Origin of the sequence: Microbacterium sp. TWP3-1-2b2 (genome assembly GCF_049896145.1) — a bacterium.
In the GTDB taxonomy this organism is placed as follows: Bacteria; Actinomycetota; Actinomycetes; order Actinomycetales; family Microbacteriaceae; genus Microbacterium.
In genome coordinates, this window is the sequence record NZ_JAFCTS010000001.1 from 1,058,984 (window position 1) to 1,285,671 (window position 226,688).

Annotated in this window: 221 protein-coding genes, 3 tRNA genes and 1 other RNA gene (1 of these 225 cut by a window edge); 77 read left to right on the forward strand and 148 right to left on the reverse strand. The window is 66.2% G+C overall.

Annotated features, from left to right (window positions below):
• Positions 1 to 130 precede the first annotated feature (130 nt).
• The 4 genes from pstC to ACP7AR_RS05360 all read left to right on the forward strand — a co-directional run bounded on the left by pstC (position 131) and on the right by ACP7AR_RS05360 (position 3,433).
• Entirely contained in the window at positions 131 to 988 is an 858-nt protein-coding gene (pstC, locus tag ACP7AR_RS05345; RefSeq protein ID WP_426187649.1) for a phosphate ABC transporter permease subunit PstC, read from the forward strand.
• Positions 988 to 1,902: a phosphate ABC transporter permease PstA gene (pstA, locus tag ACP7AR_RS05350; protein ID WP_426183500.1), complete on the forward strand. Its 915-nt coding sequence runs from the start codon at positions 988 to 990 to the stop codon at positions 1,900 to 1,902. The genes pstC and pstA overlap by 1 nt, the downstream gene beginning before the upstream one ends.
• 89 nt (positions 1,903 to 1,991) lie before the next feature.
• Positions 1,992 to 2,762, forward strand: a complete 771-nt coding sequence (gene pstB / locus ACP7AR_RS05355; protein WP_426187651.1) for a phosphate ABC transporter ATP-binding protein PstB — start codon at positions 1,992 to 1,994, stop codon at positions 2,760 to 2,762.
• Positions 2,759 to 3,433, forward strand: coding sequence for a winged helix-turn-helix domain-containing protein (locus tag ACP7AR_RS05360; protein ID WP_426183502.1), 675 nt, complete (start codon positions 2,759 to 2,761; stop codon positions 3,431 to 3,433). Before pstB ends, ACP7AR_RS05360 begins: the two co-directional genes overlap by 4 nt.
• Here the strand turns inward: ACP7AR_RS05360 and ACP7AR_RS05365 are convergent.
• The 18 genes from ACP7AR_RS05365 to ACP7AR_RS05450 form a co-directional block, all read right to left on the reverse strand.
• Positions 3,415 to 4,371 carry an arsenate reductase ArsC gene (locus ACP7AR_RS05365; RefSeq protein ID WP_426183504.1) on the reverse strand — a complete coding sequence of 319 codons (957 nt, stop codon included), beginning with the start codon at positions 4,369 to 4,371 and terminating at the stop codon, positions 3,415 to 3,417. The two genes, ACP7AR_RS05360 and ACP7AR_RS05365, sit on opposite strands and share 19 nt — an antisense overlap.
• Positions 4,368 to 4,688: an ArsR/SmtB family transcription factor gene (locus tag ACP7AR_RS05370; RefSeq protein ID WP_426183506.1), complete on the reverse strand. Its 321-nt coding sequence runs from the start codon at positions 4,686 to 4,688 to the stop codon at positions 4,368 to 4,370. Before ACP7AR_RS05370 ends, ACP7AR_RS05365 begins: the two co-directional genes overlap by 4 nt.
• Before the next feature lie 148 nt (positions 4,689 to 4,836).
• Entirely contained in the window at positions 4,837 to 5,319 is a 483-nt protein-coding gene (locus tag ACP7AR_RS05375) for a DsbA family protein (protein ID WP_426183508.1), read from the reverse strand.
• A 50-nt stretch (positions 5,320 to 5,369) separates the two neighbouring features.
• Complete coding sequence (locus ACP7AR_RS05380) at positions 5,370 to 7,262, reverse strand: heavy metal translocating P-type ATPase (RefSeq protein ID WP_426183510.1); 1,893 nt, start codon at positions 7,260 to 7,262, stop codon at positions 5,370 to 5,372.
• 206 nt (positions 7,263 to 7,468) lie between these two features.
• A complete protein-coding gene (locus ACP7AR_RS05385; RefSeq protein WP_426183512.1) occupies positions 7,469 to 7,819 on the reverse strand; it encodes a hypothetical protein in 351 nt (116 codons plus the stop codon).
• Positions 7,807 to 8,142, reverse strand: coding sequence for a Cd(II)/Pb(II)-sensing metalloregulatory transcriptional regulator CmtR (cmtR, locus tag ACP7AR_RS05390; RefSeq protein WP_426183514.1), 336 nt, complete (start codon positions 8,140 to 8,142; stop codon positions 7,807 to 7,809). The genes ACP7AR_RS05385 and cmtR overlap by 13 nt, the downstream gene beginning before the upstream one ends.
• Before the next feature lie 7 nt (positions 8,143 to 8,149).
• Positions 8,150 to 9,133, reverse strand: a complete 984-nt coding sequence (locus tag ACP7AR_RS05395) for a bile acid:sodium symporter (protein ID WP_426183516.1) — start codon at positions 9,131 to 9,133, stop codon at positions 8,150 to 8,152.
• Positions 9,134 to 10,039: 906 nt separating this feature from the next.
• Entirely contained in the window at positions 10,040 to 11,140 is a 1,101-nt protein-coding gene (locus tag ACP7AR_RS05400) for a tyrosine-type recombinase/integrase (RefSeq protein ID WP_426183518.1), read from the reverse strand.
• Positions 11,141 to 11,237: 97 nt separating this feature from the next.
• On the reverse strand, positions 11,238 to 11,429 hold the full coding sequence (locus ACP7AR_RS05405; protein WP_426183520.1) for a helix-turn-helix transcriptional regulator: 192 nt from the start codon (positions 11,427 to 11,429) through the stop codon (positions 11,238 to 11,240).
• Between the two features lie 187 nt (positions 11,430 to 11,616).
• Positions 11,617 to 11,688 (reverse strand) — tRNA-Gln (locus tag ACP7AR_RS05410).
• Positions 11,689 to 11,807: 119 nt separating this feature from the next.
• A complete protein-coding gene (gltX, locus tag ACP7AR_RS05415) occupies positions 11,808 to 13,313 on the reverse strand; it encodes a glutamate--tRNA ligase (RefSeq protein WP_426183522.1) in 1,506 nt (501 codons plus the stop codon).
• A gap of 43 nt (positions 13,314 to 13,356) precedes the next feature.
• The gene (locus ACP7AR_RS05420) at positions 13,357 to 14,127 is read right to left on the reverse strand and encodes a class I SAM-dependent methyltransferase (RefSeq protein ID WP_426183524.1); all 771 of its coding nucleotides are present in this window, start codon (positions 14,125 to 14,127) and stop codon (positions 13,357 to 13,359) included.
• On the reverse strand, positions 14,124 to 15,380 hold the full coding sequence (locus tag ACP7AR_RS05425; protein WP_426183526.1) for an MFS transporter: 1,257 nt from the start codon (positions 15,378 to 15,380) through the stop codon (positions 14,124 to 14,126). The genes ACP7AR_RS05420 and ACP7AR_RS05425 overlap by 4 nt, the downstream gene beginning before the upstream one ends.
• A complete protein-coding gene (locus ACP7AR_RS05430; protein ID WP_426183528.1) occupies positions 15,377 to 16,153 on the reverse strand; it encodes a fumarylacetoacetate hydrolase family protein in 777 nt (258 codons plus the stop codon). The genes ACP7AR_RS05425 and ACP7AR_RS05430 overlap by 4 nt, the downstream gene beginning before the upstream one ends.
• A 154-nt stretch (positions 16,154 to 16,307) precedes the next feature.
• Positions 16,308 to 17,288, reverse strand: a complete 981-nt coding sequence (locus ACP7AR_RS05435; protein ID WP_426183532.1) for a type IV toxin-antitoxin system AbiEi family antitoxin domain-containing protein — start codon at positions 17,286 to 17,288, stop codon at positions 16,308 to 16,310.
• Positions 17,289 to 17,490: 202 nt separating this feature from the next.
• Positions 17,491 to 18,585 (reverse strand): branched-chain amino acid aminotransferase, encoded by a 1,095-nt coding sequence (locus tag ACP7AR_RS05440; RefSeq protein WP_426183534.1) that lies wholly within the window; start codon positions 18,583 to 18,585, stop codon positions 17,491 to 17,493.
• 44 nt (positions 18,586 to 18,629) lie between these two features.
• A complete protein-coding gene (locus ACP7AR_RS05445; protein ID WP_426183536.1) occupies positions 18,630 to 19,679 on the reverse strand; it encodes a 3-isopropylmalate dehydrogenase in 1,050 nt (349 codons plus the stop codon).
• 67 nt (positions 19,680 to 19,746) lie between these two features.
• Positions 19,747 to 21,279 (reverse strand): MFS transporter, encoded by a 1,533-nt coding sequence (locus ACP7AR_RS05450; RefSeq protein ID WP_426183538.1) that lies wholly within the window; start codon positions 21,277 to 21,279, stop codon positions 19,747 to 19,749.
• A gap of 47 nt (positions 21,280 to 21,326) precedes the next feature.
• Between ACP7AR_RS05450 and ACP7AR_RS05455 the strand changes: the two genes are divergently transcribed.
• Positions 21,327 to 21,869, forward strand: coding sequence for a TetR/AcrR family transcriptional regulator (locus tag ACP7AR_RS05455; RefSeq protein ID WP_426183540.1), 543 nt, complete (start codon positions 21,327 to 21,329; stop codon positions 21,867 to 21,869).
• Between the two features lie 39 nt (positions 21,870 to 21,908).
• On the opposite strand, the gene serA is transcribed toward ACP7AR_RS05455, so the two are convergent.
• The 3 genes from serA to ACP7AR_RS05470 form a co-directional block, all read right to left on the reverse strand.
• Positions 21,909 to 23,513, reverse strand: a complete 1,605-nt coding sequence (gene serA, locus ACP7AR_RS05460) for a phosphoglycerate dehydrogenase (RefSeq protein ID WP_426183542.1) — start codon at positions 23,511 to 23,513, stop codon at positions 21,909 to 21,911.
• Positions 23,514 to 23,662: 149 nt separating this feature from the next.
• Positions 23,663 to 23,998, reverse strand: a complete 336-nt coding sequence (locus tag ACP7AR_RS05465; protein ID WP_426183544.1) for a hypothetical protein — start codon at positions 23,996 to 23,998, stop codon at positions 23,663 to 23,665.
• Complete coding sequence (locus ACP7AR_RS05470) at positions 23,995 to 24,477, reverse strand: hypothetical protein (RefSeq protein ID WP_426183546.1); 483 nt, start codon at positions 24,475 to 24,477, stop codon at positions 23,995 to 23,997. Before ACP7AR_RS05470 ends, ACP7AR_RS05465 begins: the two co-directional genes overlap by 4 nt.
• Before the next feature lie 70 nt (positions 24,478 to 24,547).
• Between ACP7AR_RS05470 and ACP7AR_RS05475 the strand changes: the two genes are divergently transcribed.
• The gene (locus ACP7AR_RS05475; protein ID WP_426183548.1) at positions 24,548 to 25,492 is read left to right on the forward strand and encodes a hypothetical protein; all 945 of its coding nucleotides are present in this window, start codon (positions 24,548 to 24,550) and stop codon (positions 25,490 to 25,492) included.
• A 3-nt stretch (positions 25,493 to 25,495) separates the two neighbouring features.
• Here the strand turns inward: ACP7AR_RS05475 and ACP7AR_RS05480 are convergent, their stop codons facing one another.
• Positions 25,496 to 26,152, reverse strand: a complete 657-nt coding sequence (locus ACP7AR_RS05480; RefSeq protein WP_426183550.1) for a GntR family transcriptional regulator — start codon at positions 26,150 to 26,152, stop codon at positions 25,496 to 25,498.
• A gap of 62 nt (positions 26,153 to 26,214) precedes the next feature.
• Between ACP7AR_RS05480 and ACP7AR_RS05485 the strand changes: the two genes are divergently transcribed.
• A complete protein-coding gene (locus tag ACP7AR_RS05485; protein ID WP_426183552.1) occupies positions 26,215 to 29,064 on the forward strand; it encodes an FAD-binding and (Fe-S)-binding domain-containing protein in 2,850 nt (949 codons plus the stop codon).
• Positions 29,065 to 29,206: 142 nt separating this feature from the next.
• Here ACP7AR_RS05485 and ilvC read toward each other — a convergent pair whose 3' ends face one another.
• The 7 genes from ilvC to ACP7AR_RS05520 all read right to left on the reverse strand — a co-directional run bounded on the left by ilvC (position 29,207) and on the right by ACP7AR_RS05520 (position 37,923).
• Positions 29,207 to 30,235 carry a ketol-acid reductoisomerase gene (gene ilvC / locus ACP7AR_RS05490; protein WP_426183554.1) on the reverse strand — a complete coding sequence of 343 codons (1,029 nt, stop codon included), beginning with the start codon at positions 30,233 to 30,235 and terminating at the stop codon, positions 29,207 to 29,209.
• A 74-nt stretch (positions 30,236 to 30,309) separates the two neighbouring features.
• Complete coding sequence (gene ilvN, locus ACP7AR_RS05495) at positions 30,310 to 30,819, reverse strand: acetolactate synthase small subunit (RefSeq protein WP_426183556.1); 510 nt, start codon at positions 30,817 to 30,819, stop codon at positions 30,310 to 30,312.
• 3 nt (positions 30,820 to 30,822) lie between these two features.
• A complete protein-coding gene (locus ACP7AR_RS05500) occupies positions 30,823 to 32,625 on the reverse strand; it encodes an acetolactate synthase large subunit (protein WP_426183558.1) in 1,803 nt (600 codons plus the stop codon).
• Between the two features lie 48 nt (positions 32,626 to 32,673).
• Positions 32,674 to 34,392 carry a dihydroxy-acid dehydratase gene (gene ilvD, locus ACP7AR_RS05505; RefSeq protein WP_426183560.1) on the reverse strand — a complete coding sequence of 573 codons (1,719 nt, stop codon included), beginning with the start codon at positions 34,390 to 34,392 and terminating at the stop codon, positions 32,674 to 32,676.
• Between the two features lie 9 nt (positions 34,393 to 34,401).
• Complete coding sequence (otsB, locus tag ACP7AR_RS05510) at positions 34,402 to 35,199, reverse strand: trehalose-phosphatase (protein WP_426183562.1); 798 nt, start codon at positions 35,197 to 35,199, stop codon at positions 34,402 to 34,404.
• Between the two features lie 39 nt (positions 35,200 to 35,238).
• Positions 35,239 to 36,651, reverse strand: a complete 1,413-nt coding sequence (locus ACP7AR_RS05515; protein ID WP_426183564.1) for an alpha,alpha-trehalose-phosphate synthase (UDP-forming) — start codon at positions 36,649 to 36,651, stop codon at positions 35,239 to 35,241.
• Positions 36,652 to 36,687: 36 nt separating this feature from the next.
• Entirely contained in the window at positions 36,688 to 37,923 is a 1,236-nt protein-coding gene (locus tag ACP7AR_RS05520) for an MFS transporter (RefSeq protein WP_426183566.1), read from the reverse strand.
• Positions 37,924 to 38,097: 174 nt separating this feature from the next.
• Here ACP7AR_RS05520 and ACP7AR_RS05525 point away from each other — a divergent pair, with 174 nt between their 5' ends.
• Positions 38,098 to 38,394: a hypothetical protein gene (locus ACP7AR_RS05525; protein WP_426183568.1), complete on the forward strand. Its 297-nt coding sequence runs from the start codon at positions 38,098 to 38,100 to the stop codon at positions 38,392 to 38,394.
• Between the two features lie 9 nt (positions 38,395 to 38,403).
• On the opposite strand, the gene ACP7AR_RS05530 is transcribed toward ACP7AR_RS05525, so the two are convergent.
• Genes ACP7AR_RS05530 through ACP7AR_RS05540 form a run of 3 tightly spaced genes read right to left on the reverse strand, consistent with a single transcriptional unit; the run spans position 38,404 to position 41,022 of the window.
• The gene (locus ACP7AR_RS05530) at positions 38,404 to 39,582 is read right to left on the reverse strand and encodes an acetyl-CoA C-acetyltransferase (RefSeq protein WP_426183570.1); all 1,179 of its coding nucleotides are present in this window, start codon (positions 39,580 to 39,582) and stop codon (positions 38,404 to 38,406) included.
• Entirely contained in the window at positions 39,579 to 40,232 is a 654-nt protein-coding gene (locus tag ACP7AR_RS05535) for a 3-oxoacid CoA-transferase subunit B (RefSeq protein ID WP_426183572.1), read from the reverse strand. The genes ACP7AR_RS05530 and ACP7AR_RS05535 overlap by 4 nt, the downstream gene beginning before the upstream one ends.
• 1 nt (position 40,233) lies before the next feature.
• On the reverse strand, positions 40,234 to 41,022 hold the full coding sequence (locus ACP7AR_RS05540; protein ID WP_426183574.1) for a CoA transferase subunit A: 789 nt from the start codon (positions 41,020 to 41,022) through the stop codon (positions 40,234 to 40,236).
• Between the two features lie 101 nt (positions 41,023 to 41,123).
• On the opposite strand from ACP7AR_RS05540, the gene ACP7AR_RS05545 reads away from it, so the two are divergent.
• The 5 genes from ACP7AR_RS05545 to ACP7AR_RS05565 are packed head-to-tail and all read left to right on the forward strand — an operon-like array spanning position 41,124 to position 45,025.
• Positions 41,124 to 41,912 (forward strand): IclR family transcriptional regulator, encoded by a 789-nt coding sequence (locus ACP7AR_RS05545; RefSeq protein WP_426187653.1) that lies wholly within the window; start codon positions 41,124 to 41,126, stop codon positions 41,910 to 41,912.
• 44 nt (positions 41,913 to 41,956) lie between these two features.
• Complete coding sequence (locus tag ACP7AR_RS05550) at positions 41,957 to 42,400, forward strand: MarR family winged helix-turn-helix transcriptional regulator (RefSeq protein ID WP_426183576.1); 444 nt, start codon at positions 41,957 to 41,959, stop codon at positions 42,398 to 42,400.
• On the forward strand, positions 42,397 to 43,629 hold the full coding sequence (locus ACP7AR_RS05555) for an MFS transporter (protein ID WP_426183578.1): 1,233 nt from the start codon (positions 42,397 to 42,399) through the stop codon (positions 43,627 to 43,629). Before ACP7AR_RS05550 ends, ACP7AR_RS05555 begins: the two co-directional genes overlap by 4 nt.
• Positions 43,630 to 43,666: 37 nt before the next feature.
• A complete protein-coding gene (locus tag ACP7AR_RS05560) occupies positions 43,667 to 44,149 on the forward strand; it encodes a YbaK/EbsC family protein (RefSeq protein ID WP_426183580.1) in 483 nt (160 codons plus the stop codon).
• A gap of 36 nt (positions 44,150 to 44,185) precedes the next feature.
• Positions 44,186 to 45,025: an SDR family NAD(P)-dependent oxidoreductase gene (locus ACP7AR_RS05565; protein WP_426183582.1), complete on the forward strand. Its 840-nt coding sequence runs from the start codon at positions 44,186 to 44,188 to the stop codon at positions 45,023 to 45,025.
• 123 nt (positions 45,026 to 45,148) lie between these two features.
• Here ACP7AR_RS05565 and ACP7AR_RS05570 read toward each other — a convergent pair.
• Positions 45,149 to 45,221 (reverse strand) — tRNA-Lys (locus ACP7AR_RS05570).
• Between the two features lie 103 nt (positions 45,222 to 45,324).
• On the opposite strand from ACP7AR_RS05570, the gene ACP7AR_RS05575 reads away from it, so the two are divergent.
• Positions 45,325 to 46,134, forward strand: coding sequence for an inositol monophosphatase family protein (locus ACP7AR_RS05575; RefSeq protein ID WP_426183584.1), 810 nt, complete (start codon positions 45,325 to 45,327; stop codon positions 46,132 to 46,134).
• A 13-nt stretch (positions 46,135 to 46,147) separates the two neighbouring features.
• A complete protein-coding gene (locus ACP7AR_RS05580; RefSeq protein WP_426183586.1) occupies positions 46,148 to 46,732 on the forward strand; it encodes a hypothetical protein in 585 nt (194 codons plus the stop codon).
• 98 nt (positions 46,733 to 46,830) lie between these two features.
• On the opposite strand, the gene ssrA is transcribed toward ACP7AR_RS05580, so the two are convergent.
• Positions 46,831 to 47,200, reverse strand: a transfer-messenger RNA (tmRNA) gene (gene ssrA, locus ACP7AR_RS05585).
• A 162-nt stretch (positions 47,201 to 47,362) separates the two neighbouring features.
• Here ssrA and ACP7AR_RS05590 point away from each other — a divergent pair.
• Entirely contained in the window at positions 47,363 to 48,028 is a 666-nt protein-coding gene (locus ACP7AR_RS05590) for an SIMPL domain-containing protein (RefSeq protein ID WP_426183588.1), read from the forward strand.
• A 36-nt stretch (positions 48,029 to 48,064) separates the two neighbouring features.
• On the opposite strand, the gene hflX is transcribed toward ACP7AR_RS05590, so the two are convergent.
• The gene (hflX, locus tag ACP7AR_RS05595; protein ID WP_426183590.1) at positions 48,065 to 49,585 is read right to left on the reverse strand and encodes a GTPase HflX; all 1,521 of its coding nucleotides are present in this window, start codon (positions 49,583 to 49,585) and stop codon (positions 48,065 to 48,067) included.
• A gap of 59 nt (positions 49,586 to 49,644) precedes the next feature.
• Between hflX and ACP7AR_RS05600 the strand changes: the two genes are divergently transcribed.
• Complete coding sequence (locus ACP7AR_RS05600; RefSeq protein WP_426183592.1) at positions 49,645 to 50,286, forward strand: class I SAM-dependent methyltransferase; 642 nt, start codon at positions 49,645 to 49,647, stop codon at positions 50,284 to 50,286.
• Between the two features lie 27 nt (positions 50,287 to 50,313).
• On the opposite strand, the gene ACP7AR_RS05605 is transcribed toward ACP7AR_RS05600, so the two are convergent.
• The 18 genes from ACP7AR_RS05605 to ACP7AR_RS05690 all read right to left on the reverse strand — a co-directional run bounded on the left by ACP7AR_RS05605 (position 50,314) and on the right by ACP7AR_RS05690 (position 67,803).
• Positions 50,314 to 51,696, reverse strand: a complete 1,383-nt coding sequence (locus ACP7AR_RS05605; RefSeq protein ID WP_426183594.1) for an LLM class flavin-dependent oxidoreductase — start codon at positions 51,694 to 51,696, stop codon at positions 50,314 to 50,316.
• Between the two features lie 77 nt (positions 51,697 to 51,773).
• On the reverse strand, positions 51,774 to 52,646 hold the full coding sequence (dapF, locus tag ACP7AR_RS05610; RefSeq protein WP_426183596.1) for a diaminopimelate epimerase: 873 nt from the start codon (positions 52,644 to 52,646) through the stop codon (positions 51,774 to 51,776).
• Between the two features lie 74 nt (positions 52,647 to 52,720).
• Positions 52,721 to 53,182 (reverse strand): GNAT family acetyltransferase, encoded by a 462-nt coding sequence (locus ACP7AR_RS05615; RefSeq protein ID WP_426183598.1) that lies wholly within the window; start codon positions 53,180 to 53,182, stop codon positions 52,721 to 52,723.
• Positions 53,183 to 53,208: 26 nt separating this feature from the next.
• The gene (locus ACP7AR_RS05620) at positions 53,209 to 53,736 is read right to left on the reverse strand and encodes a dihydrofolate reductase family protein (RefSeq protein ID WP_426183600.1); all 528 of its coding nucleotides are present in this window, start codon (positions 53,734 to 53,736) and stop codon (positions 53,209 to 53,211) included.
• A gap of 32 nt (positions 53,737 to 53,768) precedes the next feature.
• The gene (gene miaA, locus ACP7AR_RS05625; protein WP_426183602.1) at positions 53,769 to 54,704 is read right to left on the reverse strand and encodes a tRNA (adenosine(37)-N6)-dimethylallyltransferase MiaA; all 936 of its coding nucleotides are present in this window, start codon (positions 54,702 to 54,704) and stop codon (positions 53,769 to 53,771) included.
• Positions 54,697 to 56,247 carry a tRNA (N6-isopentenyl adenosine(37)-C2)-methylthiotransferase MiaB gene (gene miaB / locus ACP7AR_RS05630; RefSeq protein ID WP_426183604.1) on the reverse strand — a complete coding sequence of 517 codons (1,551 nt, stop codon included), beginning with the start codon at positions 56,245 to 56,247 and terminating at the stop codon, positions 54,697 to 54,699. The genes miaA and miaB overlap by 8 nt, the downstream gene beginning before the upstream one ends.
• A 32-nt stretch (positions 56,248 to 56,279) precedes the next feature.
• Positions 56,280 to 57,053: a regulatory protein RecX gene (locus tag ACP7AR_RS05635; protein ID WP_426183606.1), complete on the reverse strand. Its 774-nt coding sequence runs from the start codon at positions 57,051 to 57,053 to the stop codon at positions 56,280 to 56,282.
• Complete coding sequence (gene recA, locus ACP7AR_RS05640) at positions 57,053 to 58,108, reverse strand: recombinase RecA (RefSeq protein ID WP_426183608.1); 1,056 nt, start codon at positions 58,106 to 58,108, stop codon at positions 57,053 to 57,055. The genes ACP7AR_RS05635 and recA overlap by 1 nt, the downstream gene beginning before the upstream one ends.
• A gap of 271 nt (positions 58,109 to 58,379) precedes the next feature.
• On the reverse strand, positions 58,380 to 58,604 hold the full coding sequence (locus ACP7AR_RS05645; protein WP_426183610.1) for a DUF3046 domain-containing protein: 225 nt from the start codon (positions 58,602 to 58,604) through the stop codon (positions 58,380 to 58,382).
• A gap of 27 nt (positions 58,605 to 58,631) precedes the next feature.
• Complete coding sequence (locus ACP7AR_RS05650; RefSeq protein WP_259061669.1) at positions 58,632 to 58,940, reverse strand: helix-turn-helix domain-containing protein; 309 nt, start codon at positions 58,938 to 58,940, stop codon at positions 58,632 to 58,634.
• A 156-nt stretch (positions 58,941 to 59,096) separates the two neighbouring features.
• Positions 59,097 to 59,579 (reverse strand): CinA family protein, encoded by a 483-nt coding sequence (locus ACP7AR_RS05655; RefSeq protein ID WP_426183613.1) that lies wholly within the window; start codon positions 59,577 to 59,579, stop codon positions 59,097 to 59,099.
• Entirely contained in the window at positions 59,576 to 60,154 is a 579-nt protein-coding gene (pgsA, locus tag ACP7AR_RS05660; protein ID WP_426183615.1) for a CDP-diacylglycerol--glycerol-3-phosphate 3-phosphatidyltransferase, read from the reverse strand. Before pgsA ends, ACP7AR_RS05655 begins: the two co-directional genes overlap by 4 nt.
• Positions 60,154 to 62,892 (reverse strand): DNA translocase FtsK, encoded by a 2,739-nt coding sequence (locus tag ACP7AR_RS05665; RefSeq protein WP_426183616.1) that lies wholly within the window; start codon positions 62,890 to 62,892, stop codon positions 60,154 to 60,156. Before ACP7AR_RS05665 ends, pgsA begins: the two co-directional genes overlap by 1 nt.
• Positions 62,893 to 62,956: 64 nt before the next feature.
• Positions 62,957 to 64,633, reverse strand: a complete 1,677-nt coding sequence (locus ACP7AR_RS05670) for a ribonuclease J (protein WP_426183618.1) — start codon at positions 64,631 to 64,633, stop codon at positions 62,957 to 62,959.
• A gap of 68 nt (positions 64,634 to 64,701) precedes the next feature.
• Positions 64,702 to 65,679, reverse strand: a complete 978-nt coding sequence (gene dapA / locus ACP7AR_RS05675) for a 4-hydroxy-tetrahydrodipicolinate synthase (RefSeq protein ID WP_426183620.1) — start codon at positions 65,677 to 65,679, stop codon at positions 64,702 to 64,704.
• A 53-nt stretch (positions 65,680 to 65,732) separates the two neighbouring features.
• The gene (locus ACP7AR_RS05680; protein ID WP_426183623.1) at positions 65,733 to 66,494 is read right to left on the reverse strand and encodes an SDR family NAD(P)-dependent oxidoreductase; all 762 of its coding nucleotides are present in this window, start codon (positions 66,492 to 66,494) and stop codon (positions 65,733 to 65,735) included.
• A complete protein-coding gene (locus tag ACP7AR_RS05685) occupies positions 66,494 to 66,970 on the reverse strand; it encodes a dihydrofolate reductase (RefSeq protein WP_426187655.1) in 477 nt (158 codons plus the stop codon). Before ACP7AR_RS05685 ends, ACP7AR_RS05680 begins: the two co-directional genes overlap by 1 nt.
• A gap of 17 nt (positions 66,971 to 66,987) precedes the next feature.
• Positions 66,988 to 67,803: a thymidylate synthase gene (locus tag ACP7AR_RS05690; RefSeq protein WP_426183625.1), complete on the reverse strand. Its 816-nt coding sequence runs from the start codon at positions 67,801 to 67,803 to the stop codon at positions 66,988 to 66,990.
• A gap of 113 nt (positions 67,804 to 67,916) precedes the next feature.
• Between ACP7AR_RS05690 and ACP7AR_RS05695 the strand changes: the two genes are divergently transcribed.
• From ACP7AR_RS05695 to ACP7AR_RS05705, 3 genes are all read left to right on the forward strand, one after another.
• A complete protein-coding gene (locus tag ACP7AR_RS05695) occupies positions 67,917 to 68,357 on the forward strand; it encodes a TlpA family protein disulfide reductase (protein WP_426183627.1) in 441 nt (146 codons plus the stop codon).
• Positions 68,354 to 68,842 carry a DUF4395 domain-containing protein gene (locus ACP7AR_RS05700; RefSeq protein ID WP_426183629.1) on the forward strand — a complete coding sequence of 163 codons (489 nt, stop codon included), beginning with the start codon at positions 68,354 to 68,356 and terminating at the stop codon, positions 68,840 to 68,842. The genes ACP7AR_RS05695 and ACP7AR_RS05700 overlap by 4 nt, the downstream gene beginning before the upstream one ends.
• Positions 68,843 to 68,912: 70 nt before the next feature.
• Positions 68,913 to 69,338 carry an OsmC family peroxiredoxin gene (locus ACP7AR_RS05705; protein WP_426183631.1) on the forward strand — a complete coding sequence of 142 codons (426 nt, stop codon included), beginning with the start codon at positions 68,913 to 68,915 and terminating at the stop codon, positions 69,336 to 69,338.
• Between the two features lie 21 nt (positions 69,339 to 69,359).
• Here ACP7AR_RS05705 and ACP7AR_RS05710 read toward each other — a convergent pair whose 3' ends face one another.
• Positions 69,360 to 69,803, reverse strand: coding sequence for a hypothetical protein (locus ACP7AR_RS05710; RefSeq protein ID WP_426183632.1), 444 nt, complete (start codon positions 69,801 to 69,803; stop codon positions 69,360 to 69,362).
• A complete protein-coding gene (dapB, locus tag ACP7AR_RS05715; RefSeq protein ID WP_426183634.1) occupies positions 69,800 to 70,546 on the reverse strand; it encodes a 4-hydroxy-tetrahydrodipicolinate reductase in 747 nt (248 codons plus the stop codon). Before dapB ends, ACP7AR_RS05710 begins: the two co-directional genes overlap by 4 nt.
• Positions 70,547 to 70,617: 71 nt before the next feature.
• Here dapB and ACP7AR_RS05720 point away from each other — a divergent pair, with 71 nt between their 5' ends.
• Positions 70,618 to 71,082 (forward strand): GNAT family N-acetyltransferase, encoded by a 465-nt coding sequence (locus ACP7AR_RS05720; protein ID WP_426183636.1) that lies wholly within the window; start codon positions 70,618 to 70,620, stop codon positions 71,080 to 71,082.
• A gap of 13 nt (positions 71,083 to 71,095) precedes the next feature.
• Here ACP7AR_RS05720 and ACP7AR_RS05725 read toward each other — a convergent pair whose 3' ends face one another.
• The 4 genes from ACP7AR_RS05725 to ACP7AR_RS05740 all read right to left on the reverse strand — a co-directional run bounded on the left by ACP7AR_RS05725 (position 71,096) and on the right by ACP7AR_RS05740 (position 77,395).
• Positions 71,096 to 71,698 carry a histidine phosphatase family protein gene (locus ACP7AR_RS05725; protein ID WP_426183638.1) on the reverse strand — a complete coding sequence of 201 codons (603 nt, stop codon included), beginning with the start codon at positions 71,696 to 71,698 and terminating at the stop codon, positions 71,096 to 71,098.
• Positions 71,699 to 71,788: 90 nt separating this feature from the next.
• Positions 71,789 to 72,817, reverse strand: coding sequence for an aldo/keto reductase (locus ACP7AR_RS05730; RefSeq protein ID WP_426183640.1), 1,029 nt, complete (start codon positions 72,815 to 72,817; stop codon positions 71,789 to 71,791).
• A gap of 213 nt (positions 72,818 to 73,030) precedes the next feature.
• Entirely contained in the window at positions 73,031 to 75,322 is a 2,292-nt protein-coding gene (locus ACP7AR_RS05735) for a polyribonucleotide nucleotidyltransferase (RefSeq protein ID WP_426183642.1), read from the reverse strand.
• Positions 75,323 to 75,469: 147 nt separating this feature from the next.
• A complete protein-coding gene (locus tag ACP7AR_RS05740; protein WP_426183644.1) occupies positions 75,470 to 77,395 on the reverse strand; it encodes a GDSL-type esterase/lipase family protein in 1,926 nt (641 codons plus the stop codon).
• A gap of 154 nt (positions 77,396 to 77,549) precedes the next feature.
• Between ACP7AR_RS05740 and ACP7AR_RS05745 the strand changes: the two genes are divergently transcribed.
• Both ACP7AR_RS05745 and ACP7AR_RS05750 read left to right on the forward strand, forming a co-directional pair.
• On the forward strand, positions 77,550 to 78,170 hold the full coding sequence (locus ACP7AR_RS05745; protein ID WP_426183646.1) for a DedA family protein: 621 nt from the start codon (positions 77,550 to 77,552) through the stop codon (positions 78,168 to 78,170).
• A 9-nt stretch (positions 78,171 to 78,179) separates the two neighbouring features.
• Complete coding sequence (locus ACP7AR_RS05750) at positions 78,180 to 78,359, forward strand: DUF5302 domain-containing protein (RefSeq protein WP_426183648.1); 180 nt, start codon at positions 78,180 to 78,182, stop codon at positions 78,357 to 78,359.
• 51 nt (positions 78,360 to 78,410) lie between these two features.
• Here ACP7AR_RS05750 and ACP7AR_RS05755 read toward each other — a convergent pair whose 3' ends face one another.
• Together ACP7AR_RS05755 and ACP7AR_RS05760 are read right to left on the reverse strand one after the other, a co-directional pair.
• Positions 78,411 to 79,055: an FMN reductase gene (locus ACP7AR_RS05755; RefSeq protein ID WP_426183650.1), complete on the reverse strand. Its 645-nt coding sequence runs from the start codon at positions 79,053 to 79,055 to the stop codon at positions 78,411 to 78,413.
• Positions 79,056 to 79,057: 2 nt separating this feature from the next.
• Positions 79,058 to 80,284: an LLM class flavin-dependent oxidoreductase gene (locus tag ACP7AR_RS05760; RefSeq protein WP_426183651.1), complete on the reverse strand. Its 1,227-nt coding sequence runs from the start codon at positions 80,282 to 80,284 to the stop codon at positions 79,058 to 79,060.
• A 129-nt stretch (positions 80,285 to 80,413) separates the two neighbouring features.
• Between ACP7AR_RS05760 and ACP7AR_RS05765 the strand changes: the two genes are divergently transcribed.
• Positions 80,414 to 81,550 (forward strand): acyltransferase family protein, encoded by a 1,137-nt coding sequence (locus ACP7AR_RS05765; protein ID WP_426183653.1) that lies wholly within the window; start codon positions 80,414 to 80,416, stop codon positions 81,548 to 81,550.
• Between the two features lie 36 nt (positions 81,551 to 81,586).
• On the opposite strand, the gene ACP7AR_RS05770 is transcribed toward ACP7AR_RS05765, so the two are convergent.
• A complete protein-coding gene (locus ACP7AR_RS05770) occupies positions 81,587 to 82,030 on the reverse strand; it encodes a hypothetical protein (protein ID WP_426183654.1) in 444 nt (147 codons plus the stop codon).
• A gap of 73 nt (positions 82,031 to 82,103) precedes the next feature.
• Here ACP7AR_RS05770 and ACP7AR_RS05775 point away from each other — a divergent pair, with 73 nt between their 5' ends.
• Positions 82,104 to 83,108: an isopenicillin N synthase family dioxygenase gene (locus ACP7AR_RS05775; protein WP_426183655.1), complete on the forward strand. Its 1,005-nt coding sequence runs from the start codon at positions 82,104 to 82,106 to the stop codon at positions 83,106 to 83,108.
• Positions 83,109 to 83,144: 36 nt separating this feature from the next.
• Entirely contained in the window at positions 83,145 to 83,687 is a 543-nt protein-coding gene (locus tag ACP7AR_RS05780; RefSeq protein ID WP_426183656.1) for a DUF488 family protein, read from the forward strand.
• Here the strand turns inward: ACP7AR_RS05780 and ACP7AR_RS05785 are convergent.
• Positions 83,678 to 83,998: a transcriptional regulator gene (locus ACP7AR_RS05785; protein WP_426183658.1), complete on the reverse strand. Its 321-nt coding sequence runs from the start codon at positions 83,996 to 83,998 to the stop codon at positions 83,678 to 83,680. The two genes, ACP7AR_RS05780 and ACP7AR_RS05785, sit on opposite strands and share 10 nt — an antisense overlap.
• Positions 83,991 to 84,860 (reverse strand): hypothetical protein, encoded by an 870-nt coding sequence (locus tag ACP7AR_RS05790; protein ID WP_426183660.1) that lies wholly within the window; start codon positions 84,858 to 84,860, stop codon positions 83,991 to 83,993. The genes ACP7AR_RS05785 and ACP7AR_RS05790 overlap by 8 nt, the downstream gene beginning before the upstream one ends.
• A 238-nt stretch (positions 84,861 to 85,098) precedes the next feature.
• Between ACP7AR_RS05790 and ACP7AR_RS05795 the strand changes: the two genes are divergently transcribed.
• Both ACP7AR_RS05795 and ACP7AR_RS05800 read left to right on the forward strand, forming a co-directional pair.
• Positions 85,099 to 85,419: a hypothetical protein gene (locus tag ACP7AR_RS05795; protein ID WP_426183662.1), complete on the forward strand. Its 321-nt coding sequence runs from the start codon at positions 85,099 to 85,101 to the stop codon at positions 85,417 to 85,419.
• Entirely contained in the window at positions 85,416 to 86,465 is a 1,050-nt protein-coding gene (locus ACP7AR_RS05800) for an oxygenase MpaB family protein (RefSeq protein WP_426183664.1), read from the forward strand. The genes ACP7AR_RS05795 and ACP7AR_RS05800 overlap by 4 nt, the downstream gene beginning before the upstream one ends.
• Here the strand turns inward: ACP7AR_RS05800 and rpsO are convergent.
• Positions 86,462 to 86,731, reverse strand: a complete 270-nt coding sequence (rpsO, locus tag ACP7AR_RS05805) for a 30S ribosomal protein S15 (protein WP_426183665.1) — start codon at positions 86,729 to 86,731, stop codon at positions 86,462 to 86,464. The genes ACP7AR_RS05800 and rpsO overlap by 4 nt on opposite strands.
• A gap of 226 nt (positions 86,732 to 86,957) precedes the next feature.
• Here rpsO and ACP7AR_RS05810 point away from each other — a divergent pair, with 226 nt between their 5' ends.
• Positions 86,958 to 88,253, forward strand: coding sequence for an MFS transporter (locus ACP7AR_RS05810; protein ID WP_426183667.1), 1,296 nt, complete (start codon positions 86,958 to 86,960; stop codon positions 88,251 to 88,253).
• Between the two features lie 27 nt (positions 88,254 to 88,280).
• On the opposite strand, the gene ACP7AR_RS05815 is transcribed toward ACP7AR_RS05810, so the two are convergent.
• The 3 genes from ACP7AR_RS05815 to ACP7AR_RS05825 form a co-directional block, all read right to left on the reverse strand.
• Positions 88,281 to 88,835, reverse strand: a complete 555-nt coding sequence (locus ACP7AR_RS05815; RefSeq protein WP_426183669.1) for a YceI family protein — start codon at positions 88,833 to 88,835, stop codon at positions 88,281 to 88,283.
• A gap of 147 nt (positions 88,836 to 88,982) precedes the next feature.
• Positions 88,983 to 89,351 carry an FKBP-type peptidyl-prolyl cis-trans isomerase gene (locus tag ACP7AR_RS05820; protein ID WP_033104619.1) on the reverse strand — a complete coding sequence of 123 codons (369 nt, stop codon included), beginning with the start codon at positions 89,349 to 89,351 and terminating at the stop codon, positions 88,983 to 88,985.
• Between the two features lie 255 nt (positions 89,352 to 89,606).
• Complete coding sequence (locus ACP7AR_RS05825) at positions 89,607 to 90,887, reverse strand: PrsW family intramembrane metalloprotease (protein WP_426183670.1); 1,281 nt, start codon at positions 90,885 to 90,887, stop codon at positions 89,607 to 89,609.
• Between the two features lie 60 nt (positions 90,888 to 90,947).
• On the opposite strand from ACP7AR_RS05825, the gene ACP7AR_RS05830 reads away from it, so the two are divergent.
• Positions 90,948 to 91,817 carry a fumarylacetoacetate hydrolase family protein gene (locus tag ACP7AR_RS05830; protein WP_426183672.1) on the forward strand — a complete coding sequence of 290 codons (870 nt, stop codon included), beginning with the start codon at positions 90,948 to 90,950 and terminating at the stop codon, positions 91,815 to 91,817.
• 72 nt (positions 91,818 to 91,889) lie between these two features.
• On the opposite strand, the gene ACP7AR_RS05835 is transcribed toward ACP7AR_RS05830, so the two are convergent.
• From ACP7AR_RS05835 to ACP7AR_RS05845, 3 genes are all read right to left on the reverse strand, one after another.
• Positions 91,890 to 93,350 (reverse strand): aspartate ammonia-lyase, encoded by a 1,461-nt coding sequence (locus ACP7AR_RS05835; RefSeq protein ID WP_426183674.1) that lies wholly within the window; start codon positions 93,348 to 93,350, stop codon positions 91,890 to 91,892.
• 100 nt (positions 93,351 to 93,450) lie between these two features.
• Entirely contained in the window at positions 93,451 to 93,786 is a 336-nt protein-coding gene (locus ACP7AR_RS05840) for a peptidase (protein ID WP_426183676.1), read from the reverse strand.
• Positions 93,783 to 95,072 (reverse strand): anion permease, encoded by a 1,290-nt coding sequence (locus tag ACP7AR_RS05845; RefSeq protein ID WP_426183678.1) that lies wholly within the window; start codon positions 95,070 to 95,072, stop codon positions 93,783 to 93,785. Before ACP7AR_RS05845 ends, ACP7AR_RS05840 begins: the two co-directional genes overlap by 4 nt.
• Positions 95,073 to 95,228: 156 nt before the next feature.
• On the opposite strand from ACP7AR_RS05845, the gene ACP7AR_RS05850 reads away from it, so the two are divergent.
• Positions 95,229 to 97,340 carry a S9 family peptidase gene (locus ACP7AR_RS05850; protein ID WP_426183680.1) on the forward strand — a complete coding sequence of 704 codons (2,112 nt, stop codon included), beginning with the start codon at positions 95,229 to 95,231 and terminating at the stop codon, positions 97,338 to 97,340.
• 39 nt (positions 97,341 to 97,379) lie between these two features.
• A complete protein-coding gene (locus ACP7AR_RS05855; protein WP_426183682.1) occupies positions 97,380 to 98,495 on the forward strand; it encodes an acyltransferase family protein in 1,116 nt (371 codons plus the stop codon).
• Positions 98,496 to 98,512: 17 nt separating this feature from the next.
• Here the strand turns inward: ACP7AR_RS05855 and ACP7AR_RS05860 are convergent, their stop codons facing one another.
• The 8 genes from ACP7AR_RS05860 to truB form a co-directional block, all read right to left on the reverse strand.
• Complete coding sequence (locus tag ACP7AR_RS05860) at positions 98,513 to 100,006, reverse strand: glycosyltransferase (RefSeq protein WP_426183684.1); 1,494 nt, start codon at positions 100,004 to 100,006, stop codon at positions 98,513 to 98,515.
• A 72-nt stretch (positions 100,007 to 100,078) separates the two neighbouring features.
• Entirely contained in the window at positions 100,079 to 101,107 is a 1,029-nt protein-coding gene (locus ACP7AR_RS05865) for a 6-phosphofructokinase (RefSeq protein WP_426183686.1), read from the reverse strand.
• A 213-nt stretch (positions 101,108 to 101,320) separates the two neighbouring features.
• Complete coding sequence (locus tag ACP7AR_RS05870; protein ID WP_426183688.1) at positions 101,321 to 103,456, reverse strand: DEAD/DEAH box helicase; 2,136 nt, start codon at positions 103,454 to 103,456, stop codon at positions 101,321 to 101,323.
• Positions 103,457 to 103,614: 158 nt separating this feature from the next.
• Positions 103,615 to 103,986, reverse strand: coding sequence for a hypothetical protein (locus ACP7AR_RS05875; RefSeq protein WP_426183690.1), 372 nt, complete (start codon positions 103,984 to 103,986; stop codon positions 103,615 to 103,617).
• 45 nt (positions 103,987 to 104,031) lie between these two features.
• On the reverse strand, positions 104,032 to 104,988 hold the full coding sequence (locus tag ACP7AR_RS05880; protein WP_426183692.1) for a bifunctional riboflavin kinase/FAD synthetase: 957 nt from the start codon (positions 104,986 to 104,988) through the stop codon (positions 104,032 to 104,034).
• Positions 104,985 to 105,422: a hypothetical protein gene (locus tag ACP7AR_RS05885; RefSeq protein WP_426183693.1), complete on the reverse strand. Its 438-nt coding sequence runs from the start codon at positions 105,420 to 105,422 to the stop codon at positions 104,985 to 104,987. The genes ACP7AR_RS05880 and ACP7AR_RS05885 overlap by 4 nt, the downstream gene beginning before the upstream one ends.
• Positions 105,423 to 105,469: 47 nt before the next feature.
• The gene (locus ACP7AR_RS05890; protein ID WP_426183694.1) at positions 105,470 to 105,838 is read right to left on the reverse strand and encodes a hypothetical protein; all 369 of its coding nucleotides are present in this window, start codon (positions 105,836 to 105,838) and stop codon (positions 105,470 to 105,472) included.
• A complete protein-coding gene (gene truB, locus ACP7AR_RS05895) occupies positions 105,835 to 106,728 on the reverse strand; it encodes a tRNA pseudouridine(55) synthase TruB (RefSeq protein WP_426183696.1) in 894 nt (297 codons plus the stop codon). Before truB ends, ACP7AR_RS05890 begins: the two co-directional genes overlap by 4 nt.
• Positions 106,729 to 106,812: 84 nt before the next feature.
• On the opposite strand from truB, the gene ACP7AR_RS05900 reads away from it, so the two are divergent.
• Entirely contained in the window at positions 106,813 to 107,712 is a 900-nt protein-coding gene (locus ACP7AR_RS05900; protein WP_426183698.1) for an A/G-specific adenine glycosylase, read from the forward strand.
• A gap of 11 nt (positions 107,713 to 107,723) precedes the next feature.
• Here ACP7AR_RS05900 and rbfA read toward each other — a convergent pair whose 3' ends face one another.
• From rbfA to ACP7AR_RS05925, 5 genes are all read right to left on the reverse strand, one after another.
• Positions 107,724 to 108,155, reverse strand: coding sequence for a 30S ribosome-binding factor RbfA (gene rbfA, locus ACP7AR_RS05905; protein WP_426183700.1), 432 nt, complete (start codon positions 108,153 to 108,155; stop codon positions 107,724 to 107,726).
• Between the two features lie 62 nt (positions 108,156 to 108,217).
• Positions 108,218 to 110,974 carry a translation initiation factor IF-2 gene (gene infB, locus ACP7AR_RS05910; RefSeq protein ID WP_426183702.1) on the reverse strand — a complete coding sequence of 919 codons (2,757 nt, stop codon included), beginning with the start codon at positions 110,972 to 110,974 and terminating at the stop codon, positions 108,218 to 108,220.
• 59 nt (positions 110,975 to 111,033) lie between these two features.
• Positions 111,034 to 111,306 (reverse strand): YlxR family protein, encoded by a 273-nt coding sequence (locus ACP7AR_RS05915; protein ID WP_426183704.1) that lies wholly within the window; start codon positions 111,304 to 111,306, stop codon positions 111,034 to 111,036.
• A 41-nt stretch (positions 111,307 to 111,347) separates the two neighbouring features.
• On the reverse strand, positions 111,348 to 112,331 hold the full coding sequence (nusA, locus tag ACP7AR_RS05920) for a transcription termination factor NusA (protein WP_426183706.1): 984 nt from the start codon (positions 112,329 to 112,331) through the stop codon (positions 111,348 to 111,350).
• 193 nt (positions 112,332 to 112,524) lie between these two features.
• Complete coding sequence (locus tag ACP7AR_RS05925; protein WP_426183708.1) at positions 112,525 to 114,579, reverse strand: PhoX family protein; 2,055 nt, start codon at positions 114,577 to 114,579, stop codon at positions 112,525 to 112,527.
• Between the two features lie 262 nt (positions 114,580 to 114,841).
• On the opposite strand from ACP7AR_RS05925, the gene ACP7AR_RS05930 reads away from it, so the two are divergent.
• Positions 114,842 to 117,397, forward strand: coding sequence for a LamG-like jellyroll fold domain-containing protein (locus tag ACP7AR_RS05930; protein WP_426183710.1), 2,556 nt, complete (start codon positions 114,842 to 114,844; stop codon positions 117,395 to 117,397).
• A 65-nt stretch (positions 117,398 to 117,462) separates the two neighbouring features.
• On the opposite strand, the gene ACP7AR_RS05935 is transcribed toward ACP7AR_RS05930, so the two are convergent.
• The 3 genes from ACP7AR_RS05935 to ACP7AR_RS05945 are packed head-to-tail and all read right to left on the reverse strand — an operon-like array spanning position 117,463 to position 121,061.
• Positions 117,463 to 118,494 carry a TIGR00730 family Rossman fold protein gene (locus ACP7AR_RS05935; RefSeq protein WP_426183712.1) on the reverse strand — a complete coding sequence of 344 codons (1,032 nt, stop codon included), beginning with the start codon at positions 118,492 to 118,494 and terminating at the stop codon, positions 117,463 to 117,465.
• A 1-nt stretch (position 118,495) separates the two neighbouring features.
• On the reverse strand, positions 118,496 to 120,250 hold the full coding sequence (locus ACP7AR_RS05940; RefSeq protein WP_426183714.1) for a proline--tRNA ligase: 1,755 nt from the start codon (positions 120,248 to 120,250) through the stop codon (positions 118,496 to 118,498).
• Between the two features lie 40 nt (positions 120,251 to 120,290).
• On the reverse strand, positions 120,291 to 121,061 hold the full coding sequence (locus ACP7AR_RS05945) for an isocitrate lyase/PEP mutase family protein (protein WP_426183716.1): 771 nt from the start codon (positions 121,059 to 121,061) through the stop codon (positions 120,291 to 120,293).
• Between the two features lie 52 nt (positions 121,062 to 121,113).
• On the opposite strand from ACP7AR_RS05945, the gene ACP7AR_RS05950 reads away from it, so the two are divergent.
• The 3 genes from ACP7AR_RS05950 (at position 121,114) to ACP7AR_RS05960 (ending at position 123,660) form a co-directional block, all read left to right on the forward strand.
• Complete coding sequence (locus tag ACP7AR_RS05950) at positions 121,114 to 122,553, forward strand: RNB domain-containing ribonuclease (protein WP_426183718.1); 1,440 nt, start codon at positions 121,114 to 121,116, stop codon at positions 122,551 to 122,553.
• Positions 122,554 to 122,625: 72 nt separating this feature from the next.
• Entirely contained in the window at positions 122,626 to 123,162 is a 537-nt protein-coding gene (locus ACP7AR_RS05955; protein WP_426183720.1) for a helix-turn-helix domain-containing protein, read from the forward strand.
• Positions 123,163 to 123,201: 39 nt separating this feature from the next.
• Positions 123,202 to 123,660, forward strand: coding sequence for a GNAT family N-acetyltransferase (locus ACP7AR_RS05960; protein WP_426183722.1), 459 nt, complete (start codon positions 123,202 to 123,204; stop codon positions 123,658 to 123,660).
• An 11-nt stretch (positions 123,661 to 123,671) separates the two neighbouring features.
• On the opposite strand, the gene ACP7AR_RS05965 is transcribed toward ACP7AR_RS05960, so the two are convergent.
• The gene (locus ACP7AR_RS05965; RefSeq protein ID WP_426183724.1) at positions 123,672 to 124,538 is read right to left on the reverse strand and encodes a hypothetical protein; all 867 of its coding nucleotides are present in this window, start codon (positions 124,536 to 124,538) and stop codon (positions 123,672 to 123,674) included.
• Positions 124,539 to 124,566: 28 nt separating this feature from the next.
• Entirely contained in the window at positions 124,567 to 125,718 is a 1,152-nt protein-coding gene (gene ispG / locus ACP7AR_RS05970) for a flavodoxin-dependent (E)-4-hydroxy-3-methylbut-2-enyl-diphosphate synthase (RefSeq protein WP_426183726.1), read from the reverse strand.
• A 236-nt stretch (positions 125,719 to 125,954) separates the two neighbouring features.
• Here ispG and ACP7AR_RS05975 point away from each other — a divergent pair, with 236 nt between their 5' ends.
• Positions 125,955 to 127,880, forward strand: a complete 1,926-nt coding sequence (locus ACP7AR_RS05975; protein ID WP_426183728.1) for an anthranilate synthase family protein — start codon at positions 125,955 to 125,957, stop codon at positions 127,878 to 127,880.
• 76 nt (positions 127,881 to 127,956) lie between these two features.
• On the opposite strand, the gene ACP7AR_RS05980 is transcribed toward ACP7AR_RS05975, so the two are convergent.
• Together ACP7AR_RS05980 and ACP7AR_RS05985 are read right to left on the reverse strand one after the other, a co-directional pair.
• Positions 127,957 to 129,456 carry a DUF222 domain-containing protein gene (locus ACP7AR_RS05980; RefSeq protein WP_426183730.1) on the reverse strand — a complete coding sequence of 500 codons (1,500 nt, stop codon included), beginning with the start codon at positions 129,454 to 129,456 and terminating at the stop codon, positions 127,957 to 127,959.
• Between the two features lie 189 nt (positions 129,457 to 129,645).
• Positions 129,646 to 130,953, reverse strand: a complete 1,308-nt coding sequence (locus ACP7AR_RS05985; protein WP_426183732.1) for a M50 family metallopeptidase — start codon at positions 130,951 to 130,953, stop codon at positions 129,646 to 129,648.
• 51 nt (positions 130,954 to 131,004) lie between these two features.
• Between ACP7AR_RS05985 and ACP7AR_RS05990 the strand changes: the two genes are divergently transcribed.
• From ACP7AR_RS05990 to ACP7AR_RS06000, 3 genes are all read left to right on the forward strand, one after another.
• Entirely contained in the window at positions 131,005 to 131,574 is a 570-nt protein-coding gene (locus tag ACP7AR_RS05990) for a hypothetical protein (protein ID WP_426183734.1), read from the forward strand.
• Between the two features lie 123 nt (positions 131,575 to 131,697).
• Positions 131,698 to 132,363: a DUF1775 domain-containing protein gene (locus ACP7AR_RS05995; RefSeq protein WP_426183736.1), complete on the forward strand. Its 666-nt coding sequence runs from the start codon at positions 131,698 to 131,700 to the stop codon at positions 132,361 to 132,363.
• Positions 132,364 to 132,431: 68 nt separating this feature from the next.
• Positions 132,432 to 134,048 carry a Mur ligase family protein gene (locus ACP7AR_RS06000; protein ID WP_426183738.1) on the forward strand — a complete coding sequence of 539 codons (1,617 nt, stop codon included), beginning with the start codon at positions 132,432 to 132,434 and terminating at the stop codon, positions 134,046 to 134,048.
• 39 nt (positions 134,049 to 134,087) lie between these two features.
• On the opposite strand, the gene dxr is transcribed toward ACP7AR_RS06000, so the two are convergent.
• The gene (dxr, locus tag ACP7AR_RS06005; protein ID WP_426183740.1) at positions 134,088 to 135,170 is read right to left on the reverse strand and encodes a 1-deoxy-D-xylulose-5-phosphate reductoisomerase; all 1,083 of its coding nucleotides are present in this window, start codon (positions 135,168 to 135,170) and stop codon (positions 134,088 to 134,090) included.
• Between the two features lie 49 nt (positions 135,171 to 135,219).
• Positions 135,220 to 136,143, reverse strand: a complete 924-nt coding sequence (locus ACP7AR_RS06010) for an FKBP-type peptidyl-prolyl cis-trans isomerase (RefSeq protein ID WP_426183742.1) — start codon at positions 136,141 to 136,143, stop codon at positions 135,220 to 135,222.
• A 168-nt stretch (positions 136,144 to 136,311) separates the two neighbouring features.
• On the opposite strand from ACP7AR_RS06010, the gene ACP7AR_RS06015 reads away from it, so the two are divergent.
• A complete protein-coding gene (locus ACP7AR_RS06015) occupies positions 136,312 to 137,115 on the forward strand; it encodes a lysophospholipid acyltransferase family protein (RefSeq protein WP_426183744.1) in 804 nt (267 codons plus the stop codon).
• On the opposite strand, the gene ACP7AR_RS06020 is transcribed toward ACP7AR_RS06015, so the two are convergent.
• Entirely contained in the window at positions 137,084 to 137,572 is a 489-nt protein-coding gene (locus tag ACP7AR_RS06020) for an OsmC family protein (protein ID WP_426187657.1), read from the reverse strand. The two genes, ACP7AR_RS06015 and ACP7AR_RS06020, sit on opposite strands and share 32 nt — an antisense overlap.
• A 70-nt stretch (positions 137,573 to 137,642) precedes the next feature.
• On the opposite strand from ACP7AR_RS06020, the gene ACP7AR_RS06025 reads away from it, so the two are divergent.
• A complete protein-coding gene (locus tag ACP7AR_RS06025; protein ID WP_426183746.1) occupies positions 137,643 to 138,638 on the forward strand; it encodes an asparaginase in 996 nt (331 codons plus the stop codon).
• 53 nt (positions 138,639 to 138,691) lie between these two features.
• Positions 138,692 to 139,804 carry an alanine dehydrogenase gene (ald, locus tag ACP7AR_RS06030; RefSeq protein WP_426183748.1) on the forward strand — a complete coding sequence of 371 codons (1,113 nt, stop codon included), beginning with the start codon at positions 138,692 to 138,694 and terminating at the stop codon, positions 139,802 to 139,804.
• Between the two features lie 15 nt (positions 139,805 to 139,819).
• Here the strand turns inward: ald and ACP7AR_RS06035 are convergent, their stop codons facing one another.
• From ACP7AR_RS06035 to prmC, 17 genes are all read right to left on the reverse strand, one after another.
• Entirely contained in the window at positions 139,820 to 142,624 is a 2,805-nt protein-coding gene (locus tag ACP7AR_RS06035; RefSeq protein WP_426183750.1) for an FtsK/SpoIIIE domain-containing protein, read from the reverse strand.
• Between the two features lie 56 nt (positions 142,625 to 142,680).
• Positions 142,681 to 143,541 carry a PP2C family protein-serine/threonine phosphatase gene (locus ACP7AR_RS06040; RefSeq protein WP_426183752.1) on the reverse strand — a complete coding sequence of 287 codons (861 nt, stop codon included), beginning with the start codon at positions 143,539 to 143,541 and terminating at the stop codon, positions 142,681 to 142,683.
• 70 nt (positions 143,542 to 143,611) lie between these two features.
• Complete coding sequence (locus tag ACP7AR_RS06045) at positions 143,612 to 144,595, reverse strand: aldo/keto reductase (protein WP_426183754.1); 984 nt, start codon at positions 144,593 to 144,595, stop codon at positions 143,612 to 143,614.
• A gap of 77 nt (positions 144,596 to 144,672) precedes the next feature.
• Complete coding sequence (locus tag ACP7AR_RS06050) at positions 144,673 to 145,491, reverse strand: large exoprotein (protein ID WP_426183756.1); 819 nt, start codon at positions 145,489 to 145,491, stop codon at positions 144,673 to 144,675.
• A gap of 91 nt (positions 145,492 to 145,582) precedes the next feature.
• Positions 145,583 to 146,329 carry a YaaA family protein gene (locus ACP7AR_RS06055; RefSeq protein ID WP_426187659.1) on the reverse strand — a complete coding sequence of 249 codons (747 nt, stop codon included), beginning with the start codon at positions 146,327 to 146,329 and terminating at the stop codon, positions 145,583 to 145,585.
• A 93-nt stretch (positions 146,330 to 146,422) separates the two neighbouring features.
• On the reverse strand, positions 146,423 to 146,683 hold the full coding sequence (locus ACP7AR_RS06060) for a F0F1 ATP synthase subunit epsilon (protein WP_426183758.1): 261 nt from the start codon (positions 146,681 to 146,683) through the stop codon (positions 146,423 to 146,425).
• Positions 146,684 to 146,685: 2 nt separating this feature from the next.
• Entirely contained in the window at positions 146,686 to 148,137 is a 1,452-nt protein-coding gene (gene atpD, locus ACP7AR_RS06065) for a F0F1 ATP synthase subunit beta (protein WP_426183760.1), read from the reverse strand.
• 23 nt (positions 148,138 to 148,160) lie between these two features.
• On the reverse strand, positions 148,161 to 149,063 hold the full coding sequence (locus ACP7AR_RS06070) for a F0F1 ATP synthase subunit gamma (RefSeq protein ID WP_426183762.1): 903 nt from the start codon (positions 149,061 to 149,063) through the stop codon (positions 148,161 to 148,163).
• Between the two features lie 20 nt (positions 149,064 to 149,083).
• Positions 149,084 to 150,724 carry a F0F1 ATP synthase subunit alpha gene (atpA, locus tag ACP7AR_RS06075; RefSeq protein ID WP_426183764.1) on the reverse strand — a complete coding sequence of 547 codons (1,641 nt, stop codon included), beginning with the start codon at positions 150,722 to 150,724 and terminating at the stop codon, positions 149,084 to 149,086.
• A 52-nt stretch (positions 150,725 to 150,776) separates the two neighbouring features.
• The gene (locus ACP7AR_RS06080; protein WP_426183766.1) at positions 150,777 to 151,565 is read right to left on the reverse strand and encodes a F0F1 ATP synthase subunit delta; all 789 of its coding nucleotides are present in this window, start codon (positions 151,563 to 151,565) and stop codon (positions 150,777 to 150,779) included.
• Complete coding sequence (locus ACP7AR_RS06085; RefSeq protein ID WP_426183768.1) at positions 151,565 to 152,116, reverse strand: F0F1 ATP synthase subunit B; 552 nt, start codon at positions 152,114 to 152,116, stop codon at positions 151,565 to 151,567. The genes ACP7AR_RS06080 and ACP7AR_RS06085 overlap by 1 nt, the downstream gene beginning before the upstream one ends.
• Before the next feature lie 28 nt (positions 152,117 to 152,144).
• Complete coding sequence (gene atpE / locus ACP7AR_RS06090; RefSeq protein WP_033104658.1) at positions 152,145 to 152,393, reverse strand: F0F1 ATP synthase subunit C; 249 nt, start codon at positions 152,391 to 152,393, stop codon at positions 152,145 to 152,147.
• 39 nt (positions 152,394 to 152,432) lie between these two features.
• Entirely contained in the window at positions 152,433 to 153,233 is an 801-nt protein-coding gene (gene atpB / locus ACP7AR_RS06095) for a F0F1 ATP synthase subunit A (protein WP_426183770.1), read from the reverse strand.
• Between the two features lie 137 nt (positions 153,234 to 153,370).
• Positions 153,371 to 153,853, reverse strand: coding sequence for a hypothetical protein (locus tag ACP7AR_RS06100; RefSeq protein WP_426183772.1), 483 nt, complete (start codon positions 153,851 to 153,853; stop codon positions 153,371 to 153,373).
• Positions 153,850 to 155,046, reverse strand: coding sequence for an MraY family glycosyltransferase (locus ACP7AR_RS06105; RefSeq protein ID WP_426183774.1), 1,197 nt, complete (start codon positions 155,044 to 155,046; stop codon positions 153,850 to 153,852). The genes ACP7AR_RS06100 and ACP7AR_RS06105 overlap by 4 nt, the downstream gene beginning before the upstream one ends.
• Complete coding sequence (locus ACP7AR_RS06110; protein ID WP_426183776.1) at positions 155,043 to 155,732, reverse strand: L-threonylcarbamoyladenylate synthase; 690 nt, start codon at positions 155,730 to 155,732, stop codon at positions 155,043 to 155,045. Before ACP7AR_RS06110 ends, ACP7AR_RS06105 begins: the two co-directional genes overlap by 4 nt.
• A gap of 46 nt (positions 155,733 to 155,778) precedes the next feature.
• On the reverse strand, positions 155,779 to 156,639 hold the full coding sequence (prmC, locus tag ACP7AR_RS06115) for a peptide chain release factor N(5)-glutamine methyltransferase (RefSeq protein ID WP_426183778.1): 861 nt from the start codon (positions 156,637 to 156,639) through the stop codon (positions 155,779 to 155,781).
• A gap of 108 nt (positions 156,640 to 156,747) precedes the next feature.
• On the opposite strand from prmC, the gene cysK reads away from it, so the two are divergent.
• Positions 156,748 to 157,686: a cysteine synthase A gene (gene cysK, locus ACP7AR_RS06120; RefSeq protein ID WP_426183780.1), complete on the forward strand. Its 939-nt coding sequence runs from the start codon at positions 156,748 to 156,750 to the stop codon at positions 157,684 to 157,686.
• A 7-nt stretch (positions 157,687 to 157,693) separates the two neighbouring features.
• Positions 157,694 to 158,266: a serine O-acetyltransferase EpsC gene (gene epsC / locus ACP7AR_RS06125; RefSeq protein WP_426183782.1), complete on the forward strand. Its 573-nt coding sequence runs from the start codon at positions 157,694 to 157,696 to the stop codon at positions 158,264 to 158,266.
• A 13-nt stretch (positions 158,267 to 158,279) separates the two neighbouring features.
• On the opposite strand, the gene ACP7AR_RS06130 is transcribed toward epsC, so the two are convergent.
• The 6 genes from ACP7AR_RS06130 to lysA all read right to left on the reverse strand — a co-directional run bounded on the left by ACP7AR_RS06130 (position 158,280) and on the right by lysA (position 165,794).
• Positions 158,280 to 158,681, reverse strand: coding sequence for a hypothetical protein (locus tag ACP7AR_RS06130; RefSeq protein ID WP_426183784.1), 402 nt, complete (start codon positions 158,679 to 158,681; stop codon positions 158,280 to 158,282).
• A 29-nt stretch (positions 158,682 to 158,710) separates the two neighbouring features.
• On the reverse strand, positions 158,711 to 159,790 hold the full coding sequence (gene prfA / locus ACP7AR_RS06135) for a peptide chain release factor 1 (protein ID WP_426183786.1): 1,080 nt from the start codon (positions 159,788 to 159,790) through the stop codon (positions 158,711 to 158,713).
• Positions 159,791 to 159,814: 24 nt separating this feature from the next.
• Positions 159,815 to 161,902 carry a transcription termination factor Rho gene (gene rho / locus ACP7AR_RS06140; protein WP_426183788.1) on the reverse strand — a complete coding sequence of 696 codons (2,088 nt, stop codon included), beginning with the start codon at positions 161,900 to 161,902 and terminating at the stop codon, positions 159,815 to 159,817.
• 168 nt (positions 161,903 to 162,070) lie between these two features.
• Entirely contained in the window at positions 162,071 to 163,003 is a 933-nt protein-coding gene (gene thrB / locus ACP7AR_RS06145) for a homoserine kinase (protein ID WP_426183790.1), read from the reverse strand.
• Positions 163,003 to 164,385: a homoserine dehydrogenase gene (locus ACP7AR_RS06150; RefSeq protein WP_426183792.1), complete on the reverse strand. Its 1,383-nt coding sequence runs from the start codon at positions 164,383 to 164,385 to the stop codon at positions 163,003 to 163,005. Before ACP7AR_RS06150 ends, thrB begins: the two co-directional genes overlap by 1 nt.
• A complete protein-coding gene (gene lysA, locus ACP7AR_RS06155; RefSeq protein WP_426183794.1) occupies positions 164,382 to 165,794 on the reverse strand; it encodes a diaminopimelate decarboxylase in 1,413 nt (470 codons plus the stop codon). Before lysA ends, ACP7AR_RS06150 begins: the two co-directional genes overlap by 4 nt.
• Positions 165,795 to 165,929: 135 nt before the next feature.
• On the opposite strand from lysA, the gene ACP7AR_RS06160 reads away from it, so the two are divergent.
• Positions 165,930 to 167,018, forward strand: coding sequence for a YihY/virulence factor BrkB family protein (locus ACP7AR_RS06160; protein ID WP_426183796.1), 1,089 nt, complete (start codon positions 165,930 to 165,932; stop codon positions 167,016 to 167,018).
• On the opposite strand, the gene ACP7AR_RS06165 is transcribed toward ACP7AR_RS06160, so the two are convergent.
• Positions 166,978 to 167,733, reverse strand: coding sequence for an LmeA family phospholipid-binding protein (locus ACP7AR_RS06165; protein ID WP_426183798.1), 756 nt, complete (start codon positions 167,731 to 167,733; stop codon positions 166,978 to 166,980). The two genes, ACP7AR_RS06160 and ACP7AR_RS06165, sit on opposite strands and share 41 nt — an antisense overlap.
• On the reverse strand, positions 167,733 to 169,397 hold the full coding sequence (gene argS, locus ACP7AR_RS06170) for an arginine--tRNA ligase (RefSeq protein WP_426183800.1): 1,665 nt from the start codon (positions 169,395 to 169,397) through the stop codon (positions 167,733 to 167,735). Before argS ends, ACP7AR_RS06165 begins: the two co-directional genes overlap by 1 nt.
• Before the next feature lie 71 nt (positions 169,398 to 169,468).
• On the opposite strand from argS, the gene ACP7AR_RS06175 reads away from it, so the two are divergent.
• Complete coding sequence (locus tag ACP7AR_RS06175) at positions 169,469 to 170,269, forward strand: SGNH/GDSL hydrolase family protein (protein ID WP_426183802.1); 801 nt, start codon at positions 169,469 to 169,471, stop codon at positions 170,267 to 170,269.
• Between the two features lie 76 nt (positions 170,270 to 170,345).
• On the opposite strand, the gene ACP7AR_RS06180 is transcribed toward ACP7AR_RS06175, so the two are convergent.
• Positions 170,346 to 170,418 (reverse strand) — tRNA-Arg (locus ACP7AR_RS06180).
• 107 nt (positions 170,419 to 170,525) lie between these two features.
• On the opposite strand from ACP7AR_RS06180, the gene ACP7AR_RS06185 reads away from it, so the two are divergent.
• From ACP7AR_RS06185 to ACP7AR_RS06220, 8 genes are all read left to right on the forward strand, one after another.
• A complete protein-coding gene (locus ACP7AR_RS06185) occupies positions 170,526 to 170,969 on the forward strand; it encodes a MarR family winged helix-turn-helix transcriptional regulator (protein ID WP_426183804.1) in 444 nt (147 codons plus the stop codon).
• A 23-nt stretch (positions 170,970 to 170,992) separates the two neighbouring features.
• Positions 170,993 to 171,415, forward strand: coding sequence for an organic hydroperoxide resistance protein (locus ACP7AR_RS06190; protein ID WP_426183806.1), 423 nt, complete (start codon positions 170,993 to 170,995; stop codon positions 171,413 to 171,415).
• Between the two features lie 26 nt (positions 171,416 to 171,441).
• The gene (locus ACP7AR_RS06195; RefSeq protein ID WP_426183808.1) at positions 171,442 to 172,419 is read left to right on the forward strand and encodes a zinc-binding dehydrogenase; all 978 of its coding nucleotides are present in this window, start codon (positions 171,442 to 171,444) and stop codon (positions 172,417 to 172,419) included.
• 73 nt (positions 172,420 to 172,492) lie between these two features.
• Positions 172,493 to 173,611, forward strand: coding sequence for a MerR family transcriptional regulator (locus ACP7AR_RS06200; protein ID WP_426183810.1), 1,119 nt, complete (start codon positions 172,493 to 172,495; stop codon positions 173,609 to 173,611).
• A complete protein-coding gene (locus ACP7AR_RS06205) occupies positions 173,608 to 174,807 on the forward strand; it encodes an MFS transporter (protein WP_426183812.1) in 1,200 nt (399 codons plus the stop codon). Before ACP7AR_RS06200 ends, ACP7AR_RS06205 begins: the two co-directional genes overlap by 4 nt.
• Positions 174,808 to 174,919: 112 nt before the next feature.
• A complete protein-coding gene (locus ACP7AR_RS06210; RefSeq protein WP_426183814.1) occupies positions 174,920 to 175,063 on the forward strand; it encodes a hypothetical protein in 144 nt (47 codons plus the stop codon).
• A 270-nt stretch (positions 175,064 to 175,333) separates the two neighbouring features.
• Positions 175,334 to 176,758 (forward strand): threonine synthase, encoded by a 1,425-nt coding sequence (thrC, locus tag ACP7AR_RS06215; protein WP_426183816.1) that lies wholly within the window; start codon positions 175,334 to 175,336, stop codon positions 176,756 to 176,758.
• A 17-nt stretch (positions 176,759 to 176,775) separates the two neighbouring features.
• Positions 176,776 to 177,396 carry a GyrI-like domain-containing protein gene (locus ACP7AR_RS06220; protein ID WP_426183818.1) on the forward strand — a complete coding sequence of 207 codons (621 nt, stop codon included), beginning with the start codon at positions 176,776 to 176,778 and terminating at the stop codon, positions 177,394 to 177,396.
• 6 nt (positions 177,397 to 177,402) lie between these two features.
• On the opposite strand, the gene ACP7AR_RS06225 is transcribed toward ACP7AR_RS06220, so the two are convergent.
• The 4 genes from ACP7AR_RS06225 to ACP7AR_RS06240 are packed head-to-tail and all read right to left on the reverse strand — an operon-like array spanning position 177,403 to position 180,264.
• Positions 177,403 to 177,795, reverse strand: coding sequence for a DUF1304 domain-containing protein (locus tag ACP7AR_RS06225; RefSeq protein ID WP_426183820.1), 393 nt, complete (start codon positions 177,793 to 177,795; stop codon positions 177,403 to 177,405).
• 26 nt (positions 177,796 to 177,821) lie between these two features.
• Positions 177,822 to 178,649 carry a CPBP family glutamic-type intramembrane protease gene (locus tag ACP7AR_RS06230; RefSeq protein WP_426183822.1) on the reverse strand — a complete coding sequence of 276 codons (828 nt, stop codon included), beginning with the start codon at positions 178,647 to 178,649 and terminating at the stop codon, positions 177,822 to 177,824.
• On the reverse strand, positions 178,646 to 179,371 hold the full coding sequence (gene trmB / locus ACP7AR_RS06235; RefSeq protein WP_426183824.1) for a tRNA (guanosine(46)-N7)-methyltransferase TrmB: 726 nt from the start codon (positions 179,369 to 179,371) through the stop codon (positions 178,646 to 178,648). Before trmB ends, ACP7AR_RS06230 begins: the two co-directional genes overlap by 4 nt.
• A gap of 44 nt (positions 179,372 to 179,415) precedes the next feature.
• Positions 179,416 to 180,264, reverse strand: coding sequence for a DUF3097 domain-containing protein (locus ACP7AR_RS06240; RefSeq protein ID WP_426183826.1), 849 nt, complete (start codon positions 180,262 to 180,264; stop codon positions 179,416 to 179,418).
• 148 nt (positions 180,265 to 180,412) lie between these two features.
• On the opposite strand from ACP7AR_RS06240, the gene ACP7AR_RS06245 reads away from it, so the two are divergent.
• The 4 genes from ACP7AR_RS06245 (at position 180,413) to ACP7AR_RS06260 (ending at position 184,569) form a co-directional block, all read left to right on the forward strand.
• Positions 180,413 to 182,425 (forward strand): TPM domain-containing protein, encoded by a 2,013-nt coding sequence (locus ACP7AR_RS06245; protein ID WP_426183828.1) that lies wholly within the window; start codon positions 180,413 to 180,415, stop codon positions 182,423 to 182,425.
• A 67-nt stretch (positions 182,426 to 182,492) separates the two neighbouring features.
• On the forward strand, positions 182,493 to 183,227 hold the full coding sequence (locus ACP7AR_RS06250; RefSeq protein WP_426183830.1) for a PspA/IM30 family protein: 735 nt from the start codon (positions 182,493 to 182,495) through the stop codon (positions 183,225 to 183,227).
• Positions 183,228 to 183,287: 60 nt separating this feature from the next.
• Positions 183,288 to 184,085 (forward strand): arginase family protein, encoded by a 798-nt coding sequence (locus ACP7AR_RS06255; protein ID WP_426183832.1) that lies wholly within the window; start codon positions 183,288 to 183,290, stop codon positions 184,083 to 184,085.
• Positions 184,086 to 184,095: 10 nt separating this feature from the next.
• A complete protein-coding gene (locus ACP7AR_RS06260; RefSeq protein WP_426183834.1) occupies positions 184,096 to 184,569 on the forward strand; it encodes a Fe-S oxidoreductase in 474 nt (157 codons plus the stop codon).
• Here ACP7AR_RS06260 and ACP7AR_RS06265 read toward each other — a convergent pair.
• The 3 genes from ACP7AR_RS06265 to ACP7AR_RS06275 are packed head-to-tail and all read right to left on the reverse strand — an operon-like array spanning position 184,566 to position 186,266.
• Complete coding sequence (locus tag ACP7AR_RS06265) at positions 184,566 to 185,036, reverse strand: SIP domain-containing protein (RefSeq protein WP_426183836.1); 471 nt, start codon at positions 185,034 to 185,036, stop codon at positions 184,566 to 184,568. The two genes, ACP7AR_RS06260 and ACP7AR_RS06265, sit on opposite strands and share 4 nt — an antisense overlap.
• Positions 185,037 to 185,070: 34 nt before the next feature.
• Complete coding sequence (locus ACP7AR_RS06270; protein WP_426183838.1) at positions 185,071 to 185,793, reverse strand: tyrosine-protein phosphatase; 723 nt, start codon at positions 185,791 to 185,793, stop codon at positions 185,071 to 185,073.
• Positions 185,790 to 186,266, reverse strand: coding sequence for a carboxymuconolactone decarboxylase family protein (locus ACP7AR_RS06275; protein ID WP_426183840.1), 477 nt, complete (start codon positions 186,264 to 186,266; stop codon positions 185,790 to 185,792). The genes ACP7AR_RS06270 and ACP7AR_RS06275 overlap by 4 nt, the downstream gene beginning before the upstream one ends.
• Before the next feature lie 159 nt (positions 186,267 to 186,425).
• On the opposite strand from ACP7AR_RS06275, the gene ACP7AR_RS06280 reads away from it, so the two are divergent.
• The 6 genes from ACP7AR_RS06280 to ACP7AR_RS06305 all read left to right on the forward strand — a co-directional run bounded on the left by ACP7AR_RS06280 (position 186,426) and on the right by ACP7AR_RS06305 (position 192,404).
• Positions 186,426 to 187,355 carry an alpha/beta fold hydrolase gene (locus ACP7AR_RS06280; protein ID WP_426183842.1) on the forward strand — a complete coding sequence of 310 codons (930 nt, stop codon included), beginning with the start codon at positions 186,426 to 186,428 and terminating at the stop codon, positions 187,353 to 187,355.
• 107 nt (positions 187,356 to 187,462) lie between these two features.
• A complete protein-coding gene (locus ACP7AR_RS06285) occupies positions 187,463 to 188,977 on the forward strand; it encodes an ABC transporter substrate-binding protein (protein ID WP_426183844.1) in 1,515 nt (504 codons plus the stop codon).
• 7 nt (positions 188,978 to 188,984) lie between these two features.
• On the forward strand, positions 188,985 to 189,935 hold the full coding sequence (locus ACP7AR_RS06290) for an ABC transporter permease (RefSeq protein ID WP_426183846.1): 951 nt from the start codon (positions 188,985 to 188,987) through the stop codon (positions 189,933 to 189,935).
• Positions 189,935 to 190,801: an ABC transporter permease gene (locus ACP7AR_RS06295; protein WP_426183848.1), complete on the forward strand. Its 867-nt coding sequence runs from the start codon at positions 189,935 to 189,937 to the stop codon at positions 190,799 to 190,801. Before ACP7AR_RS06290 ends, ACP7AR_RS06295 begins: the two co-directional genes overlap by 1 nt.
• Positions 190,798 to 191,589: an ABC transporter ATP-binding protein gene (locus ACP7AR_RS06300; RefSeq protein WP_426183850.1), complete on the forward strand. Its 792-nt coding sequence runs from the start codon at positions 190,798 to 190,800 to the stop codon at positions 191,587 to 191,589. Before ACP7AR_RS06295 ends, ACP7AR_RS06300 begins: the two co-directional genes overlap by 4 nt.
• Before the next feature lie 53 nt (positions 191,590 to 191,642).
• The gene (locus ACP7AR_RS06305) at positions 191,643 to 192,404 is read left to right on the forward strand and encodes an ABC transporter ATP-binding protein (RefSeq protein WP_426187661.1); all 762 of its coding nucleotides are present in this window, start codon (positions 191,643 to 191,645) and stop codon (positions 192,402 to 192,404) included.
• On the opposite strand, the gene ACP7AR_RS06310 is transcribed toward ACP7AR_RS06305, so the two are convergent.
• The 3 genes from ACP7AR_RS06310 to ACP7AR_RS06320 are packed head-to-tail and all read right to left on the reverse strand — an operon-like array spanning position 192,358 to position 194,478.
• On the reverse strand, positions 192,358 to 192,975 hold the full coding sequence (locus ACP7AR_RS06310) for a GNAT family N-acetyltransferase (RefSeq protein WP_426183852.1): 618 nt from the start codon (positions 192,973 to 192,975) through the stop codon (positions 192,358 to 192,360). The genes ACP7AR_RS06305 and ACP7AR_RS06310 overlap by 47 nt on opposite strands.
• Positions 192,976 to 192,984: 9 nt before the next feature.
• Positions 192,985 to 193,686, reverse strand: a complete 702-nt coding sequence (locus ACP7AR_RS06315) for a uracil-DNA glycosylase (protein WP_426183854.1) — start codon at positions 193,684 to 193,686, stop codon at positions 192,985 to 192,987.
• Positions 193,687 to 193,692: 6 nt separating this feature from the next.
• Positions 193,693 to 194,478 carry an SDR family oxidoreductase gene (locus ACP7AR_RS06320; protein WP_426183856.1) on the reverse strand — a complete coding sequence of 262 codons (786 nt, stop codon included), beginning with the start codon at positions 194,476 to 194,478 and terminating at the stop codon, positions 193,693 to 193,695.
• Positions 194,479 to 194,625: 147 nt separating this feature from the next.
• Between ACP7AR_RS06320 and ACP7AR_RS06325 the strand changes: the two genes are divergently transcribed.
• Positions 194,626 to 195,948 carry a bifunctional o-acetylhomoserine/o-acetylserine sulfhydrylase gene (locus ACP7AR_RS06325; RefSeq protein WP_426183858.1) on the forward strand — a complete coding sequence of 441 codons (1,323 nt, stop codon included), beginning with the start codon at positions 194,626 to 194,628 and terminating at the stop codon, positions 195,946 to 195,948.
• 80 nt (positions 195,949 to 196,028) lie between these two features.
• Here the strand turns inward: ACP7AR_RS06325 and ACP7AR_RS06330 are convergent, their stop codons facing one another.
• Positions 196,029 to 196,958 carry an endonuclease domain-containing protein gene (locus ACP7AR_RS06330; RefSeq protein WP_426183860.1) on the reverse strand — a complete coding sequence of 310 codons (930 nt, stop codon included), beginning with the start codon at positions 196,956 to 196,958 and terminating at the stop codon, positions 196,029 to 196,031.
• A 261-nt stretch (positions 196,959 to 197,219) separates the two neighbouring features.
• Here ACP7AR_RS06330 and metX point away from each other — a divergent pair, with 261 nt between their 5' ends.
• Positions 197,220 to 198,428 (forward strand): homoserine O-acetyltransferase MetX, encoded by a 1,209-nt coding sequence (gene metX / locus ACP7AR_RS06335; protein ID WP_426183862.1) that lies wholly within the window; start codon positions 197,220 to 197,222, stop codon positions 198,426 to 198,428.
• Position 198,429: 1 nt separating this feature from the next.
• Here metX and ACP7AR_RS06340 read toward each other — a convergent pair whose 3' ends face one another.
• From ACP7AR_RS06340 to ACP7AR_RS06360, 5 genes are read right to left on the reverse strand one after another with little or no spacing between them, the layout of a single operon-like run.
• A complete protein-coding gene (locus ACP7AR_RS06340) occupies positions 198,430 to 199,068 on the reverse strand; it encodes an NUDIX hydrolase (protein WP_426183864.1) in 639 nt (212 codons plus the stop codon).
• 38 nt (positions 199,069 to 199,106) lie between these two features.
• A complete protein-coding gene (locus ACP7AR_RS06345; protein WP_426183866.1) occupies positions 199,107 to 200,318 on the reverse strand; it encodes an MFS transporter in 1,212 nt (403 codons plus the stop codon).
• 9 nt (positions 200,319 to 200,327) lie between these two features.
• A complete protein-coding gene (locus tag ACP7AR_RS06350) occupies positions 200,328 to 200,645 on the reverse strand; it encodes a thiamine-binding protein (protein ID WP_426183868.1) in 318 nt (105 codons plus the stop codon).
• Positions 200,646 to 200,686: 41 nt separating this feature from the next.
• Positions 200,687 to 201,910: a hypothetical protein gene (locus ACP7AR_RS06355; protein WP_426183870.1), complete on the reverse strand. Its 1,224-nt coding sequence runs from the start codon at positions 201,908 to 201,910 to the stop codon at positions 200,687 to 200,689.
• Complete coding sequence (locus tag ACP7AR_RS06360; RefSeq protein WP_426183872.1) at positions 201,907 to 202,743, reverse strand: ADP-dependent NAD(P)H-hydrate dehydratase; 837 nt, start codon at positions 202,741 to 202,743, stop codon at positions 201,907 to 201,909. The genes ACP7AR_RS06355 and ACP7AR_RS06360 overlap by 4 nt, the downstream gene beginning before the upstream one ends.
• A gap of 50 nt (positions 202,744 to 202,793) precedes the next feature.
• Here ACP7AR_RS06360 and ACP7AR_RS06365 point away from each other — a divergent pair, with 50 nt between their 5' ends.
• The gene (locus ACP7AR_RS06365) at positions 202,794 to 203,861 is read left to right on the forward strand and encodes an NADH:flavin oxidoreductase/NADH oxidase (RefSeq protein ID WP_426183874.1); all 1,068 of its coding nucleotides are present in this window, start codon (positions 202,794 to 202,796) and stop codon (positions 203,859 to 203,861) included.
• Positions 203,862 to 203,890: 29 nt separating this feature from the next.
• Here ACP7AR_RS06365 and ACP7AR_RS06370 read toward each other — a convergent pair whose 3' ends face one another.
• The 3 genes from ACP7AR_RS06370 to ACP7AR_RS06380 form a co-directional block, all read right to left on the reverse strand.
• Positions 203,891 to 204,952: a hemolysin family protein gene (locus ACP7AR_RS06370; protein WP_426183876.1), complete on the reverse strand. Its 1,062-nt coding sequence runs from the start codon at positions 204,950 to 204,952 to the stop codon at positions 203,891 to 203,893.
• On the reverse strand, positions 204,949 to 206,268 hold the full coding sequence (locus ACP7AR_RS06375; protein WP_426183878.1) for a hemolysin family protein: 1,320 nt from the start codon (positions 206,266 to 206,268) through the stop codon (positions 204,949 to 204,951). The genes ACP7AR_RS06370 and ACP7AR_RS06375 overlap by 4 nt, the downstream gene beginning before the upstream one ends.
• Positions 206,269 to 206,410: 142 nt before the next feature.
• The gene (locus ACP7AR_RS06380) at positions 206,411 to 207,871 is read right to left on the reverse strand and encodes a GuaB1 family IMP dehydrogenase-related protein (RefSeq protein WP_426183880.1); all 1,461 of its coding nucleotides are present in this window, start codon (positions 207,869 to 207,871) and stop codon (positions 206,411 to 206,413) included.
• 156 nt (positions 207,872 to 208,027) lie between these two features.
• Here ACP7AR_RS06380 and ACP7AR_RS06385 point away from each other — a divergent pair, with 156 nt between their 5' ends.
• Positions 208,028 to 211,717 carry a multifunctional oxoglutarate decarboxylase/oxoglutarate dehydrogenase thiamine pyrophosphate-binding subunit/dihydrolipoyllysine-residue succinyltransferase subunit gene (locus ACP7AR_RS06385; protein WP_426183882.1) on the forward strand — a complete coding sequence of 1,230 codons (3,690 nt, stop codon included), beginning with the start codon at positions 208,028 to 208,030 and terminating at the stop codon, positions 211,715 to 211,717.
• Between the two features lie 18 nt (positions 211,718 to 211,735).
• Here ACP7AR_RS06385 and ACP7AR_RS06390 read toward each other — a convergent pair whose 3' ends face one another.
• The 3 genes from ACP7AR_RS06390 to ACP7AR_RS06400 are packed head-to-tail and all read right to left on the reverse strand — an operon-like array spanning position 211,736 to position 213,979.
• Positions 211,736 to 213,028, reverse strand: a complete 1,293-nt coding sequence (locus ACP7AR_RS06390; RefSeq protein ID WP_426183884.1) for a GNAT family N-acetyltransferase — start codon at positions 213,026 to 213,028, stop codon at positions 211,736 to 211,738.
• A gap of 46 nt (positions 213,029 to 213,074) precedes the next feature.
• Positions 213,075 to 213,320 carry a zf-HC2 domain-containing protein gene (locus tag ACP7AR_RS06395; protein ID WP_426183886.1) on the reverse strand — a complete coding sequence of 82 codons (246 nt, stop codon included), beginning with the start codon at positions 213,318 to 213,320 and terminating at the stop codon, positions 213,075 to 213,077.
• Positions 213,317 to 213,979: a sigma-70 family RNA polymerase sigma factor gene (locus ACP7AR_RS06400; RefSeq protein ID WP_426183888.1), complete on the reverse strand. Its 663-nt coding sequence runs from the start codon at positions 213,977 to 213,979 to the stop codon at positions 213,317 to 213,319. The genes ACP7AR_RS06395 and ACP7AR_RS06400 overlap by 4 nt, the downstream gene beginning before the upstream one ends.
• 48 nt (positions 213,980 to 214,027) lie before the next feature.
• On the opposite strand from ACP7AR_RS06400, the gene aroA reads away from it, so the two are divergent.
• From aroA to bcp, 3 genes are read left to right on the forward strand one after another with little or no spacing between them, the layout of a single operon-like run.
• A complete protein-coding gene (gene aroA, locus ACP7AR_RS06405; RefSeq protein WP_426183890.1) occupies positions 214,028 to 215,353 on the forward strand; it encodes a 3-phosphoshikimate 1-carboxyvinyltransferase in 1,326 nt (441 codons plus the stop codon).
• Positions 215,350 to 216,429 (forward strand): ribosome small subunit-dependent GTPase A, encoded by a 1,080-nt coding sequence (gene rsgA, locus ACP7AR_RS06410; RefSeq protein ID WP_426183892.1) that lies wholly within the window; start codon positions 215,350 to 215,352, stop codon positions 216,427 to 216,429. The genes aroA and rsgA overlap by 4 nt, the downstream gene beginning before the upstream one ends.
• A 9-nt stretch (positions 216,430 to 216,438) precedes the next feature.
• Complete coding sequence (bcp, locus tag ACP7AR_RS06415; RefSeq protein WP_426183894.1) at positions 216,439 to 216,915, forward strand: thioredoxin-dependent thiol peroxidase; 477 nt, start codon at positions 216,439 to 216,441, stop codon at positions 216,913 to 216,915.
• A 3-nt stretch (positions 216,916 to 216,918) separates the two neighbouring features.
• Here the strand turns inward: bcp and ACP7AR_RS06420 are convergent, their stop codons facing one another.
• Positions 216,919 to 217,317: a hypothetical protein gene (locus tag ACP7AR_RS06420; RefSeq protein ID WP_426183896.1), complete on the reverse strand. Its 399-nt coding sequence runs from the start codon at positions 217,315 to 217,317 to the stop codon at positions 216,919 to 216,921.
• 209 nt (positions 217,318 to 217,526) lie between these two features.
• On the opposite strand from ACP7AR_RS06420, the gene ACP7AR_RS06425 reads away from it, so the two are divergent.
• Positions 217,527 to 217,775 carry a WhiB family transcriptional regulator gene (locus ACP7AR_RS06425; protein WP_033104713.1) on the forward strand — a complete coding sequence of 83 codons (249 nt, stop codon included), beginning with the start codon at positions 217,527 to 217,529 and terminating at the stop codon, positions 217,773 to 217,775.
• A 49-nt stretch (positions 217,776 to 217,824) separates the two neighbouring features.
• On the opposite strand, the gene ACP7AR_RS06430 is transcribed toward ACP7AR_RS06425, so the two are convergent.
• Together ACP7AR_RS06430 and ACP7AR_RS06435 are read right to left on the reverse strand one after the other, a co-directional pair.
• Positions 217,825 to 219,309, reverse strand: a complete 1,485-nt coding sequence (locus ACP7AR_RS06430; protein ID WP_426183898.1) for a sensor histidine kinase — start codon at positions 219,307 to 219,309, stop codon at positions 217,825 to 217,827.
• Positions 219,310 to 219,340: 31 nt separating this feature from the next.
• The gene (locus ACP7AR_RS06435) at positions 219,341 to 219,727 is read right to left on the reverse strand and encodes an Rv3235 family protein (RefSeq protein WP_426183900.1); all 387 of its coding nucleotides are present in this window, start codon (positions 219,725 to 219,727) and stop codon (positions 219,341 to 219,343) included.
• A gap of 124 nt (positions 219,728 to 219,851) precedes the next feature.
• On the opposite strand from ACP7AR_RS06435, the gene ACP7AR_RS06440 reads away from it, so the two are divergent.
• Complete coding sequence (locus ACP7AR_RS06440) at positions 219,852 to 220,445, forward strand: hypothetical protein (protein WP_426183902.1); 594 nt, start codon at positions 219,852 to 219,854, stop codon at positions 220,443 to 220,445.
• 34 nt (positions 220,446 to 220,479) lie between these two features.
• Here the strand turns inward: ACP7AR_RS06440 and ACP7AR_RS06445 are convergent, their stop codons facing one another.
• A complete protein-coding gene (locus ACP7AR_RS06445; RefSeq protein WP_426183904.1) occupies positions 220,480 to 220,755 on the reverse strand; it encodes a helix-turn-helix domain-containing protein in 276 nt (91 codons plus the stop codon).
• A gap of 99 nt (positions 220,756 to 220,854) precedes the next feature.
• On the opposite strand from ACP7AR_RS06445, the gene ACP7AR_RS06450 reads away from it, so the two are divergent.
• Positions 220,855 to 221,475, forward strand: a complete 621-nt coding sequence (locus ACP7AR_RS06450; protein ID WP_426183906.1) for an SAF domain-containing protein — start codon at positions 220,855 to 220,857, stop codon at positions 221,473 to 221,475.
• On the forward strand, positions 221,472 to 222,758 hold the full coding sequence (locus ACP7AR_RS06455) for an AAA family ATPase (protein ID WP_426183908.1): 1,287 nt from the start codon (positions 221,472 to 221,474) through the stop codon (positions 222,756 to 222,758). Before ACP7AR_RS06450 ends, ACP7AR_RS06455 begins: the two co-directional genes overlap by 4 nt.
• On the opposite strand, the gene ACP7AR_RS06460 is transcribed toward ACP7AR_RS06455, so the two are convergent.
• Both ACP7AR_RS06460 and secA read right to left on the reverse strand, forming a co-directional pair.
• On the reverse strand, positions 222,649 to 223,875 hold the full coding sequence (locus ACP7AR_RS06460) for a pyridoxal phosphate-dependent aminotransferase (protein WP_426183910.1): 1,227 nt from the start codon (positions 223,873 to 223,875) through the stop codon (positions 222,649 to 222,651). The genes ACP7AR_RS06455 and ACP7AR_RS06460 overlap by 110 nt on opposite strands.
• A gap of 65 nt (positions 223,876 to 223,940) precedes the next feature.
• On the reverse strand, positions 223,941 to 226,688 hold the 3' portion of the coding sequence (gene secA / locus ACP7AR_RS06465; RefSeq protein WP_426183912.1) for a preprotein translocase subunit SecA. Its footprint extends 63 nt past the window's final position; 2,748 of the gene's 2,811 nt are visible here — the last part of the coding sequence; its start codon lies off the right edge, out of view; the stop codon is at positions 223,941 to 223,943.

Below are 226,688 nucleotides of genomic sequence, written 5' to 3' on the forward strand. Positions count from 1 at the left end.
GCTGCCAACCCCCCCGCCTGGGCGTTAACCCACACCCCCCGCCCGGGGGGGGGGGGGGGGCCCGGCGCCGGGCGGGCCCCCCGCCCCCTCCTCCTCTTTCGCCGGGCGCCGCCGGCCTGGCGAGTTCCTCATCAAACTCGGCCTTCGATTCGCCGCGGCAATCACGGTTGTCACCACCATCGGCATCGTCATCGCGCTACTGGTGCCATCGCTGAGCTTCTTCGCCGAGGTCCCGGTCCTGGACTTCCTCTTCGGTACGCGCTGGGCGCCCCGGTTTGCCGACGCCTCGTTCGGTGTCCTGCCGCTGGTCACCGCGACCCTGTGGACAACGGTGATCGCGCTCCTCGTCGCCGTGCCGTTCGGCCTGGGCGCCTCGATCCTCCTCGCCGAATATGCGAAGCCGCAAGTACGCAAGTTCCTTAAGCCGCTGCTGGAGATCCTCGCGGGCATCCCCACCGTGGTGTACGGCTTCTTCGCTCTCCAGTTCGTGCAGGGAACGGTCCTGCGCGACTGGCTGCAGCTGCCCACTGGTGCTTTCAGCGTTCTCGCTGCTGGCCTCGTGATGGGCGTCATGATCATTCCCACTATCGCCTCCATCGCCGAAGACGCCATGTCTGCCGTGCCCAGTGCGCTCCGCCAGGGAAGCGCCGCCCTCGGTGCCAATCGCATGCAGACCACCTTGCGGGTCGTGTTCCCCGCCGCACTTTCGGGCATCGTCGCGGCCGTCGTGCTGGGGATCTCCCGCGCGGTCGGGGAAACGATGATCGTCGCGATCGCCGCGGGCAGTCAGGCGCAGCTGGTAAGCAACCCCCTGGAGCAGGGTCAGACGATGACCGGCTTCATCGCGAACGCCGCCCTTGGTGACTCTCGCGTGGGAAGCCTGGAGTACAACACCCTGTTCGCTGTCGGGTTGCTGTTGTTCCTCATCACGCTGCTCATCAACTTCATCAGCATCCGCTTCGTTCGCCGATTCCGGGAGGCCTACTGATGTCGACCACTACGCGCCCCAACGCCAAGACGCTGCGCATCACAAAGCCCCTGGCAACTGGACGCAACGGCGAGATGCGTCCCACCGCGCTGCTGTTTCTCCTGCTGCTCTGGTTCTCACTGTTCGTCGCGTTCGCCGTCCTCATCACCTTGCTGGTGACCATCTTCCTCACTGGACAGAACAAGCTCTCCTGGGGTCTTCTGGTGAACTTCCCCTCCGCCGATCCAGAGGAAGCAGGCGCACGACCTGCCATCCTCGGCTCCGTGTGGGCGATCGGCACTACCGCCGTGCTGACTCTGCCGTTGGGTATCGCTGCGGCTGTGCACCTCGAGGAGTTCGCGGATCGGAAGCGTTGGTTCAACAAGTTCGTCGAACTCAATGTGCAGAATCTCGCGGCGGTGCCGTCTATCGTCTACGGCCTGCTCGCTCTCGCGTTCCTGTCAATGCTGGGCGTCACCAACAAAAACATCGTCATCGGAGGAGCACTCGCACTAACCCTGCTCATCCTCCCGGTCATCATCATCGCCACCAGGGAAGCCCTCCGTGCCGTGCCCCGCGAGATCCGCGACGGCTCCCTGGCACTGGGAGCGACTCCGTGGCAGACCACCTGGCGCCAAGTGCTCCCAGCCTCAGTCCCCGGCATCGCGACCGGCTCGATCCTCGCCCTGTCCCGAGCCCTCGGCGAAGCCGCACCACTCCTCGTACTCGGCGCACTCGTCTACATCACGTTCGATCCGAACGGGCTCCTCAGTGGATACACCACCTTGCCGATCCAGATCTTCAACTGGACCGGCCGCCCGCAGGAGGGATTCCACGAACTCGCCGGCGCGACCAGCATCCTCCTGCTCGCCGTTCTCATCCTGATGAACGCCCTCGCCATCTTCATCCGCAACAAGTTCCAGAAACGGTGGTAACCATGAGCACCCCCACAGACAGTTCGGCAGCACACACTCACTTCCACGCCGCCGACTCACGCCGCCTTGCCGAATCCCCCAGCGGACTCATCCGCTGCGAGGACGTCAACGTCTACTACGGCGACTTCCGTGCGGTCACCGGCGTGAACCTCGAATTCGGTCGCAACGAGATCACTGCCCTCATCGGCCCCTCCGGATGCGGCAAATCCACCCTCCTGCGCTCTCTGAATCGCATGAACGACCTCATCGACGGCGCCCACGTCGAAGGCAACGTCCTCTTCCAGGAGGAGAACATCTACGCGAAGGGGGTCGATCCGATCGAAGTGCGCCGACGCATCGGCATGGTCTTCCAGAAACCGAACCCGTTCCCGAAGTCGATCTACGACAACATCGCCTACGGCCCGAGGGTCACGGGGATGAAGGTCGACAACATGGACGACCTCGTCGAGGAGGCGCTGACACGCTCGGCCCTCTGGGGAGAAGTGAAGGACAAACTCAAGCAGTCGGCATTCGGTCTCTCGGGCGGTCAGCAGCAGCGTCTGTGCATCGCCAGGACCATCGCTGTACAGCCCGACGTGATCCTCATGGACGAGCCGTGTTCCGCTCTCGATCCGATCGCCACCTCACGGATCGAAGACCTAATGCACGAACTGCGCCAGGACTACACGATCATCATCGTCACCCACAACATGCAGCAAGCCGCACGCGTGGCCGACCGCACCGCATTCTTCACCGCCCTCGCCGATGACACCACCGGCGACCGCACCGGCGTGCTGGTCGAATACGACCTCACCAAGAACATCTTCGAGCAGCCTCAGGACCAGCGCACCGAGGACTACATCAGCGGACGTTTCGGATGATCCGCTCCGCTGGCGACGCACGGTTCGTCCTGCACGGGCACAGCGCCGACATCCTTCGCGGCAGCTTGGCCGAATTTCGGCACGCGGGTGTGCCGGTCGCTGTGTTCGGTGAGATCGTTGACGCTCTCGCCCACGCTGATGACGCCTCGCTTATTCTCGCTGGTGGGGAGTCGGTCGACGCTCTCGGCGCCATCCTCCAGATCGCGGAACCGGTCTGCGGTGGCTCCATCTTTCTTGGGGTATCAGACGCGACAGATACGTCGACGATCGCAGCAGCGATGAGAGCGGGAGTGCGCGGAACCGTCCGGCTGCCGGTAACCCCAACGCAGCTGCGCGAGGTCGCGCGCCTACACCCACGAACAACACCACTTGACCGGACACTCAGTGTCGGTGAGCTGACTCTCGACATCCCACACCGCAGCCTGCGCTGGCGGGACCACTCACTACTCCTGCCAATGCGGGAGTTCGAGCTGCTCCACCAGATATTGCGTGCGTATCCGGAGAGTGTGAGCATTGACACCCTCGCGCTCGCCTTCGGCTCCGATCTGGAAGACCCTCACGCGTCCGTACGGGTCGCCATGTCCAAGCTCCGTGCTCGATTGGCGACCTTCGCACCAGCGCAAGCGCTCATCGAAACGGTACGAGTAGCGGGCTACCGACTCGCGTCCTGAGCGCCTATACCGAGCTCGACCAGCAACGCGAGGACGCGAACGCGGATGTCGTCACGCACGTCGCGGAGCCCGTCATCGTCCAGTTCTAGCGGGTCGGCCAGATCCCACTCCATATAGCGACGGCCCGGGAAAACGGGACATGCATCCCCGCATCCCATGGTGATGACGTAGTCAGCCGCACGCACCACTTCATCGGTCAGCGGCTTGGGGAACTCGCCCCACAGTTCGACCCCGACTTCCTCCATCGCCGCGGTGACACGTGGGTGCGCAGCCAATGCCGGGGATGAACCCGCCGTGCGCACGTGCACCCGTCCGCCAGAGAAATGCCTCAAGAACGCTCCGGCCATCTGCGACCGACCCGCGTTCTGCACACAGACGAAAAGAACCTCGGGTGTGTCGCGAAGTATCAATCCTTGCGCGGTCGCGAGCGCATCCAACCGGTCAGCCGCATACCGAGCCGTCATCGTTAACAGGTGCTCGCGAACTCGCGTCCGCTGGCTCAGCAACAGGTAGCTTTGCGCGACGTAGCTCGCGACCGTCTCACGGCTGAAAGTCGAGCTGAACTTGTACGCGAGGTCCGCGACGACGGTGGTCACGGCACGTGGGAGCGCCGTAACGGGGGGATCGGCCGCCACAGGATTGAGTGATTCGCTGGAAAGAAGCCTTCCAAACCGTACCCAAGCGTTGACTGTCGGCACCCAGGCCTCATCCTCCTGCCGAATCAACTCAGTCAGCTGCAGGGAATGAAGGGCCCGCTCCACGACCGATGAATCCACACCCAACTCACCAGCGACCTCAGCGCCCGACATCCCGGATGCGAGCGCGCTGAGCACACGAAGGGTGTCGGGATTCCCCAGCACGGAAACTTGAGCGGCCCTATCCCGCGCAGCCTGCTCATCGAGCGGCTTGCCGACACGGTGGAGCAGCTCGTCACTCACCGCAAAAAATCCTCGACCGCGCTACGGCGCGAAGACTCGACCGAGAGCCAACCAAGCTTCCCGTCCTGTACCCGTTTAAGGAAGCCGTCGTCAAGAAGAATGCGCACATGATGAGTTACGGTCGGCTGCCTCAAGCCCAGGACATCAGCAAGCTGGCTTACTGTGGCACGCTCATCAACGGAACCCAGGATGATGCTCAGGATCTGAAGCCGGGTCGGGTCGGCCACCGCCCGCAACGTGCGTGCCATGTCCTCGGCGACGCCACGATCCAGGGCCCCGCCGATCTGGGGCTTGGGTTTCGGAAGCGACGACATCATGTCGAGTCTACGTCCAGCCGCCCCGCGACGACGGTCTAGGTATGCAGATCGCCAAAGCAGGTGTAGCCGGATTCTTCCGGTCGGCGTTTCGTGACACTAGTGTCACTGCAACTCTCGCCTGTGTCACCTAAAGCTGGTTTGTGTCATCTCAACGCGATTCCGACACGAGCTCCTCAGCGAAGGTGCGGAACAGATCCGCACGGGACACCTGCTGCTCACCCCATTGCGCCTGGGACTCGAACAACCGCGCGTACATGCCCTCGAACTGGTCCTGTTGGGCTGCGGCCTCGGCAGCGACAGCGGCATTCATCGAGTTGAAGTGCCCCGGGAGGGGGAAGTAGCGGACGACGTAGTTGATCTCGCCGGCGTACTCTTCACGGAGCTGCTCGATGACCGGGTAGAACATTCCGCACACTTCGCACTCGAAATCGAGGAACTCCACGAGCGTGGGAGCATCGGTCCCGGCACTATCGAGGACGTGGGAGTTCGCGCGTGCACCGGGGAGGGCACCATCCGTGGATGTCGAGTCTGGTTCGGCGGGGCGTGTGAGCATGACGACGATGAGCGCCGCAATCACGAGGACAATGATGACGGCGCCGGTGATGATGGTGGCTTTGGCAGGGGTCTTCACGAAGGGAGGCTCCAGTCAGGCTGACGCGATTTGCGTCGAGTCGGGTTCGGTCAGGTGCGAGCGGGCTCGGGGGTCAGAGCAGGTGTGGCAGCGAGGTCCCGGAGCGCGGCAGGACGGCGGGCGGCGCGGATGCCGTTGAGGATGACGATGACTTCGGCGACCTCGTGCACGAGGACGACACCGGCGAGGCCGAGTACGCCGAATAGCGCGAGCGGGAACAGCACGACGATGATCGCCAACGCGAGCCCGATATTCGTGGTCATGATGCGCCGGCCGCGGCGGGCATGGGCCAGGGCACCGGGGATGAGGCGGAGGTCGTGGCCGGTGAAGGCGACGTCGGCGGATTCGATCGCCGCAGCGGAGCCCTTCACACCCATCGCGATCCCGACCGTCGCTGTTGCCAGCGCCGGAGCATCGTTAATGCCATCGCCGACCATCGCCGTCGGCCGCTCGGAGACGAGCGCGTCGATCACTGCGGCCTTGTCTGCGGGGAGCTGTTCGGCACGGACGTCGGTGATGCCCGCAGCGTGGGCGATCGCGCGGGCGGTGCGTTCGTTGTCGCCGGTGAGCATGATCGTCTCGATGCCCTGCGCATGCAGCATCCGCACAGTCTCGGCCGACTCCGGGCGCAGTTCGTCCCGTACGCCGATCAGCCCCGCGATCTGCCCGTCGCATTCGACGACGACGACCGTCATCCCCAGGGCGGCCATCGATTCGGCGGAGACGCGGTGTGCGGCGGGGTCGAGCCAGCGGACGTTGCCGACGCGAATGATCCGATCGCCAACCTGGCCCGTGAGTCCGTGTCCGGCCGCCTCGACCACATCAGCGGCCACGCTCCGACCGGCCGAGGCCGTGGTGATCGCCGCGGCCAGCGGGTGGGTGCTGCTGGCCTCGACAGCGGCAGCCCAGGCGAGAACGTCGTCACCGGTGAAGCCGGGCGCGGGTCGGACGTCGACGACGGCGGGCTCGTTGCGGGTGAGGGTGCCGGTCTTGTCCAGAGCGATCGCGCGGATCGTACCGAGCTGTTCGAACGCTTCGCCGGATTTGATCACGATGCCGAACTTCGACGCGGCACCGATCGCACTGATCACGGTGACAGGGACGGCGATCGCCAACGCGCATGGGGAAGCTGCAACGAGGACGACGAGCGCTCTTTCGATCCACGTCCATGGGTCACCGACGATGACACCGAACAGTGCCACGAGCGCTGCGACGATGAGGACGGCGGGGACCAGCGGGCGGGCGATGCGGTCAGCCAGACGCGCCCGGTCGCCCTTGCGGGCGTGGGCCTGCTCCACCAGCGCGACGATCTGCGTGAGAGAGTTGTCGCGGCCATTCGCCGTCGCCTCGATCCGCAGCGTCGCCGCCCCGTTCACTGAGCCGGCCGCAACCGGGTCGCCAGGGACGACCTCAACGGGAATGGACTCTCCGGTGATCGCCGACGTGTCCACGCTGGAGCGGCCGTCGACGACCACGCCGTCGGTGGCGACCCGTTCGCCGGCGCCGACGACGACGATGTCGAGCTCGCGCACGTCCGCCGCCGGGATCGTGATATCCCCGCCCAGGCGGGAGACGCGAACCGTGTCGGGGATGAGGGACAGGAGGGCGCGCAGGCCCTCCTTGGCGCGATCCATCGCCCGGTCCTCGAGCGCCTCGGCGAGCGAGAACAAAAACGCCAGCGTCGCCGCCTGGCCGACGTGGCCGAGGAGCACTGCCCCGGTCGCGGCGATCGTCATCAGCAGCCCGACACCCAGCCGGCCACGGATCAGGCGGCGGATCGCACCGGGCATGAACGTGTAGGCACCCGCCAGCAGCGCAGCCCACTGCAGAACAAGCGCCGGGAAGTGCAGACCGGTCCACTCGAACGCAAAACCGACCAGGAGGAACACTCCGGACAACGCTGAGGGAAGCAAGGCGACGTCGCGCCACCATGGCGGGCGCACCTCCTGCTCCTCATCGGCCTCGATGCCGGTCGTCGCGTCCGGGCCGCAACACGCGTCACCCTCGTTGTGTGTAGCGCTCCGCGCCGGAACTGCGGACGCCGGCTCCGGGGCGCAGCAGGCGTCTCCTGTGGCCGAGGGGCGGGATAGTTCGATGCGCCTGATCGTGAAGGCCTTGCGCGGTTCGTCCGGGCCGCAGCACTCCTCGCTCACAGTCCCGATACCGAGCGTGCTGGGGGCGTCTGCTCGAGGAAGGTCAAGGCGCTCAGCGCGTCATCGGTTCCGGTAACAATCAGACGCAGGTCGGCATGGGCCTTGTCGATGGACCAGGTCGCAAAGGCGCAGCAGGACTGCTCCGTACCCACCAGCTCTGTCAGCCGCGCGATCGCGTCGTCGATCTTCGGATAGTGCACGGCGATCTCGCCTGGTGCCGTCTCGATGTCGAGCAGGTAATCGTCGTTGAACTCCCGCCACGCCGCCAGCTGCACGCCGCCAACGCCTGGGGTCAGCCTGCAAGCCACCGGCAGCAGGTTGCGGTCGGCGATGCTCATGCGCAGCACGCGCACTTCTCGTCCATGCAGGGTGCTCCTTCATCGACGGCTACGACGGCCTCGAGCAGCTGTCGCAGGCCCTGCGTCAAGTGAGGATCGGCGATCTCATACCGGGTCCGCCGCCCCTCCGAGGTCGCGACGATCAGACCGCACCCCCGCAGACATGACAGATGGTTCGAGACATTCGTGCGCGTCAGGTCCAGATCCCGAGCAAGCTCCGCCGGATAACCAGGAGTAGCCAGGACGGACAGCAGGATCCGGGAGCGGGTCGGATCGGCCATCGCCCGGCCGAGCCGGTTCATCACGTCAAGGCGCGAAGTAGGAGTCAGCACACACTGACTATACAGCGTCCGCTGAACTACTTCGAGGGCGAATCAGTCGTGGCACGACAGTGACCATGACCATCATTGCGACGAGCTCCACCAGAGTCTGAGTGACCACGACCAGGGGGGTGAGCGCGAACGACGCCGGCAGTGCGAGTGCGAGCGGGAGCACGACCAGAGAGTTGCGGGTTACGCCGCTGAAAGTAACGGCACGACGACCGGGCACGTCCAGCCTCGCCACGCGCCCAAGGAAAGCGCCGAGCGGAGCGACGACGAGGACGAAGATGATGAAGACAGGGACCGCGACCAACAGCTGACCGAGGGCCCCGCTGACACCGAAGATCTGGGAACCGACTACAACGGCGAGGGTGAGCATCATCAACGGCACCATCGCGGCCAGCACCACCCGCTCGACCGCACGGCCAGAGCGAAACCGCGTCCCAAGCTGCTGCGTGGCCGCGGCGAGAACAAGCGGCAGCACAATCAGCAGCAGGAACGCCTCCACAAACGGATGCGGATCGAACACACTCACGACCTCAGCCCCCGCCATCAGCCACAAATACAACGGCAGCAACAGGACCTGCAGGAGCATCAACAACGGAGTCGCAGCCAGAAGCCGCGCGCGGGCACCACCAGCCACACCAGTGAAAACAATCACGTAATCCACACACGGCGTCAACAGCACGAACAGCACCCCGACAAGAACCGCCTGATCAAAGGCAACGACACGGCTCAGCCCGAACACGACGACCGGCACCACGACGAAGTTCAAGACGAGCACAACGCCAAGGAATCGCCGGTCAGTAAAGGCCCGACCGATCGCCGTGAACGGCACCCCCAGGAACGTCGCGTACAACAGCAACCCGAGCATCGGATTGATCGCCACCTCAAGAGGCTGCGTCAATGCGGGCGCGAGCAAGCCGACGACCGCGCCCACAGCGATCGCCACCAGGTAGAGCCCCACCTGGTGCCGGTCCCCCCACGCCATCACCCCACGCATAGCCCCAGCCTGCCGGGCGCTTCGGTGTCACTCCTAATCGGGGCGAGCAATCGAGGTACGAGGCACTCGTTATCGAGAACCTTCAATCACGATCAAGACAAGATCGGAATCGGAAAGTACACAGGACTGACAAGCTTTGGTAACCAGGAGGGCCGCGCTGATCACCACCGTGCGAAGGAGCAGGCAGGGCCCACCACAGATGCGCCAGCATGACTGGTTGCGAGAAATGGCTCCCCCGAGAGCATCTCGGGAAAGTCAGTTACGTCTATCGGCCTCGCTCTCCGACGACCCGATGCCGAAGGCGAACCGGGCGGCCCCCAAGCGGCTGGGCCCGAAGTCGGACCAACCACCGCCGGCATTCTCGAAATTAGCGTCCCACGCAGGAAGCAGGCGATGATCGGCGGCTGGATACAGATTCGATCTTGGGCTGCCACACGTCTTTCAGAAGAGGATTAACGTCGCGCCTCGGAGCGCTAATCAGCAGCAACGAATCACACCTACCGCAGTTTCGACTAAGTGAGCGTCTCCTGCGCTCTGACGCCGACATGTCCTCGCGAGCAGCCACCGCGCGCGAGAAGCTTCAATGGTGGAGCACAAGAAGTCTTCGGGCAACTTGTCTCGGGAGGATCTCAAGCTTGGCTGCAGGCACGCTGGACCCGTCAAGCTTGGACAGAGGACTGCCTCGACGTCAGGTGCGGCCGACAGGAGTGGCAACCGTCGCCTACCCAATTGATACAGACAAATCAGTACGGCCTCACGGTGCGGGAAAATATCCCGTACCGTCTGAGATGGGTTGGTATCCGCGGCAGGAATCGCGACAGTCTGTCCTGGACGATCACTCCCCCTGGCGTTCTCAGGATAGGTGCGCTCCTCCGACCTCGCAACAAGTCGTGAACCGACTCGCACTCAACATCCGAGAATCTCGTCGAGAATGTCGACCGTGAGGGGGTCAACCTGCTCGGCCGTTACCACATAGCTCGCGCGAGTGATCTGTTCGTTGGCGTGCCCAAGGAGCCGCGACGCAAGCGTGATCCCGGCGGCCCGTTCGATGAGGGTGGCGACCGTGCGGCGGTAAATGTGGGTGGAGTATTCTTCCGGTTCCACGCCGACCGCGATGAGGGCATCGCCGTTGTCGTCAAGGAAGGAGCGCAGCAGCCGTTCGTAATTGCTGACGCTCATCGGGGTGCCCTTTGCCGTCGGGAATAGCAGGGCCTCGGCGCCGCTCTCGGCCAGCGCGAGCCTGCGCCGTACTGCGGCGGCCGCCATGCCCGGCAGGGCGATCCTGCGACGTTGTCGCGTGCGCTTGGGAGCATTTTTACGCCGCACGCCCAGCTCACGCGTCTGCGTGATTGTCCCGTCAATGAGCAGCGTCGGCGGACTCGTCGTCATATCAACGTCGCAGCGACGCAACCCGATGCATTCGCCGATGCGAGCGGAGGTGCCGAGCATAATGTCCATGCCGTCGATGAGCGCACGATAGTTCGGGCGCGGGCCGGCACCGCCGCTCTCCCGCCAATGTTCCATGAGCTCGCGGACGGCGGCGATCTGCACCGGTGCGAGCACAGAGGTCTTCTTCTCTGGCATCGGCAACCGCTGCACATCGCGAACGGGGTTGAACGGGATGGCATCGTCGCGCACGGCGTATCCACACACGAGCCCCAGCACCGCGCGCACGCGACGTGCCGCTGAGAGTGATTTCTCCGTGAAGGCCGCCTGGATGATGCGATCGCATCGTCCGACCGTGAGCGCACCGAGAGTAATGCCGCCACACCGCGGCACGAGCAGCAGCCGTGTCGTCTGCTCGTACGACTCGTAGGTCGAGAAGCTGAGCGCACCGGCTCGCGCGCGCACGCGCACCTGCGCAAGCCATGCCGCGCACGCATCAGCAACAGTGTCGGACGCGTGCAACCCCAGGAACCCGGAACTGCTCAGCGCGGCCGCACGACGCGTCACCTCGGCTTGCGCCTCCGCTCCGGTTGCGGCAACGGCACGCATCTGGTGGAGCACTCCGGCATCGTCGCGTGCACGCGCCCGCGCACGCCAGGTGCCGTTCGCGAGCCGTGTGAGCTGGATAGCTCCGATTTCGCCGGCGGCGATCCGTGCCCTAGCCATGGCGCCGCTCCCGCACCCAGGCGAGCAGTTCCGCCCGTTCGTAGCGGACGTGGCGGCCGAGCTTCACATACGGCGGACCCTGCTGGGTCTGCCGCCAGTCTTCGAGGGTCCGGCCGGGCAGGCGGAGCAGGTCAGCGACTTCCCTCTGCGTGAGGAAGATCGGAATAACGGCCGGCTGCTCCATGCGGAACAGGTGAGCGCGTACTCGCCCGCACTCATCCGCGCCAGGCAGTGCTATCGACCGGCGATGCCCACTCGATAGACGCTTCAGGAGCAATCTGGTCACCAAAGTGGTCACCCGGCCCGAAACGGGGAATCTGCGAGGGAAACGGAGTTGCCTATTTAGCGGCGAAATCTCAACGAATCTACTGCTGGGGTACCTGGACTCGAACCAAGAACAACGGTACCAGAAACCGCCGTGTTGCCAATTACACCATACCCCAAGGGCGAAACCAGAGCCTCGCACCGAGAGACTACTCTACCCGATATTCGCGGTCCCACCAAAACGCGTGGGCCTGCGCGGCGAGTCTCTGCGGCACCTGCGAGCAGCGTCTCCGTCTGGCTACGCGCCGAGCACCTGCACCAGCGCGGCCAGTCGGCGCAACGTCGCTTCTTTGCCGATCAACTCCATCGACTCGAACAACGGCGGCGAGATGCGGCGACCGGTGATCGCGACCCGCGGGGGGCCGTACGCGACTCGAGGCTTGAGCTCGAGCTTCTCGACCAGGGCGGTGGCGAGGGCCTCCTGGATCTTCTCCGGCGTGAAGTCCGTCACAGGCTCGAGCGCCGTGATGCACGCCTCGAGCACCTCTGCGGCGTTCGCGGGAAGCCCCTTGAGCGCGTCGGCGTCATACGAGATCTCGTCGGTGAAGAGGAACCCGAGCATGCCCGGGACCTCACCGAGAAGCTGCACGCGCTCCTGCACCAGCGGGGCGGCCCTGAACGCCAGAACCAACTGCTCGTGAGTGGGCTCATCGAACAGTCCCGCTGCGGCGAGGTACGGGATCGTCCGCTCAGCGAAATCCTTCACATCCAGCATCCGGATGTGGTCGCCGTTGATCGATTCGGCCTTCTTCTGGTCGAAGCGCGCGGGATTCGGGTTGACGTTCTCGATGTCGAACGCGGCGATGAACTCGTCGAGCGAGAAGATGTCACGGTCCGGTCCGATCGACCACCCGAGCAGAGCGAGATAGTTGAGCAGTCCCTCATGGATGAAACCGCGCTCGCGATGCAGGAACAGGTCGGCCTGCGGGTCGCGCTTGGAGAGCTTCTTGTTGCCGGTCTCCCCCAGCACCAGCGGCATGTGCGCGAAGCGAGGGACGAATGTCGTGACGTCTGCCTCGATCAGGGCGGCGTACAGCGCGAGCTGGCGCGCCGTCGACGGCATCAGGTCTTCGCCGCGCAGCACGTGCGTGATGCCCATCAGCGCGTCGTCTACCGGATTCACGAACGTGTACAGCGGCACGCCGTTCGGGCGGACGACCACGAAATCAGGGAAGGATCCCGCCGGGAACGTCACCTCACCGCGGATCAGATCGACATACGTGAGATCCTCATCCGGCACGCGCAGACGCAACGCAGGCTGGCGCCCCTCCGCGCGGAAGGCGGCCTTCTGCTCGTCGGTCAGGTCGCGGTCGAAGTTGTCGTAGCCGAGCTGCTTCGCCCGTCCGTTCGCCTCGTTACGTGCGTCGATCTCGTCCGCATTCGAGTAGCTCTCGTACAGCGCGCCCGACGCGAGGAGCTTGTCGATCACCGTGCGGTAGATGTCGTGTCGCTGCGACTGACGGTACGGCTCGTGCGGCCCGCCGACCTGCACGCCCTCGTCCCAGTCGATCTTCAGCCACGTGAGCGCATCGACGAGCTGCTGGAAACTCCCCTCGCTGTCGCGCGCCGCATCGGTGTCTTCGATGCGGAAGATGAGCTTGCCGCCGTTGTGACGCGCATACGCCCAGTTGTAGAGAGCGGTTCGCACCATCCCCACGTGCGGAAGGCCTGTCGGCGAAGGGCAGAAGCGGACGCGGACGTCGGCGCCTGAAGCGGTCGTGGTGAGGGGATGCGGGGTAGCCATATCCCCTCAATCCTACGCGTGCGGGCGATGTGCGCCCGCCTAATCAGCGAGCGGCGCCGACGGCGACGGCAGCCGTGTGCTCGAGCGGCACTCTCCCCGCCACCGCGCGCTCTTCGCACAGCTGCTCGAAGGCCAGGGCGAACCGTGAGCGCACGCCCTCGTCGAGCGACAGATAGTAGGCGCCGGCCGATGCCACTCCGCCTTCTGCCGATCGCCACAGCTCGTCGATCGTGGGCATCCATGTCCAACTGAGTTCGGAGACCTCGACCGCAGGCCACCCGCTCTCTGCGAGCATCCGTGCGAATCCGGCAGTGGTGCGCTCGAAGTCCTTCTCCGGTGCCAGCGCTCCGCTCGACGGCACCACGAGGCCGGCGCGCTGACAGACGCCCTGCCAGAACCAGGAGGGCGAGACGACCCAGACGGTGCTGACCATCACTGCACCCGGCGCGGCGACGCGGACGATCTCCCGAGCCGCGGCCCGAGGATCCGGTACGTGGTTGAGGGCGAAGTTCGCCGTGACCGCATCAAACTCGGCATCAGCGAACGGCAGAGCAGGCAGTGCGCCGTCGACCACGACGAGGTGCGGATGTTCTCGTGACGCCACGGCACGCATAGACGGCTCAGGTTCACAACCTACGACGGACCACCCGGCCTCGCTCATCCGGGCGGCGAGAGCACCGGTACCTGAGCCGACATCGAGCGCTCGACGACCGCGCGCGGGGCCGAGCAGCCGGACGACATCGTCATGGGTACCGGCGCAGAGCGAGGCGTACGACGCGGCATACGCCTCCCCGACTCCGGCCCATGCCCTCACACGCGGGTCCGTCCGAGTGGTGCCAGCGCCACGATGACGAGGACGAGGACGGATGCCGCGATCCCCAGCCCGGAGTACTGGAAGTTCGACAGCACCACTCCGGCGAGTACGGCCCCCGCTGCCGCGGACAGGCTCATGAGCGAGTCGCTGCGCCCCTGGCGCCGGGTGCGAAGCTCGGGCGCGCTCGCCTCGGTGAGCAGCGCGGCGCCGGCCACGGTCGCGGCACTCCAGCCGAGTCCGAGCAGGATCAGCGCGACCATAACGCCCCATGCCTGATCGTTCACGAAGATCGCGAAGACGAGCGCCCCGGCGAGCAGCACCTGTCCGAGCAGCACGACGCGCAATCGGCCCCACCGGTCGGCGAGGATGCCGAAGATCGGCGACAGCCCGTACATTCCGGCGACGTGCAGGGCGATGGTGAAGCCCACAAGCAGCGAGACGTCGGCGCTCGAGGCATGACCGGCATGCATCCCGTGCGCCATGTGCGACAGGTGGATGGGCGTCATCGCCATCACCGAGGCCATGACGACGTGCGATCCGGCGATCGCGAAGATCGCATAGCGTGCGACGATCGGGCGATCCGGTACGACCAGCGGCGTCGAGAGCGAGGCCGCGGCATCCTGCGCCAGTCGCTGGGCGGTGAGAAGCGGATCCGGACGCAGTGCGACGAGGTAGACGATCAACGCGGCCGTCTGAGCGATCAGCGAGAAGAGGTACGAGCCGGTCTGGGGTGGCATGCCGATCGCCTGGCCGACGATCTCGCCCGGCCCGAGCAGCAGCGGCCCAGACACGCCACCGATCGTGGTGGCCCACACCACCACCGACAGGTCTCGCCCGCGATGCTTCGGAGCGGCGAGGTCGGTCGCCGCGAACCGGGACTGCAGGTTGCCCGCGTTGCCTGCGCCGATCATCAGGATGCCGACCAGCAGCAGCGGGAAGATGCGCAGCACTGCGGCGAGGATGACGACGGCGATGCCGGCCAGAGCGAACAGGTTGCCGAGCGTCAGAGCGCGCCGTCGTCCGACGCGGCTCGCGAGTCGCGCGAGCGGGATCGCACACAGCGCGGCGCCGAGCGTGACCGATGCCGTCGCCAGCCCCGACAGTGCGTCGTCGCCGGACAGGTCGGCCGCGAGCAGGGCGCCGAGGGACACGGTGGCACCGAATGCGATGCCGCCCAGGACCTGGCCGAGCGACAGTACGAGTACTGTGCGCCGCTGGACTGCCGCCTGGTCGAGGGCCGGCAGAGTCGTCATGCCACCGGCATCGCGTCGCGCACCGAGTTACGGAGGATGCCGAGCCCTGAGACCTCGACCTCGACGGTGTCACCGGCGACGAACGGGCCGACACCGGCAGGTGTGCCGGTGAGGATGACGTCACCGGGCAACAGCGTGAACACGGCCGACGCGTATTCGATGATCGCCGGGACCGAGTGGATCATGTCGCTGAGGGGTGCGTGCTGACGGACCTCGCCGTTCACGCGAGTCTCGATCGTGGCATCCGTCTGATCGAAGTCGGTCTCGATGACCGGCCCGAGTGGGCAGAATGTGTCGAAGCCCTTCCCTCGAGTCCACTGACCGTCCCTCTTCTGAAGATCACGGGCCGTGACGTCGTTGCCTACCGTGTATCCGAACACGTAGTCGAGTGCGTTCTCGGCCTTGACGTTCTTCGCGATACGGCCGATGACGACTGCGAGCTCGCCCTCGTGCTCGGTGCGCTCGGACAGCGTCGGACGCACGATCGTGTCGCCTGGGCCGATCACCGCGGTGTTGGGCTTGAGGAACAGCAGCGGCTCTTCTGGCGCCACTCCCCCCATCTCGGCGGCATGATCGTGATAGTTCTTGCCCACGCAGACCACTTTCGAGCGCGGGATCACCGGGGCGAGCAGAGCGGCATCCGAAAGCGGCACGCGCTCTCCGGTCGTCTCGTAGCCCGCGAACATCGGGTCACCGGCAAGAACCACGAGTTCCTGCTCGTCGACGATGCCGAAGCGGATGGCGTCATTGTGGCTGAACCGAGCGATCTTCACCACTCCAGCCTAGCGACCCCTCCGCTCCCGCTCACCGCTCACCACTCTCCTCTCACCACTCGATGCGCCGAGACCCCTGTTTCGTGTCGAGACCCCTGGCTGTTCGCGTCGGGGCCCTGGGGTCTCGGCAACAAGACGGGGTCTCGGCGAAGAATTATCCGGGTGGGTGGATGCCGAATGCGGTCAGCCGTGCGCCGAGCGCGGCGGCACTCCTGATGTGAAGGCCGCCCCAGCGGCGAACTCCCCACCCGGTGATGCCGCGCACATCGTCCTCGCGACGCTTCTCCGCCAGTACTGCATCAGCAGGCGTCGGCGTCGTGCGCAGCTCCGGTTCGAGATACTTGCCCTCGCCGTCGAACTCCCCGAACATCCGCGACCGGGGGAATCCGAAATCCATGAAGTAGTTGTCGCCTTCCGACCCGACCACGTGCACCTGCAGGTCGATGTCACGGAACCCCAGCCGCGACAATTGCAGCCGGCTCACGCTCTCGCCGGGCAGCTGCGCGCGACCGTCCGCGAAGCCCACCGCCCAGCGCACCTTGCGAACGCCGCGCAGGCCAGGCGACGCCAATCGAAGCACGTCGTCCCGCCACTGGTCCGCAGCCACGGCATCCTGAGCCTGACCGGACACAGCCGTCATTCTGAGCGCCGCGTCCGCTGCGGAGATCGCCGCCTCCGGGGACATGGTCCGGACCATGTCGAAGACCGTTCTCGCCAGCGACGTGCAGCGCAGACCGTGCCTCTCCACGATGTCGTTGTCGGCGACGTCGATGTCATGGCGCGCAATGCCCGCGACCGTGCGGGTATGACGGGACCCCTGGATGAGGGCGTGAACGACCCCGTCGGGCACGCGGTACAACGGCAGGCCCCAGAGCACGCCTGCAGACATCTGCATGAACGCCGGAGACTCTCCCGGACTCGATCGGGCGTGGGAGATGACCCGCAGCAGATGCCGCCCCTCCGCCCACAGTTCACGCCACGAGTCGCCGTCGACGTAGAACCCTCGGTGCACGCGGATGAGGGTTTCCGAGGCGACGAGGGCACGCAGCTGCCTGTCGGTGATTCCCGTGGCGACGAGGGCGTCGCGCGACCTGAGCATCGCGTCGGCCTGTTCGAAGGTGATCCGTCTCGGCATTCAGCGATCATGCCCGCTGCCGACGTCCTGTGCCTTCGATCCTCAGCTCGCCTGCGCCCCGCCTGCCTGTGCAGGACGAGTCGCAGCCCGCCGCCCGACGCCGAGACCCCCGACTACTGCCGAGACCCCGCCGTATTCGCGTGAATGCGGCGGGGTCTCGGCACGAAACTGGGGTCTCGGTGGAATCGGAAGGGAACGAGGGTCAGGCGTCGAGGCGCAGAAGCCAGCCGTGCTTGTCCTCGCGGCGGCCGTACTGGATGTCGGTGAGCTCCTCGCGCAACGACAGGGCGAGCTCTCCGATGGGCTGGACGTCCTCGAAGTCCGCCGTCACCAGCGCCCCGATGGGCGTGACGACCGCAGCCGTGCCGCAGGCGAACACCTCGACGATCTCGCCCGATGTGACGCCGTCACGCCATTCCTGCAGGGACACCGCACGACGCTCGACGGTGTGTCCGCGGTCTTCCGCGAGCTGCAGCAGCGAGTTGCGCGTGATTCCTTCGAGGATGCTGTCGGATTCGGGCGTGACGACTCGTCCGTCCTTGAAGACGAACACGACGTTCATTCCGCCGAGCTCCTCGACGTTGCCGTCCTGGTCGAGGAAGACGACCTGGTCGCAGCCCTTGTCGTAGGCCTCGGCCTGCGGAAGGAGGCTGGAGGCGTAGTTGCCTCCGGTCTTCGCCGCCCCTGTGCCGCCCCGGCCCGCGCGAGCGTGCGTCTCGGACAGCCAGATGCGCACCGGCTTCACTCCGCCTGCGAAGTACGAACCGGCGGGGCTCGCGATCACGTAGTACGCGACCTTCTGGGCCGGACGCACGCCGAGGAACGCCTCTTTCGCGAACATGAACGGGCGAAGGTAGAGGCTCTGGTCCTCCCCGGACGGAACCCATGCCCCGTCGACCGCGATGAGCTCGCGGAGCGACTGGATGAAGTACTCGGCGGGAAGCTCTGGCAGCGCCATCCGCCGCGCGCTGCGCTGCAGGCGCGCCGCATTCTGGTCGGGACGGAACGTATGGATCGAGCCGTCAGCGTGGCGGTAGGCCTTGATGCCCTCGAAGATCTCCTGACCGTAGTGCAGCACTGCGGCCGCCGGATCGAGCGAGATCGGGCCGTACGGCTGCACGCGAGGGCGATGCCATCCGCCTCGCGCTGACCAGCAGATGTCGACCATGTGGTCGGTGAACACCGTGCCGAAGCCGGGGTTCGAGAGGGCCTCGTCGCGCTGCGTCGCAGAGCGCGCAGCGAGGTTCTTGGTCACGGAGAACTCGAGCGGAGCGAGTTCGGTCTCGGTCGTTGTCATGTCACATCCTGCGTTCGATGCGGGCGGCGCTCGCGTGGTCCAGACTACGCCTGGAGCCCGGCGATGATGGCGTCGCCCGTCTGGCTGGTGGTTCGAGAACCGTCCCGCTCGGCGATGTCCGCTTCGACCGCGCGGGTGACGCGGATCGATTCCTCCCGAAGCCCGAGGTGATCGAGCAGGAGGGCGATGGACAGGATCGCCGCCGTGGGGTCGGCCTTCTGCTGGCCTGCGATGTCGGGCGCTGAACCATGAACAGGCTCGAACATCGAGGGGAACGTGCCGTCGGGGTTGATGTTGCCCGAAGCGGCGAGGCCGATGCCACCGGTGACGGCGCCTGCCAGATCCGTGAGGATGTCACCGAAGAGGTTGTCGGTGACGATCACGTCGAAACGGGAGGGGTTCGTGACCAGGAAGATCGTTGCCGCGTCGACGTGCAGATAGTCTACGGCCACGGCAGGGTGCTCCTGCGCCACCTCGTTGACGATGCGCTGCCATATCCCGCCGGAATGCACGAGCACATTCGTCTTGTGCACCAGAGTCAGCTTCTGCCGACGACGCTCGGCGAGATCGAACGCGTAGCGTACGACGCGCTCGACGCCGAAGGCGGTGTTCACGCTCGTCTCATTCGCGATCTCGTGCGGCGTGCCGACGCGGATCGCACCGCCGTTGCCGACGTATGGTCCTTCGGTGCCCTCACGGACGACAACGAAGTCGACGTCTCCTGGCGCGGAGAGCGGTCCGGGCGCCCCGGCGAAGAGCTTCGACGGCCGGAGATTCACGTAGTGATCGAGCGAGAAGCGGAGCTTCAGCAGCAGACCGCGCTCGATGTTCGCATCCTTCAGCCGAGGGTCGCCCGGTGTCCCGCCGACGGCACCGAGCACGATCGCATCGTTCGCGCTGATCGCGGCGAGGTCAGCATCCGTCAGGGTGTCGCCTGTTTCGAGGAAGCGCGCGGCGCCGAGCGAGAAGTGCGTCTTCTCGAAGGTGACGTCGCTGTCGGAGGTGACCGCATCGAGCACCTTCTCCGCCTCTGCGACGACCTCGGGACCGATGCCGTCACCGGGGATGACGGCCAGCTTCACGACACGCGACATGACACTCCTTGCACCGGGATCGCCCGTGGCGCGACTTCGCTCGGGCACGTACCCACCAGCGTACTGGTCAGTGCGAGCGGGTCGTGCGCAGCGTGACGGCCGCGATGGTGCCGGCAGCGACCACGAGGATAGCGCCGATCAGCGAGGTCACCAGCACTCCGGAATCGAATGCGGATGCCGCGGCCTCCCACAGCGCGGATCCCAGAGGATCGGAGAGATCCTGAGCCGCCGTGTACGCGCCGGCGAGCGTCTCACGTGCAGCCGCGGAGACATCGGCGGGAAGGCCCTCCGGGATCACAAGGGCTGAGCGGTAGAACGCGGTGATGATGCCGCCGAGCACGGCTGTGCCCAGCACGGCGCCGAGCTCGTACGCGGTCTCGGAGACGGCACTCGCCGCCCCCGCTTTCGCGGCGGGGGCACTTGAGAGGATCAGTTCGTTCGAGATGGTCTCGGCTGCACCGATGCCGATGCCCAGCACCACGAAGGCGAGGATCAGCGGGACGGCGCCGTGCCCGGCGGTGGTGAAGGCGACGAGCAGGTAGCCGACGACCGAGAACGCCAGAGCCGCAGGCACGAGGATGTGAGGGCGGACCCGGCGCGAGATCGGGACGACACTCAGTCCCGCGACGATCACCGCGATCATGCCAGGCACCAGGGCCAGCCCCGCCATCATGGGTGAGAGCCCGAGGATCAGCTGCAGATGCTGCGGTACGAAGTACAGGAACCCGACGAGCGCGACCACACTGAGCAGGTTCACCAGGATGGCTCCGGAGAACGACCCGCGACGGAACAGCGCCATGTCGAGCATCGGGGTCTTCGCGCGCAACTGCCGGCGCACGAACAGCCAACCCATCGTGATCCCCAGCAGCGCCCAGAGCACCGCGTACACGGTGACGCCGTCGACAGCCACTGCCTTGATCGCGTAGACCACCGGGATCATCGTCGCCATCGAGAGTGCGATGCTGATCGGGTCGATCTTTCCCGGCGCCGGATCACGGCTCTCGGGAACGAGCAGCGGCGCGGCGATCAGCAGCGGGATCAGCACCGGCACGGCGATGAGGAACACCGACCCCCACGCGAAGTGCTCGAGCAGGAAGCCTCCGACGATCGGTCCCAGCGCCGACCCGGCGGAGAATGCGGAGGCCCATACCGCGATGGCCATGCGTCGCTGGTCACGATTCTGGAAGATGGAGCGCAGCAGCGACAGGGTCGATGGCATCAGCATGGCGCCGAAGAACCCGAGCAGCGCCCGTGCGGCGATCAGAAGGGCTGCGGTGGGCGCGAACGCGGCGAGCACGGACACTGCGGCGAACCCGGTGGAGCCGATCAGCAGCATCCGGCGACGGCCGAACCGATCGCCCAGGGTTCCCATCGTGACGAGGAGACCCGCCAGCACGAGCGGATAGGCGTCGATGATCCACAGCTGCTCCGCGCCGGAAGGCGCGAGCGCGATCGCGATCTCCGGCAGCGCGAAGCTCAGCACCGTGTTGTCGACCGAGACCAGCAGCACCGGAAGCATCAGCACGACGAGCGCCAACCACGCACGCGCCCCTGCCCGTGGGGCGTTGATCCCACTCGTCTCGACCCCGATCTGGGTCATCGCATCCTCTTTCGTTAGTAAACCGTCCGGATGGTATAGTAACAGACGTGTCCAGACCTCCTCTCGCCCGCGAACGCGTCCTCGAGGCCTTCGAAGAGATCCTCATCTCCTCGGGTGAGCGCACGGCGACGCTGGATGCCACGGCGAGAGGCGCCGGGGTCTCCAAGGGCGGCCTGCTCTACCATTTCGCGTCGAAGGACGACCTCGCGGCAGGCATGATCGAGCGGCTGAAGCGTCTCGTCGATGAAGACCTGGCAGACATGAGCCGTGCATCGGACGGGCCGGTGGCGTACTACGTGCGCACCTCCGTGATGGAGAACGAACCGCTCGACCGCGCACTGATCGCGGTGTCGCGACTCGCGCAGGGCGGCTCGAGCGCCGCCGGGGATGCGCTGCGCGAGACACGCAGCAGCTGGGCTGACGCCATCCGCCCGCACGTGCGCGACCAGGCATCCCTGGACCTCGTACTACTGGTCGGCGATGGGCTGTACTTCAACAACTCACTGGACGTGAACGGGCCCGACCGGCTTGTCCCGCGAGATCAGGAACTGCGCGCGCTCGTCGAACTCGTGGCGCGGGCCACCTCGTAGCAACGGACCGCTGATGCACCGGAGGCCGGCGCGAGCCGGTCAGACCTCGGAGATCTCGATCGAACGGATCACGTTGGCCTCGATGGCTTCGCCGACCTCGGCCAGCAGTTCCTCAGGGACGCGCGAGTCGACAGTGAGCACTGTGAGCGCCTGTCCACCGGCCTCACGACGTGCCACCTGCATGCCGGCGATGTTGATCCCGGCCTCGCCGAACTTCTGACCGTAGACCGCGACGATGCCAGGGCGATCGGTGTACTGCATCACGACGTGATGGGTCTCGATCGGGACCTCGATGTCGTGGCCGTTGATCCCGACGATCTTCTGCACCATGCGCGTCCCTGCGAGCGTGCCCGCGACCGTGAGCACCGTGCCGTCGGAGAGCGCACCGCGCAGCGTGGTCAGGTTGCGGTACTCGGGGCTCTCCTTCTCCACGATCAATCGCGCCTCGATGCCGCGCTGCTCTGCGAACAGCGGAGCGTTCACATACGAGACGTTCTCGCTCACGACGTTGGAGAGCACGCCCTTGAGCGCTGCAAGACGGTAGACGCTGACGTCGTAGTCGGCCAGTTCGCCGCGCACCTCGATGTCGAGGCTCGTCAGAGCCGACGTGGTCAGGCCGCTGAAGATCTGACCGAGCTTCTCGACCAGCGCGATGCCAGGACGCACGAACGGATCGATCACACCGCCGGCGACGTTGACGGCATCCGGAACCAGGTCACCCTCGAGTGCGAGCTTCACCGAACGAGCGACCGACACGCCGGCCTTCTCCTGCGCCTCCTCCGTTGAGGCCCCCAGGTGGGGGGTGACGACGACGTTGGGCAGATCCAGCAGCTCTCGCGCCGAGCCGCCCTCGGCCGGCGGCTCTGAGGTGAAGACGTCGAGCCCAGCGCCGGCGATCTCACCGGCGATGAGCGCTTCGCGCAGCGCGATCTCGTCGATCAGGCCACCACGCGCGACGTTGACGACGTACGCCGACTTCTTCATGGCCTTGAACTGCTCGGCGCCGATCATCCCCGTCGTCTCAGGCGTCTTCGGCATGTGGATGGTGAGGAAATCCACCTCTGACACCAGCTCATCGAGGGTACGCAGTTCTACTCCGAGCTGCTGAGCGCGGGCGCTGGTGACGTAAGGATCGAAGGCGACGATCTTCATGCCGAAGCCCTGCATACGGGCGGCGACCAGTGCGCCGATCCGGCCGAGTCCGACGATGCCCAGTGTCTTCTCGAACAGCTCGGTTCCCGTGTATGCGCTGCGCTTCCACTGGCCGCCGGCCAACGACGCGTGCGCGGCCGGCACATGGCGGGCAAGGCTGAGGATGTGACCGCAGGTGAGCTCGGCGGCGGAGATGATGTTCGAGGTCGGCGCGTTCACGACCATGACGCCCGCCTTGGTGGAGGCCTGGATGTCGACGTTGTCGAGTCCGACTCCGGCGCGTGCGATCACCTTCAGCTTCGGTGCGTGACTCAGCGCCTCTGCGTCGATCTTCGTCGCCGAACGGACGAGCACGGCATCCGCCTCCGCGAGTGAGGAGAACAGTGCGTCTCGATCCGTTCCGTCGACCTGACGGACGTCGAAGTCGGGCCCGAGGGCCTCGATCGTGGCGGGCGAGAGGACTTCGGCAATGAGCACGACGGGCTTCGGCACAGCGGATCCTTCGGGGTGAGCGTGAGTACGCGCGGATGGGATCGATGCGCCGCACACCGTCGGGGCGCGATCGTCTCCACCCTACCGGAGCGCGCACGCCGCTCCGTGACGTGTGACGTCGGGTGTGCGGCCTCACGACTCGTCGCGGCTCAACTCGTCAGGAAGGAACTCGTGAGCATGCTCAGTGCGGCCACGTTCATCCAGAACACTGCCACGAGTGCCAGACCGGCGATCATCGCGACCGTCAACTCACCCGCACTGCGGTGTCGCCCCAAGGCGTAGACGATGACGAACACCAGGACAGGGAACAGCACTGAGAAGATCAGCACGAACCACCCGTATGCGTTGATCCCGGCAGGTGCCACCGTGAACAGGTACGACAGAGCGTTCCAGACCGCGTACGCGTAGAAGAGTCCGGCGATACCGACGATGACGCTCTTCCAGAGGCCGAGTGGCTGCTGTGCGGAGAGGGTGTTCTCGCTCATGCGCCGACCGCCCCCGTCATCACGAACGGCCACGGCACGAGCAGCAGGACACCGCCGAGAAGCCCTGTCACGCGCATCCAGGATGCCGATCGCCTGGTCAGCATCCACACCGCACCGAACCACAGGGCCGGAGCGAGCGCCGCCGCCCACAGCGCGACCTGGTACATCACCTCGGGGATGAGGAACATCGCGCTGCTCTGCAGCGTCAACCCGCCGATGACCCACCCGACGGTGTACAGCAGGTAGACACCACCGACGATGCCGAGGAGCAGAAGCATCGGCGTGCTCAGCGGCGGGCGCTCCGCAGGATCGCTCACAGTGCCGTCGTCCTGGATGCGGCCGACCGTCTCGCTGCGTTTGCCCAGGGCGTTCCAGCCCCGCGGCAGTGCCGGCTCCTGCTCCGCATCCGACGCGGGTCTCTGCGTCGGACGATCGTCATCGCCTTCCCAGGTGAGGGCGTCGTCAGCATCCGATGTCATGACCCCAGCGTAGCGAGGGCGCGCGCCGCCGGATATGCTCAGGGCGTTCACAGACAGAGGGGAACTCACCGTGGCTGAGCGCAACGAGAAGGCCGTCGCATCGCCGGCGACAGACGCAGACGACCCAGCCGCAACCGGGTGGAAGCCGACGCCGGAGTCGAAGAAGAAGGCCACGATGCTGCGGTGGATCGCGGCCGTGCTCTGGTTCGTCGCCATCGCGGCCGAGGCCGTCGCGATCTTCTGGCTTCTTCGTCAGCGTGAGTTCGTCGGAGAGGACGGCGGGCTCGTCCGCAATCCGGACACCGGTCTTCTGGAGGAGCAGAACGTCACGGCGCAGTTCCCGCAATGGGCGTTCATCGCGCTCATCGTCGCGCTCGTCGTCATCGCGGCGCTGTCGATCACCGGCTCATTCCTCTGGAAGAAGGCCAACCGCCTCGACCCCGCGAAGAAGTCGGACACGACGCGCTTCTTCGTGCAGAACCAACTCGGCGCGATCATCGCCGTCGTCGCGTTCCTGCCGTTGATCTTCCTCATCTTCCTGAACAAGGACATGGACAAGGGCCAGAAGACGACGGCCGGAATCATCGGCGTCGTCCTCGCCATCGCGGCCGTCGCGCTCGGCATCGATTACAACCCGCCGTCGGTCGAGCAGTACACCGCCGATCAGTCGACCGTCATCCAGCTTCTCGGCCAGGACGAGGTGGTGTGGGTGGACGGAGGGGCCGTCTACCACGTCTGCGACGAGGTGCCGGATATCCAGACCGGCAGTGAGAAGCGAACCGGCACCACCGCCGAGGCGGTCGAGGCAGGCAAGATCCGTCTCACCCTGAAGTTCGCCTCAGAGCTGAACACCTGCGGTCTGGCGGTGCCGGAGAACGCCGATGAGATCGAGGAGGCCCTGCGGGCGATTCAGGGCGGCGCCACCGACACGCTGCTGCCCGCCCCGGTCTGGGCGGACCCGGCCGACGCGCCGATCGAGATCGAGGATGCCGAAGCCGGCTCCGACACGGAGTAAGCCCTACTCCCACAGGGCATCGACCAGGCGATCCTCCGCGGACCCGAGGTGTGCGGCCAGCAGCACTGCCGCGCGATCGCCGTCCCCTGCGGACACCGCCGCCAGTATCTCCGCGTGCTGGGTGGCGATGTCTTCTGCGTCGAGAAGTCGCCTGCCCTGCACCTGGGCCATGCACAGCCGCACTTCGTCGAGCACGCTGCGGTACATGCGCGACGTGCGTTCGCTGGCGATGCCATCTATGAGCGCGGTGTGGAAGCGCAGATCCGGATCGACCGTCTGCGGGCTCGGCCCCGCAGGCATCCTCAGCAGCTCGGCATTGGCATCGGATGCCGCCATCGGCACTGTCCTCGTCGCGGCCAGATCGCGCAGTGCGGCGCTCTCGAGCCTCGTGCGGGTGCGGTAGACGTCGCGAACCATCGCCGCGTCGATCGCCACGACACGAGCACTCCGGTGCGCGGTGCGCACGAGCAGGCCCGAGGCGACGAGCTGCTCGATCGCTGCTTTCGCGCTCGGCCTGGCCACGCCGAACGACTTCGACACCTTTGCCTCCGTCAGCGGGGCGTCCGCCGCGATCTCGCCGGAGAGGATGCCTGCGCGAAGCTGATGCGTGACGGCGTCGACGATGCCGACGACACCGAGTGAGCGGACAGCGGGAGTCATGGCATCCAGCCTAAACGAGACTAGACTTCTCAGTATTCTTGTCTGACAACTTTGGGAGATTCGTGTCGACGACACTCGCGCCTCCGCTTGATACCGCGCTGCTGGGTGCGGACACGACGCTCAGCTCTCGCTCGATCGATCGCTTCGCTCGCGCACACGATGCGTCTCATTACCTTCTGATCCCGGATGCCGTGCTGACGCCCGTGAGCGCCGTCGGCGTCGCCAGAGCCTTCGCCGCAGTGCGCGCCGCCGGACGTACGTTGACCTTCCGGTCCGGGGGCACGAGCCTCTCCGGGCAGGCCGTGTCGGGCGACATCCTGGTGGACACTCGCAGCAGCTTCCGGAACATCCGGGTCGAAGACGAGGGCCGGATCGTCAGCGTCGAGCCCGGTGCGACGGTACGCCAGGTGAACACCCGGCTCGCCAGGCACAGGCGCAAGCTCGGTCCTGACCCTGCGAGCGAGATCGCCTGCACGATCGGCGGAGTGATCGCGAACAACTCCAGTGGCATGGCATGTGGCGTCACGGAGAACTCGTATCGGACGGTCGAATCGCTGCTGCTGGTGCTGCCGAGCGGTACGATCCTCGACACCGGCGCACCCGATGCACTCGACCAGCTGCAGACCGCTGAACCGGAGATCGCCGACGGTCTCATCGCTCTGCGCGAGCGCCTGCTCGACTCCCCGGATGATGTCGATCTCGTGCGACAGCAGTTCTCGATGAAGAACACGATGGGCTACGGGCTCAATGCCCTGCTCGACTTCGACGACCCCGTGCGCATCCTCGAGCACCTCGTGATCGGCTCCGAGGGCACCTTGGCGTTCGTCGCCGAGGCACGGTTCCGTACGATCGTGATCCGCCCGCAGGTCGCCACCGGGCTGCTGGTGTTCCAGACTCTGGCCGACGCCATGACGGCTCTGCCCGCGCTCGCTGAACACGGTTTCGCGGGGCAGGGACTCGCGACGATCGAGCTGATGGATGCCGCATCCCTCCGCGTCGCTCAGGGGCTCAGCGATGTGCCTGCGGCGATCGCGGCGATCGATGTGCACGACCATGCCGCGTTGCTCGTCGAAGTGCACGCATCGGGTGTCGACGAACTGATGACAGCGAGCGATGCCGCTCTCGGGGAGTTCGCGGCGCTCCCGCTCGCCGTCGCGCCGGTCCTGACCACGGACGCCGCCGAGCGCGCAGCACTCTGGACCGTCCGCAAGGGCCTCTACACCGCTGTGGCCGGTGCGCGTCCCTCTGGCACGACGGCGCTGCTGGAGGACATCGTCGTTCCGGTCGATCGACTGCTCACGACCTGCGAGCAGCTGATCGAGCTGTTCGCGACGCACGGCTACGAAGGTTCGGTGATCTTCGGCCACGCCAAGGACGGCAATGTCCACTTCCTGCTGAACGAACGTTTCGACGACGAATCGAGCGTCGCCAGATACCGGCGCTTCACGGCTGATCTCGTCGATCTCGTGCTGGCACAGGGTGGGTCGCTGAAAGCCGAGCACGGCACTGGCCGCATCATGGCGCCGTTCGTGAGGCGTCAGTACGGCGACTTCCTCACGGACATCATGTGGGACATCAAGCGCCTGATCGATCCGGACGGCATCCTGAATCCCGGCGTCGTGCTCTCGGACGATGCCGATTCGTATCTGCACGACCTCAAGCGCGTGCCGACCGTCGAGAGCGAGGTGGACCGCTGCGTGGAATGCGGCTACTGCGAGCCGACCTGCCCGAGCAAGGACATCACTCTCACGCCACGTCAGCGCATAGTGCTGCGTCGCGACATGGCCTGGGCCGAGGAGCAGGGCGATGAAGCACTGCTCGAAGACCTGCGCTCGGACTACGACTACGAGGGCGTGCAGACCTGCGCTGTCGACGGCATGTGCGCCGTCGCGTGCCCCGTGGACATCAACACCGGAGACCTGGTGCGACGCCTGCGCGCCGAGGAGGCGTCGAAGATCGAGGACGGCATCTGGGATGTCGCGGCGAAGAACTGGGGTGCGGTCACCGGTGTCGGCGGCGTGGCCCTGACCGTCGCCGATGCTCTGCCCGCACCACTGGTGAAAGGGGTCACCCATCTCGGCCGCGCCGTGCTCGGGGCCGAGACGATGCCGCTGTATGACGCGGGTCTCCCTCGCGGTGGTTCCAAGGCGCCGAAGCCGAACGCCCCGGTCGACGCGCGGGCCGTCTTCTTCGGAGCCTGCATAGGCACGATGTTCGGCCCGGAGGGAGATGGGCACGGCTCACGTGAGGCGTTGAGTGCACTGCTCGATCGGGCCGGCATCCCCGTTGTGATCCCTCACGACGCCGGAGGGCTGTGCTGCGGGACGCCCTGGAAGTCCAAGGGGCATCTGTCCGGCTACGACCGGATGACCCGCCGAGTTCTCGCCTCGCTCTGGGAAGCAAGCAGAGGCGGCGAGTTGCCGGTCGTCTGCGATGCCGCATCCTGCACCGAAGGTCTGCACGTCATGCTGTCGAAATCGCTGGCCGAGTACCCGGAGTATGCCGGTCTCCGGATCGAGGATGCGACGACCTACGTCGCACGGGAGGTGCTCCCCCGACTCGCAGTCGCTCAGAAGCTGGAATCGATCGCCGTGCATCCGACGTGCTCTACGACGGCGCTCGGCGCGACTGGCGCTCTCACCGCACTCGCCTCAGCGGTGGCCGACGAGGTCTACATCCCCGAGGGCTGGGGCTGCTGCGCCTTCGCCGGCGACCGTGGGATGCTGCATCCGGAGCTCACCGAGAGCGCCACGGCCGTCGAATCCGCTGAAGTGTCGGCAGCGGATGCCCAACGCGACGGCTTCGACGCATTCGTCTCTGCGAACCGCACGTGCGAGATCGGCATGACCCGCGCCACCGGCAAGCCCTACCGTCACGTCATCGAGGTACTGGAAGAGCTCACGCGCCCCTGACTGCCAGCCCTGGCGCGACCGGCCGTCTCAATCTGTCTCGCGTACGGGATTGCCGTAGGAATCCGTGAGCTACCCGAAATGGACGAGTCAACGAAGAACGGGCACCCCGTAGAGGGATGCCCGTTCTTCGTGAGGTGGTGAATCAGCGTGCAGCCGATCCATCCACGTAGTCCTCATCCTGCTGCTTCCATGCGAAGAGCGAACGAAGCTCCTTGCCGGTGACCTCGATGGGGTGCGTCTCCTCCTTGGCGCGCAGCGCCAGGAACTCTTCGGCGCCGTTGTCCTGGTCATCGATGAAGCGCTTCGCGAATGCACCGGACTGGATGTCGGCGAGCACACCCTGCATGCTCTCCTTGACGCGTGCGTCGATCACGCGCGGACCAGAGACGTAGTCGCCGAACTCAGCGGTGTCGGAGATCGACCAGCGCTGCTTGGCGATGCCGCCCTCCCACATGAGGTCGACGATGAGCTTGAGCTCGTGCAGAACCTCGAAGTAGGCGATCTGCGGCTGGTAGCCCGCCTCGGTGAGGGTCTCGAAGCCAGCCTGCACGAGGTGGCTGACACCGCCGCAAAGCACGGCCTGCTCACCGAACAGGTCGGTCTCGGTCTCTTCCGTGAAGGTCGTCTTGATGACGCCGGCGCGGGTGCCGCCGATGGCCTTGGCGTAAGAGAGCGCGAGGGCCCATGCCTGACCCGAGGCGTCCTTCTCGACGGCGATGATGTCCGGGATGCCACGGCCGGCGACGAACTCGCGGCGCACGGTGTGCCCAGGAGCCTTGGGCGCGACGAGGATGACGTCGACGCCCTCAGGCGCGTCGATGTAACCGAAGCGGATGTTGAAGCCGTGCGCGAACGCGAGAGTCTTGCCCTCGGTGAGGTTCGGGGCGATCGACTCGGAGTAGATCGTCCGCTGGTGCTGATCCGGCGCGAGGATCATGATGAGGTCGGCCCAGGTCGTTGCGTCCGCGACGGTCTTGACGGGGAAGCCTGCCTCTTCCGCCTTCGCGGCGGACTTCGAGCCGTCCTTCAGCGCGATCGCGACCTCGACACCCGAGTCGCGCAGGTTCTGCGCGTGGGCGTGGCCCTGCGAGCCGTACCCGACGATCGCCACCTTCTTGCTCTGGATGAGGGACAGGTCGGCGTCGGCGTCGTAGAAGATCTCAGTACTCACGTTGTGTTTCTCCTTGCTAGTGGTTTTGCATGCCGGGCCCTTCGACAGGCTCCGGGACCGGCGGGTCTGGGTCGTCAGCCGCGCAGAACGCGTTCTGTGATGCTCTTGCCGCCTCGCCCGATGGCGAGCAGGCCGGACTGGGAGAGTTCCTTGATGCCGAACGGCTCGAGGGCGCGCAGGATCGCATCGACCTTGCCCTTGTCGCCGGTCACCTCGATCACCACAGCATCCGAGGCATAGTCGACGACCGAGGCGCGGAACAGGTTCACGATCTCGATCACGTTCGAGCGCGTGGCGTTGTCGGTGCGCACCTTGACCAGCACATGATGGCGCTGCACGGAAGTGGCGAAGTCGAGCTCCACGATCTTGATGACGTTGATCAGCTTGTTCAGCTGTTTCGTCACCTGCTCGAGCGGCAGTTGGTCGACGTCGACGACGACAGTGATGCGCGATACCCCCGGCACCTCGGTGACGCCGACGGCGAGTGACTCGATGTTGAACCCGCGACGGGCGAAGAGACCCGCGACACGGGTCAGCAGTCCTGGGGTGTCCTCGACGAGGAGACTCAGTACGTGGGTCGACATGGCTCAGACCTCCTCATCGAACGTCGGCGCATGATCGCGCGCGTATTGGACGTAGCTGTTGCTGACGCCCTGCGGCACCATCGGCCACACCATTGCGTCGGCCGACACGACGAAGTCGATCACGACCGGTCGGTCGTTGGTCTCCAGCGCCAGTTTGATCGCGGCATCGACTTCCTCTTCCTTCTCCACGCGGATCGCGAGGCAGCCGTACGCCTCGGCGAGCTTGACGAAGTCGGGGATGCGGATCGTGCCGTGACCGGTGTTCAGGTCGGTGTTGGAATGACGACCGTCATAGAACAGGGTCTGCCACTGACGCACCATGCCCAACGAGGAGTTGTTGATGATCGCGACTTTGATGGGGATGTTGTTGATCGCGCAGGTGGCGAGTTCCTGATTGGTCATCTGGAAGCATCCGTCGCCGTCGATCGACCATACGACACGGTCCGGCTCCGCGACCTTGGCGCCCATGGCGGCAGGAACGGAATAGCCCATGGTGCCCGCGCCGCCGGAGTTCAGCCAGGCGTTCGGGCGCTCGTACTTGATGAACTGCGCGGCCCACATCTGGTGCTGTCCGACACCGGCGACGTAGATGCCCTCCGGTCCGGTGAGCTCTCCGATCCGCTGGATGACATGCTGCGGGGCGAGCAGACCGTCCTCCGTGGGCGAGAACCCGAGCGGGAACTCCTCGCGCAGGCCGTCCAGGTACGCCCACCACTCCGAGATATCCGGCTTCGCGCTTCCGACGACTCCTCGGAATGCGGCATCCAGATCGATCAGCACATCCCGTACGTCGCCGACGATCGGCACGTCCGCGTTGCGGATCTTCGAGATCTCGGCGGGGTCGATGTCGACGTGCACGACCTTGGCGTTCGGTGCGAAGTCGGCGGCCTTTCCGGTGACACGGTCATCGAATCGCGCACCGAGCGCCACGATGAGGTCGGATTCCTGCAGGGCGAGCACGGCAGGAACGGTGCCGTGCATACCCGGCATGCCGAGATGCTGCTGGTGCGAGTCGGGGAAGACGCCACGCGCCATCAGCGTCGTCACGACCGGTGCGTTGGTCGATTCCGCGAGGGCCAGCAGCTCTGCTGCGGCACGACCGCGGACGACGCCGCCGCCCACGTACAGCACCGGCTTCTTCGCATCTGCGAGCAGAGCCGCAGCCGCCTGGATCTGCTTGCCGTGGGCTTTGGTGACCGGACGGTAGCCGGGCAGATCGACCTTGGGCGGCCAGACGAAAGGCGCCGACTTCTGCTGCGCGTCCTTCGTGATGTCCACGAGCACGGGACCGGGGCGGCCCGTCGAGGCGACCTCGAACGCCGCCGCGAGGGCACCGGGGATGTCCTCCGGGTGCTTCACGAGGAAGGAGTGCTTCGTCACCGGCATGGTGATGCCGACGATGTCGGCCTCCTGGAACGCGTCGGTCCCCATCAGGTGACTGAACACCTGCCCCGTGATCGCCACGAGCGGTACCGAATCCATGTAGGCATCCGCGATCGCGGTCACGAGGTTGGTCGCCCCGGGGCCCGAGGTCGCGATCGCGACACCGACACGTCCGCTTGCGGCCGCGTAACCCTCGGCCGCGTGGCCTGCTCCCTGCTCATGACGAACAAGGATGTGCCGGACGGTGTCGTCGTCGAGCAGCGGGTCGTAGACGGGCATGATCGTCCCGCCGGGGATGCCGAACACATCGGTCACGCCGAGGAGCCCGAGAGCGCGGACGACGGCTTCCGCCCCCGTGATCTCGGGAGCAGCGGCCTTCTGGGACGGCGGCCGTGGAACGGCCGAAACAGAGTCAGCAGTCATGTCTTTCCTTGGTGATCTGAGAAGTCGTCAGCATCAGGCCGACGAGGATCAACCGGTCGTCGCGCCTTCCGCAGCGGAACGCACGAGTCGCGAGTACTTGGCAAGAACGCCACGGGTATAGCGCGGGGGAAGCGGCTCCCAGCCAGAACGGCGGGAGGCGAGCTCTGCCTCATCGACGAGTAAATCAAGAGAGCGAGCTGCGATATCGACCCGTATCAGATCACCATCGCGCACGAAGGCGATAGGACCTGCGTCCACCGCTTCGGGTGCTATGTGGCCGATGCACAGGCCGGTTGTGCCGCCTGAGAATCGTCCGTCAGTCAAGAGTAGTACATCTTTTCCGAGGCCAGCGCCCTTGATGGCCGCAGTGATCGCGAGCATCTCCCGCATGCCGGGTCCGCCCTTCGGTCCCTCGTAGCGGATGACGATGACCTCTCCGGCCTTGATCTCGCCGTTCGCGACGGCATCCATCGCAGCGCGCTCGCGTTCGAAGACGCGCGCGGGGCCCTCGAACACTGTGGCATCGAATCCAGCGGTCTTCACGACCGCGCCCTCCGGGGCGAGGGATCCATGCAGGATCGTCAGGCCGCCGGTGGCGTGGATCGGGTTGTCGAAGGTGTGGATGACCTCGCCGTCGATCGGCTGCGGGTCGAGGTCTGCGAGGTTCTCGGCCAGGGTCTTGCCCGTGACGGTGAGGGCATCGCCATGCAGCAGCCCCTCGTCGAGCATGGCCTTCATGATGACGGGGATTCCGCCGTGACGGTCGACGTCGTTCATGACGTACTTGCCGAAGGGCTTCATGTCGGCGACGTGCGGGACCTTGTCGCCGATCCGGTTGAAGTCGTGCAGGCTCAGTTCGACGTCCGCCTCGCGAGCGATCGCGAGCAGATGCAGCACGACGTTGGTCGAGCCGCCCAGTGCCATCGCCAATGCGATCGCGTTCTCGAACGCCTCCTTGGTCAGGATGTCGCGGGTGGTGATCCCCTGACGCAGCAGGTTCACGACCGCCTCCCCTGAGCGGTGAGCGAAGTAGTCGCGACGGCGGTCGGCTGCGGGCGGCGCGGCAGAGCCCGGCAGGCTGAGGCCGAGTGCTTCGGCCACTGACGCCATGGTGTTGGCGGTGTACATGCCACCGCAGGCGCCCTCCCCTGGCGCGATCGCGCACTCGATCCGCTTGAGATCCTCTTCGCTCATGAGCCCGGCACGGCATGCGCCGACGGCCTCGAACGAGTCGATGATGGTGACGTCCTTCTCGGTGCCGTCCGAAAGCTTCACCCATCCGGGTGCGATCGATCCGGCATAGAGGAAGACGCTGGAGAGGTCGAGTCTGGCGCTGGCCATCAGCATGCCAGGAATGGACTTGTCGCAGCCCGCGAGAAGCACGCTGCCGTCGAGGCGCTCCGCCATCATCACGGTCTCGACGGAGTCGGCGATGACCTCACGCGAGACGAGCGAGAAGTGCATGCCCTCGTGGCCCATGGAGATGCCGTCCGAGACCGAGATCGTGCCGAACTGCAGCGGGTAGCCGCCGCCGCCGTGCACGCCCTCCTTGGCGGCCTGCGCGAGCCGATCGAGGCTCAGGTTGCACGGCGTGATCTCGTTCCAACTCGACGCGATGCCGATCTGGGGTTTGTCCCAGTCCGCGTCGCCCATGCCGACGGCACGGAGCATTCCTCGCGAGGTCGTGGCCTCGATGCCGTCGGTGACGACTCGGCTTCGGGGCTTGATGTCGATGGGCGCGTTCGAAGAAGGATCTTGCGGGGACATGACGGCAGTCTATTCCCGTCCGGCAGCGCGCTCGTTCGCAAGCGCCTCCAGAAGCGCGGCGATCTGTTGTGGGTTCTCCACACGAAGAGTCGCCGCACTCTCGCCAGGGCCGACTCGTACGCCGAGATCTCCTGGCTGCAGCACTCGCAGGGCGTCTTCGTCGGTGACGTCGTCGCCGGCGAAGAAGATACCGGTGGCGTCGAAGTGCTCGCGCAGAGCACTCATCGCCGTGTCCTTGCCTTCGGCTCGCGACGAGAATTCCAACACGCGGTGACCTGACCTCCGGCGCCAGTGCGGGAACCGCTCTGCCACCAGCGCATCGATCTCCGCGAAAGCCGCAGCCTCGACCTCCGGCGACGCCTGACGGGTGTGGATGCCCATGCCGAAGGTCTTCGGCTCGAGTCTCACGTTCTCGTAGCGATCCACGATCGGCTGGGCGGCTGCCCAGAGCGCTTCCCTCGCACCCTCCTCCGTCGATGCCCCGGGTGCATCGGCGACGCCGATTCCGGGGAACCAGTACTGGGCGCCGTGCGACCCGGCGAGCGTGACGTGCGAGTCAGCCGTGTGCTCGGTGATCTCCTGCAGGTCGTGCATGCTTCGGCCCGACACGTATGCGATGAATGTGTCGGGAAGCGCCGCGAGGCGGTCGAGCTGCGTCTTGACTTCAGGCAGGGCGCGCGCGGCCATCGGCTCTGCCACCAACGGCGAAGCGACGCCGTCGAAATCCAACGCGATGACCAGCCGCGGGGTGGCCGCGATGGCCGTCAGCGCGTCGTCAGCGGTTCCAGGGGTCCAGGTGCGGGTCACAGCGTCTCTCCTCGTCGGATCGGGGTCCCGGCCAGCCTCTCACGGACGTGAGGAACGAGCAGCGGACAGCGCCTCCAGGAACGACGCCGACCAGGCGATGACATCGTGCTCGAGCACGCGGCGGCGCAGCGAGCGCATCCGCTTGCCCTGCTCCCCCGGGGCCATCTCGACGGCCGCCATGATCGCGTCCTTCAGATCCTCGATGTCGTGCGGGTTGACGCGCACAGCCTGACGCAGTTCGTCCGCGGCACCGGTGAATTCGCTCAGCACGAGCACGCCACGATTGTCGGTACGGGACGCGACGTACTCCTTCGCGACGAGATTCATGCCGTCGCGGAGCGCAGTCACCAGCATCACATCGGCCGCGAGATAGAGCGCCACCATCTCTTCGCGGGGGTAGCCCTGGTGCAGATAGCGGATCGCCGTGTGCTCCATCGTGTCGGTGTCACCGTTGATCCGGCTGACGGCGAGTTCGATCTCGTCGCGAAGATTGATGTAGGCATCCACTCGCTCTCGGCTCGGGCTCGCCACCTGTATGAGGGTGACCTCCTCGACGTTCAACCTCCCCTCCGCGAGAAGCTCGCCATATGCCTTGATCCGGTGCCGGATGCCCTTGGTGTAATCGAGGCGGTCGACACCGAGCAGAATGCGCTTCGGATTCCCGAGGCTCTCGCGGATCTCGAGCGCGCGGGCCTGCACCTCGGGCCTGGCGGCGAGCTCGAGATAGGGGGTCGTATCGATCGAGATCGGGAATGCCTTCGCGATCACCGTGCGGTTGCCGTTCTCATCGGGGACCGCGACCGTCGTGGATTTCACCTCGTACCTCAGGCGTCGGCGTACCGCAGCGAGGAAGTACGTCGCGTCCTGAGCGCGCTGGAAACCTACGACATCGGCGCCGAGCAACCCTCTGAGCACCTGGTCGCGCCATGGGAGCTGGGCATACAGGCCGTGCATCGGGAACGGGATGTGATGGAAGTAGCCGATCGTGACGTCGGGTCGGAGCGCGCGCACCATCTCGGGGACGAGTTGGAGCTGGTAGTCGTGCACCCACACCGTGCCGTCCTTCGCGACGGCCGCTGCCGCTGCCTCAGCGAAGCGCCGGTTGACCGAGACGTACGCGTCCCACCACTCCCGATGGAACTGAGGCGGCGCGATGACGTCGTGGTACAGCGGCCAGATCGTGTCGTTGGCGAAGCCCTCGTAGTACTCGGCGACCTCCTGTGCGCTCAACGCGATGGGGATCAGGCGGATGTCGTTCGCCGTGAAGGGTTCGAGTTCGAGGTCGGCTTGACCCGCCCACCCGACCCATGCGCCGTCGACCTGTTTCATGACGGGCTCCAGCGCCGCGACCAGACCTCCGGGTGACGTTCGCCAACTCTCTTCACCGTCGGCGCTCACCACGCGATCAACGGGCAGTCGGTTCGCGACGACGACGAAATCTGCAGTGGTCATGGACACTCCTCACGTCGGCGGTCAGTTTCCTCAAGGCTATCGACTGCGAGGCCGCCCATGGCTCAGGAACCAGTTCAGGATGCCCGTGGCGAAGGTGATCGCCGCAGCGACCATCGGCAGCATCAGCGCCGCTGACGTTCCGATCGACTCGGCGATCTCACCCGTGACGGCTGCACCGAGCGACTGCCCGAGGATCACGCCGGAGCCCAGCATCGTCATGACCGTCGCGGATCGCCCGCGCGGGCTGCGCGCCGCGCCGAAACTGTACTGGGTCACGAGCGTGGGCCCGATGCCGATTCCCATGATCGCCAACGCCGCCGTCATGCCGATCGTCGTGTCGACGAAGCCGAGCAGCAGCGAGCCGAGCAGGAGCGTCCCTGCGAACACCAACCAGCGCGCACGCAGAGAGAACCGCGGCGGCAGCCAGGCGACGCCGAGCGCGAGAATCGCCGAACCGACCCCCATGACGCCGTAGAGCAGCCCCGCCTGTTCGGGTGCGCCGCGATCAGCCATGAACGACGTCAGCGAGGTGAGCATCGTGCCGAAGAAGATGCCGACGCCCAGGATGCCGACAACGACCACGAGCAGATCGGGCCTGAGCAGTTCGGACACCCTCGACGGCGCGCGTCCATCCGTGTCGCGTTCACGCGAGATGTACCGGCCGCTGGGGTGCAGCGCGAATGCACCGACGAACAGCACCGTCAGCGCTGCGGCTCCGACCAGCGGTGCCCACGGAGCGATGCCCGAGGCGAGCACTCCGACGATGAAAGGGCCGAACACGAACACCGTCTCGTCCGCAGCTGACTCGTAGGCCATGGTTCCGGAGATAGTGCGCGCACGCACGGTCTCCGGCATCCGCTCGGAGATGATCGTGACCAGTCGCGAACGCGACATCGGTGCGACCTGCGGCGCGGTGGCGCCGATGCCGAATGCGGCCAGCAGCACGAAGGGATCAGAGGCGTCGCCGTAGACGACGACCGTGAAGACGACGAGCATCGTGGCATTGGCGATCGCGAGCAACAGCAGCACGAATCTCTGTCCGAATCGATCTGCGGCTGCTCCGAGCAACGGTCCGAAGCACGCAGTACCGATGCCGACGGCTGCGGAGGTGAGTCCCCCCAGTGACAGGGATCCTCGAGCCGAGACGGCGACGGTGAGGACGCCGACGACCATCATCGCGAAAGGAAGACGTGCGACGAACGCGACGATGAAATACGCGAGACCGGCTTCGCGCAGCAGGTTCGACGGGCTGACGGTGTGTGTCTGGGTCATGACTCTCGCGCGCCCTAGGACGCGGGGATCTGGTGCCGCCGCTGTCCGTCGGGGTGCCGGCGGCCGGTAGATACACAGCTTCGGGCGTGCGGGCACGCCGCTGACATCGTACCGATCTCAGCTGAGCGATTCCAGCCTCCGGACCGGACGGGATCGACCGGGTAGCGTGAGGGTATGCGTTACCTCTTCAGCACAGGACTCATCGCAGCGATCTCTGCAGGAGTGTCACTACTGCGCGGCACCCGTGAAGAACCTCTCACCTGGCGCGCTGCGCTCTCCTGGCTGAGCTGGGGAATCACTCTTGCGCTCGCGGTCGGCGCCGTGATCGATATGCGACGCGAGAGGCGCGGCGAGCTCGTCGACGCCGATTCACCCCAGTCGGTCAAGAAGGCGAAGAAGGCTCAGCGGTTGCAGTTCCGGTCCCAGAAGGCACTCGCCGACGCGCAGGGTCATGCGAAGGCCCGCCGCTGACCGACCCGATCAGCGCGTGAGGATCAGCGCCTCGCCCTGGCCGCCGCCCCCGCACAGACCGACGGCCGCAGTGCCGCCACCGCGGCGTGCGAGTTCGTGAGCCATGTGCACGACCAGCCGGTTGCCTGACGCCCCGATCGGATGACCGATCGCGATCCCCCCTCCGTGGATGTTCACGATCTCCTCCGAGAGGCCGAGTTCCGAGGTCGAACGCGCCACGACAGCACCGAACGCCTCGTTGATCTCCACCAGGTCGAGATCGTCCGCGGTGAGGCCCTGCTTCTGCAGCGCTCGCTCGATCGCGCGAGCCGGCTGCGCATGCAGAGAGTTGTCCGGCCCAGCGGTCTGCCCGTTGGCGCCGATCGTCACAAGGACCGGCCACCCTTGCGCCTCGGCGTTCTCACGCGTCGTCACGACGACCGCTGATGCGCCGTCGGAGATCTGCGACGAGTTGCCCGCTGTGATCGACCCGCCCTCCGCGAAGGCCGGCCGAAGCTTGCCGAGCGTCTCGACCGTGGTATCCGGCCGGATGCCCTCGTCTTTCGAGACGATGATCGGATCGCCCCTGCGCTGGGGAACTTCGACCGGCACGATCTCCGCGTCGAACGCTCCCGTGTCCGTGGCTGCCGAGGCGCGCTGATGCGAAGCGGCTGCCACGGCATCCTGTGCCTCACGCGTGAGTTCGTAGCGTTCGTTGTGACGTTCGGTCGACGCGCCCATGCTCTCCTTGTCATAAGCGTCTGTGAGTCCGTCGAAGGCCATGTGGTCGAGCACCTCGACGCTGCCGTAGGTCCAGCCGTCGCGTGAGCCCATGAGCATGTGCGGCGCGCGCGTCATCGATTCCATGCCGGCGGCCACCACGGTCGTGGCATCGCCGGTCCGGATCATGCGCGCGGCATCGATGATGGCGGTCAGCCCCGAAAGGCAGACCTTGTTGATCGAGTGCGCAGGCACGTCCCATCCGATACCGGCGCCGATGGCGGCTTGGCGCGCAGCGTTCTGCCCGGAGCCGGCCGCGAGAACCTGTCCGACGATCACTGCGTCGACCGAGGATGGGTCGATCGCGGACTGCGCCAGCGCCCCCTTGATGGCGAACGCACCGAGTTGCGGAGCGGTGAACGGCGCCAGCTGCCCCTTGAGCCGCCCCTGCGGCGTGCGGGCAGCCGCGACGATGACGATGTCGGTCATGACTTCTCCTTGAGTTCGTCCGAGATGATCAGCGCGGGTTCGGTGGCGTCGACGACGTCCTGGATGCTCACGCCGGGCGCCGTTTCGACCAGGACGAGACCGGCTTCGGTGACGTCGATCACGGCGAGGTCCGTGATGATGCGGTGCGCCACTGCCCTGCCGGTGAGCGGCAAGGAGCACTCGTTGACGATCTTCGCCGAGCCGTCCTTCGCCACGTGCTCCATCAGGATGATGAGTCGCCCTGCGCCGTGGACGAGATCCATCGCACCGCCTGGTCCTTTGACCATCTTCCCTGGAATCATCCAATTCGCGAGATCACCGGTGGCGGAGACCTGCATGGCGCCGAGGATCGCGGCGTCGATCTTTCCCGCACGGATCATTCCGAAGCTCAGGGCCGAGTCGAAGAACGCCGTCCCCGGAAGCGTCGTGACCGTCTCCTTTCCGGCATTGATCAGGTCGGGATCGACATTCTCCTCAGTCGGATACGGGCCGACTCCGAGGATGCCGTTCTCGGACTGCAGCACGACCGTGACACCGTCCGGCACGTAGTTGGGAACGAGAGTGGGCAGACCGATGCCGAGGTTGACGTACGAGCCGTCGGTGAGCTCGGCTGCAGCGCGCGCTGCCATCTGCTCGCGGGTGAGTGCCATGTCAGGAACCTTCCTGTGCGGTGTCGGTCTTCGTGACAGTGCGCCGCTCGATGCGTTTCTCGATGTCGGTGCCGACCTCGACGATGCGGTGCACGAACACGCCTGGCAGGTGCACACGATCGGGATCGATCTCACCCGGCTCGACGAGCTGCTCGACCTGGGCGATGCAGACCCGACCAGCCATGGCAGCGAGGGGGTTGAAGTTGCGGGCCGCCTTGTTGAAGACCAAATTGCCGTGGCGGTCCCCCGCGATCGCGTGCACGAGGGCGAAGTCGGTGGTGATCGCCTCTTCGAGCACGAACTCCGTCGGCACGCCGTTCACACCGAACGTGCGCACATCCTTCACGGGAGAGGCCACCTCGACGGACCCGTCCGTGTTGTACCGCCGCGGCAGACCGCCTTCGGCGACCTGGGTCCCCACGCCCGTCTGCGTGTAGAACGCCGCGATGCCTGATCCGCCCGCCCGCAGTTTCTCGGCGAGCGTGCCCTGCGGCGTGAGCTCGAGTTCGAGCTCACCGGAGAGGAACTGACGCTCGAACTCCTTGTTCTCACCCACGTAGGACGACGTCATCTTCCGGATGCGCTGTGCGTTCAGGAGGACCCCGAGTCCCCAGTCGTCCACGCCGCAGTTGTTGCTGACGATGCTGAGGTCGGTCGTGCCCTGCGCGAGCAGTGCCTCGATGAGAGCGATCGGGTTTCCGGAGAGGCCGAATCCCCCGACGGCGAGCGACGCGCCGTCCTGGATGTCTTCGACGGCTTCGGCGGCCGATGCCCATTGCTTGTCGATCACGCAGCACTCCTTCGTGTGAGGTCTTCCTCCAGCATCCGCCTGTCCTGAGCGGAACCGAAGCCCGGTCTTGCGATGTGGTCGATTGTGCCGGTAGCGTCCACATTGTGAACACGACGCGAGCGGTCCCCGGTGCGCAGGCCGTAGCGCGCGCCGCGAACCTGTTGCGTCTCGTGACGGCGAGCGGCGAGGACGGCGCGAGCCTGCACGAGCTCGCACAGTCCGCTGATCTGTCCCGCTCCACGACCCATCGGCTTCTCAGTGCGCTGCGGGCGGAAGGGCTCGTCGACCGCGACGAGGAGACCGCGCGATGGATGCCGGGACCAGAGCTGTTCCTCATGGGATCCGTGGCGGCGGCGCGGTACGACATCACCGCCCTGGCACGCGACATCGTGCGGTCCCTCGCCGTGAAGACGGAGGAGAGCGCGTTCCTCTCTGTGCGCCGCGCCGATGAGACGGTGTGCCTGCTGCGCGAGGAGGGCTCGTTCCCGATCCGCTCGTTCGTACTCAGTGAGGGCGTGCGGTTCCCTCTCGGCGTCGCGAGCGCCGGGCTGGCGATCCTGTCGTTCCTTCCCGACCACGATGTGGATGCGTATCTTGATCGACATCCGGAGCTCAGCGAGCGATGGGGTCGCACGCACGGGATGAAGCCCCTGCGCGCCAGGCTCGCGGAGACCAAGGAACGCGGATATGCGATCAACCCTGGGCTCATCGTCGAAGGCAGCTGGGGCATGGGCGCCGCGGTGTTCGATCGTGCAGGACGCCCCGAGTGGGCGCTGAGTCTGACGGGCGTGGAGTTCCGCTTCGGCCCTGATCGGATCGCTCACCTGGGGCGGACCTTGCTGGCGCATGCACATCAGCTGTCTTCGCGCATCGCGAGTGCCCGCCGCTGATGCAGCCTCAGCCGTTATATACCAACAGGTATATACTTTCTGGTATGCAAAGAGACGAGATCATCCCCTCCATCGTCATCTCCGCGCACGCGCTCGCTCGCATCGCGGCGCAGCACGCGCACAATGACGCCCCCTCCGCCCAGTGGCGGGTGCTCAGCATCCTGGAACGTGACAACGGGCGGCGCGTCGGAACACTCGCGGCTGCCGCGCGCACGACGCAGCCAGGCATGACCCGTCTCCTCGGCGACCTCGAGCGCGCCGAGCTCGTCACCCGTACGGCCGACCGTGCGGATTCCCGAGCGACAGTCGTGCACATCACGGATGCCGGGGTCGCTGCCCTGCGCAGTTGGCGAGAGGAGTTCCGAGCCACGCTCGCCCCGCTCTTCGAGGATCTGGACGTCGTCGATTGGGCGACCCTCACCAGGGCTGCCGAGATCCTCGCCGCCCACAGCGACGAGTCCGCGCCGACGGCGGGAGCAACCGAGTGAACAGCGCAGCCCCCGCCACATCCATCTGGAAGCAGCCCGCGCAGGTCTGGGCGGTGGCGTTCGCCAGTGTCGTCGCCTTCATGGGCATCGGTCTCGTCGACCCGATCCTCCCCGCGATCGCCGATTCGCTCGAAGCGAGCCCGACGCAGACGGAACTCCTGTTCACGAGCTATCTGCTCGTCACCGGGATCGCGATGCTGTTCACGAGCTGGATCTCGAGCCGAATCGGCGCGAAGGCGACGCTGATGATCGGGCTCGCCCTCATCGTCGCCTTCGCACTGGCGTGCGCATTGAGCGGCAGCGTGGATGCGATCATCGGGTTCCGCGCCGGGTGGGGCCTGGGCAACGCGCTTTTCATCTCGACGGCACTCGCGACCATCGTCGGGTCCGCCTCCGGGGGCAGCGGTGCGGCGATCGTGCTGTACGAGGCCGCCCTCGGCCTCGGAATCGCGATCGGCCCCCTGCTCGGAGGACTTCTGGGCGAGGTGAGCTGGCGCGGCCCGTTCTTCGGGGTCGTCACGCTCATGGCCATCGCCTTCATCGCGATCCTCGCGCTGCTGCGAGGTTCGAAGGACGAGCGCGTGCCGGTGCCGCTCTCCGCGCCGTTCAAAGCCCTGCGGCGCCCGGCTCTGGCCGTCCTGGCGATCACGGCGCTGTTCTACAACATCGGATTCTTCGTGCTGCTCGCCTTCTCGCCGTTCCCGCTCGGATTCGGCGCAATGGGCATCGGCTTCACGTTCTTCGGTTGGGGTGTGGCGCTGGCGATCACCAGCGTCTGGGTCGCCCCCTGGATGATGCGCAGGATGCGCCGGACGACGGTCATCATGACCGTGCTGCCGTTGCTCGCGGCGGACCTGATCGTCGCAGGCCTCGTCGCCGAGATCGCCCCGGCGCTCGTCGTCTGCATCATCGTCGGCGGACTTCTGCTCGGTGTGATGAACACCGTGCTCACCGAAGCCGTGATGGAGGCGACCGATCTGCCGCGCGCAGTCTCCTCATCAGCGTATTCGGCCGTGCGCTTCATCGGCGGTGCGATCGCCCCGCCTGTCGCCGCGCTGCTGTGGCATGCCTTCAACTCGACCGTGCCGTACCTCTTCGCCGCGGCATCCGTGCTGGTGGCGACACTGACCATCTTCCTCGGACGCAGGACTCTCGCGCACATCGACGACGAATCGGCGGATGCCGAGACCGAGGATGCCGAGGCGATCACCGTGGGTGACGCCGGCTGACCGGTGTCCGCCGCGGCCGATTCGGTAGCGTTGGCCTATGACTGAGACGTCCCTTCCCGCGCGCAGCACCATCGTCGCGCAGCATCTTGAGGCCGCGGGGGTGAATGCGGCGATTCGTGTGCTTCCGGACTCCGCGCGCACCGCCGCAGCTGCCGCCGACGCGATCGGCTGCGATGTCGCGGCGATCGCCAACAGCCTGGTGCTCGTCGCAGACGGCGCTCCCGTTCTTGTGATGACAAGTGGCGGGCACCGCGTCGACTTCGAAGTGCTGCGCGAGAGGATCGGTGCCGAAGCGGTCGCCATGGCGCCGGCATCGCTCGTGCGGGAGGCCACTGGCCAGGCGATCGGCGGCGTGGCCCCGGTCGGCCATCCCGCGCCGCTGCGGACCTTCATCGACGAGGCTCTGGCAGGACACGGTGAGATCTGGGCTGCGGCGGGACACCCACATACGGTGATGCCGCTCACGTTCGAGGCGCTGCGCGCCCTCACCGGCGGAGAGGTCATCCCGGTCACGAACTGACTGCGCACGAATCGAACACGAGCTGAGGGAGACGAGTTGCGCGACACGAAGACCGTGGTCATCACCGGCGCCAGCGACGGGATCGGCGCGGCGGCTGCGCGACGATTGCATGCCGCAGGGCATGAGGTCGTCCTCGTCGGACGGTCGCCGGAGAAGACGCGTGCCATCGCGTCGGAGCTGAAGTCCGATCACTTCGTGGCGGACTTCTCCCGACTGGATGAGGTGAGGCAACTCGCCGCATCACTTTCGGCGAAGCATCCCAGGATCGATGTTCTCGCGAACAACGCCGGCGGCGTCTTCGGCGCGAGAGCGGACACCGTCGATGGGTTCGAGCAGACGTTCCAGGTGAACCATCTCGCGCCGTTCCTGCTCACGAACCTCCTGCGCGACACGCTGATCGCCAGTCGTGCCACGGTGATTCAGACAGCGAGTGTCGCCGCCCGACTGTTCGGGAAGATCGATATGGACGACCTGGACAGTCGGCGACAGTACGCGCCCATTACGGCGTATGGCATGGCGAAGCTCGGGAACATCCTGTTCACCCGCGAACTGCACACCCGTCTCAATCCGAAGGGAGTGAGCGCGGCGGCGTTCCACCCCGGACTCATCGCATCGGGGTTCGCCGCCGACACCAGCAACCGGGCGATGCGATTCCTGTACAACAACGCATTCGCGCGCCGGTTCCTCGGCACTGCCGAAACCGGTGCCGACCAGCTCGTATGGCTGGCGGAAACCACCCCTGGCCAGGCGTGGGTGTCCGGGCTGTACTACGAGAAGCACTCCATAGCCGCAAGGGTCAACCCCCAGGGCACCAGGGACGACCTGGCTCATGAACTCTGGGAGAGAAGTGCCGCGATGACCGGGCTGGTGAGCTGAACGAGTGGACGACCCGACCGCAGAGAAGTAGCGAGCGCCTGCTGACGGCGCAACTTCCGGGCGTTCGTGGCATCAAAAGCAGAAAAGCCTCGAAGACTGGCGAGAGTCTACGAGGCTGATCCGTGCACCCCCAGGGACTTGAACCCTGAACCCATTGATTAAGAGTCAATTGCTCTGCCGATTGAGCTAGAGGTGCGTGGCCCGGTTTCCCCGGCCGAGGAATTACATTACCAGTTGTGAAGCCCCATGCGAAATCGAGACGGCAGTGACCCGCGCGCGGTCACGACTATCCTGAGAAGGTGACCGATTCCCCCGCAGCCACCGATTTCGCGAGCGATCTCGCGCTCGCCCTTCGGCTGGCTGACGCCGCCGACGCACAGTCCCTCCCCCGCTTCGATGCGAGTGATCTGAGGATCTCGACCAAGGCCGATCGCACGCACGTGACGGACGCAGACCTCGCGACGGAACGGGCCATCCGCGCACTTCTCGCGCAAGAGCGACCCGATGACGGCATCCTCGGCGAAGAGTTCGGCACCGAAGGCGGTGCCCACCGTCAATGGATCATCGACCCCATCGACGGCACCGCGAATTTCATGCGCGGCGTTCCCCTCTGGGGCACGATGATCTCGCTCGCCATCGACGGCGTTCCGCACGTCGGCGTGGTCAGCATGCCGGCGCTGGGCCGTCGCTGGTGGGCATCCACCGGCGCGGGTGCGTGGACGGCTTCGGATGCCGGCCCTCGACGCGTTGAGACATCGGCTGTGTCGTCGTTGGACGACGCGGCGGTGAGCTTCCAGAGCGTCACGCAGTGGGCGGATGCCGGGCATCTTCCTGCGCTGCTCCGCGTTGCAGAACGTGTCTGGCGGGACCGCGCATACGGCGACGTGTACTCGTACATGCTGCTCGCAGAGGGTCGCCTCGAGATGGTCGCCGAGTTCGATGTCAAGGAGTACGACATCGCCGCCGCCGTTCCGATAGTGCGCGAGGCAGGCGGCACGTTCACGTCATTCGACGGCATCGAGACGATCGCCGCCCGCTCGACGCTCGCAAGCAACGGTCTGCTGCACGACGCATTCCTCGAACTCACCCGAGCGACCTCCAATCCCTGACCCGAAAGCAGAGATGATCCGCCGCACCTCCCTCGCCGTGCTCGCCGCCGCGACGATCGTACTGACGCTGTCCGCCTGCGCAACCGCCGCTGAGGCGGAACCGACGCCACCGCCGAAGCCCGCAGACACCGCTGCGCCGTCGCCTGAGCCGACCTCGACCCCGACCCCGACCACGACGCCCGAACCGGAAGAGACCGCCGGCGCCGCGCCCACGTGCGAGACGATTATCGAGCCGAGCACGATCACGGCCCTGAGCGAGCAAGGCTGGACGTTCCAGGAGAAGGAGTTCCGTCTCGGCGCCGATGTGGTCGAGGGCGGCATCCAGTGCGTCTGGGGAGACTTCACGGTCGCATCGGATCACGTGCAGGTCTTCGGCTGGGCGCGGATCGATCAGCCCTCCTCGACTGCCGCGCAGCAGAAGCTCTTCGCTGAGGGCTGGCAGCGGGCGGACTCCGATGGGCACGTGTACATCACGGAGAACCCCGAGTTCGCGATCGCCGTCGATGACGAGGGCTTCGGCATGACCTATGAGTTCGGCGACGGCTGGGTGAAGGTCGCCGACACCAAGCGGGGACTCGTGCTCGTCGAGTTCGACTGAACCGTCTCGACGCCACCTCGGAGCCGATGAGCCCACGCGAAACAGAGAAGCCCTGCGATCCGACCAAGGACCGCAGGGCCTCTCCAGTGACAGTGGCTTTGTGGAGCTGGGGGGAATCGAACCCCCGTCCAACGCTGAGTATCCACGGCTTCTCCGGGCGCAGTCTGTGCAGACGTTCTACTCGGCTCCGACCTTTGTCACAGACACCTAAGTCGACGAGCCCAGCCTGGGAAGAGTCCCGTGTGAAGTCCAGACGCCATCACACAGCAAGATTCCTAGATGACGCCAGGATCCGTATCGGAATCACATACGGCCTGACGGACTATCGGGCTCGCTTATGCAGCGAGGGCGAAGTCGTTGCGCTTTGTTTCGGCAACTATTGTTTTGCAGGGAGCGTTCACGAGATAACCCTGCATCCTCGGCCCGCTTCACGTGAATTCACAAGCACTGTCGAAACCGATCAGCCCCGTGTGTCTTCTTTCGAAGGAACCACTGTCACTCTGTGGATTTATCACCTCGGGTACCGAAACACCCGAGCATCAAAGGATACAACGGATCCGCACCGCACGCTATTCCGGCGCCGGTCCGGTACCGGTCCTGTCAAGACGGGGCTGGCGTAGAGTCACTCCCATGAGCGATGTCACCATCACAGTCCGCGGCGAGAACGAAGCGCGCATCGCCCCTGAACGTGCGACGATCCGCGTCACCGTCCGCGCTGAGGGGCCCGAGCGCACGTCGGTCGTCGACCAGCTCATGCGCCTTTCAGAGCCGGTCAGAGCCGGCATCGCTCAGCGCAAGGATGCCGGCACGGTGGCCGACTGGTCGAGCACGCGCCTCGCTGTGAGCGCCGATCGTCCTTGGAACAATGAGGGCAAGCGTCTGGCGCTGGTCTTCCACGCGAACGTCGACTTCACCGCGACCTTCACCGACCCATCCGAGCTGTCGATCTGGGTGTCGGACATCTCCGCGTGGGATGGTGTCGAGGTGGGCTGGGTGGATTGGCACCTCACGGCGCAGACGCGCGCGCGGGTGGAACGCGATGTCGCCTCCTCGGCCGTCCGCGTCGCTGTCGCGCGCGCCGAGGCCTACGCCGCCGCGCTGGGGCTCGACTCGGTCACGCCTCTCGAGATCGCCGACGTCGGCCTCATCTCCCCTGGGCAGTCGCCGGGCGCTCCGCAGATGCTGAAGGCGCGGGGCGTCGCATTCGCGGCGGCAGACTCCGCGCCGGCGATGCAGTATGAGCCGGACGAGATCATCGTGTCAGCGACGGTTGAGGCGCGCTTCAACGCACGTTGAATCGATCGGCCACCCACCGCACGACGGGAGGTGGGATCAGACGGCGAACGGGGCCAGTTCCGCGGCCAGACGCTCCGAAACGTGCGCACGGACATCGGTGCCCGTCTCGCCATGCTCCGCCGAGAGAAGCATCCCTGTCTCATGGATGGCAGCGACGAGGTCCCCGCGGTCATAGGGCACCAGTGCGTGCACCTCGACCGCCGGTTTCGGCAACGCCTCGTCGATCGCGACCCGGAGCTCCTCGATGCCCTCACCGGACCGTGACGACACGAAGTGCGCCCGCGGCTCGAGGCCCTGCAGCACGAGCCTGTCGTCGTCCGTGATGAGGTCGGCCTTGTTGAACACGACGATCTCGGGGAGGTCACGCGCTCCTACGTCGCCCATCACGTCGCGGACCGTCTGCAGCTGGCCTGCCGGATCAGGGTGCGATCCGTCGACGACGTGCAGCACGATGTCGGATTGACCGACCTCTTCGAGTGTGGATCGGAACGCCTCGACGAGCTGATGCGGCAGGTTGCGAACGAAGCCGACGGTGTCGGTGAACGTGTAGACACGGCCATCGGCGGTCTCGGTGCGTCGCACTGTGGCATCCAGAGTCGCGAACAGCGCGTTCTCGACCAGCACACCTGCGCTGGTCAGGGCGTTGAGCAGGCTCGATTTTCCGGCGTTCGTGTACCCGGTGATCGCGACGGACGGAATCGTGTTGCGCTTGCGCTCGGCACGCTTCGCCTCGCGGGCCGGCCCGAAGTCACGGATCTGCCGGCGCAGCAGCGCCATCTTGGTGCGGATGCGACGGCGATCCAACTCGATCTTCGTCTCACCGGGACCGCGCGAGCCCATGCCCGCCCCGCCTGCACCGACCTGTCCACCGGCCTGCCGGCTCATCGAGTCTCCCCAGCCGCGCAGACGAGGCAGCAGGTACTCGAGCTGCGCCAGCTCGACCTGAGCCTTGCCCTCACGGCTCTTCGCATGCTGGCTGAAGATGTCGAGGATCACCGTGGTGCGGTCGATGACCTTCACCTTGACGACGTCCTCCAGCGCACGCCTCTGACTTGGCGCGAGCTCGGTGTCGGCGATCACGGTGTCAGCGCCGGTCGCGGCGACGAGGTCTTTGAGCTCCTGCGCCTTCCCGCGGCCGATGTACGTTGCCGGGTCGGGGTTCGGGCGACGTTGCATCACACCGTCGAGCACGACAGCGCCCGCGGTCTCGGCAAGGGCTGCGAGTTCACGGAGCGAGTTCTCCGCATCGGTCTGCGCACCCTGCGGGTACACGCCGACGAGAACGACGTTCTCGAGCCGCAGCTGTCGGTATTCGACCTCTGTGACGTCTTCGAGCTCTGTCGACAGTCCGACGACGCGACGCAGCGCGTGGCGATCCTCGAGATCCCACTGATCACCGTCGCGATCGGAATACGCGGCGGTGGCGGAATCCTGCAGCGCCTGCGCTGCACCGAAGACTCGTGCCCTGGTGCGCGTCTCTGCGCTCGCAAGCACGCGATCCAGCGTTTCGTCGGTGCGTGTCTCGTCGGTGCGTGTCTCGTCTGTGGCTTTCGTCATCCTCTGCCTTCTGTGTTCGACGCCTTAACCTTAACCCGGCTCTCCGGTACGCTCGCCCTATGGGGTCTGATCATTACTTCACTGCGGCCCCGGCAAGTGCGGAGAACCTGCGAACCATTCGTGTCACGCTCGCAGGTCGCGAACTCGAAGTGACCACCGCTGGTGGCGTCTTCAGCCCCGACCGCGTGGATGCCGGTACCGCAGTTCTTTTCGCCAGCATGCCTCCGCTCCCGCCGAGCGGACACTTTCTCGACCTCGGAAGCGGCTGGGGACCCATCAGCATCACGATGGCGCTCGCCTCCCCGCATGCCACCGTGTGGGCGGTCGATGTGAATGAGCGTGCGCTTGACCTCGTCCGTCGAAATGCCGAAGCTCTCGGCATCACCAATATCAACGCTGTGCTGCCCGATGATGTTCCCGACGACGTCGTCTTCCGCACCATCCGCTCCAACCCGCCGATCAGAGTGGGCAAGAACGTGCTGCACGACATGCTTGAGCGCTGGATCCCCCGACTGGATGAGCGCAGCGACGCCTGGCTCGTCGTGCAGCGCAATCTCGGCGCCGATTCACTCCAGCGCTGGCTCGGAGCCGCCTTCCATCCCGGCTACAGCGTCTTTCGTACCGCGACCGGCAAGGGCTATCGGATCCTCAAGGTGCGAAGGCACGGTACTCCCCCGACTGAGCCGATCACCCTCGCCTGAACACGAACGGGACACCTGCCGGAAGTATCAGGCCTTCACAGTGGTGCGCAGGCTGTAGCGTGCGCCGTGGTGCTCGTCCGGGAGCCTGTCGCCTCGGCCGTGCAGCTTGTGACGCAGAGTCCCGGGCGTGTACTCGCTCTGATAGACGCCACGGCGCTGCAGCTCGGGCACGATGAACTCGACGATGTCCTCGAATGTCCCGGGCGTGATGGCGTACGCGAGGTTGAACCCGTCGACATCGGTCTCTTCCGCCCATTCCTGGAGAAGGTCAGCGACCTCGGGAGGCGAGCCGACAACGCGCGGTCCCAGGCCGCCGATGTTGCCTAGGCGGGCGATGTCGCGCACCTTCCACTCTTTGCCGTCGTCATCCGCTTGCTGGAAATTCGCCACCGTCGACTGGATCGCGTTGCTCTTGACATTGCCGATCGGCTCGTCCAGGTCGTACTGCGACAGGTCGATTCCCATCCATCCCGACATGAACACGAGCGCACCCTCGTCGCTGGCGTATCGGAGATAGTCCTCGTGCTTCGCATGCGCCTTCTCGCTGGTCTCATCGGTGATGATCGTCAGCAGCGTGTAGATCTTCGCGGAGTGACGGTCTCGCCCCGCCTTCTCGAGGGCATCGCGGATGCGCGCGACGACTCCTTTGAGCACCGTCTTGGTGGGGGCGGCGACGAAGATCGCTTCGGCGTTGCCCGCGGCGAAGTCGATGCCGCGCGGCGACGCGCCCGCCTGATAGATGACAGGGGTGCGCTGTGGCGAAGGCTCGGAGATGTGGATGCCTGGCACAGTGAAATGCTCGCCCCGGTGATCGATCTCATGCACCTTGGACGGATCTGTGAAGACGCCGCTCTCGCGGTCTCGGATGACGGCATCGTCTTCCCACGAGCCCTCCCACAGTTTGTAGGTGACTTCGAGGTACTCGTCGGCGACGTCGTAACGCTGATCGTGCTCGAGTTGATCATCGTGCCCCATGTTGCGGGCCGCGGAGGGCAGATAGCCGGTGACGACGTTCCAGCCCACGCGCCCGTCCGTGAGGTGGTCGAGTGTCGACATTCGTCGCGCGAACGGATACGGATGCTCATAGGCCGTCCCGGCTGTCACTCCGAAGCCGAGGTGCTGTGTCACCGCGGCCATCGCGCTGACGAGCAGAACGGGGTCGTTGACCGGCACCTGCGCCCCGTGACGGATGGCGGCTTCGTTGGAGCCGCCATAGACGTCGTAGGTCCCGAGGACATCGGCGATGAACAGGCCGTCGAAGTGTCCACGCTCGAGAAGCCTCGCCAGGTCGGTCCAGTAGCCGATCTCCTTGTATCGCGAAGACTGATCGAGCGGATGGCGCCACATTCCGGACGACTGGTGGGCCACGCAGTTCATGTCGAACGCATTGAAGCGGATCTGCTTGCTCATACGCACCATCGTCAGCCATGGCGTGCGTCGAGCGCTCCTCCGCTGTCATCCGACGACTCATTGGTCGCCGTCACGAATCAGACGAGGTCGATCGTTCCGCTGTAGACGAGGTGCGCCGGCCCCGAGAGCGCAACGTGCTCCCCGTCCTCTGCCGGGAACATCCGCACGCCCAGAGTGCCGCCAGGCACCTCGACGCTCCAGTTGTCCGGTGCACGATCTCCCGCCCAGTAGCGCACGGCGAGAGCAGCGGCAGCGACTCCCGTACCGCAGCTCAGAGTCTCGCCGACACCTCGCTCGAACACGCGCATCCTGACGTGTCCGATACCGTCGCGCACCAGCGGTTCGCCCGGCACGACGAACTCCACATTCGCGCCGTCAGGCAGCTCCGGATCCAACTCGGGGATGTACTCGAGTTCGAGCCCGGCGAGCTCTTCATCCGATGCAAGTGCGACCACGACGTGGGGGTTTCCCACATCGATGCCGAGTCCGGGGCGAGCGACATCGAGCCCGCGAGCCTTCGCCAGGGGGTCGTCTCCGGAAAGGCGCCAGCGTCCGAGATCGACCTGGTAGCCCGTGGCGCTGCGGGTCACGTCCCGCACTCCCGCGCGAGTGCCGATCGGAAGCGTCGTGCCCGGTTCGATGACCGCGAGGCCGGCACCGACCAGATAGTGAGCGAAGACGCGGATGCCGTTGCCGCACATCTCGGCGATCGATCCGTCGGCGTTGCGATAGTCCATGAACCATTCGGCAGCAGGTTCCTCGGCGAGCGATGCCGCTCCCTCAGGGATGGCCGCGGAGCGCACCACGCGAAGGGTTCCATCTGCCCCGATGCCGAAATGCCGGTCGCACAGTACTGCGACCTGCTCGGCGCTGAGATCCAGCTCGCCGTCAGCATCGGCGATGATGACGAAATCGTTGCCGGTGCCATGCCCCTTGGTGAATGCGACCATGCGACCAGTCTAGAGAGAATCCGAGACCGGACAGTTCTCGTTCAGGGCGATCCTCGCGGCATAAGACGCGGACGCTAGGCCTCGTCGGCGACGAGTCGCTTGCCCGTGTTCGACACCTCGAAGCGCTCGTAGCCGAGCTGATCGTAGAACTCGAGCACCGATTCGTTGCCGCGCCGCACCATGAGCTGAACCTTCGGGCAGCCCATCTCGAGAAGCAGGCGCTCTGCTTCAGCGACCAGGCCCCGGCCGATCCCCGAACCGCGGAGCTCCGGCGTCGACGCCAGGTAGTAGAGCCATCCTCTGTGGCCGTCGTAGCCGGCCATCACCGTGCCGACGATACGAGGCAGACCGTCGTGCGCGCCCGGAATCTCGGCGACGATGAACAGCTCCGGCTGCACCTTCAACTTGCGCTCGATGTCCTGATGGGGATCGTTCCACGGGCGCGTCAGTCCGGCGGCGTGCCACAATTCGACGACAGCGTCCGTGTCGCGCCGTTCGAATGCGCGAATCGACCAGGGCGGGTTGCTCTCACTCACTTGACCGAGGCTACCGAAGCGGCCGTTCAGGCACGTACCACGCGATACCGGCCGCACATGAAATCGCGATTGCGTGCCACCTCGAGCAGTTCGAGGTCGAGGGTTCGCGGCAGCAACGGCGCCCCGGAACCGAGCGTGACGGGCGCGAACTGCACCCAGACCTCGTCGAGAAGCCCGGCATCTGCGAACTGGCCCGCAAGATCACCGCCGCCGACCACCCACAGGTCTTTGCCGCCCGCGGCCGCGGCCATCGCCGCATGCACCTCAGCGATAGGCGCGTGAGTCAACGTCACATCTGCGGCGGCGGGAATCAGCAGATCCCGGTGAGTGAACACCCATGTCGGCTGGGCGTATCCCCAGCGCCCTTCCTCGTGTTCGAGAACCCATTCATAGGTCGAGGCGCCCATCGCCAGGGCTCCGATCGTCTTCTCGAACTGCTGATACGCCATCGGCCCCTCAGCATCGACATCCTGTTTCAACAACCAGTCGAGTGAGTGCTCCTGCGTCGCGATGAACCCGTCGAGACTGGATGCGGTGAAGAAATGCGTGCTCATGATTCCATGATGGCGGCGGCCACCGACATCCGTCAGGTCAGTTCAGCGGGAACGATTCCTGGCGTGACCCAGGTGAGGCCCGGGTAGCGTTTGAACCACGACACCTGGCGACGGGCATAGCGGCGAGTGAGCGACTGCGTCGCGGCGATCGCCTCCGCTTCCGTCATCTCGCCATTCAACTGCGCGAGCGCTTGTGCGTAGCCGATCGCGCGACGTGCCGTGACGCCCTGCTCCAACCCGTGCTGACGCAGTTGCTGCACTTCATCCAGCATCCCGTTCGCCCACATCGACACGACGCGTCTGTCGAGTCGCTCCACGAGGTCCGATCTGTCGACGTGCACGCCGAGGATGCGCGTGAGTGGATGCCAGAGTTCAGGAGCGTCCGGCAAAGCGGCACCGTGCGTCTTCTCGCCCTGTTCGAGCACCTCCAGTGCGCGGACGACACGGCGCCCGTTCTTCGGATCGATTCGCGCAGCGGTTGCGGCGTCCGCCTCCGAGAGACGTGCGAACAATGCAGCGGCACCGTGCGTCTCCAGCTCGCGTTCAAGGCGCTCCCGCACCTCCGCGTCCCGCGGCGGAAAGCGGAAATCGAAGATGACGCTCGAGATGTAGAGGCCGGATCCGCCCACGAGGATCGCGTCGCCACCGCGCGAGTGGATGTCGTCGACAGCGGCGCGCGCAAGCGGCTGATACCAGGCCACCGCGGCCTCCTCCGTGACGTCTCGCACGTCGAACAGATGATGTGGGATACCTCGCCGGTCCCCTGTGGGCAGTTTGGCAGTGCCGATATCCATGCCGCGGTACAGCTGCATGGCGTCGGCGTTGACGATCTCCGCCGGATTGCCTGCGCGCCTGAGGTTGTCGGCGACCTCGAGCGCGAGATCGCTCTTGCCTGTTCCCGTCGCGCCGACGATGACCCAGAGGCGGGGCCCTTCAGCCGACTCAGGAACCGGCTGCGATTCAGACACCGACGCGTAGCGTGGGAAGCCCGAGCGACACGGCGCGCGGCGCGCCGTCGCCCGCGCCCGGCGTCGGAACGCCGCACGAATCCGCCTGAGCGCGATCCCAGGCGTGGCCGCCGCGCGTGCGGCGGATGCGCAACGGCGAGCCGGTCGGGTCATCGGCGAGGAGGTGGAACGGGGCGCCGTGCGTGATCTTCACTGTCACGACGTCGCCGGGACGAGGGATGTCCGATCCCTCTGTGACTTCGAAGTGCACGAGGCGGTTGTCTTCTGCACGGCCGGTGAGACGGTGCGTCTCGGCATCTTTCTTGCCCTCGCCCACAGAGACGAGCACCTCGACCTCACGGCCGACCTGCTTCTGGTTCTCCTCGAGCGAGATGCGTTCTTGAAGAGCGAGCAGCCGGTTGTACCGCTCCTGCACCACGTCCTTGGGGACCTGATCTGCCATGGTTGCGGCAGGGGTGCCCTCACGGATCGAGTACTGGAAGGTGAAGGCGTTCGCGAAGCGCGCCTGCTCGACGACGCGCATAGTGTCTTCGAAGTCTTCGTCGGTCTCGCCGGGGAAGCCGACGATGATGTCGGTCGAGATCGCCGCATACGGCATGCGCTCACGAACTCGATCGAGGATGCCGAGGAACTTCGAGCTCCGATAGGAGCGACGCATCGCCTTGAGCACGCGATCGCTGCCCGATTGGAGCGGCATGTGCAGCTGAGGCATGACGGACGGCGTGTCCGCCATGGCGTCGATGACGTCGTCGGTGAATGCGGCCGGGTGAGGGCTGGTGAAGCGGATGCGTTCGAGCCCCTTGATCTCACCCGCGGCGCGCAGCAACTTGCTGAAGGCTTGACGATCGCCGAACTCGACGCCATAGGAGTTCACGTTCTGGCCGAGCAGAGTGACCTCGATCGCCCCGTCTTCCACGAGCAACCGGATCTCGTTCAGGATGTCACCCGGGCGGCGATCCTTCTCTTTACCGCGCAGGCTCGGCACGATGCAGAACGTGCAGGTGTTGTTGCAACCGACCGAGATCGACACCCAGCCGCTGTGAGCGGAATCGCGCTTGGTCGGCAGCGTCGAGGGAAACACCTCGAGGGATTCGAGGATCTCGAGCTCGGCGTCACCGTTGTGGCGTGCGCGTTCGAGAAGCCCTGGCAGCGAACCCATGTTGTGAGTGCCGAAGACCACGTCGACCCAGGGTGCCTTGTCGAGCACTGCGTCCTTGTCCATCTGGGCGAGGCACCCGCCTACCGCGATCTGCATGCCGTCTTTTCGACGCTTGACGGACGCGAGGTGCCCGAGAGTGCCGTAGAGCTTGCCTGCAGCATTGTCACGAACTGCGCAGGTGTTGATGATGACGACGTCCGCCTCTGCGGCGGGTTCGGCGCGCACATACCCGGCACTCTCCAGCGACCCGGACAGACGTTCGGAGTCGTGCACATTCATCTGACACCCGAAGGTGCGCACCTCGTAAGTCCGCTGACGTCCGTCGACGTCGACGGCCGCCGACGAGGCTCGGATGATCGTCGGTTCGCTGCTCAGGATAGTCATGGTGAAACCATTCTACGAGCGATCGCGACGAGTCAGTCCGAGTCGACGAACCGCACTCCGCTGGTCGGCTTTCCCGATGACGCCTCTGTCAGCGCCGTCCGCGCTGCGTTCATCGCCACGGAGCCGCCGTAGCCGCGTCGTGCGACCTGGCCCATGAGCCGGCGCAGTGCTGTGTCGAAGTCCAGACGCGTCATCGAGCGTGCCTTGGTCCTCGCGAACTCCAGAGCGCGTTCCGCGTCGTCGTCCGGCAGATCGCCGAGCGCGGTCTCGATGACGTCACGGGGGATGCCGCGCTGCGCCAGAGCGCGCGACAGCGCCACGCGCCCCTGCCCTTTGCGCTCGATTCCCGAGATCACCAGTTGCTCCGCGAGGATCGCGTCATCGAGGTAACCCCTCCGGCAGAAGTCGTCGATCACATCGTCGATCTGCGAGCGATCCAGGTCGTGTCCACGTAGCACCAGTCGCGCCTCGGAGATCGACAGAGATCGAGCCCGCAGCTTGCGGACAAGAGATTCTTCACCGGCCACGCGGATCTGGTCCGGGTCGCGGACGGGCTCGCGTTCGTCGTCGTTCTCATCGTCAGAGCGCACCGCTCGCAGCCGGGTCGGTGTCTTGTCGAGACCGGGCGGCGTCTCCGCTGATTCCGAATCCATGGATTCGATCGTCGAGAGAGCCGGCTCAGTGCGATCTCGCTCCGACTGCGCTGCTTCGCGCGGCGCGGGCAACGCCGACGCAGGCGTGAGTTTGCCGCCGAAGAGTGGAATCACGGGGGCGAGGCGTGCCTCGCCCCCGTCAGCGACAGTCATCAGGCCGGACGACGCTCTGCGAGCTCGTCTGCAGCCTCAGGAGCCGCATCGGCCACTGCACCGCCGATGCCGAGCTTCTGCTTGATCTTGGTCTCGATCTCCAGCGCGATGTCGGCGTTCTTGATGAGGAAGGAGCGTGCGTTCTCCTTGCCCTGCCCCAGCTGATCGCCATCGTAGGTGTACCAGGAGCCTGACTTCTTCACGAGGCCGTGCTCCACGCCGAAATCGATCAGGCTGCCCTCTCGCGAGATGCCCGTTCCGTAAAGGATGTCGAACTCCGCCTGCTTGAAAGGAGGAGCCATCTTGTTCTTGACGACCTTGACCCTGGTGCGGTTACCCACCGCCTCAGTGCCGTCCTTCATCGTCTCGATGCGGCGGATGTCGAGGCGGACCGAGGCGTAGAACTTCAGAGCCTTTCCACCGGCGGTGGTCTCGGGCGAGCCGAAGAACACACCGATCTTCTCGCGCAGCTGGTTGATGAAGATCATGGTGGTGTTGGTCTGGTTCAGTCCACCGGTGAGCTTGCGAAGCGCCTGAGACATCAGACGCGCCTGCAGGCCCACGTGCGAATCGCCCATCTCGCCCTCGATCTCGGCGCGAGGAACCAATGCCGCGACCGAGTCGATGACGATGAGATCGATGGCACCGGAGCGCACGAGCATGTCGGCGATCTCGAGAGCCTGCTCACCAGTGTCGGGCTGAGAGACCAGGAGAGCGTCGATGTCGACGCCGAGCTTCTTGGCGTATTCGGGGTCGAGAGCGTGCTCTGCGTCGACGAACGCGGCGATGCCGCCGGCTCGCTGCGCGTTCGCGATCGCGTGCAGTGTCAGGGTCGTCTTACCCGAGGACTCCGGGCCGTAGATCTCCACGATGCGGCCACGCGGCAGGCCGCCGACGCCGAGAGCGACATCAAGGGCGATGGAGCCGGTGGGGATGACGGCGACCGGTGCACGCTCATCGCTGCCCAGTCGCATGACTGAGCCCTTTCCGAACTGACGATCGATCTGGGCGAGAGCCGATTCGAGGGACTTCTCGCGGTCTGCGACTGATGGCATGTCGTGCTCCTATTGTTCGCGTGGTGCCGCCTGTAGGCTGTCGCGGCCACCCCGGGTGGGGTGAACTCTCCGACAAGGCGTATGGCTTTTCGGCCTGTCATCACCGTATGAGCGGCCTCCGACATTGCATCGGCTGCCCCACGAACCGGGGATGACTTCACCTCGAAACCACTTGTGCAGAACGTTACGCGCACTTCGAACACATCTTCGACGACACGCCGATCGGATGCAGCGCCGACACGATCAGAAGAACGAGCGTCGTCGTGTGAGGTCAGCGCCTGCGTGGCTCCAGCCGGCCGACGCCGTAGCGTCGTTCGGGCGGGACATCGGTCTCGGCGCAGAGCGCCAACCAGATCTCGCGTGGCGCGAGCCCTGCTTCCAGCGCCTCGGCTGCGGTCCGGTTTCCGAGCGCGTCGAGGACAAGGTCCGTCGTCAGCGCGGACGCACGTGCGCCGAACTCGAGATCGACCGCGCGAAGGAACTCGCTACGTCGCATTGAAGAGGTCTACCTGATCGTCGAGGATCAGTGCAGCGAAAGCTCGGGCTCGATCGACGCCACAAGGTCGTCCGGGACGACATCAGGGAAGACCTGGATGCCCTCGAGCACGGAGATGCGATCTCCTACCTCGCGCATGATCATGGAGATGGGCACGTCGAGTGCTTCGGCAACCGACGCGAGGATCTCGCTCGATGCTTCCTTCTGACCTCGCTCGACTTCGCTGAGATATCCGAGCGCCACAGAAGCCTTGCCCGCTACCTGCCGGAGGGTACGCCCCTTCTGCAGACGGAAGTCCCTCAGCACATCGCCGATTTCCTGTCGTACAAGAATCATCGGAACCTCCTCTCCATTCCCCTCATCGGAGTCTCCCCCGAACGGATCGCCAGTCTAACGCGACTTGCTGATGAAAAAACTACTGTTTCACGCTGTGCTTTGGGTGTGAGCACATCATTCTTCGGCACATCAATGATAACGATCTGTCTGCACGAGCTATTCCCGCATCGCCTGAAGCAGCGCCTCGATCGCAGCATCGACCGTCTGCTCCCTGATCGATGCGCGATCGCCCTGGAACAGGAAAGCGAATGATCGAACCCCCGATGGTGTGGAGACACCTATGTGCACGGTTCCGACGGCGTGCCCGTCGGGGGAATCCGGCCCGGCGACACCTGTGGTCGAGAGTCCGACGTCCGCCTGTCTGCCGTCGATCGCAACCGTTGCGCGCACACCCGTCGCCATCTGCTCGGCGACGGAAGGGTGCACAGGTCCGTGCTCGTCCAGAAGCGCGGCGTCCACCCCGAGCAATGACTCTTTCACCGGTGTCGCATATGCGACCACGCCACCACGCAGCGTGGCCGAGGCGCCGGGCACTGAGACGATCTCCGCCATGAGAGCGCCGCCTGTGAGTGATTCTGCAACGCCGAGCGACCATCCGCGCGCGGTCAGCGCGACGACAAGCTCCTCGGCCCGGCTCACGATCGGCCGGCACGCGCCCCGCGCACCTGGGACAGCACATAGTCGATGCCGCTGATGACAGTGAGCGCGAGAGCCGCGTACATCAACACGATCCCGACGCCGATCCACCAGTCCATACCGATCAGCTGGTGCAGCGGCAGCAGCCACCAGCCGAGCGCGACACCCTGCACGACCGTCTTGAGCTTGCCGAGCCATGCGGCCGCGACGATGTGGCTGCTCGCGACGATGAAGCGGTGAATCGTGATGCCCCACTCGCGGACAAGGATGATGATGACGATCCACCAAGGCCATTCGGCCAGAATCGCCAGGCCGACGAAGCCCGCCCCGGTGAGCAGCTTGTCCGCGATCGGGTCCCAGAGCTTTCCGAAGTCGCTGACGATGTCGTACTTGCGCGCGAGATATCCGTCGACCCAGTCGGTGGAGATGGCCAGGATGAACAGGGCACCGGCGACCCACCGGATCACGAGGTCGTCGAGTCCGTACGTCCCGCCCACAAGCAGCAGGACGAAGAAGACGACGGCGATCGGAATCCGGGCGATCGTGATGGCGTTCGGCAGTTGCCGGGGAATCGCCATCAGTCGCGCCCCGTCAAGCCCCAGGCGTCTTCGTCGCCCTCGTCCGCTTCGACCACCGGCAACCCGCGGAACTGGTCTTCGACGGGGTCGTGAGCCGGTACGGGGTTCGCTGCAGCCGCCGAAGGCGCAGGCGCAGCGCCTGGCGGGTCATCGCCACGCAGCTTGGCCATCACCGCAGGCAGCTGCTCTGCCGTGACGAGCACGTCTCGAGCCTTCGATCCCTCGGACGGCCCGACGATCTCGCGCGATTCGAGCAGGTCCATGAGACGTCCGGCCTTGGCGAAGCCGACTCTCAGCTTGCGCTGCAGCATCGAGGTCGACCCGAACTGCGACGAGACGACGAGCTCGGCAGCCGCGAGCAGCACCTCGAGGTCGTCGCCGATGTCTTCGTCGACTTCCTTCTTCTTGGTCGGCTCCAGCGCCTCCTGCACGTCAGCGCGGTACTCGGGCCGAGCCTGCGCGGTGACGTGCTTCACCACTGCGTCGATCTCGCTCTCCTCGACCCACGCCCCCTGTAGTCGGAACGGCTTGGACGAGCCCATCGGTGAGAAGAGCGCGTCACCCTGACCGATCAGCTTGTCAGCGCCTGGACTGTCGAGGATCACGCGGCTGTCGGTGACGCTGGTGACGGCGAAGGCGAGGCGTGAGGGCACGTTGGCCTTGATGAGACCGGTGACGACGTCGACGCTCGGTCGCTGGGTCGCCAGCACGAGATGGATGCCGGAAGCGCGGGCGAGCTGCGTGATGCGCACGATCGAGTCCTCGACGTCGCGAGGCGCGACCATCATGAGGTCGGCGAGCTCGTCGACGACCACCAGCAGGTACGGGTAGGGCTTGAGCACGCGTTCGCTGCCGACGGGGACCTCGACCTCACCGGCGCGCACCGCCTTGTTGAAGTCATCGATGTGACGGAAGCCGAACGACGCCAGATCGTCGTACCTCATGTCCATCTCCTTCACCACCCATTGGAGGGCCTCTGCGGCCTTCTTCGGGTTGGTGATGATGGGCGTGATCAGGTGCGGGACTCCCGCGTAGCTCGTGAGCTCGACGCGCTTCGGGTCGATGAGCACCATACGCACGTCGGACGGACGCGCCCGCATCAGCAGGCTGGTGATCATCGAGTTCACGAAGCTCGACTTACCGGAGCCTGTGGAACCGGCGACCAGGAGGTGCGGCATCTTCGCGAGGTTCGCGACGACGAAGTTACCGCCGACATCCTTGCCGACGCCGACGGTCAACGGGTGGGTGCTCTTGTGCGCCGCCGCCGAACGGATGACGTCGCCGAGGGCGACCGTCTCACGGTCGGTGTTCGGGATCTCGATGCCGATCGCGCTCTTGCCGGGGATGGGCGAAAGGATGCGCACGTCGTTCGACGCCACCGCATACGCGATGTTGTTGCTCAGCTGAGTGATCTTCTCGACCTTGACGCCGTGGCCGACCTCGACCTCGTACTGCGTGACCGTCGGTCCGCGAGAGAATCCCGTCACCTTGGCGTCGATCTTGAACTGCGAGAGCACGCTCGTGATCTGTTCGACGATCTTGTCGTTGGCTTCCGAGCGCGCCACCGATGGCGGCCCGGCGCTGAGCACACCCGGCGACGGCAGCGAATACGGCGTACTCGGCGCCTGCAGCCCACGATCTCCCGGACCGTCTGTGCCGAAACCGGAAAGGCCGGGCAGTTCTGGCTGCTCCCCCGTGTCACCGGAATCGTCGAGCAGGGCTGTGCTGCCCTGCGTGCCGAGCTTCTCCATGACGCCCTGCACATCGGTCAGGATCTCGGTCGCAGCATCCGTGGGATCTGCGACGATGACCGCTTGGTCGTACGCGGTGTTGTCGACCGGAAGGTTCTCGCTCGGCGACAGCAGCTCGGTGAGATCCTGCGAACCGATCCCCTCGTCAGGATCCTCTTCACGTCCCGTCTTGTTACGCCGCCACCAGGGAAGCACATTCGGGTCATCGTCTTCGTCGAACGACCCCTCCGCCTTATCGCTTGTGCTCTTGTCGTCGGCGGCAGGCTTCTCGACCCGCTCGGCACCGAACATCCAGGCGTACAGGTCTCCCAGCCTGGCCCCGATGCGATTCGGCGGCGTCTTCGTGATGATGAGGATGCTGAGCGCAGCCAGCACCCCGAGCACGATGTAGGCGACGATCTCCGTGAGATACGAAAGCGGCTCCCCCAGCATCCAGCCGAAAAGCCCACCGGCTGCGCTGAGCGCCGGCATACCGGCCTTCGGCTCCGGCTGTCCACCCGCCAAGTGGCAGATGCCGGCGATCGCGAGCACGAACAGTCCGAAGCCGATCCCGATGCGGCCGTTGTCATGCACGGAGGACGGGTGGCGGAACAGCCAGCCCGCGAGAATCAGCAGCAGCACCGGCATGAGGAACGCGGTTCGACCGATCATCAGCCCCACCGAGTACGCGCTGATGTTCTGCGCGATCTCGTTGCCGATGAAGAACCATTCCGTGACGGCGCCGAGGCATGCGAGCAGCACCAGCAGCAGAGGGAAGCCGTCTCGACGCTGGTCTTTCTCCAGTGACTCCGGCCCGAAAGCGCGGAAGAGCCCCCCGACGCCGTGTGCCAGGCCCACCCAGGCGCGCACGGCGACCGGGGGCTTGTCGATCTCGTCGATGTACTTCTTCGGAGTCGCGGGCAGCTTCTTCGTGGGGGCCGTCTGCGCCTTCGAGCGCGCGGGGGTCTTCTCGGACGCGCGCGAGGTCTTGGTGGTGCTCCTGGCCATGTCGAAAGCCTACGGCGACGTGGGGACATCGCCCGTAATGACGCGGCTTTCGGCCTTATTGAGGCTACGCCTCGATGACGAGCGGGACGATCATCGGACGCCGGCGAAGCTTCTGATTCACCCAACGCCCGATCGTACGGCGGACCACCTGCGAGAGCGCGTGCGTATCGCGCACGCCGTTGCCCGAGGCCTCCTTCAGCGCCGCCACGATCTTCGGGACCACGTCGTCGAACACCGAGTCGTCCTCGGCGATACCTCTGGCGTGGATCTCCGGCCCTGTGATGATGCGTCCGGTCGCGGCATCCACCACGATGATGATCGAGACGAATCCCTCTTCACCGAGGATCCGGCGGTCCTTGAGATCAGCATCGGTGATCTCTCCCACAGTGGAGCCGTCGACATACACGAAACCGATGTCGAGCTGGCCGGCGATGTGCACCTGGCCGTCCTTGAGGTCGATGATCGTCCCGTTGGAGGCGAGGATCGTGTTCGCTTCGGGTATGCCGGTGTCCTGCGCGAGCTTGGCGTTCGCCACGAGGTGGCGATACTCGCCATGCACCGGCAGCACGTTCTTCGGCCGCAGGATGTTGTAGCAGTAGATCAGCTCTCCTGCGGCGGCGTGGCCGGAGACGTGCACCTTCGCGTTGGCCTTGTGCACGACATTGGCGCCGAGCTTGGTCAGTCCGTCGATCACGCGGTAGACAGCGTTCTCGTTTCCAGGGATGAGGCTGGACGCGAGGATCACCGTGTCTCCCTCGCCCACCTCGATCGCGTGGTCGAGATTGGCCATGCGACTGAGCACGGCCATGGGCTCACCCTGCGAGCCGGTGGACATGTAGACGATCTTCTCGTCGGGGAGATCCCTGGCCTTCTTGTAGTCGATCAGCACGTTCTCGGGAACCTTGAGGTAGCCGAGATCGGCGGCGATCGTCATGTTGCGCACCATGCTGCGACCCAGCAGTGCGACGCGACGGCCGTTCGCATGCGCAGCATCCAGAACCTGCTGAACGCGATGCACGTGGCTGGAGAAGCTGGCCACAATGACCCGCCGCGGCGCCTTCGCGATCACCTGGTCCAGCACAGGGCCGATCGAGCGCTCGGTGGGCGTGAAACCGGGCACATCGGCGTTCGTGGAGTCGACGAGGAACAGATCCACGCCCTCCTCGCCGAGGCGCGAGAACGCGCGGAGGTCGGTGATGCGACCGTCCAGCGGCAACTGGTCCATCTTGAAGTCGCCGGTCGCGAGCGCCATTCCGGCCGGCGTGCGGATGGCGACGGCCAGAGCGTCGGGGATGGAGTGGTTCACCGCGACGAACTCGAGATCGAACGGGCCGACCTTCTCCTGCTGGCCTTCCTTGACGGTGAGCGTGTACGGCCTGATCCGGTGCTCCTTGAGCTTCGCCTCGACCAGCGCGAGCGTGAGACCGGAGCCGATGAGCGGGATGTCGCCCTTCAGACGAAGCAGATAAGGCACCGCACCGATGTGGTCCTCGTGGCCGTGGGTGAGCATGACTCCGACGATGTCGTCGAGGCGATCCTTGATCGGCTCGAAGTCGGGAAGGATCAGATCGACACCTGGCTGGTGCTCTTCAGGGAAGAGCACGCCGCAGTCGACGATCAGGATCTTGCCGTCGTACTCGAAGGTCGTCATGTTGCGACCGATCTCGCCGAGACCGCCCAGTGGGATGACGCGGAGCGCACCTTCAGCGAGCGGTGCGGGTGCGGAGATGGGAATGGACATTGATGTCTCCTCAGTCGGACACTCGTCGTGCCCGTTCGTGCTTATGGGCGCGCGGCGCGCCCGTCGTCTCAGCGCGTCGTGCCATGCACCTTCGGCAGCGCGCCGCCCGCGGCCGCGTTGCGGTCGGGACGGAAGTTCGAGAAATCGGCGCCAGGCACATCGGTGACGAGTGCGAGCTCGTCTTCGATGAGCGCGGCTTCCCACTCCTCCGGCCCCACCAGGGGCAGGCGGACGCGGGGGCTGGAGATGCGGCCGAGGCCGTGCAGGATGTACTTCGCCGACACCGTGCCAGGCACATGGGTCATGGTGGCTCGCACCAGTGGCTCCAGGCGCTTGTGCTCTTCGGTCGCAGCCGCGAGATCTCCTCGGTTCACCGCATCGACGATCGTGCGATACGGGGTGGCCGTGATGTTCGCGGTCACACCGATGAGGCCCGTGGCGCCGATCGCGAGGTGCGGCAGGGCGTTCGCGTCGTCACCGGAGAAGTACATCAGATCTGTCTGATTCAGCACTCGACTGACCTCGCTGAAGTCTCCCTTGGCGTCCTTTACGGCGAGGATGTTGGGGTGCTTCGCGAGGCGCAGGATCGTCTCGTACTTGATCGGCACACCGGTGCGACCGGGGATGTCGTAGAGGATCACAGGCAGGTCAGTGGCGTCTGCGACGAGACGGAAGTGCGTCAGGATGCCGGCCTGAGTCGGCTTGTTGTAGTACGGCGTGACGATCATGATGCCGTCAGCGCCGGCCTTCTCGCTCGCTTTGTAGAGCTCGATGGCGTGGGCGGTCTCGTTCGAGCCGCCGCCGGTGATGATCTTCGCGCGGCCGGCTGCGACGGACTTGCCGACCTCGACGAGCTTGAGCTTCTCAGGGTCTGTGAGGGTCGAGGTCTCGCCGGTCGTTCCCGTCACGACGATGCCGTCAGCACCTGCGGTGATGACGTCATCCATGTGCTTCTCGACGGCGGGCCAGTCGACTTCGCCGTCGGCCGTCATCGGAGTGACGAGCGCGACGAGGACCTGTCCGAAAGGATTGCCCGAATGCGTCATTGTTCCAGCGTATCGGTTCACGCTTGCGCTCATAACGCTTCCGATGCGTCAGCTCAGACTCTTCCCCGTCTGGCTGCTCGGGCAGTCAGCGACGACGGGAGGATGTTCGTGAGACCGACGACGAGCTTGTAACGCAGCGACGGGACCGACACGGCCCTGCCTCGAGCGGCGTCGCGAAGTCCTTCGCGGACGACATCCTTCGCCTGCAGCCAGCCGACCGCGGGAATCCCCTCGTGCCCCGGTTCCAGGCCCATGCGCTCGTGGAACGTCGTGTGGGTGAATCCCGGGCACAGCGCCATCACGGTGACACCGTCGCGAGCGTACTCCTCGTTCGCCCACCGGCTGAAGCCGATGAGCCACTGCTTGCATGCGGAGTATGTGGAACGCGAGATGAATCCCGCCACCGAGGCGACGTTGATGATGCGTCCGCCGCGGCCGCGCATCACGCCGAGCGCTGCGTGCATGAGTCGCATGGGAACCTCGACATGAAGGCGCAGGTGCCGCACTTCATCGTCGATGTCGTTGTCGGCGAAGCGCAGCGGCAGCCCGAAACCTGCGTTGTTGACCAGCAGGTCGATCGGGTGGTCAGTCGCGGCGATCCTGGCCACGACACGGTCGACGTCGTCCTCGATCAGGAGGTCTGCCGACAACACCTCGGCTGAGATGCCATACGAATCGCGCAGTTCGACGGCGAGCGTCTCGAGCGCCTCCTGGGAGCGCGCCACCAGAACGAGATCCGCGCCGCGCGCCGCGAGCTGATGGGCGAACTCAGCGCCGAGTCCGGCGCTGGCACCCGTGACCAGCGCGACGGGCATCAGCGCTCGTATCCGAGAAAGCGGAACCGGATCCCGGTGCGAGAGGTCTGCCACTGCCCCTCATCGACGAGTCGCCATCCCTCTTTGGACGGCGCGTAGGCGTCACCTTCGACCTCCAGGTCGAGCTCTGTGACTTCCAGCCGGTCAGCGTGGCCGATCACCTGGGCGAAGATCTCCGCGCCCCCGATGATCCAGACCTTCTGGAGGCCACGCACTGCATCAGCGACGTCCGCGGCCCGACGAGCGCCGTCAGCTGTCCAGTCCTGCTGGCGCGTGATGACGATGTTCTCGCGGTCGGGCAGCGGACGGAAGCGCTCAGGCAGTGAATCCCAGGTCTTGCGGCCCATCACGACGGGCGCGGACAGGGTGGTCTTCTTGAAATGCGCAAGATCTTCGGGCACGTGCCATGGCATCCCGCCCGACGCGCCGATGACTCCGCCCGCCGCCTCGGCCCAGATCAATCCGACCCATGGCAGTTCGAGAGGTACGGCGTTCATACCGCCACCGCCGCTCGGATCGGAGGGTGGTGCTGATAGTCCTCGACCACGAAGTCGGAGAAGTCGTAGTCGAGTATCGATTCGGGCTTGCGTGCGAAACGGAGCGTCGGGTACGGGTACGGGTACGGGGCACGGCTCAACTGCTCTCGCACCTGCTCGACGTGATTGTCGTAGACGTGGCAGTCCCCGCCGGTCCAGACGAAGTCTCCCGGCTCCAATCCGACCTGCTGCGCGATCATCATGGTCAGCAGTGCATAGCTGGCGATGTTGAACGGCACGCCGAGGAACATGTCAGCGCTGCGCTGATACAGCTGGCATGACAGCTTGCCATCGGCGACGTAGAACTGGAACAGGGCATGGCACGGAGCCAGAGCCATGTCGGGGATGTCGGCGGGATTCCAGGCGGAGACGATGAGGCGCCGCGAATCAGGGGTAGCCCTGATCTGTTCGATCACCTGGGCGAGCTGGTCGATGTGACCGCCGTCCGGCGTCGGCCACGATCGCCACTGCACACCGTAGACGGGGCCGAGGTCTCCGTCGGCGTCTGCCCACTCGTCCCAGATCGAGACGCCGTTCTCCTGCAGCCACTTCACGTTCGATTCTCCGCGCAGGAACCAGAGCAGCTCATACGCGATCGACTTGAAGTGCACGCGCTTGGTCGTGATCAGCGGGAATCCCTTCGACAGATCGAAGCGGATCTGACGACCGAACACACTGGTCGTGCCGGTGCCGGTGCGATCATCCTTATGAGTGCCGGACTCCAGCACATCACGGAGCAGGTCTTCATACGGCGTCGGGACGGCTGCACTCATGCCTGCCACGATACCCGGCTCTCCGACATCGCAGGCGGATGCCGCGGCGACGAGCACCCGTCATCATCCGTCATATCCGCCACCGTCGTCGCCGCGCGACATATTCTCGGGGAATGACCGTATCCGCCGCGCTCGCGATCACCGGCGCCGTCGTCGCGCTCGCGATCGTGTGCGGTTTCATCGTGCGCGCACAGGACGGCCGCAGGCGCACCGGAGGACATCTCCAGGTTCGATCAGAGGATCTCGCCGGACAGCCACTGGCGACCACAGCCACGCTGGTGCAGTTCAGCACTGAGCTGTGCGCGCGCTGTCCGCAGGTACGGCGTCTGCTCGGCCAGATCGCCGATCAGCACGCCGGGATCGAGCATGTCGAGATCGATCTGACGAACCGCAGTGACCTCGCCACGCGCTATCACGTTCTGCAGACGCCGACGACCTTCCTCGTCGACGCATCCGGAATGGTCCTGTCCCGCTGGGGCGGGGTCGCGCGCCGGAGTGCGATCGAAGACGCGCTCGCATCCGTTCTCACCCTTCACCCTCAGGAGCAGAAGTGACAGAACCCGTCGGCATCGATCCGCGAGGACCACGCTTCGCCGCCACGATCACGACCGTGCTCCTGCTCATCGCACTGATCCTGAGCCTCGTCGGGGCGCTCCCGGCCGCAACCGTCTCGCAGCGCGTCCTCGATCCTGGATTCCTGCTGCTCCTCATCATCGCGCTGTTGTTCCTGTGGGGTGTGCTCTCGCCACGCACGGCCCCATGGGGCGTGCTCTTCCGACGCGTCATCCGACCGCGCCTCGCTCCCCCGACGGAGCTCGAGGATCCGCGCCCGCCGCGCTTCGCCCAGGGCGTCGGCCTGTTCGTGGTCGTGATCGGGCTCGTGCTGCATCTTGTCGGCGTGCCTTTCGCGCTCCCCATCGCTGCAGGAGCCGCCTTCATCGCTGCGTTCCTCAACGCCGCGTTCGACTTCTGCCTCGGCTGCCAGATCTACCTGCTTCTCCAGCGCGCGGGAATCGTGGGGAGGTCGGCCGCCGCCTGAGCGCTGGTTCCCCGTGGGGCTGCTGGTCGATAGGCTGGCGGCACACTCTCCCACGATCCTTGGAGGAACCATGCCAGTCACAAGCGAAGCGACCACCACCTGGAACGGTTCCCTGATGGAGGGCTCGGGCAATGTCGCCTTCTCCTCGTCGAACCTCGGCACGTTCCCCATCAATTGGAAGGCGCGCAGCGAAGGCTCCGACACGACCACCACGCCGGAAGAGCTCATCGCCGCCGCGCACTCTTCGTGCTTCAGCATGGCGCTCTCCAACGCCCTGGCCGACAACGGCACCCCTCCGGAGCGCGTGAACACCACGGCGTCGGTGACCTTCAAGCCGGGGGCCGGCATCACCGGAAGTCATCTGAACGTGAATGCGACGGTTCCCGGTCTCACCCAGGAGCAGTTCCAGGAGATCGCCGAAGGAGCGAAGACGGGCTGCCCGGTGTCTCAGGCGCTGGCCGGTATCGAGATCACGCTCGAGGCGACACTCGCCTGAGCCGCATCCTGTCGCGAGGACTCATTCCCTCTGCTTGGACAGTCTGATCGCCGCACGGATGCTCGCACGGGCATCCTTGCGGCGGCCAGCGGCATCCTGAACCACACCGAGGCGATAACGCGCGCGCCAGTCGTCCGCGGCCGCATCGGCCTCGGACGTGTAACGCTGGATCAGCGGTTCCGCGTCTGCCTTCGCCAGGCGACCGCTCGGTGTCAGCTCGGTCTCTGCCGCCGGCATACCGCCTTCAGAATCGAGCTTCGTGCCGAGCTTCTCCGCCTGCACGCCGAACTGGATCTCACGCACGAGCGCCCAGACGCCTATGAGCGGCAGCACGATCAGCGCTATGCCCATGGCTATTCCGACCGGTTCACCGCTCGCGATGAACAGAATCGCCTTCTGCCCCATGAGCACGAAATACAGGATCAGCGCCGCCCCGATGAGAGCGACGCCGACGCGTGTCATCATGCTCGCGCCCTGATCCCGATATCCATCATGTTCTCGAGCCCGACGACGACGCCACGGGCTTCGAGCGCGAACGGCACAGCGAGGCGGATGCCCGGTGCGTAGGCGGCGGCCGACTCCACCGTGTCGTGAGTGAGTGTGAGTGACTCGCCGGGCCCGGAGAGGATGACATCCTGTCGCGCGATGACGCCTGGTCGGCGCAGCGAATGGATCGGCACGCTCCCGACCTGCTGCCCCCGCGCGCGCTGGTCCGCGTGCGGGGCGTTGACCGGGCCCTGCTCCGCGCGCGCGGCCGCGATGAGTTCTGCAGTGCGCACCGCTGTGCCACTCGGTGAATCGGTCTTGGTGTCCCGGTGCGCCTCGATGATCTCCACCGACGAGAAGAACGGCGCGGCAGCGGCGGCCAGTGCAGAGCCCAGAACTGAGCCGAGCGAGAAGTTCGGAATGAAGACCGCCCCTGTCTCGGCCGCCTCGACCAACGGACGAACCAGCGCGATGCGCTCGGCCGACCATCCCGACGTGCCTACCAGGATGTTGATGCCCCTCTCGACCGCCGCACGCACGACGTCGACGCTGACCTGAGGCGTCGACGCGTCGACCACCAGATCCGCTCCGTCGAGCTCTGAGAGGTCGCTTGACGAAGTGAGGACTCGAACGACTTCGAAGCCGTCGAGCTCGTCGATCACCTGCCCGATGATCGTCCCGAGCTTTCCCGTTCCACCGACGAGTGCCACCTTCTTGGTCATGCATCCAGTCTATTGAGCGGCCGGTTGAGCCAGTGACAGGCAAGCCCGGCGCGGCGGGTAGCGTTGAGAGCATGCTCGAGTTGCGCCCGTCCTCCCCCGCGACCCCTGAATCCCACGCGATCCTCGCCGAGTACTTCGCTCTGCGCGCCGAGGAGTTCCCCGGGGGCACTTACACCACGTCATTCCCCGACCCGAAGGCGTTCGAGAGCCCGGCCGGTGTGTTCCTGCTCGCCGGTCCGGAGGGCGCACCGGTCGGCTGCGGCGGCATCCGGCGCCTCGAAGACGGCGATGCCGGCATCCGCTATGAGGTCAAGCACCTGTTCCTCAAGCCTGTGACGCGCGGCCAAGGCTGGGGACGCGCGATCCTCGAGGAACTCGAGAGACGCGCTCGCGGCTGGAACGCTGCCGAGCTCGTGTTGGACACGCACCACACGCTCGAAGCTGCGGGGGCGCTCTATGCGCGCAGCGGTTTCGAGCAGATCGCCGCATACAACGACAACAAGAACGCGACGCGCTGGTATCGAAAGGTGCTCTGAGCAGCCCCTCGGCTCAGACAGGCATCGGGTCGGGCAGTCCTGTGCGCAGCTCGACTGGCAGGTGCGCGAGGTCGTTGTGCGTGAGCAGGGTCCACGGACGCCCCTGCTTCTGCGCGATGATGCTGAGCCCGCCGTTCGCCTGGTTCATGGTCATCCACCGCCATGCAGGCGCACCGAGCACTTCGCGGATGAACCATGAGATGACGAAATTATGGGTGATGAGAACCTCGTGCACGTCGCCCTGCTTTCGGACGAGGAACTCGTTGACTGCATCCGCCATCTGAGCGCTGCCCGCCTCGATCTCGGCATCCGTCACCGATCCGAAGAACGGCTCATATGCGGCGGGGGTCTCCTCGGTCATGCCGGTCGGCACGCAGTCGAACAGCAGCGCAGACGGCTTCGGGCTCACGGCCGGCAGCCGCTCGGAGATCGTACGAGCCGTCTCCGTCGCGCGGATCAGCGGAGAGTGCCACACCGCGTCCAGCGGAAGTCCGGAGAGCCTGTCGGCGATCAACTCCGCCTGGCGCACGCCGCGCGGCGAGAGAGGTCCATCGTCGAGTCCGTGCTCCGCGTCCTGCTGTTCACCGTGTCTGACCAGGTAGAGGTAATGCGTCAAGGCCCACTCGCTTCTTCGTCGTCGGCTTTCGCCCAGGCGTCCTTCCACCCTATGTCACGCCTGTGACACGCGGTCATCGGCCGAGGTGAATCAGTTCCCTGCCCGGGTGAGGTCGGCGATCTGCGTGCGCGACAGCGTGATGCCTGCACCCTGCATGAGCTCCTCGACGTGCTGCGTCGCGAACGTGTTCACGATGGGAGCGGCGATCGTCCGCTGCGCGAGCAGCCAGGCGATCGATACGGCCGCGACCGGCGCGGAGATCTCGGTCGCCACCTGATCGAGGGCGCGAAGGATCCGGATGCCGCGGCGATTCAGGTGTCCTCGCAACTGCTCCCCGCGCACGCCCTGGGACATCAGTGCCTTGCTGCGGTGCCGACCGGAGAGGAAGCCGTGCTCAAGAGCGTGAGAGGGAGTGACGGCCAGTCCCTGCGCCCCGGCGACCAGGCGCAGGTCGCCTTCGAAGGTCTGGCGACGGATCAGGTTGTACGGCTCGTCGAGCACTTCGATGCGCGGGTAGCCCGCAGCCGCGAGGATCCTCGCCTCCACGAGTCGTTCAGGGGCGAAGCCGAATGCGCCGACAGCGTGGATCTTCCCCGCGTCGCGCAGCCATTCGACCGTGGCGAGCGTGTCCTCCAGGTTCGTCCCCTGATCGAGCGTCGCGTCGAGGTACAGCACTTCGATCCGCTCCACGCCGAGCCGGGTGAGTGAGCCCTCGACGGCCCGAACGAGGTTGATCGAACCCAGTCCTGGGTTGTCGGCATGCGACCCGATGCGCACGCTCAGCACCGTACGGTCTCGATGGCCGCGCGAGCGCAGCCACTGTCCGATGATGTGCTCGCTCCGGCCGCCCGAGAAGCCGTCTGCGGTGTGGATCGCGTTGCCGCCGAACTCCACGTAGCGGTCGAGGATCGCATGGCTGGTCTCGAGGTCGACGTTCCAACCGAACTCAGCGGCACCCAGCATGAGGGGGAAGGTGTCCAGCCCCGTCTCGCCGAGCGGTACCCGAATACTTTCGCCCACTCCCGGACCGACCACGGGGATCGGTGCTGACGGATGCACGAGCGGTTGCTCTTGCGCGCTCGCCTGCTGATCGGCAGCGCCTGCGCTGAACAATCGCATCCTCATCCACCCCCGCACATGTCCTGCAGCAACGTCCTGCGTGATCTGTATGCACCCCCCGGTGCGTATTTCGAGAGTAAGCGACGTCGGCGACAACTCTGACCATTGGCGGTAACACCCGGCGAACTTTGCATAACGTTTCGATCACATCAGATACGAAGAAGGCCCGGATTCCACTCAGGAGGAGCGGAATCCGGGCCTTGCTCGTATGGCTTACGCCTCGGCGGTCTCCGCCTCAGGCGCCGCTTCTGCAGCAGGTGCGGCCTCAGCGGCAGCATCGTCGAGAACGGGCTCGAGCGACAGCTTGCCACGGTCGTCGATCTTCGTGATCTTCACGAGGATCTTCTGACCGACCGAGAGCACGTCGTCGACGTTCTCGACACGCTTGCCACCGGCGAGCTTGCGCACCTCGGTGACGTGCAGCAGTCCGTCCTTGCCGGGCAGCAGCGAGATGAAGGCGCCGAACGAGGCGATCTTCACGACGGTGCCGAGGAACTGCTCGCCGACCTCAGGGTTGGTGGGGTTGGCGATCGCGTTGACCTGTGCACGAGCGGCCTCTGCCGAAGGTCCGTCGGTGGCGCCGATGTAGACGGTGCCGTCCTCCTCGATGGAGATCTGCGCGCCGGTCTCGTCCTGGATCGCGTTGATCGTCTTGCCCTTCGGGCCGATCAGCTCGCCGATCTTGTCGACCGGGATCTGCACGCTGATGACGCGAGGCGCGGTGGGCGCCATCTCGTCAGGAGCGTCGATCGCCGCGTTCAGCACGCCGAGGATCGTCAGACGCGCGTCGCGGGCCTGCGTCAGCGCGCCGGTGAGCACGTCGGACGGCAGTCCGTCGAGCTTCGTGTCGAGCTGGATCGCGGTGATGAACTCGCTGGTGCCTGCGACCTTGAAGTCCATGTCGCCGAGGGCGTCTTCTGCGCCGAGGATGTCGGTCAGCGCGGCGTAGCGCGTCTGTCCGTCGACCTCGTCGGAGACGAGACCCATGGCGATGCCTGCGACAGGTGCGCGCAGCGGCACACCGGCGTTGAGCAGCGACAGCGTCGAGGCGCAGACGGAACCCATCGACGTCGAACCGTTCGAGCTGAGTGCCTCGGACACCTGCCGGATGGCGTAGGGGAACTCTTCGCGGCTGGGCAGCACAGGAGCGAGCGCACGCTCGGCGAGGAAGCCGTGTCCGATCTCACGACGCTTCGGCGAACCGACACGACCGGTCTCGCCGGTCGAGTAGGGCGGGAAGTTGTAGTGATGCATGTAGCGCTTGCTCGTCGTCGGGGACAGCGAGTCGATCTGCTGCTCCATCTTGAGCATGTTCAACGTGGTGACGCCCATGATCTGGGTCTCGCCGCGCTGGAAGATCGCCGAACCGTGAACGCGCGGGATGACCTGCACCTCTGCGTCCAGCGGGCGGATGTCAGCCAGTCCACGGCCGTCCATGCGGACGCCCTCGGACAGCACACGACCGCGAACGATCTTCTTCGTCAGCGACTTGTACGCGCCCGAGACCTCGCCGGCGGCGGATGCCGGGAGCGTGCCTGCCTCGATCGCAGCTGCGACCTCGGCCTTGACGCGGTCCTTGACCTCGTCATCGGCGCTCTGACGCTCGATCTTGTCGGCGATCAGGTAGACCTTCTCGAGATCAGCGGTCGCAGACGCGGCGATGAAGTCGTAGGTGCCCTGCTCGTACGCCGGGAAGACCGGGTAGACCCCAGGGGCCTTCGAGGAGTGCGAAGCCATCTCGGCCTGCGCCTCGACGAGCTGCTTCAGGAACGGCTTGGCGGCCTCGAGGCCACCGGCGACGACCTCTTCGTTCGGCTTGACTGCGCCGCCCTTGATGAGGTTCCAGCTGTTCTCCGTGGCCTCGGCCTCGACCATCATGATCGCGACGTCTTCTGAACCGTCGGACTTCTTGACGACGCGACCGGCGACCATCAGGTCGAACACGGCCTCTTCGACCTGAGCCTGGTTCGGGAACGCGACCCACTGGTCGGCGTTCTCGCCCTGACCCGGGATGAGCGCGAGGCGCACACCGGCGATGGGCCCCGAGAACGGCAGGCCCGAGATCTGGGTCGACGCGGAGGCCGCGTTGATGGCGAGTGCGTCGTAGTACTCGCCAGGAGCGATCGACAGCACGGTGATGACGACCTGGACCTCGTTGCGGAGACCATCGACGAACGACGGGCGAAGCGGACGGTCGATCAGGCGGCACACCAGGATCGCCTCGGTCGATGGGCGACCCTCACGACGGAAGAACGAACCGGGGATCTTGCCTGCTGCGTACGAGCGCTCTTCGACGTCGACGGTCAGCGGGAAGAAGTCGAATCCTTCGCGCGGGTGCTTGCCCGCGCTGGTGGCGGAGAGAATCATCGTCTCTCCGTCGAGGTAAGCCGCAACCGAACCCTGTGCCTGCTGAGCGAGGCGGCCGGTTTCGAAGCGGATGGTACGGGTGCCGAAGCGGCCGTTGTCAAGAACGGCCTCGGCGGCAGTGATTTCAGGACCTTCCAAGAGGTCTCTCCTTCTTTGTTTAGACTCGTCCGTCCGTGTGACGGGCGAGATCATACGTCAGCGCGCACAATTCGGCGCGCGAACTGCACACAGCAGTCCCGCTCCAGCCTACCAGCGCATGCGGATTTCGCCGATGACCTGGGCGCCTCAGCTGACTTCGACGCTGCGCATCGCCGAGGAGCGGCCGATGTAGACATAATCGTCGTGCCTGGCGACACGCCCATCCCCGGCGACTCTGCCACGCAGACGCCGCCACACCCACGGCAATGCGTGGTGCTGCCACCATGCAGCACGGGTCGTCGCATCGACGTCATGCAGCACCTGATCCAGTGCTCCAAGGGTGTCGGCGTGCGGCACACCGAGCATCTCGCCGGCCTGATACGCCAGGAAGCGGTGTCCACGACTGCTGAGGTGCACGAGGTCTTCGCCCCAGTTCGGTCTGGATGACAGCACGGGGTGCAGATCCGTGTCGAGAAGCATCGCCCCCGTGCGCTGGGCGACCGCGGCCAGACGGCTGGAGAACTCGGAGAAACGCCCTGTGAACAATCGGGCCGCCCGCCGATCAGGCAGGAACGGCGTGACGAGCAGCACATCCACTCCATCCTCGCGGAGCGTGCGCACCACCTGCTCGAGTTGCGCGGCGAGCGCTGCGACATCCGTATGAGATTTCACGAGGTCGTTCGCGCCGATCAGGATCGACACGAGATCCGGCCGCAGCTCGCGCGCCCTGGTGAGCTGCTCCCCCCACACATCACGCACACGCCGGGAGCGGACGGCGAGGTTCGCATAGTGGAGGCCGCCGCGGGCGGCGAGCAGCAGCGCGAGTCGATCGGCCCAGCCCCGCAGTGCACCATCGGGTGCAGGGTCGCACAGCCCTTCGGTCAGCGAGTCACCGAGCGCGACGTAGCGCTGCCAGCGTCGCCCTTGCACAGGGACTGCGGGTTCCGGCCTACGGATGCGGGCGCGTCGCAGCTGCCGGTCGAGACCGTGCAGTTCACGTGCCTCATCGAAATGTCCGATCAACTGGTCGCATACCGCCTGCCAGCTGCGCCCCTCGACGGCAGCACGTCCGGCGACGCCGAAGGCCCGACGCTTGCGACCGTCGCCGGCGAGGTCGGCGACCCGCATGCGAAGATCAGCCAGGTCTCCAGGGCGATACAGCCACCCGTCGATCCCCATCCGCACGAGATCGAGGGGACCGCCCCTCCCCGTCGCGACGATCGGCACTCCGCTGGCATGCGCCTCCTGCAGCGTCTGCCCGAACGTCTCGCTCTCTCCGGGGTGCACGAAGATGTCGAAGGAGGCCATGGCCCTGGCCAGAGCGTCGCCGTCGAGGTGCCCGAGGAAAACAGCATCCGGCATCTCGGTCTGAAGTCGCATCTTCGACGGCCCGTCACCGACGATGACGAGGCGAATGCCCGGCATCCGATGCAGCACGCGAAGATCCTCGACCTGCTTCTCGGCCGCGAGCCGGCCGACATATCCGACGATGACCTCGCCCGCCGCGCGTCGCTGCCAGTTCTCGTCGCGCAGCTCGGGATGGAAGCGCTCGGCATCCACCCCGCGACCCCAGCGACGGATCCGGTCCACACCGAGGTCGACCAGCTGGCGCTCCGACTCGGTCGATGGCGCGAGTGTGAGGGTCGCCCGACGATGCAGTCGGACGATGTGATTGCGTGCGAACGTCGTGGTCGCGGGAAGTCGATAGCGTTCCGTGTACGCGGCGATGTCGGTCTGATAGGCGGCGACGACCGGTATGCCACGGCTGGACGCCGCCAATGCTCCGCGCCATCCCAGTGCGAACGGCGAGGCCAGATGCACCACATCAGGACGGAACCGCGCGAGCGACGTCGCGACGCGGTGGGTGGTGGCGGCGCCGACTCTCACGTTTCGGTAGCCGGGCAACGCCAGACTCGTCACCGGCTCGATGGGTGCGCCATGCACCTGGGTGGGGATGCCGACGGCATCCGGAGCGATCACATGGGCGTCGTGGCCCGAGCGTTCGAGGTGGCGCAGGATCTGCAGCACAGATCCCGTCACGCCGTTCATGTGCGGCAGGAATGACTCGGTCACGATTGCGACTCTCACGATCTCAGGATGACGCCGGAGAACGGGCGCATCGGACACCGGCGGGCGGTGCAGCCGAGTGTTCACCTGTTGCACGACTGTCCTTCACCGGCTGTCCCCGATTCGGTTCCCGTTCACCTTCTGGCGTCACAGTGGGAGCGTGATTGCGGACGTGCTGGCGGATGCTGTGTCAGGGCCGTGGGCCCTCCTCGTGATGGCGCTCCTCGTCTTCGGTGATGCGTTCCTCGTGCTCGTCCCTGGCGAGATCGCCGTGACGGCGATGGGTGCACTGTCCACGTCGACCGGTGCGCCGCCGCTGTGGGCGGTGATCGTGTCTGCCGCCGCGGCAGCCGCGTGCGGCGATCTGCTCTGTTACGGGATCGGGCGTTGGGTCGGGATCGATCGGTGGCGCTGGATGCGTGCAGAACGTCTGCAGCGCGCGCAGCACTGGGCACGTGGACGACTCGAGGCAGGTACGGCCGTGGTGTTGTTCACGGCGCGCTTCATCCCGTTCGCTCGTCTCGCGATCAACCTCGTCGCCGGCGCCACCCGTATCCCGATCGTCCGCTACATCGGTCTCGTCGCGCTCGCAGCCACAGGATGGGCCATCTACCAGGCTGCAATCGGCGCGCTGTTCGCGGCGATGATCCCAGACGCCCCCATCGTGTCCGTGCTGGTGTCTGTGGTCGTCGCCATCGGGCTCGGAGCTCTGATCGATCTCGTGATCCGCAGGCGCGCCCGCCGGCGAAAGCCTGTCGCAGCGAACGTGACGTCCGACTAGGCTGGCGTGATGAGCACCGAAGAAGGCGCAGCCTCCCCGTCCGAGGAGATGAAGCGCAAGTTCAAGGAAGCGCTCGAGAAGAAGAACGCACATCACCGCGACGGTGAATCGCATCTGGACGGCGACTCCGCCGTCCACGCGGCGAATGCTCCGCAGACGCGACGTGAGTTCCGACGCAAGAGCGGATGACCACGAATGCGGGCCGCCCCGGAAGGGGCGGCCCGCATCTCATTCGACCGGCTATTCTCCCGCGAGTCCACCGAGCAGATGGCCGAAGGAACGCCCCTCGCCCAGGTAGTTCGCCGGATCGAACGGGTCGCTCGAAGTCACGGCATCCTTTCGTGCCATGGCATCTGCGAGTTCGCGAGCCCCTTTCTCCACCCGCTTCGCCAGTGGAGCGACATCGTCTCCTGCGCCGCCCCAGTCGCTGGACGCCGCGAACACACCAGTGGACACGGCCTCGGCGTGCAGGTAGGCGAACAGCGGCCGGATCGCATAATCGATGGCCAGCGAATGCCGCGGTGTGCCGGCGTTCGCACCGATCAGCACCGGCTTACCCGTGAGCGCATCCGGATCCAGCACGTCGATGAACGACTTGAAGAGTCCCGAGTAGCTCGTGGAGAAGATCGGCGTCACCGCGATCAGCGCATCCGCGGAATACACCGAGTTGAGCGCTGATTCGAGCGCTGAAGGCGCGAACCCCGTGAGCAAATTGTTCGTGATGTCGTGTGCGAGGTCACGAAGCTCGATCATGTCGACGGTCGCCTCGATCTCCCGCTCGGCGAGCTGCTTCACCGTCTCCGCAGCCAGCCTGTCGGCCAGCATCCGAGTCGAGGACGGGTTAGAGAGTCCAGCCGAGATGACGGCGATACGTCGTTCGGTCATGATCATGCCTCCTTCCGGCCGAGGCCGAACGCGGAACCGGCGGGCGCAGGGGTGTCCTGATAGGGAGATCCGACGGTGAGGTTGTCGCCACGGTTCGCGCCGGGTCGAGCTTCCCGCGTGGGTCCGTCACCGTACACGGCCTTCACGCGGGCGGCGTGGGTGGGCGCATCCGGAACGTCCGCCGGGCGGTTCTTCGCCATCTCCTTTCGGAGCACCGGCACGACCTCACCACCGAGGATGTCGAGCTGCTCGAGCACGACGTTCAACGGCAGCCCGGCGTGGTCGATGAGGAACAGCTGACGCTGGTAGTCGCCGAACGTGTCGCGCATGGCGGCGTAGCGGTCGATGACCTGCTGCGGCGACCCTACGGTCAACGGCGTCATCTCGGTGAAGTCCTCCATGCTCGGTCCGTGGCCGTACACCGGCGCATTGTCGAAGTACGGACGGAACTCGTTCACGGCATCCTGTGACTTGGCGCGCATGAACACCTGCCCGCCGAGACCCACGATCGCCTGCTCTGGCGCACCGTGCCCATAATGCGCGAAGCGCTGGCGGTACAGCTCGATGAGACGCTGGTAGTGCTCCTTCGGCCAGAAGATGTTGTTGGCGAAGAAGCCGTCACCGTAGTAGGCGGCCTGCTCGGCGATCTCCGGGGTGCGGATCGAGCCGTGCCAGACGAACGGCGCAACGCCGTCCAGCGGGCGGGGCGTCGAGGTGAAGCCCTGCAGCGGGGTGCGGAACTTCCCTTCCCAATCGACGACGTCCTCATGCCAGAGCTTGTGCAGCAGTGCGTAGTTCTCGATTGCGAGAGGGAGCCCCTGTCGGATGTCCTTGCCGAACCACGGGTAGACAGGACCGGTGTTGCCGCGCCCGAGCATGATGTCGGTGCGACCGTCCGAGATGTGCTGCAGCATCGCGAAGTCTTCGGCGATCTTCACCGGGTCGTTCGTGGTGATCAGGGTCGTGGAGGTCGACAGGATGATGCGCTCGGTCTGTGCGGCGATCGCGGCGAGCGTGGTCGACGGAGACGACGACCAGAACGGCGGGTTGTGGTGCTCGCCGACGGCGTACACGTCAAGGCCCACCTCTTCGGCGTGACGTGCGATCGTGATCGCATCCTTGATCTTCTGACCTTCGCTCGGCGTCTCTCCCGTGACGGGGTTCTGCGTGACGTCGCTGACGGTGAAGAGTCCGAACTGGATGCCTGAGGTTTCGGCCTGCTCGCTCATGATGTGCTCCGGGTTCTCGAGGCGGATGCTGTTGGCATGTCGCTTCTATTCAAATGCATGTATATGTGACAACGCAACCCACGCCACTTTATTCCCGACCTGCCGAGTGGCGGCCGGTAGCCTCAGAAGATGAGCACTGCCCCACAGACGCCGACTGGCCCGATCACCGGGGGCATCGCACGGCCTCGCAGACGCGTGCCGTTCTGGGACAACGCCCGCTACGCCTGCATCGTGCTGGTCGTGCTCGGACATGCCATACAGCGTCTCACCTACGACTCCAGTATCGCGATGGCGCTCTATCTGGCCTTCTACGCGTTCCACATGCCGGCATTCGCGATCATCGCGGGCTACTTCTCGAAGTCGGCGCCGCCGACGCGGAAGCAGATGGCGCGTGTGATCACCGACATCCTCGTGCCGTACGTGATCTTCGAACTGCTCTGGACGCTGACGAAGTGGCTGGTGGAAGGGCAGGCTGAGCCGAACCTCACGCAGCCGTCGTGGACGCTGTGGTTCCTGCTCGCCCTGGGCATCTTCCGCCTGGTGCTGCCGTATCTCGCGCTGTTGCGCTGGCCGCTGCTGTGGAGCGTGCTGATCTCTGTCGGTGCGGGCTATCTCAGCAACGTCGACAGCACCTTCTCGCTTTCGCGCACCATGGGCTTCCTGCCCTTCTTCGTGCTGGGGTGGTGGCTGCGGGAGCATGACCTGGTCAACAGGTTCCGTCTGATCGATTTCCGTCCGTGGTGGCTGCGCGCGGCCGCGGTGCTCATATTCGCAGCTGACGCATTCGTCGCGTGGAACTGGGTCGATCTGTGGGAGAGCATGAATCTCGACAAGTGGTTCTTCTACAACGACACCTACGTGGATCTCGGCGGTGATGAGTGGTGGTCCGGCGGCATCCGACTGTTCCTGATCGTGATCGGACTGCTGTTGAGTGCGGCATTCTTCGTACTGATCCCTCGGCGCAAGCAGTGGTGGACGAAGTTCGGCCAGTACACGATGTACGTCTATCTGCTGCACTCGTTCGTGCTGTACCCGTTCCGCGAGTCCGGCATCCTCCGCGACGCCGAGCCGACCTGGATCTGGCTGCCGACTGTGATCGTCCTGTCCGTGGTGATCGCCGTCGTACTCGCCACTCGACCTGTCCGCTGGGTGTTCCGCCCGCTAGTCGAGCCCAGGGCGCGGTGGCTATTCTCGGATGCAGGGCTGATGTCGGACACCTCACGGCGAGATGACCCCACCGGGTCGCGCAGGACCACGGAGCGTTGACCAGCCGGACGGTGGCGCTGTGCGAGGAGCGGCCGCTCAGGCCACCCGGATACGACGAGTTACGCGCACGAGATACCAGGCGAGCGTGACGAGCAGCAACAGCTCGGCGACGATGTATCCGTAGTGCAGCCACGACTCCCCCGGGTCGCCGCCTGCGATGATCACGTCGCTCCGGGCCGCCAGTGCGGGGCGGAGGGCGAAAGACTCGATCGCCATGATGATCCACATCGCACCGATCAGCATCCATCCACTCTTGCTCTCCCGCGGACGCGCCTGCGCGATCAGCGTGAGAATCACCAGGATCATCCAGCCTGCGACCGATAACGCGATGAAGATCAGCCGTCCGATGCCGAGCCCGAGTGGCGTCGTGATTCCGGGTGCCTGGAACTTCAGCGGTGTCTCGATGAAGCTCAGACCGATGATGATCCCGATCCAGACGGCGGGTAGGACGATACGCAGCGAAATCCACAGGCGAGACATGCCTCCACGCTACCGGCGGTAACTCTTCGCAATACACGACGCCGGTCGCGAGAACCCGCCGTACGCTCGTGTCATGGCTGCACTGAACCTCCCCGTCCTCGACCTCTCCCAGCTCGACGACGGCCCAGAGGCCGCTGCGAAGTTCCGCAGTGAGCTCGCCACGGCTGCGCACGACGTCGGGTTCTTCTATCTGACCGGCACCGGTATCGACCCCGCGCTCTTCCGCCGGTTGCAGAAGGCGGCCCGAGACTTCTTCGCCCTGCCCGAGGATCAGAAGCTCGCCATCGAGAACCTGCACAGCGCTCAGTTCCGCGGCTACACCCGCATCGGCGGTGAGCTCACTCAGGGCAAGGTCGACTGGCGCGAGCAGATCGACATCGGGCCAGAACGCGAGCCCGTCTCCGGCGGCCCGGCGTTCAACCGCCTCATCGGCCCGAACCTATGGCCGCAGGCGCAGCCCGAGCTGCGCGAAGTCGCCGAATCATGGCGCGAGCACCTCACCGCGATCTCTCGCAGGCTCCTGCGCAGCTGGGCGGAGGCTCTCGGCGCTGAGCCGACTCACTTCGACGCCGACTTCGGCGACCCCGCGAGCCTGCTGAAGATCGTGCGCTATCCCGGCACCGATGCGCCGGAGCCGCAGCAAGGCGTCGGTGCGCACAAGGACTCCGGCGTGCTCACCCTCCTCTGGGTCGAGCCGGGTAAGGGCGGCCTGCAGGTCGAACGCGACGGCGCATGGGTGGATGCGCCGCCCGTCGACGACGCCTTCATCGTGAACATCGGCGAGATGCTCGAGTACGCCACCGGGGGCTACCTCAAGGCGACGAACCACCGGGTGATCTCTCCCCAGGCCCCTGCGGACCGCATCTCGGTGCCGTTCTTCTTCAGCCCGGCCCTCGATGCGAAGCTTCCGCTGATCGAACTGCCCGCGGAGCTCGCCGCTGAAGCACAGGGCGTGACCGAGGACCCCGACAATCCGATCCACAGTCTGTACGGCGAGAACGCCCTCAAGTCACGACTGCGTGCACACCCGGACGTCGCGGCGATTCACCACTCAGACCTCGTAGGGACATCCGCCTGATCTGGCGGGCGACGTATACTTCGGCCAGGAGGTCGGATGCCGTTGCCCTTCTTCACCGTCGGTCACTCGAATCGCACCATCGAGGAGTTCATCGACATCCTGCTGACCGCGAACGTTGAACTCGTGGTCGACGTGCGCAGGCTTCCCGGCTCGCGCAGCAACCCCCAGTTCGACGAGGACGCATTGCGCGCATCGCTGGCAGCGACAGGGATCGGAACGGCTCGCATCTCGGCTCTCACCGGCCGACGACCGGTCTCGCATGATGTGCCCTTTGAGACCAACGCACTCTGGCGCAATCGCAGCTTCCACAACTACGCGGACCATGCGCTGTCCGAGCCGTTCCGCGAGGGACTGGCAGAGCTCCGCCGGTCGGGTCAGGAGAAGCGCGTTGCCGTGATGTGCTCCGAGGCTGTCTGGTGGCGCTGCCACCGACGCATGATCGCAGACCATCTGCTCGCACACGGAGAACGAGTCATTCATCTCATGGGCTCCGGCCGGACGCAGCCTGCGGAGCCCACCGCCGGCGCCGTCGTCGATGACCACCAGGCGGTCCGCTATCCCGCGGCCGTTCAGGAGTGATGCGGCTGGCCGCCGAACTCCACGATCTCCTGCAGCGCCCGCAGATGCGCGGTGAATGCCCGCTCGCCTTTCGCGGTGGAACGGACCCAGGTGCGGGGGCGGCTTCCGACGTCACCTCGACGCGTCGAAACGTATCCGGTCACGTGCAGGTGCGAGATCGATTTGCTCAACGCCGAATCACCGACCTGGAGTATCTCCGCCAGGGTCGCGAAGTCCAGCTCGTTCCCATCGAGAAGCGCCGCCATCAGCGAGAAGCGGATGGGACTGGCGAAATTATCGTCGAGGCGCAGACGCGGATGTCTCTCACCCATCGCGCCCGTCCAGGAATGCGCTGCCCACACTGAGCCCGAACGCGAAAGCAGCAGCGACCGGACCGAGTCCGAGCACGGACGTCGCCCCGAGAACCTGAATCGGCAGAATGGCCGCGATGATCGCGCCGGACGTCGCGAAAGCCGTCCATTGGGGCCAGGCCCACAGTGCTCCGAGCGCAGGCATGCGCTCCGTGACACGGGCAGCGATCCACCATCCCAGGTAACCGAGCATCAGCAGCATGCCGAAGAACGGCCGCAGCAGCTCATCACCGACCGAGAGAACCCATATCCCCGCAGCCAGCACTGCTCCGGTCACCACCGTGGCCACGCGCGCACCGAACGTTAACGGGATCCGCTCGACGGGCTCGGCAGTGGCGGACGAAGCACGGAGGCTAAGCAGCGCCGCTGAACCGAGAATGAGCAGGATCAGCGCGCCAGGCACCAGCTTCACGACGAATGGGATCTCCGCCCCGGTGATGCCGGATAAGAAGGCGGCGGCAAGCACCATGACGAGGACGACGCAGAGCACGATCGCGATCGCGACGCTCCATCGCCGGCCGCCGTGGCCGATGACCCCGTACCCCTCACGACGTTTATTGGCGAGCTGCATCCAGATGAGATACACACCGACGAAGACGATGAACGACGACGGCACGGCGGCCGAGCCGGCGCTGATCACGATGATGGTGACGTACACAGACAGGACCGCGGCATCCACCAGGCCGAGCCGTGCTGCCCCGCGCCAGTCCACGCGCGCCTCACGGCGTGAGCGGACGGCTGTGACCTCGTCGAGATACGCCTGGGCGATCTCGGCGTTCGGGGCGGGTAGCGGCGCTGCACCCTCGACCAGTCGCCGTTCCATTGCACCTCCACGCGGGCTTTCCACTTGGAAAGCTCGTCTGCTGATGGCAAGCTATGCGCTTTCCCGCAGGAAAGCAACCATCTCCACCGCTTCAGCGCTTTCGCCGATGTGACGCCCGATTCACTTCTTTCGCGAAACGAAGGCCTTGATGCCACCCTTGCTAGGGGTTGTGGCGCTCTCCGTTTACCCATATGTAAACGGCCAATCACATTGGCCAGTTACACGAAGAGGTGTCTGCATGCTAGAAGTAAACCGTCGCACAGTCTTGACACTCGGCGCAGCGCTCGGGCTGACGAGCGTTGTCGCTCCCACCGCAGCCTGGTCGTGGTCGCCGGCGCGCTCCGTGCTCGGATCCGGGGATGGCGTCGATCCCCAGTGGGTCTGGGACGACGACCTCGACCGCATCATCGCCGATGCCATCACGAATGGCCACGTTCCTGCGATCAACACCGCCATCGGCAACTGGGTCGACAACAACGATCGGTTGCCCGCGGGCTGCCGGCCGAACTCGCAGCCTTCCTCCAGCAGTCGACCAGGCTGCCGGCCTGGGCAGACATGAACAAACTCCGCCTCGCGGCCGATTTCAACCGTCGCCGCGATCTGTACCTGTTCATGATCTACGGCGTCGGCGGGGGCATCATGAGTACCGTCATCCCGCGTGAGGCGAAGTCCGTGTATTGGTCCAAGGGCGGCGCAGACATGCAGGACCGCGCTGCGAAGACGTTCACGTTCGGATACGACCTCACGGATGCCAACGCGTTCGAGCCGGACGGCCAGATGATCGTCACCGGCAACAAGACGCGCATGGTGCACTCGGCGGTGCGTCACCTGCTCCCTCAGTCGCCGTATTGGAAGGCCGTCGCGGACGAGACGATTCCCATCAGCAACATGGACATCCTCGTGACCTTCCACAGCACCGGAACCTTCGCTCACAAGAAGATGAAGGAGTGGGGCATCCGCATGTCTGCGGCGGAAGAAGAGGCGTTCCTGCACCACTGGCAGGTCGCGCTGCACCTGCTGGGCGTGCAAGATCAGTACATCCCGGCGACCTGGGCTGATGCGCACGCCCAATCCGACCAGGTCCTGACTCCCATCCTCAACCCAACGATGGAGGGCAAGGCTCTTGCCGAAGTGCTGCTCGGCCTGACCGCACAGATCGATCTCGGCGTCACGCGCGGCTTCCTGAACGAGGTCGTCCGCTACCAGCTCGGAAACGACATCGGTGACTGGCTCGGGCTCAAGCGGGACTACATCTCCGCGGCCACGATCAGGAACGGGTGGCCGCTGTACATCAAGTTCCGCGAAGGGTTCCTACCGATCGCACCGGTGTCCACGGCGATCTTCGACAAGCTCATCAAAGGCATCGCCATGGCGTTCCTCAACAAGGGCGAGTCAGGCAAGACCACGCCCATCACTCTCCCGGACGGCAACCGCCCGAGCGTCCGAGCCGCATCCCCGCGCGGGCGACGCCTGGTGGTCGTGAGACACCACGATCAGAATCGTGTCTCAGGCGGGAACGTGGCCCTGACAGAAACGACGAAGGCCGTCCCACACCTGGGACGGCCTTCGGAAGAAGTGCGATATTACGCTGGTGCGCTGCCTTAGCGGCGAAGCCCAAGCTTCTCGATCAGCGAGCGGTAACGCGCGATGTCGATGTCCTGGAGGTAGCCGAGCAGACGACGGCGCTGACCGACGAGCAGGAACAGCCCACGACGCGAGTGGTGGTCGTGCTTGTGCTCCTTGAGGTGCTCAGTGAGGTCCTTGATGCGCTGCGTCAGCATCGCGACCTGCACCTCGGGGGATCCGGTGTCACCGGGGTGCGTCGCGTACTCTTCGATGATCGCCTTCTTGACGTCTGATTCCAGTGCCATAGATTCGATCCCCTTTCACTCATTGCGCGGCGCCCGGCACCTGATGTGCGAGCTCTCTTTATCCGCGGCCGATCAAACGGCAACCTGTAGAGTCTACCAGCCCGGGCGCCCGGTCCGGGACCCTCGCTGACCGCGACGCCGCCGTGAGCCGATAACCTCGACACGTGCTGATCATCGTGCGGGCGAGTTCCGAATACGAGTGGGAACCGCTGCGCGGGGTCGACGCGTGAGCGGCGGTGCCCGCGGGGCACTCATCGACCTCCGCCCCTTCCGCGCCAGCGGTGCGTTCACGCGGATGTGGGTCGGCTCGACGCTCGCCGGGCTGGGCGGTCAGCTCACCATCGTCACCGTGATGCTGCACGTGTTCGAACTCACAGGGAGCACCTTCGCCGTATCGATGGTCGCCGTCGCGGGCCTCGTCCCGATGATCCTCGCCGGTCTGTACGGCGGGATGCTCGCCGACGCGTTCGATCGCCGCAAGGTCGCGCTCATAGCGGCGGTCATCACGTTCGTCTCGACGCTGCTGCTCGCCGTGCTCACCTGGGGACAGTTGGAGACGATCTGGTGGCTGTACGCGTTGAGCATGATCAACTCCGCCGCGAACTCGGTCGGCATGGCGACGAGAACGGCGATCGTCCCGCGGCTCATCCCCCGCGACCTCCTCGCCGCCGCCTCCGCATTGAACGGCATCACGATCGGCGTCATGGTGATGGTCGGTCCGGCACTCGCCGGCGTCCTCGTCGCCCTCACCGGCTACGGCTGGACGTACACCATCGACGTCGTGCTCATGCTCGCGATGTTCCTCGGACTGTGGAGCCTTCCGCCGCTTCGGCCGGAAGGAACCGTCGTCCGCCCCGGATGGGAATCCCTGGTCGATGGTTGGCGGTTCCTCACGCGTGCGGCCAATATACGGATGCAATATCTGGTCGACATCGTCGCGATGACGTTCGGGCAACCACTCGCACTGTTCCCCGCGCTGGGCACCGTCCTCCTCGGAGGCGGCGCAGTGACCACCGGCGCGCTGACCGCGGCAGTGGCCGCGGGCACGTTCCTCTCCAGCCTGTTCTCGGGGCGCATCGTCCTCTACCGCTGGCACGGCCGCGGTATCGAAAGGGCGGTTCAGGCGTACGGCGCGGCGATCCTGCTCTTCGGCGTCGTGCTCCTGCTCGGCGTATGGATGCCCGGTGCTGACGAGAGCCATGCCAACATCGCCCTCATCGCCGCAGCATGCGGAGCATTGGCGCTCTCGGGCGCTGCGGACAACATCAGCTCGATCTACCGCAACACCATGATGCAGGCTTCGGTGCCTGACGCCATTCGCGGGAGATTGCAGGGCATCTTCATCATCGTCGTCGCCGGCGGTCCTCGTCTGGGCGCTCTCTACGCCGGCACGCTCGCGACCCTCACGACGCTCTGGTTCCCTCCGCTGCTCGGCGGACTGATCGTGATCGCTCTGGTCGGCGTCCTGGTGCGCCTCACCCCCGGATTCCGCACGTACGACGCAGAAAACCCCGAGCCCTGAACGGACCCGGGGCTTTCCTGAGACAGATCAGTCCTGCTGCAGCGCACCCTGCAGATCGAGGTTGATCGTGATGTCCTTGCCGACCAGGACGCCGCCGGTCTCCAGCGCCGCGTTCCATGTCAGACCGAAGTCCTCACGGTTGACAGTGGTCGTCGCGGAAGCGCCCGCCTTGTAGTTGCCGTACGGGTCGGTGCCGAACCCACCGAAGTCGAACGCGAAGCTCACCGGCTTGGTGATACCGCGGATGGTCAGGTCGCCATCGATGAAGAAGTCACCCGACTCGACGCGCGCGCCGGTGGAGACGAACTCCATGGTCGGGTAGTTCTCCGCGTCGAAGAAGTCAGCCGAACGAAGGTGTCCGTCACGGCCGTCGTCGTTCGTGTCGAGGGAGGTCACGTCCACGCTCGCCTCGACTTTCGCGTCCAACGGGTTCTCCGGGGCGATCAGCGTTGCGCTCTTCATGCCGAAGGTGCCGCGCACCTTCGAGATCATCATGTGGCGGACGCTGAAGGTGACCTCGCTGTGAGCGGGGTCCAGAACCCAGGTGCCTGCGCGGTAGCCGGGGATGTCGATCGTGGTCATGTGAATGAGCTCCTTTGAGGTTCGGGGTGTCTCTTGACGTACCTCGAGTGGAAACTCATATGCAGGCGCATATATTCCGGCAGCGCGAGAAAAAAGGAAGGTCCTCATCCCGACTCGGGACGAGGACCTTCTGATTCACGACGCGGATCAGCCGACGGCGACCAGATCGATGATGAAGATGAGGGTCTTTCCCGAAAGGAAGTGACCGGAGCCGGCAGGACCGTAAGCGAGGTGCGGGGGAACGATCAGCTCACGACGGCCACCGATCTTCATGCCGGGGATACCGTCCTGCCAGCCCTGGATGAGTCCACGAAGCGGGAACTGAATGGTCTCACCTCGACCCCAGGAGGAGTCGAATTCCTCGCCGGAATCGTACTCGACACCGGCGTAATGCACAGTCACGGTGTCGCCGGGCTTGGCCGCGGCGCCGTCGCCTTCGATGATGTCTCTGGTGACGAGCTCTGCAGGAGCAGGAGCAGTGGGGGCGTCGAACTCGGGCTTTGTGCGATCAGTCATGACTCCATACAACCCGAGCCTCCGGACAGGGTCAATGCGACGGCACCTGCCCACAGCGAACACCTCGAATCGTCCACGACCGACGCCCGCTCGTAGGGTATTGACACGACGGCGATCCCGGGTGCAGTCTGAACACAGATCAACTCAGCGCCCGGTAGACATGCAGGCATCGCCGCAGCACCGGGCGCTGAGTCTTGCTGGGAGCAAGGTTGAGCGGCGAAGTGAGTCGAAACCTCTCTTCCGCCGCGCGCCGGCTCAGTACGCCAGAAGAGCTGCACGCGTCGCGCGCGTACGAGTGAGCAGAGCCCGCTCGTCATCGGCCGCGAGGGCGTCGCGACCGAGGATCGCCCGTTGCCGTACGGCGGCGAGAGCGGCGGCATCCCTGATGAAGGTCTTCATCAGGGGCCTGCGATCGCCCCGCAGGCTCGCCGCCCACTTCATGCCGACCTTTCGCCCGGCGGGAGTCGCGAGCATCGTGATCTCCTCCGGCGTGAACCATCCGGCCGCGGCGTAATCGCCCAGTCTCTCCCTGGTGACGCGGGCCTCCTCTTTGCGCAGCGCGACGATCGCGAGGATGAAACCGATGAAAAGGGGAATCTGAAGAGTGATGTAGAGCGCGAAGAAGTCGGCGAACATGGCCGACCCGTTCCAGAATCCGTGCAGGATCATGGCGCCCAGCAGCCCCAGCAGGCCGGCTCCCAGCACGGCGCCAGTGGAGGCGCTGCGACGCGCCGCAAGCCCCATGGCGAAGCCGGTGAGCGCCGTGAACATGGCGTGCGCGAAAGGCGAGAGCAGCCCGCGCATCACGAACGTGGCCGTGAGCTGTTCGCCACCGCCTTCGATGAGGCTGATCGCGAAATACTGGATGTTCTCGGTGAAGGCGAACCCGGCCCCGACCAGAGCCCCGTAGACGATGCCGTCGATCGGCCCGTCGAATGCACGTCGCCCGATGACGAAGATGATGAAGATTCCGAGACCTTTGGCGATCTCCTCGACGATCGGCGCCTGGATCACTGCGCTGAGGACCTCTGAACGCAGACCGACCATGAGCGTGATGCCGATGTCGACGAGCAGCGTCAGCCCGACCGCGGCCACCCCGCCCCACGCGATCGCGAAGACGATGAGCGGCTTCGGCTCGGGCTCCCAGCGATCGATGATGTAGACACCGAAGAACACGATCGCCAGCGGGATGAGCGCCAGGGCGAGACCCATCCCCGACGCCACCGCGCCGAGCGCCCAGACGAAGTAGCCGATCAGAGCGACGAGCGCGAAGCCCAGCACACCGAAGAGCCAGATCGAAACGGTCCTGCCCTTCTTGGAGGGCACGGGAAGCATGGGCAGCGCCCCGGCCGGAGCGGGTGCCGCCGGCGCGGGAGGCGAGTAGTGCGTCGGCTGCGCCAGTGCGGACGCGTACACCGGTCGCTGGCTGAACTGCGTCGGCGTGTACGGCGACTGCGCGTACTGCTGCTGCGAGTACTGGGGCTGCTGAGCCGGGGGCGGCGTGTACTGCGGCTCTGACGGTCCTCCGAATGACATAGCCAAAGCCTAGAGGTACCCTCACTCTGCTCCCAACGCGCGGGCGGTAGCGTAGGAGACATGCGTTTCGCCCATCTGCGTCGGCCAGACTCCCCCGATGCCCACCTCGCAGTGATCCAGGATGCCGAGGCAGTTCTGGTCTCCGATCTGATCGACCCGGCTCCGCTCACCCTTCAGGAGCTCATCGACGGTGGTGATCACGCCCTCGACGCGCTGCGCACTGCGCTCGACGAACGCACTCCTCCTCGCCATCCTCTTACCGGCTTCGACTTCGCATCCGCAGTGCTGAATCCTCCCGTGATCCTCGCCATCGGGCTGAACTACGCCGCCCACTCCAGCGAGCTCGGTCTGAAGACCGACAGCGCGCCGACCGTCTTCACGCTCTGGCCGAACTCCCTGACATCGCACGAGGCGACGACGGGGTGGCCGCGCACACTGAGCGAATCCGTCGACTACGAGGCCGAGCTCGGCGTGCTGATCGGCCGACCGGCGAAGGACGTCGCAGAGGCCGATGCCCTCGACCACGTCTGGGGATACACCGTCGTCAATGACATCACGGCTCGCGACATCCAGTTCTCCGAGGCGCAGTGGTCCCGATGCAAATCCTTCGACGGATTCACTCCGACGGGCCCGTTCGTCGTCACGGCGGATGAGATCGCCGACCCGCAGGACCTGCACATCTGGACCGTCGTGGACGGCCACACCGTGCAGGATGCCACGACCGGTCAGATGGTCAGGTCTGTCGCGACGCTGATCGCGCATCTGTCGCAGTCGATCACCCTGCAGCCCGGCACGTTGATCTCCACCGGCAGCCCGGGTGGCGCCGGCTACTCGCGCGAGCCGCAGATCTTCCTGCGCGACCGTTCAACGGTCACCGTCGGCATCGACGGCATCGGCGAGCTCACGACGCACTGCCGCATCTACGACTGAGCCTTCGACAGGCTCAGGGACCGGTTCCCGAGAAAGCAGGGAACGGTCGCCGAGGAATCCGGCGTCGAAGAGTCAGATCTCGATCAGACCCTCCGGCGGGATGACGGTGATCGCGGCGGTGACAGCCTCGAGCCCGGACAGCCGAGCCGGTGAGAGCTGCTTCATGACCTCTTCGCGTGACATCAGGCCTGCCTCCACGACGAGGTCGGCCACGTTGCGATTGGTGAGCAGCGCCGTCTTCGCGAGGGCGGCCGCAGCGGCGTAGCCGATGAACGGCGTGAGCGCGGTGATGACGCCGACGGAGGCGCCGACCATCGCTCCGAGTCGGTCGGTGTTGGCCGTGATGCCGTCGACGCAGTTGACGCGCAGGGTCCACATCGCCTGGCGCATCCAGGTGATCGACTGGAAGATCGAGTGCGCGATGACCGGCTCGAAGGCGTTGAGCTGCAGCTGTCCTGCTTCCACTGCCATCGTGACGGTCATATCCGCGCCGACCACGGCGAATGCCACCTGATTCACGACCTCGGGGATCACCGGGTTCACCTTGCCAGGCATGATGCTCGAACCGGCCTGCTTGGCAGGAAGATTGATCTCGCCGAGACCGGCCTGCGGGCCCGAGGACAGCAGTCGCAGATCGTTGCAGATCTTCGAGAGCTTGATGGCGTTGCGCTTGAGCGACGAGGAGAACGACATGAACGCCCCGGTGTCGCTCGTGGATTCGACCAGGTCGGTCGCCGTCTCGAGATCCAGCGCCGTGATCTCCCGCAGATGTTTCAGCACCGCAGGCGCATATTCGGCATGGGTGGTGATCCCGGTACCGATCGCGGTGGCGCCCATGTTGATCTCGAACATCAGCGATGCGTTCTCGGTCAGACGACTGTGGTCTTCGCCGAGGGTCGTCGCGAAGCCGTGGAACTCCTGCCCGAGCGTCATCGGCACGGCATCCTGCAGCTGCGTGCGCCCCACCTTGAGGATGTCGTGGAAATCGACAGCCTTGCTGAGGAAGGATCTGCGGAGCAGGTCGAGCTCTTCGAGCAGCGCTCGCAACGTCAACGAGAGTCCGATCTTGACCGCCGTCGGATACACGTCGTTGGTGGATTGGCTGCGGTTGGTGTGGTCGATCGGAGACAGGAACGCGTAATCGCCCTTCTCGCGCCCTGCGGCCTCCAGCGCGATGTTGGTGATCACCTCGTTCGCATTCATGTTTGTCGAGGTGCCTGCGCCGCCCTGGATGACGCCGACGGTGAACTGATCGTGGAACTCGCCGTCGATCACGCGCTGCGCGGCCTCGTCGATGAGGTCCGCCCTCATCGCGTCGAGCGCACCGATCTCCTTGTTCGCCCTGGCGCTGGCCTGCTTGACCATGGCGAGAGCACGGATGAGATCCGGATACACCGAGATCGGACGCTTCGTGATCGGGAAATTAGCGTCGGCACGGGCAGTGTGGATACCCCAGTACGCGTCGACGGGGATCTCCATGCTCCCGAGCGAGTCGGTCTCAGTGCGTGTGAGTGAGGGCGCGGCAGAAGCCATGTCACATCCTTGTGGGTCGTGGCGGATCAGTACGAGGGATGCCTTCAGTCTATGCCGCCGGCATCCTCGACCGGAGTCGAGAGCGCCCGTGGCGAAGGCGTCAATGCCCGATGATGATCACCAGGATGCCGCCGACCACGGCGATCGCGCAGAGGGCGAAGCACCCGTATGCGCCGAACAGCGCGATGCGCTTCTGCACGTCGGTGAGCGGACTCTTCTTCGCAGCCTTCGCTGCCTGCTTCGCAGCGCGCTGCGCTTCCTTCTCACTGATCACGGTGATCGCATCCGTGAATTCCACTGGGCTCACCACTGGCGCGTGGCCCGCACGGACCAGCAATCGCAATCCGAGTGCATAGAAGGTCACGATGGCGGTCGCTCCGATGAGCGCGGCGGCGAACACCTGCACGAACGCGAGCCAATCGATCGCGACGCTCATTTCGCGGCACCCTTCTTCGCGGCCTTGGACTTCGCCTTGGCATCGGCCTTCGCCTTGGCTCGGGCCTTTGCCTCGGCTCGGGCTTCTTCGATCCGCTGCTGACGCCGCGTGGGAGGGGGCATGTCGGGCAGTTCGACGACGTGCCCGGACTCCGCGACATCGCTCATGGCGTTCTCAGCCGTCACCGCGTTACGGCGCGAACGCAGGAACAGTCCGACGATGACGACGAGAGCGAGAACAGCATCGATCGCCACTCCCCAGTTGCCGAGCCAGACCACGAGCAGCGCTGCCAGTGCACCGACCGCTGCGGCGGCAGGCAGCGTCAGCAGCCATCCGATGCCGATCCGTCCGGCCGTCCGCCAGCGTACGGTCGAGCCTCGCCGACCGAGGCCGGAGCCGATCACAGATCCGGAGGCGACCTGCGTGGTCGAGAGCGCGAAACCGAGCGCGCTGGATGCGAGGATCGTCGCTGCTGTCGAGCTCTCCGCTGCGAAGCCCTGTGCGGGCTTGACATCGGTGAGGCCCTTGCCCAGCGTGCGGATGATACGCCAGCCGCCGAGGTAGGTGCCGAGCGCGATCGTGAACGCACAGGCGAAGATGACCCAGAAGTAGGGGTCCGACTGCTCTGAGCTCTGCCAGCCGACCGTGATGAGCGCGAGGGTGATGACGCCCATCGTCTTCTGCGCGTCATTGGTGCCGTGGGCGAGCGCGACGAGTGATGACGTGAAGATCTGTCCCCAGCGGAAGCCGTCGCGTCCGTCTGGCTTGTTGTCGTAGCGGCGAGTGATCGAATAGGCGATCTTGGTCGCGATGAACGCGATGATGCCGGCGGTTATCGGGGCGATGAGTGCCGGAAGGACGATCTTGGAGAGCACCATTCCGAAGTCGATACCGCCGAGGCCGACGCCGACGAGGGTCGCTCCGATGAGTCCGCCGAACAGCGCGTGCGAGGAACTCGAAGGCAGTCCGAGCAGCCAGGTGAGCATGTTCCAGGTGATCGCGCCGATGAGACCGGCGAAGATCACAGACAGGAAGAGCTCAGCGCCTGAGTCTCTGATCGCGTCCTCGTTGATGATGCCGTGCGAGACCGTCTTGGACACCTCGGTGGACAGGAACGCTCCGATGAGGTTGAGTCCCGCGGCGAGAAGCACGGCGGTCTTCGGCTTGAGTGCACCGGTCGCGATGGGCGTCGCCATCGCATTCGCGGTGTCGTGAAAGCCGTTCGTGAAGTCGAAGAAGAGCGCCAGCACGATGACCAGCACGACGATGAGGGCTGCGGTTTCCACCGTTCGCTTTCGTTTGAGTGAAAGGAAGAGAGCTGCCGACGTGATCGGCGTGACGAACGAAGAGTTCACCGTGGGTTTGACTTCCGTTAACCGGCCCCGATAAATCCTCGCACCCTGCTCGGCTCCGGTCAACTCGACCTGGGCTAGCGTTGAACGGTGACCAACGCCCCCATCGCAGCCCGCCGCTCCCACGTCCGCGTACATCACGGCGACACCTTCGAGGATCCGTACGAGTGGCTCCGTGAGAAGGACTCCCCCGAAGTCATCGCGCATCTCGAGGCGGAGAACGCACACACCGACAGTGAGACCGCACACCTCGAAGAACTGCGCGAGACGCTGTTCCAGGAGATAAAGGGCCGCGTGCAGGAGACGGATCTGTCAGTGCCGACGCGCAAGGGCGACTGGTGGTACTACAGCCGCAGCGAGGAGGGCGCCCAGTACGGCATCCAATGCCGCGCCGTGGCAGAAGACGACGACTGGACTCCCCCAGTGCTCGAGCCAGGGGTGCCCGTTCCCGGCGAGCAGATTCTGCTTGACGGAAACGTCGAGGCCGAGGGGCACGAGTTCTTCTCCCTCGGATCCTTCGACACCTCGGATGACGCGACCAGAATGCTCTGGGCGCCGGATTACGAGGGCGATGAGCTTTACACGATCAAGGTACGCGACCTCGTCACCGGTGAGACGCTCGCCGACGAGATCCCGAAGACCGGTGGCGGCTTCTTCACTCCGGACGGAACCGGCATCATCTACACGACGCGTGACGATGCATGGCGTCCGGACACACTGTGGCTGCACGTGATCGGCACGGCCGTCGAGGACGATGTGAAGCTCTTCCATGAGGCCGACGAGCGATTCTGGCTGGGCGCCGGAATCACTCGCAGTCGACGCTACCTCGTGATCGGGGTGGGCTCGAGCATCACCAGCGAGGAGTACCTCGTCGACCTGCAGGGAGAGATCACCGCACAGCCGCGGCTCGTGTGGCCGCGCACCGAGGGTGTCGAGTACTCGCTGGAGCACGCCGTGATCGACGGAGAGGATCGTCTGCTGATCCTGCACAATCAGGATGCCGTCGACTTCGAACTCGTCTCGGTCGCAGCGGATGACCCGCAGGGCGCGCGCCGCGTCGTCATGGCACACGAAGCGGGACGACGCATCCTCGGCGTCGACTGCTTCCGCGACTTCGCCGTCGTCGGCTACCGCAGCGAGGGCCTCGAGCGGATCGGGATGCTGGACTACGCCGACGACCGTGTCGAGGAACTCGGCTTCGATGAGCCGCTCTTCTCCGCATGGCCGGCAGGCAATCCGGAATGGCACTCACCTTTCCTGCGGTTGGGATACACCTCGTTCATCACACCGAGCACGGTCTACGATCTCGATCTTGCGACTCGCGAACTGGTGCTGCGCAAACGCCAGCCTGTACTCGGCGGGTATTCGGCCGATGAGTACGGCCAGGAGCGAGCATGGGCGCCAGCGGACGACGGCACGCAGGTGCCGATCTCGTTGGTCTGGAAGAAGTCGTTCGGAGCGCCAGGAGAAGGGATCCGCCCTGTGCACCTGTACGGGTACGGGTCGTACGAGCATTCGATAGACCCCGGCTTCTCCGTCGCCAGACTGTCTGAACTCGACCGCGGCGTGATCTTCGCGGTCGCGCATGTGCGCGGCGGTGGCGAGATGGGCCGCACCTGGTACGACGACGGGAAGATGCTCAACAAGCGCAACTCGTTCACCGACTTCGTGGCCTGCGCAGAGCACCTCATCGCTGAAGGCGTCACGTCGCCGGAGCAGATGGTCGCCGAGGGCGGCAGCGCAGGTGGGCTGCTGATGGGTGCGGTCGCCAACATCGCTCCTTCGCGGTTCGCCGGCATCCTGGCATCCGTCCCGTTCGTCGACGCGCTCACCAGCATTCTCGACCCCTCCCTCCCCCTGACCGTGATCGAGTGGGATGAATGGGGTGATCCGCTGCACGACGCCGAGGTGTACGCCTACATGAAGTCGTACACGCCGTACGAGAATGTGCAGGACGGCGTCGACTATCCGCGCATTCTCGCGATGACCTCACTCAACGACACCCGCGTGCTGTACGTGGAGCCCGCGAAATGGGTCGCGCGCCTTCGAGAAGCAGGTGCCGACGACGTCCTGCTGAAGTGCGAGATGGCCGCAGGGCACGGTGGCGTGAGCGGTCGATACAACGCATGGAAGGAACGTGCCTTCGAACTCGCCTGGATGCTCGACACACTCGGTCTCGAGAAGGTGGGCTCCGCCGTCTGATCAGGACCCTCGCAGATCCGGCGTCTAACATGGCGCGGGATGTCCGACACCTCAGCAAGGATCACAGGTCTCGACGGACTCAGAGGGTTCGCCTCGCTCGCCGTCGTCCTCTACCACCTCTCTCTCATCGCGAGGCCGGAGCTGAGCGAGACGACCTGGGCGTGGCTGACGCAGAGTCCGCTCAAGCTGTTGTTTCCCGGTACAGAGTCAGTGCTCGTCTTCTTCGCACTTTCCGGACTCGTCGTCGCCCTGCCTGCTCTGCGCCCCGACTTCGCGTGGAGCCGCTACTACCCGGCGCGCCTGATGCGGCTGTACCTGCCCGTCTTCGGAGCGTTGATCTTCGCGACCGTCCTGATCGTCGCCATTCCTCGCGATCCCGCTTCCATGCCCAGCGGTTCGTGGCTGCGTGATGCCCAGGCCACGTCGGTCACGCCTTTCTCGTTCCTGGCGGAGGCATCTCTGCTGCCGTCGTCCTACGACATCGACAATGTGCTGTGGTCGTTGCGTTGGGAGCTCTTCTTCTCTCTTTTGCTCCCTCTGTTCGTGTGGCTCGCCATCCGCTGTCGTCGCGCGAGCCCGTACCTGGCCGCCGGCGCGGGTCTCGCCACGATCGCGGGACGGATCCTCGAGATCGATGCGCTCGTGTACTTCCCGGTGTTCCTCCTCGGGACGCTTGTCGCGATCAATCTCGACAGCATCCGCGCGTTCGCGCAGCGCCAACGCAATCGCATGCTCTGGCCGGCTTTGGCCGTGCTCTCGGGCGGCCTGCTCATCGCCAGCTGGCTGGCACGGCCGATCCTCGACGACGGCTCCGAGCTCGCGACCGACGTACTGTGGGGTCTTGCGGGCGTCGGCGCAACACTCATCGTCCTGCTCGTGATCGTGTGGCCTGTCCTGCGCCGCGCATGTGAACGTCCGACAGCAATCTGGTTGGGAAGAATCTCGTTCAGCCTGTACCTGGTGCACGCGCCGGTCCTCGGCACCCTGGGCTATCTGCTCGGGCTGGAGCGCTGGTGGCTGGTGTGCCTGATCGGTCTGCCCGTGTCACTCGGGATCTCCGCACTGTTCTACCGGTGGGTCGAGCGTCCGTCGCACCTCCTTGCGCGACGAATCGGCAGCTACGCCGCGCAGCGCGCCGACGCCCGCGCGGGATGATCAGCACCCGCCTCGGATCAGCGCCCTGTCATCCACTGCACCCGCCGCCGCACGACACCCGCGCGCCGGCGCAGCCGCACCGGCAGCGGCTGCTCTCGTGCGGACGCGATCCTCTTCGCGTCGAATGCCGCACGCAACTCGCGCGACCACTGACGCGTGACCGCCACGTCGGAGAACTCGGCGGCTCGAGCCATCGCACGAACCCTGATCGCCTCGACCCTGTGCGCGGGCATGGATTGAAGTTCCACGATGCGCTGAGCCATCAACGCGACATCCCCCTCGGGGATGAGGAAGCCGTCCAGCCCGTCGTGGATCATGTCTGCAGGGCCGTACCGGATGTCGTAGGCGATTGGAATGCAACCCGCTGCCATGCTCTCCACGAGAACGAGTGGGAGTCCCTCTGACGTGGAGGTCAGAAGGCTGAAACCCGCGTGCTGGAACGCTGTGCGGGCATCAGGGTCGAACCCACGGAATCGGACGTGCGCCTCGAGGCCGAGCGCCGCGACACGCGTGCGGATCTCGTTCTCGCGTGGACCGTCTCCGAACAGGTCGAGGCTTATCCGCTGGTCGGTGCCCCTCGCCTGCGCGACGGCGTCCACTGCGTGCTTCAGACGCTTGCGGGATTCGAGCGAGGCGATGACGACGCCGAGGGCATCTGAACGCGGAGAACCGGATGGCGGGAGGAACTCGACCTCATTCGGGATGGCACGGATCCTGGCGGCGACCCCCTCAGCGGCGAGGTCGTCGACGAGGTCAGACCTCTGGCGCTGCGTGAGCACCACGATGTCATCGAAGTCTCCGGCACGGCGCAGCACGGACGCACGCGATGATCGCAGCGAGCCCGCGCGTCCACGCACTCGGTGGGATGCATGCACGATGTGGACGGTCGTGACGTTCTCTCTTCGGTATCCGGCGACCGAGCGAGCAGCGGTCTTCGAGTCGACCAGCAGGTAGCTCGTCTTGCCCGACGTCAGGCGGTCGAACCACCATCGGTAGAGGCCCCAGCTCGACTTCCACGAGCGGATCGGCGTGCCGTCCTCCGCGTAGACAACGATGCGCCGAGCTGGATCATCCGCACGTTCCGTGGCGAGAAGACTGCCGTCGCGGCGGAAGCGATCCACAGCGATCGGCCGTCCGTCCACTCCGAGGCGCTGCCTGGACAGGATCACCCCGTCCCATTCGGACACGACGTCATCGACCGCGGGAACGAGCAGTTCCACCGGCTCGGGAGTCGAGCCCCTCGGCTTCGGTGGACGCTGACGCAGCTCGTCCCAGAGATTGCGGATCCTGAGTCCGTCGATCAGCTCGCCCGACTCGAGAAGGCGTGCGGAGAGTTCCGGATAGTCGGGTCGATCGTCGAGCGTGAGGATGTCGACATCGACGCCGCCGATCCGTGTGAACGATCGGGAGCGCCGCAGCATGGCATTGGTCATGCCGCCGTAGTGCTCACCGATTCCCCAAGTCAGGGCGAAGTGTCTGCCGTGTGGAAGACGTGAATCTGCGCGCATCATCAAAGCGACGATAGGCGGTCAGCATTCGCCCCGCCTGTGGGCCTGCTGTGCGGAGGCTGGAAGCGACGCGGCTCAGCCGAAGAGCGCGGCGGCCTCGTCGTAGCGGTAGCGCGGGACGGTGTTGAGTTCACCGAGCGCCTCTTCGAACGGCACGCGAACGATGTCGGTGCCCTTCATGGCCACCATCTGGCCCCAGGCGCCCTCCATGATCGCGTCTGCGGCATGCAGGCCGAGACGTGTGGCGAGCACGCGGTCGAAGCCTGAGGGCGAGCCGCCTCGCTGGATGTGGCCGAGGATGGTGGCTCTGGTCTCGATGCCGGTGATCCGCTCGATCGCCGGTGCGAGCTGGTCGCCGATGCCACCGAGGCGGGGGCGGTTGAAGGCATCGAGGCCCTTGTCGCTGAACGCCTCATCCATGCCCTCGAGCTTGAAGCCCTCTGAGACCACGACGAGGGGCGCGCGGCCGCGATCGTGAGCGCTGGTCACGAGTTCGGCGATCTCGTCGATCGACATGGGCACCTCAGGGATGCAGATGACGTGGGCGCCGGCGGCCATTCCCGCGTGCAGCGCGATCCATCCGACATGGCGCCCCATGACCTCCGCAACCATGCACCGCTGGTGAGAGTCTCCGGTGGTGCGAAGACGGTCCATCGCGTCGGTGGCGATGTTCACGGCGGTGTCGAATCCGAACGAGTAGTCCGTGGCACGCAGATCGTTGTCGATCGTCTTGGGCACACCCAAGACATTCAGGCCGTCCTTTGCGAGGCGATCGGCAGCTGCGAGGGTGCCTTCGCCGCCGATCGCGACGATGCCGTCGATCTTGTGGCCGTAGAGGGTCTTCGCGATGTTCTCGGCGCCGCCGCGCTCGCCTTCATAAGGATTGGTGCGGCTGGTCCCCAGAATCGTCCCACCGATCTTCGAGAGTCCCTTGACCTCGTGGCGAGTGAGCGGCATGAAATCGCCCTCGACGACACCACGCCATCCGTCGCGGATGCCGACGAACTCGAGGTCGTACGAGGTCGTGCCCTTGAGCACTATGCCGCGGATGACCGCGTTGAGGCCGGGGCAGTCGCCGCCGCTGGTGAGGATGCCGATCTTCATGCTGGTGCCTTCGGACGTTTCGGGAGGGGGACGGGCGACACTGCCTGCTCTCGACCCTAGTGCGCATCACGGGTGGATGCCATTCAGAGGCGGCGAAAAGCGGGGATCTTGCGCGCCGGTATGCACCTATTCGCCATTCTTCAGACGGCGCTGCCGATATGCCTCGGAATCACCCTCAAGAACGGCGATTCTTTCGAACCGCACCGACGAGCTTCAGTCGCTGAGCGCCTGCCTCAGCAGGTGCATGAGCGCCGACAGTTGCACGGACTCGCTCGCCGTCGCCTCCGCGGCCTCGCCGTCCAGAGCGCGAGCCGCGAGGCCCTGTTTCTGGTCGATGAGTTCGGCGATCTTCGTGTCGATGGTGTGAGCGGCGATGATCCGCCACGCGGTGACCGGCTCGTCCTGCCCGATACGGTGCACGCGGTCGATGGCCTGCGTCTGCTCGGCAGCCGTCCAGCTCAGTTCCGCCAGCACGACGTTGGACGCCGCCTGCAGATTCAGACCGACGCCTGCCGCCGTGAGTGAACAGACCGCGATACCCACGCTCTCGTCGTCGTTGAAATCATCGATCGCCTGCTGACGCGCGGGGGTCGTCTGATCGCCGCGGATCGACACATATCGGATGCCGGAGGCTCTGAAGTGCGCCTCAGCCTGATCCATGACGTCGATGTGCTTGGCGAAGAAGACGACCTTGCCGACCGAACGCTGCAGCTGCGCCGCATAGTCGGCGGCGAGCTGGGCTTTCGCCTGCCCGATCTTGCGCACCATGGTGAAGACGTTGTCTCCTCCTGTGCCTGCGGCCTTCGACTCTTCCAACTCGTTGTGGGCGACGAGACGGACGATGTCCTCGTCGATCTCCCCCGGCTCGAGTCCGCGATCTCCACGCGCCTGGACGATGCGACGGTACTTGGCCGCGAGGCGCTCACCCAGCTCGCGTTCGGCCTGACGGATACCGCGACCGAACTCGTCATCCAACTGCACAGGCAGATCTGCGACGAGCTTGTCCGGGAGGTCTGCTGCGACGTCCTTCTTCTTGCGGCGGACGATGCCCATCGAGATCACCGCATCACGGGCTTCGGCGTAGAACGACTTGTCCGCCGGCGTGAGGCCGGTTGCATCCAGCTTCTGCATCAGCTCGGGGCCGGGCTTGTCCCCGGTGGTCCAGCCGAGGAAGCGCCAGATCGCGTCGAAGTCCTCGACGTCGTTGATCAGAGGCGTACCGGTGAGGGCCATCATGAGCGGGTCGTGAGTGCGCTCGCGTATGCGGGATGCAAGTGCCAGCACGTTCTGCGAACGCTGGGAGGAGAGGTTCTTGATGAAGTGCGCCTCATCGACGACCATGCCCTTCAGGCCGATCGAGCTGAGCCACGACAGGTGCCGGTCGAGGATCTCGTAGTTCACGATGAACACGTCTGCGAATGCGTCGATGTCCGCGCCGTCGCCCTGGATGACCGTGGCTCTGCGCTGCGGCGTCCATCGTTCGACCTCGCGCGCCCAGTTCATCTTGACGACGTTCGGGACGACGACGAGCAGCGGGTAGGCATCGGCGAGCGACGCTGCGAGAACGGATTGTGCCGTCTTGCCGAGGCCTGGTTCGTCGGCGAGCAGGAAGCTGCGGTGCCCATGACGCACGGCTTCGAGGAACCGTGATTGGTGCACCATGACCTCGAGGCCCTTGGGCGAGATGTGATCGTACTCGGGTGTCGGTGGGAGCTCCATGCTCGCGGAGGACCCACCCGCCCCGGTCTCGAACGCCTTGTAGAGCGGCCCCATGAGTTCCCAGTCGTCCAGCCTGCGCCGCGGCGCGGTCGGCTGTCGAGGCGTCAGATCGGGCGCGAGGAACGGATTGGCGAGTTGCCTGGATTCGACCGCTGGCGGGGTCACCTGACGCTCGGCGAGTGCCGCAGGCACGACCGGTGCCTGCACCGGAGCGATGTCGGTGATGATGAGCTCTTCCGGCGCGAGTTCAGCGCCGGATTCGAGCAGCCAGTCGCGACGCATGCGCTTCGCCACCGGGCTGGTGGCTGAGTCGGCCTCCAGCAGCTGAATCAGAGACGTGTCGCGTGCGGCCGTCTTGGCGAGGATCGTCGCGACACCGTCGAGCCGCTTGAGCAGTTCGGCGCGCGTCGAATCGGTGAACGCGGCATCCGCCTTCACTCTCGCCCGCTCTTCGCGCACGAGGAACGCGATCACCTGGAACTTCACCCGGTTGGTGGGTCCGAGCTTGCCGCGCTGTGCCTTGGCCTCGATCTCGCGCACCTTGCGCGCGAGGATCGGAATCAGCGGGGCCTCGTCATCACGACGGGACGTCTTCTTTCGCCGCGTAGCGGCGGTTGCCGTAGTCGGCATGCTCCTCCTGAGCGTGAGTACCGAACCGCCAGAACAAGCGATTCGTGCCGTACGAGTCGTCCGCGTGTGGCGCCAGCCAGGACGGTGCGAACGTTGTGCGGTCATCCTCGTGGCGCCGATGTGGCGCTCCGCTGAAGAAGACCTGCTCACAGTTTACGTCATTGCGGCGCATTCTCCGCCTGCACCCGGGTGTGCCTCGCGGTCCGGCGCATCAACAGTATCGCCGATGAGATCACGACGACGAATACGAACGACAATGCAGTGAATGCGAACCAGTTCGAATCGAGGGCCAGCACCACACCGGCGGATACGACCGTGAGTCCTGCAGCGGCGAGCTTGCCACCGAACTTCAGCCTGTGCGCCGGCCCGAACGCCGTCGCCACCCCGCTGCGCGCCAGCAGCATGTCGGCGAACGCGTCGAGTGCGGTCAGCAGCGCTGCGGCGTACGCCATGGCACACCCCAGCGCGCCCCACAGGTTCGGCGCTTTCGGTGCTTCCGCAGCGACGAGCATGATCTCCCAAGGACTCACGGCGCAAGCGTAGCGCCCACGACGCCGGAGCGGAATGCCCCCGAGCTACGCGCGCACCTCGCCCGTCAGAAGGGCCCGCGCTGCCACCACATCCGCCGACATCTGCGCCATGAGCGCCTCGATGCCCTCGAACGCGACCATGCCGCGCAGGCGCTCGGTGAATTCGACGGTGACATCGTGCCCGTACAGATCGAGCGAGTCCTCGTCGAGCACGTGCGCCTCGACTTGACGCACCAAGACGTCATGGAAGGTCGGGTTGGTGCCCACGGAGACGGCCGCCGGGTATCGCACGTCGGTGTCATGATCCACAAGCCACCCCGCATACACACCGTCAGCGGGAACGAGCGCGTCGACGATCTCAGACAGGTTCGCAGTCGGGAAGCCGAGCTCACGTCCGCGCTTGAGCCCGTGAACGACCTCGCCTCGCACGTCGACCGGGCGTCCGAGCACCTCGCCGGCGGCGCGCACGTCGCCAGCCGCCAGCAGTTCCCGAATCCAGCTGGACGACACCCGGCGCTCGGAGTCATCCAGGTACACGTCCTCCACGACATCGACGGTGAATCCGTACGTCGGCCCGAGCTCTCGCAACAGCTCCGGGGTACCCGCTCCCCCGCGTCCGAAGCGGAAATCGCGGCCGACGAGCACCGTGGACACGTGCAGCGCCGACACCAGGATCTCCTCGACGAACTGCTCGGGCGTCCGGGAGGCGAGAGCACGATCGAAAGTCAGCAACAGGGTCGCATCGAGCCCGAGCTCGCCGAGCAGCGCGAGCTTGCGCTCCACCGAGACCACGTTCTCGGGACAGATCTCGGGGCGAAGCAGCGCCAGAGGGTTGCGGTCGAAGGTGACTGCGACAGCACGCGCTCCGGATGCCGCGGCATCCGCCTTCAGACGTTCGATGACCGCCCGGTGTCCGGCGTGCACACCGTCGAACTTGCCGATCGCGACGGCCGATGGACCGAACTCTGCCGGCACCTCGTTCGTGTCGCGGAAGACGATCACGCCGTCACCTCTGCCGTACGGACCGCCTCGACGGGACGGTGCGTGCGCAGCCACCAGATGCCGAACATCGGGAGGACGAGCGGGATGAAGAGGTAGCCACGGCCGAACACGGACCAGACCGAGTCGTGCTGGAACAGCTCGGGCACGGCGAGGCTCAAGCTGCCCACCACCAGGACGCCGACCAGCTCGAAGACGATCGCGACCCAGGCGATCGTGTACCAGCCGCGTCGTCCGGCGAGCACCAGCGCCAGAGTCGCGAGGATGTACACGGCGGCGGCGATCGCCGAAAGCGTGTAAGCGAGCGGCGCCTCGTCGAACTTGCGCACGATCTGCACGAAGCTGCGGCCGGTGGCAGCCAGCGCCATCACGGCGTAGACGATGACGAGAACGCGGCCGATGCCGGTAATCCGAGTGCGGGTTGCGGTGATGCTCATAGCATCCTCCATCCTAAGCGCCGGAGCCGTGCTCGAGCGGCGCAGGCTCAGGCGACCTGAACGGTCCAGATCACCTGCATCCGCCAGAGCATGATCGCGACCGCGAGCGCGACGACGCCGAGGATGACCGTGCTCCAGCGGCTGCGCTCCAGCAGCGCCCAGGTCACGCCCCCGATCGGCAGCAGCGCGGCGGAGACAAGATACACCCAGAACTCCAGCGGATCTCCGGAGGGTGGATTGCCGGTCAACGGCGCGACGATCGCCATGATGATCTGCACGATGAGCAGTGCCTCGACCAGGGCGAGTGCGCCCACCGAGAAGTCGCTGGGGCGTCGTCCTGCCAGGCCCGCGACTGCGCAGAAGAGTCCGGCCGCGATGGCGACGACGATCTGGAGCGTCGTGAACCACAGAATCATCGGGAAGCCTCCGGCATGTTCATGACGCTCTTGAGATCGCCGCCGCGCTTCTCGACGATCCCGACCAACGAAGCGTCGGGGGCGATCGCCGCAGCGAGGTCGCCGTCGAGCCTGGCCGCCTGGTTCGCCAGACGCTTGCCGTGCCGCAGGTCGCGCGCGTCGTCTTCGGTGACCTCCAGCGGCTGCAGCACGGCCGATGCCGCGGCGGCGGGTGTCATCGTCTTCGCGTCTGCAAGCGCATCGATCTCGACAGCATCCGCGACGTCGAAGGGGCCGATCCGCGTGCGCCGAAGCGCGGTGAGATGTCCTCCGATGCCCAGCGCGTCCCCGAGGTCACGGGCGAGTGCCCGGATGTACGTTCCGGACGAACAATCCACCACGACGTCGAGATCGACGAATCCATCGCCGCGGCGCTCGTCGACGATGTCGAATCGCGAGACCGTGACCGTGCGCGCCTTGAGTTCCACCTGCTCACCCGCGCGTACGAGATCGTAGGCGCGACGACCGTCGACCTTGATGGCGGACACCGCGCTGGGGATCTGGGATATCTCACCCGTGAGCGCGGCGATCCCCATCCGGATCTGCTCCCCCGTCACCGCGTCCACGACGACACGGTCCGACGCGCGGATGATCTCGCCCTCTGCATCGTCCGTGCCCGTCGCCTGCCCCAGCCGGATCGTCGCCAGGTAGGTCTTGTCGGCGCCGACCACGAACGTGAGCAGCCGGGTGGCGCCCTCGATACCGAGCACCAGGAGACCGGTCGCCATCGGATCCAGCGTGCCTGCGTGCCCGACCTTGCGTGTCCCGAACGCCTTGCGCGTTCGCGCGACCACGTCATGACTGGTCAGCCCACCGGGCTTGTCGACGAGGAGGATGCCTGGGGTGACCATCACCCCAGCTTATCGATGGCACCGCGGGCGCCCGAACGCTGCCCTCCGGGGAACCGCCCGCGGGACTCCGCATAGGCTAGCGAGGTGCCCGCGACCTCGACGCCCTCATCGCAACTGTCTTCGGTGCTCGCGGACTGGTATCGCTCACGGGCGCGGGATCTCCCGTGGCGACGACCCGAGTTCCATGCGCAGTTCGGTGCGTGGGGCACGCTGGTCAGCGAATTCATGCTGCAGCAGACGCCCGTCAGCCGCGTCATCCCTCACCTGGAAGCCTGGCTGGAGCGATGGCCGACGCCGACTGCCATGTCCGTCGCGTCGCCGGCCGATGTCGTCCAGCAGTGGGCGAATCTGGGATACCCTCGTCGCGCACTCTGGCTGCACCGTGCCGCGATCGAGATCACCGACCGTCACGGTGGCGAGGTCCCACGGGACGTCGACGCACTGCTCGAACTGTCCGGAATCGGGGACTACACCGCACGGGCCGTAGCCACGTTCGCCTTCGGCGATCGGCACCCGGTCGTCGACACCAACACGCGCCGGGTGCTCGCCCGGGCGTTCGATGGCCGGTCTCAACCGCGGCCGGCCGCGCGGCGCGATCTCGTGATGATGCAGGAGCTGCTCCCGGATGCTGATGACGACTCCGCCGTCTTCAACGCGGCCATGATGGAGCTCGGCGCCACGGTGTGCACATCGCGCTCTCCGAAGTGCGGAAACTGTCCGATAGCGACGCGATGCGCGTGGCTTTCGTCCGGGTTCCCGGACACGGGAGATGAGCGCCGCAGACAAGCACGCTACGAAGGCTCTGATCGTCAGGCACGCGGCGCTGTGCTGAAGGCGCTGCGCGATTCGGATGCCGGCGAGCTGCCGATCGATTCGGTCATCCACGACTGGGTGGACTCCGTGCAGCGTGACCGCGCGATCGACTCGCTCATCGCAGACGGACTGGCCGAGGCATCGGAGCACCTGCTCCGACTGCCGCGCTGATCAGCGGTGGATCACTGCTGATCGTCGTCTTCGGCGCGCACGTACGGGTCGGCCTCGCCGGCGTGCGTGGCAGATGACGCGAGCCTGGCCACCTCGGCATCGCGCTCCTGCGCCTGCCGGAGCAGAGCCGTGATGTTGTCGGCGTTCTCAGGGAGCGCGTCGGGGATGAACTCCAGCGTCGGCACCAGGCGGGTGCTGAGCTGCTTGCCCACCTCGCTGCGCAGCATTCCGGTCGCAGACGCGAGTGCAGCAGCGCTCGACTCTCGTTCTTCATCCGTCCCGAGGACGGTGTAGAAGGCCGATGCGTGCTGCAGGTCACCGGAGACTCGGACGTCGGTGATCGTGACGAACCCCAGTCGTGGGTCGCGCAGTCCCTTCTCGAGACGCTCCGCCAAGATGACGCGAATGCGATCCGCGAGACGCGCCTGTCGTTCTCCAGCCATTTCCTTCTTCTTCCGTGTGACGAATGAGGGGCGCCCGAAGGCGCCCCTCATATTTGATCAGATCAGCCGCGAGGCTTCTCGACCATTTCAGTTGTCTCGATCTCGTCGCCGATCTGGATGTCGTTGAACTTTCCGAGTCCGATACCGGCCTCGTAGTCCGTGCGAACCTCGGTGACATCATCCTTGAATCGGCGCAGCGACTCGATGGCGAGGCCATCGGCGAGCACGACACCGTCGCGGATGATACGGGCCTTGGCGTTGCGCGTGATCGTTCCCGATCGCACGATGACACCGGCGATGTTGCCGAACTTCGAGGAGCGGAACACCTCGCGCACCTCGGCGACACCGGACTGGATCTCTTCGAACTCCGGCTTGAGCATGCCCTTCAGCGAGCTCTCGATCTCGTCGATCGCGGAGTAGATGACCGAGTAGAACCGAACATCCACGCCCTCACGCGCCGCAGCCTCACGGGCCTTGGGGTCGGGGCGGACGTTGAAACCGACGATGATCGCGTTGTCGATCGTCGCCAGGTTCACATCCGACTCGGTGACCGCTCCCACACCACGGTGGATGATGCGCAGCTGCACGGTGTCGTCGACCTCGATCTTGAGCAGCGACTCCTCCAGCGCCTCGACGGCACCGGAGACGTCACCCTTGATGATGAGGTTGAGCGTCTCGACCTTGCCCTCTTCGAGTGCGCGGGTGAAGTCCTCGAGCGAGATGCGCTTGCGGGCCTTGGCCAGCAGGGCGTTGCGCTCGACTGCTTCACGCTTCTCAGCGATCTGGCGTGCCATGCGGTCTTCCTCGGTGACGATGAAGACATCGCCGGCGCGCGGGACGGAGTTGAGACCCTGCACCTGCACCGGACGCGACGGCGCTGCCTCTTCGACAGCCTCGCCGTTCTCGTCGAGCATCGCGCGGACACGGCCGTATGCAGTGCCTGCGACGATCGAGTCGCCGACACGCAGTGTTCCGGACTGGATGAGCACCGTGGCGATCGAACCGCGGCCCTTGTCGAGCTTCGCCTCGATGGCGACGCCACGAGCGGACTTGTTCGGGTTCGCTGTCAGGTCGAGGCCAGCGTCAGCGGCGAGCAGCACGGCGTCCAGAAGTTCCTGGATGCCGGTACCTGCACGTGCGGAGACGTCGACGAACATGACGTCTCCGCCATACTCCTCTGCGACCAGACCGTACTCGGTCAACTGCTGGCGCACCTTCGCAGGGTTCGCGTCCGGCTTGTCGACCTTGTTCACCGCGACCACGATCGGCACGTTCGCCGCCTGGGCGTGGTTCAGCGCCTCGACCGTCTGCGGCATGATGCCGTCGTCGGCCGCGACCACCAGGATCGCAAGGTCGGTGACCTGCGCACCACGGGCACGCATGGCGGTGAACGCCTCGTGACCAGGGGTGTCGATGAAGGTGATGGCGCGCTCGTGGCCCTCGTGCTCGGTCCAGACCTGGTATGCACCGATGTGCTGAGTGATGCCTCCGGCCTCACCCTCGATGACGTTGGTCTGGCGGATCGCGTCGAGAAGACGGGTCTTACCGTGGTCGACGTGTCCCATGACCGTGACCACGGGCGGACGGATCTCGAGGTCGTCCTCGCTCTCCTCTTCCAGCTCCTTGGCGAGATCGAGCCCGAAGCCCTCGAGGAGCTCCTTGTCCTCGTCCTCGGGCGAGACCATCTGGATCTTGTAGCCCAGCTCCTCACCGAGTACCTCGAAGGTCGCCTCATCCAGCGACTCGGTGGCCGTGGCCATCTCGCCGAGGTTGAAGAGGATCGTCACGAGGGTTCCCGGCTGCACGGTGTAGCCGGTCAGCGTCTCGATCTTGTCAGCGAAATCAGCGATCGATGCGCCGCGGCGCATGCGGATGATCTCTCCGTTGCCGCGGGTGACGTTGACGCCACCGACGACCGGAGCCGACCGCATTTCGAATTCCTGCCGCTTCGCCCTACGGGACTTGCGCTGCTTGGACTTGCCGCCTCCCTTACCGAAGGCGCCTGCGGTTCCACCGCCGGGTCCACGACCACGACCACCGCCGCCACCTGGGCGACCGGCGAAGCCGCCACCAGGACGAGCGCCGGGGCCACCGCCTGGTGCGCCTGCACCGCCGGGGCGACCGGGACCACCTGAGCGCTGCTGGAACGGTGCGCCACCTGGACGGCCGCCCTGACCGGTGCGCGGGGCACCCGGACGAGGAGAGCCGGGACGCGGAGCGCCGGGGCGAGGTGCACCGGGGCGAGGAGCCTGCGGACGCGGGATGTTCCCCGGCGTCGGGCGCTGGCCCATGCCCTGCGCTGACGCGAAGGGGTTGTTACCGGGACGCGGGCCGGCTGGACGCTGACCCATGCCCTGATTGGAGGCGAAGGGGTTGTTGCCAGGACGCGGTGCGCCCGGCTTCGGTGCGCCCTTATCTGCTGCTGGCTTGTCTCCTGCGGGTGCCGACTGCTGTTCAGCGGCCGGTGCCGCCGGTGCTTCTGGAGCTGCCGGTGCTTCTGCGACCGGAGCCTCTTCGATCTTCGCCTCTGGTGCCGGCTTCGGACCGGGCTTGGGCCCCGGTGTCGGCGCCTTCGGACCGGGCTTGGCCGCACCGGACTTCGCAGCGGCGGGCTTCGCAGCAGCAGGCTTCTCTTCAGCCTTGGGCTTGGCAGCATTGTCTGCCTCGATGGCCGCGCGGAGCTTGCGAGCCACGGGGGGCTCGATGGTCGACGAAGGGCTCTTGACGAACTCGCCGAGCTCCTTCAGCTTTGCGAGCGCGAACTTGCTGTCGACGCCGAGCTCAGCGGCAATCTCGTGTACACGTGGTTTGGCAGCCACAATTCTCCTGTCTGGGTCGGTCTACCCAGGCAGGGCAGACCACTAGTTGCGGACGGGTCTCATTTCGAGCCGTTCACTTTGTTTCCATAGCCATTCAGCCGTTTCTCGATGGTCTGCGTGTCCAATGGTTCGGACACACGGAGGGCTCGTGCGAAAGCGCGGCGCCGCAGCGCGGCTTCCATGCAGTCCTGCGTCGGATGCATCCATGCGCCCCTCCCTGCCATCACTGCGCGCTCATCGATGATGAGGACGCTGTCGTTGGCCACCACTCTGAGTAGAGCGGACCGGGAAGCACGCATGCGACAACCGACGCATGTTCGTACGGGTTCCATCTTACACCGCGCCGCTGGGTGGCAACTCCGCGACCTCCCGGTCAGTCGAGGATGCTGTCGGGCTGGATGTCGATCTTCGCGCCGGTGAGCTTGGCGGCGAGTCGGGCGTTCTGACCTTCCTTGCCGATCGCGAGCGAAAGCTGGTAGTCCGGCACCAGGGCTCGCACGGCCTTGGTGTTCGCATCCAGCACGAATGAGCTCGTGACCTTGGCCGGCGACAGCGCATGGGCGACGAAGGTGGCCAGATCGGCGTCGTAATCGACGATGTCGATCTTCTCCCCCGCCAGCTCCTCCGTGACAGCCCGGACACGGCGACCGAGCTCGCCGATGCAGGCGCCCTTCGCGTTGATCGAGGGATCGTTGGCCTTGACGGCGATCTTGGTGCGGTGGCCGGCCTCCCGAGCGAGCGAGATGATCTCGACGAGCCCTCCGGCGATCTCGGGTACCTCGAGCGCGAACAGCTTGCGCACGAGGCCGGGATGTGTGCGCGACACCGTGATCTGGGGGCCTTTGAGGCCCTTCGCGACCGCGGTGACGTAGACGCGCAGGCGCGAGCCGTGAGCGTAGTCCTCGCCCGGAACCTGCTCTTCGGGCGGGAGGATGGCCTCGACGCTGCCGAGATCCACGTGGATCATGCGCGGGTTCGGGCCCTGCTGGATGACGCCGGCGACGATGTCGCCTTCCTTGGCCTTGAACTCTCCGAGAACGGCCTCGTCCGCGATGTCGCGCAGACGCTGACTGATGACCTGCTTGGCGGCGAACGCCCCGATACGACCGAAGTCGTCGGGTGTCGCGTCCTCTTCGCCGATGACGGCGCCGTCCTCGTCCTTGACGGGCTGGAGAACGGCCACGTGACCGGTCTTACGGTCTAGTTCGACACGAACCCCTTCAGGGATCACGCCTTCTTCCGAGACGTGCTTGCCGTATGCCGTGAGAACGGCCTGCTCGATGATCGCGACGAGTTCGTCGAAGGGAATCGCCTTCTCCTTCTCGATCCCGCGCAGCAGCCCCAGTTCGATGTCCATTACGGCCTCCCTATTCAGCTCTCGTCGCGCAGGTTCGCACGCGCGACATCCGTACAACGATACCCCTTGTGCACTGTTCGATGCCACGACGGCAGTCGCACCGATGCAGGCGGGATCGCAGGACGAGCCGGGTCGGTCGGCGGTATGCGATGGGCGGTCGCCGCGAGTTCCGGCGACCGCCCGTCGTCTCACCTCACGCGCGGTAGGTCTGCACGACAGCCGGTCGAGGCGCGTTCGACACATCGCCGGGTGCGCTCGAGCCGTAGTCGGGGAAGAGCGAGTTGGGAGCCTCGAAGGTGCCGTCCTCTCCCGGGTGCTGCACAGCGACGAAGACCAGGCCCTCCTTGTCGTGGATGACCGGCCCACAGGTCTCGGCATCCCGCGGCACGGCGAGGAACTGCTGAACGTGGCCTCGCTCTGTCCCGGTGAGCGGCACCTTGAAAAGACCGTCCGCGCGGCCGATCGTGCTGGGAGCGCCGTCCGTCGAGATCCACAGGTTGCCCTCTGAATCGAACGCGACGTTGTCTGGGCACGAGATCGGCGACACCAGTTCCTTCGGGAAGCCGGCGAAGTACGCGTTCTCGAAGGTGGCAGGATCACCGCACAGAAGCAGAACGCTCCAGCCGAACGTCGTGCCGGCCTGTCCTGCCGTCTCGGTGAGCTCGATGACGTGACCGTAGCGGTTGCCGGTGACGGGGTTCGCCTCGTCCACGTCGCGGCGACCCGAGTTGTTCGTGAGGGCGACGTAGACCTTGCCGGTGAGCGGGTTCGGCTCGACGTCCTCCGGACGGTCCATCTTGGTGGCACCGACGGCGTCGGCCGCAAGGCGGGTGTACACCAGCACCTGCTCCGTGGTGAATCCGGGGACGACGCTCTTGCCGCGCTGAGTCAACGGTACCCAGATGCCTGTGCCGTCGAAGGCGCCGTCGGAGGGAAGTGCACCGGTGCCGGTGACCTCGGCGGCAGGCGAGTTGCCGCTGAACTTCGCGACGTAGAGGTCGCCCTCACTGAGCAGGTTCAGGTTCTTCTTACGAGATCCGGAGATGCGGTTCTTCGAGACGAACTTGTAGAGATAGTCGTTTCGCTCGTCGTCGCCCATGTAGGCGACGACGCGGCCGTCCTGTGCGACATGGACGTTCGCTCCCTCATGCTTGAGCCGGCCCATCGCGGTGTGCTTCCGCGGTGTGGAGGTCGGGTCCTGTGGGTCGATCTCGACGATGTATCCGAAGCGGTTCGGTTCGTTGACGTAGTCGGGGTTGTGCGCATCGAAGCGGGGGTCGTACGCCTCCCAGCCTGTCGACGTGGACGTCGTGCTCGAACTGGAGTAGCGCTTCTGCTCTGCCGTGTCCGCAGCCCAGGCGAAGTAGCCGTTGAAGTTCTCCTCGCCGGAGAGGACGGTGCCCCACGGCGTCGTACCGCCCGCGCAGTTGCCGAGCGTTCCGTGGACCCAGCGCCCCTCCGGGTCGGCTGCGGTCTTGACGAGATCGGAGCCGGCGGCAGGACCGGTGAGTTCGAACACCGTCTCGACGGTGATGCGGCGGTTGCGGCGGCCGTCCACGACGTACGCCCATGGCTCACCGACCTTGCGTCGTTCGATGTCCACGACAGACATGCCCTGTGCGGCCTTGTAGATGTCGCCACGGCGCTGCAGCTCTGCGGCGTCGGCAGTGGCGGGGAACATCAGGTTCGGGTTCACGTACTCGTGGTTGTTCACCAGCACGCCGGTCTTGCCGCTCGGGTCGGGGATGATGTCGAGGTAGTCGCTGTTGTAGCCGAACTGCCCGCCCTGCGCCTCAGCGCTCTGACCGAGAATGTCGAAAGCTGGTGTCTTCGAGAACAGCGGGTCTCCCCAGCGGATCAACGGACGCCAGGTGTATCCCTCCGGCACCGTGAATGCGTCGACGTCTGCGGGCACAGAGGCGATCGGCCCGAAGGAGAGCCCGGCAGTGCCCGGCTTACCGGTCGAGACTCCGAGGCCTCCGACACCGGCAGCGCCCGGTGCCGACACCGGGGCGGTGCGGTCGACCCCGACCGCGATCGCGACGGCAGCTGCGGCACCGAGACCGAAAAGCGCTCGACGGGAGAACACCGCTGAGGCTATGGAGCGGAAGTCCTGGTTCGCGGACGTGTTGCATTCCGGACCGAGGCACGCGTTCGCGCACTTCAGTTCACAGGTGACGGCGGAGCGCTTGCCGCGCACGTGGTCGGCCATGGGGAGCGGGCGGCGGATGTTGTCTGCGACGGTCATCGAATCCTCCTCGTCGGGGTGCTCCGCGTCAGCATCCTCGTCCTATATGGCCGATGAGTGAACGGCTACTGAACCACTGCTGCTCGCCGCGCTCAGCAGGAGATGGACATCTCGTTCGTCGCCGATGGGCCACTCGATGTCGACTCAATGGCCACCAGCCGGCAACCCCGGCGCACGAGTGTGACCGAGTCACCCTCGCGATCCCGGCTCAGTACGTGTCGATCGCCGTCCTCGCTCCCCTCTCCATTCGAAGGATCATCCGTTGCTCTCCTCACGATCTCGCTCCTTGCGTCGCGCCCGCCTCGCGGCTCGATGTACAGCCGGCGCTCTCGCAGTCGGCCTCACCTCGAGCCTGCTGTTGGCGTCGGCAGTGCCCGCTTCCGCGCAGTCCTCGGTCGAGGACGACGCCGACCTGGCGTCGCGCTTCACGCTCGCCGTCCTGCCCGATACACAGTTCTATTCGCGTTACTCCGCAGAGCAGTTCCAACCCCGATACGGCACAGATCCGTTCGCCACTCAGACGCAATGGATCGCAGAGAATGCAGAAGCACTGCATATCCCCTTCACCGCTCACGTCGGCGACGTCGTCGATCGCGCCACGGTCGAGGGCGAGTGGCAGGCCGCAGACAACGCCATCAGCAATCTGGAAGAGGCCGGCCAGTCGTACTCGATCCTCACGGGCAATCACGACGTCCTCGACAGCAGCGATGACCTGGTCGACACCGACTACGACCTGAGCGCCGAGCCGTTCCTGAAATGGTTCGGGACGGAGCGCGCAGCCGCTGATCCTTCGTATCGAGGCAGCGATCCGACCGGTTTCAGCAGGTACCACGTCTTCGAGGCCGAGGGCCAGCAGTTCATGGTGCTGACACTCCCCTGGCGAGTTTCCGATGCCACCCTCGCCTGGGCGGATGCCGTCATGGCGGAGCATCCGACGTTGCCGGTGATCCTCACCAGCCACGAGGTGCTGAACATCGAAGCCGACGGCGAGACACCGCGCGAGACCGAGTACGGGATGATGCTCTGGGACAAGCTCATCGCCGGAAACGACCAGATCTTCCTCACGTTCAACGGCCATTTCCACGGCGCGTCGCGTCTGACGAAGACCAACGACTTCGGCCACGACGTGCACGAGGTATTGATCGACTATCAGATGGCGTACGAGGGCGGCAACGGCTACCTCGGCCTGCTCGAGTTCGACCTGACCAACGGTCAGATCAACGCGCAGACGGCTTCGCCGTGGGTGGTGTCGAAGCCTCAGGAGACGCTCACCAGCTACGACCAGCCGCTGCTCGAAGGCGCTCAACAGCAGTACAGCATCGGCATCGACTTCGCTGAGCGGTTCGCCGGGTTCAATCCGACGTTCGGTCACGGCATCACACCTGACGAGCCCTCTCTGACGCAGCGTGCCAGAGACATCCTCCTTGACGGCTTCGACGGGCCTGACCCGATAGCCACCGAGCGCCCGAGTGACGAGCGCGACTTCGTCGAAGCGACCGGTACCGTCGCGCACTGGCGATTCAACGGTCTCGACGACGGCGTGGTCGACGCGGACACCATCGTCGAAGACGTCGCCGGCGACAACGACCTGCGACGAGTCGACCCTGCCGCCACCAACGCCGTCGGCGCCGAATGGGCGGATGTGACAGTCGAGAGCACCGATGTGCACGGGTTCTCGTCCGATGCCGCCGCAGTCTGCTTCGCCGACTCCTCGGCGACGAGGTACAGCTACCTCACCACCGCCGCCGACGCCGCGATCAACGATGTCGATCTCACGAACGGCTACACGATCGAGACTTTCGTGAAGTTGGATGCTGACTGGACAGCAGAGCAGAACGGCTGGTCCAAGGCGCTGGTGCGCACCGGCAACCGCTCCTGGACGGACATGCCGCCAAGCCAATGGGATTACACGGCATCGCCGACGGCGCTGGGCATATCGAACCTGCGCGAGTTCCAGTACTCCACACTCCCGGCGGATGCGGCGAAGGGGGACCGCGTCAACTGGTCTGGCGAGATCATGACCGGAAGCTGGTCCCACGTCGCGATCGTGAACGACCCGGACTCGCATGCCACGACGATGTACGTCGACGGCGCGCCCGTTCTCCGCAATGCGGTGGACACCGTTGGGATGACCTGGAACGAAGGGATGCCGTGGATTCTCGGGGCGGACTGGGTCGATGACGCCGCACGCAACGGCTGGCACGGATGCATCGGCGAGACGCGCATCATCGACCGGGCGACCACCCCGGCCGAATGGTTGACGCAGCGCGCGGATCTGAGCGGACTGCAGATCACGTCGGCTCCCGCAGGCGTGTTGCCTGCCGGAACGGAATCTGCGACCTTCAGCGGGGCCGGTTTCCCCGGCGCCGACGTCGTCGCGTCGACGTCGGAAGCGGCCACCGCGGATGCAGTGGCCGCTGTCGCTGCTGCACCGCAGGCCGCCACGACGATCGTGAACGCCGATGGCCGCTGGACGCTGACCCTCGCGGGGCTCTCCGCCGGCTCCTACGAAGCCCAGCTCACGCAGTCGCTCGGTATGCGTACCGCGGCTCCTATCGCGGCACGCTTCTCGATCGCTGCGGTCGCCACACCCACACCGACGGACCCCGGTGACGGGGACGGCGACGGCGGTGGAGCGGGCTCGGGTCCGGGTTCGGGGTCGGATTCAGGATCGGGCTCGGGAGGCACCGCCGATGGCACACTGCCTGCCACGGGCCTCGATCAGAACCTCTTGATGTCTCTGCTCGCGTCGGGTGGTGCATTGCTGGTAGTCGGCGCGACGATCGCCATCCGTGCACGGCGAGGCAGACGCGGCTGACCGACGGAAGACGGACACGATCGCCTGCCCGCGCCTCGGCGGGGCAGGCGATCTTCGTGCTTGCTTCAGCCGGCGGAGTCGAGAGCGTTGATCGCGTCGATGAGGCGGTAGAGACCGCCGACCTCGCGCTGACGCAGGCGCAGGCGCAGCCTGGGCAGGTCCACCCGGTCGTGGTCGGCCTGTTCGATCGGGAGTGCGCCGACCAGTTCGATTCGCCCCTCGACCAGCAGCGAAGCGAACTCGGCGTTCAAGGCCTCGACCTCGGCATCGGTCGGCGTGCTCTTCAGACGCAGGACGAGCACGTCGCCCACCCAGCGCAAAGAGTCGTAGTTGCGCCAGAATCCGGTGATCTCTGCGACGGCTTCCTCAGCGGAATCCGTGACGAGCACTCGGTCGAAGTCGTCGGCGGAGATGACCGCTGCGGGGATCAGGCTCTCGACGATGAACCGCTCGAGGCCCTTCCAGAACGTGCCGCCCGGTTCGTCGAGCAGAACGATCGGCATGGGCTCCGCCTTGCCGGTCTGCTGCAACGTCAGCAGTTCGAACATCTCGTCCAAGGTCCCGAACCCACCAGGAAGGCAGATGAAGCCGGTGGACTCCTTCACGAGCATGAGCTTGCGCGTGAAGAAGTACTTCATCTCCACACGGTGCGTGTCGTTCGCCACGACGGCGTCCGGCTTCTCCTCGAACGGGAGACGGATGGAGACGCCGAGTGCCATCTGCTCGCCTGCCCCCTCGGCCGCTGCCTGCATGATGCCGGGACCAGCACCCGTGACGACCATCCAGCCGCGCTCCGCGAGCACGGACGCCACAGAGCGCGCCTGCACGTAGAGCGGATCGTCCTGGGTCGTGCGGGCCGATCCGAACACCGTGACCTTCGGAACACCCGCATACGGCTGGAAGAGACGGAATGCATCGCGCATCTCCACGAGCGCCGCCGACGCGATCTTCAGATCGAGTCGCTCAGTGTCTTCCTGACCGAGCAGGATGCTGGTGCTGAGCATTCTGCGGATCAGCGCCCGGTTGGTCGTGATCCCCGCGTCAGCCATGATCGTATCGACTGCGGCATGGAGCTCGTCGGGCTGTGCGTCGCTCATGTCAGCGACTCAACCGCTCGATCGCGTCGTCCAGAGAGAGCGCATCGCGCTCTCCGCTGCGACGGTCCCACAGCTCGACCTGCCCGTCAGCAGCGCCACGGCCGATGACGAGCACACGAGGGATGCCGACGAGCTCGGCGTCGCCGAACTTCACTCCGGGCGAGACCTTCGGCCGATCGTCGTAGAGAACGTCGAGTCCGCGGGCCTCGAGAGTCGCAGAGGCCTTCTCGGCGACGTCGTAGGCGATCTGGTCGCGTCCGGCCGCCACGACGTGCACGTCGAACGGCGAGACGGAGGCCGGCCAGATGAGGCCCTTGTCGTCGTTGTTGAGCTCGGCGATGATCGCGAGGATGCGGGTGATGCCGATGCCGTACGAGCCCATCGTGACGGTGACGAGCTTGCCGTTCTCGTTGAGAACCTTGAGGCCCAGTGCCTCCGCATACTTGCGGCCGAGCTGGAACACGTGGCCGATCTCCATGCCGCGGGCGAGCGAGACAGGACCGGAGCCGTCGGGGGCCGGATCACCGTCACGGACGTTCGCGATCTCGACGATGCCGTCTGCTTCGAAATCGCGGCCGGCGATGACAGTGTGGGCGTGCTTCTGGTCGATGTTCGCGCCGGTGATCCAGCGGGTGCCCTCGGACACGCGAGGATCGACGAGGTAACGGATGCCGGTGGCCGACTCCTCGCCCAGCACGGCGCCGGTCGGTGACCAGGGTCCGATGTAGCCCTTCACGAGGAGCGGGTTGTTCTCGAAGTCGTCCTCCGTCGCGGTGGAGACCTCGGCAGGGGCGAAGGCGACCTCGGCGCGCTTCTCATCGACCTCACGGTCACCCGGGATGCCGACGATCACGAGTTCGCGCGTGCCATCAAGGTGGGTCAGCGCGAGGAAGACGTTCTTGAGCGTGTCGGCCGCGGTGTACTCCCCCTCGAGCGCTGCGTTCGAGTGCGCCACGAGCGTCTCGATCGTCGGAGTGTTCGGAGAGTCGAAGATCGTCGCGGCGGGGGCGTCATCGAACGGGACGGCGTCGGGGACAGCGGTCGTGAACGCTTCGACGTTGGCTGCGTAACCTGCGTCGTTGCGGACGAAGGTGTCTTCGCCGACAGGGGTCGGGTGCAGGAATTCCTCGCTGCGCGATCCTCCCATGGCACCGGCATCCGCCTGCACGATGACGTACTCGAGGCCGAGACGCTGGAAGATGCGCTCGTAGGCGTCGCGCTGCGCCATGTAGCTGACGTCGAGGCCCTCGTCGGAGGCGTCGAAGGAGTACGCATCCTTCATGGTGAACTCTCGGCCGCGAAGCAGACCTGCACGCGGACGTGCCTCGTCGCGGTACTTGTCCTGGATCTGGTAGATCGTCAGCGGCAGATCCTTGTACGAGGAGTACATGTCCTTCACGAGAAGAGTGAAGGCCTCTTCGTGGGTGGGAGCGAGAAGATAGTCGGCACCCTTGCGATCCTGCAGACGGAACAGCAGATCGCCGTACTCGTCCCAGCGCCCGGTGGCCTGGTACGGCTCACGCGGCATGAGGGCGGGGAAATGCACCTCTTGGGCACCCGCGTTCGCCATCTCCTCGCGAACGACGGTCTCGATCTTCGCCTTGACCTTCAGACCCAGCGGGAGCCAGGCGAAGATGCCTGCGGCCTGGCGCCGGATGTATCCGGCGCGCAGCAGCAGCCTGTGACCGATGACCTCCGCTTCAGCGGGGTCTTCACGGAGCGTGCGGAGGAAGAATTTCGAGAGACGAGTGACCACGCGTCAAGTCTAGTGACCGTGGTCACTCGTTCTCGGACTATCAGTTCAGTGCGCGCGTGCTGGCAGGGATGACGCCGTCTGCATACAGATCGATGGCGACGTCTTGCACGGCGGTGAGCCCGACCCGCTGGATCATCGGGCCGTACGAGATGCGTGCCACGCCGAGCGCTTCATACTCGGCAGCAGTCAGGGCACCGGGAACCCCGATGACGCTGATCTTGCGCTCACCGATCCCTTCGACGAGCTGGCGGGTGACATCGGCATCGAGAGGGCCGGGGATGAACACGCAGGTCGCGCCGACATCGAGGAACGCACGTCCGCGCTCGATGGCATCCGCGATGCTCGCCTCGACGGTGCGGTCGCCTCCGCGCACGAACGCGTCGGTGCGGGCGTTGAGGGCGAACAGCACGCCCTCAGCCTCGCCGGCCTTCACGATCGCCTCCATGACGGCGACCGACTCCGCGAGCGGCTTGAGGCGATCTTCGACGTTCGCGCCGACGATGCCGGCGGCGATCGCGAGTCGAGTGGTCTCCCCCGCGTCGTCGTAGCCGTCGTCGAGGTCGGCGGAGACGGGCAGCTCAGTGGATGCCGCGATCCGACCGACCATGTCGATCATGAGTTCGCGCGGAATCTGACCATCGGCGTAGCCGAAGGTCGCGGCGATCGAGTGTCCGGCGGTGGCGAGCGCGGTGGTCTGCGGAACCTCGGCGATCGCCTTCGCCGAGATCACATCCCACACGTTGACGACACGGAGGATCTCCGGTGCGTTGTAAAGGGCGACGAGCTTCTGGGCCTTGTCTGCAGCGGTCATGGCTCCACGCTAATGCCGCGGACGCGGACACGGGGCGGCTTAGGGTGAAGTCATGCCTCAGCGTCGATCACACATCGCCCCATCCGCCGTCGAGAGTGAACTCGCAGCCGCGCTCACCGCGCTGCGGGAGGACGTGGACGCGCCGACGGAGTTCTCGCCCGAGGCCATGGCCGAAGCCGAGTCGGCCACTGCGCCTGAACCCGATCTCGACCTGCGCGAGGTTCCGTTCGTCACGCTCGATCCGCTGGGGGCGAAAGACCTCGATCAGGCGATGCATCTCGCTCGTCGCGGCTCCGGTTTCGAGGTGCGATATGCCATCGCGGATGTTCCCGCATTCGTCGCACCTGGCGGAGCAGTGGATGCCGCGGCCCGCCAGCGCGGTCAGACACTGTATGCGGCGGACGGGTCGATCCCGTTGCATCCACGGGTCCTCAGTGAGGATCGCGCGTCTCTGCTGCCGGAGCAGGACCGGCCGGCTCTGGTGTGGACATTCGATCTGGATGACGCCGGCGTCGTGTCGGAGTTCCGGCTGGAGCGCGCGCTGATCCGTTCGCGCGCGCAGCTGGATTACGTGTCCGCCCAGGAAGCACTCGACCGTGGCGAAGAGTCACCCCTGTCGCTGCTTCCCGTGATCGGCGGATTGCGGCAGGAGCTCGAGGTGCAGCGTGGAGGTGCGAGTCTGAATCTTCCAGACTCAGAGGTGGTGCAGCGCGATGACGGCACGTACGACATCGACCGTCAGCATCCGCTGCCCCTGGAGGACTGGAACGCGCAGCTGTCGCTCATGACGGGGATGGCCGCGGCATCCCTCATGATCGATGCGAAGGTCGGCGTTCTGCGCACGATGCCCGAACCGGATGAGAAGGCGTTCACGGCGTTCCGTCTGCAGACCGAGGCGCTGGGACGCCCGTGGAAGGACGGCGAGTACGGGGCGTATCTACGGTCTCTCGATCGCGATGATCCCCTCACCCAGCCGGTACTGGAGGCAGCGGCGTCCTTGTTCCGTGGTGCGGGCTACGTGACGTTCGACGGGTCGGTCCCTGCCGACATCGAACAGGCCGCCATCGCGGCGCCGTATGCGCATGCCACGGCTCCGCTGCGGAGGCTCGTCGATCGTTGGGCACTGGCGATCTGCCTCGCGGTGTCGCGTGGTGAGGAGGTCCCGACTTGGTCGCGCGAGTCGCTGGACGAACTGCCTGCGCTGATGCAGGAATCGGGTCAGCGCGCCTCGCGCCTGGGCGCCGACACCATCAATCGCGTGGAGGCCGCCCTGCTCACGCCGCTGGTCGGGTCGATCGTCGAAGCCACGATCATCGAGGTTCGTGAAGACCGCGCCACGATTCAGATCGCCGAGCCCGCCGTGGCAGCATCCGCTCCCCTGCCCACCGGAGCGAGACCGGGTGACACGGTGTCGCTGCGGCTGGTGCGGGCCGACATCGGCAAGGGCGAAGTGGAGTTCACCGAGGCGGATGCCGCGGTGGCGGGCCGTTGACGGCCGACTGGCGGGTTGCTGGCGCCCCGGTGACGTGGTGCTGGCGCGAGGTGTGAGGCGAGCATGAATTCCGTGAACAAGACACGAATCGTCGAACTCCGACAGGCACAGGGCTGGACGCAGGAACGGCTCGCGAACGAAAGTGGTGTGGGGATACGAACAGTGCAGAGACTCGAGGCAGGTCAGGATGCCAGCTTGGAGACGCTCTCGCTGGTCGCCGACGCGCTCCACGTGCCCGTGCGCGAACTCTTCACAGTGATCGACGACGAAGCGCTCAGCAATCGCGTGGATTCGCTGCAAGACCGCACTGACGAGCAGCAGGCCGCGCGAGATCGAATCAGTGGCGCCTGGCGATGGCTCTATGTCGGAGTCGGCGTCGTGCTGAGCCTCGTCGCCTTCACCTTCCCGCAGGGGCTGGTGCTGTTTCTCGGCTATTGGGTCGGCGGCTACATCATCCTGGTCGCGATTCGCAGGATCTACCTGGAGCCGCACCTGGACGAGAAGTACCCGCTGTCACGGGCGAAGGAATCGCGACGGGCTCGGCGAGCCGCGGCGAAACGTCCGTCGCCAGCGAGCGAGGTGCACGGGATCGCAGCCGACGACGTGTGACGCAACGTCCCCGAAACACACTCCTGAGACGATGAGCGCATGTGGCGCATTCGTCCTGACGACCTCACCGGTGACGCGATCCGTGCGCTCGTGGTCGAGCATCTGGCTCACATGCACAGCCTGTCTCCGGCTGAGAGCGTGCACGCACTCGACGTCTCCGAGATGCGTCACCGCGGCGTGACGATGTTCACGGCCTGGGACGGCACGGTGCTCGGCGGGATGGCGGCACTGCAGCGGCTCGACAGGCATCACGGAGAGCTCAAATCGATGCGTACCACGACCGCCGCCCGTGGACGCGGCGCTGGCCGCGCGCTGCTCCTGCACATCCTGAGTGCCGCACGCGCCGAGGGGCTCTCCTCACTCTGGCTCGAGACAGGAGCGGAAGACGAGTTCACGGCCGCGCGCTCGCTCTATGCCGGCGAGGGGTTCACCGAGTGCGGACCTTTCGCGGACTACGTCGAGGATCCGCTCTCGGTCTACATGACCCGCACACTCTGAGGAGCATCGTGTCACGCTGCGGCGGGAACGACCTTCGTCGTCATGACCAGCAGTTGGGGGTCGGAAAGATCAAGTACCACTCGAATGCTCGAGAACGCCGACAACGAGTCGACGTGCGTGCCACCGCAGAGGATCACCGCTTCCCCTTCGGGCAGATCGCAGTGCCAGCGCCGTCGATCGATGATGCTGGGCCCGTCTGTCTCTACCCGACTCGCCGCGGCTGACGTGACCCACTCCGCAAGCTTCGTGTTGATGGCATCTTCGCGCGCGGAGAGCGTCGCCGCGAATCCTTCCGTGTCGAAGCCCGCCTTGCGGAGGCTCTTGCCGAGTCGGTACTCGTCGATGCTGCCGTCTTCGTGGATGCGGCTGGTCTGATTCGCGCGCCCTTCGAAGTCGGGCGAGCCCAGCGCATCGGTGCCCGGGTCCTTTCGCCACAGATCAGCGACGGCGAGATCCAACGCGAGCGAAGCGAGGTGGCACGCGGTGTGTCCGCGACTCAGCCCCGCGCGACGGCCGGCGTCGACGTCGAGCCGCACTGCGGAGCCCTCGACGAGCCAGTCAGGCGCGTCGCCCTCGAGGCGGTGCCCCACGAGCCAGGTCCAGCCCTCGGCGCCGCGCTTCACGGGAATCTCAGCCCCGACGGCGAACTCGCCCGTGTCGCTCTCTGCGGCCATCACCGCTTCGGCGACGGCGACCTGGTCTTCGCCAAGGGTCAGCACACCGGCATCCCCCGGTTGATCCGGCCAGGTGTGATCCACCGGATGGAACGGCGTGGCATCCACGACTATCACGGCGCCGGCCGCGGACTGATGCGCCCGCACGACCTCACCTTCGCCACGAACGGCACCGTCCGCGAATGTCACGACTGTGGCTGCCATGATGCTCCTTCGTCTCGGCCGGACGGGGTCAGACCGTGACGACCTGGGCGGTGCCCGGCTTCGCGTCCGGCCCCATCTCGGCGGCGATGCGATTCGCCTCCTCGATCAACGTCGCGACGATGTCGGCTTCTGGCACGGTCTTGATGACCTCGCCCTTGACGAAGATCTGGCCCTTGCCGTTACCGGATGCGACGCCGAGGTCTGCCTCTCGCGCTTCTCCAGGGCCGTTCACGACGCAGCCCATCACGGCGACGCGCAGCGGCACTGTCATGTCCTTCAGACCCTCGGTCACGTTGTCGGCGAGCGTGTAGACGTCGACCTGTGCACGCCCGCACGAAGGGCACGAGACGATCTCGAGCTTGCGCTCGCGCAGATTCAGCGACTGCAGGATCTGGTGTCCGACCTTGACCTCTTCCGCCGGCGGAGCAGACAGGGAGACGCGGATGGTGTCACCGATGCCCTCGGAGAGCAGGATGCCGAATGCGGTCGCCGATTTGATCGTGCCCTGGAAAGCGGGCCCCGCCTCAGTGACGCCGAGATGCAGCGGCCAGTCGCCCTGCTCAGCGAGCAGGCGATAGGCCTTGACCATGACGACGGGGTCATTGTGCTTGACCGAGATCTTGAAGTCGTGGAAGTCGTGCTCCTCGAACAACGAGGCTTCCCACACGGCGCTCTCCACCAGTGCCTCAGGTGTCGCCTTGCCGTACTTCTGCAGGATGCGCTTGTCGAGCGAGCCGGCATTCACACCGATGCGCAACGAGACGCCGGCGGCCTTCGCCGCTTCGGCGATCTTGCCGACGTTGCCGTCGAACTCGCGGATGTTGCCAGGATTCACCCGCACCGCACCACAGCCCGCGTCGATCGCGGTGTAGATGTATCGCGGCTGGAAGTGGATGTCCGCGATCACCGGGATCTGGCTCTTCATCGCGATGATCTTCAGCGCATCTGCATCGTCCTGATGCGGCACCGCCACACGCACGATCTCGCAGCCGGACGCCGTGAGTTCGGCGATCTGCTGAAGAGTGGCGTTGATGTCGGTCGTCTTCGTCGTCGTCATCGACTGGACACTGACGGGGGCGTCACCGCCCACGAGCACCTTCCCCACCTTGATCTGTCGGGACTTGCGTCGAGGACTCAGGACTTCGGGGACGCGCGGCATCCCAAGATTCACTGCAGGCACATACCCAGATTACGCCGCTGCAGTCGCCAGAGGCTGGATGCCGGCTCTGCGAGTGCCGGTTGCGGATGCGCAGGGGTCCGAGGCGAACGTCGCGTTGTGGTAGTTTCGGCCCATGCTCGCGAACTTCACCTGGTGGCCCGCCTCTTAGGCGGTGTGTTCGCGTTCCCACGAATCCAGACCGCCTCCGGGGCGGTCTTTTCGTTGAGCCGAGCCGGAGCCCTGCACAGGAGACCTCGATGACCGATACCGCAGCCCTGCTCGCCGCACTCGTGCGAGACCCGGACGCGTCGTTCGTGCTGATCGCCCGCGACGGCGCCCAGAGCGTCGAGTTGCTCACCGGCGACGTGGAAGACGTGGACCTGCTCGCCGACATCCCGCTCGCCCCGGGCGGCGTACCCCGCGAGGTCTTCGCGATGGTTCCGTACCGGCAGGTGCGTGAGCGCGGTTTCGAGGCGCAGGATGACGGCGCGCCGCTGCGCTGCCTGGTCGTGGACCGGCACGAGCACCTCCCGCTCCGCGAGGTCTTGTCGGCGCTGCCTCAGGATGCTGTGCCGTTGAAGGATGCCGGTTTCGACATCAGCGATGAGGACTACGCGCAGGTCGTCTCGCGCGTGATCGCCGATGAGATCGGCCGTGGCGAAGGCGCGAACTTCGTCATCCGCCGCGACTACACCGCCACCGTCGAGCTCGGATCGGGCGACCTCGGATCCGCCGAGCGGGTGCGCGCCGAGCGGACGGCCGCGTTGACATGGTTCCGCGCCCTGCTGACGCACGAGCGCGGCGCCTACTGGACGTTCGCAGTCATCACCCCAGGGCACATCGCGGTCGGAGCGAGTCCAGAAGCGCATGTCGTCGCTCGCGACGGCATCGTCACGATGAATCCGATCTCCGGCACGTTCCGCCACCCTGCGGGCGGCGCGACCAAGGAGACGCTGGTCGAGTTCCTCTCCTCCACGAAGGAGACCGAGGAGCTCTTCATGGTGGTGGACGAAGAGCTGAAGATGATGAGCGCTGTGTGCTCGGACGGCGGCCGGATCACCGGACCGCATCTGAAGCAGATGTCACGCCTCACCCACACCGAGTACATGCTTCGAGGACGCAGCAGGCTCGATCCGCGCGACATCCTCCGCGAGACGATGTTCGCTCCGACGGTGACCGGCTCCCCCATGCAGAACGCCTGCGCTGTCATCCGTCGCCACGAGACGAAGCCGCGCGGGTATTACTCCGGCGTCGCAGCGCTCTTCACACCGAACGGCGACGGCGGACATGATGTCGATGCTCCCATCCTGATCCGCACCGTGTATCTGGAGGACGGGCAGCTCCGCGTACCCGTCGGCGCGACGCTCGTGCGCCATTCCGACCCCTACGGAGAGGTCAGCGAAACGCACGGCAAGGCCGCGGGTGTACTCGGCGCCATCGGAGCGATCGCCCGAGACGTCGTGGCCGAGACCAAGATCGACCCGGATGCACCGGCCGTAGAGACCTCTCTCGCTGACGATCCCGAGGTCGGCGAGTTGCTGGCCTCACGCAACTCACGACTCGCCGAATTCTGGTTGAATCCGCAGGAGGACGGCACCACCGGCCCGTTCGCTGGCCGTCGCGCTCTCGTCATCGACGCGGAAGATCGCTTCACCACGATGCTCGCGCACCAGTTGCGTCATCTCGGGCTGGACGCCACGATCGTGCCGTGGAACGAGGTCAGCGATGCCGACGTCGATGCCGCAGAACTGCTCGTCGCCGGCCCCGGTCCCGGCGATCCGCGCGACGCGAGCATCGACAGAATCGCGCGCATGCGCGAGATCGTCGCCCGGCGCATCACCGACCGGGCGCCGCTGCTCGCAGTGTGCCTCAGCCACCAGATCCTGGCTGACCAGCTCGGCATCGAACTCGCGCCGCTGACGGCGCCGCACCAGGGCTTGCAGAAGATCGTGCCGGTGTTCGGCGAGAATGCCTCGATCGGGTTCTACAACACCTTCACCGCGCGGGTTGCTCCAGGCACGACCTCAGCGGGACCGGCGGAGGTCTCTGCGGACCCAACCACCGGCGACGTGTACGCGCTTCGTGGACCCTCGTATGCCTCAGTACAGGGACACCTCGAATCGATCCTGTCGCGCGACGGCATCCGCACGCTCGAGCGCCTGATCAGCGACGCACTCGCCTGAGGAGTTCGCTGACTCAGCACCCTTACGTCGCCGACCGATCGCGAGAGCGATCGTCCCAGCAAGAACGGCTTCGACATCATCGGGTGCTCCAGGTGGGTTCTCGTGCATGTGCGGTGTTGCGGGTGTGGTCGAGGGCATCGTCGACGGCTTGGTAGTCGAGGTGTGGGGATCGCCATCGGGCGTAGGGGTCCCACCATCCGGGGCCTCGGATTTCGGGGAGCCCGTTTCGCATGCGGATTCTCCAGTTGCCTTCGTCGAGGGTGCGGTGGTGGTGCCAGCACAGGGGGACCCCGTTGCTCGTATGCGTCGGTCCGCCGCGAGCATGCTCTTCGACGTGGTGGATCTCGCACCAGTCGGCGGGGATGTGGCAGCCGGGGATGAGGCATTCGCGGTCTCTGAGCACGATCGCCCGGCGCTGGGTCGCGTTGAACAGGCGCGCGCTGGTGCTGATTGCGACGATCGCACCGTTCTCATCGAACAGGACCCGTTGGATCCCTCCGGCACATCCGGCATTATCGGCCGCCCCGAGGGGGACGTCGTACCCGGCGCCTTCAACGGTTGCCCGGCCGGTGCGGTGGGCGAAGTCTTCTGCGGTGACGGAGACGACCAGCGTCGGTGCCGCGCCACCGAGGGTGGGCATGCCTCCGGAGGCGGACGCGACCATCAGCGCGGTCGCGAACGCGTCGTGACGTTTCTGGGCATGCGAGCGCAGGTCCGCCCCCTCGGCCGGCGGCGCCTTCGCTTTGTGGGGTTCGAGCCCGTCCGCACGATCCGAGGCGTCGTCGGAGGGCCGGAACCGGACCGTGGGCCCGGAACCCTCGTCTCCCGCTTTGGGGTTCAGGAGACTGTCGATGAGTTTCTGCAACTGTGCCGCCACCTCCGGGAGCAACTCGCCCCGCACCGGCACGGATCCGTCGCGGAGCTTCCCGATCGTGAAATGCCGCCGCCGCTTCCCCGCCCGATCCGACGGCTCCGCACCATCGGGATCAAGACGCGCCACAATATGCGCAGCCAACGCGGCGAGCTCATCCGTCGTCGGCAACGGCGCCCGCTCGACCGCCGCTGTGGTGTCATCGGTCTCGTACCCGGAACCATCCAACGGCAGCCCGCACGCGAACCGTGCCAGCACCGCATCCGCCGCCAAACGATCCGCAACCCCGATCCGCACCGCTTTCTGCAACGGCCCCGTGCACGCCAGAAACCCACCCAACGACAAGAAGCCCTCCGCCAACGCCGCAGCCAGTCCCGGGAACTTCCCCGGCAACAACCCGCCCGAGGTGATATCCACCTCCCGGTGCACGGCCCCCGCCGCGGTCACAAACCGCCGTGCCGTCGCACCGTCCACAAACAGGGTGCGCCGCAGCACCTCCGCCGCATCACGGCACCCTGCCCGCGTCGAGAACCGCCCGTCCCGCTCGCACTGATCCCGCGCCACGATCCGCTCCGTCACCGCGACGACCGCACCATCCACCCGCCGCAGCACCGCGCCCAACGCCTGCACCACATCGAGCAACTCACCATCACCCGCGAACCGCACCGCACCCGCAGCACCAGCAGGGCCCATCGCATCGGCCAACAACCGATCTATGCCCGCCAACTCCTCCGCCAGTGATGCCATACCCCCATTCAACCCAAGACCACCGACATTCAAACCCCAGATCAGGGCACATTCACGACCTGCGGATAACCACCCGAAACCACACACGTCTGCAGGAGAAGTGACCAGCCAGAACGCTCGCCTCATCTCCGAAGCAGAGCACCTGGGTCAGAACAGATCCACCGGGTTCACGACATCCGCGATCATCAGCAACGCGCCCATCCCGATCAGCAGCACTGCCACGATCACGGTCAGCGGTACGAGTCGTGTCGCGTCCACCGGCGCCGGCGGCGGACGACGGAACAGCTTCGCCCACCCTCGCCGGATTCCGTCCCACAGGGCGACGACGACGTGACCGCCGTCCAGCGGCAGCAGGGGGATCAGGTTGAAGACGAACAGAGCGATGTTGAGCGATCCGAGCAGATTCAGTAGGACGACGAATCGGTTCAGCACCGGAGCATCCGTGGCTGCGACCTCACCGGCGAGACGTCCGACCCCCACTACGCTCAGAGGCCCGTCCGGATCCCGGTCGGCCCCTGTGAACAGCGAAACCCCGACATCCCACAGCTTCACCGGAAGCGTTCCGATCAGCCCGACGACGCGTCCGACATTCTCGCCTGTGAGTTCGACCCCTGTGCCGATCGGCTGCGGCACGTAACCCATCTGCGACAGCATGCCGACGTAACCCACCTCGGCGACGATCTGATCGCCCTCTTCGTCGAGCACGGGTTGCCCCGATGCATCTGTGAGTTCGCGTTCCGCAGCGATGGGGGTGATCGTGAGATCCACATTCTCGCCGTCGCGCAGCACCACCATCTCGAGTGTCTGTCCGGGTGCCGCCTGCACGATCTCGGTCGCCTCGGCGAACGTCGAGACCGGGGTTCCGTCAACCGACACCAGCACATCCCCCGGCAGCACGCCGGCCTCAGCCGCCGGCGTGGCGGGATCGCCCGGCTCGCACTCGGTCTGCGAGGTTCCCGCGGGAAGAACGCACTCGTTCACCCCGGCGACTGTCGTCGTGCCCTGCTGAAGCCCGATGCCGGACGCCAGCACGGTGAAGATGATGACGGCGAGGATCAGGTTCATGACCGGCCCGCCGAGCATGACGACGATGCGCTTCCACATCGGAAGCTTGTAGAAGACCCGCTCCTCTGCGCCCTCCGCGATGGTCTCGTCATTGGCGGAACGAGCATCCTGCACGAGCGTGCGGAACAGACCGCGCACTGGCTTGCCATCTGACGCGGGGTACATGCCGGACATGGAGATGAATCCGCCGAGCGGCAGAACCTTGAATCCGTATTCGGTCTCGCCGATCTTCTTCGACCAGAGTCGCGGGCCGAAGCCGATCATGTACTGCCCCACACGCACGCCGAACAGCTTCGCCGGCACGAGATGGCCGACCTCGTGCAGACCGATCGACAGACCGAGCCCGACCAGCATGAACAGGATGCCGGCGACGTACAGCAGGATTTCCACGTCCCAACGCTACTGCGCTCGAACTAGGAATCCGCCGCATAAGCTGGAGCCGTGACCTCCCGGCAGCTGCGACTCCTGCGCGGAGCCGCCGCATCGTCGACAGCGACGATCATCGCCGCCGTCTCGCACACGATCGGCGGTGGTGCTCCCCCGCATCCACTGCTGGTCATCGCTCTGAGCGTCTTCCTCGCCCCGCTCGCAGCACTGCTGGTCGGACGCACCCCAAGGATGGCACGATTGAGCGCTGCCGTGATGGTCTCCCAGACCGTCTTCCACGTGCTCTTCGTGGCGCTCGGTGCCACCGTCTCACCCACGGTCACGACGGGTCATGACCACGCCCTCACTCTGGATCCGCTGACATCGACCATCGCACCGGACGCCGGCATGCTCGGCGCTCACGTCGCGGCGGCAGCCCTCACGATCATGTTGCTCTGGCGCGGCGAACGGCTCGTACAGGTCGTCGCACGCTGGGTGCTCGCGGTGCTGCGAACGCGGGCGCTGCGGCTGCAGGCCGAGTGGCCGGTTCCTGCGCCCATCACCACCACCGCGCGCCGCTTCGCCTCACGCATCAGCTCCGGCGGCGTTTCCCGGCGCGGACCGCCTGCCTTCTCCCGCGGCTGACCGGCCGCACGTGATCACCGCCGTCGAAGCGACACTGGCTCACGGCATCCATCCGCGGTTCCGCGCGCCATCGGCGCGCCCGCACGCAGAGCCCGCTCTGCACCTGAACACAGGAGAAGACTCATGTCTCGAATCACCCGTCGCGGCGCACTCATCGCCGCCATCGCTGCAGGCCTCGTCCTGGCCGCGCCCGCCGCAGCCCAGGCACACGTCGGCGTCAGCCCCGACGCCGTCGAGCCAGGCGGCTCCGCCGTACTGACCTTCGCATTCACCCATGGCTGTGAGGAATCACCCACAACCGCCTTGCGCATCACCGTGCCGGAGGGCTTGGCATCCGTCGCCCCCACATCCGACAGCGAGTGGGACATCGCCGTCGAGCGTGCCGACAACGGCCTCGTCTCAGCAGTCACCTACACCGCCGTCACTCCGATCCCCAGCGGACTGCAGGGAGCCGCGAGCATGGCTGTGCAGCTCGGCGAGGATGCCCCCGAATCGCTGGCGTTCCCCGTGGAGCAGCAGTGCGAGATCGGGGTGAACGAATGGGTCGAGATCGCCGAGGAAGGCGCCGACCCTCACGACCTCGATTCGCCGGCGCCGGTCGTGACAGTCGCTGCCGCTGCCGCTGCCGCTGCTGAAAGCCGGACGGATGCTGCGCACGCAGAGCACTCGGATGCACAAGAGCAGACGTCCGAGGCGGCCCCGGCAGGCATCATCCTCGGTGGCGCCGGATTGCTGGCAGGCGTCGCCGCGCTGGTCGTCTCGGTACTCGCGTACCGTCGCTCCGCGTAGATCTCACGGCTGTCTGGGGTGTGCCTGAACGCACCCCAGGCAGCCGCTCATGAGATCATTGTGATGCCATGTCGACCACACAGCCCAGCCTTCCTCCCGTGCTCCGTCCAGAAGCTCCGCCACAGCGGAATCTGACGGATCTCGCCGCCCGATTCGCCACCGCCACCCGCGGTGAGATCGGCAATGTCACCCTGACCGGAATCACTCTCGCGACCGCCGATCTCCGTGCCGGAGAGGCGTTCGTCGCCATCCAGGGGGTGAACCAGCACGGTGCGATGTTCGCCGCCGCTGCCGCCGAGAAGGGCGCAGTCGCCGTCATCACCGACGAGGCCGGCGCGGACATCGCAGGCAACATCGGCCTGCCGATCGTGATCGTGGACGATCCTCGTGGCGTCCTCGGAGCGCTGAGCGCATGGGTCTACGGCACGGGCGCCGACGATGACCTCCCCCTGCTCTTCGCCACCACCGGCACGAACGGCAAGACGAGCGTCTCTCACCTGCTGGAGGGAATCCTCGAACAGCTCGGAGTCGTCACAGGGCTGTCGTCCACCGCGGAACGGCACATCGCCGGTGAGGTCATCGTCTCGAGGCTCACGACACCGGAAGCATCCGAGATGCATGCGCTCCTCGCACTCATGCGCGAGCGCGAGGTCGAAGCCGTCGCGGTGGAGGTCAGCGCGCAGGCGCTGTCTCGCAAGCGCGTCGACGGGCTCGTCTTCGACGTCGCCGGCTTCACCAACCTCAGCCATGACCATCTGGACGATTACGCCGACATGGAGGAGTACTTCGCGGCGAAGCTCCCTCTGTTCAAGCCCGACCGCGCCAGGCGCGCGGTGATCTGCCTCGACTCGGCCTCCGGCGTCGATGTCGTCGCCGCCGCTGAGATCCCCGTCGTCACTGTCGGCACCCCGGCCATCGCCGCCGACGCAACCGTCGCGGGGACCGCCGACTGGGTGGTCACGATCGATGAGGAGCGTCAGCGCGGCACGCGTTTCACGATGTCGGGCCCTGAGGGACGCACCCTCACCACTGTCGTGCCGGTCATCGGTCCGCACATGGCGGCGAACGCGGCCCTCGCGATCATCATGCTGCTCGAGGGCGGCTACGAGTGGGAGCGCATCAGCGCTGCCCTCGAGCGGGACGGGCGTATCAACGCGTACCTGCCGGGGCGCACCGAGCTCGTCTCGGGTGAAAGCGGCCCGGCCGTCTTCGTGGATTTCGGGCACTCACCCGACGCTTTCGAGAAGACACTGGCGGCGATCCGCAGGGTGACCCCTGGACGCACACTGATGCTGTTCGGCGCCGACGGCGACCGTGACGCCACCAAGCGTCACGACATGGGGCGCACCGCTGTGCTCGGCAGCGACATCCTCGTCGTCACAGACCACCACCCCCGGTTCGAGGATCCTGAGTCGATCCGCGCCACGCTCATCGAGGGCGCCCGTATCGCGCGACCGGATGCTGAGATCCACGAGTACTCACCCCCCGAGAAGGCGATCATCGCCGCTGTCGGCCTCGTCGGCGACGGCGATGCCATCCTCTGGGCCGGTCCTGGTCACCAGGACTACCGGGACATCCGCGGAGTTCGCACTCCATACTCCGCACGCGAGCTCGCGCGCCGCGCGCTGCGTGACGCGGGCTGGCCGGTGCCTGAACCGCACTGGCCCGTGCCCTACCCCGATTGACCCTTCGAGGCTCAGGAACCGACGGTGTCAGAGCCGAGGCTATCGCTGTGCGATCAGACGATCCGCCGTCGCACGTGCCCAGGTCTCGGCCTCGGCGAGTGACTCGAGTGTGAGCTGGTCGGGCGATTCATGAGCGTCGACGACCCTCGCGATCGTGTCGACGATCCCGAGGAACGGCAGACGCCCCTCGTGGAACGCATCGACGGCCTGCTCGTTCGCGGCATTGAAGACCGCGGGGAACGTGCGGCCGGCACGTCCGACGCTCTTCGCGAGCGCGACGGAGGGGAACGCCGCATCGTCGAGCGGCTCGAAGTCCCAACTGGTCGCCTGCGTCCAGTCCAGCGGTCGGCCGACGCCACCGATCCGATGCGGCCAGTCCAACGACAGGGAGATCGGCAGACGCATGTCGGGCGGTGACGCCTGAGCGATGGTCGAGCCGTCGATGAACTCGACCATCGAGTGGACGATCGACTGCGGATGCACGACCACGTGAATGTCCTCGTAGTCGACGTCGAAGAGCAGGTGCGCCTCGATGACCTCGAGTCCCTTGTTCACCAGCGTGGCGGAGTTGGTGGTGACGACGCGTCCCATCGCCCATGTCGGATGTGCGAGCGCCTCGGCAGGCGTGACCGCAGCCATCTGATCGCGCGAGCGCCCGCGGAACGGCCCGCCGGATGCTGTGACCACGAGGCGCCTGATCTCGTCGTGAGTGCCTGAGCGCAGCGCCTGCGCGAGCGCGGAGTGCTCCGAGTCGACGGGCACGATCTGCCCCTCTGCCGCCGCGGACTTGACCAACTCGCCGCCGACGATCAGTGACTCCTTGTTGGCGAGGGCAAGGGTGCGTCCGGCCTTCAGCGCGGCGAGCGTCGATCCCAGCCCGATCGATCCGGTGATCGCGTTGAGCACGACATCCGCGTCGACGTCCCGAACCAGCTGCTCGGCCTGCTCTGCGCCCAGCGCCGTGTCTTCGACCTGGAACTGCTCAGCCTGTTGAGCGAGCATCTCGGCGTTGCTGCCCGCAACCAGTCCGACCAGTTCGAAACGTCGAGGATTGGCGCGGATCACATCCAGTGCCTGCGTGCCGATGGAGCCGGTGGAGCCGAGGACGATGATGCGACGCATACCGCCAGCCTATTGCTCTGGCGTGCTCTGCACTGCGAGTCGCTGTCTGTCAGGCGGCAGCCGGGTGCATCGTGGCGAGGATGTCGATCACGAAGACCAACGTCTGCCCCTTGAGGTCCTCGTCATTGATCTCGCCCTCGCCGTATCCTGCCGCCGGCGGGATGACGACGAGCACCTGCGAGCCGACCTTCTGCCCGGCGAGTGCCTGAACGAACCCGGGAACGTAGCCGTTGCCTTCGCTCGTGATCGGTGCGCCGTTGGCCCACGACGAATCGAACGTCTCTCCGGACTCCCAGCCGACGCCGTGGTACTGCAGAAGCGTGGTGTCACCGTCGCCGACTGCGATGCCGTCACCCTGCTTGAGCACCGAGATCTGCACCTCGGTGGGAGCCGCAGCATCCGGGATCTCGACCGTCGGCGCGCCATCGTCGTCCAGTGTCACAGCGGGCATGCCCGCGACCGGTTCCTGTTCCTCACCCCACGCTGCAGTGGGGACGATGTCGAGCACGTCGAGGATGTAGTACTGCGCCGCTGCGTCCTCGGTGGTCGGGAAGACGATGGAGAGGCGTGAGCCGACGCTCGCGCAGCCGATGAGCTGGCCCAGCGGCGCATCGGCCGTCAGCGCGGCCGGCAGAAGTTCGCCGTCGGTGTAACCGACGTCGCCGAGGCGCTCGCCCGTGTCTCCGTCGAACGCGCTCAGCGCGTAGCTCACGTAGTCGCCCTCGGCGATCGTGTCGCCGTCGCCCTCGCTGAGCACGCTGCGCTCGGCTGCATCGACCTTGGCCCCGAGCTCGAATGTCGCTGCGGAGGCGGTGCCGAACTCGCCTTCGACCGTCACACCCTCAGATGCCTCGCCGGACTCGACTACTGCAGAGCAGAGGTCGGCAGCGGGGGTCTCTGCATCGTCGCCTGTCGAGCCTTCCGTTCCAGAGCACCCGGCCAGCAACATGGTTGCGACGGTGATGGTGGACAAAGCGATGAGCGAGCGGTTGCGCACAGTGAGACCTCGTGATCGTGGGGAGGGACACTCCATACTGTCGTATCCGCCTTTGCCCACGCTGAGAAGCGCACGAACGCAACGCACACGACGCACTTCAGTCGCATTCCACGGATGGCATGCATCGCGGAGTAGCCTGATCTGATGACCTCCGAGCAGTCTGCCGTTCCAGAGCCGACCGAAGAATCGGATCAGGAGCAGACAGCTGACGGGTCGTCTGTCCCTCGCCGCGCCGGCGCCACCTATGCGTTCGGCCGCGCGGTGATCGGCTCACTGGCACGCCTCGTCTATCGGCCGCACGTCGAAGGGCGCGAACGCGTTCCGCTGGACGGCCCTGTCATCTTCGCGAGCAATCACCTGTCTTTCATCGATTCGATCGCGATCCCTGTCGCCGCTCCTCGCCCTGTTCACTTCCTGGCCAAGTCGTCGTACTTCGAGGGCACAGGGTTCACGGGCGCGGTCTCACGGACGTTCTTCCAGTCGATTGGCGCCATCCCCGTGCGCCGCGGCGCAGGTCAGGCCGCCCTCGATGCCCTGGATCAGCAGCGTCAGCTGCTCGATGAGGGCCTGGCCGTCGCGCTCTACCCTGAAGGAACCCGTTCCACCGACGGCCGCCTCTACAAGGGTCGAACCGGCGTGGCGTTCCTCGCACTGCAGACCGGTGCGCCTGTGGTACCGGTCGGGCTCATCGGCACCGACAAGGCAATGCCGAAGGGTGCGAAGATGCCGTCGCTGAGCGAGCGCATCACGGTGCGCTTCGGCGACCCGATCGACGTGACGGTGCATGGCGCCGCCGGGAGCGGCAAGGCGAGGCGGCTCGCGACCGACCAGATCATGACGGCGATCCACGCGCTGAGCGGTCAGGAGCTTGCCGGCATCTACAACGAGCCCCCGGCTCAGGGGCCGATCGAGAAGATCAAGCAGGCTCTTCCGCACGAGCGGCGCTGACACTCGCCTCGTGGCGGACCGGGAAGTTCACCGAGTTCGCGATGAAGCACATCCGGTGCGCGTCGTCGTGCGCGCTCTGGGCCGCCGCGATCATCGATGCCTCGGCCACGACCACTTCCGGCCGCAGAACGACCTCGGTGAACGCGCCACCGCCCCTGCCGTCTTCGCGCATCACGCCGCTCGCGCGATCTTGGTAGGACACGACCACGACGCCTGCGCTCACGCAAGCATGCAGGTACGACAACAGATGGCACTCGGAGAGAGAGGCGATCAACATGTCCTCCGGGTTCCACCGCTCCGGGTCACCTCGAAAAGGCTTGTCCGCTGAGGCCAGCAATGTCGGTTTGCCTTCGACCTCGATCGAGACGTCCCTGGAGTAGTCCCGGTAGCCGCTTGTTCCGGTTCCGCGATTGCCGTGCCAGGTGGCCGTGAGTGCGTACTGATGCTCGCCGAGGATCATGAGCTCAGTCTGACACGGTGCGGCTCGGCCTCGGCCTCGGCGAAGACGTCGGCGATAGGCTGGTCGGGTGCTGGAGACTCTCACTGCCGCGGATGCTGTCGAACTCGCCGTCGTCGAACGCAGCGGATTCATCGAATCCCGCCATGTCGGTTCGGCCATCGTGCTCTCGCCCGACGGAGACGTCGTCAGACGGCTGGGGAACCCGGACGCGCTGATCCTTCCGCGCTCGAGTCTGAAGCCGCTTCAGGCTGTCGCCTGCGTCACTGCGGGAGCCGAGCTGGCGGGCGAGCAGCTTGCGATCGCGTCGGCGAGCCATGTCGGCACGGACCGTCACGTCGACCTCATCCGAGAGATCCTGACCGCCGGCGGCCTCACAGAGGATCACCTCGGCTGCCCTGCGGCGTGGCCCCGTGACACCGCGACGCGCGACGAGCTCGTTCGGGAGCACGGGCAGCAGGCACGCATCCGAATGGACTGCTCAGGAAAGCACGCCGCGATGCTTCGTGCGTGTGTCGCGACCGGCTGGCCGACCGAAGGCTACCTCCACCCGACGCATCCTCTGCAGCTGCATATCCGCGAAGTGGTCGAGCGCCTCACCGGAGAGAAGATCGCGCACACCTCCGTGGACGGCTGCGGTGCTCCGATTCACGCCATCACGCTCGCCGGTCTCGGCCGCGCGATGCATCGCATCGGCTCAGCCTCCGAACGCTCCCCCTTCGCACTGCACCGAGTCGCCGGCACCCTCGTCCGCGCCGTCAGGGAGCACCCGTGGACCATCGAGGGTCCGGGACGCCCGGACACGATCGCCATCGAGACGCTCAGGGTCTTCGCCAAGAGCGGCGCCGAGGGCGTCATGGTCATGGTCGCCCCGGACGGCACGACGGTCGCACTCAAGATGCTCGACGGCAGCGCGCGAGCCCTCACGATCGTCGCAGCGACACTGCTTGCTCGCGCCGGCGCGCTGAGCGAAGCCGAGCTGGCGACACTCGCCAATGCACTTCCCCTCGCCGTTCTCGGCGGAGGGAGCGACGTCGGGATGATCCGTCCCGGCGCCGCCGTCTGATGCCCTGACCCTGGGCAGTAAGCCCTCAAAGTCGAGGGAGGAGAGGAGCCACGATGAGGATCAGCGTCCCCACCGAGGTGAAGAACAACGAGTACCGCGTCGCACTGACGCCTGCGGGAGTGCACGATCTGGTCCGTTCCGGCCACGAGGTGTTCGTGCAATCCGGAGCGGGCGCGGGCTCCTCGATGCCGGATGCCGAATACGCCGAAGCCGGCGCCACCATGCTGGACAGCGCCGAGGAGGTCTGGTCACGCGCTGAGCTGCTTCTCAAGGTGAAGGAGCCGATCGCCAGCGAGTACGACCACTTCCGCGACGACCTCACGCTGTTCACCTACCTGCATCTGGCTGCGGATCGGCCGCTGACCGAGCGACTTCTCGCCGACAAGGTCACCGCCATCGCCTATGAGACCGTGCAGCTGCCCGGCGGCGGACTTCCCCTGCTCGCGCCGATGAGCGAGGTCGCCGGACGGTTGGCCCCCCTGGTCGGTGCGAACACCCTCATGCGTTCGAATGGCGGCCTCGGACTGCTGATGTCCGGTGTGCCTGGCACCCGGCCGGCGACCGTGACCGTGATCGGCGGCGGCGTCGCCGGCGCGAATGCGGCGGTCATCGCGAGCGGCATGGGTGCGGATGTCACGATCTTCGACACGAACATCCCGCGCCTTCGGATGCTGGATGATCATTTCAGCGGGCGGGTGAAGACGGCGGCATCCAACCCGCTGGATCTGCGTCGTGCCGTGATCGACTCCGATCTCGTCATCGGATCCGTGCTCATTCCAGGAGCTCGTGCGCCGAAGCTCGTCACCAACGAGATGGTCTCGCAGATGCGACCGGGAAGCGTGCTCGTCGACATCGCCGTCGATCAGGGCGGCTGTTTCGAAGACACTCACCCGACCACGCATGACGACCCGACCTTCCCGGTGCACGACACCGTGTTCTACTGCGTGGCGAACATGCCAGGGGCCGTGCCCAACACGTCGACGTCCGCACTCACGAACGCCACGCTGCCGTATGTGCGCCAGATCGCCGGTCGCGGGTGGCGCGACGCACTGGGAGCCGATACGGCGCTGGCCGGCGGCCTCAACGTCGCTGAGGGCGCAGTGATCAACGACGGCGTCGCTGTGGCACACGGCATGCAGGCCCGTCCGATCACGGCAGTGTTGTGACGCCGTCGCGCACTCTCAACGACCGGTCGCATCGAGTTCAGGGATGACGACCCGCCGTGGGGCGGATCCCGCGTGGATGGACCATGCCCGTCCGACGTGCGGCTCCGCATAAGGCGGCAGCTCGCGGCTTCCCGCGAAAGAGCGAAGCTCACCGGCGCACTCGGCGAGGAACAGCATCTCGCCTTCGAGCCGAATCCGCTGCCACAGCGGCCACTGACGCTGCCAGCCGTCGGCATCGCCGACCAGGATCGTGGGCACGGCACCGGCCGCGAGGGCGTCGACCGCCGGAACGCCCGCGTTCATCGCCTCCTGCGATCGATCCGCCACCGGTGTCACGATGTGATCCGGATACGCGGATCGCAGCCGTTCGACGACACGCCCCACGCCGAGTGCGACGACGCCGACTACTGGCGCGGCCGGCGTCCATCGCTCGATGTGTACCGTCGTGCGCGTGTCCGTCCGGGCGGGCGCGTCCGTCCAGGCGATCTGCACCTCGTGCTGACCGACTCTGCCCCGACCTGCCGTGCGATCGCGCCGGTAGCCGTCGGCGTCTCCCCCGGCCGCGAGATGCTCCATCCTGGTGCCCATTCGGAGCAGCATTCGCACGGGCAGCGCCTCGATCACGCGGGACGTCTGGCCGGACGCTCGACCGGTCGTGACGACGACCGTGCACCCACGCGCCGCGGCCGAGCGCACGAGCTTTTCCATGCGCTCGAGGAACACCTGCCCGTACTCGACAGGGAACGAGGCCACGATCTGGTCGAGGTCGTCGCACAGCACGAGCTGCGCGGCGGCTGCACCGGCTTCCAGAAGCCCGGCCAGCACGTCCCAGTCGCGCTCCGGTTCGACACCCAGCACCACCGAACGCGGGCATTGCTCCGCCAGAGCACGCAGCAGCGTCGTCCGCCCCGACCCACTCCCGCCGATCACGGCAAGCCCGCGGTCGATGCCAGGGCGCAACAGCATGGCCGTCTGACGCTGGCGCTCTGGCTCGTCAGCGAGCCCGACCAGAAGAGCGTCTCCCGACGGGTGCGTATGGGCCAGTTCGTCGAGATCGAGTCGCAACGGCAGCTGCGGAAGCCAAGGGCTCACCGCCGCGACGGCATCCGGCCAGCGTGAACCGGTGTCCCGCAGCTCGCCTGCACCGGTGAGCGCCACGCGCATCACGGCAGGCGTCGTGTCCTGGGGACGCCTGACGAAGGCGAGGCCGCGCGAGGCCGCTCCGCCGGGCAGCTCGGCGGCGTCGTCGCATCCGATCACGAGTCGGCTGTCCGCAGACTCCGTCACCCTCAGGCTCACGCGCAGCGGGCAGTTGGCGGCGAGCCCGTCGCGGATCACCCCGGCCGCACGCTGGGTGCCGAGGATGAGGTGCATACCGAGCGCGCGCCCTCGAGCGGCGACGTCAGTGAACACGGCACCGAGATCGGGATGCTCCTGCATCAGCGCCGCGAACTCATCGACGACGATCACGAGGCGCCCCAGCCGCCCACCAGCCTCCGTCACGTTCCGCGCTCCTGTCTCCGCCAGCACTGATTCGCGACGACGCAGCTCCGCTGTCAGGCTCTCGACGCCTCGGCGTGCCCCCTCCTCGTCGAGATCCGTCATCACCGCCGCAACGTGCGGTAGTGCTCGCAACGGATCGAACGCCGTCCCGCCCTTGAAGTCCGCGAGAACGAACGTCACCTCGTCCGGACCGTGCGAACGCGCAATCGACGTGATCCAGGTCACGAGCAGCTCGCTCTTGCCGGCGCCCGTCATGCCCGTCACGATCGCGTGCGGACCGTCCTCAACCAGGTCGAGTACGACGTCGGCGCTCTCCGTGCGGCCGATCGCCGCCGCGAGCCCTGACCTGCCTGCATGCGTCGGCAGGGCCAACTCCTCCAGGCCGACGCGGTCCGGCAACTGCGCCACCTCGCCCTCTCTCTCAATGCTGCCGGCGGCGATCGACACTGCCTGCGCGCGCGAGAGGCACTCCACCGCGATGTCCTCGACGCCGGCTGAGGTGCGCAATCGCGCCCGCCCAGGCTCGACGCAGTCGATGAGCGTCGTCACGCCCTCCGGCACGTCCTGGCCCGCTTCGCAGACTCGGATCTGTGCGGCAGCGTCTGTGCATTCCTCGTCTCCCATCACTATGGCGAGCCGCCATGCCCCACGCAGTGCGCGTCGGGCGTGCGGAAATCCGGCCAGTCCCAGTGACTCCAATCCCCCGCCCATGAGCGCGAGCTGCCCCGGCGCATGACGCAGGCACATCTGAACGACGAGCGCCCTGGCAGCGGCGGCGACTACGGGCGCCGGCCCCCGGAGGCAGATGCCCCGCCCCATCGCGACGGTGACCGGCACGTCGTCGACCTGCGCGGCGCGCTTTCGGAACCCACGCGCGCGTTCGCTGTCGTCGCCTGTGACACGCAGGGCGCTGCGCCTGGCGCCGGATCCGATGACGACCGGTGTCGAATCGTCGATCGCCTGCAGATCCCTGAGAGGCGCATCCTGAAGGCAGCCGGCCGCGTCAGGATGAGCACGCCTCAGCTCACGGCGCTCGCGTCGGTGTCGACGCAGCAGGTCCTGCTCGGCGCGGCGCCACCCCGCACTCTCGTCATCGGCCGCAGCGCGCCGCTCCCGACGTCTGATGCGAAGACCGTCGAGCAGTGACGCAGCGATCATCAGCGGACCGAGCGCGGCGAAGCAGAGCGAGAAGATCGAACCGGTGACGAGCCAGAGCACGACGCCTGCCGCCATCGGCACGACGGCGACGAGCACCGGGATCGGTTGACGACGAGGCTCCGCGGAGGTGGCGGGGAGCGTGAGAGGTTCGAGATCCATGACCTCATTGCACGGCATCCACGGACTACGGATGCCGTTCTCCACAGCGCCGGCGGTTATTCCGCGGTGTTCTCCACTGTGGAGGGAGACTCGGACGAGGAGTCTTCGGTGGTGGTGACCGCGTCATCGCCCGCGGTCACAGTCAGATCGGTGCGCTCAACCTGCACGATGATCAGTGTGACGTTGTCGCGCCCACCGTTCTCCAGCGCAGCCGCCAGCATCGCGTCGGCGGCCACCGCGGGGTCGGCCTGCTCCCGCAGGAAGTGCTGGATGCCGTAATCGGTGAGTTCCTTGGTCAGGCCATCAGAACAGATCACGAATCGGTCGCCGTCGAGCACCTCGATGCCGAGGTAGTCCGGCGGCGTGAGTTCGCTCGCGCCGACGGCCCGCGTGATCACGTTGCTGTACGGGTGGCTCTCCGCCTCTTCCGCACTGAGCCGCCCCGAACTGATCAGCTCCTGAACCACGGAGTGATCGGTGGTCACCTGCACGAGTCGATCGTCACGCAGGAGGTAGACACGGGAATCCCCGATGTTCAGCGACACCCATCGCGGCTCGTCATCGGTCACGTCGAAGAAGACACCCGTCAGCGTCGTGCCGGTTCCCTCATCCGTGGTCTCGGGGTGCGAGGCGATGTCACTCACTGCCTGAGTGAGGGCGTTCTCGATGGCAGCGGTGCCCACAGCACCGGAATCGACCACTTCCTGCAGGCGAGCGATCGTGCTCTGGCTCGCGATCTCCCCTCCCGCGTGCCCGCCCATGCCGTCAGCGACGACGAACAGCGGGTACTGAGCCAGGAACGCATCCTGATTGTTGTCGCGGCGAAGCCCGGTATCCGTCACTCCGGCCCAGGTCAGAACGATCTCGCCGCCGTCCGGGGTCGCGACGCGATGGGTCTGCGTGGACGTCTCAGACAAAGGGTTCCTCCGGATTGGATGCGGCGATACGGGCGGCCGCAGGATTCTCACACATCGTAGTGGAACTGCGTCATACCTGCGCGCCGGGGTCGGGTGGCAGGGGGAAGATCCTGTCGATGGCAGCGAGGTCGTCCGCGGTCGGTACCCAGGCGACCGCGGCCTTCGCGTTGGACTCGATCTGGGCGGCGGATGTCGCCCCCGCGATCACGCTGGACACCGTCGGCTGTGCGAGAAGCCACCCGAAGGTCGCCTCCAGCATCGTGATCGCGCGTTCGGCACAGAAATCGTTGTACGCGTCCAATGCATCCCATGGCGCGTTCTCCCACACATGCCGCCTGGCCGACATGATCCGGCTGCCCTCCGGCCCACCCTCTCTCGAGAACTTGCCCGTGAGCAGACCGTTGTGCAGCGGGAAGTACGGGAAGAATCCGAGTCCGTAGCGCTCGACGGCGGGGAGCACCTCGCGCTCCACAGCCCTGGCCAGCAGAGAGTACTGGCTCTGCGCCGACACGAAGCGTCCCGTCGAGCGGAGCGTCGATGTGAGTTCAGCTTCGGCGATCTGCCACCCGGGGAGATTGGAGTGACCGTAATACCGGATCTTGCCCTCTCGGACGAGTTCATCGAGAGCATCCGTCGTCTCGGCGATCGGTGTCTCGGGATCGGGAAGGTGCAACTGGTAGAGATCGATCCAGTCCGTCTGCAGACGACGAAGCGATTCCTCCACTGCGCGGCGCACATATCTCCGCGACCCGCGTCCTGCGGGAAAGTCGTACCCCATGTCACGTTCGTGACCGAACTTCGTCGCCAGCACGATGCGATCACGACGTCCGAGCAGTGCTTCACCCATCAGCGACTCACTGAGACCGGGGTCCTTGCCGTACATGTCCGCGGTGTCGAAGAAGGTCACGCCGTTCGCGATCGCGGCGTCGATGACCTCACGAGTGCCCTCACGCGTCTCGGTCACAGTGCCGGGGCGGCCGAAGTTGTTGCATCCGAGACCGGTCGGCGTAACGAGAAGACCGGATGCTCCGACCCGACGCTGCGACATGACCATGTGTCCACGCTATCGGAATCTCGTCCGACAACGACGAAGGACCCTCGATCATGATCGAGGGTCCTTCGTTCAGTTCATCAGGCCGGCGGCTGCGTCGGGTCCGTCGGCGGTGCCGGCGGGGCTGCAGGCGGTGCCGGCGGAGCCGCAGGCGGCGTCGTCGGAGCCGCAGGCGGCGTTGACGGAGCCGCGGGCGGCGGGGTCACAGGCGATGCCGGAGCTGCCGGGGGCGTGGCAGGCGCTGCGGGCGGCTGGTACCCCGGGGCTGCGGGCTGCTGGTACCCCGGGGCTGCGGGGGGCTGGTAGCCGGGAGCAGGCTGCTGGTAGCCCTGCGGCGGAGCGTATCCCTGCGGGGCAGCACCATAACCAGGTGCTGCGCCGGGTGCCGCCTGCGCGGAAGGCTGAACCGGGATGCCGTCCCACACGGTGCGGTCACCGAAGAACGAGTTGCCGGCCCACGGGGCGGGCGGGATCTGCGGGTTCCAGCGGGACTTGTCGAAGGCGTTGATGCCGAGCCAGACGATGGAGAGGAAGATGTAGAGGACGACCCATGCGCCTTCCTTCTGCAGCTTCTGTCCGACGCGGTACGCCGCGAGGATCATGAGCACACCGGCAGCGATCGAGAACACGACGCCGATGCCGATCCAGCTCAGCAGAACAGCACCACCGATGCAGTAGAGGATCAGCCAAGGGCTGATGTCGCCCAGCTTCAGGAAGATCATACTGTTGTACACGGGAACCCAGGCACGCCACTTGCCCTGCACACCGGCCTTCTCGAAGATCTTCATCAGGAACAGCGAGGTGAGCACGTATCCGATCGCGGCGAACAGCAAGCTGATCACGATGGTGATCAACAGTGCAGCCGCTGCGGCTCCGGTGTCGTAATAGTAGTTATCCATTAGCCCCTCCATGGAATCAGCGACACATTCCGCATCGCGTGAAACACCCTAGCGTGCCTGCTGGAACAGCGCACCCATCACGCCTTGCGTGTCACGAAGAGACGACCAGCTCGATCGTGTCCTCGGTGTCGCCCCGCCGGATGGTCATGCCACGCGAGAGCGCCCACTTCTGCAGGCCGACCACTGTGTGCACGCGAGGACGATCCAGGGCCAGTGCTCGCACGAGTTCGCCCTTGGCCTTCTTGTTGAAGTGGTTCAGCGCACGCCCCTCGTCGGTGACCACGCGTACGTAGGCGGATGGCACGGACGCCGGCACCGGACCGAGCGCGACGTATGCCTCGCTGCGGAGATCCAGCATGAACGTCGACGGCTCCTGTGCCATCGCCTGCGAGGTCGCGTCGGCCCAGTGCCGACGTAACGGCGCGAGCTCAGGCAGCGAGGCCCCTGCCGCGAGCCGGTACATCGGAATGGCATCCAGGGCCGAGACAGGGCCGAATGGTGCCGAGTGGATCCACACGTGCCGGTCGAGCCATCGTCTGGCCGCGGCATCCAAGGACGCCGCATCGAGCGCGTCGTACAGCACGCCGGTGTAGCGGTCGACCGCCGCCATCGTCGGTGCGGAGCGCAGCGCGGCATTGTGGTCTATGTCGCCGAGCTGACGCTCGCTGAGCTTCAGCACCCGCGCTGCGGCGGACCGATCAGCCGCGAGTGTCACGAGCGCGGAGACGACGGCATCGCGCTGACCGGCGAGGGCGGACAGCGCGAGCCCCTTGAGCGAGAGGGGCGCGCCGGAGCCCCCGGGGCGCTTCGTTTCGGAAGGAGGGAGGAGGATCTTCATGGTCTCCGTCGGCTGAGCGGCGTCAGCAGGCAAGAACGCGCCCACCCGTCGACATGAGGTCGACAGGCGGGCGCGCCCTTGATGTGAGTGTTTTCAGGCGATGAGTGCCGCGTTGCCCGCGACGATCGTCAGCTGGCTGCCCTCCATCGAGAGGAAGCCGTCCTGAGCGTTCGCGAGCACCTTGCTGCCATCAGCCTGTGTGATGCGAACCTGGCCCTCGGCGAGGATCGCCAGAATCGGCTCATGACCGCTCATGATGCCGATCTCGCCCTCGACGGTCTTGGCCACGACGAGCGAAGCCTCTCCCGTCCAGACCTCCGCATCCGCGGAGACGAGGCTGACATTCAGAGCCATGATCAGCCGTTCTCCTTCTGGATCTGCGCCCAGCGCTCTTCGACGTCGGAGATGCCACCGACGTTGAAGAAGGCCTGCTCGGCCACGTGGTCGAGCTCACCCTTGGCGATCGCGTCGAACGACTCGATCGTCTCCTTCAGCGGGACGGTCGAGCCCTCGACACCGGTGAACTTCTTCGCCATGTAGGTGTTCTGCGAGAGGAACTGCTGGATGCGACGTGCACGCGACACGACGATCTTGTCCTCTTCGGAGAGCTCATCGACACCGAGGATCGCGATGATCTCCTGCAGTTCCTTGTTCTTCTGGAGGATCTGCTTGACCGTGGTGGCGACGCGGTAGTGGTCCTCGCCCAGGTAGCGGGGGTCCATGATGCGCGACGTCGAGGTCAGCGGGTCGATGGCCGGGTACAGACCCTTCGACGCGATCTCACGGCTGAGCTCGGTCGTCGCGTCGAGGTGCGCGAACGTCGTCGCCGGGGCCGGGTCGGTGTAGTCATCGGCGGGGACATAGATCGCCTGCAGCGAGGTGATCGAGTGACCGCGGGTCGACGTGATGCGCTCCTGGAGGACGCCCATCTCGTCGGCGAGGTTCGGCTGGTAGCCCACGGCGGACGGCATGCGGCCCAGAAGCGTCGAGACCTCGGAACCGGCCTGCGTGAAGCGGAAGATGTTGTCGATGAAGAGCAGAACATCCTGTTTCTGCACATCACGGAAGTACTCCGCCATCGTCAGCGCCGAAAGGGCGACGCGCAGACGCGTTCCCGGCGGCTCATCCATCTGGCCGAAGACGAGTGCGGTCTTGTCGAAGACACCCGCCTCTTCCATCTCGGCGATCAGGTCGTTGCCCTCACGCGTGCGCTCACCGACACCGGCGAACACGGAGACACCACCGTGGTTCTGGGCGACGCGCTGGATCATCTCCTGGATGAGGACCGTCTTGCCGACACCTGCACCGCCGAAGAGGCCGATCTTTCCACCCAGCACGTACGGGGTGAGAAGGTCGATCGACTTGATGCCGGTCTCGAACATCTGCGTCTTCGACTCGAGCTGGTCGAAGGGCGGTGCCGAACGGTGGATCGGCCAGCGCTCGGTGATCTCTATCTGCTCACCAGGTTCGGCATTGAGCACCTCGCCGATGACGTTGAAGACCTTGCCCTTGGTGACGTCGCCGACGGGCACCGAGATGGGCTCGCCGGTGTCACGCACCTCCTGGCCGCGGACGATGCCGTCGGTGGGCTTGAGCGCGATGGCGCGGATCAGGTCGTCGCCGAGGTGCTGTGCGACCTCGAGAGTGATCTCGGTCGACTCCTCGCCGATGACGATCGTGGTCTTCAGCGCGTTGTAGATGTCAGGAATCGAGTCGTGCGGGAACTCGATATCGACGACCGGGCCCGTGACGCGTGCGACGCGCCCGACGACCGCGGTCCCAGCCTCAGCTGTGGCGGTGGGGGTCATATCTTCGTCTCTTTCTTGATGGTCTATTTGCTCGACGAGAGGGCGTCGGCGCCGCCGACGATCTCAGCGATCTGCTGCGTGATCTCCGCCTGACGCGCGTTGTTGCGCAGACGGGTGTAGTCGGTGATGAGCTTGTCGGCGTTGTCGCTGGCGGACTTCATCGCCTTCTGCGTCGCGGCCTGCTTCGCAGCAGACGACTGCAGCAGCGCGTTGAAGATGCGGCTCTGCAGGTACACCGGCAGGATCGCGTCGAGAACGGTCTCAGCATCCGGCTCGAACTCGTAGAGCGGGTACACCGTTCCACCGGGTTCGGGTGTCTCGGCGCTCTCGACGATCTCGAGCGGAAGCAGGCGCACCGTCTCCGGAGACTGCGTCATCATGCTCACGAAGCGGTTGTAGACGAGGTGGAGTTCGTCCACGCCGCCGTCGTCACCGCCGCGGTTGAACGCTTCGAGCAAGGTGGCCGAGATCTCCTCAGCCGTCTTGAACTGCGGAGTGTCGGTGTCACCCGTCCACTCCGCGGCCGCCTTGATGCCGCGGAACTGGAAGTACCCGACAGCCTTGCGGCCGATGAGGTAGTACACCGGCTCGCTGCCCCGAGAACGGATCAGCTCGCCCACCTCCATCGCCTCGCGGAGGATCTGCGAGTTGAAGGCTCCAGCGAGACCGCGGTCGGAGGAGAAGACGACGACGGCGGACCGGCGGATCGTCTCGGGCTCACGCGTGAGCGGGTGGTCGACGTTGGAGTACGTCGCGACGGCGGAGACAGCCTGTGTCACGGCTCGCGCGAAGGGCGACGACGCGCGAACGCGCGCCATCGCCTTCTGAATGCGCGAAGCCGCGATGAGCTCCATCGCCTTCGTGATCTTCTTGGTCGTCTGAGCAGAACTGATCTTCTGCTTGTAGACCCTGAGTTGAGCGCCCATGTTTTCAGTTCCTCACGCGATTACGCGCGACGACCCTTGACGATCTTCTCCTGGTTGACGTCGTCCACATCCTGGGCGGCGTGCTCCTCATGGCCCACAGCGCCGATGGACTGGCCCTTGCCGCCTTGGAACTCGAGGAGGAAGGCATCCACCTGCTTCTCCAGTTCCGCTGCGGTGTCGTCATCGAGGACGTTCGTCTCACGAAGGGTGTCGAGCACCTTGGTGTTGCGTCGCAGGTGGTCGAGGAGTTCGCGCTCGAATCGCAGCACGTCGGAAACCTCGATCGTGTCGAGCTTGCCCTTCGTTCCGGCCCAGATCGAGACGACCTGGTCCTCGACGGGGTAAGGCGAGTACTGCGGCTGCTTGAGCAGCTCGGTCAGACGCGCACCGCGATCGAGCTGGCGACGCGAAGTCGCGTCGAGGTCGCTCGCGAACATCGCGAATGCCTCGAGCGAGCGGTACTGCGCAAGCTCCAGCTTCAGCGTTCCGGAGACCTTCTTGATCGACTTGACCTGAGCGTCACCACCGACACGGGAGACGGAGATACCCACGTCGACCGCCGGACGCTGGTTGGCGTTGAAGAGGTCGGACTGCAGGAAGATCTGGCCGTCCGTGATCGAGATCACGTTGGTCGGGATGTACGCCGAGACATCGTTCGCCTTGGTCTCGATGATCGGCAGACCCGTCATCGAGCCCGCACCGAGCTCGTCGGACAGCTTCGCGCAACGCTCCAGCAGACGGGAGTGCAGGTAGAAGACGTCACCGGGGTACGCCTCACGGCCCGGCGGACGACGCAGCAGAAGGGAGACCGCACGGTAGGCCTCGGCCTGCTTCGACAGGTCATCGAAGATGATCAGGACGTGCTTGCCGCCGTACATCCAGTGCTGGCCGATCGCAGAACCCGTGTAGGGCGCGATGTACTTGAAGCCGGCCGGGTCAGAAGCCGGAGCCGCGACGATCGTGGTGTACTCCATCGCACCGGCGTCCTCGAGCGCGCCCTTGACGGAGGCGATCGTTGAGCCCTTCTGGCCGATGGCGACGTAGATGCAGCGAACCTGCTTGTCGACGTCGCCAGACGCCCAGTTGTCCTTCTGGTTGATGATCGTGTCGATCGCGATCGCCGTCTTGCCGGTCTGGCGGTCGCCGATGATGAGCTGACGCTGGCCGCGGCCGACGGGGATCATCGCGTCGATGGCCTTGATGCCGGTCTGCATCGGCTCGTGCACGCTCTTGCGCTGCATGACGCCGGGCGCCTGCAGCTCGAGCTCGCGACGACCCTCCGAAGCGATCTCACCGAGACCGTCGATCGGGTTGCCGAGCGGGTCGACGACACGTCCGAGGTAGCCGTCGCCGACGGCGACGGAGAGGACCTCACCAGTGCGCCGAACTTCCTGGCCCGCCTGGACCCCGGCGAAGTCGCCGAGGACGACGGTTCCGATCTGGTCCTCGTCGAGGTTGAGCGCGAGGCCCTGAGTGCCGTTGTCGAACGTCAGGAGCTCGTTGGCCATGACGCCGGGCAGGCCCTCGATGTGGGCGATGCCGTCGGCCGCGTCGATGACGGTGCCGACCTCGGTCGCTGCCGCGCCGGTGGGCTCGTACGCAGCGGCGAAGTCCTTCAGCGCGTCACGGATGACGTCGGGGCTGATCGATAGTTCTGCCATTGTCTTCCCTTTGTATTGAGAGAGTCTGCGCGGTTCCCCGCGCGAAGTCGTATTAGCCCGCGAGCTTCTGTCGAAGATCGGCGAGCCGCGCGGAGATGCTGCCGTCGATGATGTCATCGGCGATCTGCACACGCAGTCCGCCCACGACGGTGGGGTCGATCACTTCATTGATCGATACCTGGCCGTCATAACGCGCGGCCAGCGCATCGCCGAGGCGGGTGCGCTGAGCAGCGGACAGCGCCGTCGCAGTGTGCACTGTGGCGACGATGCGATCGCCCTGCGCCGAGACGATCTTCATCGCTCGGTTCAGCAGCTGGCGCACGCGACGTCCACGGGGCTGACGGACGAGCGATGAGACGATCAGAGTGGTGGGCGCACTCGCCATGCCACCGATCAGCTTCTCGACGAGAGTCCCCTTTGCCGTGTCATCGCCCAGCCGGGTTCCGAGCGCGAGCTCGAGCTCCGGATTCGCAGCGATGACCCGGAGGAACGAGAACAGCTCCCCTTCGATGTCTTCCGCAGGTTCAGCAATGGCTGCGGCGCGGATCGCGAGTTCCTCGATCCCCGAGATGAGGCCGTCCTCGTTGGACCACCTCTCTCCGACAGCGGCCGCGAGCACCTGACGCGTGGTGTTCGAAACGCCGGCGAAGACCGTCGCGACGACCTGCTCACGCAGGCCCGCAGGCGCAGCAGCGTCAGCCAGCGCGCCGCTCAGCTGACCGGATTCGCCCACCAGACGCGCCACGGTGAAAAGCTCACCAGCAGTGTCGAGGGTGACGTCCTTCGCCTGAGCGAGGGCCGCCGTCGAAGCCGCGAGTGCCTGAGTGGTCGCGCTGCCCATTACTTGGCCGCCTTTTCTGACGCCTCGAGGTCGGCAAGGAATCGGTCGACGACCGCAGTCGCACGGGAGTCATCCGAGAGCGTCTCGCCCACGACCCCGCCGGCGAGGTCGATCGCGAGCGTTCCGACCTCTGAGCGAAGAGCGACGAGCGTCGTCTGACGTTCTGCCTCGATCTGCGCCTGAGCTGCGGCGGTGACGCGCGCGGCCTCGACGGTCGCGTTCTCCTTCGCCTCGGCGACGATCTTCTTGCCGTCCTCACGGGCGGCCTCACGGATCTCACCTGCCTCGGTGCGCGCTTCAGCGAGCTGACGCGTGTACTCCTCAAGAGCCGCCTCGGCCTGCTTCTGCGCTTCGTCGGCCTTGGCGATGTTGCCCTCGATGGCGGCGGAGCGCTCGTCGAGCATCTTCGCCACGTTCGGGAGAGCGACCTTCCAGGCCACGATCAGGATGATGACGAAGCAGACCGCTGACCAGACGATGTCGTACATCGCCGGCAGAAGCGGATTGTGCTCCGCCTCCTCGGCTGCGAGCGTGACAAGAGCGTTCAGCATCCTGTCTCCTTACGTGTGGGTGAGAGGATCAGTAGCCGAAGAGGAACGCGACGCCGATACCGACGAACGCAAGCGCCTCGGTGAAGGCGATACCGATCCACATGGTGCCCTGAAGCTTGCCGGACAGCTCAGGCTGGCGAGCGATGCCCTCGATCGTCTTGCCGACGACGATGCCCACACCGATGGCCGGGCCGATGGCTGCCAGGCCGTAGCCGACGTTGGCGATCGAGCCGGTGATGTCGATGTTGATGGCTGCAAGAACCGAGTTGGGATCCACAGGTGTTTCCTTTCATTGAGGGGAGCTGGCGCGCCCCGATTAGTGTTCGTCCGCGACTGCGAGCTGGATGTAGACCGCGGTGAGGATGGTGAAGACGTACGCCTGGAGGAAGGCCACCAGGATCTCGAAGGCTGTGAACGCGAAGCCGAAGGCGAGTGTGCCCGCTCCGAGAATCGTCCAGAAGCCGCCCATCGAGAAGATGAAGAACTGGGTCGCTGCGAAGAACAGCACCAGCATGAGGTGGCCGACCATCATGTTCATCAGCAGTCGCAGCGTGAGTGTGACCGGTCGGACGATGAAGGTCGAGATGAACTCCAGCGGCGCGACGATGATGTACAGGGCCGGCGGAACCCCTGGCGGGAAGAGCGAGTTGCGGATGAAGCCCCAAGGACTCTTGCGCAACCCTGCGTAGATGAATGTGACGTACGAGATGACCGCGAGCATCAGAGGCACGGCGATGATGCTCGTCCCTGCGATGTTCAGGAACGGTATGACGCCGGTGATGTTGAAGAACAACACCATGAAGAAGATCGTCGTCAGCAGCGGCAGGAAGCGATCGCCGTCCTTCTTGCCCATCATGTCGTGGGCGACGTTCACGCGAACGATGTCGAAGAGCATCTCGATGACGCCCTGACCACGGCCGGGGACCAGCTTGAGCTTGCGAGTGCCCAGCCAGAGGATGAGGACGACGGCGAGAGTCGCGAGGAACTGCACAAGGTGGATGCGGTGCACCGAGAGCGGGCCGATGCTGAAGAGGATCTCCGGGAAGAACTCTGCGATCGACGGTGGATGGAATTCATCCGTTGCGAGACGGACGAGGAGGCTCGCGGCGTGAGTCAACGTTGCTCCAGCTTCGGGGCATCGACCGAGATCGACGCGACGATTGGGTGGGGAGTTCTAGCTGAGTCGGAGCATCTCGCACGACGCGAAAGCTCGCCCAGCGAACCCGGATTCAGACTATCAATATTTTCCCAGCGTCACGAATCCTCGCGATCCTCCGGGTTGGTTTCCGGCAGAGAGACCTCGGAGACGTACGGCATGCGCATCCTCGTGAAGACCACGGCATCGATCACCAGGCTCACCACGATCCCCGCGACGAGCGAGAGGAAGATGATCAACGGGACGACCCAGTCCTGCCCGCGCAGGATCACGATCGCGATGACGAACACGACGAGCTTGAGAAGCCAGCTGCCCATCACGATCGCGAAGAACACGGTCGCGAACATCTCCCGGCCGTACCAGCGGTTCGCGATGAGGACGCTCAGAGGCGTCAGGGCGAGGAACACGATGGCGAGAGCGACGCCGGCCAGTCCGCTCCACAACCCGTCGGCGCCGGCGACGAGGAATCCGATGCCCCCGCCGAGCACGACGAGCGCGATGGCTGCGATGCCCGTCCAGATGAGCACCTGCCGCAGCATCGAGGTGATTGCGGGCGTCTGACGTTGCGGTGTGTCGCTCATCGGGTCTCCGGGGAAGGTGTCGGCACGGGGTTGTGAGGCTCGGGTTCGTGAGGCTCGGTGGGCGCTTTCTGAGCGCGCGAGGTGGGCAGCAGGGTGACGACGAGGCAGGCGGCGATGCCGATCACGCCGAACGCGACTCCCGGCAGATACTGGCCAGGCCAGTCCTCCCGTGAGCCGATGTACATGAGGAGGACGGCCAGCGAGATCACAGCGGTCCACGCGTAGAAGATCAGCACCGCGTCGCGGTCGCGATGCCCGAGGTCGAGCATCCGGTGATGCAGGTGCTTCCGATCCGGCGAGAACGGCGACTTCCCTGCCCTCATGCGACGGAACACGGCAAGGCCGAAGTCGAGCAGCGGGAGCATGACCACCACGAGTGGGAGAAGGATCGGGATGAACGCTCCGAGCAGCTGCGAACGCCCGAACTCCTCCGGATCCAACGCGCTCGAGGACATCTGTCCGGTGAGCGCGATCGCGGAAGTCGCCATCAGCAGGCCGAGCACCAGGGCGCCCGAATCGCCCATGAACAATTTCGCCGGACTCCAGTTCAGCGGCAGGAATCCGATGCACGCACCGATCACGACGGCGGCCAGGAAGGACGCGAGGTTGAAGTAGCTGCTCGTGCCGGTGTCGCGAGCGAGGATGTAGGAGTACGCGAAGAACACGCCGTTGGCGATGAGGCAGACGCCCGCGACGAGGCCGTCGAGACCGTCGATGAAGTTGACGGCGTTCATGACCACGACGATCGCGAACATCGTCACGGCGATGCTCAGCCAGCTGGATACGATGACCATCTCGCCGAGCGGGAGTGAGAGGATCTGCAGTCCACCCACGACAGTGATGATGCCTGCGGCGAGGAACTGCACACCGAGCTTGATGAACCAGTCGAGGTCCCACAGGTCATCCATCACCCCGATGACGGCGATGAGCAATGCAGCACCCAGCACCGCCCACATGGTCTGCGGCGGCACCCACATGATGCTGAAGAAGGGATTGGCCGCCGAGACGCCGATGGCGGCGGCTATGCCGAGGAATATCGCGACTCCCCCGAGCCGCGGCGTCGGTGTCGTGTGGACGTCGCGTTCTCTGATCCCGGGGTAGAGCTTGAACCGCAGGCTCAGCTGCCAGACCACCCACGACATGACCAGCGTGACGGTCGCCGTGAGGATGATCGTGAAGAGATACTGCTTCACGCCGCGCCGTCCGGGGCATCGAGCAGTTCGCCGATGACGCCGCGCAGCTGCCGCATCGTCACTGCGCCCTCGCGCAGCAGCCGGATCCTCGGCTCCCCCGCGTCGTCGCCGCGACGGACGAGGGACGTGGCGTCGATGATCGTGGATGCGACGCCTGTCTCGCTCATACCGGCGTCCAGGTACACCGCGACGCTGTCTCCCAGCATCCGCTCCGCGTCCTCCGCCGAGATCGCGGCCGGCCGGCCTGTGAGGTTCGCGCTCGAAACCGCGAGAGGTCCGGTCTCCTCGAGAAGTTCGAGCGCCACACGCTGATCCGGCATCCGTACTGCGACGGTCCCGAGCGTGTCGCCGAGATCCCAGGCGAGCGACGGCTGGGCGGGCAGCACGATGGTCAGCCCGCCGGGCCAGAACTCGTCGACGAGCTTCTGGACGGGCTCCGGGATCTCCTCCACGAGCGCTGCGAGAGCCGCCTGACCCGCGACGAGCACGGGTGGCGGCTGGTCACGCCCGCGACCTTTGGCTTCCAGCAGCCGCTGCACGGCGGATGGGGTGAACGCGTCTGCGGCGATGCCGTAGACCGTGTCGGTGGGCATGACGATGAGCTCGCCTCGGGCGATCGCCTGACGAGCGTGGCGCATTCCGGCGAGCAGCTGTGCCTCATCGCGGCAATCGAAGACAGAGGACATGACCCCACCATTCTAGGTGCACGCGCGCACAGCAGCCTGCGGGTGGTCAGGGGCGCAGAGCCGTCGTCGCCCTGTCACGGTGCGTCAGATCGGGATGAGTTCTCGGCGCCCGCCACCCGTCCGCACTGAGAAGAGTGCGGATGGCCTCTCCCTGCAGTTCGCCGTGCTCGAGCACGAGCAGTCCCCCTGGACGGAGCAGCGCCAGCGCCCTGCGGCTCAGCACACGCACGATGTCGAGACCGTCAGATCCGCCGTACAGCGCCATCGCCGGGTCGAACAGGCGCACTTCCGGGTCTCTCGGGATCGCGTCATCCGGGACATACGGTGGATTGGAGATCACGACGGATGCCGTGCCGTCGAGCTCTTCGAGGGAATCGGAGAGATCGCCCTGCACGAGAGTGAGGTTGTCCGCATCAGCGGTGTTGCGGGCCGCCCACGTGTGCGCGTCCGGCGAGAGCTCGACGGCGAAGATCCGTGCATGCGGCACCTCGGTGGCCATCGCCAGCGCGATCGCACCGCTGCCTGTGCACAGATCCACGCCGATCGGCTCCGGGTCGGGAGCATTCGACAGCGCATCGATCGCGAACTGAGCCACGGTCTCCGTCTCCGGTCGTGGAACGAAGACGCCGGGGCCGACCGCCAATTCGAGGTGCCGGAACGGTGCGACTCCGGTGAGGTGCTGCAGCGGCTCGCGCTCCGCGCGGCGTGCGACGAGCACGTCGAAGTCGGCGAGGTCGCGCTCTGTGATCGTGTCACCGCGCACGACCGCTGCCTGGATCTCTCCTCTGCGCAGACCGCGCACGTGCGCTGCGAGCAACTCCGCATCCACCAGTGGATCAGGTACGCCGGCCGCGGCGAGACGCTCGGCTGCGGCGCGGACGATTGCTGCGAGGGTCGTTTCGGCCATCCTCTCAGCCTACGGCGCGGTCCGCGTCCCGCCTCGACACAATGTGCCGACGCTGCATCGACTCGAATAGGCTTGCGGTGCACCGTTCCACGAACGAAAGGCCAGAACATGTCAGGCATCCATTCCGACATCACCACCGCTTTCGGCAACACGCCGCTGGTTCGACTGAACCGCGTCACCGAGGGCGTGGGGGCCACAGTTCTGGCGAAGCTGGAGTACTACAACCCGGCATCCAGCGTGAAGGACCGCATCGGCATCGCGATGATCAACGCGGCCGAGGCATCCGGTGAGCTCAAGCCCGGAGGCACGATCGTGGAGTCGACCAGTGGCAACACCGGGATCGCCCTCGCGATGGTCGGCGCCGCACGCGGTTACAAGGTCATCCTGACGATGCCGGCATCCATGTCGAAGGAGCGCCGTGTGCTGCTCAAGGCGTTTGGCGCCGAGATCGTGCTGACCGACCCGACCAAGGGCATGAGCGGCGCGATCGAGGAGACCAAGAAGATCGTCGCGGACACCCCTGGTGCAGTCTGGATCAAGCAGTTCGAGAATGCGGCGAACCCGCAGATCCACCGTGAGACTACCGCGCAGGAGATCCTCCGCGACACCGACGGCGACATCGACATCTTCATCGCCGGCGTCGGCACGGGCGGTACCGTCACCGGGACCGGCCAGGCGCTGAAGGCCGCGAAGCCCGACGTGCAGGTGATCGCCGTCGAGCCGAAGGACTCCCCTGTCCTCACCGAGGGACATCCCGGTCCGCACAAGATCCAGGGCATCGGCCCGAACTTCGTACCAGGCGTGCTCGATCGTGATGTGCTCGACGAGGTCATTGCCGTCGAGTTCGACGAATCGCTGCGCCTGGCACGAGACCTCGCCGCCAAGGAGGGTCTGCTGGTCGGCATGTCTTCCGGGGCCGCCCTCGCCGCGGCTCTGCAGGTCGCCGCGCGTCCCGAGAACTCCGGCAAGACGATCGTCGTGGTCATGCCTGACACCGGGGAGCGTTACATCTCGACTGCGCTTTTCGAGGATCTGCGCGAGAGCTGACGCGTAAATGGGCATGATCGGGCGAATGCGCGAGGACGTCGCCGCCGCACGTCTTCGCGACCCTGCCGCACGGAGCGGCTTTGAACTGGTGCTGCTGTACCCCGGGCTGCACGCGATCTGGTGGCATCGGGTCTGGCATCGACTCTGGCGACGTGACATCCGTCTGGTCGCGCGTGCCGGCTCGCAGATCTCTCGATGGCTCACCGGCGTCGAGATCCACCCAGGGGCGAAGATAGGGCGACGCTTCTTCATAGACCATGGCATGGGGGTCGTGATCGGAGAGACGGCCGAGCTCGGCGATGACGTGATGCTCTACCACGGCGTCACGCTCGGCGGACGCACACGCGATGCGACTGGCAAACGACACCCGACGCTCGCGAACGGTGTCGTCGTCGGAGCCGGCGCGAAGATCCTCGGCCCGATCACGGTCGGCGCCAACACCGTCGTCGGAGCCAATGCCGTCGTCACAAAGGACGCGCCGAGCGACAGCATCCTCGTCGGGGTTCCGGCCAAGGCACGTCGACGCGCCGGCCGCGATGATTTCTCAGACCTGCGCGTGGTGTCCGACTACTCGATCTGAACAGGTCGGCGGATCAGCGCGTCCGGCGCGCCTGGACTTGACGTTTGAGGAAGATCAACGGCAGCAGAACGGTTCCGAGAGCCGAGATCAACCAGACGATCACTGAGCCGAGCAACCAGCCGGTGAGGTCGGTGATGTGCAGTCCGCCGATCGGCAGCAGCACCACGACGATCAGTGCCACGAGCGTCGAGAATATGCCGATCCCGCCCATCAGCACGGGTGCGTAGCGGTCTGCGAGCTTCGCTATCCATGGGCTCAGGACGCTCTGCAGGATCGCGAAGATGACGATGCACATGACGAAACCCCACCACTCGTCCCACTGGATGCGGAAACCCGGCAGCACGACATCGGCGACGATGAGCCCGACCCCCGCGGAGAAGAGGTAGATGAGCGTGCGGAACAGGAGGGTGATCACGCCCCGATCCTAGCCCCGGGGACGCGCGATCAGGAGTCCTGGCCGACTGCGGCGAGCCGGGCCTCTTCGTCTGCCGAGATAGCGCTCTCGATGATCGGATCCAGTGCGCCGTCCATCACCTGATCAAGGTTGTACGCCTTGAACCCTGTTCGGTGGTCGGCGATGCGGTTCTCGGGGAAGTTGTACGTGCGGATCCGCTCAGAACGGTCCATGCCGCGGATCTGCGACTTGCGCGCATCGGATGCCGCGGCATCCAGTTCCTCCTGCCGCTTGGCGAGGATGCGCGCACGCAGCACGCGCATGCCGGCTTCACGGTTCTGCAGCTGGGATTTCTCGTTCTGCATCGACACGACGATGCCGGTGGGAAGGTGCGTGATGCGCACGGCGGAATCCGTGGTGTTGACCGACTGCCCACCAGGGCCGGAAGAGCGGTAGACGTCGATCTTGAGATCGTTCTGACTGATTTCGACCTCATCCGGCTCATCCACCTCGGGGAAGACCAGTACACCAGTGGTGGAGGTGTGGATGCGCCCCTGCGACTCGGTCGCCGGCACCCGTTGCACGCGGTGCACGCCGCCCTCGTACTTCAGGTGGGCCCACACCCCTTGCGCCGGATCAGATGACGAGCCCTTGATCGCGATCTGGACGTCCTTGTAACCGCCGAGATCGGATTCGTTGCGATCGAGCAGTTCGGTCTTCCACCCTTTGTGCGCGGCGTACTGGATGTACATCCGCAACAGGTCGGCGGCGAACAGTGCCGATTCGGCACCGCCCTCCCCCGCCTTGATCTCCATGATCACGTCGCGGGCATCGTCGGGGTCACGAGGGATCAGCAGACGGCGCAGTCGCTCCTGAGCCTGTGCCAGTCCCTCTTCCAGGCCTGGCACCTCCTCGGCGAATGCCTCGTCCTCCTTGGCCAGCTCACGCGCGGCGTCGAGGTCGTCGGATGCCTCCCGCCATGCGTCATGAGCGGAGACGATCCGGCTGAGTTCGGCGTAGCGCCGGTTGACGCGCTTCGCTCGCGCAGCATCGGCGTGCACCGCCGGGTCGGAGAGTTCCTCCTGCACCCGACGGTGTTCGTCGATGAGGGCCTGGACGGATTCGAACACGCCTATGCTCCGATCAGTGTCGGATCAGCGGATGTTGTTCTCGTGGCCGTGGCTGTGCCCGCCGGCTGCAGGCGCCGGCATCGACTTCTGCATCTGCACGAGGAACTCGACGTTCGAGTTCGTCTCCTTCAGCTTGCCCAGGACGACCTCGAGGGCCTGCTGCTGGTCGAGACCTGCAAGTGCGCGGCGCAGCTTCCAGGTGATCTTGACCTCGTCGGCCGAGAGGAGCATCTCCTCGCGACGTGTGCTCGACGCGTTGACGTCGACGGCCGGGAAGATGCGCTTGTCGGCCAGCTGGCGGGACAGGCGCAGCTCGCTGTTGCCGGTGCCCTTGAACTCCTCGAAGATCACCTCGTCCATCTTGGATCCGGTCTCGACGAGGGCGGTCGCGAGGATCGTGAGCGATCCGCCGTTCTCGATGTTGCGCGCGGCGCCGAAGAAGCGCTTGGGCGGGTAGAGCGCCGAAGCGTCGACCCCGCCGGTGAGCACGCGACCGGATGCCGGGGCCGAGATGTTGTAGGCGCGACCGAGGCGAGTGATCGAGTCGAGCAGGACGACGACGTCGCGTCCCAGCTCGACCAGTCGTTTCGCGCGCTCGATGGCGAGCTCTGCGACGGTCGTGTGGTCTTCGGCCGGACGGTCGAACGTCGAGGCGATGACCTCGCCCTTCACCGTGCGCTCCATGTCGGTGACCTCTTCAGGACGCTCGTCGACCAGGACGACCATGAGGTGGACCTCGGGGTTGTTCTGAGCGATCGCATTGGCGATCTGCTGCAGCACGATCGTCTTGCCTGCCTTGGGCGGAGCGACGATGAGGCCGCGCTGGCCCTTGCCGATCGGCGCGACCAGGTCGATGATGCGCTGCGTCAGCTTCTCGGGCGCGGTCTCCAGACGCAGGCGCTCCTGCGGGTAGAGCGGCGTGAGCTTGCCGAATTCGACGCGCGTCGCGGCGTCTTCGACCGACAGCCCGTTCACGGAGTCGACCTTCACCAGGGCGTTGTACTTCTGGCGTCCCTGCTGCTCGTTCTCTCGAGGCTGCTTGATGGCACCGACGATCGCGTCGCCCTTGCGCAGGTTGTACTTCTTCACCTGGCCGAGCGAGACGTAGACGTCGCTGGCGCCGGCGAGGTAGCCCGTCGTGCGCACGAACGCATAGTTGTCGAGCACATCGAGGATGCCGGCGATCGGGATGAGCACGTCATCCTCGCCGATCTCGGTCTCGAACTCGTCGGACGTGGTGCCGCCGCGACGCTTGTTGCGCTGGCGCCCGCGGCCGTTGCCGTTCTCGTCATCGGACGACGGGCCGCTCTGCTGCTGCGGGGCGTCCTGACCACCGTTGCGGCCACGGTTGCGACTGCGGTTGCGGTTGCGGCCGCGACCGGTCCCCTCTTCACCCTCGTTGGCATCGGCGCCGTTGTTGTCGCCCGAGTCGGACTTCGCAGCCGACTGCCTGTTCTGCGACTGCTTGTTGTCAGTCTGCTTGTTGTCGGACTGCTTGTTGTCGGACTGCTTGTTGTCGGACTGGGCGGCGTCGGTGTCCTTGGCCGCAGGCGTGTGCTCTTCAGCGTCAGCGGCAGGCTTGTCCGTGGCCGAGCTGTCACCCGATGCATCGGCGGCGTCCGCTGCCGGTTCGGTCTTCTTGGCGCCACGACGGCCACGGCCGGTCGTCTTCGGCGCAGCCTTGGTCGCGGTGTCGTCCGTCGATGCGGCATCTGCCGGAGCGGTGTCAGAGCCGGGATCGGTCGGCTGCGCTGAAGCGGGTGCGTCTGCGGCCGGTGCGTCTGCGGCCGGTGCGGCGTCGGCGTCTGCCTTCTTCGCACGGCTGCGTCGCGGGGCCTTCGCCTTCGGCGCAGCGGGCTCAGCAGGCGCGTCGGCGGCCGCGGCAGTCTCAGTTGTCGGGGCAGCCGGGGCGGCCTCAGCTGCTTCGGCCTGCTCTGCCTTGGCGGCAGCGGTCGCGGTGTTCGCCCGGCGCGGCGCGCGCTTGCGCGCTGGCGCAGCGGTCTTCTCAGCCGCGGCGGTCTCAGATGCTGCGGGTGCAGCTTCTGCTACGGCAACGGACGCCTCAGTGGCGGACGATGCCTGGTCGGTCTGGGTCTCGGAGAAATTCTCCACGAGTACTCCCTCATATGTCGTGGGAAATGAGCATGTCTCGCGCACAACGGGTGCTGCGCGCGATCGCACGGGCAGATGCTCGGCACCTGCCGGCCAGGACCAGGAAAGAGGTTCTGGCGGTTGCGTGCGGATCTCGCAGAATTGCGATGGGGGCCAGATTCACGAAAACTACGTGGAGCCCTCCGCTCGATCCCTTACTGTACCACCACGCACGTCGACGGCGAGCATGAGCGCCTCCCACGGGGTGTCGGTGACGGATGCGGCGAGCTCGGCAGCCTCGAGTCGACTGCCTGGCCCGTCGGCGAGAACGAGAACGCTCGGACCTGCCCCGGAGACGACTGCGGCGAACCCCGCTCTGCGGAGGGTCTGCACCAGCGTGTGCGTCTCCGGCATCGCCTCGGCACGGTAGTCCTGGTGCAGTCGGTCGGCGGTCGCGTCGAGGAGAAGTTCCGGGCTCTGCGTGAGGGCGGCGATGAGCAGGGCGGAGCGGGACACGTTGAACACCGCATCCTCACGCGACACCTGCGGAGGCTGCAGCGATCGTGCGAGAACGGTCGACATCGTGCGTTCGGGGACGAGCACGAGCGGCGCGACGCCACGATGCACGAGCAGCTTCTTGTGCTGTGGACCGCGCTCCCCTGTCCACGCGATCGTCAGGCCGCCGAACAGCGCCGGGGCGACGTTGTCCGGGTGCCCTTCGAGCTCGGTGGCGAGGCGCAGCAGGTCGATGTCGGTGAAATCGACCTCGCCCTCCAGCAGGCCCTTGGCCGCCAGGACGCCGGCTGTCACCGCCGCGCCGGACGACCCGAGGCCGCGGCCGTGCGGCACGCCGTTGTGGGCGATGATCCGCAACCCCGGCATCGTACGGCCGACGTCCTTGTAGACGTGCTCGATCGAGCGGACGACGAGGTTCGACTCGTCGCGGGAGATCTCGGCAGCACCGGATCCGGTCACCTCGATCTCGAGGCGGTCGTCGGAGAGAGCGGAGACGGTCAACTCGTCGTAGACGCTGAGTGCCAGCCCGAGGGTGTCGAACCCCGGGCCGAGGTTCGCGCTCGTCGCAGGGACCCGCACTGTGACGGTGCGCTCTTCGGCGACCATCACTCGCCTTCCACGCGCAGCACCGACACGACACGCTCCACTACGGCACTCGCCGCGAGTCGTTCGACGGTGTCGCTGAGCGCGCGCTCAGTGGCTCTGTGGGTGCCGATGATGAGGCGCGCGGTCGCGTCGGCCTCGCCTTCACCCTCGACGGTCTGCACGACCGTCGCCACTGAGACGCCCCCCTCGCTCAGGATGCCGGCGACCGCGGCGAGTACGCCGGGCTGATCGTCGACCTCGAGGGTGATCTGGTAGCGCGTGACGACGTTTCCGATCGGAACGGTGGGCAGATTGGCACGGGTCGACTCCCCCACTCCGACACCCCCGGCGATGTGGCGACGCGCGGCGGACACGACGTCGCCGAGCACGGCCGATGCCGTCTGGACTCCGCCGGCACCCGCGCCGTAGAACATCAGGGAACCCGCGGCCTCCGCCTCGACGAAGACCGCGTTGTTCGCGCCGTGCACGGCGGCGAGCGGGTGGGTGCGTGCGACCAACGCCGGATAGACGCGCACGGAGATCGACTCCGCTCCGTCGACGTCGAGGCGCTCGCACACCGCGAGCAGCTTGATGACGAACCCTGCCGCGCGTGCCTCCTCGATCATCGAAGGGGTGATCTGCGTGATGCCCTCTCGATGAACGGCATCCAGAGGCACAGCGGTGTGGAAGGCGAGGGATGCCAGGATCGCCGCCTTCTGCGCGGCGTCGTAGCCCTCGACGTCGGCAGTCGGGTCGGCTTCGGCATAGCCGAGACGCTGCGCGTCGGCGAGGACTTCGTCGAAATCGGCGCCTTCACTGTCCATGCGGTCGAGGATGTAGTTCGTCGTGCCGTTGACGATGCCCATCAGACGCACGACGCGGTCACCCGCGAGCGAATCGCGCAGCGGACGGATGATCGGAATGGCTCCGGCGGCTGCGGCCTCGTAGTAGACCGAGGCTCCGACCTGGTCGGCGGCTTCGAAGAGTTCAGGACCGTGAGTCGCCAGAAGCGCCTTGTTGGCCGTGACCACATCGGCGCCGGAGTTCAGGGCGAGCAGCAGATTGCCACGGGCGGGCTCGATGCCGCCCATCAGCTCGATCACGATGTCGCTTCCGACGATCAGGCTCTCCGCATCGGTGGTGAGAAGATCCTTCGGAAGCTCGACATCGCGTTTCGCATCGATATCCCGCACTGCGATGCCGACGAGCTCGAGGGAGGCACCGGCGCGATCGCCCAGTTCGTCGCCATGCTGCAGCAGTATCCGAGCCACCTGCGAGCCCACGGCTCCCGCTCCGAGCAGAGCGACCCTCAGCCGCCGGTACTGCGTCGCATTGCTCCCCTGGAGGTGCGTCGCATCGCTCCCCTGGACGTGGGTCGCGTTGCTCCCTTGGAGGTGGGTCATCGTGCTCCTTCATTCGTGCTGATGCCGGCATCCCGTGCCAGTAGATCGTCGATGCTCTCGCCGCGCACGATCACGCGGGAACGGCCGTTCGAGACGGCGACGACCGGCGGGCGCGGGACATGGTTGTAGTTGCTCGACAGCGAGATGCAGTAGGCACCGGTCGCCGGAACGGCGAGCAGGTCTCCCGGTTCGACGTCGGCAGGGAGGTACTCATGGTCGACGACGATGTCGCCGGACTCGCAGTGCATGCCGACCACGCGGGCCAACGCCGGAGCATCGGTCCCCGCACGAGAGGCGAGACGCGCGGAGTACTGCGCTCCGTAGAGCGCCGCACGAGGGTTGTCGCTCATGCCGCCGTCCACGCTCACGTACAGACGGCTTGCGCCGGAATCGAGTCGTACGTCCTTGGTCGTGCCGACCTCGTAGAGGGTGACACCTGCGGGGCCGACGATCGCTCGTCCCGGCTCGAAGGCGAGTTGCGGGATCGACATACCGAGCTCCGCGCAGCCGTCGGCGACGGCGGCGACGATCTCGGAGGCGAGCTGCTCGATCGGAGTCGGGTCGTCCACGCTCGTGTAGGCGATCCCGAAACCGCCGCCGAGGTTCAGCAGCGGGATGGCGCCTCCGGCGAGCAGCCTCTGATGCAACTCGAGCACTCGAGACGCGGACTCGCGGAAGCCGGCGACACCGAAGATCTGCGAGCCGATGTGGCAATGCAGGCCGATGAATTCCATTCCCGGCGCTTCACGGATGCGGGCGACAGCGATCTCGGCATCCGCGAACGTCATGCCGAACTTCTGGTCCTCATGAGCCGTCGCGAGGAAGTCATGAGTCTCGGCGTGCACGCCGCTGTTGACGCGGACCAGCACCCGCTGAACGACGCCAGCGCGCGCAGCCGCCGCGGCGATGCGCTCGATCTCCACCGCGCTGTCGACGATGATCGTTCCGATGCCGATCTGCACCGCACGCTCGATCTCGCTCACGGACTTGTTGTTGCCGTGGAACCCGATCCTCGATGGATCGACGCCAGCCGCCAATGCCACTTCGAGCTCACCGCGGCTGCAGACGTCGACGTTGAGCCCCTCCTCGGTCACCCAGCGTGCGACCGCCGTCGAGAGGAACGCCTTGCCGGCGTAATAGACCTTCGCCGTCGTGCCGTGCGCGGACGCAGCCGCTGTGAAGGAGTCCGTGAACGCACGAGCGCGTGCGCGCACCTCCGCCTCATCGAGGACCAGAAGCGGAGTGCCGTGCGTACGGACGAGTTCGATCGCGGACACACCTCCGATCGAGATGGCGTCGCCGGCGTCACGGTGGGCGGATGCCGGCCAGACTGTCGGGGCGAGAGCGTTGGGGTCTTCGGGCACGACAAGCCACTCCGGGGCGAGCGAGACAGCAGGAGAATGCACCACACACCAATCGTCGGGAGGGATCCTCGGGCAAGATCACGCCATGCGAGGTTGCCCCGATTCTAAGGCAACGACCACGGGCTGCCCGTACGCGCAAGCCCCTCGCGGAGTCAGATCTCGATTCATTACGGTGAAGGCATGGATACTGCACGAAGCGGCGACCCGGTGAGTGAGAAGAAGTCGGGCGGCATCGCCGGACTTCTCGGATCCGTGATCGCATGGGCACTGGCGCGGAGGATCGTGCGCGCCGTACTTCTCTACTCCGAGCGACGAGGACCGATGCTCGCAGACAGCATCACATATCGGGCCCTGTTCAGCGTGTTCGCCGGTCTTCTGCTCGGATTCTCGATCGGCGCGATCGTGCTGGCAGGTAACGAGGAGGCGTGGGCGGCCATCATCACTGCCGTCGACTCCGCAGTGCCTGGGCTCGTGGGAGAAGGAGGGATCGTCGAAGACCCCTCATCCGTCAACGCGCTGGAAGGATTCTCGATCGCCGGCATCGTCTCGCTGATCGCATTGGTCGGCGCCGCTCTCGGCGCGATCGGCTCCCTTCGCATCGCCGTGCGCACCATCGCAGGCGCGGTGCTCGACGACGTGTTCTGGCTCTGGGTGATACTTCGCAACCTCGCTCTCGCGGTCGCGATCGGGGCGTCGTTCCTCGCCGCGGCCGCCGTCACGTTCCTGGCGCGCATCGGACTCGGGTTCGTGACGGATCTGCTCGGCCTGCCATCGGATTCCGTCGCCGCCGAATGGGGAATCAGAGTCGTGTCGCTTCTCGTCGTGTTCGCGCTGGACGCCCTTCTGATCTTCGGCGTGTTCCGGCTGCTCTCAGGACAGCGCGTCGGAGCCCGCACGATCTGGTCAGGAGCACTGCTGGGCGGCGTCGGTCTTCTCGTGCTGCAGGAGCTGTCGAGCCTGTTCGTCGGAGGTGCGAGCTCCAATCCCCTGTTGGCCTCGTTCGCTTCGCTGCTGGCTCTGCTGATCTGGTTGAACCTCAGCGCTCAGGTGATACTCATCGCGTGCGCGTACATCGTCACCGGGGCTGAAGAGGAGCACGACCGCGTTTCGGCGACAGAAGGCGCACGCACTTTCGCTCAGCGTCGGGTGCGACGCGCCCAGCAGGATGTGCAGGCGGCGACCGCTGCCCTGCGCGCGGCGGAGAAGGACGCATCAGCCGAGCTGGAGGCTAAGGACACACGCCGTTCTCCTGAAGCTTCTCGTCCGTGACGATCGCACCGTCGACCTGGATGTCGACCACGACCTCGTCATCGTCGACCATGAGATCGGTCATGGTGAGCCCCGCCGGCAGCTGATCGGCGATGCAGATGCGCTGCGTCTCGGTGAGCTGCTCTGCGATCGAGCCGAAGCGATCGGCGACCTGCTGGGCGTTCAGCGTCGCACCCGCGACCTGCAGCGAGACGGGTGTCAGCAGCAGCGCTCCCGCGTCTGCGCCGGGCGTGACCGTCAACGCGATCGGCAGCGAGATGCCGAACACGGCGAGGCTGCCCGAAACCGTGACGTCGGGCTCGGCGAACTCGACCGAGTCGATCGGCAGATCGGATGCCGTGACGAGCGTCGTGAACTGCTCGGCGTCGACCCGCACCGTCCCCCGAGCGTCGGAGAGATCCCCTCCGCTGAGCGGGACGCCCTCGGCGGTGACATCGGCGGCGCCTGAGATGCCACCGATCGTGACGGAATCGGTCGACAGATGCAACTGGTCGAGCCGTCCGCCGATCAGCTGCGGCAGCAGGATGCCAGACGCGTCGACGTCGAGCTGCTGGTCGGCAGGGAGGTCGAGCTGCTCGATCACGATTCCGCGCGCGATGCCTGGAAGGACAGTCCGCGCGACGAGCTCGGCCGCGACGACCAGCACCGCGAGGACGAGCACGACGATGAGCAGCACCCACGGCCAGCGTGCGCGGCGCACCCTCTCGGTCGTCATCACATGCGTTCCGGAGCGGAGACGCCGAGCAGCCCCAGCCCGTTGCGCAGAACCTGACCGGTGGCATCGTTCAACCACAGACGCGTGCGGTGCACGCTCTCGATCGGGTCGTCGCCGAGCGGCGTGACGCGGCAGTTGTCGTACCAGCGGTGATAAAGCCCCGCGAGTTCCTCCAGGTAGCGGGCGACGCGGTGCGGCTCACGCACCTGCGCGGCGAAGGCGACGATCCGTGGGAACTCCTGCAGCGCACCGAGGAGCGCGGATTCCGTCTCATGAGTCAGCGTCTCCGGAGAGAACTCGGAGCGGTCAACACCCGAATCGGCGGCGTTGCGACCGACATTGTGAGTGCGAGCGTGCGCGTACTGCACGTAGAAGACCGGGTTGTCGTTGGTGCGCTTCTGCAGCAGTTCCGGATCGAGATCCAGCGGCGAGTCTGCCGGCGAGCGCTCCAGCGAGTACCTCAGAGCATCGGTGCCGAGCCAGTCGAGAAGGTCGTCCATCTCGATGATGTTCCCGGCGCGCTTGGAGAGCCGGGCCCCGTTGATCGACACCATCTGGCCGATCAGCACCTCGACGTTCTTCTCGGGGTCCTGACCTGCGGCGCCGGCGATCGCCTTGAGACGGTGCACGTAGCCGTGGTGGTCGGCTCCCAACAGGTAGATCTTGTTCTCGAAGCCGCGGTCGCCCTTGCTCAGGTAATACGCGGCGTCGGCGGCGAAATACGTGTACTCGCCGTTCGAACGACGGATCACGCGGTCCTTGTCATCGCCGAAGTCAGTGGTGCGCACCCAGACGGCGCCGTCCTCGTCGAAGACATGGCCCTGCTCACGGAGGCGATCCACGGCCTGATCGATCAGGCTGGTGCCTGCGGCATCCTTCGCATGCAGCGTGCGCTCCGAGAACCACACGTCGAAGGGCACGTTGAAGCGGTCGAGGGAGTGCTTGATCTCGGCGAGCTGGAAGTCGTACGCGAGGTCCTCCGCCACTCGGAGCTGCTCGGCATCGGGCAGTTCGAGCAGATCGGGGCGCGCCTCGACGACACGCTCGGCGAGCGCCTGGACATACTGGCCCGGATAGCCGCCCTCTGGGGTCGGCTCGCCCTTGGCCGCGGCGATGATCGAGCCGGCGAATCGCTGCATCTGCGCGCCTGCGTCATTGATGTAGTACTCGCGGACCGCGTTCGCGCCGCTGGCGAGCAGCAGACGCACGATCGAGTCACCGAGCGCAGCCCAGCGCGTATGCGCGATGTGGAGCGGACCTGTCGGGTTCGCCGACACGAACTCGACATTGACGCTGACACCCGCCTGAGAGTCATTGGTGCCGTATGCGGTGCCCGCGTCGACGATCGTCTTGGCCAGGACGCCCGCTGCGGCCGCATCGAGTCGGAAGTTGATGAAACCGGGGCCGGCGACCTCGGCGCTCCTGACGCCGTCGACGGCGACGATCTCCTCCGCGATGCGCTGTGCGAGTTCGCGCGGATTCGTTCCGAGCTTCTTCGCGAGTCGCATCGCGATGTTGGATGCCCAATCCCCGTGGTCGCGGTTGCGCGGACGCTCCAGTGCGATGTCGGACGCTTCGAGGCCGAGCGCCTCATCGGGTCGCAGGGTCGCAGCGATCGGCGTGACGACTGCGAGGAGGGCTTCGGCAAGGGTGTCGGGGTTCATAGCCTGTCAAGTCTACGGCGCGTCGCGCCCTGGAATTTTCCGTTCGGGCCATCGTCGCTTACCCTCTTGCCATGGCTCCGGGGAGGATGCGGCGGGGTGCCCGCGCGACAGCGGTGCTCGTCGCGCTCACAGCCGCCACGGTCGCTGTGGTCCTCGGCGTCTGGCGTCCATGGGTCGCCGCACCGATCGAGTCGCCGGTACTCGCCTCTGAAAAGGTCGTCACCGTGGCTCCTGCACCCCTCGTCCTGCCGGAGCATCCGCATGTCCTCGTCTTCGGGGACTCGTGGACCTACGGCTCCGCAGCAAGCGATCCGACGCTCGGATACGCCTATGTTCTGAGCGAGCTGATGGGCGCCGAGACGACGGTGGACGGCGTGCGTGGCAGCGGCTATCTGAAGCCGGGACTCGATGGTCCGGCCTTCGGTGAACGGATCGCCGCTCTGGATCCGGCGATCGATCCCGACCTCGTGATCATCCAGGGGTCCATCAACGATCGGGCCTCGGGCGCCGCGGGGTACCGCGAGGCCGTCACCGCGGCGTGGGACGCGTTGGCCGCGACCTATCCGGATGCCACGATCGTCGTGCTGGGCCCGGCTCCGCACGAGCTGCCCGTCGCCGCAGCCACCGCCCGCATCGATCAGGATCTCGCAGCTCTTGCCGGCGGTAGGGGCTGGTGGTACATCTCCCCGGTGCAGGACGACTGGATCTCCGATCAGAACTACCTCGCGGTGATCGATGTCGACCTCGGCAACAGGCATCCGTCCACGGAAGGCCACCGATACCTCGCGGAGAAGGTCGCCGCGGCACTGGCAGAGCTCATGGCGGCTCCCGTGACGGAGGCCGGCGGTGCCGAGACTCCGCCCGAACAGTGAAGACCGCAGCGTGATCCTGACCGGCTCATGACGCGAGAAGGCCCGTCCGACAGGACGGGCCTTCTCGCGTCTACGGTGCCCCCGACAGGAGTCGAACCTGCGACCTACGGTACCGGAAACCGGCGCTCTATCCACTGAGCTACGGAGGCGTACCGAACGACGATATCACTGGTCGGGACAGCTCCGAGCACGCGTCGGGCGCCGTCAGGGCGCCACACTCAGCTTGCGCACAACTCAGTTGTACACAATTGAATTCATGAGCGTGACCGACGAGATGCTGTGCTTCTCCCTGTACTCCGCCACCAGGGCGACGACTCAGGCGTACCGCACCCTGCTCGCCCCGTGGAAGCTGACCTACCCTCAGTACCTCGTGCTCGTCATCCTCTGGTGCGACGGCGAGCAGACGATCCGCTCGCTCGGTGCCGCGATGCAGCTTGATTCCGGCACCGTCTCCCCCCTGGTGCGCAGACTCGAACAGGCGGGCCTCGTGGCGAGGGAGCGCAGTGCTGACGACGAACGAGTGGTCACTGTCAGCCTCACCGACGAGGGCAATGCCCTCCGCACCGAACTCTCGCCAGTGCACGCGAAGATCGCCGGTCTTGCCGGCGTCCACGACGAAGCGCAGCGGCAGCGGCTCATCGAGGAGCTGCACGCCCTGACCGTGCTGCTGCAAGGCGTCAGCACGCCCAGCGACATCTGACCACCTCTCGAAAGGAATCACCTATGGACGCTCTCTACACTGCCGAAGCACTCGCCACCGGTGCAGGCCGCAACGGCCGCGTCACGACCGGCGAAGGACGTCTCGACCTCGAATTGGCCGTCCCTCAGGAGATGGGCGGCAGCGGTGACGGGGCGAACCCGGAGCAGCTCTTCGCCGCCGGCTATGCCGCATGCTTCCACTCGGCTCTGCAGAGCGTCGCGCGCGCGCAGAAGGTGAAGATCGCCGACTCATCGGTCGGCGCCCGCGTCAAGATCGGCTCGAACGGCGACGGCGGATTCGGCCTCGCCGTCCAGCTCGAGGTCGTCATCCCCGATCTTCCCCACGAGCAGGCCCAAGCACTCGCGGATGCCGCGCATAAAGTCTGCCCGTATTCGAACGCGACGAGGGGCAACATCGACGTCGCGATCACCGTCTCCGACGACTGACCTACCGAAGACGAAAGGCATCCATCATGCGTGCGCTCATCCATCACACTTTCGGCGAGCCGGAAGACGTACTGACCGTCGAAGACCGTCCACTTCCCGATCCCGGCCCTGGGCAGGTGCGGCTTCGCGTCCTGCTCTCGCCGATCCACAACCACGACCTCTGGACCATCCGCGGCACCTACGGGTTCAAACCAGCGCTGCCGGCCGCATCCGGAACCGAAGCGCTCGGCATCGTCGACGCGCTGGGTGAAGGTGTCGAAGGTCTGGAGGTCGGCCAGCGAGTCGTCACCGGCGGCACCTTCGGGGCATGGGCCGAATACCTCATCACCAAGGCTGCTGGGCTCATCCGCGTTCCGGAGTCGATCCCCGACGAGAGTGCGTCGCAGCTCATCTCCATGCCCTTCAGTACCATCAGCCTGCTGGAATTCCTCGCGGTCAAGGAAGGCGATTGGATCGTGCAGAACGCCGCGAACGGCGCTGTGGGCCGTATGCTGGCGCAGCTCGGAGCCGCCCGCGGGGTGAACGTGATCGGGCTCGTCCGCCGCGCTGAAGGCGTCGAAGAGCTTCGCGCCCAGGGCATCGCCGATGTGGTCGCCACAGATCAGGACGATTGGCGCGAGCGCGCGGCGGCGCTGACGGGTGGAGCCCCGATCACCGCGGGCGTCGACTCCGTCGGTGGCGAGGCATCCGGACAGGTGCTGTCGCTCATCGCGGAGAACGGGACGCTGGTCGCCTTCGGCGCCATGAGCTCCCCTGTGATGGAGATCTCCTCCGGCGACGTGATCTTCAAGCAGGCGACAGTGAAGGGCTTCTGGGGCAGCAAGGTCAGCAAGGCCATGGACCCCGGCACACGAGCCGCTCTGTTCAGCGAGCTCATCAGACGAGTCGGCGACGGCACGCTCACCCTGCCCGTCTCCGGCGTCTTCGACGCCGCTGATGTCGGAGATGCCGTGCGCGCGAGCAACACGCCAGGTCGAGTCGGCAAGGTGCTGCTGAAGTTCTGACCCGTTCGACGTGTCTCGCGCAGTTCGCACGCGCTCTTGACCTTCAGCCAGGGTGAACGTCGATCATGGGTTCATGACGCAGCCTCGCGAGCCTGAGGGCCTCCCGCAGCACATCGCTGCGCAGGAGCCGTTGCAGACGATCGCCGCCTTCGCTCGAGCAGTCGGAATCAGCACCAGCGCTCTGCGCCAGTACGGCGAGAGCGGGCTCATCGCACCTGCCAGTGTCGAAGCACGCACCGGCTACCGCTACTACTCACTCGACCAGCAGCAGGAGGCGATCTGGATACGCCGCCTCCGGGACGCGGGGCTCAGCCTCGACCGGATCAGAGCAGTGTTCGAGAGCGACCCTGCTGCGGCGGAGACGATTCTGGGTGAATGGGTCGCCGATGCGCACGATCGATCCGCCTCCATCGAGGCACTGGTCGACGATCTGATCCTCACCCGGCGAGCGCGATTCAGCACGGGATCGGTGACGACGACATCCGTCCGACTCGACGGAACGGTTCTGGCGTCGGCTTTGGCCCAGGTGATGAGTGCGCGCACGGACGCCGAGGAAGACGACGGCTTCGACGGCGCGCTCCTCGAGATCGGATCCGGATCCGCCGCGATCGTCGCCACTGATCGTTTTGTTCTTCTGACACGCACCAGCATCCCCGCGATCGTCGACGGTCCACCCGTGAGGGTGAGGTTCTCGTCCGCCCCGATACGCGAGTGGCTCCGAGTTCGGGCCGACGTGGTGCTCCTCGTCGAAGCACACGTCGGTCGACACGGACGACCCGCTCTGAACGTCCGGCTTCGAGACCATCGTGGTGAGGAAGTCGAACTGGTGGTGCGATCGGACGTGTTCCCGAGCGTGCACCGCATCCTGGCCGAAGAACCAGCACCTGCGGGCAGAGTCGTCTTCCGACGGGAAGATGTCCTGCACCTTGCCGAACGATCAATGACCCGTGATGTCGCGCTCGCCTGTGACGGAGCCCGATCGACGCTGTCCTGCGCCGACCTCACGGTCTCCGGGGCATCCACGGCCACGCTCCCCGGTCTCAGGCTGTCTGGACGCACATTGAGTCGCATAGCCGAGGCATCCGTGGGGCCCGAGATCGTGTGCGATGTCAGCGGGCACGAACGGGCCCTGGTCTGGCGGAGCCCGAGCCAACCGGACTTCGCCGCACTCATGATGCCGCGGATGACATGAGCCGGCACGGCACGTCGTGGGGTCTCAACACATGGATCGCCGCGACTGTCGCCTCAGAGCTCGGCGCCGGTGTTCTCACTTTCGCATTGACGTGGACGGCGTCCGGTCATGGCCCCTCGGTCGCGGCCGCGGTGCTCACTGTCTCGGTGGCGCCGTCCGTTCTGCTCGGCCTGCTCGGCGGCGCCGTCGCCGACCGCTTCGGGCCACGACAGGTGATGATCTTCGGCACGCTCTCGTTGCTCCTCGTCAGCGCAGGTCTCGCCATCGCCGTCTCTCTGACGGGAACGACGCCGACGCTGCTGTTGATCACCGCGGCCCTGATCGGCACCGTGGCGGCTTTCCATCGCCCCGCTGCCGGCATCTTCCCTCGGCTGTTCGTCTCTGACAGCGCGCTCGGGGCGGCCATGGCACGGGTGGGAATGGCCGGGCAGCTCTCGCGGACGATCGCTCCCCCGCTCGGCGGCCTGCTCATCGGCGTGATCACGTTGAGCGGCGTCGCCCTTCTCGACGTGCTGGCCGGTGCCGCGACGCTCGTAGCGCTTCTCATGATCCGCCCACCGCGTCCGCATGAGCCAGGGACTGACGCGGTGACTCTTCGGGGCATCGTCGCGGGCATCACCACAGCGCGTGCAACTTCCGGCGTGCCGGCGCTGCTCGCGTGCGTCGGGATCGTCGCCGGGGCGGTGATCCCGGCAGTACTTCTCGGAATACCCCTCGCCGCTCGCGAACGCGGGTGGTCAGCATCCGAGGCGGGTCTGATCGAGGCGGGTTGGATAGCAGGCGGCCTCATCAGCGGGGCGTGGTTCGCATGGCGTGGAACCGCATCAAGGGCCTGGCGGCCGATGGCCATCGGACCGCTGATCGTCGCAGCGGGTCTCGGTGTGCTCGCCTTCGCATCAGCCTGGACCTTCGCCGCGGCCGGCACCGCACTCGTCGGCATAGGGGTCGTCGTCTTCACCGCCCACGTCTTTCCGACGTACATCCTGCTCGCGCCCACCTCGATGGTGTCGCGTTTTCAGAGCCTGCTGATACTCGTGCAACAGGCTCCGCAACTCGCTGTGACTCCGGCGATCGGATTCTTCGTCGCCGCTGCCGGCACGATGCCGATGATCGCCGTGTCAGGCGTGCTCGCCTCGCTGGCGTCTCTGGTCGTGCTCGGCGATCGAACGCTGCGGGCATTCTCAGTGGATCGCTGAGTCCCGTCGCAGTCAGCACCTGCCGCACCCAAGCCGTCTACGGCAGAAGTCAACCCCCGTGCCACAGCCGCGGCGGCGACGTAGATTCGGACTCCGATCAGAGGAGAAGGACATGAGCGATCCCCAGAACCCGCACGGCACACCCGGAGCTGACGAAGAGGCCGACACGGCGTCCGGTGGCGCCCCGGAGAAGCCCAGCGAAGAGAACACCACCGACGACGACGGCACTCCTGTGGAGAACCCCTCCGGCGGCTGATCGAAGCCGCGCTTCAGACGTGACGCGTGTCCGCGATACGGTGCACACGTGACGATCACGACGGTTCTGTTCGATCTCGATGGCGTTGTTCGGCACTTCGATCCGAACAACGTCAGAGAGATCGAGCAGAGACACTGAATCCGGCTTCTGGAGAGGGGATCTCGCGCCGCGCGTGAGCGACGCCACCGGAGCGTAACCCCGACGCCTCACGCCCTACGATAGAACCGACGATCCCGACACCCATCTCCCAGCACAATCGAGGTTCGAGACTTGCAGTACATCTCCACGCGCGGCGGCACGCTAGGACAGTTCAGCGACGTCCTTCTCGAAGGACTCGCGCCCAACGGCGGCCTCGCCGTTCCAGAGACGCTGCCACAGCTCGGGGCCGACGATCTCGAGCGTCTGCGGCCGCTGAGCTACCCCGAGCTCGCGACGGAGATCATCGGACTCTTCGCCACGGACATCCCCCGCGAAGACCTCGCCCGTCTCACTGCGGCGGCGTACGGCGGCGGAAAGTTCGCAGCCGATGAGATCGTCCCGATCAGCGAGATCGGCGAGGGCATGACGCTCGTCGGCCTGTCCGAGGGACCCACGCTCGCTTTCAAGGACATGGCGATGCAGTTCCTCGGCGAGGCGCTGGAGTACGTGCTGGAGAAGAGCGACCGTGTGCTGAACGTGCTCGGCGCGACCTCGGGCGACACCGGATCGGCCGCCGAGCATGCACTCCGCGGCCGCCACCGCGTCTCGATCTTCATGCTCTCCCCACAGGGACGGATGAGTGCGTTCCAGCGTGCGCAGATGTACTCGCTGCAAGACGAGAACGTGCACAACATCGCCGTCGAGGGTGTCTTCGACGACTGCCAGAATCTCGTCAAGCGCCTCGCGACAGACCTCGAGTTCAAGCGGGCGCACAATCTCGGCGCGGTCAACTCGATCAACTTCGGCCGCATCTCGGCGCAGATCGTCTATTACGTGTGGGCATGGTTGCGCATCACGGATGCCGTCGCCGAGAGCGAGCGCGCGGTGTTCGAGGTCTCGTTCGCGGTGCCCTCAGGTAATTTCGGCAACATCCTGTCGGGCCACTACGCGAAGAGTATGGGCGTTCCGATCCGCAAGCTCGTGCTCGCGTCGAACGAGAACAACGTCCTCGACGAGTTCTTCCGCAGCGGCCACTACCGGCCGCGCAGCGCGCAGGACACGCGTGCGACGTCGAGCCCGTCGATGGACGTCTCCCGCGCGTCGAACCTCGAACGGTTCGTCTTCGATCTGCTCGGCCGCGACCCGGAGCGGACTGCGGCGGCCTGGCACGAACTGGAGGAGCGCGACGAGATCGACCTCTCCGGCGAGCGCGATCGGTTCGAGTCGGAGTTCGGCATCGTCAGCGGCACCAGTACGCACGACGATCGCATCGCCACGATCCGCGAGTTCTCCGAGAACAGCGGCGTGATCCTCGACCCGCACACCGCCGATGGAGCGAAGGTCGCCCGTGCGCACGTCGAGCCCGGCATCCCGATGCTCGTTCTCGAGACCGCCAAGCCCGCGAAGTTCGCCGACCTCATCATCGAGGCCCTCGGGACCACGATCGATCCGGATGCCGACACCCAGGCCATGCTGGATGCTCCGCCGCGCGTGACGAACATGCCGCACGATGAGCAGCAGCTGCGCGAGTACATCAGCGAGCGTGCGCTGAGCTGAGGCGGTAGCCTCGGGCCATGCCGGACAAGACCGACTTCAAGAAGACGATCGATGCGTACCGCGCCAGAAAGGGCCGCTTCGACATCATCGACGTCCCCGAGCTGAACTACCTCATGATCGACGGACACGGTGACCCGAACAGTTCGCCGGAGTTCACCACTGCCGTCGAGGCGCTCTATCCGCTCGCCTACACCATGAAGTTCGCCAGCAAGCGCACTCTGGATCGCGACTACACGGTCATGCCGCTCGAAGGACTCTGGTGGGCGGAGGACCATGCCGCGTTCACTGCCTCTCGGGACAAATCGAAGTGGGACTGGACGCTGATGATCATGCAGCCCGAGTGGATCGATCACGAGATGTTCGCGGATGCGGTCGCCACGACATCCGCGAAGAATCCAGCCGCGCGCGTGAACGAAGTGCGCTTCGGCTCATACGCTGAGGGGCTGTGCGTGCAGACGCTGCACGTCGGAGCGTTCGATGACGAGGAGCCGGTGCTCGCGGAGATGCACGACGTGTTCATCCCGCACAACAGCCTACGGATGACGGGGAAGCACCACGAGATCTATTTCAGCGACCCGCGCAAGGGCGCGCCGGAGCGGCGTCGCACGATCCTCCGCCAGCCGGTGGTCGCCGCCTGAGACCGGTCAGCCCACCGCGACTGCCACCGCGGTGACGATGATCGCGAGCAGCGGCAGTCCGCCCTGCATCGCCGCAGACCTCGCCATCTTCGGGTTCGACAGCACCAGCACGAGCGCGGCGGCGAGCATCATCCCGGTTCCGGCGAACACCAGGGTGAGTCCGACTGTCGTGAGGCCGGACAGCACCAGCGCGATGCCGAGCAGCGTCGCGAGCGCGAGGAACAGGTTGTAGAAGCCCTGGTTGAAGGCCAGCGGCTTCGTCGTCTCGGCATCCGCCTCGCTGGCCACGCCGAAGATCTTGCGTGTCTCGGGCTCCGTCCATCTCAATGACTCGAGAGCGAAGATGAAGACGTGGAAGGCGGCGGCAGCCGCCGCGAGGACCAGACCGAAGATGAGCATGGACTGATTCTGCCCCACCGCCGCCCTCAGAGCAGGAAGATCGGCAGCAACCCTGGATTGTGCGCGTGAACGAGCACCGCGAACACCACGGCGTCGAACAGCAGATGCACCGTGACCACGTAGGCGAGCGAGTGCGTCTTCAAGAAGATGTACCCCTGCAGCAGCGCGAACGGGATCGTCAGCACCGGACCCCATTCGCGGTAGCCGAGCTCCCACAGGAACGACACGAACACGATCATCTGCAGCACGTTCGCGAGCGCATCCGGGAAGTGCCGACGCAACAGCGCGAAGACCGTGCAGATGAAGAACAGTTCGTCCCAGATCCCGACCGCACCCACGCCGACGAAGAGCCGCGCGATCAGCTCGGGAGTGTCAACGACCGGCCAGTTCAGATATACGCCGCTGGTGATGAAGTAGAACGGCAGGATCAACCATCCGAGGACGAGCACGGCGATGAGCCACCCCCACTGCAGACGTCCCCAACGCCGGTGCGTGCGCCAGGGGAAGCTGATCGCTCTGTCGCGATAGAGGAATCGCGAGATCACGTAGGGCACGGCCACTGCTCCGCCGAGTGCGAGAGTGAAGCGCAGCATCGCCATGTTGTCGAGCTCTGCCGCGAGCGGAATCACGCTGACGATGAGCAGGCCGAGCGCGATCAGCGAAAGGTCGCGAGTGAGCGAGGGGGCGGATGCTGTCACCGCGCCCCGCTCGATGAGCAGGGCCGTCCCGATTCCTGCCGCGAGCAGTGCCCACCCCAGCCAGGTCCACTGGGCGACGAAGAACGCCGGAGCCGCGAGACACACCAGCAGCGCCGGGACGAGCGCCGGCATCCAGGCGACCGCCGGCCGCGTCATGCCCGCGTCTTACGGCGGTACACGAGGTCTCTGATGTCGCGTCCCTTGGCGATCCCCTTGCGCTCGAAGGCCGTCATGACACGCCCGTCGAATCGCTCGGCCCACTCCCCCTCGAACGCACGCTCGAACTGCGGCTCGCCATCCAGCACCTCGCGCATCTGCAGCGCGTAGTCCTCCCAATCGGTCGCAAGGCGGAGCAGACCGCCGTCCTCCAACGCGCGGGCAGCGGCATCGCCGAACCCGGAGCGCACCAGCCGCCGCTTGGTGTGGCGCTTCTTGTGCCAGGGATCGGGGAAGAAGATCCAGACCTCGGATGCCGCGCCCTCCGGCAGGTAGGAGGCGAGCACTTCAGGAGCGTTGGCCTCGACGAGTCGCAGGTTTCGCACTCCGGCCTTGTCCGCGTCGAGCATGGTGCGGGCAAGTCCTGCCCGGAACACTTCGATCGCGAGGAAATCGTCGTCGGGCCGTGAGGTCGCCGCCGAGATGACCGCGTGCCCCTGACCTGATCCGATCTCGACGAACAGGCGTGCGTCGCGGCCGTACGCGACCGCTGGGTTCAATCGCGCGTCCGCGTGCACGCTCGTGGAGGCGACACCACGTGGGACGTCCAGCAGATACTGCGGCGCGAGCTCGTCGAACGCGCGGTCCTGCGCTTCCGACATCCGTCCACTCCGGCGAACGAACGAGACCGGTTCTTCACGGAAGACGGGGGTTTCGGGCATGCATCGATCTTAACCGGCGTCGCGGTCCGCACCCTTCGCCAAGCTCAGGAGCCACCCGTCGCGGGTTCGGTCACGAAGTCGATCAGCTCTTCGACCCGGCCGAGCAGCGCCGGTTCGAGATCGCGGTAAGTGTGCACCTTGCTCAGGATGTGCTGCCAGGCCCGACCTGTGTCGCCCTGCGTCTCATGCGGCCAGCCGAAGGCGCGACAGATCCCCGTCTTCCAGTCCGTTCCTCGCGGAATCTCCGGCCATCGAGAAATGCCCAGCGTCTTCGGCGTGACGCACTGCCACACGTCGATGAACGGGTGCCCGACGATCTTCAGGTGCCGCCCGTGCGGACCGCGCAGGATGCCGTCCGCGATCCGCGATTCCTTGGAGCCGGGCACGAGATGATCGACCAGCACACCGTAGCGACGCGTGGCACTCGGCGGCTCGGCCTTCAGAAGCTCTTCGAGCTTGTCGACACCCTGAAGAAACTCGACAGCGACGCCCTCGACCCGCAGGTCCGCACCCCACACCTTCTCCACGAGTTCCGCGTCGTGCTTACCCTCGACCAGGATACGACTGGGCAGCGCGACGCGCGCACGTTGATCGGCGACGGCGAACGAGCCGGATGCCGTGCGCTTCGCCGCCTGCTTGGACGGAGCCGGCGGCGTGAGTCGCACCGGTTCTCCGTCGATCAGGAACCCGCCTCCGAGTGGGAACAGTCGCTTGCGGCCATGGAAGTCCTCAAGCTCGACGTTGCCGCCCTGAACCCGTGTCACGGCTCCGCAGAAGCCGTCCTGAGCCACCTCGACCACGAGGTCATGCTCGGCTGCCACGTCCGGAACCTGCTTGGCGCCGCGATTTCGCCACCCGCTTGCGAGCACATCCGAGCCGTACCTGTCGTCCATGCCTTCCAGCGTATGTGCCGCCTCGACGCTTCCCGGCGGCGACACAGACTCTTTCCCTAGAGTCGCTATCGTCGGTCGACGGTGTTGAATAGACTCGATGCGCACGGGGGTTCTGAGCCGCCCCGGAGGGAGCACAATGCGGACTCGTATGACGGTCGTGCTGGGGTTGATCGTGGCGATGTTCACTTCGGGTTGGGTCGGATCGGCCGCGATCGCGACGCCTCCTGTGTCGCTCGGCTCCGACTTCGTCACCGATGAGGCCGGCGTTCTGAGCTCCAGTGAACTGGATGCTGCGAACGCTCGGCTCAGCGAGTTGGCCACAGCCGACGGCGGCGACCTTTACGTCGTGTTCGTCGACGAGTTCACCGACCCTGCCGACAGCGTGGCCTGGACCGATCAGACAGCGGGCGACAACGGACTGGGTGCGGATCAGTACCTGATCGCGGTCGCCGTCGACGCAGGACAGTATGCGATCTCCGCAGATGCCAGCGGTCCATTGAGCGACGAGCAGATCGACACCGTCGTGCAGGCCATGGAGAACGGCCTGCGCGCGGGTGACTGGGACGGCGCTGTCATCGCCGCCGCAGACGCCTTCCCCGGTCAGGCCGCAGACGCGGGCGGTTTCCTCGGCATCCTTCTGGTCCTCGTGATCGTGGCGGTCGTCGTGATCGTCATCGTGTTGATCGTCCGATCCCGCAAGAAGAAGAAGGATGCTGCGCGTCCGACGGTCCCGGATCCGAACGACCCGTACGCCGCTGTGAGCGATGAGGACCTGGCGAAGCAGGCGGGCAGCGCGCTCGTGCAGGCCGACGACGCGATCACCTCGAGTCGCCAAGAGGTCGGTTTCGCCGTCGCCCAGTACGGCGAGGATTCGACCGCCGCATTCACACAGGTCGTGGAGGCCGCCCACGCGAAGGTCGCCGAGGCCTTCGCCCTCAAACAGCAGATCGACGACGAAGTACCGGACTCGGCCGAGCAGCGCCGCGCCTGGCACATCCAGATCATCCAGCTGTGCGACGCGGCCGACGACCTGCTCGACGATAACGTCGAAGCCTTCGAAGAGCTTCGCAAGCTCGAAGCAGAAGCGCCTCAGGCTCTCGAGCGGCTCACGGCGCGCCGCACGGCCGCCCAGGAGAGTCTCGCCAGCGCGCCTGCCGCCCTCGCTGCGCTGTCGCAGAGTTATGACGCGGCAGCCCTCGCTACGGTCGCGGAGAATCCCGCGCAGGCGCAGCAGCGGCTGTCGCTCGCCGATTCCGAGATGGCAGAGGCGTCTCGGCTCATCGCGGCAGGCAAGAACGGTGAGGCTGCCTTCGCGATACGCACTGCTGAAGCCGCAGTCCAGCAGAGCGAAAAGCTCACCGCAGCGGTCACGAACCTCGGCGCGCACCTCGCCGCAGAGGAGGAACAGGCTCGTGCGCTCATCGCCGACCTGGAAGCCGATCTCGCAGCGGCGGAAGCGATGCCGGACGCTCAGGCGCAACTGGCGCCGCTCATCGCCCGCACACGGACGAACATCGACGCTGCGCAGCAGGGCCTGCAAGCCGCCCGCCGCAATCCGCAGCAGGTGATCGACACGCTCGACGCGGCGAACGCCCAGATCGACGCTGCGCTCGGACAGGCACGTGAAGCCTCGGCGCTCGCGCAGCGCACTCAGCGGATCCTGCAGCAGCGACTCACTCAGGCTCAGGCGCAGATATCAGCTGCCAACGACTTCATCACGACACGACGCGGTGCGATCGGTGCGACGGCACGCACCCGCCTCGCCGAAGCCAACGCGGCGTACTCGGAGGCTGTGGCGAACCAGGCGTCTGACCCGGCCCTGGCCACTGAGCGAGCGACCAGGGCTGCGAACCTCGCCGGTGAAGCCATCTCGTACGCACAGAGTGAGGTGTCCTCCTTCAACGACGGCGGCTGGGGAGGCGGCGCGTGGAGCGGTGGCGGATACAATCGCGGCAGCGATCTGGGCGGCGACATCCTCGGCGGCATCCTCGGCGGTCTTCTCAGCGGTGGAGGCTCCAATCGCGGCGGCGGTGGCAGCTGGAGCGGCGGAAGCAGCTGGCGCTCCAGTGGCAGCAGCCGCAGCAGCCGTCCCTCGAGCTTCGGCGGCTCGCGCAGCAGCGGATCCCGTAGCGGCGGACGCTCCAGAGGGGGGCGCTTCTAGCATCCGTTCCTTCTTCTCACGACGTAATCGACCTCAGAACACTCCGTCTCAACCGAAAGGAAACACCATGACCAAGCAGTCCATCTTCGGTCGCATCTCCACCCTGGTGAAGGCCAACATCAACTCGATGATCGACTCCGCGGAAGACCCGCAGAAGATGATCGATCAGCTCGTCCGCGACTACACCAACAACGTCGCCGACGCCGAGGCGGCGATCGCGGAGACCATCGGCAACCTCCGTCTCCTGGAGCGCGACCACGAGGAAGACGTCCAGTCCGCGAAGAACTGGGGCAACAAGGCTCTCGCTGCGAGCCGCAAGGCCGACGAGCTGCGCAAGGCGGGCGACGCCGCCGATGCGGACAAGTTCGACAGTCTCGCGAAGATCGCCCTGCAGCGCCAGATCGGTGCAGAACGCGAAGCCACCGGCGCTGAGCCGACCATCGCCGCGCAGACCGAGGTGGTCGACAAGCTCAAGAGCGGCCTGAACGGCATGAAGGACAAGCTCGGCGAGCTCAAGAACAAGCGCAGCGAGCTTCTCGCCCGCGCCAAGGTCGCAGAGGCACAGACCAAGGTGCAGGATGCGGTCTCGTCGATCAACGTCTTGGACCCGACCAGCGAACTCGGCCGTTTCGAAGACAAGGTCCGACGCCAGGAGGCGCTCGCCCAGGGCAAGGTCGAACTCGCAGCGTCCAGCCTCGACGCGCAGTTCGAGAGCCTGGACGACCTCGGTGAGCTGACCGAGGTGGAAGCACGGCTCGCCGAGCTGAAGTCCGGCGCTCCGCAGTCGCAGATCGAGTCCTGAGACTCATGATGCCCCGGGCCGCAGCGCCCGGGGCATCCCCGTTCACTTCTGGAGGTCCTTGTGGCCAGATTCCTCGTGGCACCGCAGTGGCAGGGCTCCCCTGCCCCTCGCGCGATGCTTCTCGTCGACGGTGCATCCGCCATCGCCGGTGACCTTCCGCGCAAGGCGACGACGGTGCTCGACGTTCCCCTCGAGGCCGGCGACTCGCTCGGCACCCGCGTGCACCGGTTGAGCTCGCTGCAGCGCGTCCGAGAGCTGATCGCGCAGCAGATCGACGCTGACACCGTCCTCATCGGCGGCGATTGCAGCGTGACGGTGGCCGCGCTCGATCCGATCGACCGCGAGGGCCTCGCGGTCGTCTGGTGCGATGCGCATCCCGACCTGCACACCCCGGAGACCTCGCCCTCCGGAGCATTCTCCGGCATGGCGCTGCGCGCGGTGCTGGGCGAGGGCGAGCCGCAGCTCGCGTTGTCCCCCGGCATTCCCCGCGAACGGATCGTCACAGTGGGCGCCCGCGTCGTCGACGACGATGAGGAAGACCCTCTCAGTGGCCTCGCTCAGCTCTCCGTCGACGATCTCGACGATGTGGATGCTCTGGCCGACGCCGTCGCCGCAACCGGCGCGAGCCGGGTCTGGGTGCACATCGATGTCGATGTCCTCGATCCCGCCGAACTCGCAGGAGTCTCATCAGCTGCTCCCTTCGGCGCCAGCACGGGCGCCCTCAGCGCTGCCGTGCGTGCCCTGCGTGCACGAGTGCCTCTCGCAGGTGCGACCATCGCCGGCTTCGCGCCGCGGTCAGCCGGCGACGCCGTGCAGGACCTCGGCGCGATCCTTCGCCTCGTCGGCGCAGTCGCATGAGTGACGTCGTATGAGTGACGACTGGCGGACCGTTGCCGACGCCGCCCTCGTGCGCGGTCGACGATTCGATCGTCGCATCCCGGCCTTCCTGCTGCGCTCACCGATCAGCCGCCTCGGCTACGCGTGGGGAACCGCAGTCGGCTGGGCCTGGGGATCGATATGGAGCACAGGACGAGTCGAACGGCGCGGCGGACTCTGGGTTTTCCAGGGGATGCCCCGATGGACCTTCAACCGCGGCGGTGTGTGCGTGGGAGGCTGCTTCCTGACAGGAGACGCCAGGCCGAGCGATGCCGTCCTTCGTCATGAGGCCGTACACAAGGCGCAGTGGTTGCGCTATGGATTCCTGATGCCGATTCTGTACCTCTTCGCGGGTCGAGACCCGCTGCGCAATCGGTTCGAGATCGAGGCAGGACTGGAAGACGGCAACTATGTGCGGCGCCCTTCGATGAGCTCAGGGACCAGGCGCGGCCCACGGCCCGTTTAACGGTCGAGCGGAAGAAGGCCGAAGCGCTCCGGGGCGTGGATCGTGGATGCCGGGACGCCGAGTGCGCCCGTGAGGTGCTCCACGATGTCGGCGGTACCGAGATAGCCCCCGAGCAGGGTCACGTGCGTCGGGTTCTCGCCGTCGCACAGCATCTCATCCGCCCACGCGCAGGTCGCGCGCGCGATCGCCTCGCCGGGAGCGCAGGATCGTCCGCTGCCAGGGGCACCGGAGCGCGACGAGCGGGTGAGCCAGGTCACCGTCATACGGGCTGGTGCCTCGACGATTCCGACGTCACTCGCCTCCGGCACCTCGATGAAGATGCGTCCCGATGCGCACAGCGGGAGCGTCACGAGGAAGGCTTCGAGTTCTGCCAACGAGTTCTCGTCAGCCGTCACCAGGTAGTGCGCGCGCAGACGCTCGGCGCGACGCCGCGCGCGTCCGGTGCGGACATCGATGGAGGTCGTCATGATTCCTCCATGCTAACACCGATGAAGGGTTGCCTTACCTACCCGCGATTCCTTCGTCCACGAGCGCCCGGCGCAACGCGTCGAGCTCGTCATCGGTCATGCCGTGCGCTGTGAGGTATCCCGCCGCTGAACCCCAACGTGCATCCACCTCATCGAGAAGCCGTCGCATCACATCGGCGGGCGACAACGTGGCCAACGCCACTGCGTGCTTCGCCTCCGGATGCTGCACCTCGAGGAATGCCACGATCCTGCGGTTGCGCTCCTGCGGAAGCATCGACGCCGTGAGGGCGTAGTCGCTGATGATCGCCTCGCGATCCGCGCCCACAGCCGCAAGGGCGAGCGCGATGGTGACGCCTGTACGATCCTTGCCGACCGTGCAGTGCACGAGTGTCGGTTCGCCCCTGGCGATGATGCGAATGGCATCGGCCAACCGCTCTCCACTCTCCTCGAGCAACTGGAGGTACATCTCCTCAAGACTCATGTCGTCGTCGAAGAACGACGCGACGGAACCGAGGAAGAGCGGGAGGTGCGTCGTGGCGATGTCCTTCGTCGCAGACGGAGCGCCAGCGACCTCCTGACCATCGCGGAGATCGACGATATGCGAGACGCGCTGTTCCAGCTCGGCAACGCCCTCAGGAGTGGCCGCCACCAGATTTCCCGACCTCAGCAGTCGCCCCTCGCGGATTCGCCCACCTTCGGCCGGCATGCCGCCGACGTCCCTGACGTTGAAGACGCCGTCGATGCGAACGATCGTCACGCCGGTGCCTGCACCGCACGGGGCGGAACCGGATAGCGGCCGGCCACGACGACCCTGTTGAAAGCGTTGATCGACACGCAGGCCCAGCTGAGAGCTGCGTACTCCTTCTCTGTGAACACGCTTCCCACCCGGTCGTACACGTCATCGGGGATGCCGCCGTCGTGGATGAAGGTGAACGCCTCCGCGAGCTCCAGCGCCGCCCGCTCGCGATCCGAGAACACACCGCTCTCACGCCACGTGGGAATCTGCAGGAGCGTGTCGGGGTCGATACCGGCGGACGATGCACGATCGAAGTGGATCCTGGTGCAGTAAGCGCACCCGTTCAGCTGAGAGCAATGGATCATCACGATCTCTTTGAGGCGATCATCGATGCCGTTCGCCTTGCAGATCTCGCCCACCGTACGAGAGAACGCATCCAATGCCTGATAGGCGGCCGGTTCCGTCTTCGACAAGTGCACTCGCGTCTCGCTCATACCTCAATGATACGGTCCGCCGTCGCGCACTGCTCAGCAGTAAGAAATGCATAATGTCGTAATGAGACGCGCACAGTTGGGCATAATAGTCAACTTCTACCGACATCCGCTTGCCTTAATGTTCTCGCATTTCGCACGAGCATGGTCTCGGGGCAGAATATGGTCGTGGCGACAGAGACCAGTGAGTTCAGCTATCTTCCGCATCAGGCGCAGGCGCTGAACGTGCCTGTACCTCCCGTCGAACGCGTGGCACTCCGCCTCGCCGACGGACGAGAGCTGAGTGCCCTCCGCTTCGGCGACGCGCTGCCCGTGATCACCCTGCTGCACGGGGCGGGCCTCAACGCGCACACATGGGACACGACCGCACTGCTGCTGCAGCAGCCGGTGCTGGCTATCGACCTGGCCGGACACGGCGACTCGAGTTGGCGGACCGATCTGGACTACTCGCCGCGCACGCTCGCGGCCGATGTCATCGACGCGCTCGAGACCTGGTCTGTCGAGCCGCAGATCCTGGTAGGCCATTCCCTCGGCGGCCTGACTGCCGCTGCCGTGGCATCCGCTCGTCCTGATCTGGTTCGAGAGCTGATCACGGTGGACATCACCCCGGGTATCGACACCTCCGCAGGTCCGGCCGCTCTGCGTCAGTTCTATGAGGGGCCGACCGACTTCGCCTCCCGCGACGAGCTCGTTGACCGCGCCATGTCCTTCGGCCTCGGTGGCTCGCGTGCCGACACCGAGCGCGGCGTCTTCTTCAATTCCCGCATCCGTGCCGACGGCCGCGTCGAGTGGAAGCACCACTTCGCTCATCTCGCCGCTCAGGTGTTCGCGCCGACCGCTGACGACGCTGAGAGAGGCATGCCGACTCCGATCCTGCACAGCACGGGCTGGGACGATCTCGCCCAGACCGAGGCGCCGATCACCCTGGTACGAGCCGTCTCCGGATTCGTCAGCGAGGCTGACGGGGACGAACTGCTGCGGCGTGTGCCCACTGCCCGTGTGATCGCCATGGATGCCTCCCATAACGTGCAGGAGACCGCTCCCGGCGAGCTCGCCGATCTGATCCGCGCTGCGGCGCACTCCCCCGCCTGAGGAATGTGACGCCGCGCTCCGCTGTTCTGACTCCACTGATCACCCCGTCATAGGCTCTACCGCATCGGCACACAGCAACTGCCGCCCCGAGAGGATTCCTCAATTCCATGTTCCGACGAAACAGACGTCTCGCCGTCCTGTCAGCGCTCGCCGCGACCGCCGTCATCCTGAGCGCCTGCGCAGGGTCGCCCGAGCCCGTCGAGACCTCGACCGGTGAGCCCGACTTGGACGCCACCCTCACAGTGGGCCTGGTTCTCGAGCCGAGCAACCTCGACATCCGCCACACCAGTGGAGCGGCGATCGAGCAGATCCTCATCGACAACATCTACGAGGGGCTGGTCACGCGCAGCCAGGACAACACGATCGAGCCACGTCTCGCCTCGGAGTACGAGGTCTCCGAAGACGGCCTGACCTACACGTTCACGCTGAACCCGGAGGTGACGTTCCACAACGGCACCGCGCTCACCTCGGCAGATGTCGTGGCATCCTATGAGGCCGTGCGGACCGACGCGACACTGCAGGGCAATGCCGAGTTCGCGAACGTGGCCTCCATCGCGGCACCGGATGCGGCGACTGTCGTGATCACTCTCAGCGCGCCGAATCAGAACTTCCTGTTCACGCTCACCGGACCCGCCGGTCTTGTCTTCCAGACCGGGGACAAGACGGATCTGCAGACGGCAGAGAACGGCACAGGTCCGTTCACGCTGGAGAACTGGAGTAAGGGCAGCACGATCACGTTCGCCCGGTATGACGCCTACTGGGGCGAGCCCGCCAGCGTCGCCGAAGTGGTCTTCGAGTACATCCCCGACTTCACCGCCGGCGTGAACGCCGCCCTCGACGGCAGCCTCGACGTGCTGACCGCGGTCGATCCGAACCTCGCCCCGCAGTTGGAGGACTCGGGCGACTTCGTCCTCACGACCGGCCGCACCACGGACAAGGCGACTCTGGCCTTCAACAACGCGACAGCGCCGCTCGACGACGCACGCGTGCGTGAGGCGCTGCGACTCGCGATCGACCATGAGGGTCTCGTTGAAGCGGTCGGAGCCGGTGCGACCCTCTACGGCCCCATCCCCGAGCTCGACCCCGGGTATGAGGATCTCGCCGATGTCGCCCCCTACGACCCCGATCGCGCCAAGGAACTGCTCGCGGAGGCAGGACAGGAAGACCTCGAGCTCACGCTCACGATCCCGTCGTTCTACGGCACGACGGTGCCGCAGGTTCTCGTCTCGGACTTCGCCAAGGTCGGCGTCACGCTCGAAGTCGATGCGGTGGAGTTCCCGACCTGGCTCGAGGATGTGTACACGAACAAGGACTACGAACTGAGTTTCGTCCTGCACGTCGAGCCTCGCGACTTCGGAAATTTCGCAAACCCCGACTACTACTTCAACTACGACAGCCCAGAGGTGCAGTCGCTCTACGCCGAGGCTCTCGCCGAGGTCGATGAGGACGCGTCCGCGGAGCTCCTCGCGCAGGCGGCGCGTCTCGTCTCCGAGGATCACGCCGCCGACTGGCTGTACAACGGTGCCACCATCACCGCGCGCAGCCCGCTGGTCTCCGGCTTCCCCGAGGACTCGATCAACTCGCGCATCAACCTCGCGGGCGTCGCCAAGGCCGCCGAGTAGCCACGGCGTGATCCGCTACACGCTCACACGAGGAGTCCTGCTGATCGCAGGACTCCTCGTGTCGAGCGTGCTCATCTTCCTGACTTTGAGGGTCTTCCCCGGCGACGTCGCCCAGCTCATCGCGGGCACCCAGGCCTCCCCGGCCACTGTTGAGGCGCTGCGCGAAGCGCTCGGGTTCAACCGTCCGCTTTTCGTGCAGTACGGCGAGTGGATCGGCGGCGTCCTCACCGGAGATCTCGGTACCTCTCAGCTCAGCGGCGCATCCGTCGGCGCGGAGCTCGCCGAGAAGGCGCAGGTGACCGTTCCGCTCGGCCTGATGGCCCTGGTGATCGCGATGCTGATCGCGGTGCCGTTCGGGATCCTCTCCGCGCTGTGGCGCGGCCGCGCCTCCGGCACCGCGCTCAGCGTCACTGCGCAGGCGCTGGCAGCCGTGCCGGTGATCTGGGCCGGCATGATGCTCATCGTCGTCTTCGCCGTGTGGCTGGGCTGGCTGCCTGCCCAGGGTTTTCCCCGCGGCGGGTGGGATCACCCATGGCAAGCCTTCCGCGCCCTCATACTGCCGGCGCTCACGATAGGCATCGTCGAGGGCGCGATGCTGCTGCGCTTCGTCCGCAGCGCCACCCTGCAGGCACGAGGACAGGACTTCGTCCGCACCGCCGCCGCGAAGGGTCTCAGCCGGAACCGTGCGCTCATTCAGCACGGCATCCCTGCGGTCGGTCTGTCGATCGTCACCGTCCTCGGTCTGCAGGTGGCAGGCATCATCGTCGGCTCTGTCATCATCGAGCAGCTGTTCACCCTTCCGGGGATCGGCCGGATGCTGGTCGCCGACGTCGGCACGCGCGATCTGATCAAGGTGCAGAGCGAGCTGCTCGTGCTCACGGGTCTCGTGCTCGTGATCGGGTTCATCGTCGATCTCATCCACCACTTCGTCGACCCGCGCCAGAGAGAGGCCGCCTGATGCCCCGCTGGCTGCGTGATCTGTGGAGGAGCACCACCGGACGATTCGGGCTGATCACCGTGATCGTCATCGCACTCGTCGCGCTGATCTCGCTCTTCTGGACGCCGTTCGATCCGCTTGCGGCCGACGTGCGCGATCGTTGGGCAGCACCAGGTTGGCCGCATCTGCTCGGCACGGACAACACGGGGCGCGACATCCTCAGCCTCGTCATGGCAGGAACCCGCACGACGGTCTTCGTCAGCGTCGGAGCAGGAATCGTCGCGACCGTCGTGGGGATCGCACTCGCCGCGCTCGGCGCGCTCAGCGCGCGGTGGCTGCGTGAGACCGTCGCCGTGCTGGTCGACATCCTGATCGCATTCCCCGTGCTGATCATCGCCATGATGATCTCCTCCGTCTGGGGCGGGTCGCTGTGGGTCGTCATCTGGGCGGTCGGCATCGGTTTCGGCGTGAACATCGCCCGCGTGACCAGACCCGAGCTGCGACGGGTGCAGCAGAGCGACTTCGTGCTCGCAGGCAGGGCCGCCGGCCTGACTGCGTCGCAGAACCTGATGCGCCACCTGCTGCCGAACGTCGCACCGGTGTTCATCGTCCAGTTGTCGTGGTCAATGGCGGTCGCGGTGCTGGCTGAGGCCGGTCTGTCCTACCTGGGATTCGGCGCGTCGGTCGTCGAGCCGTCGTGGGGCATCCTGCTGTCCGATCTGCAGCGGTACATCAGCATCCACCCGCTCTCCGTGATCTGGCCGGGTCTCGCCATCACGATCACGGTGCTCGCGCTCAATCTGCTGGGTGATGCGCTGCGCGAAGTGACGGATCCGACACTGCGGCATCGCAGTGCAGAGGTGCACACGCCGGCGGTGGTCGCATGAGCCTCACGGTGCAGGACCTCGTCGTGGAGATCGACGGGCGCCGCGTCATCGACGGGATCTCCTTCGAAGTGCCGGATGGTGCGCGACTCGGGCTGATCGGCGAGTCGGGGTCGGGCAAGTCTCTCACTGCGCTCGCCATCCTCGGGCTCCTGCCCGATGGCGCCACTGCGCGCGGCAGCATCCGATGGGACGGCACCGAGCTGATCGGCATGCCGGACCGTGAGCTCGCCCGCTTCCGCGGCGACGACATCGGCATCGTCTTCCAGGAGCCTCGGACCGCGCTCAACCCGATCCGCACGGTAGGACGCCAGATCGCCGAATCGGTGAGGATCCATACCGGGCTCGGGAAGCGCGAAGCCCGCGAACGTGCCGTCGCCGAGGCGACGCGAGTGCATCTGCCCGACCCGGATTCGATCGTGCAGAAGTACCCGCATCAGCTCTCGGGCGGTCAGCGTCAGCGGGTCGCGATCGCGATGGCCCTCGCCTGCCGGCCACGGCTTCTCATCGCCGATGAGCCCACCACCGCCCTCGACGTGACGATCCAAGCGGAGATCCTTCGGCTGCTGCTCTCACTCGTGGAGGAGCAGGGCATGTCGCTGATCTTCATCACTCACGACCTCGCGGTCCTCGCCCAGGTCGCGACGCATGGCGTCGTGCTCGATCAGGGGCGCGTCATCGAGGCTGCGCCGGTATCCACGCTGCTCACCGCCCCTTCATCGCCGATCACCCAGGGACTGCTGCGCGATGCCACCGCGACGCTCTGGCGACCCGAAGGCGGCGACCGGTGAGCCTGATCTCCACGCGCGGCCTCGCGCGCGACTTCCCGCTACCCAAGCGCTCGATGTTCGAGCGCGCTCGCACACAGACCGCCCTGCACCCCACCGATCTCGACATCGAGGCCGGCGAGGCGATCGGAATCATCGGCGAATCCGGCTCGGGGAAATCCACACTCGTACGGCTGCTGCTGGGCCTGGACCGTCCGACAGCGGGGAAGATCTCGATCGACGGCAAGTCGGTGGATGCCACCGGCTCCGCCCGCTCGCTGCATTGGCTGCGGAGGCAGACGGGTCTCGTGTTCCAGGACCCGTATGCCTCTCTCGACCCGCGGATGAGCGCCGGCCAGATCATCGCCGAGCCTCTGTGGGCACTCGGAATCGAAGGCGATCATCGAGCCCGCGTGCGTGAGGTGCTCGCTCAGGTCGGCCTGGAACAGGAGATGGCCGAACGCTATCCGCACGAGTTCTCCGGTGGTCAGCGCCAGCGCGTCGCTCTGGCGCGTGCGATCGCGCATCGACCGCGCATCCTGGTCGGCGACGAGCCGCTCTCCGCGCTCGACGTCACGGTGCGTGCGCAGATCCTCGAGCTGCTCGAAGGGCTGCTGCAGACAGAGGACCTGACGCTCATCCTCGTCTCGCACGACATCGGCGTGGTTCAGAACCTGTGCGACACGGTCGCGGTGATGAAGGACGGCCGCATCGTCGAGCACGGCACGACCCAGGATGTCCTGCTGCATCCGCAGGAGGACTACACCAAGCGTCTGCTGGCGGCGATTCCGGTCATCGATGGCGGGAGTGGAACAGCCCGCGACGGGACTTCGTCGTGAGCGACTTCTGCAGATAGACCGTCCCCAGCGAACGGCCGAATTTGAAGCCGACTCGCCCCATCCGTCCCACCTCGACGAAGCCGAACTTGGCGTGCAGCCTGATCGACGGCTCGGCGCCGCTGTCGCTGATCACCGCCACGATCTCTCGTAAGCCGATCTCCTCGCACGCGGTGATGAGCGCCTGCAACAGGGCGGAGCCGAGCCCCTTGCCGCCTGCGCCGGGGCCGAGGTAGATCGAGTCCTCCACGGTGTATCGGTACGCGGACTTGCTCGCCCAAGGCTGCACCAGGGCGTACCCGATCACCTGATTCGACGGCGTCACAGCGACGAGGAACGGGAGCTTGAGTTTGGTGAGCATCGCGAACTTCTCGCGCCAATACCGATGCGTGCTGCGCTTCTCATCGAAGGTCACGACCGAGTTCGCCACGTAGTGGTTGTAGATCTCTCGGACGTCGGGGAGATCTCGCAGCGCCGCAGGTCGGATCGTGAACGCGAACGTTCCGGTATCGGGCTCTGGCTCACGCAGATGACGCGGCAGCCTTCGACGTCGGTCGCCGGGTTCGAACTGCATGCGCTCAGCTTATAGTTCGCCGTCCACGCGCCAGTCCACAGCGCTCGCGCCCTGCTGCTCGAGCAGCGCATTCGCGCGCGAGAACGGCCGGGAACCGAAGAAGCCGCGATGTGCCGACAACGGGGAGGGATGAGCGGAGGCGATCACAGGCGTGTCGCCGAGCATCGGCTGCAGGTTGGCGGCATCCTTGCCCCACAGGATCGCCACCATCGGCTGGGCGCGTGCGACGAGCGTGCGGATCGCGAGCTCGGTGACCTTCTCCCAGCCCCATCCCCTGTGCGACGCCGGTGCGCCTGGGGCGACGGTCAGGACTCGGTTGAGCAGCAGCACGCCTTGATCGCTCCACGCCGTCAGATCACCGTGCGAAGCAGGAGGAATGCCGAGATCGCTTTCGCGTTCCCGGTAGATGTTGGCAAGGCTTCGGGGCAGCGGACGCACGTGACGGTCGACGGCGAACGACAGGCCTATCGGGTGCCCCGGCGTCGGGTACGGATCCTGGCCGGTGATCAGCACCCGCACATCCGCGAGCGGTCGCTGGAATGCGCGCAGCACATGGTCGCCCGTGGGGAGATAGCCGCGGCCCTCCGCCTGCTCTGTTCGCAGCCTCTCGCCGAGCCCGCTGATGACATCCGCGACCGGTGCCAGAGCCTCCGCCCAACCGCGATCGATCAGGCCCTCATCCGCCAACTGCGCGAGAGAGCGTCCAGGCATCCGCGCTCAGCCTTCGCCGCCGCGGACGCGCAACGGCCCGCGTGCCAGCAGGTGCTGCGCCGACTGGGCGACAGGACGCATCGTGATGAGGTCCAGGTTCACATGGCCTGGCGCATCCAGCGCGTACCCGATGACGTCGGCGACGTCGTGCGCGGTGAGTGGCTTCTCGACCCCGGCGTAGACGGCTTCTGCTGCGAGGCTGTCGCCGCCGAGTCGATTGAGCGTGAACTCCTCGGTGTGCACCATGCCGGGCGCCACCTCGACGACGCGGATCGGTTCGCCGTTCAGCTCCTGCCGCAGCACCTTGACGAGCATCGACTCCGCGGCCTTCGCCGCGTTGTAGCCGCTGCCGCCTGGATACGCGATCTGAGCGGCGGTCGAAGTCACGAAGACCGTGTCGGCGTGCCCATCGGATTCGGCGGCGCGGCGCAGCTGTGGGAGCATCCCGGCGACCAGGCGCTGGGTGGCCAGCACATTGACGTCGTACATCCACTGCCAGTCGGCGATGCTCGCGTCTTCGACCCGCTCCGTGCCGCGGGCGCCTCCCGCGACCTGCACCAGAGCATGCACGGGTCCTGAAGCCTCGAGTTCGGCGAGGAGCGAAGCAACGGCATCCTCGTCCGTCAGATCGCATGCGATGGCCGATGCGCCCGTCTCATCCACGAGGGTCTGCAGGCGATCCGCGCGTCTGGCGACGCCGACGACCTCCCATCCTCGCGCGCGGAGGTCGCGAACGGTCGCCTCCCCGATACCAGAACTCGCACCTGTCACCACTGCACGACGTGTCACCATGCCTCCACCGTACGACGTTTCGTCGCGGTTTCAGAGCGCGAGGATGTTACGTCACATTTCCCACACATTGTTGACAAAGGTGAGGTTGCATACGCTCTCATCAACGGCATCCGCCGTACCGACCTCAATCCGTTCCAGGGGGAACACATGTCCGCACCTGAGACCTGGCGTTTCGAGACCAAGCAGATCCACTCCGGCGCCGCGCCCGACCCCGTCACCAAGGCCCGCGCCACGCCGATCTACCAGACGACGTCGTACGTCTTCGACAGCGCCGACCACGCCGCGAACCTCTTCGCGCTTGCCGAGTTCGGCAACATCTACACCCGCATCCAGAACCCGACGCAGGATGTGCTCGAACAGCGACTCGCCGCCCTCGAAGGGGGCACCGGCGCCCTCGTCCTCGCCAGCGGGCAGGCGGCATCCACGTTCGCAGTGCTGAACATCGCAGAGGCCGGCGATCACTTCGTCGCCTCCAGCTCGATCTACGGCGGCACCTACAACCTTTTCAAGTACACGCTCGCCAAGCTCGGCATCGAGGTCACCTTCGTCGAGAATCAGGATGACGCCGAGGAGTGGCGCCGCGCCGTCCGACCGAACACGAAGCTGCTCTTCGCCGAGACGATCGGCAACCCGCGCATCAACGTGCTCGACATCCGCACCGTCGCCGACGTCGCGCACGAGAACGGCGTGCCGCTGATCGTCGACAACACGATCGCGACCCCCTACCTCCTGCGTCCGTTCGAGCACGGCGCCGACATCGTCGTGCACTCGGTGACCAAGTTCCTCGGCGGACACGGCACCACCATCGGCGGTGCGATCATCGACGGCGGAACGTTCGAGTGGTCGAAGAACGTCGAGAAGTTCCCCGGCCTCACCGAGCCAGATCCCTCCTACCACGGGGCCAGCTACACGACTGCAGTGGGCGACCCGCTCGCGTACATCATCAAGGCCCGAGTGCAGCTGCTGCGCGACCTCGGCTCGGCGATCGCCCCGCAGAGCGCCTGGAACCTCATCCAGGGCATCGAGACCCTCTCGCTGCGCATCGAGCGCCACGTGCAGAACGCGCAGGAGGTCGCCGAATGGCTGGACGGTCGCGATGACATCGCCTCGGTCAACTACTCCGGCCTTCCGACCTCGCCGTGGTACGCCAAGGCCAACGAGTACCTGCCCAAGGGCGTCGGCGCCGTGCTGTCGTTCGAGCTCAAGGGTGGAGTGGAGGCGGGTCGCGAGTTCGTGAACAGCCTGTCGCTGTTCAGCCACCTCGCCAACATCGGCGACGTCCGCTCGCTCGTCATCCACCCGGCATCCACCACGCACTCGCAGCTGTCGCCGGAGCAGCAGCTCACCTCCGGCGTCACACCGGGTCTGGTGCGTCTGTCCGTGGGCCTCGAGAACATCGACGACCTCAAGGCCGACCTCGAGCAGGCTCTCGACGCTGCCCGCCGGGTCTCGGAGGCCGCGCGCGCCTGATCGCGCTCGCTCGCCGCTCTTCGGCGTTCAAAGGAGGAAAGTGCCGGTCATACCGCAAGGAGACCGGCACTTTCCTTCTTTCATGCTCTTGAGCGGGTAGCCAGAGCTCGCCGAAGGGAAGCGAGCAGGGATGCGCCGCCGTCCTTGAGGTCGTCTTCGGTCAGTCTGATCACGATCCAGCCGAGTGCTTCCAGTTCTCGTTGACGCTGGACGTCGCGCCGCCACTGCGCCTTGTCCGTGCGATGGCCGTCGCCCTCGTACTCGATTGCGATCTTCAACTCGGGGTACGCCAGATCCACACGCCCGACAAGCCGGCCACCGTCGTGCACTTCGAACTGTATGAGCGGTTCCGGCAGTCCGGCCGTCACGATCAGAAGCCTCGTCTCAGTCTCCTTGGGCGATTCCACTCGTTCCCGTGCGAGAGGCAACGCGGTGCGCACCGTCGCGCATCCGGGAAACCGCCCCCACTGCACGAGCCGATCCGCGATCATCTGAGGAGTGGTCATCGGGCGCCGCGGCCCCAGGCCCGGATAGTCGGATGCCGTCGTGATCAGGGCGTCGATCACCACGACGGCCTGCGCCACTGTCAGTTCGGCGGCGCATGTGAAGAACGCGGCGACCGGATCGACCACGGGAACGCCCTTCAGCGTCGTGGTCTCGGCGCGATCAGACGCAAGACGGCGTCCTCTCACACCGCCGGTCTTCGGCGGTGCCGCGTCGGGCATGACCATCACAACCAGCGGCTCCTCAGCTGTCCACAATTGCGGAAGGGGGAGGCCCCACAATCGCATTCCCGTACGCCCGCCGTAACGATGCCCTCGCTTCATCCGTCGGTGGTAGCTGTACACGAACTCCGCCAACGTCTTCGGCTGCGCGGTCGCTCGCACGCCATGGAAAGGACGGTCAAGGTCAGGAGAGTTCCTCCGGGAACGCCCGACCCCGGCCTCCTCGGCCTCGCGAATGCTGAAGCTCTCCCCCAGCGTTCGCGGCAGTCGGTCTCGTGCGCGCATCCACACATCCTGAGGGAGCCGACCCGTCCGCGATGCCCGCGATCATGAACGCAGTGGATACATCGTGGTCCATCCGGACTGTGCAGGACGAGTCTGTTGATGTTCAAAGGAGGAAAGTGCCGGTTATCAGCTGATCTGATCGTCATTTTCCTCCTTTCATCATCCGGTGGTCTGGATCCGCACCCATGCCCTGCCACTGCGCCGCGGCGTCGACCGCGTAACCTTCACCGCCCGGGCACATATCCACGCGAGAATGGATGCATGGACTGGCAGAGCACCTCCGAGGACACCGTGCCATCGGCGCGCGTGACGGAGGCGGATACGCGACTGCTCCGCGCGCGGCCACCGGTCACCGGCGCGTGGCGGGACGGGGATCCGGCCGGGCGCCGCAAGTTCGCCGCCTCAGGTCCTTTCCGGACCGAGAGCGGCGTGGAGCTTCCCAGCATCCGCATCGCCTACGAGACCTGGGGCGAGCTCAACGCCGCGCGCGACAATGCGATCCTCGTGCTGCACGCCCTCACCGGCGACAGTCACCTGCGCGGCGAAGCGGGCGCAGGGCACCCGACGGCCGGCTGGTGGGAGGAGATCGTCGGACCGGGTGCTGCGATCGACACCGACCGCTGGTTCGTGATCGCGCCGAACATGCTCGGCGGCTGCCAGGGATCCACAGGCCCCGCCAGCGTCGCCCCTGACGGCTACGAATGGGCATCGCGGTTCCCGTACCTCACCGTGCGCGACCAGGTCGCAGCCCAGGTGCGTCTCGCCGATGCGATCGGCATCGACCGCTGGGCGGGCGTCATCGGCGGATCGATGGGAGGGATGCACGCGCTGGAATGGGCCGTCACGCACCCAGATCGCGTCGATCGCCTGGCCGTGCTCTCCTCTCCCCCCGTCAACACCGCCGATCAGATCGCGCTGAACTCGGTGCAGCTGGAAGCGATCCGCATGGACCCTCGATTCCAGGGTGGCGAGTACTACGACCTCAGCGACGGAGAGGGCCCGCACCGTGGTCTCGCGCTCGCCAGACGGATGGCACTGCTCAACTACCGCAGCCCCATCGAGCTGAACCAGCGCTTCCAGCGCTCCTGGCAGTCCGAGGTCTCACCCCTCGGACATGGCGGCCGCTTCGCCGTCGAGTCCTACCTCGACTTCCACGGCAACAAGTTCACCCGTCGCTTCGACGCGAACAGCTACCTGACACTCGTGGAGGCCATGAACTCGCACGATGTCGGGCGCGGTCGAGGTGGAGTCGAAGAGGCGCTGCGCACCGTGACCGCCAAGACCCTCGTGCTGGGAATCGACACTGACCGACTTTTCCCCGTCGACGGGCAGCACCGCATCGCACGCAGCATCCCGAACACGCTCGACGGCCACGAGGCTGTCGTGCTCGCCAGCGACTTCGGACACGACGGCTTCCTCATCGAGACCGAGGCCGTCGGCGCACACCTGCACCGGCTGCTCGACGCCTGATTCAGCTGCGCAGATAGTTCCAGGGAAGCGCGGCGGTCTCCAGCCGGTGCCGGCCTCCCCCGCCCTCCGGATGCTCGACGTCACCGCCCCAGACGAACACCCCACCCGCGACGATGTGCGTCGCGTAGAGCTCGGGAACGGATGCCGCGGCAAGCGCATCGGAGACACTCTCGGCCTGCGCGAGCGACTGCAGCGTCACCCACGTCGGTGGGAACAGTCGCAGCTCGCCTGCTGCGTGGAGCCCGAGCGCCTCGTCCGGTGTCAGCCACCGCGCGTCGATGACCTCGTCCGGTGCGAGCACCGGTTCGGTGTCAGGAGCCGCCGCGAGGAAGAACCACGTGCGCACGCGCTTGGGTGCTTCGAGAGGCGGCACCCAGCACGAGAGCGCGACGAGGTCGGCGGGGCGGATGCCCACCTCCTCCTCGCACTCACGGATGGCTGCGTGCGCGGCGACCGCCTGCTCGCCGGCGTCGGCGAGAACCGCGATGACGTCGGCGTCTTCGACGACACCTCCAGGGAAGACCCAACCTCCGGCGAACGATCCGTGATCGGGGCGACGGACCAGCAGGGTCTCCACCCCGCCGTCCTGACGATCGCGCAGCAGCACGACGGTTCCCCCCACCGGCATCATCGCGTCCATGACCTCACCCTACGGGGATGGAGGCACGCGTGCCCGGCTCAGACCGCGACGGCGACGCGGTCCACTCGGAGGGCGACCGCCGTGATCGTCAGTCCGACCACCGCGAGCGCGGCGCCGACCCACGCCGGTGCCGTGAAACCCCAGCCGACAGCGATCACGACGCCGCCGAGGAACGCACCGAGGCTGTTGCCGATGTTGAGCGCCGAGTGGTTCATCGCCGCCGCGATGGACTGATTGTCTCCGGCCACGTCCATCAGGCGTGTCTGGATCGCCGGGCTCAGAACCGAGGAGACCAGCCCCACTGCGAAGGCGAAGATCGCCAGCAGGATGATCTGGAAGGACAGCAGTGCCAGCAACCCGAGCACGACAGCGAGACCGCCCATCCCGAGCAGCAGCGTCAGGCGCAGGTCGCGGTCTGCCAGATATCCGCCGAGCAGATTGCCGACCGTCATACCGAGTCCGACGATCACGAGGACGATCGGCACTGCCCATGCCGGTGAGCCGGCGATCTCGGTGACGAGCGGAGCGATGTAGCTGTAGACGGCGAAGAACCCGCCGAAGCCGATCGCTCCGATCCCGAGCGTGAGCCACACCTGCCCGACGCGGAACACTCCGAGCTCCGACCGCAGCGTGCGGCCGGCATCACCCGGATGCTTGGGGACGAATCTGGCGATGCAGACCGTGGCGATGGCGAACACGACCGTGACGACCAGGAACGCACTTCGCCACCCCCACTGCTGCCCGAGGAATGTGCCGAGCGGCACGCCGACGACGTTCGCGATCGTGAGGCCGGTGAGGATGAAGGCGACCCCCTTGGCACGTTTTCCCGGTCCGAGCACGTCGGCGGCGACGAGGGCGCCGATGCCGAAGTATGCCCCGTGCGGGAGCCCGGCCAGCAGACGAGAGGCCCCGACCAGTCCGAAGCTCGGCAGCACGACCGTGAGCGCGTTGAACACGGTCAATGCCAGCGCAAGGCCGATCATGACGCGATGACGCGGGAAACGGGCGACCAGACCTGCGATCGTCGGTGCGCCGATCACGACGCCGAGCGCGTACAGCGAGATGAGCACGCCCGACTGCGCGATGGCGTCCTCGTGGCTGGTCTGCCAGAGTCCTGGCAGCAGGTCCTGTGCGATCTGCGGCAGCAGGCCCATCATGACGAACTCGGTCATGCCGATGCCGAATGAGCCGATGGCGAGGGAGAGGAGCGCCCACTTCGCCGCACCCCTCGAATTGTTCGAGGGATTCACTCCTCCATGCTACTGGCCGGTGGACTCCTCGATCGCCGCCTCCAGCCGGTCGATCTTCGCATCGAGTTCTCCGCTGTATCCAGGGCGGATGTCCGCCTTGAGCACCAGTGAGACGCGCGAGCCGAACGGCATCACGGCCTCCGTCGCCCGCTTGACGACATCCATGACGGTGTCCCAGTCCGGCCCCTCGATCTCGGTGAACATGCTGGTCGTGCGGTGCGCGAGGCCGGACTCGCGGACGACCTTGACGGCTGCGGCGACCGCGTCGTGCACGGATCCGTCGGTGTTGCCGGAGCCGCCGGGAGCGACGGAGAAGGCGATGAGCATGAGGATTCCTCTCGTTGAGTGGTTCAGGGCAGTCGGAAGGTTCAGGTTCGGCGCGCCATGCGAGCCGCGGGAACCCGCACCATGGCGCGCACGCCGATCACTAGCAGGGCGACCAGCAGCAGATTGCGAACGGTCAGCACGAGCACCGGAAGCATCTCGGCGCGCAGCAGTGCGTCATAGCTCAGCGGGTAGATCAGGCAGGTCAGAGCGCACAGGACGAGCACGATCCCCGCCGGCAGTCCGGATCGAGTGCGGTCGAAGATGATCCACAGGATCACGGGGGCGATCAGCCAGGTCTGGAACTGCGGCGAGCCGACCTTGTTCGTCACGATGAGTGTGACGACGAGTGCGAGCGCCAACGGCGGGAAGAGACGAGGAAACGATGCGCCGCGCGTCGCCTTGACGATCCCGATCGCGAGCACAGCCGCCACGACGAGCACCATGACCGGTGTCAGCAGGCCCGCCAGCACCTCCGCGCCGGGCGCCGCGATCTGGAAGGTGAGGATCTCGAAGCTGTAGTCGATGGATGCTGCGCCGAAGTGCGCCATCCACAGGAACGGCGTCGCGGCAACGGCTTCGATCTGCATACCGCGCCCGGTCTGCTCGGTGAGGAATCCGAGAACATGCCGCCCCGAACCGAGGAGGAACAGCATCAGCACGATGGCAGCGCACGCCGCGGCTGCAGTGAGCAGCACCCTGATGCGTCCGCGCGCGGCGACGACGGCGGCGAGCACGAGTGCGCCCGGCCAGATCTTGATCCATGCGGCGATGGTGAGCAGCACCGTTGCGACGATGGGGCGCTTGATCAGCCAGAGCCCTCCGATCACACCCAGCGCCACGGTGACCGCGTCTATCCGGTACATCGCGATCGGCCCGAGCAGCAGCAGCGCCGCAGTCCAGAACCATCCGGCCGAACGCCGTGAGGCCGTACCGGTGCGGCCGACGAGCACGCCGAAGGCGACAGCATCCGCCGCTGTCACAAGTACCGCCCACCCGATCAGGTACGCACCCGAGATGCCGACGAGTCCCACCAGCGGCCACGCGAGAAGCTTCGCGAGCAGCATCGGCAGCAGCGCCAGCTGCGGATACACCCACGGCTCCGTGATCCCGACGATCGCGCCGCCGGTCACGGCGGAGGCCGACCACGGCTCGTAGACGAGCACGACATCGCCCATCGGCTGACTCGGGTACACCCACCCCTGCCAGGCGACAAGCACGTGCACGGCGAGGAAAGCGGCCCACAACACCGCAGTGCGCGGTCTCACGAGAGCAGGTCTTCGATGGCTGCGGGCAGCGCCTCGGCGACATCGAGCGCGACGATGGGGTGACCAGGCCAACCCGCCTCCGCCCCTGAGGCGAGCGTCGCCGCATGTCCGTGCAACCATGCGGCCGCGGCGGCGACCTGCGCCTTCGACATCCCAGGGTTGCCCGCCAGGAGAGCGCCGAGCACGCCTGCGAGCACGTCGCCCGCACCTGCGGTCGCGAGCCAGCCCGGAGCGGACGAGATCGAGATCACGAGCTCGTCCGGCGCTGCGACCAGCGTCTTCGCCCCCTTCAGAAGCACGACGCAGTCGAGGGCGTGCGCGGTCTCGGCGACATCGGCGACACGATCGCGTACGCCATGGGTCGCGAGTGCCAACTGCTCGCGCAGCCGGGCGAATTCGCCCGCGTGCGGAGTGACGACAAGAGGAGCAGTGGCGCCTGGCGCGAGATCGAGCCCGCCGGCGTCGACGACGACGGGAACAGACCCGGAGAGGATGTCGCTCAACGCGGCCGACTCCACCGCAGCTCGCTCCGCAGCGTCCGTGCCAGAGCCGATCACCCAGGAATCCACACGCGTGCGTCCGACGTCTCGTGCGGCGACCGTCTCCGGTCGGCGAGCGATCACCGCATCCGCAGCGCGGTCTTCGCCGACGAAGCGGACGAATCCTGCACCGGCGCGCCAGGCGGCTTCGACGCCGAGCACGGCGGCACCGGGATACGCATTCGAACCGGTGCGAAGGGCGACGACACCACGCGAGTACTTGTCGTCGTCGACACCGGGAACGCGCAGCAGGCGCGCGGTGTCGACCCGGGACCACTCGCGGACGTCGACCATGCTTCCACGCTAGCGCGCCGAGGGGTCTCCAGCGGCACTACGGTCGAAGGGTGAGTCAACTCTTCTCCCCGCTCAGCATCCGCTCCGTCACCTTCCCGAATCGCCTCTGGGTGTCGCCGATGTGCATGTACAGCGTCGAGGGCGGAGTGGTCGAAGAATGGCACCGCATCCATCTCGGACAGTTCGCATCCGGCGGTGCCGGGCTCATCGTCGCCGAGGCGACGGCCGTTCTTCCCGAGGGCCGCATCTCACCACGTGACACCGGCCTGTGGGATGACATCCACGCAGACGCATGGCGGCTCGTGGTGAACACGATCCACGACCGCGGGGCGCTGGCCGGCATCCAACTCGCACATGCCGGACGCAAGGCCTCGACCTGGTGGCCGTGGGCCGAGCAGCGCGGATCCGTGGCGACTGCGGACGGCGGCTGGACGACCGTGGCACCGTCGGCGATCGCGTTCGAGGGCTTCGAAGCGCCCGTCGCGTTGGACGCCTCCGGCATCGAGCGCATCGTCGACGGCTTCCGAGCCGCCGCCCGCCGCGCGCTGGACGCCGGGTTCGACGTGCTCGAGGTGCACGGTGCGCACGGCTACCTGCTGCACCAGTTCCTCTCGCCGTTGTCGAACCAGCGTACGGATGTGTACGGCGGATCGCTCGAGAACCGCGCACGCCTGCTGCTGCGCGTGGTGGATGCTGTGCGCGAGGTCGCGGGCGACGCTGCGCCGTTGTTCGTACGGATCTCAGCGACCGACCACGCCGAAGGCGGCTTCACGCCCGACGAGGCCGCGACCGTGAGCGACTGGGCTCTCGCGCATGGCGCCGACCTCATCGACGTCTCCAGCGGTGGGCTCGTCGCGCACCAGCGGATCGACGTGCACCCCGGATATCAGGTGCCGTTGGCCGAGACCGTCCGCCGGGGCGGAAGGATCCCGGTCTCGGCGGTCGGGCTCATCACGGCTGCCGAACAGGCGGAGCAGGTGATCGCGGACGGCGCGGCCGACGCGATCTTCGCCGGCCGGGAGTGGCTGCGCGACCCGCACTTCGGATTGCGTGCCGCGCATGAACTCGGAGACACGGTCGTGTGGCCGCCGCAGTACATGCGCGCCCGCTGGCGCTGACCACTGACCTGCGTCGCGTCGAGTCAGCCTCAGCGCCCGTGGACGCGACGGGTCGCGTCCTGCACCTCCCCGACGAGTTCCTCCAGGATGTCCTCGAGGAACAGCACCGCAGTGGTGTCGCCGTCGGCGTTGCGCACCCTGGCCAGATGGCGACCGGCGCGACGCATGACCGCGAGGGCGTCTTCGAGGTCGGTGTCCTCCTGCACCGGGACCATGTGGTGGATGCGCTTCGGTGGGATCTGCACGGCCGTGGTGGTCGCAGCATCCGCCCCTTCCGATGCTCGCAGGATGTCCTTCAGATGGACGTACCCCAGAGGCACATGCTCGTCATCCACGATCACGTACCGGGAGAACCCATAACGGGCAACGGCCCGTTCGATGTCGTCGGGCGTCGACGTCGCCGGCAGTGTCACCAGATCGCCCAGCGCCACAGCCACGTCGCGTGCCTTCTTGTCGGTGAACTCGACCGCCTTCGTCACCGTGCCGGATGCATCGGAGAGCACGCCCTCACGACGCGACTGGTTGACGATCGTGGCGACCTCGTCGATCGTGAAGGTAGAAGCCGCCTCGTTCTTGGGCTCGACGCGGAACAGGCGCAGCACCCCGTTCGCGGCGGCGTTGAGCACCCAGATGACGGGGTGGAACACCTTCGAGATCCATACGAGCGGCGGCGCGAGGATCAGCACAGCGCGATCCGGCACGGAGAACGCGAGGTTCTTCGGGACCATCTCGCCGAACACGACGTGCAGGTACGACACCAGCAGCAGAGCGATCACGAAACCGGTGACATCGACCACGGCATCCGCCCACCCGAGGGCGTGCATCGGTATGCCGAGAAGGTGATGGATCGCGGGCTCGGAGACGTTCAGGATCAGCAGCGAGCAGATCGTGATTCCGAGTTGCGAGGTCGCGAGCATGAGAGTCGCGTGCTCCATCGCGAAAAGCGCGGTCTTGGCAGCGCGGGACCCCTCCTCTGCGCGCGGCTCGATCTGCGAGCGACGAGCCGAGATGACCGCGAACTCCGCACCGACGAAGAAGGCGTTCGCGACGAGCAGGATCACGAGCCAGACGATTCCCATCCAGTCGCTCATCGCGTCACCTCCTCAGTCGCGACATCCACCGGCACCGGCGTGTACCGGATGCGGTCGACACGGCGACCGTCCATGCGGACTACCTGCAGCACCCCGGAGTCGAGGGTGACCTCGTCGCCGTTCGCAGGCACGCGCTCGAGCACACTCATGATGTAGCCGCCCACGGTGTCGTACACGTCTCCCTCCGGTACGAGGACGCCGGTGCGGCTTCGCAGTTCGTCCGGACGCAGTTCGCCCGGGAAAGTGATGGAGTCGCGGCCGCGGATGACGCCCGCCCTGCTGCGGTCGTGCTCGTCGGACACCTCTCCGACGATCTCCTCCACGAGGTCTTCGAGCGTGACGATCCCGGCGGTTCCGCCGTACTCGTCGACGACGATCGCGAGCTGATAGCCCTTGGCACGGAGCTCCGAGATCAGCACATCGAGGTGCACGGTCTCCGGTACCCGGAGCGGCTCGGTCGCGAGCGCGCCGACAGGCACTTCGGAACGTCGCTCGCGGGGCACGGAGACGGCGGCCTTCAGATGAACCACCCCGGTGATGTCGTCGAGGTCGTCGTCGTACACCGGGAAGCGACTGTGCCCGGTGCGCCGTGCGAGCTGGATGACATCCTCGGCGGAGTCGCCGGCGGCGATGGCGTGCATGCTGGGCCGCGGCGTCATGACGTCGTCGGCAGAGAGCCGGGAGAAGGTGAGCGTGCGGTCGAGCAGGCTGGCGGTGTCGGCTTCGAGCACCCCGGCGCTGGCGGATCGACGCACGAGCGAGGAGAGCTCCTCAGCCGTGCGCGCACCGGAGAGCTCTTCCTTCGGCTCGATTCCCATCGAACGCAGGATGCCGTTGGCGCTGCCGTTGAGCAGGACGATGGCGGGCCTGAAGACGGTCGTGAACGCGACCTGGAACGGCACGACGAGCTTGGCCGTCGCACGCGGCAGCGCGAGGGCGAAGTTCTTCGGCACGAGTTCGCCCAGGATCATCGAGAGCACAGTCGCGAGGAACATGGCGACGATGGTCGCGATCGGCGAGACCGCGCCTTCTGCGATTCCCCATCCCGTCAGCACGGGACTCAGCAGGTTCGACAGCGCCGGTTCCATCGTGTAACCGGTCAGCAGCGTGGTCAGCGTGATGCCGAGCTGCGCGGAGGAGAGATGCGTCGATGTGTGCTTGAGAGCACTGATCGTGATCGAGAGCCGGGTCTCGCCTCTGGCCTGTCTCGCTTCGAGCTCTGCGCGATCCAGATTGACGAGCGCGAACTCGCTGGCGACGAACAGTCCCGTTCCCACCGTGAGCAGAAGCCCCACGCCCAACATGACGTAATCCATCAGTGTTTCCCCTCCTCTTCGAGGAGCAGGGGCGGACAGTGGGGCGATGTACTACAACTGGGAGGGTCGTCCATGGTGCAATGATTCTACAGAATCACCTGGCATCGCTTCGTTGATTTCGCTGTGAGCGGGCGCCATGGTCCTACCAGCTGACGGGCAGCGCCTTGCCCTCCTCGTATCCGGCGGCGGACTGCCTGCCGACCAGTGCACGATCGTGGAACTCCGCGACCGAGGCCGCGCCGGCATAAGTGAACGATGATCGAACGCCCGATGTGATCATGTCGAGGAGGTCCTCCACGCCGGGGCGCAGCGGATCGAGGTAGATCTTCGACGACGAGATGCCTTCGGCGAACAGCTCTTTGCGCGCCCGATCGTACGCGTCGAGTCGCCCGAACCTCGCGTGCACCGCCTTCGTCGATGCCATGCCCCACGACTCCTTGTAGATGCGCCCATCGGCATCCGTCTGCAACTGACCCGGCGCCTCGATCGTGCCGGCGAACCACGAGCCGATCATGACGGATGCCGCGCCGGCGGCGAGAGCGAGCGCGACGTCGCGCGGGTAGCGCACTCCACCGTCGGCCCAGACATGCGCACCGAGTTCGTGCGCGGCCTGCGCCGTCTCGAGCACCGCCGAGAACTGCGGCCGTCCGACAGCCGTCATCATGCGGGTGGTGCACATGGCTCCTGGCCCGACGCCGACCTTGAGGATCGATGCGCCGGCATCGACGAGGTCGTTCGCACCGTCCGCAGTGACGATGTTGCCCGCGACCAACGGGATGCCGAGATTCAGCGCCGCGACCGTCCTGAGCGCGCGCAGCATCCCCTCCTGGTGGCCGTGCGCGGTATCGATGACGAGCACATCGACACCGGCGGCAGCCAGGGCTTTGGCTTTGGCCGCCACGTCACCGTTGATGCCGACGGCCGCGCCGACCGCCAGACGCCCGTCCGAGTCGACCGCGGGCTCGTACAACGTCGATCGCAGTGCGCTGCGTGCGCTCAGCGTTCCGATGAGGTGACCGTGCCGCACGATCGTGACGATCTCAGCGCCGGTCGCGGTGATGACGTCGAAGGCTGCACGAGGGCTCGTGACGTCTTCGGCGTCCAATGCCGGGCTTCCCGCGTGCACCAGATCACCCAGCTGCGCATCTGCCAGAGCGGTGGCGAGTCTGGTGGCCGGCAGGATGCCGTGCACGGCGGATGCGTCGATCACCTCTCCCGCGACGCCCTCTGCGACCACGATGCCGTGACCCGCTGTGGCCGGCATGAGCCGCAGCGCCTCGGCGACGGAGGCCGAAGGCGGAAGCACCACCGGCGTGTCCCATGCGACAGGTTGACGCTTCACCTCGCGGATCGCGGCATCCAGATCCTGCAGCGGCATGTCCTGCGGGAGGATTCCGAGGCCGCCACGACGAGCGAGCACCGCGGCGAGCCGAGGACCGGTGACCGAGTTCATGTTCGAGGCGACGAGCGGGATCGTCGCCGGTGTGCCGTCTCGGGGCGCGAGATCGACCTCGAGTCGACTGGTGATGTCGGAATGTCGTGGCACGAGGAAGACGTCCGAGTACGTGAGATCTACGGCAGGTTGCTCGCTGACGAACTTCATACCCCCACGGTAGCTTCACACCGGTCAGATCGGGCAGGCACGCTCGCGTATCCATGCGTGAGAACACGTTAGGCTAGAGGGCAGAGCGCGCTGACCCGGGGGCCTCCCGTTCGGCGCGTGGACAGAAGCTTCAGCGATGAAAGAGGGCGATAGCGCGTGGCGAACCAGGTGGCCGGCGTCGGAGGTTCGGACGACGGAGATTTCGGAGCCAACTCGTGGCTCGTCGACGAACTCTACGAACAGTTCAAGATCGATCGCAACTCCGTCGACAAGGAGTGGTGGCCGATCCTGGAGAACTACCAGTCGGATGCCGCGCCGTCACCGGCCGCAGGAGCGCCGATCTCGGCTGCATCGTCCGCGGCGGCAGCGGAGCACCCCGTGACCGCACCGATCCCGGTGATCGGTTCGCAACCGGTGGCTCGCACGACGGCGAAGCCTGCGGCGCCTGCGCCGATCCCCGCTCAGGCGCCGAAGCCGGAGACCAAGGCCGCCGAGGACTCAGCCGACGAGGACAAGGTCACTCCCCTTCGCGGCATGACCAAGACCCTCGCCGCGAACATGGACCAGTCGCTGACCGTTCCGACCGCGACCAGTGTCCGCACCATCCCGGCGAAACTGATGATCGACAACCGCATCGTCATCAACAACCACATGTCACGCTCGCGCGGCGGCAAGATCAGCTTCACTCACCTCATCGGCTGGGCTCTGATCCAGACGCTGAAGGAGTTCCCGAGTCAGAACGTGTTCTACGCGGAGATCGACGGGAAGCCGTCTGTCGTCGCGCCGGCCCACGTCAACCTCGGCATCGCGATCGATCTGCCCAAGCCCGACGGCACCCGTGCCCTCATGGTGCCGAGCATCAAGCGGGCCGACACGCTGACGTTCACCGAGTACCTCGCCGCGTACGAAGACCTCGTCACACGTGCGAGGGCCAACAAGCTCACCGCCGGTGACTTCGCCGGCACCACGGTCTCTCTCACGAACCCCGGCGGCATCGGCACCGTGCACTCCGTTCCGCGTCTCATGAAGGGCCAGGGCTGCATCATCGGCGCCGGGGCTCTCGAGTACCCGGCCGAGTTCCAGGGCGCGAGCGCGAAGACGCTCGCCGAGCTCGGCATCGGAAAGACCATCACGCTCACCAGCACCTACGACCACCGTGTCATCCAGGGTGCCGGTTCCGGAGAGTTCCTCAAGAAGACGCACGAGCTGCTTCTGGGTGAGCGCGGCTTCTATGACGACATCTTCGCGGCGCTGCGCATCCCGTACGCGCCGATCCGCTGGAACGCCGACATCGCGGTCGACCTCGCAGAGCGCGTCGACAAGCAGTCCCGGGTGCAGGAGCTGATCAACTCCTACCGCGTCCGCGGACACCTGATGGCCGACATCGATCCGCTCCAGTACGTGCAGCGTTCGCACCCCGACCTGGAGATCGAGAGCCACGGCCTCACGTTCTGGGATCTCGATCGGGAGTTCGTCACCGGCGGTTTCGGCGGCAAGCGCGTGATGAAGCTCCGCGACATCCTCGGTGTGCTTCGCGATTCGTACTGCCGCACGCTCGGCATCGAGTACATGCACATCCAGGACCCTGAGCAGCGTCGCTGGTTCCAGGAGCAGGTCGAGGTCAAGTACCAGAAGCCCGGCCACGACGAGCAGCTGCGCGTTCTGCGCAAGCTCAATGAGGCCGAGGCGTTCGAGACGTTCCTGCAGACCAAGTTCGTCGGCCAGAAGCGGTTCTCGCTCGAGGGCGGCGAATCGCTGATCCCTCTGCTCGACGAGATCCTTCAGGGCGCCGCAGCCGGCGGCCTCGAGGGTGCGGCGATCGGAATGGCGCACCGCGGACGACTGAACGTGCTCACCAACATCGCCGGCAAGACGTACGGACAGGTCTTCCGCGAGTTCGAAGGCCTTCAGGCCACAGGCAACAAGCGCGGCTCCGGCGATGTGAAGTACCACCTGGGTACCCAGGGCACCTTCATCGCCGACGACCAGTCGGAACTTCCTGTGTACCTTGCAGCCAACCCATCGCATCTTGAGACGGTCGACGGCGTGCTTGAGGGAATCGTGCGGGCCAAGCAGGACCGCAAGCCGATCGGCACGTTCTCCTGGCTGCCGATCCTCGTGCACGGCGATGCGGCGTTCGCAGGCCAGGGCGTCGTCGTCGAGACGCTGCAGATGGCGCAGCTGCGCGGGTACCGCACGGGTGGCACGATCCATGTCGTCGTCAACAACCAGGTCGGCTTCACCACCACGCCGACGGATGCGCGCACCTCGGTGTACGCGACGGACGTCGCCAAGACGACTCAGGCACCGATCTTCCACGTCAACGGCGATGACCCGGAGTCGGTCATCCACGTGGCGCAGCTCGCCTTCGAGTACCGCGAGCGCTTCCACCGCGACGTCGTGATCGACCTCGTCTGCTACCGCCGTCGCGGTCACAACGAGGGCGACGACCCGTCGATGACGCAGCCGCTCATGACCGACCTCATCCAGGAGAAGCGGTCGGTGCGCAAGCTCTACACCGAGGCTCTGGTCGGCCGCGGCGACATCACCGAAGAGGAATACGATCAGGCGAAGGACGACTTCCAGGGCCGTCTCGAGGTCGCGTTCGCGGAGACCCACGCGGCGGAGACCGGCGCGACGCCGATCGCTCCGGATCTCGTCCCCGTCGAAGAGGTCACCGGCGAGCCGGACGTGACCGGCGTCTCGACCGAGGTCGTCAGCCTCATCGGCGAGGCGTTCGCGAACAAGCCAGAAGGCTTCACTGTGCACCCGAAGATCCAGCAGCTGCTGGACAAGCGCGTCGAGATGACTCGCAGCGGCAACATCGACTGGGGCTTCGGCGAACTTCTCGCGTTCGGCTCGCTGCTCGTGGAGGGCACCTCGGTGCGCCTCGCAGGGCAGGACTCGCGACGAGGCACGTTCGTTCAGCGCCATGCCGTCATGCACGACCGTGCGAACGGCCAGGAGTGGCTGCCGCTCGCGAATCTCTCCGAGAAGCAGGGGCGCTTCTTCGTCTACGACTCGCTGCTGAGCGAGTACGCGGCGATGGCGTACGAGTACGGCTACTCGGTGGAGGCACCAGAGGCGCTCGTGTTGTGGGAGGCGCAGTTCGGTGACTTCGCGAACACCGCGCAGGCAGTCATCGACGAGTACATCTCATCGGCCGAGCAGAAGTGGGGCCAGCAGTCCAGCGTCACGCTGCTCCTCCCGCACGGATACGAGGGTCAGGGACCGGATCACTCGTCCGCACGCATCGAGCGCTTCCTTCAGCTGTGCGCGCAGGACAACATGACGGTGGCCCGCCCGTCGACGCCGGCATCCTATTTCCACCTTCTGCGCCGTCAGGCGTACGCACGCCCTCGTCGTCCTCTGATCGTGTTCACGCCGAAGGCGATGCTCCGCCTTCGCGGCGCGACCAGCAAGGTCGAGGACTTCACTCAGGGACGTTTCGAGCCCGTGATAGACGACCACCGCGAGCTGAGCCGCGAAAGCGTGAAGCGCGTGCTCGTGCACTCGGGCAAGGTGCACTGGGATCTTCGCAGCGAGCTCGACAAGAACCCGAACCCCGAGATCGCCCTGGTGCGACTGGAGCAGCTCTACCCGACGCCGATCGACGCTCTCAAGTCGATCACCGACGCATACCCGAATGCAGAGCTGGTGTGGGGCCAGGAAGAGCCGGAGAACCAAGGCGCATGGCCGTTCCTCGCCCTCGCGTTCGCAGATGTGCCGGGTGATCGCCAGTTCCGCACTGTCGCACGCGCGGCATCCGCGTCGCCGGCGGCAGGCTCGTCGAAGGTGCACGCCGCAGAGCAGGCCGACCTGCTCAAGCGCGCTCTCAGCTTCTGACCCGGATCGCTCCGCTGCTCAGTACCAGATACCGAGCAGCGGAGCCTCTGCCGCGCGGAACGCGTCGTCGATCGACGCGGCGACCCCTGCCGTGGCATCCAACAGGCCTGCGGCTCGGAGCTGCGCGGCACTCACTCCCCCGACGTAGAGTGCTGACAGCGTCGCGACGTCCAGCACGACATCTGCTGCGGCATCCGCTTCGGGTACGACCGTCGCACTGGACTCGTCGACAGTGAGTCGCCAGGATCCTTCAGCGAAGCCGAGGGGATCGACCACACGGAGCACCACATCGATCGGCGCACGGTACGTGCGCGCCGAGAGCGCTGTCGGCACGTCGAGGATGCGCAGCCAGCCGTGATCGTGCACCACGACCTCGACACCGCGTCGGTCGGAGACCAGCATGGGCAGCGGATCGTCGATAGGCCGAAGGTCGACACTGATCTTGTCCACCAGATCATGTTGCAGCGCGAAGCCCCAGAGGGCTGTGAGCGCATCAGGCGTGACGGTGGACAGGTGGAAGATCGTCATCTCGAAGCGGAAGGAGTCGGGGATCTCGGCGAGCTTGTACGCCATGACACCGCGCACCGCACCGTGCTCGTCGAGGTAGCGGACGCCGCGCACTGAGGCCGCGTCCGGATGATCCGGCGTGAGCCCCGACACACGGTCCCAACGCAGTTTCCACCCGGCGATCTGACCTGCCCGCTGGGTGCGGGCGACGTCGTGCAGCGTCGAGAGGTGATCACTCATCGTCGCCTTGTCGATGTACTCCACGCGGCCCCCTGGCGCCGCGGCGGCCCATCCGGCGCGACGCGTGTCGACGGTGATCCGGGCGGCCGGAACTGCAGGGGCGAATCCGTAGCGACCGTAGATCGTCGCCTCGGAGACGGTGAGCCCGGCGATGGCGACGCCGGCGGATGCCGCGGAGCGCAGCTCTCCTTCGAGCAGTGCCCGCGCGATCCCCCGTCGGCGATGAGTGCCGGACACGGTCACTGAGCTGATCGCCCACATGTCGATCTCCCCGCCGGGAACGGTGAGCGGCGTGATCCACGAGTTCACGGTCGCGACCGGCAGCGTGCCGACCTCGACGCCGTCCTCGAACACGCCGATGTTGCGACGTGCTTCGAGCGCGGCGGTCGTCGCGCTGACCACCTCGGCGCTGGGTTCGGCATCGAGGAATCCTCGTGCGTCGGCGCGGAAGAATGCTTCAGCGTCCGCCGGAGAGGCCATGTCGATGGTTCGGTACGACAGCTGCTGGCCGGCCAGGCGCTCGAGGGAGGTGCGGTCGACTGGAATGCTGCGCGCGTCGGTCATCTCTCCACCCTAAAGGCAGCCACCGACTCCACGGCAGAGGATGAACTCAGTGTGCAGCGACCTGCGCAGCGCGCAGCTTTGCGAGCACCAGGTCGCGCAGCTCCTCCGGAGCCGTTTCCTTGCACGCTCGTGCGACGACCTCGGTCAGGGTGCTGGCCACGAGAGCCTCCTCCTGGCAGGAGGGGCAGTTCTCGATGTGCTCTCGGATCTGAGTGTGCTCGGTCCTGCACACCTCGTTGCGGAGGTACTCCTCCAGATCCTGACGGGCTTTGTCGCAGCCGCAATCGGTCATTTCTTACTCCTCGTACTGGCCGTGGCGATTCCTCGCTCAGCGGCATAATCTGCCAACAGCTCCCGCAGCATTCGCCTGCCACGGTGCAGGCGACTCATCACGGTGCCGATGGGGGTCTTCATGATGTCGGCGATCTCCTGGTACGCGAATCCCTCCACGTCAGCCAGATACACCGCCAGTCGGAAGTCCTCCGGGACTTCCTGGAGCGCGTCCTTCACGACAGAAGCCGGCATCCGATCGATCGCCTCTGCCTCGGCGGAACGGCTGTGCGACGCGGTCGTGGACTCCGCACCGCCCATCTGCCAGTCCTCGAGCTCGTCGATCGTGCCCTGGAACGGCTCGCGCTGCTTCTTGCGATAGATGTTGATGTACGTGTTCGTGAGGATGCGGTACAGCCACGCCTTCAGGTTCGTCCCCTGAGTGAACGACGCCCATGAGGCGAATGCCTTCACGAACGTCTCCTGCACGAGGTCAGCCGCATCGGCGGGGTTGCGCGTCATGCGCATCGCCGCCGCGTACAGCTGATCCATGAACGGGATCGCCTGTTCCTCGAATTCGCGCCGAGCGTCGCCGGCCGTATCAGCGGGTACCATGTCATCCATCACGGGCCAGTCTAGGCCGGTGAGGTCTGTGATCCCGCTTTCCAGCGTTGCGAGCATTCGGACTCCTTCTCGGCGCGTGCCCCGCCGTTCACTAAGGTGGAACCGATGAGTGACACTCGATATTCCACCTCCCCCGCCAGGGGCGCGTACAGCGCGCCCGTAGCCGCCGACGCCGTGCACTCGACGCTGACCATTCCGGGGTCGAAGTCGCTCACCAACCGCGAGCTGATCATCGCGGCCATCGCAGACGGCCCAGGCCGGCTGATCGCGCCGCTGCACTCAGAGGACTCCCTGCGGATGGTCGAGGCGCTGCGCTCGCTGGGCGTCGGCATCGAAGAGATCGCCGGCGAGGGCGAGTTCGGCCCCGACCTGCTCGTGACGCCTGGCCACCTGCGCGGCGGCGGCACGGTCGACTGCGGACAGGCCGGCACCGTCATGCGTTTCATCGCACCGATCGCCGGTCTCGCCGCTGAGGACGTCCATGTCACCGCACATGAGACCGCCCTGCACAGGCCGATGGGTGCGATGATCACGGCACTTCGTGACCTCGGCGTCGACATCGACGATGAGGGCACCTGGTCGCTGCCGTTCACGATCCGCGGTCACGGCCGTATCCGCGGCGGACGGATCGAGATAGACGCGTCAGCGTCGAGTCAGTTCGTCTCCGGTCTGCTCCTGGCTGCTCCCCGTTTCGATGTCGGTCTGCACCTTGTGCACACGGGTGAGCACCTGCCGAGCCTGCCGCACATCGACATGACGATCGAGTCGCTGAGTCGCCGCGGTATCCGCATCGAGCGGCCGGCGGCCGGCGAATGGCTCGTCGAGGCCGGTGTCCCGCGCGCGAAGGAGATCGCGATCGAGCCGGATCTCTCCAACGCCGCACCGTTCCTCGCCGCAGCGATGGTGACCGGTGGAGAGGTCTCCGTCACCGGCTGGCCGCTGCACTCCACACAACCCGGCGCGCTGCTGCCGGACATCCTCCAGGCCATGGGGGCCCACGTCGGCCGCCACAGCGGCACCATGACCGTGCGTGCCGGCGACGGCATCCGCGGTCTCGACCTCGACCTCTCCGCCGCGAGCGAGCTCTCCCCCACGATCGTCGGGATCGCGGCATTCGCGGACAACCCGACGACCATCCGCGGCATCGGCCACATCCGCATGCATGAGACCGACCGCATCGCGGCGCTGATCGGGAACCTCACGGCGCTGGGCGGCGAAGTGGAGGAGCTCTCGGATGGCCTCAGGATCATCCCTCGCCCTCTGCACGGCGGGCCCTGGTCTGCTCATCATGATCACCGCATCGCGACGACCGGCGCCCTCATCGGTCTGCGCGTGCCGGACGTGGAGATCGATGACATCGGCACGACCGCGAAGACGCTGCCGGAGTTCACGCAGCTCTGGGACCGGATGCTCGGAGGCACCTCCGCGTGAGCTGGCTCGACCCTGACGATGAGCTCGAAGGCGACTTCGAGGACTTCGACGAGAGCAGCATCCGCGTCCGTCCGAATCCGAAGGCGAACCGCCCGCGCACCAAGCGCCGGCCGGCCCACGACGATGCGCAGATCGGTCGCGTGCTCGGCGTCGACCGTGGACGCTACAGCGTGATGGTCGACGAGGACACCGAGGACGAACGCACCATCACCACCACGCGAGCGAGAGAGCTGCGACGCGCGCCGATCGTCACCGGTGATCAGGCGCGCGTGGTGGGTGACACGTCCGGCGACGAGGGGACCCTCGCGCGCATCGTCGGAATCGTCGAACGGTCGTCGCTGCTGCGCCGCAGTGCCGACGACACCGACCAGGTCGAGCGCGTGATCGTGGCGAACGCCGATCAGATGCTCATCGTCGTCGCCGCAGCCGATCCGGAGCCGCGCGCGCGCTTGGTCGATCGGTACCTGGTCGCCGCCTTGGATGCCGGTGTCCGCCCGCTGCTGGTCGTCACCAAGACCGACCTCGCTGACCCGACGCAGTTCCTCTCGTACTTCGACGGCCTGGATCTGCGTGTGTTCACCAGTGCGCAGGACGAGATGCCGACGGATGAGATCGGCGCGGCGCTGATCGGACATTCCACGGTGTTCGTCGGGCACTCCGGTGTCGGCAAATCGACGCTCGTCAACGCGCTCGTGCCGTCCGCCGGGCGGGCGACAGGGCATGTGAACCAGGTGACGGGGCGCGGCCGGCACACCTCTTCGTCCACGGTCTCGCTGCGATATGTGAGTCCAGAAGGCACCGGTTGGGTGATCGACACGCCGGGCGTGCGCTCCTTCGGCCTCGGGCACGTCGATCCCGCGAACATCCTCGCGTCGTTCACTGAGCTCGCCGAGATCGCTGAGAACTGCCCTCGCGGCTGCACGCATCTGGTCGATGCGCCCGACTGCGCCCTGATCGAGGCCGCCCAACGCGGCGAACTGGGCGCGGCGGCGCTGTCGCGCCTGGACTCCCTGCAACGTCTGCTGCAGACCTTCGCCGACAAGGCCGAGGCCAATCAAGGCTCCCCCGGTCGATAGGCTGGGTGCGTGACGAATCTGCGCCTCGAACCCCGTACTGCTGCTCCCGACTTCTCCCTGCTGGACCAGGACGGTGCGAAGGTCGCCCTGTCAGACCTTCGCGGACAGAAGACGATCCTGTATTTCTATCCGGCCGCGATGACCCCCGGCTGCACGACTCAGGCCTGCGACTTCAGGGACAGCATCGCGTCGCTCCAGGGCGCGGGGTACCGCGTCGTCGGCGTCTCCCGCGACGAGCCGTCGAAGCTCGCAGAGTTCCGGGAGCGCGACGGCCTCTCCTTCACGCTGCTGAGCGATCCGGATCATGCCGTGCACACGGCCTACGGCGTGTGGGGCGAGAAGATGAACTACGGCAAGGTCGTGGAGGGAGTGATCCGCTCGACCTTCGTGCTCGATGAGGACGGGACGATCACGCAGGCGATGTACAACGTCAAGGCCACCGGGCACGTGGCTCGCCTGCGCAAGATGCTCGGCGTCGACGGCTGAGCGTCAGTCGTTCACCGATTCGTCCGTGGAGTCGACGCTCTCGCTGCGCGCACTCGCGATGAGCAGGACGAATCCGACCAGCGCAGGTGCTCCGACCCCGAGTACGAACGTCCACAGCACCGGCTGAACGGTCAGCGATGCCAGCGCGAGCGCCAGTGCCAGCACCTGCAGGACCACCCCGCCGGAGCGAGCCCAGGTACGTCCGCGGCGGGTGCCGACCGCGAATGCGAACAGTGCGCCGGCCCCGATGAGCGTGAGCGCGATGAGCGCGATCGCGGTGGGAAGGGATGCCGCGTCTCCGGCACTGAGGCCGAAGAGCTCGACCAGGGCGACGATGGTGAGTGCCGCTCCTTCAAGCGCGAGCACCGCCGCTGCGGCGGCTGCCAGACGGGGTGAACGCAAGGTGTCTCCTGGGAAATCTGATTTGTAGGCACAAAATCCTTGATTTCGGGCCCGTGCTGTAACACAATGTTAACAGTCATGTGCTCCCACAGCGGCGTGGGGCGAGCAACCGCTCGCATCACTAAGGGTCGACGACACCCCGATTTCGCCGCCCATCACCGAGCCACCGCCTTGCGAACGCTCACGAGAATCCACACCGAGGAGCCCCCATGGACTGGCGCGACAAAGCCGCCTGCCTGACTGTCGACCCTGAGCTGTTCTTCCCCGTGGGGAACACCGGGCCAGCGGTCGATCAGATCGAGAAGGCGAAGACCGTCTGCGCCACCTGCACGGTGACCGAGGTCTGCCTGCAGTATGCACTGGAGACCAGCCAGGACTCCGGCGTCTGGGGCGGTCTCTCCGAAGACGAGCGCCGCGCTCTCAAGCGTCGCGCCGCGCGCGCCCGCCGCGCTTCCTGAGTTTCTCTGCGAACGGCCGGCCTGCTTGTGCAGACCGGCCGTTCTCATGTCACTTCTTCAACCAGCGCATAGGGATGTCGATCAGCACATCAGTGCCTTCGCCCTCGCTGCCGCGCCACTCGATGCTGCCACCCAACTCCCCCTGGATGAGCGTGCGGATGATCTGCGTGCCCAGCCCCTGACCGATCCGCCCCTCAGGGAGTCCATGACCGGTGTCGTGGACGGAGACGTGCAGTTTCTCATCAGTGCGTACGGCGTCGATCGTGATCGTGCCCTCTTTGCCTGCCAGCCCATGCTCGACGGCGTTGGTGACGACCTCGGTGAGCGCGAGCGCAAGCGGCGTCGCGTACTCGCTCGGCAGCACGCCGAAATGGCCGGTCGACATGGTGCGTGCACGCGTGTTGGGCGCGGCGGCGACTTCGGCCACGAGCTTGAGCACGCGATGGAAGACCTCGTCGAAGTCGACCGTCTGCGTCAGGCCCTGAGCCAGAGTGTCGTGCACGACGGCGATCGCGTCCACTCGTCTCATCGCCTGGGACAGCGCATCCCGAGCCTCGTCTGAATGCGTGCGTCTCGCCTGGATGCGCAGCAACGAGGCGACCGTCTGAAGATTGTTCTTGACGCGGTGATGGATCTCGCGGATCGTCGCGTCCTTCGTGATGAGCTCCTGCTCCTGGTGGCGCAGTTCGCTCACATCGCGGCACAGGATGATCGCGCCGATGCGGGTGCCGTGATCCTTCAGTGGGATCGCCCTGAGCGAGACCGTCACGCCCCGTGCTTCGATGTCCGTGCGCCACGGGGCCCGCCCGGTGACGACGACGGGAAGGGATTCGTCGACCTGCCTCGTCGAGGGCAGGATGCGCGTGGTCACCTCAGCGAGCGACTCCCCCTCCAGCTCATCGTCGAAACCCATCCTGTTGAAGGCCGAAAGCGCGTTGGGGCTGGCGAACGTGGTGATCCCGTCGACGTCGATGCGGATCAGACCGTCCGATGCGCGCGGGGCGCCTCGTCGAGGAGACGTGGGCGCGGCCGGGTCGGGGAACTCACTCGACGCGATCATCCGGAACAGGTCGTTCGCGCAGTCGTCGAACGTGATCTGCTGCCGCGACGGCGTGCGCGTCTCTCCCAGGTTGCTGTGCCTGGTCAGCACGCCGATCACCGGCGGAGGGTTGCCATCCTTGCCGCGTTCGCGAACGATGGGCACAGCCCGCAGTCTCGTCGGCGTCTCCTCGAACCAGTCCGGGGAAGACGAATCCACGATCTTCCCGGAGTCGAACGCTTCACGTACCTGCGTGCGCCACTGCTGCCTGACCCCCTCGCCGACGATGTCGCGATAGAACAGCGTCGCGGCCCCGCTCGGGCGCGCATGGGCCACCGCTACGAATGATCCGTCGTTCGTGGCGACCCAGATCACGATGTCTGCTGAAGAGAGGTCGGCCAGCAGCTGCCCGTCACTCGCGAGGCGATGGAGCCATTCGACATCGTTGTCGGTCAGGCAACCCTGGGCATGGACGAGATCACTGAGGGTGGACACCCCTCAAGCCTAATGGCGTGCGTCGTGCTGTTCAGAGCACCGCGAAGGAGGTGGCGCGCCACCGGTGGTCCAGACCTTCCAGCCGAATGGCCACGGCTCTCGTGCGCCCAGGCCCGGCGACGACGACGACCGCTTCCACCACGCCGTCGGCCGGCAGCGTCTCTCGGATGGAGAGGACCTCGAACACGGGTCTCGCCGGGGCCACACCTCGCGCACTGCGGGCCCGAGCAGACAGGTTCGCTCGAGCCCCCAACTTCCGGAACGCGTCTTCGCTGAACCAGCGCGCCAGCTGGTCGAGCTCTCGTACGCCGGCGAACACCTCGAGCACGCCTTGAGTGAGGCTCCGCAGCAGCTGCGTCGGGTCCGGCAGGTCCGCTGCCGGAGTCGGCTGCGGGGCGAAATACTCGTGAAGCGTCATCGTATTCACTTTCGTTTTCGATGCGTGTCAGTAGACCACGACCCACAGCCCTCGCGCCAGGTCCGGAACGCAAACTGTGGATAACTCGTGCGTGTTCCGCGCGCTCTCCCCTACGCTCGATCGCGTGCAATGGGATCGTCTGTTCGAGGACCTGGAAGGCCAGCTCGCCGCCGAGTGGGAGGCGGAGCGCGCTCTTCTCGATGCCGAGTCAGAGCGGCTGCGTATCGCGAAGATGGCCCTGCGCACCCGGCTGCGCAGATTCGAGCAGGATGCCGCGTTGGTCGGTGTGAGGCTGGCAGACGGCGTCCGCCGATCGGTTCGCATCCGCGCCGTAGGGACGGACTGGATCGCAGCGCAGTCAGCGGACGGTGGCGGCGGCGCGTTGATCATACCGCTGGCCGCAGTCACCGGCCTCGAGGCGGCGCACGGAGCGCTGTTGGCCACGCTGGAGGACGCACCCCTGCCGGTCGATGAGCTGCGCGAGCGGATGACGCTCGGATTCCTCATGCGCGACCTCGCCCGCCGTCGCTCACCTCTGCACATCTCATTGCGCGACGGCGAGAATCTGCACGGCACCGTCGACCGTGCAGGCGTCGATCATCTCGATCTCGCCGTCCACGACGCAGGGCAGGCGCGGCGTGCCGACGCCGTGCGTGCGTTCCGGATCGTACCGTTCGACGCGATCGTGTCAGCACGAATGGATGGACCGGTCATCTAGACACGTGGCTGGACGCGACAGCGAACCTGGACGGCTACCTCGTCGGACGCTGCGTCCCCCAGACCTCCGGGAAGCTCGCCGCGTCGGCCTGACGCCACAGCGCCACACGCCTGGCCTCTTCGGTCTGCTCGGCGAGGTAGTCGGCGATGCTGTCCTCAGCCACCCGCCAGCGCGCCGGGGTGCCCAGTTGTGCGCCGCGCAGTCTGCCGCTCATGACGAGCGCGATCACCTCGTCGACCTCGATCGAAAGCAGCTCGGCGACCTGCGCGGGCGCGAGGAAGCGAGGAGCTGATGCGGGCGAATCGGCCATGCACTCATTGTCCCCTGCCCAGGACGCTGATTCGCCCGCGCAGCATCACGTTGTGGATAACTTTCGACCTGAGCGCGGCGATTCTGTGACGATGTGTGCATGACGACCCAACCACGCACCCGGCGTGCATTCTGGGGTGACATCCGATTCCTCATCGGCATAGCTCTGGTGATCCTCTCCATCGTCGGCGTCTGGCTGATCGTCTCGTCTGCACGCCAGACGACACCGGTGCTGCAGGCGGATCGAACGATCGCGCAGGGCGAGGCCCTGATCTCCGATGATTTCCGCGTCGTGGAGGTCAGCCTCGGCAGCGTCGTCGACGGCTATCTCGCTCCACAGGACCTCGAGCCGGGTATGGTCGCTTCACGGACGCTCGCAGACGGGGAGCTGCTTGCGGTCACGGCGGCCGCCGATGCACAGTCGACCCGTACCACGAGCATCGTGATCGAGAGCAGCGTGGGCATACCTGAGAGCGTCGCCGTCGGCACTCCCGTCGAACTCTGGTTCGCGCCGCCGCTCGCGGAGACCGAGGAGTTCGACGCGCCACGCATCCTCGTCGCCGATGTCGTCGTCGCCTCCATACCCGAGTCCGACGGCATGCTCGCGCAGCGGAGCGCCATGCTCGAGGTCGTGATCGATCGATCGGATGTCGCGGACGTCCTCGCGGCGATCACCGGGGGTGCGGCGCTTTCCGTGGTGCCCCTGGGGCACGGCTCATGACGTCGGTACTGGTCGCTCTCGACGAGCCCCGCGCCTCGGCACTCGGCGCCGATCTCGAACGCGACGGCGTCCATGTCATCGGTGTGGTCGAGCCCTCGAAACTCAACGCCGAGCTTCTGCCAGGAGCAGATGCTGTGATCCTCCCCGCCACGCGAGCGGCGCTGACGGCCGATTTGGTGGCGGCCTGCGATCGCGCAGGAGTACGGATCATCACATTGGGGGCTGGCGACTCCCGCCTGCTCGGTCGTTACGGGCTGCCCGAGGCTCTCCCCGAGGATGCCGATGCCTGGCAGATCGCGGACGCGCTCGCCGACGAGACGCCGGCCACCGCAGTGCCGGTCAGACCATCGCGACGGAGCGTGATCGCGGTGTGGGGCCCGCATGGCGCTCCGGGTCGGTCGACAGTCGCCATCCAGCTGGCGGTGGAGATGTCCCGATCCGGTAAGTCCTGCGCGCTCCTCGACGCCGACACCGTCGCGCCGTCGCTGGCTCTGCTGCTGGGACTCGGCGACGATGCACCAGGAATCGCCGCAGCCTGTCGTCGCGCCGAGCTCGGCGGTCTCGATGCCGCAGAGCTGGGACGGTTGGCCACGCGCGTCGAGACGAGCGGAGGTACCCTCGAGGTTCTCGGCGGTCTCAATCGACCGTCCCGCTGGCCGGAGCTCGCAGCTGGTCGGCTGAGCGCGACGCTTCAGATCTGCCGAGAGTGGGCAGACGTGACGATCGTCGATGTGTCGGCCGCCTTCGACGCCGACGAGGAGATCACGGATGACCTCGCAGGGCCCCGGCGGAACGCCGCCACAACCACCGTGCTGCGGGAAGCGGATGTCATCGTCGCCGTCACCGCGGCCGACCCCCTGTCGGTGTCACGATTCCTCCGGGATCATGCCGAGTTGCGCCGCCTCGTCGGGCCGGCATCCCGCATCGCGGTCGTCGCGAATCAGGTGCGACCCGGCCCATTGGGGATCGACGCCCGCGGCCAGATCCGGGGCGCGCTGGAGCGATTCGCCGGCATCGCCGACGTGTCATTCCTACCCCTCGACCAGCGCGCAGCTGACTCCGCCCTGCTGCATGCACGACCGATGTCAGACGTCACACCGCGCTCCGCGCTGGTCGCCGCCGTGCGGCGGCTCGCCGAGACCCTGGAACCGAAGGGTCCGGCGGGATCGGAAGTCACTGCCGGTAGTCGGCGAGGAAGTTCCCGAGCCTCTCGATGGCTTCGCCCAGCACGCGCGGCTCGGGCAGCGTCACCACTCGGAAGTGATCCGGAGTGGGCCAGTTGAACCCGGTGCCCTGAACGAGGAGGATGTGCTCCGAGACGAGCAGGTCGTAGACGAACTTCCCGTCGTCGTGGATCTCGTGCACATTCGGGTCCAGCCGCGGGAAGGCGTAGAGCGCACCGAGCGGTTTCACACAGGAGACCCCTGGGATCGACTCCAACCCCTCCCAGGCGACATCGCGCTGCTCGAGCAGACGACCGGAGGGCGCAATCAGCGCGTCGATCGACTGCACACCGCTCAGCGCGGCCTGCACTGCGTGCTGTGCGGGCACATTCGGGCACAGTCGGGTCGACGCGAGCAGCGTGATCCCCTCGAGGAAGCCCTTCGCATGATCCTGCGGCCCGGTGATGACCATCCAGCCCGAGCGGAAGCCTGCGACCCGGTACGTCTTGGACAGACCATTGAAGGTCAGGCAGAGCAGGTCGGGAGCGAGTGTGGCAGTCGGGATGTGCACGGCGTCATCGAACAGGATCCGATCGTAGATCTCGTCCGAGAGGATCAGCAGCTCGTTCTCGCGCGCGATCTGCACGAGACCCTCCAGCACCGTACGCGAATAGACGGCGCCGGTGGGGTTGTTCGGATTGATGATCACGATCGCCTTCGTGGCGGGGGTCACCTTGGAGCGGATGTCCTCGAGATCGGGTTCCCAGCCGCTCAGCTCGTCGCAGACGTAGTGCACCGGCGTCCCGCCTGCGAGGCTCGTCATCGCGGTCCACAGCGGATAGTCGGGAGCAGGGATGAGAACTTCGTCGCCCTGATCGAGAAGTGCCTGCATCGTCATCGTGATGAGTTCTGAGACACCGTTGCCGAGGTAGACGTCGTCTGGGTCGAACGACGGGAAGCCCTCGATCTGCTCGTATCTGCTCACCACCGCCCGACGTGCGGAGACGATGCCACGGCTGTCGCTGTAGCCGTGCGCCGTCGGCAGCGCCGCGAGCATGTCGTGCACTATCTGATGCGGTGCTTCGAACCCGAAGATCGCAGGATTGCCGGTGTTCAGCTTGAGGACGTTGTGACCCTCGGCCTCAAGCCGTGCCGCCTCGACGAGCGCTTTGCCGCGAATCTCGTACAGGACGTTCTTGAGCTTCGACGACTGGTCGAAGTGGCGTGAAGGGGTCATTGCGAAAGCCTACCGGGTCGCGCCGGGTGGTCAGCGCGCCGCAAACCGCCGGTGTCAGGACGCGATCACTTCTTCTTCTTGTTCTGCGCACGCCGCTGCTCACGGTTTCCCGCAGCCGGGGTCGGAGCATCCGTTCGCTGGCCGAAAGCACCGCGCGGAGCCTCCTCTGCGGCCGGCGCCTCACCTTCGGAAGCAGCAGCCGCCGCGGCCGCCTGCCGAAGCCGATCGGTCGCCGACTGCTGCACCTGGCCCCGGTCGTTGCGGACCTCGACCTCGCCGGCGTCGTTCGGCGCGGAGTACTCCAGCCGCTGCTCTCCGCCGTCGGTGGCGAGACCCTTGGCCTCGACCTCGGTGGTCTCCGAGTCGCCGGCGCGTCGCACTTCGACCTCGAGGTTGTAGAGGTAGCCGACGGACTCCTCCTTGATCTGGCCCATCATCGACTGGAACATCGCGTATCCCTCGCGCTGATACTCGATCAGCGGATCGCGCTGCGCCATCGCCCGCAGGCCGATGCCGTCCTTGAGGTAATCCATCTCGTACAGGTGGTCGCGCCAGCGGCGATCGAGGACCTGCAGCACCACTCGGCGCTCCAACTCGCGAGTGGCCGCCTCTCCGAGCGTCGCCTCTCGCGTCTCGTACGCGATCTTCGCGTCAGAGAGCAACTCACGGGTGAGCCCTTCGGCGTCGATGCCGCCCTTGCGGCCGCTGGCCTCCGCGACGACCTCATCGATCGTGACACTGACGGGGTACAGAGTCTTCAGCTCGGTCCAGAGCGCGTCGAAGTCCCAGCTCTCGTTGTGCCCGGCACTGGTGTGATCCGCGACGACACCAGTGATGGCATCCTCGATGAAGTGCTGAACACGACCCGCGATGTCATCGCCCTGGAGGATGTGCCGACGATCCGCGTAGATCGCCTCGCGCTGACGGTTGAGGACGTCGTCGTACTTGAGCACGTTCTTGCGCATCTCGGCGTTGCGCGACTCGACCTGAGACTGGGCGCTGCGGATGGCACGTGAGACGAGCCCCGATTCGATCGGGACGTCGTCAGGGAAGTTGGTGCGGGCGAGGATCGCTTCGGCCGCCCCGGACTGGAACAGGCGCATGAGATCGTCGGTGAGGCTGAGGTAGAAGCGGCTCTCACCCGGGTCGCCCTGGCGGCCGGACCGGCCGCGGAGCTGGTTGTCGATACGACGCGATTCGTGGCGCTCGGTGCCGAGCACGTAGAGGCCGCCGGCCTCGGTGACCTTGGAGCTCTCCTCGGCGACGACCGACTTCATGGCCTCGTACGCCTCGTCCCACGCCGCTTCGTACTCCTCGGGAGTCTCGGCGGGGTCGAGGCCCTTCGCCTTGAGCTCCTGGACGGCCAGGAACTCCGCGTTGCCGCCGAGCATGATGTCGGTACCGCGACCGGCCATGTTCGTGGCGACGGTGACCGCCCCGAGACGGCCGGCACGCGCGACGATCTCTGCTTCACGGGCGTGGTTCTTCGCGTTGAGGACCTCGTGTTTGATGCCCTTCTTCGCCAGCAGCCGGGAGAGGTACTCACTCTTCTCGACGCTGACCGTGCCGACCAGCACCGGCTGGCCGGTCTCGTGACGCTCGACGATGTCCTCCACGACCTGCGCGAACTTGGCCGTCTCGTTCTTGTACACCAGGTCGGCGTTGTCCTTGCGGATCATCGGCCTGTTCGTCGGGATCTGCACGACGCCGAGCTTGTACGTCGACATGAACTCCGCGGCCTCGGTCTCGGCCGTACCGGTCATCCCCGCGAGCTTGTCGTACAGGCGGAAGTAGTTCTGCAGCGTCACGGTCGCGAGCGTCTGGTTCTCGGCCTTGACCGGCACGGCCTCCTTGGCCTCGATGGCCTGGTGGATGCCCTCGTTGTATCGACGACCGACCAGGATGCGGCCGGTGTGCTCGTCGACGATCATGACCTCGTCGTTCATCACGACGTAGTCGGTGTTCTTCTTGAACAGGGCGAGCGCCTTGATCGAGTTGTTCAGGAACGAGATCAGCGGAGTGTTCGCGGACTCGTAGAGGTTGTCGATGCCGAGGTAGTCCTCGACCTTCTCGATGCCGGGCTCGAGCACACCGATCGTGCGCTTCTTCTCGTCGACCTCGTAGTCCTCGCCGGGCTCCAGCGTGCGGGCGATCTTGGCGAACTCGGTGAACCAGCGGTTGGCCTCACCGGACGACGGCCCGGAGATGATGAGCGGCGTACGGGCCTCGTCGATCAGGATCGAGTCGACCTCGTCGACGATCGCGTAGAAGTGCTCGCGCTGCACGAGGTCTTCCTTGCGCCAGGCCATGTTGTCACGCAGGTAGTCGAAGCCGAACTCGTTGTTCGTGCCATAGGTGATGTCTGCGGCGTACTGCTCGCGTCGGACGGCGGGCGTCTGCCCCGAGACGATGATGCCCGTCTTCATCCCGAGGGCACGGAACACTCGCCCCATGAGCTCGGCCTGGTACGACGCGAGGAAGTCGTTGACCGTGATGATGTGGACGCCCTTGCCGGCGATCGCATTGAGATACGCAGGGAACGTCGCGACGAGGGTCTTGCCCTCACCGGTCTTCATCTCGGCGATGTTGCCCAGGTGAAGGGCCGCGCCACCCATCAGCTGCACGTCGTATGCGCGCATGCCGAGGGTGCGCTTGGCCGCCTCGCGCACGGCGGCGAACGCCTCGGGCATCAGCTGATCGAGCGTCTCGCCCTTCTCGAAGCGCTCCCGAAGCTCGACAGTCTCGTTCGAGAGTTCCTCGTCCGTGAGTTTCTCGAAGTCCTCCTCCAGCGCGCCGACGGCCTTCACTACCTG

Coding starts and splice junctions, on each gene's coding strand:
- pstA (WP_426183500.1), top strand. CDS start 988: ATGTCGACCACTACGCGCCCCAACGCCAAGACGCTGCGCATCACAAAG.
- ACP7AR_RS05360 (WP_426183502.1), top strand. CDS start 2,759: ATGATCCGCTCCGCTGGCGACGCACGGTTCGTCCTGCACGGGCACAGC.
- ACP7AR_RS05370 (WP_426183506.1), bottom strand. CDS start 4,688: ATGATGTCGTCGCTTCCGAAACCCAAGCCCCAGATCGGCGGGGCCCTG.
- ACP7AR_RS05395 (WP_426183516.1), bottom strand. CDS start 9,133: ATGCGTGGGGTGATGGCGTGGGGGGACCGGCACCAGGTGGGGCTCTAC.
- ACP7AR_RS05405 (WP_426183520.1), bottom strand. CDS start 11,429: ATGGAGCAGCCGGCCGTTATTCCGATCTTCCTCACGCAGAGGGAAGTC.
- gltX (WP_426183522.1), bottom strand. CDS start 13,313: ATGGCTACCCCGCATCCCCTCACCACGACCGCTTCAGGCGCCGACGTC.
- ACP7AR_RS05425 (WP_426183526.1), bottom strand. CDS start 15,380: ATGACGACTCTGCCGGCCCTCGACCAGGCGGCAGTCCAGCGGCGCACA.
- ACP7AR_RS05435 (WP_426183532.1), bottom strand. CDS start 17,288: ATGCCGAGACGGATCACCTTCGAACAGGCCGACGCGATGCTCAGGTCG.
- ACP7AR_RS05440 (WP_426183534.1), bottom strand. CDS start 18,585: ATGACAACGACCGAGACCGAACTCGCTCCGCTCGAGTTCTCCGTGACC.
- ACP7AR_RS05445 (WP_426183536.1), bottom strand. CDS start 19,679: ATGTCGCGTGTCGTGAAGCTGGCCGTCATCCCCGGTGACGGCATCGGT.
- ACP7AR_RS05450 (WP_426183538.1), bottom strand. CDS start 21,279: ATGACCCAGATCGGGGTCGAGACGAGTGGGATCAACGCCCCACGGGCA.
- ACP7AR_RS05465 (WP_426183544.1), bottom strand. CDS start 23,998: ATGAGCGAGAACACCCTCTCCGCACAGCAGCCACTCGGCCTCTGGAAG.
- ACP7AR_RS05470 (WP_426183546.1), bottom strand. CDS start 24,477: ATGACATCGGATGCTGACGACGCCCTCACCTGGGAAGGCGATGACGAT.
- ACP7AR_RS05480 (WP_426183550.1), bottom strand. CDS start 26,152: ATGACTCCCGCTGTCCGCTCACTCGGTGTCGTCGGCATCGTCGACGCC.
- ilvN (WP_426183556.1), bottom strand. CDS start 30,819: ATGTCGACCCACGTACTGAGTCTCCTCGTCGAGGACACCCCAGGACTG.
- ACP7AR_RS05500 (WP_426183558.1), bottom strand. CDS start 32,625: ATGACTGCTGACTCTGTTTCGGCCGTTCCACGGCCGCCGTCCCAGAAG.
- ilvD (WP_426183560.1), bottom strand. CDS start 34,392: ATGTCCCCGCAAGATCCTTCTTCGAACGCGCCCATCGACATCAAGCCC.
- ACP7AR_RS05515 (WP_426183564.1), bottom strand. CDS start 36,651: ATGACCACTGCAGATTTCGTCGTCGTCGCGAACCGACTGCCCGTTGAT.
- ACP7AR_RS05520 (WP_426183566.1), bottom strand. CDS start 37,923: ATGACCCAGACACACACCGTCAGCCCGTCGAACCTGCTGCGCGAAGCC.
- ACP7AR_RS05525 (WP_426183568.1), top strand. CDS start 38,098: ATGCGTTACCTCTTCAGCACAGGACTCATCGCAGCGATCTCTGCAGGA.
- ACP7AR_RS05530 (WP_426183570.1), bottom strand. CDS start 39,582: ATGACCGACATCGTCATCGTCGCGGCTGCCCGCACGCCGCAGGGGCGG.
- ACP7AR_RS05535 (WP_426183572.1), bottom strand. CDS start 40,232: ATGGCACTCACCCGCGAGCAGATGGCAGCGCGCGCTGCAGCCGAGCTC.
- ACP7AR_RS05550 (WP_426183576.1), top strand. CDS start 41,957: ATGCAAAGAGACGAGATCATCCCCTCCATCGTCATCTCCGCGCACGCG.
- ACP7AR_RS05560 (WP_426183580.1), top strand. CDS start 43,667: ATGACTGAGACGTCCCTTCCCGCGCGCAGCACCATCGTCGCGCAGCAT.
- ACP7AR_RS05580 (WP_426183586.1), top strand. CDS start 46,148: ATGATCCGCCGCACCTCCCTCGCCGTGCTCGCCGCCGCGACGATCGTA.
- ACP7AR_RS05590 (WP_426183588.1), top strand. CDS start 47,363: ATGAGCGATGTCACCATCACAGTCCGCGGCGAGAACGAAGCGCGCATC.
- hflX (WP_426183590.1), bottom strand. CDS start 49,585: ATGACGAAAGCCACAGACGAGACACGCACCGACGAGACACGCACCGAC.
- ACP7AR_RS05600 (WP_426183592.1), top strand. CDS start 49,645: ATGGGGTCTGATCATTACTTCACTGCGGCCCCGGCAAGTGCGGAGAAC.
- ACP7AR_RS05605 (WP_426183594.1), bottom strand. CDS start 51,696: ATGAGCAAGCAGATCCGCTTCAATGCGTTCGACATGAACTGCGTGGCC.
- dapF (WP_426183596.1), bottom strand. CDS start 52,646: ATGGTCGCATTCACCAAGGGGCATGGCACCGGCAACGATTTCGTCATC.
- ACP7AR_RS05620 (WP_426183600.1), bottom strand. CDS start 53,736: ATGAGCACGCATTTCTTCACCGCATCCAGTCTCGACGGGTTCATCGCG.
- miaB (WP_426183604.1), bottom strand. CDS start 56,247: ATGACTATCCTGAGCAGCGAACCGACGATCATCCGAGCCTCGTCGGCG.
- ACP7AR_RS05635 (WP_426183606.1), bottom strand. CDS start 57,053: ATGACTGTCGCTGACGGGGGCGAGGCACGCCTCGCCCCCGTGATTCCA.
- recA (WP_426183608.1), bottom strand. CDS start 58,108: ATGCCATCAGTCGCAGACCGCGAGAAGTCCCTCGAATCGGCTCTCGCC.
- ACP7AR_RS05645 (WP_426183610.1), bottom strand. CDS start 58,604: ATGCGACGTAGCGAGTTCCTTCGCGCGGTCGATCTCGAGTTCGGCGCA.
- ACP7AR_RS05650 (WP_259061669.1), bottom strand. CDS start 58,940: ATGATTCTTGTACGACAGGAAATCGGCGATGTGCTGAGGGACTTCCGT.
- pgsA (WP_426183615.1), bottom strand. CDS start 60,154: ATGGCGATTCCCCGGCAACTGCCGAACGCCATCACGATCGCCCGGATT.
- ACP7AR_RS05665 (WP_426183616.1), bottom strand. CDS start 62,892: ATGGCCAGGAGCACCACCAAGACCTCGCGCGCGTCCGAGAAGACCCCC.
- ACP7AR_RS05670 (WP_426183618.1), bottom strand. CDS start 64,633: ATGTCCATTCCCATCTCCGCACCCGCACCGCTCGCTGAAGGTGCGCTC.
- dapA (WP_426183620.1), bottom strand. CDS start 65,679: ATGACGCATTCGGGCAATCCTTTCGGACAGGTCCTCGTCGCGCTCGTC.
- ACP7AR_RS05680 (WP_426183623.1), bottom strand. CDS start 66,494: ATGCCCGTCGCGCTGGTCACGGGTGCCAGCGCCGGACTCGGCGCTGAG.
- ACP7AR_RS05690 (WP_426183625.1), bottom strand. CDS start 67,803: ATGAGTGCAGCCGTCCCGACGCCGTATGAAGACCTGCTCCGTGATGTG.
- ACP7AR_RS05695 (WP_426183627.1), top strand. CDS start 67,917: ATGACCGTATCCGCCGCGCTCGCGATCACCGGCGCCGTCGTCGCGCTC.
- ACP7AR_RS05705 (WP_426183631.1), top strand. CDS start 68,913: ATGCCAGTCACAAGCGAAGCGACCACCACCTGGAACGGTTCCCTGATG.
- ACP7AR_RS05710 (WP_426183632.1), bottom strand. CDS start 69,803: ATGATGACACGCGTCGGCGTCGCTCTCATCGGGGCGGCGCTGATCCTG.
- dapB (WP_426183634.1), bottom strand. CDS start 70,546: ATGACCAAGAAGGTGGCACTCGTCGGTGGAACGGGAAAGCTCGGGACG.
- ACP7AR_RS05720 (WP_426183636.1), top strand. CDS start 70,618: ATGCTCGAGTTGCGCCCGTCCTCCCCCGCGACCCCTGAATCCCACGCG.
- ACP7AR_RS05730 (WP_426183640.1), bottom strand. CDS start 72,817: ATGCGATTGTTCAGCGCAGGCGCTGCCGATCAGCAGGCGAGCGCGCAA.
- ACP7AR_RS05750 (WP_426183648.1), top strand. CDS start 78,180: ATGAGCACCGAAGAAGGCGCAGCCTCCCCGTCCGAGGAGATGAAGCGC.
- ACP7AR_RS05755 (WP_426183650.1), bottom strand. CDS start 79,055: ATGACCGAACGACGTATCGCCGTCATCTCGGCTGGACTCTCTAACCCG.
- ACP7AR_RS05760 (WP_426183651.1), bottom strand. CDS start 80,284: ATGAGCGAGCAGGCCGAAACCTCAGGCATCCAGTTCGGACTCTTCACC.
- ACP7AR_RS05765 (WP_426183653.1), top strand. CDS start 80,414: ATGAGCACTGCCCCACAGACGCCGACTGGCCCGATCACCGGGGGCATC.
- ACP7AR_RS05770 (WP_426183654.1), bottom strand. CDS start 82,030: ATGTCTCGCCTGTGGATTTCGCTGCGTATCGTCCTACCCGCCGTCTGG.
- ACP7AR_RS05775 (WP_426183655.1), top strand. CDS start 82,104: ATGGCTGCACTGAACCTCCCCGTCCTCGACCTCTCCCAGCTCGACGAC.
- ACP7AR_RS05780 (WP_426183656.1), top strand. CDS start 83,145: ATGCCGTTGCCCTTCTTCACCGTCGGTCACTCGAATCGCACCATCGAG.
- ACP7AR_RS05785 (WP_426183658.1), bottom strand. CDS start 83,998: ATGGGTGAGAGACATCCGCGTCTGCGCCTCGACGATAATTTCGCCAGT.
- ACP7AR_RS05790 (WP_426183660.1), bottom strand. CDS start 84,860: ATGGAACGGCGACTGGTCGAGGGTGCAGCGCCGCTACCCGCCCCGAAC.
- ACP7AR_RS05795 (WP_426183662.1), top strand. CDS start 85,099: ATGCTAGAAGTAAACCGTCGCACAGTCTTGACACTCGGCGCAGCGCTC.
- ACP7AR_RS05800 (WP_426183664.1), top strand. CDS start 85,416: ATGAACAAACTCCGCCTCGCGGCCGATTTCAACCGTCGCCGCGATCTG.
- rpsO (WP_426183665.1), bottom strand. CDS start 86,731: ATGGCACTGGAATCAGACGTCAAGAAGGCGATCATCGAAGAGTACGCG.
- ACP7AR_RS05815 (WP_426183669.1), bottom strand. CDS start 88,835: ATGACCACGATCGACATCCCCGGCTACCGCGCAGGCACCTGGGTTCTG.
- ACP7AR_RS05820 (WP_033104619.1), bottom strand. CDS start 89,351: ATGACTGATCGCACAAAGCCCGAGTTCGACGCCCCCACTGCTCCTGCT.
- ACP7AR_RS05825 (WP_426183670.1), bottom strand. CDS start 90,887: ATGTCATTCGGAGGACCGTCAGAGCCGCAGTACACGCCGCCCCCGGCT.
- ACP7AR_RS05830 (WP_426183672.1), top strand. CDS start 90,948: ATGCGTTTCGCCCATCTGCGTCGGCCAGACTCCCCCGATGCCCACCTC.
- ACP7AR_RS05835 (WP_426183674.1), bottom strand. CDS start 93,350: ATGGCTTCTGCCGCGCCCTCACTCACACGCACTGAGACCGACTCGCTC.
- ACP7AR_RS05840 (WP_426183676.1), bottom strand. CDS start 93,786: ATGAGCGTCGCGATCGATTGGCTCGCGTTCGTGCAGGTGTTCGCCGCC.
- ACP7AR_RS05855 (WP_426183682.1), top strand. CDS start 97,380: ATGTCCGACACCTCAGCAAGGATCACAGGTCTCGACGGACTCAGAGGG.
- ACP7AR_RS05860 (WP_426183684.1), bottom strand. CDS start 100,006: ATGATGCGCGCAGATTCACGTCTTCCACACGGCAGACACTTCGCCCTG.
- ACP7AR_RS05865 (WP_426183686.1), bottom strand. CDS start 101,107: ATGAAGATCGGCATCCTCACCAGCGGCGGCGACTGCCCCGGCCTCAAC.
- ACP7AR_RS05870 (WP_426183688.1), bottom strand. CDS start 103,456: ATGCCGACTACGGCAACCGCCGCTACGCGGCGAAAGAAGACGTCCCGT.
- ACP7AR_RS05885 (WP_426183693.1), bottom strand. CDS start 105,422: ATGAGCATCACCGCAACCCGCACTCGGATTACCGGCATCGGCCGCGTT.
- ACP7AR_RS05890 (WP_426183694.1), bottom strand. CDS start 105,838: ATGATTCTGTGGTTCACGACGCTCCAGATCGTCGTCGCCATCGCGGCC.
- truB (WP_426183696.1), bottom strand. CDS start 106,728: ATGGTCACCCCAGGCATCCTCCTCGTCGACAAGCCCGGTGGGCTGACC.
- rbfA (WP_426183700.1), bottom strand. CDS start 108,155: ATGGCTGGAGAACGACAGGCGCGTCTCGCGGATCGCATTCGCGTCATC.
- ACP7AR_RS05915 (WP_426183704.1), bottom strand. CDS start 111,306: ATGGAACCCGTACGAACATGCGTCGGTTGTCGCATGCGTGCTTCCCGG.
- nusA (WP_426183706.1), bottom strand. CDS start 112,331: ATGGACATCGAACTGGGGCTGCTGCGCGGGATCGAGAAGGAGAAGGCG.
- ACP7AR_RS05925 (WP_426183708.1), bottom strand. CDS start 114,579: ATGACCGTCGCAGACAACATCCGCCGCCCGCTCCCCATGGCCGACCAC.
- ACP7AR_RS05935 (WP_426183712.1), bottom strand. CDS start 118,494: ATGAGCGACGCACAGCCCGACGAGCTCCATGCCGCAGTCGATACGATC.
- ACP7AR_RS05945 (WP_426183716.1), bottom strand. CDS start 121,061: ATGACCGCTGCAGACAAGGCCCAGAAGCTCGTCGCCCTTTACAACGCA.
- ACP7AR_RS05950 (WP_426183718.1), top strand. CDS start 121,114: ATGCCTCAGCGTCGATCACACATCGCCCCATCCGCCGTCGAGAGTGAA.
- ACP7AR_RS05960 (WP_426183722.1), top strand. CDS start 123,202: ATGTGGCGCATTCGTCCTGACGACCTCACCGGTGACGCGATCCGTGCG.
- ACP7AR_RS05965 (WP_426183724.1), bottom strand. CDS start 124,538: ATGGCAGCCACAGTCGTGACATTCGCGGACGGTGCCGTTCGTGGCGAA.
- ACP7AR_RS05975 (WP_426183728.1), top strand. CDS start 125,955: ATGACCGATACCGCAGCCCTGCTCGCCGCACTCGTGCGAGACCCGGAC.
- ACP7AR_RS05995 (WP_426183736.1), top strand. CDS start 131,698: ATGTCTCGAATCACCCGTCGCGGCGCACTCATCGCCGCCATCGCTGCA.
- ACP7AR_RS06000 (WP_426183738.1), top strand. CDS start 132,432: ATGTCGACCACACAGCCCAGCCTTCCTCCCGTGCTCCGTCCAGAAGCT.
- dxr (WP_426183740.1), bottom strand. CDS start 135,170: ATGCGTCGCATCATCGTCCTCGGCTCCACCGGCTCCATCGGCACGCAG.
- ACP7AR_RS06015 (WP_426183744.1), top strand. CDS start 136,312: ATGACCTCCGAGCAGTCTGCCGTTCCAGAGCCGACCGAAGAATCGGAT.
- ald (WP_426183748.1), top strand. CDS start 138,692: ATGAGGATCAGCGTCCCCACCGAGGTGAAGAACAACGAGTACCGCGTC.
- ACP7AR_RS06035 (WP_426183750.1), bottom strand. CDS start 142,624: ATGGATCTCGAACCTCTCACGCTCCCCGCCACCTCCGCGGAGCCTCGT.
- ACP7AR_RS06045 (WP_426183754.1), bottom strand. CDS start 144,595: ATGGTCATGTCGCAGCGTCGGGTCGGAGCATCCGGTCTTCTCGTTACG.
- ACP7AR_RS06050 (WP_426183756.1), bottom strand. CDS start 145,491: ATGGATAACTACTATTACGACACCGGAGCCGCAGCGGCTGCACTGTTG.
- ACP7AR_RS06055 (WP_426187659.1), bottom strand. CDS start 146,329: ATGAAGATCCTCCTCCCTCCTTCCGAAACGAAGCGCCCCGGGGGCTCC.
- ACP7AR_RS06060 (WP_426183758.1), bottom strand. CDS start 146,683: ATGGCTCTGAATGTCAGCCTCGTCTCCGCGGATGCGGAGGTCTGGACG.
- atpD (WP_426183760.1), bottom strand. CDS start 148,137: ATGACCCCCACCGCCACAGCTGAGGCTGGGACCGCGGTCGTCGGGCGC.
- ACP7AR_RS06070 (WP_426183762.1), bottom strand. CDS start 149,063: ATGGGCGCTCAACTCAGGGTCTACAAGCAGAAGATCAGTTCTGCTCAG.
- atpA (WP_426183764.1), bottom strand. CDS start 150,724: ATGGCAGAACTATCGATCAGCCCCGACGTCATCCGTGACGCGCTGAAG.
- ACP7AR_RS06080 (WP_426183766.1), bottom strand. CDS start 151,565: ATGGGCAGCGCGACCACTCAGGCACTCGCGGCTTCGACGGCGGCCCTC.
- ACP7AR_RS06085 (WP_426183768.1), bottom strand. CDS start 152,116: ATGCTGAACGCTCTTGTCACGCTCGCAGCCGAGGAGGCGGAGCACAAT.
- ACP7AR_RS06100 (WP_426183772.1), bottom strand. CDS start 153,853: ATGAGCGACACACCGCAACGTCAGACGCCCGCAATCACCTCGATGCTG.
- ACP7AR_RS06110 (WP_426183776.1), bottom strand. CDS start 155,732: ATGTCCTCTGTCTTCGATTGCCGCGATGAGGCACAGCTGCTCGCCGGA.
- prmC (WP_426183778.1), bottom strand. CDS start 156,639: ATGGCCGAAACGACCCTCGCAGCAATCGTCCGCGCCGCAGCCGAGCGT.
- cysK (WP_426183780.1), top strand. CDS start 156,748: ATGTCAGGCATCCATTCCGACATCACCACCGCTTTCGGCAACACGCCG.
- epsC (WP_426183782.1), top strand. CDS start 157,694: ATGGGCATGATCGGGCGAATGCGCGAGGACGTCGCCGCCGCACGTCTT.
- thrB (WP_426183790.1), bottom strand. CDS start 163,003: ATGGTCGCCGAAGAGCGCACCGTCACAGTGCGGGTCCCTGCGACGAGC.
- ACP7AR_RS06150 (WP_426183792.1), bottom strand. CDS start 164,385: ATGACCCACCTCCAAGGGAGCAACGCGACCCACGTCCAGGGGAGCGAT.
- ACP7AR_RS06160 (WP_426183796.1), top strand. CDS start 165,930: ATGGATACTGCACGAAGCGGCGACCCGGTGAGTGAGAAGAAGTCGGGC.
- ACP7AR_RS06165 (WP_426183798.1), bottom strand. CDS start 167,733: ATGACGACCGAGAGGGTGCGCCGCGCACGCTGGCCGTGGGTGCTGCTC.
- argS (WP_426183800.1), bottom strand. CDS start 169,397: ATGAACCCCGACACCCTTGCCGAAGCCCTCCTCGCAGTCGTCACGCCG.
- ACP7AR_RS06175 (WP_426183802.1), top strand. CDS start 169,469: ATGGCTCCGGGGAGGATGCGGCGGGGTGCCCGCGCGACAGCGGTGCTC.
- ACP7AR_RS06185 (WP_426183804.1), top strand. CDS start 170,526: ATGAGCGTGACCGACGAGATGCTGTGCTTCTCCCTGTACTCCGCCACC.
- ACP7AR_RS06190 (WP_426183806.1), top strand. CDS start 170,993: ATGGACGCTCTCTACACTGCCGAAGCACTCGCCACCGGTGCAGGCCGC.
- ACP7AR_RS06195 (WP_426183808.1), top strand. CDS start 171,442: ATGCGTGCGCTCATCCATCACACTTTCGGCGAGCCGGAAGACGTACTG.
- ACP7AR_RS06200 (WP_426183810.1), top strand. CDS start 172,493: ATGACGCAGCCTCGCGAGCCTGAGGGCCTCCCGCAGCACATCGCTGCG.
- ACP7AR_RS06205 (WP_426183812.1), top strand. CDS start 173,608: ATGAGCCGGCACGGCACGTCGTGGGGTCTCAACACATGGATCGCCGCG.
- ACP7AR_RS06210 (WP_426183814.1), top strand. CDS start 174,920: ATGAGCGATCCCCAGAACCCGCACGGCACACCCGGAGCTGACGAAGAG.
- ACP7AR_RS06220 (WP_426183818.1), top strand. CDS start 176,776: ATGCCGGACAAGACCGACTTCAAGAAGACGATCGATGCGTACCGCGCC.
- ACP7AR_RS06225 (WP_426183820.1), bottom strand. CDS start 177,795: ATGCTCATCTTCGGTCTGGTCCTCGCGGCGGCTGCCGCCGCCTTCCAC.
- ACP7AR_RS06230 (WP_426183822.1), bottom strand. CDS start 178,649: ATGACGCGGCCGGCGGTCGCCTGGATGCCGGCGCTCGTCCCGGCGCTG.
- trmB (WP_426183824.1), bottom strand. CDS start 179,371: ATGCCCGAAACCCCCGTCTTCCGTGAAGAACCGGTCTCGTTCGTTCGC.
- ACP7AR_RS06240 (WP_426183826.1), bottom strand. CDS start 180,264: ATGGACGACAGGTACGGCTCGGATGTGCTCGCAAGCGGGTGGCGAAAT.
- ACP7AR_RS06245 (WP_426183828.1), top strand. CDS start 180,413: ATGACGGTCGTGCTGGGGTTGATCGTGGCGATGTTCACTTCGGGTTGG.
- ACP7AR_RS06250 (WP_426183830.1), top strand. CDS start 182,493: ATGACCAAGCAGTCCATCTTCGGTCGCATCTCCACCCTGGTGAAGGCC.
- ACP7AR_RS06260 (WP_426183834.1), top strand. CDS start 184,096: ATGAGTGACGACTGGCGGACCGTTGCCGACGCCGCCCTCGTGCGCGGT.
- ACP7AR_RS06265 (WP_426183836.1), bottom strand. CDS start 185,036: ATGACGACCTCCATCGATGTCCGCACCGGACGCGCGCGGCGTCGCGCC.
- ACP7AR_RS06275 (WP_426183840.1), bottom strand. CDS start 186,266: ATGAGCGAGACGCGAGTGCACTTGTCGAAGACGGAACCGGCCGCCTAT.
- ACP7AR_RS06280 (WP_426183842.1), top strand. CDS start 186,426: ATGGTCGTGGCGACAGAGACCAGTGAGTTCAGCTATCTTCCGCATCAG.
- ACP7AR_RS06285 (WP_426183844.1), top strand. CDS start 187,463: ATGTTCCGACGAAACAGACGTCTCGCCGTCCTGTCAGCGCTCGCCGCG.
- ACP7AR_RS06295 (WP_426183848.1), top strand. CDS start 189,935: ATGCCCCGCTGGCTGCGTGATCTGTGGAGGAGCACCACCGGACGATTC.
- ACP7AR_RS06300 (WP_426183850.1), top strand. CDS start 190,798: ATGAGCCTCACGGTGCAGGACCTCGTCGTGGAGATCGACGGGCGCCGC.
- ACP7AR_RS06305 (WP_426187661.1), top strand. CDS start 191,643: ATGTTCGAGCGCGCTCGCACACAGACCGCCCTGCACCCCACCGATCTC.
- ACP7AR_RS06310 (WP_426183852.1), bottom strand. CDS start 192,975: ATGCAGTTCGAACCCGGCGACCGACGTCGAAGGCTGCCGCGTCATCTG.
- ACP7AR_RS06315 (WP_426183854.1), bottom strand. CDS start 193,686: ATGCCTGGACGCTCTCTCGCGCAGTTGGCGGATGAGGGCCTGATCGAT.
- ACP7AR_RS06320 (WP_426183856.1), bottom strand. CDS start 194,478: ATGGTGACACGTCGTGCAGTGGTGACAGGTGCGAGTTCTGGTATCGGG.
- ACP7AR_RS06325 (WP_426183858.1), top strand. CDS start 194,626: ATGTCCGCACCTGAGACCTGGCGTTTCGAGACCAAGCAGATCCACTCC.
- ACP7AR_RS06330 (WP_426183860.1), bottom strand. CDS start 196,958: ATGCGCGCACGAGACCGACTGCCGCGAACGCTGGGGGAGAGCTTCAGC.
- metX (WP_426183862.1), top strand. CDS start 197,220: ATGGACTGGCAGAGCACCTCCGAGGACACCGTGCCATCGGCGCGCGTG.
- ACP7AR_RS06340 (WP_426183864.1), bottom strand. CDS start 199,068: ATGGACGCGATGATGCCGGTGGGGGGAACCGTCGTGCTGCTGCGCGAT.
- ACP7AR_RS06350 (WP_426183868.1), bottom strand. CDS start 200,645: ATGCTCATCGCCTTCTCCGTCGCTCCCGGCGGCTCCGGCAACACCGAC.
- ACP7AR_RS06360 (WP_426183872.1), bottom strand. CDS start 202,743: ATGGTCGACGTCCGCGAGTGGTCCCGGGTCGACACCGCGCGCCTGCTG.
- ACP7AR_RS06370 (WP_426183876.1), bottom strand. CDS start 204,952: ATGAGCGACTGGATGGGAATCGTCTGGCTCGTGATCCTGCTCGTCGCG.
- ACP7AR_RS06375 (WP_426183878.1), bottom strand. CDS start 206,268: ATGGATTACGTCATGTTGGGCGTGGGGCTTCTGCTCACGGTGGGAACG.
- ACP7AR_RS06380 (WP_426183880.1), bottom strand. CDS start 207,871: ATGAAGTTCGTCAGCGAGCAACCTGCCGTAGATCTCACGTACTCGGAC.
- ACP7AR_RS06390 (WP_426183884.1), bottom strand. CDS start 213,028: ATGACCGACGCGCGCAGCATTCCAGTCGACCGCACCTCCCTCGAGCGC.
- ACP7AR_RS06395 (WP_426183886.1), bottom strand. CDS start 213,320: ATGACCGATTGCGGCTGCGACAAAGCCCGTCAGGATCTGGAGGAGTAC.
- ACP7AR_RS06400 (WP_426183888.1), bottom strand. CDS start 213,979: ATGCTCGCAACGCTGGAAAGCGGGATCACAGACCTCACCGGCCTAGAC.
- aroA (WP_426183890.1), top strand. CDS start 214,028: ATGAGTGACACTCGATATTCCACCTCCCCCGCCAGGGGCGCGTACAGC.
- ACP7AR_RS06425 (WP_033104713.1), top strand. CDS start 217,527: ATGGACTGGCGCGACAAAGCCGCCTGCCTGACTGTCGACCCTGAGCTG.
- ACP7AR_RS06435 (WP_426183900.1), bottom strand. CDS start 219,727: ATGACGCTTCACGAGTATTTCGCCCCGCAGCCGACTCCGGCAGCGGAC.
- ACP7AR_RS06445 (WP_426183904.1), bottom strand. CDS start 220,755: ATGGCCGATTCGCCCGCATCAGCTCCTCGCTTCCTCGCGCCCGCGCAG.
- ACP7AR_RS06450 (WP_426183906.1), top strand. CDS start 220,855: ATGACGACCCAACCACGCACCCGGCGTGCATTCTGGGGTGACATCCGA.
- ACP7AR_RS06455 (WP_426183908.1), top strand. CDS start 221,472: ATGACGTCGGTACTGGTCGCTCTCGACGAGCCCCGCGCCTCGGCACTC.
- ACP7AR_RS06460 (WP_426183910.1), bottom strand. CDS start 223,875: ATGACCCCTTCACGCCACTTCGACCAGTCGTCGAAGCTCAAGAACGTC.